General features: G+C 47.2%; 245 protein-coding genes and 4 pseudogenes (2 of these 249 only partly in view). 71 read left to right on the forward strand and 178 right to left on the reverse strand.

Going from position 1 to position 228562, the window contains the following annotated elements:
• Window positions 1-603 carry the 3' portion of an acetoin biosynthesis transcriptional regulator AlsR gene (alsR, locus tag NYE68_RS19255; protein ID WP_007407528.1) on the forward strand. 306 nt of this gene lie to the left of the window's left edge, so 603 of the gene's 909 nt are visible here — the last part of the coding sequence; its start codon lies off the left edge, out of view; it ends in the stop codon at window positions 601-603.
• A gap of 194 nt (window positions 604-797) precedes the next feature.
• Window positions 798-2129 carry an arsenic transporter gene (locus NYE68_RS19260; RefSeq protein WP_015418370.1) on the forward strand — a complete coding sequence of 444 codons (1332 nt, stop codon included), beginning with the start codon at window positions 798-800 and terminating at the stop codon, window positions 2127-2129.
• A gap of 48 nt (window positions 2130-2177) precedes the next feature.
• Here NYE68_RS19260 and NYE68_RS19265 read toward each other — a convergent pair whose 3' ends face one another.
• The 3 genes from NYE68_RS19265 to NYE68_RS19275 all read right to left on the reverse strand — a co-directional run bounded on the left by NYE68_RS19265 (window position 2178) and on the right by NYE68_RS19275 (window position 4996).
• A complete protein-coding gene (locus NYE68_RS19265) occupies window positions 2178-2852 on the reverse strand; it encodes a hypothetical protein (RefSeq protein WP_007407530.1) in 675 nt (224 codons plus the stop codon).
• Between the two features lie 33 nt (window positions 2853-2885).
• Window positions 2886-3779, reverse strand: coding sequence for a hypothetical protein (locus NYE68_RS19270; protein ID WP_007614229.1), 894 nt, complete (start codon window positions 3777-3779; stop codon window positions 2886-2888).
• 122 nt (window positions 3780-3901) lie between these two features.
• The gene (locus NYE68_RS19275; protein WP_064115309.1) at window positions 3902-4996 is read right to left on the reverse strand and encodes a CotH kinase family protein; all 1095 of its coding nucleotides are present in this window, start codon (window positions 4994-4996) and stop codon (window positions 3902-3904) included.
• A 140-nt stretch (window positions 4997-5136) separates the two neighbouring features.
• Here NYE68_RS19275 and NYE68_RS19280 point away from each other — a divergent pair, with 140 nt between their 5' ends.
• From NYE68_RS19280 to NYE68_RS19290, 3 genes and pseudogenes are all read left to right on the forward strand, one after another.
• Window positions 5137-5670 carry a hypothetical protein gene (locus tag NYE68_RS19280; protein ID WP_033574417.1) on the forward strand — a complete coding sequence of 178 codons (534 nt, stop codon included), beginning with the start codon at window positions 5137-5139 and terminating at the stop codon, window positions 5668-5670.
• Window positions 5671-5826: 156 nt separating this feature from the next.
• On the forward strand, window positions 5827-6447 hold the full coding sequence (locus NYE68_RS19285) for a flavin reductase family protein (protein ID WP_012118614.1): 621 nt from the start codon (window positions 5827-5829) through the stop codon (window positions 6445-6447).
• A 164-nt stretch (window positions 6448-6611) separates the two neighbouring features.
• Window positions 6612-6910 (forward strand): annotated as a pseudogene (locus NYE68_RS19290) (hypothetical protein); the annotation flags it as partial.
• 10 nt (window positions 6911-6920) lie between these two features.
• Here NYE68_RS19290 and ggt read toward each other — a convergent pair.
• Window positions 6921-8498 carry a gamma-glutamyltransferase gene (gene ggt, locus NYE68_RS19295; RefSeq protein WP_095284720.1) on the reverse strand — a complete coding sequence of 526 codons (1578 nt, stop codon included), beginning with the start codon at window positions 8496-8498 and terminating at the stop codon, window positions 6921-6923.
• A gap of 207 nt (window positions 8499-8705) precedes the next feature.
• Between ggt and NYE68_RS19300 the strand changes: the two genes are divergently transcribed.
• From NYE68_RS19300 to chrA, 3 genes are read left to right on the forward strand one after another with little or no spacing between them, the layout of a single operon-like run.
• The gene (locus NYE68_RS19300; protein WP_007407537.1) at window positions 8706-9182 is read left to right on the forward strand and encodes an Lrp/AsnC family transcriptional regulator; all 477 of its coding nucleotides are present in this window, start codon (window positions 8706-8708) and stop codon (window positions 9180-9182) included.
• Window positions 9183-9195: 13 nt separating this feature from the next.
• Window positions 9196-9786, forward strand: coding sequence for a chromate efflux transporter subunit ChrB (gene chrB, locus NYE68_RS19305; protein ID WP_015418372.1), 591 nt, complete (start codon window positions 9196-9198; stop codon window positions 9784-9786).
• The gene (gene chrA, locus NYE68_RS19310; protein ID WP_015418373.1) at window positions 9783-10319 is read left to right on the forward strand and encodes a chromate resistance efflux protein ChrA; all 537 of its coding nucleotides are present in this window, start codon (window positions 9783-9785) and stop codon (window positions 10317-10319) included. Before chrB ends, chrA begins: the two co-directional genes overlap by 4 nt.
• Window positions 10320-10448: 129 nt before the next feature.
• Here chrA and NYE68_RS19315 read toward each other — a convergent pair.
• The 12 genes and pseudogenes from NYE68_RS19315 to NYE68_RS19370 all read right to left on the reverse strand — a co-directional run bounded on the left by NYE68_RS19315 (window position 10449) and on the right by NYE68_RS19370 (window position 20998).
• A pseudogene (locus NYE68_RS19315) lies at window positions 10449-11794 on the reverse strand (IS1182 family transposase).
• Between the two features lie 253 nt (window positions 11795-12047).
• Window positions 12048-12764, reverse strand: coding sequence for an endonuclease V (locus NYE68_RS19320; RefSeq protein ID WP_324636331.1), 717 nt, complete (start codon window positions 12762-12764; stop codon window positions 12048-12050).
• A gap of 9 nt (window positions 12765-12773) precedes the next feature.
• A complete protein-coding gene (locus NYE68_RS19325) occupies window positions 12774-13238 on the reverse strand; it encodes a toxin-antitoxin system YwqK family antitoxin (RefSeq protein ID WP_324636330.1) in 465 nt (154 codons plus the stop codon).
• Window positions 13228-15036, reverse strand: coding sequence for an LXG family T7SS effector putative deaminase YwqJ (gene ywqJ / locus NYE68_RS19330; RefSeq protein WP_324636329.1), 1809 nt, complete (start codon window positions 15034-15036; stop codon window positions 13228-13230). Before ywqJ ends, NYE68_RS19325 begins: the two co-directional genes overlap by 11 nt.
• A 19-nt stretch (window positions 15037-15055) precedes the next feature.
• Window positions 15056-15316, reverse strand: a complete 261-nt coding sequence (locus tag NYE68_RS19335; RefSeq protein WP_007614257.1) for a YwqI/YxiC family protein — start codon at window positions 15314-15316, stop codon at window positions 15056-15058.
• Window positions 15316-15750 (reverse strand): DUF5082 family protein, encoded by a 435-nt coding sequence (locus tag NYE68_RS19340; protein WP_015418385.1) that lies wholly within the window; start codon window positions 15748-15750, stop codon window positions 15316-15318. The genes NYE68_RS19335 and NYE68_RS19340 overlap by 1 nt, the downstream gene beginning before the upstream one ends.
• 279 nt (window positions 15751-16029) lie before the next feature.
• Window positions 16030-16818, reverse strand: a complete 789-nt coding sequence (locus NYE68_RS19345) for a YwqG family protein (protein WP_342493987.1) — start codon at window positions 16816-16818, stop codon at window positions 16030-16032.
• A gap of 63 nt (window positions 16819-16881) precedes the next feature.
• Window positions 16882-18207, reverse strand: coding sequence for a UDP-glucose/GDP-mannose dehydrogenase family protein (locus NYE68_RS19350; RefSeq protein WP_014419067.1), 1326 nt, complete (start codon window positions 18205-18207; stop codon window positions 16882-16884).
• A gap of 199 nt (window positions 18208-18406) precedes the next feature.
• Window positions 18407-19171, reverse strand: a complete 765-nt coding sequence (locus tag NYE68_RS19355; protein ID WP_015418388.1) for a CpsB/CapC family capsule biosynthesis tyrosine phosphatase — start codon at window positions 19169-19171, stop codon at window positions 18407-18409.
• A 45-nt stretch (window positions 19172-19216) separates the two neighbouring features.
• Entirely contained in the window at window positions 19217-19906 is a 690-nt protein-coding gene (locus NYE68_RS19360; RefSeq protein WP_012118633.1) for a CpsD/CapB family tyrosine-protein kinase, read from the reverse strand.
• Window positions 19893-20639, reverse strand: a complete 747-nt coding sequence (locus tag NYE68_RS19365) for a Wzz/FepE/Etk N-terminal domain-containing protein (RefSeq protein WP_015418390.1) — start codon at window positions 20637-20639, stop codon at window positions 19893-19895. Before NYE68_RS19365 ends, NYE68_RS19360 begins: the two co-directional genes overlap by 14 nt.
• A 215-nt stretch (window positions 20640-20854) precedes the next feature.
• The gene (locus NYE68_RS19370; RefSeq protein ID WP_003151259.1) at window positions 20855-20998 is read right to left on the reverse strand and encodes a hypothetical protein; all 144 of its coding nucleotides are present in this window, start codon (window positions 20996-20998) and stop codon (window positions 20855-20857) included.
• A gap of 203 nt (window positions 20999-21201) precedes the next feature.
• Between NYE68_RS19370 and NYE68_RS19375 the strand changes: the two genes are divergently transcribed.
• Both NYE68_RS19375 and NYE68_RS19380 read left to right on the forward strand, forming a co-directional pair.
• Window positions 21202-22812: an SWIM zinc finger family protein gene (locus NYE68_RS19375; protein WP_152187196.1), complete on the forward strand. Its 1611-nt coding sequence runs from the start codon at window positions 21202-21204 to the stop codon at window positions 22810-22812.
• Window positions 22799-25573: a DEAD/DEAH box helicase gene (locus NYE68_RS19380; protein ID WP_324636328.1), complete on the forward strand. Its 2775-nt coding sequence runs from the start codon at window positions 22799-22801 to the stop codon at window positions 25571-25573. Before NYE68_RS19375 ends, NYE68_RS19380 begins: the two co-directional genes overlap by 14 nt.
• 112 nt (window positions 25574-25685) lie before the next feature.
• Here the strand turns inward: NYE68_RS19380 and NYE68_RS19385 are convergent, their stop codons facing one another.
• The 4 genes from NYE68_RS19385 to NYE68_RS19400 form a co-directional block, all read right to left on the reverse strand.
• A complete protein-coding gene (locus NYE68_RS19385; protein WP_053573987.1) occupies window positions 25686-26543 on the reverse strand; it encodes a Cof-type HAD-IIB family hydrolase in 858 nt (285 codons plus the stop codon).
• Window positions 26540-27322: a DeoR/GlpR family DNA-binding transcription regulator gene (locus NYE68_RS19390; RefSeq protein ID WP_003151250.1), complete on the reverse strand. Its 783-nt coding sequence runs from the start codon at window positions 27320-27322 to the stop codon at window positions 26540-26542. The genes NYE68_RS19385 and NYE68_RS19390 overlap by 4 nt, the downstream gene beginning before the upstream one ends.
• Before the next feature lie 207 nt (window positions 27323-27529).
• Window positions 27530-27871 (reverse strand): single-stranded DNA-binding protein, encoded by a 342-nt coding sequence (gene ssb / locus NYE68_RS19395; RefSeq protein ID WP_007407557.1) that lies wholly within the window; start codon window positions 27869-27871, stop codon window positions 27530-27532.
• 97 nt (window positions 27872-27968) lie between these two features.
• A complete protein-coding gene (locus NYE68_RS19400; RefSeq protein WP_003151247.1) occupies window positions 27969-28322 on the reverse strand; it encodes a hypothetical protein in 354 nt (117 codons plus the stop codon).
• 172 nt (window positions 28323-28494) lie between these two features.
• Here NYE68_RS19400 and NYE68_RS19405 point away from each other — a divergent pair, with 172 nt between their 5' ends.
• Window positions 28495-28905: a YwpF-like family protein gene (locus tag NYE68_RS19405; RefSeq protein WP_012118638.1), complete on the forward strand. Its 411-nt coding sequence runs from the start codon at window positions 28495-28497 to the stop codon at window positions 28903-28905.
• 45 nt (window positions 28906-28950) lie between these two features.
• On the opposite strand, the gene mscL is transcribed toward NYE68_RS19405, so the two are convergent.
• Together mscL and fabZ are read right to left on the reverse strand one after the other, a co-directional pair.
• Window positions 28951-29346, reverse strand: a complete 396-nt coding sequence (mscL, locus tag NYE68_RS19410; RefSeq protein ID WP_015418395.1) for a large conductance mechanosensitive channel protein MscL — start codon at window positions 29344-29346, stop codon at window positions 28951-28953.
• A 55-nt stretch (window positions 29347-29401) separates the two neighbouring features.
• Complete coding sequence (fabZ, locus tag NYE68_RS19415) at window positions 29402-29827, reverse strand: 3-hydroxyacyl-ACP dehydratase FabZ (RefSeq protein ID WP_003151242.1); 426 nt, start codon at window positions 29825-29827, stop codon at window positions 29402-29404.
• A gap of 195 nt (window positions 29828-30022) precedes the next feature.
• On the opposite strand from fabZ, the gene NYE68_RS19420 reads away from it, so the two are divergent.
• On the forward strand, window positions 30023-31087 hold the full coding sequence (locus NYE68_RS19420) for a tetratricopeptide repeat protein (protein WP_015418396.1): 1065 nt from the start codon (window positions 30023-30025) through the stop codon (window positions 31085-31087).
• 17 nt (window positions 31088-31104) lie between these two features.
• Here the strand turns inward: NYE68_RS19420 and NYE68_RS19425 are convergent, their stop codons facing one another.
• The 4 genes from NYE68_RS19425 to spoIIID form a co-directional block, all read right to left on the reverse strand.
• The gene (locus tag NYE68_RS19425; RefSeq protein WP_324636932.1) at window positions 31105-31926 is read right to left on the reverse strand and encodes a flagellar hook-basal body protein; all 822 of its coding nucleotides are present in this window, start codon (window positions 31924-31926) and stop codon (window positions 31105-31107) included.
• 24 nt (window positions 31927-31950) lie between these two features.
• The gene (locus NYE68_RS19430; protein WP_007614310.1) at window positions 31951-32748 is read right to left on the reverse strand and encodes a flagellar hook-basal body protein; all 798 of its coding nucleotides are present in this window, start codon (window positions 32746-32748) and stop codon (window positions 31951-31953) included.
• Window positions 32749-32907: 159 nt separating this feature from the next.
• On the reverse strand, window positions 32908-33909 hold the full coding sequence (gene mbl / locus NYE68_RS19435; RefSeq protein WP_003151237.1) for a cell shape-determining protein Mbl: 1002 nt from the start codon (window positions 33907-33909) through the stop codon (window positions 32908-32910).
• A 180-nt stretch (window positions 33910-34089) separates the two neighbouring features.
• Window positions 34090-34371, reverse strand: a complete 282-nt coding sequence (gene spoIIID, locus NYE68_RS19440) for a sporulation transcriptional regulator SpoIIID (protein WP_003151236.1) — start codon at window positions 34369-34371, stop codon at window positions 34090-34092.
• Between the two features lie 332 nt (window positions 34372-34703).
• Here spoIIID and NYE68_RS19445 point away from each other — a divergent pair, with 332 nt between their 5' ends.
• Window positions 34704-35117 carry a MarR family transcriptional regulator gene (locus tag NYE68_RS19445; protein ID WP_007407562.1) on the forward strand — a complete coding sequence of 138 codons (414 nt, stop codon included), beginning with the start codon at window positions 34704-34706 and terminating at the stop codon, window positions 35115-35117.
• Between the two features lie 24 nt (window positions 35118-35141).
• Window positions 35142-36338 carry an MFS transporter gene (locus NYE68_RS19450; protein WP_324636327.1) on the forward strand — a complete coding sequence of 399 codons (1197 nt, stop codon included), beginning with the start codon at window positions 35142-35144 and terminating at the stop codon, window positions 36336-36338.
• Between the two features lie 35 nt (window positions 36339-36373).
• On the opposite strand, the gene NYE68_RS19455 is transcribed toward NYE68_RS19450, so the two are convergent.
• The 3 genes from NYE68_RS19455 to NYE68_RS19465 all read right to left on the reverse strand — a co-directional run bounded on the left by NYE68_RS19455 (window position 36374) and on the right by NYE68_RS19465 (window position 39918).
• The gene (locus NYE68_RS19455; protein ID WP_033574406.1) at window positions 36374-37828 is read right to left on the reverse strand and encodes an NCS1 family nucleobase:cation symporter-1; all 1455 of its coding nucleotides are present in this window, start codon (window positions 37826-37828) and stop codon (window positions 36374-36376) included.
• Between the two features lie 162 nt (window positions 37829-37990).
• Window positions 37991-39355 (reverse strand): MFS transporter, encoded by a 1365-nt coding sequence (locus NYE68_RS19460; RefSeq protein ID WP_015418400.1) that lies wholly within the window; start codon window positions 39353-39355, stop codon window positions 37991-37993.
• The gene (locus NYE68_RS19465; RefSeq protein ID WP_012118644.1) at window positions 39352-39918 is read right to left on the reverse strand and encodes an isochorismatase family protein; all 567 of its coding nucleotides are present in this window, start codon (window positions 39916-39918) and stop codon (window positions 39352-39354) included. Before NYE68_RS19465 ends, NYE68_RS19460 begins: the two co-directional genes overlap by 4 nt.
• A 252-nt stretch (window positions 39919-40170) precedes the next feature.
• Here NYE68_RS19465 and NYE68_RS19470 point away from each other — a divergent pair, with 252 nt between their 5' ends.
• Window positions 40171-41382: an ammonium transporter gene (locus NYE68_RS19470; RefSeq protein WP_003151223.1), complete on the forward strand. Its 1212-nt coding sequence runs from the start codon at window positions 40171-40173 to the stop codon at window positions 41380-41382.
• A gap of 17 nt (window positions 41383-41399) precedes the next feature.
• Window positions 41400-41750, forward strand: a complete 351-nt coding sequence (locus NYE68_RS19475; RefSeq protein ID WP_014419080.1) for a P-II family nitrogen regulator — start codon at window positions 41400-41402, stop codon at window positions 41748-41750.
• A gap of 51 nt (window positions 41751-41801) precedes the next feature.
• On the opposite strand, the gene ftsW is transcribed toward NYE68_RS19475, so the two are convergent.
• Window positions 41802-42956 carry a putative lipid II flippase FtsW gene (gene ftsW / locus NYE68_RS19480; protein ID WP_015418402.1) on the reverse strand — a complete coding sequence of 385 codons (1155 nt, stop codon included), beginning with the start codon at window positions 42954-42956 and terminating at the stop codon, window positions 41802-41804.
• 164 nt (window positions 42957-43120) lie between these two features.
• Here ftsW and NYE68_RS19485 point away from each other — a divergent pair, with 164 nt between their 5' ends.
• Window positions 43121-43696 (forward strand): undecaprenyl-diphosphatase, encoded by a 576-nt coding sequence (locus tag NYE68_RS19485; protein ID WP_012118646.1) that lies wholly within the window; start codon window positions 43121-43123, stop codon window positions 43694-43696.
• Window positions 43697-43713: 17 nt separating this feature from the next.
• Here the strand turns inward: NYE68_RS19485 and NYE68_RS19490 are convergent, their stop codons facing one another.
• Together NYE68_RS19490 and NYE68_RS19495 are read right to left on the reverse strand one after the other, a co-directional pair.
• The gene (locus tag NYE68_RS19490; RefSeq protein WP_014305992.1) at window positions 43714-44136 is read right to left on the reverse strand and encodes a VanZ family protein; all 423 of its coding nucleotides are present in this window, start codon (window positions 44134-44136) and stop codon (window positions 43714-43716) included.
• 91 nt (window positions 44137-44227) lie between these two features.
• On the reverse strand, window positions 44228-45097 hold the full coding sequence (locus NYE68_RS19495; protein WP_017418752.1) for a M23 family metallopeptidase: 870 nt from the start codon (window positions 45095-45097) through the stop codon (window positions 44228-44230).
• A gap of 138 nt (window positions 45098-45235) precedes the next feature.
• Between NYE68_RS19495 and NYE68_RS19500 the strand changes: the two genes are divergently transcribed.
• Both NYE68_RS19500 and NYE68_RS19505 read left to right on the forward strand, forming a co-directional pair.
• On the forward strand, window positions 45236-45727 hold the full coding sequence (locus NYE68_RS19500; protein WP_089072492.1) for a GNAT family N-acetyltransferase: 492 nt from the start codon (window positions 45236-45238) through the stop codon (window positions 45725-45727).
• Entirely contained in the window at window positions 45724-46173 is a 450-nt protein-coding gene (locus NYE68_RS19505) for a DUF5362 family protein (protein WP_015418404.1), read from the forward strand. The genes NYE68_RS19500 and NYE68_RS19505 overlap by 4 nt, the downstream gene beginning before the upstream one ends.
• 31 nt (window positions 46174-46204) lie before the next feature.
• On the opposite strand, the gene NYE68_RS19510 is transcribed toward NYE68_RS19505, so the two are convergent.
• Window positions 46205-46642 (reverse strand): DUF5392 family protein, encoded by a 438-nt coding sequence (locus NYE68_RS19510; RefSeq protein WP_064108059.1) that lies wholly within the window; start codon window positions 46640-46642, stop codon window positions 46205-46207.
• A gap of 220 nt (window positions 46643-46862) precedes the next feature.
• On the opposite strand from NYE68_RS19510, the gene cls (NYE68_RS19515) reads away from it, so the two are divergent.
• The 3 genes from cls (NYE68_RS19515) to xynA all read left to right on the forward strand — a co-directional run bounded on the left by cls (NYE68_RS19515) (window position 46863) and on the right by xynA (window position 49950).
• Window positions 46863-48311 (forward strand): cardiolipin synthase, encoded by a 1449-nt coding sequence (cls, locus tag NYE68_RS19515; protein ID WP_007407575.1) that lies wholly within the window; start codon window positions 46863-46865, stop codon window positions 48309-48311.
• Between the two features lie 135 nt (window positions 48312-48446).
• The gene (locus NYE68_RS19520) at window positions 48447-48833 is read left to right on the forward strand and encodes a DUF5362 family protein (RefSeq protein WP_007407576.1); all 387 of its coding nucleotides are present in this window, start codon (window positions 48447-48449) and stop codon (window positions 48831-48833) included.
• Between the two features lie 475 nt (window positions 48834-49308).
• Entirely contained in the window at window positions 49309-49950 is a 642-nt protein-coding gene (gene xynA, locus NYE68_RS19525; protein WP_007407578.1) for an endo-1,4-beta-xylanase XynA, read from the forward strand.
• Between the two features lie 330 nt (window positions 49951-50280).
• Here the strand turns inward: xynA and NYE68_RS19530 are convergent, their stop codons facing one another.
• From NYE68_RS19530 to NYE68_RS19605, 16 genes are all read right to left on the reverse strand, one after another.
• Entirely contained in the window at window positions 50281-50685 is a 405-nt protein-coding gene (locus tag NYE68_RS19530) for an Rrf2 family transcriptional regulator (RefSeq protein ID WP_003151203.1), read from the reverse strand.
• 141 nt (window positions 50686-50826) lie between these two features.
• Window positions 50827-52536, reverse strand: coding sequence for an urease subunit alpha (gene ureC / locus NYE68_RS19535; protein WP_324636326.1), 1710 nt, complete (start codon window positions 52534-52536; stop codon window positions 50827-50829).
• Window positions 52533-52907: an urease subunit beta gene (gene ureB, locus NYE68_RS19540; RefSeq protein WP_012118652.1), complete on the reverse strand. Its 375-nt coding sequence runs from the start codon at window positions 52905-52907 to the stop codon at window positions 52533-52535. Before ureB ends, ureC begins: the two co-directional genes overlap by 4 nt.
• Window positions 52904-53221 carry an urease subunit gamma gene (ureA, locus tag NYE68_RS19545; RefSeq protein ID WP_007407581.1) on the reverse strand — a complete coding sequence of 106 codons (318 nt, stop codon included), beginning with the start codon at window positions 53219-53221 and terminating at the stop codon, window positions 52904-52906. The genes ureB and ureA overlap by 4 nt, the downstream gene beginning before the upstream one ends.
• 353 nt (window positions 53222-53574) lie before the next feature.
• Window positions 53575-53763 carry a CsbD family protein gene (locus NYE68_RS19550; RefSeq protein WP_015418407.1) on the reverse strand — a complete coding sequence of 63 codons (189 nt, stop codon included), beginning with the start codon at window positions 53761-53763 and terminating at the stop codon, window positions 53575-53577.
• A 73-nt stretch (window positions 53764-53836) separates the two neighbouring features.
• Window positions 53837-54316, reverse strand: a complete 480-nt coding sequence (locus NYE68_RS19555) for a hypothetical protein (RefSeq protein WP_025285407.1) — start codon at window positions 54314-54316, stop codon at window positions 53837-53839.
• 119 nt (window positions 54317-54435) lie between these two features.
• Complete coding sequence (locus NYE68_RS19560) at window positions 54436-55566, reverse strand: tetratricopeptide repeat protein (protein WP_094032558.1); 1131 nt, start codon at window positions 55564-55566, stop codon at window positions 54436-54438.
• Window positions 55567-55756: 190 nt separating this feature from the next.
• Window positions 55757-56782: a GTP 3',8-cyclase MoaA gene (gene moaA / locus NYE68_RS19565; RefSeq protein WP_039253519.1), complete on the reverse strand. Its 1026-nt coding sequence runs from the start codon at window positions 56780-56782 to the stop codon at window positions 55757-55759.
• Between the two features lie 17 nt (window positions 56783-56799).
• Window positions 56800-57588 (reverse strand): formate dehydrogenase accessory sulfurtransferase FdhD, encoded by a 789-nt coding sequence (fdhD, locus tag NYE68_RS19570; protein ID WP_017418742.1) that lies wholly within the window; start codon window positions 57586-57588, stop codon window positions 56800-56802.
• 94 nt (window positions 57589-57682) lie between these two features.
• On the reverse strand, window positions 57683-57847 hold the full coding sequence (locus NYE68_RS19575; RefSeq protein WP_007407587.1) for a hypothetical protein: 165 nt from the start codon (window positions 57845-57847) through the stop codon (window positions 57683-57685).
• Between the two features lie 85 nt (window positions 57848-57932).
• Complete coding sequence (locus NYE68_RS19580; RefSeq protein ID WP_012118657.1) at window positions 57933-58613, reverse strand: VWA domain-containing protein; 681 nt, start codon at window positions 58611-58613, stop codon at window positions 57933-57935.
• 309 nt (window positions 58614-58922) lie between these two features.
• Complete coding sequence (locus NYE68_RS19585; RefSeq protein ID WP_007407590.1) at window positions 58923-59609, reverse strand: VWA domain-containing protein; 687 nt, start codon at window positions 59607-59609, stop codon at window positions 58923-58925.
• Between the two features lie 265 nt (window positions 59610-59874).
• A complete protein-coding gene (gene spoIID / locus NYE68_RS19590) occupies window positions 59875-60906 on the reverse strand; it encodes a stage II sporulation protein D (protein WP_021494814.1) in 1032 nt (343 codons plus the stop codon).
• A gap of 199 nt (window positions 60907-61105) precedes the next feature.
• A complete protein-coding gene (gene murA, locus NYE68_RS19595; protein ID WP_007614362.1) occupies window positions 61106-62416 on the reverse strand; it encodes a UDP-N-acetylglucosamine 1-carboxyvinyltransferase in 1311 nt (436 codons plus the stop codon).
• Window positions 62417-62449: 33 nt separating this feature from the next.
• Window positions 62450-63190: a YwmB family TATA-box binding protein gene (locus NYE68_RS19600; protein WP_324636325.1), complete on the reverse strand. Its 741-nt coding sequence runs from the start codon at window positions 63188-63190 to the stop codon at window positions 62450-62452.
• A 141-nt stretch (window positions 63191-63331) separates the two neighbouring features.
• Window positions 63332-63562: a DUF1146 family protein gene (locus NYE68_RS19605; RefSeq protein WP_007614366.1), complete on the reverse strand. Its 231-nt coding sequence runs from the start codon at window positions 63560-63562 to the stop codon at window positions 63332-63334.
• A gap of 172 nt (window positions 63563-63734) precedes the next feature.
• On the opposite strand from NYE68_RS19605, the gene NYE68_RS19610 reads away from it, so the two are divergent.
• Entirely contained in the window at window positions 63735-64205 is a 471-nt protein-coding gene (locus tag NYE68_RS19610) for a hypothetical protein (RefSeq protein WP_061860952.1), read from the forward strand.
• A 44-nt stretch (window positions 64206-64249) separates the two neighbouring features.
• Here NYE68_RS19610 and NYE68_RS19615 read toward each other — a convergent pair whose 3' ends face one another.
• The 18 genes from NYE68_RS19615 to spoIIR form a co-directional block, all read right to left on the reverse strand.
• Window positions 64250-64648: a F0F1 ATP synthase subunit epsilon gene (locus NYE68_RS19615; protein ID WP_003151176.1), complete on the reverse strand. Its 399-nt coding sequence runs from the start codon at window positions 64646-64648 to the stop codon at window positions 64250-64252.
• A gap of 23 nt (window positions 64649-64671) precedes the next feature.
• A complete protein-coding gene (atpD, locus tag NYE68_RS19620) occupies window positions 64672-66093 on the reverse strand; it encodes a F0F1 ATP synthase subunit beta (RefSeq protein ID WP_003151173.1) in 1422 nt (473 codons plus the stop codon).
• A 25-nt stretch (window positions 66094-66118) separates the two neighbouring features.
• A complete protein-coding gene (atpG, locus tag NYE68_RS19625) occupies window positions 66119-66982 on the reverse strand; it encodes an ATP synthase F1 subunit gamma (RefSeq protein ID WP_003151172.1) in 864 nt (287 codons plus the stop codon).
• 75 nt (window positions 66983-67057) lie between these two features.
• Window positions 67058-68566, reverse strand: a complete 1509-nt coding sequence (gene atpA / locus NYE68_RS19630; RefSeq protein ID WP_003151170.1) for a F0F1 ATP synthase subunit alpha — start codon at window positions 68564-68566, stop codon at window positions 67058-67060.
• A 16-nt stretch (window positions 68567-68582) separates the two neighbouring features.
• A complete protein-coding gene (locus NYE68_RS19635; RefSeq protein ID WP_003151169.1) occupies window positions 68583-69128 on the reverse strand; it encodes a F0F1 ATP synthase subunit delta in 546 nt (181 codons plus the stop codon).
• Window positions 69125-69637 carry a F0F1 ATP synthase subunit B gene (gene atpF / locus NYE68_RS19640; protein WP_003151168.1) on the reverse strand — a complete coding sequence of 171 codons (513 nt, stop codon included), beginning with the start codon at window positions 69635-69637 and terminating at the stop codon, window positions 69125-69127. The genes NYE68_RS19635 and atpF overlap by 4 nt, the downstream gene beginning before the upstream one ends.
• Before the next feature lie 142 nt (window positions 69638-69779).
• A complete protein-coding gene (gene atpE, locus NYE68_RS19645) occupies window positions 69780-69992 on the reverse strand; it encodes a F0F1 ATP synthase subunit C (RefSeq protein WP_003151167.1) in 213 nt (70 codons plus the stop codon).
• 45 nt (window positions 69993-70037) lie between these two features.
• Entirely contained in the window at window positions 70038-70772 is a 735-nt protein-coding gene (gene atpB / locus NYE68_RS19650; protein WP_014419099.1) for a F0F1 ATP synthase subunit A, read from the reverse strand.
• 7 nt (window positions 70773-70779) lie between these two features.
• On the reverse strand, window positions 70780-71163 hold the full coding sequence (atpI, locus tag NYE68_RS19655) for an ATP synthase subunit I (RefSeq protein WP_003151155.1): 384 nt from the start codon (window positions 71161-71163) through the stop codon (window positions 70780-70782).
• Between the two features lie 420 nt (window positions 71164-71583).
• On the reverse strand, window positions 71584-72213 hold the full coding sequence (upp, locus tag NYE68_RS19660) for a uracil phosphoribosyltransferase (RefSeq protein ID WP_015418415.1): 630 nt from the start codon (window positions 72211-72213) through the stop codon (window positions 71584-71586).
• Between the two features lie 134 nt (window positions 72214-72347).
• Window positions 72348-73595, reverse strand: a complete 1248-nt coding sequence (glyA, locus tag NYE68_RS19665; protein ID WP_324636324.1) for a serine hydroxymethyltransferase — start codon at window positions 73593-73595, stop codon at window positions 72348-72350.
• 147 nt (window positions 73596-73742) lie between these two features.
• Window positions 73743-74285 carry a TIGR01440 family protein gene (locus NYE68_RS19670; RefSeq protein ID WP_007407598.1) on the reverse strand — a complete coding sequence of 181 codons (543 nt, stop codon included), beginning with the start codon at window positions 74283-74285 and terminating at the stop codon, window positions 73743-73745.
• Window positions 74286-74298: 13 nt separating this feature from the next.
• Window positions 74299-74748, reverse strand: a complete 450-nt coding sequence (gene rpiB / locus NYE68_RS19675) for a ribose 5-phosphate isomerase B (protein ID WP_003151149.1) — start codon at window positions 74746-74748, stop codon at window positions 74299-74301.
• A gap of 133 nt (window positions 74749-74881) precedes the next feature.
• Entirely contained in the window at window positions 74882-75337 is a 456-nt protein-coding gene (locus NYE68_RS19680; RefSeq protein ID WP_007407600.1) for a low molecular weight protein arginine phosphatase, read from the reverse strand.
• Between the two features lie 73 nt (window positions 75338-75410).
• Window positions 75411-75968, reverse strand: a complete 558-nt coding sequence (locus tag NYE68_RS19685; protein ID WP_015418417.1) for a manganese efflux pump MntP family protein — start codon at window positions 75966-75968, stop codon at window positions 75411-75413.
• A gap of 68 nt (window positions 75969-76036) precedes the next feature.
• Window positions 76037-77077: an L-threonylcarbamoyladenylate synthase gene (locus NYE68_RS19690; RefSeq protein ID WP_015418418.1), complete on the reverse strand. Its 1041-nt coding sequence runs from the start codon at window positions 77075-77077 to the stop codon at window positions 76037-76039.
• A gap of 156 nt (window positions 77078-77233) precedes the next feature.
• Window positions 77234-77677 carry a hypothetical protein gene (locus NYE68_RS19695; RefSeq protein ID WP_015418419.1) on the reverse strand — a complete coding sequence of 148 codons (444 nt, stop codon included), beginning with the start codon at window positions 77675-77677 and terminating at the stop codon, window positions 77234-77236.
• A gap of 70 nt (window positions 77678-77747) precedes the next feature.
• On the reverse strand, window positions 77748-78428 hold the full coding sequence (gene spoIIR, locus NYE68_RS19700) for a stage II sporulation protein R (protein ID WP_324636323.1): 681 nt from the start codon (window positions 78426-78428) through the stop codon (window positions 77748-77750).
• Window positions 78429-78588: 160 nt separating this feature from the next.
• On the opposite strand from spoIIR, the gene NYE68_RS19705 reads away from it, so the two are divergent.
• Complete coding sequence (locus NYE68_RS19705) at window positions 78589-78963, forward strand: UPF0715 family protein (RefSeq protein ID WP_003151143.1); 375 nt, start codon at window positions 78589-78591, stop codon at window positions 78961-78963.
• On the opposite strand, the gene NYE68_RS19710 is transcribed toward NYE68_RS19705, so the two are convergent.
• The 3 genes from NYE68_RS19710 to prfA form a co-directional block, all read right to left on the reverse strand.
• On the reverse strand, window positions 78950-79228 hold the full coding sequence (locus NYE68_RS19710) for a DUF5316 family protein (RefSeq protein WP_020954349.1): 279 nt from the start codon (window positions 79226-79228) through the stop codon (window positions 78950-78952). The two genes, NYE68_RS19705 and NYE68_RS19710, sit on opposite strands and share 14 nt — an antisense overlap.
• 70 nt (window positions 79229-79298) lie before the next feature.
• A complete protein-coding gene (prmC, locus tag NYE68_RS19715) occupies window positions 79299-80159 on the reverse strand; it encodes a peptide chain release factor N(5)-glutamine methyltransferase (RefSeq protein ID WP_015240760.1) in 861 nt (286 codons plus the stop codon).
• A gap of 1 nt (window position 80160) precedes the next feature.
• Window positions 80161-81231 carry a peptide chain release factor 1 gene (gene prfA / locus NYE68_RS19720; RefSeq protein ID WP_003151139.1) on the reverse strand — a complete coding sequence of 357 codons (1071 nt, stop codon included), beginning with the start codon at window positions 81229-81231 and terminating at the stop codon, window positions 80161-80163.
• A gap of 111 nt (window positions 81232-81342) precedes the next feature.
• Here prfA and NYE68_RS19725 point away from each other — a divergent pair, with 111 nt between their 5' ends.
• On the forward strand, window positions 81343-81726 hold the full coding sequence (locus tag NYE68_RS19725) for a VOC family protein (RefSeq protein ID WP_007614387.1): 384 nt from the start codon (window positions 81343-81345) through the stop codon (window positions 81724-81726).
• A 110-nt stretch (window positions 81727-81836) separates the two neighbouring features.
• Window positions 81837-82400 carry a chromosome-anchoring protein RacA gene (gene racA / locus NYE68_RS19730; protein ID WP_015418422.1) on the forward strand — a complete coding sequence of 188 codons (564 nt, stop codon included), beginning with the start codon at window positions 81837-81839 and terminating at the stop codon, window positions 82398-82400.
• Between the two features lie 33 nt (window positions 82401-82433).
• Here racA and NYE68_RS19735 read toward each other — a convergent pair whose 3' ends face one another.
• The 11 genes and pseudogenes from NYE68_RS19735 to spo0F form a co-directional block, all read right to left on the reverse strand.
• Window positions 82434-83390: an AEC family transporter gene (locus NYE68_RS19735; protein ID WP_225045911.1), complete on the reverse strand. Its 957-nt coding sequence runs from the start codon at window positions 83388-83390 to the stop codon at window positions 82434-82436.
• Window positions 83391-83476: 86 nt separating this feature from the next.
• Window positions 83477-85174: an oxaloacetate-decarboxylating malate dehydrogenase gene (gene malS, locus NYE68_RS19740; RefSeq protein WP_007407609.1), complete on the reverse strand. Its 1698-nt coding sequence runs from the start codon at window positions 85172-85174 to the stop codon at window positions 83477-83479.
• Window positions 85175-85457: 283 nt separating this feature from the next.
• Window positions 85458-86042, reverse strand: coding sequence for a thymidine kinase (locus NYE68_RS19745; RefSeq protein WP_007614390.1), 585 nt, complete (start codon window positions 86040-86042; stop codon window positions 85458-85460).
• A gap of 84 nt (window positions 86043-86126) precedes the next feature.
• Entirely contained in the window at window positions 86127-86327 is a 201-nt protein-coding gene (rpmE, locus tag NYE68_RS19750) for a 50S ribosomal protein L31 (RefSeq protein ID WP_003151132.1), read from the reverse strand.
• A gap of 121 nt (window positions 86328-86448) precedes the next feature.
• Complete coding sequence (rho, locus tag NYE68_RS19755) at window positions 86449-87735, reverse strand: transcription termination factor Rho (protein WP_003151107.1); 1287 nt, start codon at window positions 87733-87735, stop codon at window positions 86449-86451.
• Window positions 87736-87834: 99 nt separating this feature from the next.
• Window positions 87835-87940, reverse strand: a pseudogene (locus NYE68_RS19760) (hypothetical protein); the annotation flags it as partial.
• Between the two features lie 201 nt (window positions 87941-88141).
• Entirely contained in the window at window positions 88142-89107 is a 966-nt protein-coding gene (gene glpX, locus NYE68_RS19765) for a class II fructose-bisphosphatase (RefSeq protein ID WP_003151105.1), read from the reverse strand.
• Between the two features lie 33 nt (window positions 89108-89140).
• Entirely contained in the window at window positions 89141-90430 is a 1290-nt protein-coding gene (locus tag NYE68_RS19770; protein WP_007407612.1) for a UDP-N-acetylglucosamine 1-carboxyvinyltransferase, read from the reverse strand.
• Between the two features lie 309 nt (window positions 90431-90739).
• Entirely contained in the window at window positions 90740-91378 is a 639-nt protein-coding gene (fsa, locus tag NYE68_RS19775; protein ID WP_007407613.1) for a fructose-6-phosphate aldolase, read from the reverse strand.
• A 118-nt stretch (window positions 91379-91496) separates the two neighbouring features.
• Entirely contained in the window at window positions 91497-92354 is an 858-nt protein-coding gene (locus NYE68_RS19780; protein ID WP_003151102.1) for a class II fructose-bisphosphate aldolase, read from the reverse strand.
• Window positions 92355-92529: 175 nt separating this feature from the next.
• Window positions 92530-92904: a sporulation initiation phosphotransferase Spo0F gene (gene spo0F / locus NYE68_RS19785; RefSeq protein WP_012118670.1), complete on the reverse strand. Its 375-nt coding sequence runs from the start codon at window positions 92902-92904 to the stop codon at window positions 92530-92532.
• 164 nt (window positions 92905-93068) lie between these two features.
• On the opposite strand from spo0F, the gene NYE68_RS19790 reads away from it, so the two are divergent.
• Window positions 93069-93590, forward strand: a complete 522-nt coding sequence (locus NYE68_RS19790) for a DUF2529 domain-containing protein (RefSeq protein WP_007407614.1) — start codon at window positions 93069-93071, stop codon at window positions 93588-93590.
• A gap of 47 nt (window positions 93591-93637) precedes the next feature.
• Here NYE68_RS19790 and pyrG read toward each other — a convergent pair whose 3' ends face one another.
• The 3 genes from pyrG to NYE68_RS19805 form a co-directional block, all read right to left on the reverse strand.
• A complete protein-coding gene (gene pyrG / locus NYE68_RS19795) occupies window positions 93638-95245 on the reverse strand; it encodes a CTP synthase (glutamine hydrolyzing) (protein ID WP_007407615.1) in 1608 nt (535 codons plus the stop codon).
• A 240-nt stretch (window positions 95246-95485) separates the two neighbouring features.
• Window positions 95486-96013, reverse strand: a complete 528-nt coding sequence (gene rpoE / locus NYE68_RS19800) for a DNA-directed RNA polymerase subunit delta (protein WP_014419114.1) — start codon at window positions 96011-96013, stop codon at window positions 95486-95488.
• Between the two features lie 227 nt (window positions 96014-96240).
• Complete coding sequence (locus NYE68_RS19805; RefSeq protein WP_053573967.1) at window positions 96241-98349, reverse strand: (Fe-S)-binding protein; 2109 nt, start codon at window positions 98347-98349, stop codon at window positions 96241-96243.
• Window positions 98350-98487: 138 nt separating this feature from the next.
• Between NYE68_RS19805 and cls (NYE68_RS19810) the strand changes: the two genes are divergently transcribed.
• The 3 genes from cls (NYE68_RS19810) (at window position 98488) to NYE68_RS19820 (ending at window position 101003) form a co-directional block, all read left to right on the forward strand.
• On the forward strand, window positions 98488-99687 hold the full coding sequence (gene cls, locus NYE68_RS19810) for a cardiolipin synthase (RefSeq protein ID WP_064115294.1): 1200 nt from the start codon (window positions 98488-98490) through the stop codon (window positions 99685-99687).
• Between the two features lie 12 nt (window positions 99688-99699).
• Window positions 99700-100662 (forward strand): UV DNA damage repair endonuclease UvsE, encoded by a 963-nt coding sequence (gene uvsE / locus NYE68_RS19815; RefSeq protein ID WP_015418426.1) that lies wholly within the window; start codon window positions 99700-99702, stop codon window positions 100660-100662.
• A gap of 68 nt (window positions 100663-100730) precedes the next feature.
• On the forward strand, window positions 100731-101003 hold the full coding sequence (locus tag NYE68_RS19820) for a hypothetical protein (RefSeq protein WP_015418427.1): 273 nt from the start codon (window positions 100731-100733) through the stop codon (window positions 101001-101003).
• Between the two features lie 71 nt (window positions 101004-101074).
• Here the strand turns inward: NYE68_RS19820 and NYE68_RS19825 are convergent, their stop codons facing one another.
• The 8 genes from NYE68_RS19825 to NYE68_RS19860 all read right to left on the reverse strand — a co-directional run bounded on the left by NYE68_RS19825 (window position 101075) and on the right by NYE68_RS19860 (window position 112291).
• Complete coding sequence (locus NYE68_RS19825; protein ID WP_324636322.1) at window positions 101075-102799, reverse strand: ABC transporter ATP-binding protein; 1725 nt, start codon at window positions 102797-102799, stop codon at window positions 101075-101077.
• Window positions 102800-102879: 80 nt separating this feature from the next.
• A complete protein-coding gene (gene cls, locus NYE68_RS19830; protein ID WP_254003451.1) occupies window positions 102880-104382 on the reverse strand; it encodes a cardiolipin synthase in 1503 nt (500 codons plus the stop codon).
• Window positions 104383-104477: 95 nt separating this feature from the next.
• Window positions 104478-105107, reverse strand: coding sequence for a YitT family protein (locus tag NYE68_RS19835; protein WP_015418430.1), 630 nt, complete (start codon window positions 105105-105107; stop codon window positions 104478-104480).
• A 138-nt stretch (window positions 105108-105245) separates the two neighbouring features.
• Entirely contained in the window at window positions 105246-105917 is a 672-nt protein-coding gene (narI, locus tag NYE68_RS19840) for a respiratory nitrate reductase subunit gamma (protein WP_007407624.1), read from the reverse strand.
• Entirely contained in the window at window positions 105914-106471 is a 558-nt protein-coding gene (narJ, locus tag NYE68_RS19845; RefSeq protein ID WP_342493988.1) for a nitrate reductase molybdenum cofactor assembly chaperone, read from the reverse strand. The genes narI and narJ overlap by 4 nt, the downstream gene beginning before the upstream one ends.
• A 25-nt stretch (window positions 106472-106496) precedes the next feature.
• Window positions 106497-107960: a nitrate reductase subunit beta gene (narH, locus tag NYE68_RS19850; RefSeq protein ID WP_031379126.1), complete on the reverse strand. Its 1464-nt coding sequence runs from the start codon at window positions 107958-107960 to the stop codon at window positions 106497-106499.
• Window positions 107950-111636 (reverse strand): nitrate reductase subunit alpha, encoded by a 3687-nt coding sequence (locus tag NYE68_RS19855; protein WP_324674540.1) that lies wholly within the window; start codon window positions 111634-111636, stop codon window positions 107950-107952. Before NYE68_RS19855 ends, narH begins: the two co-directional genes overlap by 11 nt.
• A gap of 178 nt (window positions 111637-111814) precedes the next feature.
• Window positions 111815-112291 (reverse strand): Crp/Fnr family transcriptional regulator, encoded by a 477-nt coding sequence (locus tag NYE68_RS19860; protein ID WP_007407629.1) that lies wholly within the window; start codon window positions 112289-112291, stop codon window positions 111815-111817.
• A 142-nt stretch (window positions 112292-112433) separates the two neighbouring features.
• Here NYE68_RS19860 and NYE68_RS19865 point away from each other — a divergent pair, with 142 nt between their 5' ends.
• A complete protein-coding gene (locus tag NYE68_RS19865) occupies window positions 112434-113153 on the forward strand; it encodes a YwiC-like family protein (RefSeq protein ID WP_229040978.1) in 720 nt (239 codons plus the stop codon).
• A 31-nt stretch (window positions 113154-113184) separates the two neighbouring features.
• On the opposite strand, the gene NYE68_RS19870 is transcribed toward NYE68_RS19865, so the two are convergent.
• The 4 genes from NYE68_RS19870 to NYE68_RS19885 form a co-directional block, all read right to left on the reverse strand.
• Window positions 113185-113901: a Crp/Fnr family transcriptional regulator gene (locus NYE68_RS19870; RefSeq protein WP_007407631.1), complete on the reverse strand. Its 717-nt coding sequence runs from the start codon at window positions 113899-113901 to the stop codon at window positions 113185-113187.
• Window positions 113902-113998: 97 nt separating this feature from the next.
• Complete coding sequence (narK, locus tag NYE68_RS19875; protein WP_007407632.1) at window positions 113999-115189, reverse strand: nitrate transporter NarK; 1191 nt, start codon at window positions 115187-115189, stop codon at window positions 113999-114001.
• A 133-nt stretch (window positions 115190-115322) separates the two neighbouring features.
• Entirely contained in the window at window positions 115323-116993 is a 1671-nt protein-coding gene (gene argS / locus NYE68_RS19880; protein ID WP_324636321.1) for an arginine--tRNA ligase, read from the reverse strand.
• Window positions 116990-117418 (reverse strand): DUF1934 family protein, encoded by a 429-nt coding sequence (locus NYE68_RS19885; RefSeq protein WP_014419128.1) that lies wholly within the window; start codon window positions 117416-117418, stop codon window positions 116990-116992. The genes argS and NYE68_RS19885 overlap by 4 nt, the downstream gene beginning before the upstream one ends.
• A 291-nt stretch (window positions 117419-117709) precedes the next feature.
• On the opposite strand from NYE68_RS19885, the gene NYE68_RS19890 reads away from it, so the two are divergent.
• The 7 genes from NYE68_RS19890 to NYE68_RS19920 all read left to right on the forward strand — a co-directional run bounded on the left by NYE68_RS19890 (window position 117710) and on the right by NYE68_RS19920 (window position 120820).
• Window positions 117710-118855 (forward strand): tetratricopeptide repeat protein, encoded by a 1146-nt coding sequence (locus NYE68_RS19890; protein ID WP_324636320.1) that lies wholly within the window; start codon window positions 117710-117712, stop codon window positions 118853-118855.
• Window positions 118839-118958 carry a PhrC/PhrF family phosphatase-inhibitory pheromone gene (locus tag NYE68_RS19895; protein WP_021494790.1) on the forward strand — a complete coding sequence of 40 codons (120 nt, stop codon included), beginning with the start codon at window positions 118839-118841 and terminating at the stop codon, window positions 118956-118958. Before NYE68_RS19890 ends, NYE68_RS19895 begins: the two co-directional genes overlap by 17 nt.
• A 197-nt stretch (window positions 118959-119155) precedes the next feature.
• A complete protein-coding gene (locus NYE68_RS19900; protein WP_003151064.1) occupies window positions 119156-119359 on the forward strand; it encodes a helix-turn-helix transcriptional regulator in 204 nt (67 codons plus the stop codon).
• A gap of 13 nt (window positions 119360-119372) precedes the next feature.
• Window positions 119373-119576: a hypothetical protein gene (locus NYE68_RS19905; RefSeq protein WP_007407641.1), complete on the forward strand. Its 204-nt coding sequence runs from the start codon at window positions 119373-119375 to the stop codon at window positions 119574-119576.
• Between the two features lie 34 nt (window positions 119577-119610).
• A complete protein-coding gene (locus tag NYE68_RS19910) occupies window positions 119611-119796 on the forward strand; it encodes a DUF4177 domain-containing protein (protein WP_007407642.1) in 186 nt (61 codons plus the stop codon).
• Window positions 119797-119982: 186 nt separating this feature from the next.
• On the forward strand, window positions 119983-120264 hold the full coding sequence (locus NYE68_RS19915; protein ID WP_007407643.1) for a hypothetical protein: 282 nt from the start codon (window positions 119983-119985) through the stop codon (window positions 120262-120264).
• Between the two features lie 43 nt (window positions 120265-120307).
• A complete protein-coding gene (locus tag NYE68_RS19920; RefSeq protein ID WP_007614439.1) occupies window positions 120308-120820 on the forward strand; it encodes a stage II sporulation protein M in 513 nt (170 codons plus the stop codon).
• 590 nt (window positions 120821-121410) lie between these two features.
• On the opposite strand, the gene NYE68_RS19925 is transcribed toward NYE68_RS19920, so the two are convergent.
• The 3 genes from NYE68_RS19925 to speE all read right to left on the reverse strand — a co-directional run bounded on the left by NYE68_RS19925 (window position 121411) and on the right by speE (window position 123543).
• A complete protein-coding gene (locus tag NYE68_RS19925; RefSeq protein WP_003151056.1) occupies window positions 121411-121629 on the reverse strand; it encodes a LuxR C-terminal-related transcriptional regulator in 219 nt (72 codons plus the stop codon).
• Between the two features lie 152 nt (window positions 121630-121781).
• Window positions 121782-122654: an agmatinase gene (gene speB, locus NYE68_RS19930; protein ID WP_007614448.1), complete on the reverse strand. Its 873-nt coding sequence runs from the start codon at window positions 122652-122654 to the stop codon at window positions 121782-121784.
• A 58-nt stretch (window positions 122655-122712) separates the two neighbouring features.
• Window positions 122713-123543: a spermidine synthase gene (gene speE / locus NYE68_RS19935; RefSeq protein WP_003151052.1), complete on the reverse strand. Its 831-nt coding sequence runs from the start codon at window positions 123541-123543 to the stop codon at window positions 122713-122715.
• Between the two features lie 199 nt (window positions 123544-123742).
• On the opposite strand from speE, the gene NYE68_RS19940 reads away from it, so the two are divergent.
• Entirely contained in the window at window positions 123743-125815 is a 2073-nt protein-coding gene (locus NYE68_RS19940; protein ID WP_280144702.1) for a transglycosylase domain-containing protein, read from the forward strand.
• Between the two features lie 24 nt (window positions 125816-125839).
• On the opposite strand, the gene NYE68_RS19945 is transcribed toward NYE68_RS19940, so the two are convergent.
• From NYE68_RS19945 to NYE68_RS19955, 3 genes are all read right to left on the reverse strand, one after another.
• Window positions 125840-126271 (reverse strand): hypothetical protein, encoded by a 432-nt coding sequence (locus NYE68_RS19945; protein ID WP_015418444.1) that lies wholly within the window; start codon window positions 126269-126271, stop codon window positions 125840-125842.
• 143 nt (window positions 126272-126414) lie between these two features.
• The gene (locus NYE68_RS19950) at window positions 126415-126933 is read right to left on the reverse strand and encodes a YwhD family protein (protein WP_053573956.1); all 519 of its coding nucleotides are present in this window, start codon (window positions 126931-126933) and stop codon (window positions 126415-126417) included.
• A gap of 12 nt (window positions 126934-126945) precedes the next feature.
• Window positions 126946-127605, reverse strand: coding sequence for a site-2 protease family protein (locus NYE68_RS19955; protein ID WP_053573955.1), 660 nt, complete (start codon window positions 127603-127605; stop codon window positions 126946-126948).
• Window positions 127606-127710: 105 nt separating this feature from the next.
• Here NYE68_RS19955 and NYE68_RS19960 point away from each other — a divergent pair, with 105 nt between their 5' ends.
• Complete coding sequence (locus NYE68_RS19960) at window positions 127711-127899, forward strand: 2-hydroxymuconate tautomerase (protein WP_003151042.1); 189 nt, start codon at window positions 127711-127713, stop codon at window positions 127897-127899.
• 37 nt (window positions 127900-127936) lie between these two features.
• On the opposite strand, the gene NYE68_RS19965 is transcribed toward NYE68_RS19960, so the two are convergent.
• A complete protein-coding gene (locus tag NYE68_RS19965) occupies window positions 127937-128356 on the reverse strand; it encodes a MarR family transcriptional regulator (RefSeq protein ID WP_012118692.1) in 420 nt (139 codons plus the stop codon).
• Window positions 128357-128740: 384 nt separating this feature from the next.
• On the opposite strand from NYE68_RS19965, the gene NYE68_RS19970 reads away from it, so the two are divergent.
• Entirely contained in the window at window positions 128741-130120 is a 1380-nt protein-coding gene (locus tag NYE68_RS19970) for an amino acid permease (protein ID WP_041482224.1), read from the forward strand.
• A 64-nt stretch (window positions 130121-130184) separates the two neighbouring features.
• On the opposite strand, the gene NYE68_RS19975 is transcribed toward NYE68_RS19970, so the two are convergent.
• The 3 genes from NYE68_RS19975 to NYE68_RS19985 all read right to left on the reverse strand — a co-directional run bounded on the left by NYE68_RS19975 (window position 130185) and on the right by NYE68_RS19985 (window position 132410).
• Entirely contained in the window at window positions 130185-130685 is a 501-nt protein-coding gene (locus NYE68_RS19975; protein ID WP_007407653.1) for a YwgA family protein, read from the reverse strand.
• 39 nt (window positions 130686-130724) lie between these two features.
• Entirely contained in the window at window positions 130725-132026 is a 1302-nt protein-coding gene (locus NYE68_RS19980) for an HD domain-containing protein (protein ID WP_342493989.1), read from the reverse strand.
• A 159-nt stretch (window positions 132027-132185) separates the two neighbouring features.
• Window positions 132186-132410 (reverse strand): DUF1450 domain-containing protein, encoded by a 225-nt coding sequence (locus tag NYE68_RS19985; protein WP_003151034.1) that lies wholly within the window; start codon window positions 132408-132410, stop codon window positions 132186-132188.
• A gap of 202 nt (window positions 132411-132612) precedes the next feature.
• Between NYE68_RS19985 and NYE68_RS19990 the strand changes: the two genes are divergently transcribed.
• From NYE68_RS19990 to NYE68_RS20010, 5 genes are all read left to right on the forward strand, one after another.
• The gene (locus NYE68_RS19990; RefSeq protein ID WP_012118695.1) at window positions 132613-133386 is read left to right on the forward strand and encodes an RsfA family transcriptional regulator; all 774 of its coding nucleotides are present in this window, start codon (window positions 132613-132615) and stop codon (window positions 133384-133386) included.
• Between the two features lie 260 nt (window positions 133387-133646).
• Entirely contained in the window at window positions 133647-133961 is a 315-nt protein-coding gene (locus NYE68_RS19995; RefSeq protein WP_015418447.1) for a PadR family transcriptional regulator, read from the forward strand.
• On the forward strand, window positions 133962-134516 hold the full coding sequence (locus NYE68_RS20000; RefSeq protein ID WP_324636319.1) for a DUF1700 domain-containing protein: 555 nt from the start codon (window positions 133962-133964) through the stop codon (window positions 134514-134516).
• Between the two features lie 97 nt (window positions 134517-134613).
• Window positions 134614-135534 (forward strand): ATP-binding cassette domain-containing protein, encoded by a 921-nt coding sequence (locus NYE68_RS20005; protein ID WP_020957981.1) that lies wholly within the window; start codon window positions 134614-134616, stop codon window positions 135532-135534.
• On the forward strand, window positions 135531-136484 hold the full coding sequence (locus NYE68_RS20010; protein WP_015418450.1) for an ABC transporter permease: 954 nt from the start codon (window positions 135531-135533) through the stop codon (window positions 136482-136484). Before NYE68_RS20005 ends, NYE68_RS20010 begins: the two co-directional genes overlap by 4 nt.
• Here the strand turns inward: NYE68_RS20010 and NYE68_RS20015 are convergent.
• The 6 genes from NYE68_RS20015 to NYE68_RS20040 form a co-directional block, all read right to left on the reverse strand.
• Window positions 136474-137310 carry a hypothetical protein gene (locus tag NYE68_RS20015; protein WP_053573953.1) on the reverse strand — a complete coding sequence of 279 codons (837 nt, stop codon included), beginning with the start codon at window positions 137308-137310 and terminating at the stop codon, window positions 136474-136476. The two genes, NYE68_RS20010 and NYE68_RS20015, sit on opposite strands and share 11 nt — an antisense overlap.
• Window positions 137301-138098: a hypothetical protein gene (locus NYE68_RS20020; RefSeq protein ID WP_342493990.1), complete on the reverse strand. Its 798-nt coding sequence runs from the start codon at window positions 138096-138098 to the stop codon at window positions 137301-137303. The genes NYE68_RS20015 and NYE68_RS20020 overlap by 10 nt, the downstream gene beginning before the upstream one ends.
• Window positions 138067-138990, reverse strand: coding sequence for a hypothetical protein (locus NYE68_RS20025; protein WP_031378572.1), 924 nt, complete (start codon window positions 138988-138990; stop codon window positions 138067-138069). The genes NYE68_RS20020 and NYE68_RS20025 overlap by 32 nt, the downstream gene beginning before the upstream one ends.
• Window positions 138991-139038: 48 nt before the next feature.
• A complete protein-coding gene (locus NYE68_RS20030) occupies window positions 139039-139218 on the reverse strand; it encodes a hypothetical protein (RefSeq protein ID WP_003151018.1) in 180 nt (59 codons plus the stop codon).
• A 152-nt stretch (window positions 139219-139370) separates the two neighbouring features.
• Complete coding sequence (locus NYE68_RS20035; RefSeq protein ID WP_007407665.1) at window positions 139371-140234, reverse strand: biotin/lipoate A/B protein ligase family protein; 864 nt, start codon at window positions 140232-140234, stop codon at window positions 139371-139373.
• 46 nt (window positions 140235-140280) lie between these two features.
• Window positions 140281-141180, reverse strand: a complete 900-nt coding sequence (locus NYE68_RS20040; RefSeq protein ID WP_003151014.1) for a LysR family transcriptional regulator — start codon at window positions 141178-141180, stop codon at window positions 140281-140283.
• Window positions 141181-141295: 115 nt separating this feature from the next.
• Between NYE68_RS20040 and NYE68_RS20045 the strand changes: the two genes are divergently transcribed.
• Entirely contained in the window at window positions 141296-142273 is a 978-nt protein-coding gene (locus tag NYE68_RS20045) for a putative sulfate exporter family transporter (RefSeq protein ID WP_007407667.1), read from the forward strand.
• Window positions 142274-142309: 36 nt separating this feature from the next.
• On the opposite strand, the gene pta is transcribed toward NYE68_RS20045, so the two are convergent.
• Window positions 142310-143281: a phosphate acetyltransferase gene (pta, locus tag NYE68_RS20050; RefSeq protein WP_007407668.1), complete on the reverse strand. Its 972-nt coding sequence runs from the start codon at window positions 143279-143281 to the stop codon at window positions 142310-142312.
• Window positions 143282-143543: 262 nt separating this feature from the next.
• Here pta and hemQ point away from each other — a divergent pair, with 262 nt between their 5' ends.
• Together hemQ and NYE68_RS20060 are read left to right on the forward strand one after the other, a co-directional pair.
• Window positions 143544-144308: a hydrogen peroxide-dependent heme synthase gene (gene hemQ, locus NYE68_RS20055; RefSeq protein WP_003151011.1), complete on the forward strand. Its 765-nt coding sequence runs from the start codon at window positions 143544-143546 to the stop codon at window positions 144306-144308.
• A 119-nt stretch (window positions 144309-144427) separates the two neighbouring features.
• Window positions 144428-145207 (forward strand): SDR family oxidoreductase, encoded by a 780-nt coding sequence (locus tag NYE68_RS20060; protein WP_007407669.1) that lies wholly within the window; start codon window positions 144428-144430, stop codon window positions 145205-145207.
• A 16-nt stretch (window positions 145208-145223) separates the two neighbouring features.
• Here the strand turns inward: NYE68_RS20060 and NYE68_RS20065 are convergent, their stop codons facing one another.
• The 7 genes from NYE68_RS20065 to NYE68_RS20095 all read right to left on the reverse strand — a co-directional run bounded on the left by NYE68_RS20065 (window position 145224) and on the right by NYE68_RS20095 (window position 152521).
• A complete protein-coding gene (locus NYE68_RS20065; RefSeq protein ID WP_021494772.1) occupies window positions 145224-146423 on the reverse strand; it encodes a pyridoxal phosphate-dependent aminotransferase in 1200 nt (399 codons plus the stop codon).
• A 12-nt stretch (window positions 146424-146435) separates the two neighbouring features.
• On the reverse strand, window positions 146436-147617 hold the full coding sequence (locus tag NYE68_RS20070; protein ID WP_007407671.1) for an MFS transporter: 1182 nt from the start codon (window positions 147615-147617) through the stop codon (window positions 146436-146438).
• Window positions 147614-149032, reverse strand: coding sequence for an ATP-grasp domain-containing protein (locus tag NYE68_RS20075; RefSeq protein ID WP_324636316.1), 1419 nt, complete (start codon window positions 149030-149032; stop codon window positions 147614-147616). Before NYE68_RS20075 ends, NYE68_RS20070 begins: the two co-directional genes overlap by 4 nt.
• A 17-nt stretch (window positions 149033-149049) precedes the next feature.
• Complete coding sequence (gene bacC / locus NYE68_RS20080) at window positions 149050-149811, reverse strand: dihydroanticapsin 7-dehydrogenase (protein WP_060673867.1); 762 nt, start codon at window positions 149809-149811, stop codon at window positions 149050-149052.
• Window positions 149808-150518: a cupin domain-containing protein gene (locus NYE68_RS20085; RefSeq protein WP_060673865.1), complete on the reverse strand. Its 711-nt coding sequence runs from the start codon at window positions 150516-150518 to the stop codon at window positions 149808-149810. The genes bacC and NYE68_RS20085 overlap by 4 nt, the downstream gene beginning before the upstream one ends.
• Window positions 150508-151122, reverse strand: a complete 615-nt coding sequence (locus NYE68_RS20090; RefSeq protein WP_032875842.1) for a bacilysin biosynthesis protein BacA — start codon at window positions 151120-151122, stop codon at window positions 150508-150510. Before NYE68_RS20090 ends, NYE68_RS20085 begins: the two co-directional genes overlap by 11 nt.
• Before the next feature lie 160 nt (window positions 151123-151282).
• Entirely contained in the window at window positions 151283-152521 is a 1239-nt protein-coding gene (locus NYE68_RS20095; RefSeq protein WP_324636311.1) for an MFS transporter, read from the reverse strand.
• A gap of 222 nt (window positions 152522-152743) precedes the next feature.
• Between NYE68_RS20095 and NYE68_RS20100 the strand changes: the two genes are divergently transcribed.
• Complete coding sequence (locus NYE68_RS20100; RefSeq protein ID WP_324636308.1) at window positions 152744-153814, forward strand: multidrug effflux MFS transporter; 1071 nt, start codon at window positions 152744-152746, stop codon at window positions 153812-153814.
• A gap of 32 nt (window positions 153815-153846) precedes the next feature.
• Here the strand turns inward: NYE68_RS20100 and NYE68_RS20105 are convergent, their stop codons facing one another.
• The 16 genes from NYE68_RS20105 to NYE68_RS20180 form a co-directional block, all read right to left on the reverse strand.
• Complete coding sequence (locus NYE68_RS20105; protein WP_015418461.1) at window positions 153847-155265, reverse strand: amino acid permease; 1419 nt, start codon at window positions 155263-155265, stop codon at window positions 153847-153849.
• A gap of 24 nt (window positions 155266-155289) precedes the next feature.
• Window positions 155290-156972, reverse strand: a complete 1683-nt coding sequence (locus tag NYE68_RS20110) for a M20/M25/M40 family metallo-hydrolase (protein WP_324636305.1) — start codon at window positions 156970-156972, stop codon at window positions 155290-155292.
• A 71-nt stretch (window positions 156973-157043) separates the two neighbouring features.
• Window positions 157044-158591 carry an L-glutamate gamma-semialdehyde dehydrogenase gene (pruA, locus tag NYE68_RS20115; protein ID WP_324636303.1) on the reverse strand — a complete coding sequence of 516 codons (1548 nt, stop codon included), beginning with the start codon at window positions 158589-158591 and terminating at the stop codon, window positions 157044-157046.
• 207 nt (window positions 158592-158798) lie between these two features.
• Entirely contained in the window at window positions 158799-160085 is a 1287-nt protein-coding gene (locus NYE68_RS20120; protein ID WP_003150991.1) for a Glu/Leu/Phe/Val dehydrogenase, read from the reverse strand.
• Window positions 160086-160270: 185 nt separating this feature from the next.
• On the reverse strand, window positions 160271-160732 hold the full coding sequence (bslB, locus tag NYE68_RS20125; RefSeq protein ID WP_031378580.1) for a biofilm surface layer hydrophobin BslB: 462 nt from the start codon (window positions 160730-160732) through the stop codon (window positions 160271-160273).
• A gap of 215 nt (window positions 160733-160947) precedes the next feature.
• Window positions 160948-161403 carry a dTDP-4-dehydrorhamnose 3,5-epimerase family protein gene (locus NYE68_RS20130; RefSeq protein WP_003150986.1) on the reverse strand — a complete coding sequence of 152 codons (456 nt, stop codon included), beginning with the start codon at window positions 161401-161403 and terminating at the stop codon, window positions 160948-160950.
• A complete protein-coding gene (gene rfbD, locus NYE68_RS20135) occupies window positions 161400-162248 on the reverse strand; it encodes a dTDP-4-dehydrorhamnose reductase (protein ID WP_015418465.1) in 849 nt (282 codons plus the stop codon). Before rfbD ends, NYE68_RS20130 begins: the two co-directional genes overlap by 4 nt.
• A 20-nt stretch (window positions 162249-162268) precedes the next feature.
• The gene (rfbB, locus tag NYE68_RS20140; protein ID WP_324636295.1) at window positions 162269-163216 is read right to left on the reverse strand and encodes a dTDP-glucose 4,6-dehydratase; all 948 of its coding nucleotides are present in this window, start codon (window positions 163214-163216) and stop codon (window positions 162269-162271) included.
• A gap of 2 nt (window positions 163217-163218) precedes the next feature.
• On the reverse strand, window positions 163219-163956 hold the full coding sequence (locus NYE68_RS20145; protein ID WP_015418466.1) for a sugar phosphate nucleotidyltransferase: 738 nt from the start codon (window positions 163954-163956) through the stop codon (window positions 163219-163221).
• 27 nt (window positions 163957-163983) lie between these two features.
• Complete coding sequence (locus NYE68_RS20150; RefSeq protein ID WP_015418467.1) at window positions 163984-164988, reverse strand: glycosyltransferase; 1005 nt, start codon at window positions 164986-164988, stop codon at window positions 163984-163986.
• Window position 164989: 1 nt separating this feature from the next.
• Complete coding sequence (locus tag NYE68_RS20155) at window positions 164990-165730, reverse strand: spore coat protein (RefSeq protein ID WP_033574363.1); 741 nt, start codon at window positions 165728-165730, stop codon at window positions 164990-164992.
• Window positions 165723-166844 (reverse strand): N-acetylneuraminate synthase family protein, encoded by a 1122-nt coding sequence (locus NYE68_RS20160; protein WP_095284536.1) that lies wholly within the window; start codon window positions 166842-166844, stop codon window positions 165723-165725. Before NYE68_RS20160 ends, NYE68_RS20155 begins: the two co-directional genes overlap by 8 nt.
• Entirely contained in the window at window positions 166844-167707 is an 864-nt protein-coding gene (locus NYE68_RS20165; RefSeq protein WP_324636290.1) for a GNAT family N-acetyltransferase, read from the reverse strand. The genes NYE68_RS20160 and NYE68_RS20165 overlap by 1 nt, the downstream gene beginning before the upstream one ends.
• Window positions 167708-168877, reverse strand: coding sequence for a DegT/DnrJ/EryC1/StrS family aminotransferase (locus tag NYE68_RS20170; protein WP_324636289.1), 1170 nt, complete (start codon window positions 168875-168877; stop codon window positions 167708-167710).
• Window positions 168878-168899: 22 nt separating this feature from the next.
• Entirely contained in the window at window positions 168900-170324 is a 1425-nt protein-coding gene (locus NYE68_RS20175) for a CDP-glycerol glycerophosphotransferase family protein (protein ID WP_158185948.1), read from the reverse strand.
• A 4-nt stretch (window positions 170325-170328) separates the two neighbouring features.
• On the reverse strand, window positions 170329-171099 hold the full coding sequence (locus NYE68_RS20180) for a glycosyltransferase family 2 protein (protein ID WP_003150972.1): 771 nt from the start codon (window positions 171097-171099) through the stop codon (window positions 170329-170331).
• Between the two features lie 280 nt (window positions 171100-171379).
• Here NYE68_RS20180 and gerQ point away from each other — a divergent pair, with 280 nt between their 5' ends.
• Entirely contained in the window at window positions 171380-171925 is a 546-nt protein-coding gene (gene gerQ / locus NYE68_RS20185; RefSeq protein ID WP_007614539.1) for a spore coat protein GerQ, read from the forward strand.
• A gap of 46 nt (window positions 171926-171971) precedes the next feature.
• Here gerQ and NYE68_RS20190 read toward each other — a convergent pair whose 3' ends face one another.
• The 8 genes from NYE68_RS20190 to NYE68_RS20225 all read right to left on the reverse strand — a co-directional run bounded on the left by NYE68_RS20190 (window position 171972) and on the right by NYE68_RS20225 (window position 177355).
• Complete coding sequence (locus tag NYE68_RS20190; RefSeq protein WP_003150969.1) at window positions 171972-172343, reverse strand: DUF423 domain-containing protein; 372 nt, start codon at window positions 172341-172343, stop codon at window positions 171972-171974.
• A gap of 63 nt (window positions 172344-172406) precedes the next feature.
• Entirely contained in the window at window positions 172407-173726 is a 1320-nt protein-coding gene (locus NYE68_RS20195) for a purine/pyrimidine permease (RefSeq protein ID WP_007407695.1), read from the reverse strand.
• An 18-nt stretch (window positions 173727-173744) separates the two neighbouring features.
• Window positions 173745-174167 carry a YwdI family protein gene (locus tag NYE68_RS20200; protein WP_052828075.1) on the reverse strand — a complete coding sequence of 141 codons (423 nt, stop codon included), beginning with the start codon at window positions 174165-174167 and terminating at the stop codon, window positions 173745-173747.
• Window positions 174168-174227: 60 nt separating this feature from the next.
• Window positions 174228-174911, reverse strand: coding sequence for a uracil-DNA glycosylase (locus tag NYE68_RS20205; protein WP_012118732.1), 684 nt, complete (start codon window positions 174909-174911; stop codon window positions 174228-174230).
• Window positions 174912-174925: 14 nt separating this feature from the next.
• Complete coding sequence (locus NYE68_RS20210; RefSeq protein ID WP_015418477.1) at window positions 174926-175732, reverse strand: glycosyltransferase family 2 protein; 807 nt, start codon at window positions 175730-175732, stop codon at window positions 174926-174928.
• Window positions 175733-175816: 84 nt separating this feature from the next.
• Window positions 175817-176344 carry a hypothetical protein gene (locus NYE68_RS20215; protein WP_342493991.1) on the reverse strand — a complete coding sequence of 176 codons (528 nt, stop codon included), beginning with the start codon at window positions 176342-176344 and terminating at the stop codon, window positions 175817-175819.
• 44 nt (window positions 176345-176388) lie between these two features.
• A complete protein-coding gene (locus NYE68_RS20220) occupies window positions 176389-177024 on the reverse strand; it encodes a permease prefix domain 1-containing protein (RefSeq protein WP_007407700.1) in 636 nt (211 codons plus the stop codon).
• Window positions 177017-177355 carry a PadR family transcriptional regulator gene (locus NYE68_RS20225; RefSeq protein WP_003150960.1) on the reverse strand — a complete coding sequence of 113 codons (339 nt, stop codon included), beginning with the start codon at window positions 177353-177355 and terminating at the stop codon, window positions 177017-177019. Before NYE68_RS20225 ends, NYE68_RS20220 begins: the two co-directional genes overlap by 8 nt.
• Before the next feature lie 149 nt (window positions 177356-177504).
• Here NYE68_RS20225 and NYE68_RS20230 point away from each other — a divergent pair, with 149 nt between their 5' ends.
• The gene (locus tag NYE68_RS20230) at window positions 177505-178317 is read left to right on the forward strand and encodes a bifunctional hydroxymethylpyrimidine kinase/phosphomethylpyrimidine kinase (protein WP_003150959.1); all 813 of its coding nucleotides are present in this window, start codon (window positions 177505-177507) and stop codon (window positions 178315-178317) included.
• A gap of 31 nt (window positions 178318-178348) precedes the next feature.
• Here the strand turns inward: NYE68_RS20230 and NYE68_RS20235 are convergent, their stop codons facing one another.
• The 5 genes from NYE68_RS20235 to NYE68_RS20255 form a co-directional block, all read right to left on the reverse strand.
• Window positions 178349-178624 carry a hypothetical protein gene (locus NYE68_RS20235; protein WP_042635591.1) on the reverse strand — a complete coding sequence of 92 codons (276 nt, stop codon included), beginning with the start codon at window positions 178622-178624 and terminating at the stop codon, window positions 178349-178351.
• Between the two features lie 63 nt (window positions 178625-178687).
• Window positions 178688-180127, reverse strand: coding sequence for a sucrose-6-phosphate hydrolase (locus NYE68_RS20240; RefSeq protein WP_015418479.1), 1440 nt, complete (start codon window positions 180125-180127; stop codon window positions 178688-178690).
• Window positions 180124-181506, reverse strand: a complete 1383-nt coding sequence (locus NYE68_RS20245) for a sucrose-specific PTS transporter subunit IIBC (RefSeq protein WP_007614557.1) — start codon at window positions 181504-181506, stop codon at window positions 180124-180126. The genes NYE68_RS20240 and NYE68_RS20245 overlap by 4 nt, the downstream gene beginning before the upstream one ends.
• A 219-nt stretch (window positions 181507-181725) precedes the next feature.
• Window positions 181726-182556, reverse strand: coding sequence for a transcription antiterminator (locus tag NYE68_RS20250; protein WP_015418481.1), 831 nt, complete (start codon window positions 182554-182556; stop codon window positions 181726-181728).
• Between the two features lie 23 nt (window positions 182557-182579).
• Entirely contained in the window at window positions 182580-182894 is a 315-nt protein-coding gene (locus NYE68_RS20255) for a hypothetical protein (RefSeq protein WP_033574359.1), read from the reverse strand.
• A 524-nt stretch (window positions 182895-183418) separates the two neighbouring features.
• Between NYE68_RS20255 and NYE68_RS20260 the strand changes: the two genes are divergently transcribed.
• Window positions 183419-185830, forward strand: a complete 2412-nt coding sequence (locus NYE68_RS20260; protein WP_324636263.1) for a S8 family serine peptidase — start codon at window positions 183419-183421, stop codon at window positions 185828-185830.
• 41 nt (window positions 185831-185871) lie between these two features.
• Here NYE68_RS20260 and NYE68_RS20265 read toward each other — a convergent pair whose 3' ends face one another.
• From NYE68_RS20265 to NYE68_RS20280, 4 genes are all read right to left on the reverse strand, one after another.
• On the reverse strand, window positions 185872-186873 hold the full coding sequence (locus tag NYE68_RS20265) for an LLM class flavin-dependent oxidoreductase (protein WP_033574357.1): 1002 nt from the start codon (window positions 186871-186873) through the stop codon (window positions 185872-185874).
• A gap of 161 nt (window positions 186874-187034) precedes the next feature.
• Window positions 187035-187784 (reverse strand): oxygen-insensitive NADPH nitroreductase, encoded by a 750-nt coding sequence (gene nfsA / locus NYE68_RS20270; protein ID WP_007407708.1) that lies wholly within the window; start codon window positions 187782-187784, stop codon window positions 187035-187037.
• A 102-nt stretch (window positions 187785-187886) separates the two neighbouring features.
• A complete protein-coding gene (locus NYE68_RS20275) occupies window positions 187887-189074 on the reverse strand; it encodes an FtsW/RodA/SpoVE family cell cycle protein (protein WP_020958010.1) in 1188 nt (395 codons plus the stop codon).
• A gap of 201 nt (window positions 189075-189275) precedes the next feature.
• Window positions 189276-189734, reverse strand: coding sequence for a GNAT family N-acetyltransferase (locus NYE68_RS20280; protein WP_031378592.1), 459 nt, complete (start codon window positions 189732-189734; stop codon window positions 189276-189278).
• Between the two features lie 291 nt (window positions 189735-190025).
• On the opposite strand from NYE68_RS20280, the gene ywcE reads away from it, so the two are divergent.
• Window positions 190026-190286: a spore morphogenesis/germination protein YwcE gene (gene ywcE / locus NYE68_RS20285; RefSeq protein WP_015418485.1), complete on the forward strand. Its 261-nt coding sequence runs from the start codon at window positions 190026-190028 to the stop codon at window positions 190284-190286.
• Window positions 190287-190329: 43 nt separating this feature from the next.
• On the opposite strand, the gene qoxD is transcribed toward ywcE, so the two are convergent.
• From qoxD to qoxA, 4 genes are read right to left on the reverse strand one after another with little or no spacing between them, the layout of a single operon-like run.
• Window positions 190330-190698: a cytochrome aa3 quinol oxidase subunit IV gene (gene qoxD / locus NYE68_RS20290; RefSeq protein WP_007407711.1), complete on the reverse strand. Its 369-nt coding sequence runs from the start codon at window positions 190696-190698 to the stop codon at window positions 190330-190332.
• A 1-nt stretch (window position 190699) separates the two neighbouring features.
• The gene (gene qoxC / locus NYE68_RS20295) at window positions 190700-191314 is read right to left on the reverse strand and encodes a cytochrome aa3 quinol oxidase subunit III (RefSeq protein ID WP_003150930.1); all 615 of its coding nucleotides are present in this window, start codon (window positions 191312-191314) and stop codon (window positions 190700-190702) included.
• 14 nt (window positions 191315-191328) lie between these two features.
• Window positions 191329-193278, reverse strand: a complete 1950-nt coding sequence (gene qoxB, locus NYE68_RS20300; protein ID WP_012118743.1) for a cytochrome aa3 quinol oxidase subunit I — start codon at window positions 193276-193278, stop codon at window positions 191329-191331.
• Window positions 193279-193305: 27 nt separating this feature from the next.
• Window positions 193306-194271: a cytochrome aa3 quinol oxidase subunit II gene (gene qoxA, locus NYE68_RS20305; protein WP_012118744.1), complete on the reverse strand. Its 966-nt coding sequence runs from the start codon at window positions 194269-194271 to the stop codon at window positions 193306-193308.
• 502 nt (window positions 194272-194773) lie between these two features.
• Between qoxA and NYE68_RS20310 the strand changes: the two genes are divergently transcribed.
• Window positions 194774-195019, forward strand: coding sequence for a GlsB/YeaQ/YmgE family stress response membrane protein (locus tag NYE68_RS20310; protein WP_003150926.1), 246 nt, complete (start codon window positions 194774-194776; stop codon window positions 195017-195019).
• Between the two features lie 16 nt (window positions 195020-195035).
• Here NYE68_RS20310 and galT read toward each other — a convergent pair whose 3' ends face one another.
• From galT to NYE68_RS20330, 4 genes are all read right to left on the reverse strand, one after another.
• The gene (galT, locus tag NYE68_RS20315) at window positions 195036-196577 is read right to left on the reverse strand and encodes a UDP-glucose--hexose-1-phosphate uridylyltransferase (protein WP_031379349.1); all 1542 of its coding nucleotides are present in this window, start codon (window positions 196575-196577) and stop codon (window positions 195036-195038) included.
• A 46-nt stretch (window positions 196578-196623) separates the two neighbouring features.
• Window positions 196624-197751, reverse strand: coding sequence for a galactokinase (locus tag NYE68_RS20320; protein WP_229040919.1), 1128 nt, complete (start codon window positions 197749-197751; stop codon window positions 196624-196626).
• Between the two features lie 51 nt (window positions 197752-197802).
• A complete protein-coding gene (locus tag NYE68_RS20325; protein WP_032863219.1) occupies window positions 197803-198189 on the reverse strand; it encodes a GtrA family protein in 387 nt (128 codons plus the stop codon).
• A gap of 79 nt (window positions 198190-198268) precedes the next feature.
• Window positions 198269-198892: a TetR/AcrR family transcriptional regulator gene (locus NYE68_RS20330; RefSeq protein ID WP_007614590.1), complete on the reverse strand. Its 624-nt coding sequence runs from the start codon at window positions 198890-198892 to the stop codon at window positions 198269-198271.
• Between the two features lie 335 nt (window positions 198893-199227).
• Here NYE68_RS20330 and NYE68_RS20335 point away from each other — a divergent pair, with 335 nt between their 5' ends.
• The 3 genes from NYE68_RS20335 to NYE68_RS20345 all read left to right on the forward strand — a co-directional run bounded on the left by NYE68_RS20335 (window position 199228) and on the right by NYE68_RS20345 (window position 200960).
• Window positions 199228-199389, forward strand: a complete 162-nt coding sequence (locus NYE68_RS20335; RefSeq protein ID WP_003150917.1) for an anti-repressor SinI family protein — start codon at window positions 199228-199230, stop codon at window positions 199387-199389.
• A 216-nt stretch (window positions 199390-199605) separates the two neighbouring features.
• Window positions 199606-200286, forward strand: a complete 681-nt coding sequence (locus NYE68_RS20340; RefSeq protein WP_007407718.1) for a class I SAM-dependent methyltransferase — start codon at window positions 199606-199608, stop codon at window positions 200284-200286.
• Entirely contained in the window at window positions 200286-200960 is a 675-nt protein-coding gene (locus NYE68_RS20345) for a glycosyltransferase family protein (protein WP_015418490.1), read from the forward strand. Before NYE68_RS20340 ends, NYE68_RS20345 begins: the two co-directional genes overlap by 1 nt.
• 20 nt (window positions 200961-200980) lie before the next feature.
• On the opposite strand, the gene NYE68_RS20350 is transcribed toward NYE68_RS20345, so the two are convergent.
• The 6 genes and pseudogenes from NYE68_RS20350 to NYE68_RS20375 all read right to left on the reverse strand — a co-directional run bounded on the left by NYE68_RS20350 (window position 200981) and on the right by NYE68_RS20375 (window position 205739).
• Window positions 200981-201583, reverse strand: a complete 603-nt coding sequence (locus NYE68_RS20350) for a DsbA family oxidoreductase (protein ID WP_031379212.1) — start codon at window positions 201581-201583, stop codon at window positions 200981-200983.
• Between the two features lie 85 nt (window positions 201584-201668).
• A complete protein-coding gene (gene efeB, locus NYE68_RS20355) occupies window positions 201669-202925 on the reverse strand; it encodes an iron uptake transporter deferrochelatase/peroxidase subunit (RefSeq protein WP_324636253.1) in 1257 nt (418 codons plus the stop codon).
• Between the two features lie 18 nt (window positions 202926-202943).
• Window positions 202944-203233: pseudogene (locus NYE68_RS20360) on the reverse strand (Efem/EfeO family lipoprotein); the annotation flags it as partial.
• A gap of 105 nt (window positions 203234-203338) precedes the next feature.
• Entirely contained in the window at window positions 203339-204013 is a 675-nt protein-coding gene (gene thiE / locus NYE68_RS20365) for a thiamine phosphate synthase (RefSeq protein ID WP_015418494.1), read from the reverse strand.
• Window positions 204010-204828, reverse strand: a complete 819-nt coding sequence (gene thiM, locus NYE68_RS20370) for a hydroxyethylthiazole kinase (RefSeq protein WP_113766463.1) — start codon at window positions 204826-204828, stop codon at window positions 204010-204012. The genes thiE and thiM overlap by 4 nt, the downstream gene beginning before the upstream one ends.
• Window positions 204829-204830: 2 nt before the next feature.
• Complete coding sequence (locus tag NYE68_RS20375) at window positions 204831-205739, reverse strand: LysR family transcriptional regulator (protein ID WP_003150908.1); 909 nt, start codon at window positions 205737-205739, stop codon at window positions 204831-204833.
• A 106-nt stretch (window positions 205740-205845) separates the two neighbouring features.
• Between NYE68_RS20375 and NYE68_RS20380 the strand changes: the two genes are divergently transcribed.
• The 5 genes from NYE68_RS20380 to NYE68_RS20400 all read left to right on the forward strand — a co-directional run bounded on the left by NYE68_RS20380 (window position 205846) and on the right by NYE68_RS20400 (window position 209023).
• Window positions 205846-206232: a CidA/LrgA family holin-like protein gene (locus NYE68_RS20380; RefSeq protein WP_007407725.1), complete on the forward strand. Its 387-nt coding sequence runs from the start codon at window positions 205846-205848 to the stop codon at window positions 206230-206232.
• Window positions 206214-206894 carry a CidB/LrgB family autolysis modulator gene (locus NYE68_RS20385; protein ID WP_012118753.1) on the forward strand — a complete coding sequence of 227 codons (681 nt, stop codon included), beginning with the start codon at window positions 206214-206216 and terminating at the stop codon, window positions 206892-206894. Before NYE68_RS20380 ends, NYE68_RS20385 begins: the two co-directional genes overlap by 19 nt.
• A gap of 128 nt (window positions 206895-207022) precedes the next feature.
• The gene (locus NYE68_RS20390) at window positions 207023-207217 is read left to right on the forward strand and encodes a YwbE family protein (protein WP_031379216.1); all 195 of its coding nucleotides are present in this window, start codon (window positions 207023-207025) and stop codon (window positions 207215-207217) included.
• A 155-nt stretch (window positions 207218-207372) separates the two neighbouring features.
• Window positions 207373-208134, forward strand: a complete 762-nt coding sequence (locus NYE68_RS20395) for a MerR family transcriptional regulator (protein WP_053573996.1) — start codon at window positions 207373-207375, stop codon at window positions 208132-208134.
• Window positions 208121-209023: a DUF2268 domain-containing protein gene (locus tag NYE68_RS20400; RefSeq protein WP_095284526.1), complete on the forward strand. Its 903-nt coding sequence runs from the start codon at window positions 208121-208123 to the stop codon at window positions 209021-209023. Before NYE68_RS20395 ends, NYE68_RS20400 begins: the two co-directional genes overlap by 14 nt.
• A gap of 82 nt (window positions 209024-209105) precedes the next feature.
• Here NYE68_RS20400 and NYE68_RS20405 read toward each other — a convergent pair whose 3' ends face one another.
• A complete protein-coding gene (locus NYE68_RS20405; RefSeq protein ID WP_053573935.1) occupies window positions 209106-210293 on the reverse strand; it encodes a class I SAM-dependent rRNA methyltransferase in 1188 nt (395 codons plus the stop codon).
• 94 nt (window positions 210294-210387) lie between these two features.
• On the opposite strand from NYE68_RS20405, the gene NYE68_RS20410 reads away from it, so the two are divergent.
• Complete coding sequence (locus NYE68_RS20410; protein ID WP_014419203.1) at window positions 210388-210771, forward strand: VOC family protein; 384 nt, start codon at window positions 210388-210390, stop codon at window positions 210769-210771.
• Between the two features lie 27 nt (window positions 210772-210798).
• On the opposite strand, the gene celB (NYE68_RS20415) is transcribed toward NYE68_RS20410, so the two are convergent.
• Window positions 210799-212133 (reverse strand): PTS cellobiose transporter subunit IIC, encoded by a 1335-nt coding sequence (gene celB, locus NYE68_RS20415; RefSeq protein WP_007407728.1) that lies wholly within the window; start codon window positions 212131-212133, stop codon window positions 210799-210801.
• A gap of 161 nt (window positions 212134-212294) precedes the next feature.
• Here celB (NYE68_RS20415) and NYE68_RS20420 point away from each other — a divergent pair, with 161 nt between their 5' ends.
• Window positions 212295-214040 (forward strand): S8 family peptidase, encoded by a 1746-nt coding sequence (locus NYE68_RS20420; protein ID WP_156240514.1) that lies wholly within the window; start codon window positions 212295-212297, stop codon window positions 214038-214040.
• A 55-nt stretch (window positions 214041-214095) separates the two neighbouring features.
• Here the strand turns inward: NYE68_RS20420 and NYE68_RS20425 are convergent, their stop codons facing one another.
• The 3 genes from NYE68_RS20425 to NYE68_RS20435 form a co-directional block, all read right to left on the reverse strand.
• On the reverse strand, window positions 214096-214956 hold the full coding sequence (locus tag NYE68_RS20425; protein WP_015418500.1) for a glycosyltransferase family 8 protein: 861 nt from the start codon (window positions 214954-214956) through the stop codon (window positions 214096-214098).
• A 259-nt stretch (window positions 214957-215215) separates the two neighbouring features.
• Window positions 215216-215848 carry a GTP pyrophosphokinase family protein gene (locus tag NYE68_RS20430; RefSeq protein ID WP_015418501.1) on the reverse strand — a complete coding sequence of 211 codons (633 nt, stop codon included), beginning with the start codon at window positions 215846-215848 and terminating at the stop codon, window positions 215216-215218.
• 132 nt (window positions 215849-215980) lie between these two features.
• Window positions 215981-216916, reverse strand: coding sequence for a 1,4-dihydroxy-2-naphthoate polyprenyltransferase (locus NYE68_RS20435; protein WP_053573934.1), 936 nt, complete (start codon window positions 216914-216916; stop codon window positions 215981-215983).
• Between the two features lie 443 nt (window positions 216917-217359).
• Here NYE68_RS20435 and NYE68_RS20440 point away from each other — a divergent pair, with 443 nt between their 5' ends.
• From NYE68_RS20440 to NYE68_RS20465, 6 genes are all read left to right on the forward strand, one after another.
• A complete protein-coding gene (locus tag NYE68_RS20440) occupies window positions 217360-217509 on the forward strand; it encodes a teichoic acid D-Ala incorporation-associated protein DltX (RefSeq protein WP_003150882.1) in 150 nt (49 codons plus the stop codon).
• Window positions 217510-217524: 15 nt separating this feature from the next.
• A complete protein-coding gene (gene dltA / locus NYE68_RS20445) occupies window positions 217525-219036 on the forward strand; it encodes a D-alanine--poly(phosphoribitol) ligase subunit DltA (RefSeq protein WP_324636231.1) in 1512 nt (503 codons plus the stop codon).
• A complete protein-coding gene (dltB, locus tag NYE68_RS20450) occupies window positions 219033-220214 on the forward strand; it encodes a D-alanyl-lipoteichoic acid biosynthesis protein DltB (protein WP_012118762.1) in 1182 nt (393 codons plus the stop codon). The genes dltA and dltB overlap by 4 nt, the downstream gene beginning before the upstream one ends.
• A 16-nt stretch (window positions 220215-220230) precedes the next feature.
• Window positions 220231-220467, forward strand: a complete 237-nt coding sequence (gene dltC / locus NYE68_RS20455) for a D-alanine--poly(phosphoribitol) ligase subunit 2 (protein WP_003150875.1) — start codon at window positions 220231-220233, stop codon at window positions 220465-220467.
• A complete protein-coding gene (gene dltD / locus NYE68_RS20460) occupies window positions 220468-221646 on the forward strand; it encodes a D-alanyl-lipoteichoic acid biosynthesis protein DltD (protein ID WP_033574349.1) in 1179 nt (392 codons plus the stop codon).
• Between the two features lie 184 nt (window positions 221647-221830).
• On the forward strand, window positions 221831-222922 hold the full coding sequence (locus NYE68_RS20465) for a branched-chain amino acid aminotransferase (protein ID WP_025650062.1): 1092 nt from the start codon (window positions 221831-221833) through the stop codon (window positions 222920-222922).
• Between the two features lie 40 nt (window positions 222923-222962).
• Here the strand turns inward: NYE68_RS20465 and licH are convergent, their stop codons facing one another.
• The 6 genes from licH to NYE68_RS20495 form a co-directional block, all read right to left on the reverse strand.
• Entirely contained in the window at window positions 222963-224291 is a 1329-nt protein-coding gene (licH, locus tag NYE68_RS20470) for a 6-phospho-beta-glucosidase LicH (RefSeq protein ID WP_014419213.1), read from the reverse strand.
• Window positions 224288-224620, reverse strand: a complete 333-nt coding sequence (gene licA / locus NYE68_RS20475; protein ID WP_003150867.1) for a PTS lichenan transporter subunit IIA — start codon at window positions 224618-224620, stop codon at window positions 224288-224290. The genes licH and licA overlap by 4 nt, the downstream gene beginning before the upstream one ends.
• 18 nt (window positions 224621-224638) lie before the next feature.
• Entirely contained in the window at window positions 224639-225997 is a 1359-nt protein-coding gene (gene celB / locus NYE68_RS20480) for a PTS cellobiose transporter subunit IIC (RefSeq protein ID WP_015240833.1), read from the reverse strand.
• A 15-nt stretch (window positions 225998-226012) separates the two neighbouring features.
• Window positions 226013-226321 (reverse strand): PTS lichenan transporter subunit IIB, encoded by a 309-nt coding sequence (licB, locus tag NYE68_RS20485; protein ID WP_003150863.1) that lies wholly within the window; start codon window positions 226319-226321, stop codon window positions 226013-226015.
• Between the two features lie 98 nt (window positions 226322-226419).
• A complete protein-coding gene (gene licR, locus NYE68_RS20490) occupies window positions 226420-228375 on the reverse strand; it encodes a transcriptional regulator LicR (RefSeq protein ID WP_324636219.1) in 1956 nt (651 codons plus the stop codon).
• A gap of 146 nt (window positions 228376-228521) precedes the next feature.
• Window positions 228522-228562 carry the 3' portion of a hypothetical protein gene (locus tag NYE68_RS20495; protein ID WP_003150859.1) on the reverse strand. Its footprint extends 85 nt past the window's final position, so the window shows 41 of its 126 coding nt (coding positions 86-126); its start codon lies beyond the right edge, outside the window; the stop codon is at window positions 228522-228524.

Here is a 228562-nt window from a genome sequence, read left to right on the forward strand (position 1 = left end):
TATGAATTTCTGCCGCCGATCATTCGGGAATTCCGCGAAAAATTCCCCTCCGTCAAGCTTGATCTGCGTGAAATTTCTTCTTTCAGACAGCAGGAAGAACTTCTGAAGGGGAACATTGATATCGGCATCCTTCATCCGCCTTTACAGCATTCCGCGTTACATATGGAAAAGGTGCAGAGCAGCCCGTGCATTCTGGCTTTGCCAAAGCAGCACCCGCTTACCGCTAAACAGACAATCGACATTCAGGATTTAAAAAATGAACCGATTATCACACTGTCGAAAGAAACATGGCCGACTTTATATCTAGAGTTTGTAAACTACTGCGAGCAGGCGGGCTTCAAACCGAAAATCGTTCAGGAAGCGACGGAGTATCAAATGGTGATCGGATTGGTTAGTGCCGGTATCGGTGTAACCTTCGTGCCTTCTTCTGCTAAAAAGCTGTTTAATCTCGAAGTCGCCTACCGCGGCATTAATCAGGTGCAGCTCACTGCCGAATGGGTCATTGCCTACCGCAAGGATAATCAAAATCCGATTCTGAAACATTTTCTGGATATTATGAATAAACGCCAGGCTTTATTGCAGGCGGATAAGGAAAATGCATAAAAAAGAGGGCCGCCGAAAGCAGCCTCTTTTTTTGTGCTTTTATGGAATTTTACTAAATTGGTAGAAACGCTCAGTACACCTTACGACCTGTACCCGTATACATACAGTACAACTGATCAGGAGGGATAAAAATAACGGGGCGGCAATGACCCATCTAAAAGGAGGCAGAACACATTACACATATTACCGTCATTTTGACCCTGATTTCTTTCTTTGTGACCATTATTTTTATCTTTTGGAGACCCGGGGGATTAAATGAAGCCGTTCCGGCGTCGCTGGGCGCCATTCTCGTTTTGTTATGCGGAACCGTTTCCTTTCATGATTTGGGGGATATAGGGTCAAAAGTCACCGGAGCATCAATCACCATTATCTCCACAATGATTATGGCGATCGCGCTGGAAAGCTTCGGTTTTTTTAACTGGGCGGCGGCCAAACTGCTTCACCGCGCCAAGGGATCGGGCATCCGGCTTTTTTGGCTGACCAACCTGCTCTGTTTTTCAATGACGCTCTTTCTGAATAATGACGGCAGCGTCTTAATCACCACTCCTATTTTACTATTGGTCTTACAATATCTCGGACTTAAAAGACATCAAAAAACACCGTATTTAATAAGCGGCGTATTAATTGCGACGGCGGCAAGCACCCCGATCGGCGTCAGTAATATCGTCAATTTAATTTCTCTCAAAATGATAGGCATGGACCTTTATTTGTACACCAATATGATGTTTATCCCCGGCACGCTGGGACTGGTGTTTATGGCCTTTCTGCTGTTTGCCGTTTTTTACCGCCGTTTGCCGAAACAGCTCCCCGATATTCCGGTTCATTTTGACTCGCTGGAACACAAACGATATCACCCGCTTCAGCCTCCGCCGGACCCGACCCAAAACAGCCGTACGAACATCATGTTTTGTGTTTTGGCATTTGTATTGTTCGTCCGGATCAGTCTGTTTGCAGCTTCTTACAACGGCATATCCGTTTCGCTCGTGGCTGTCATCAGTTCAGTCATCCTGCTTGGCTGGAGATGGATTTATTTAAAAATCGGACCGGCAGACTTATTAAGGAAAGCGCCTTGGCATATCTTTATTTTTGCCTTCACGATGTACATTATCATCTACGGACTGCATAATATCGGACTGACGGCGCTGCTTGTTCAGTCTATTGAGCCTTATGTCTCACAAAGCATTGCCCACGCCGCATCTATTATGGGCATCGCTACATCCGTCCTCTCTAATTTGTTCAATAACCATCCCGCCTTAATGATCAGCACTTTGACCTTAACTGAAATGTCCATCGACCCATTAACCGTAAAAATCATTTATTTGGCTAATATTATCGGCAGTGATATCGGATCATTGCTTCTGCCGATCGGGACATTAGCCACGCTGATCTGGATGCATATCATCAGACAGCACGGCGAAAAAGTTTCTTGGTCAGAATATATCAAAACGACCATTATCGTTGTCCCTCTCACCGTCGTGTTTACCATTACCGTTTTATATGTTTGGATCAGTTGGATTTACCTTTAGCCCTGATGAAAAAAACTGCCTGCTGTATAAGAGAGGCAGTTTTATCATTTATGGCAGGTGCATGGTTTTTAAATGATTCAATTTCCAAAAAACAGTATCTCCGTCTGCATTGGTCAATTCAAGAATATTATCTGAGACATCCTGTAACAGCCCGACTTTATTCGGTATATCTCCTAAATCCAGAATAATCAGCTTCCCGATATATCTTTTTAATTGCTCCTCAAAATTCCGGACGAGGGGCACATTAGCGGGAACAACCGGCAGCTCTGAACTGTTTAATGTATACGGCGTCTGCTCATCGGAATAGGGTGTCAGCCATTTCAAATGATGCATCGAGATGAAAAGAGTCTTATAAACCGGAGAGAAGAAAACAAAATAATCATTTAAAACACTTGTCACATACCCATGAATGGAACGGTCTCCCGTAACAAATATTTCTGTGAATCTGCCTTTTATATGCTGGAGGGTATTCCGGTAAGAAAAGGAATGTTCCTGTTTTTCGGGATGCGGACTTTTTTTTCTTGCGTACGGTTCTTTATTCTCTTCGTCCGGGAGCGTCAATGTCATCCTCTGAAGGTGCAGCAGCGGAATATAAAGAAACGTCCGGCCGTCATGAATCACAATGATATCCTGACCGATATCCAAAAGAGTTCCTGAAAATGTCGTATTCCCCGATATCTCAATATCGACTTGTTTATCCAGAAATCTGCTTAATCCAGCCATTTCATTCCCCCCTCTCCCGCGTTTACGGACCAATCATTTACGGCCGTGTTTCCACCGATAATCTATTGTCCTTAATACAGTGGCATAGCTATAAGAGTTCTCTTCCTCCCTTTTTGAAGATCGAACGGATCTTGACGATCTTTTCGACTTTTTAGAGGAAGTACGCTGCTCTTCGCGTGATTCTTCCTCATGCGGCTTTTCTTCTTCGGCGCTCTCTTTCTCACCTTTATTCTCGTCGTCTTTATTCTCCTCTTTTTTAGCTGCTCCTTTTGCCCCTTCGCTGATGCTCTTGATATGAAAAGGATAGATCCGCAGCACTTCTTTATCTTTCACAAGAGTGTAGTGGCCGTCGGAATTATCCACAAGTATACCTTCAACGGCTTCAGGACCTCCGCGGTTGATGGATACCCATTTGTGGATCAGGCGTTTAAATATGCCGTGAAAATCATCAGCCATTTCAAATTCCGGGCGCTCCTCCTCTTGGCCGTCCTCTTCTTGTTCCGCGCTGATGCTTTTGACATGATCGGCGTTAAAATATACGATTCCGTCATCTTCCGTTTCCAGCACGAGAAAATCATCCCCTGTTTCGTGAAGCTTTCCTCTTTTCGATTCCGGACCTCCCTGATTCAATTGCACCGTGCGATTGGTCATCCGGCTGATCAGATCTTGAAAATCATCAGCTTTTTCACATTCTGCCGCTTCGGCCGGCGATACGGTTTCACTCGTATTTTCCGTCACACTTTTCACGTGTTTCCATTGATAATAAACGATTTTATTATCAACCTGAAGAGCGATATAATCCGATTGAATGTCTGCTAATCTCCCTGTCTTGGACTCCGGGCCTCCCCGGTAGACAGTAATTACTTTTCCTTCCATCGCATGCAAAAAGTTGTCATCAGACCGCTGCCGCTTCGTATTGCGTTTCATCTATTGTCCTCCTAGTCATTTTTCTCATAATGTAAAAAGCATAATGCATATATACGTATCACGATTATTTTCGGGAACTGATTCACCAGCCTATTTGTAAAAAATCTTTCTTCATTTCCAAATCAGATATTCCACCGCTCTAACTCACTGCTGATGAAGGCTGACCGCTCCTTAATGTATTCGCAAATCACTTCAGGCTCCCGGTCAAAGCAATCAATCTCTTCTTTCTTATATGGATCCTTCGCGACATGCGGCCTGATCTGCTCATACAGTGACATGACCTTCGGCTTCATATGTTCAATGGTAAACCGCGTCTGAAGCGTCTCTTCCAAAAGCCGTTTGTACGCTTTGCGGAAATACGGTTCATCCAGAAGCCTTGCAGTCAAGGTATTAAACCCTTGTATTCTGACATAATCGGCCTCCATCCGATCACCATGAATGTCTCTTCCCCACGTCGCATCGTAATCCCACGGAATGACTTCAAAAAGTCCCGTTTCATGATTCCGGTATAAAGCGTAATTATGAACAAATCCATCGTAGTTTGAGGTAAACACGATGCCCGCAAGCCACCTCAAATACTTATCGGCGTCCAAGTGTTTGACGATCTCCCCCTTGAACTCTGACTTCGGAACGGTATTAATTTTATAGATCATATCCTGCAAGTATAAATCGTCTTCTTTCGTTCCCGTTTTCTTTTCATAACCAAGTTCGAGCGATGTTTTCGTATCCCGCTCCAGATCACTGACGAGGGAGAAATTGGCGTCGTCATCAACCGCGTAAAAAACAGCGCCGTCCGCCAAATTCCGTTTCGCCAGAAAATATTCATCCACTGACTCCAGCTCAAGATACACCCCCTCATGTCTGCCATTGATTTGCAGGGTTACGAAATTCGCCTTTGGTGACAGCGTCCCAAGCTCCGCGAAGAAATCGAGAGACAGCTTATTCCGCATCATCGACGGATCTTTGTATTCAGCGTTTAAATGTATCTCTTTCGCCCTGCGAAATGTTTTCGGCGAATAAAAAGCGATGTGATACGATTTTTTCTTGAAATCTCTTATATGCGAGCCGCGGTACGCCAGATCAATGTCAAGCCTTTTTTGTTTCACTCTCAGCACCGCGGGCACCGGATCATCATCCCAAATGTCTTTTTTCAGCTCCATTAAGTCTTTCGGGTGAATAAACAGCTGGTATAGAGGCAATGTTGATTGGTCTTTCATCAGTAAACCTCCCTGTATTAATTTAGGCTGTGCTTTTTATATAAAACTCAGCGAATCACACATACACTTTTTTCATTCATGCGTACTATGTGGTAGTAAGGATCGCATCCTTAAAACATATATCATGAGGAGGTTTCAAAATGGGCCACTATTCCCATTCTGATATCGAAGAAGCAGTAAAATCCGCAAGCACCGAGGGATTGGAAGATTATTTGTACCAAGAACCAAAAAGCAGTAAGAAGAGAAAATCTCGCAGCCGTAAAAAATCATGCCGCTCTCACAAAAAATCTCGCAGTCATAAAAAATCGTGCCGCTCTCACAAAAAATCTCGCAGTCATAAAAAATCGTGCCGCTCTCACAAAAGATCTCGCAGCCATAAAAAATCCCGTTCTCACAAAAAATCTCGCAGCCATAAAAAGTCCCGTTCTCACAAAAAATCTCGCAGCCATAAAAAATCCCGCTCTCACAAAAAATCTCGCAGCCGTAAAAAATCATGCCGGTCTCACAAAAAATCTCGCAGCCACAAAAAATCATGCCGCCGCAAGAAAAAACGCACGCAGAAAAAACCTTATCGTCCTCATAAAAAAGACCCTTGCAAAAAAGACGATTACTGCAGCAAAACAGAGTACTGGAAAGACGGGAACATCTGGGTTGTAAAGAAAAACTACAAGTAACACCATTCGTAAATAGGCTGCCGGCTAAACGGAAGCCTTTTTCCTCAATCAGATATATGCCACGTGATAAGATATGCAGCCGGTTTTCTTTTGTTGTGTTTCCGAATTTTCTTTCTGTATAATCAGGTCATACGATAAAGAAAGGCGGCCGAAATCATGCATATCTTACGAGCAGACGAACTGAACGCAAAAGACACTTACAAATTGCTTTCGGGCACAGTCGTTCCCCGGCCGATCGCATTTGTCACGACGCGGTCATCCATCAACGGCGCCGTAAACGCGGCGCCCTTCAGTTTCTATAACGTTGTCTCCGCAGAACCGCCGCTTCTGGCCATCTCAGTCAGCCGCGCGGACGGTCGGCAGAAAGACACCGCGAGAAACGCACTCGCTCATCGGGAATTCGTGGTGCACGTCAGTGATGAGTCCATTATTGAAGACATTAACAAAACGGCGGCAAGGCTTGATCCTGATGTCAGTGAGCTTGGCATGACAGACCTTTCTGTGACAGACAGCGCTTGCATCAGCGTTCCCGGTATAAAAGAAGCAAAAGTCAGGTTTGAATGTATACTCGAACGCCATCTTCCGTTCCAAAATGACAGCGGAGAAACGACGACAGACCTCATCATCGGCAGAGTCGTTTGTTTTCATTTGAATGACCAAGTATATGACGCCGATAAAGGCTACATACGGACAGATGAGCTGAAGCCTGCGGCAAGGCTCGCGGGGAATGAATACGCCAGACTCGGGAAGACATATACACTTGTCCGCCCGACCTGAAGCAGGAACCATTATAATAGAAGAAACTAGTCAAAAAGACCCCGTTCAAAAGGGGTCTTTTTGAGTTTTTTACCATGTAACTCAGCCTAATGTCTTATAGAATGCCGAAACTTACAAGGCCCTCACTCGTATGAAACGAGTGACACATTTTTAGGAGGCAGACGATGGATTTCATTCAGTTACTGATTTTTTCAGCCGTATTTATTTTGCTCAGCCTTATGTTTCAAGTATTTGCCGCCAAAGTTCTCAATATCGATTAATCGAAATCACACTGCTTATTACGGGCATCGCAGCGGTGACTTTTTTCAATGAAATGTACGGATTTGCAGGAGTTGTTTTCATGCTATTTTTCTGCAGCGGCTTAATGGAATGGCGGCACCGGCGGGAGGAAAAGCAATATGTGTACGATTCGTTTTACGCGGGTCTTTCTGCCGCGCTTGGCGTGCTTATTTTTTTCATCAGTCAGCGTAGCTCTATACTCCTGCGGCCGCTCCGTCGCCGCGCGGGTCGGCCCCGCCTTGGAGAAAGCCTTCTTCATCAATGACGATCGCTGCCGCATGGCCCATAAGCCCGTCAAAATCACCAACGGTCTCGACGCGGTGGCCGCTCTGCCTTAGGGCTTCTCTCGTTTCAGGGCTGATTCTGCTTTCAACCCTCAGCCCTTCATACTCCTCTCCCCATGTCCGTCCCCAGACCCAGCGCGGCTCATTGATCGCCTGCTGGGGGTCCATTTTGTAATCAATGATGCGCGTAATCATCGCTGTCTGAGTTTGCGGCTGGCCTTCTCCTCCCTGGGTTCCGTACAGGATGTGCGGCTTTCCTTCTTTACAGGTCATCGCCGGCATGAGGGTGTGGAACGTCCGCTTGCAGGGTTCAAGTGTATTGACATGGGATCCGTCCAGCGAAAAAAATGACCCGCGGTTTTGCAGCAAAATGCCCGTCTCCCCCGCTGTAACGGCAGATCCGAACTCGAAATAGAGGCTCTGAATAAAGGAAACGGCATTTCCTTCTGCATCGGCGACGGCGGCATAAGCTGTGTCGCTTCCGACCGGCCGGCTTACCGCCGGCGCAGCCACGTTACCGATTTCTTCCGCAAGCTGCTTTGCATACCGTTTATCAAGCAGCCGATCCAGCGGAATATGAGAAAATGCCGGATCAGTCAGCACTTCATTCCGGTGCTGAAAACTCTTCTTCAGCGCCTCGATCAGCAGATGATAATAGTCAAAGGAACCGTGTTCGATCTGAGAAAAATCATAGTTTTCCAATATATTGAGCGTCATTAAGCCTGTAAAGCCCTGTGAATTCGGCGGAGCCTGATAGATTTTGCACCCGCGGTAATCGGAGGATACCGGGTTCGTCCACTCGCCGCGGTGGGCTTTAAAGTCATCAAGTGTCAGACAGCTGCCGTTGTTTTGCAGAAAGGATGTGATGCGTTGAGCGAGGTCTCCTTCATAAAAAGCGCTTCTGCCTTTCTGGGCAAGCTGCTCCAAGCTGGCCGCCAGATCCTTTTGGACAAACCGTTCACCGGGCATGGGCGCTTTTTTGTTTCTCGTAAAAATGGCCGAGGTGTAAGGCGTCGAGGCTAAAAGAGCGAGATTGCGTTCTGTGTGGGCGCATTGGTCGGCGGACACCGGAAATCCGTTTGCCGCATAATCAAGAGCTGGCTTCAGCACCTCAGCGAGCGAAAGACGCCCGTACGCCGAAAGCACGGCATCCCAGCTGTCCGCCATTCCCGGAACGGTAATGGCGCTTTCTGTCCCGCGCAGAGGGATCGCTTCTCTGCCCCGATACAAGTCTCTCGTCACATGCTTCCCTGAACGGCCGCTCCCGTTATAAGCTTTGATTCGTCCCGTTTCTTTATGGTAAGTGAGCCAAAATGAATCCCCGCCAAGACCCGTCATATGCGGATACACGACTGCCAGACAGGCGCTGACCGCCACTGCCGCGTCAAATGCGTTTCCGCCCTTTTCCAGAATGCCGGCCCCCGCCTGAGAAGCGAGATAATGCGGACTGACGACCATTTGTTTCGTTCCGATGGTTGAAGTATTCATGGCAAGCCCCTTTACAAATTTTCTCAAGTATAAAAAGCGGCTTCGCGGCCATCCACATTCCTGAAAGAAAATCTCACACACTATTTACTTTTCGATAAGAAATAATTCTAAGTCATTACGTATCGAAAACAATAAAAAATTTCTCCCTTCATACCGTAACGTTTCATGATACAATAATGTCTACCAAATGAAGGAAGGTGAAGCGGATTGGAACATGAATACAGCATTCCGAATCTTGTCCTTGATGAAACGGATAAACAGATTCTTTCGATTTTGCACGAGGAAGGGAGGATTTCCTATACAGACGTAGGAAAGCGGGTTAACCTGTCGCGAGTGGCGGTTCAGCACCGCATTCAGCATTTACTGGATGCCGGTGTGATTGAAAAATTCACCGCTGTCATCAACCCGGCGAAAATCGGCCGCCATGTGTCCGTGTTTTTTAATGTGGAGGTGGAGCCGCAGTATTTGGAGGAAACCGCATTAAAGCTTGAAAAGGAGCCGGCCGTGACAAGCCTTTATCATATGACCGGACCGAGCAAGCTCCATATGCACGGCATTTTCGCAAATGATCAGGAGATGGAAGAGTTTTTGACAAAACGGCTCTATACGCAAAAAGGCGTCGTCAGCGTCGACTGCCAAATGCTGATTAAACGGTATAAAAGCAGAACGGGCATGAAGCTGTAAGGAGGACATAGCCATGAAACATCCCTATTGGGACATTACGGCGGCGATGGTCCGAACGGGCATTTTCGGATTCGGGGGCGGCCCGTCGGTGATCCCGCTCATCCGCCATGAAGCCGTCAATAAATACAAATGGATAGATGATGATGAATTCGGAGAAATATTAGCAATCGCTAATGCGCTTCCCGGACCGATTGCCACAAAAATGGCTGCGTATCTGGGCTTTAAGCTGAAAGGCACGTTAGGCGCAATCGTGGCAACCCTTGCCCATATTCTGCCTACATGTCTTGCTATGGTAGGCTTGTTTGCGGCTGTCAATGTCTTAAGCCACTCAGCAATTGTTGCCGGCATGATTGGCGCCGTCACGCCGGTAATCGCCGTCATGCTCGGCATTATGGCGTACGAGTTTGGCCAAAAAGCGCTTAAAGGTTTCGGCTGGGTCACGGGCATCCTATTTTTTATCATCGCTTTTATCGGCCTGCAAACGCTGCAGATCAATCCCGGCTTTGTCATTATCATTTTCTTAGCGTACGGCGCGTTTCATTTTAAATTGAAAGATAAAATCACAAATAAACGTTCAAAAGATAAAGGAATGTCGGCCTCATGATCATGATTTATGTATTTATGGCGTTTTTTGTCGCAAACGTGCTCGGATATGGCGGCGGACCGGCGTCGATCCCGCTGATGTTTGAAGAAGTCGTCAACAGATACAGCTGGCTCTCAAACGATCAATTCTCAAATATGCTCGCGCTTGCGAACGCATTGCCGGGCCCGATCGCAACCAAAATCGCGGCGTATGTCGGCTACAGCGCAGGCGGGTGGCCCGGGTTCCTGATTGCGCTGATCGCCACCGTCGTACCGTCGGCGCTCGCATTGATCGTCCTCTTGCGCATCATTCAGCGCTTCCGCCAATCCCCCGTCATCAAAGGCATGACGCTGTCCGTCCAGCCTGTCATCGCCGTCATGATGCTCATTCTTACCTGGCAAATCGGCGCAGACGGCATCAAAGCGATCGGCTGGGTTCAAGCGATAGTGATTGCTGGGATTTCCCTCCTTGCCTTGACAAAATTTAAGATGCATCCGGCCTTCCTGATTATCGCGGCGTTTTTGTATGGAGGTCTTGTGGTTCCTCATTTATAAAGAAAAGCACCTGGACAGGTGCTCAGCTTGTAGAGAAAACCATGTTTTTTCTACAAGCTTTTTTGTTTTTTATGCATTTTCATACCCAATTCACCTGTTTCTAGAAACCGAAAAAGAGCTCCCGCATACCTAGCCCTGCTTGGCTAGGTATGTGGCAATCTTCTTCATGTTTTGACATGCGGCTGTGAGGAGAACTTGTTCGCTCACATTTTGTTTTCCCCTCAACCTGCAATAGCGAAGCCCATGCAGCTGTTTTGAATCTGCAAAGCTTCGCTCTATTTTTTCTTTTCTTTTTTTGTAGAGGGTTTTCCCTGAAACAGACAAGCGATTTTGTCTGACCTTTTCTTTGTGGTCTTCCCATACATGCCGGGTGATGACTTTCTGACGATTCTTTGATTTTGTGCATTTCTCAAGCAGCGGGCATAAGGAACATGTTTCAGAATTTGACTTATATGACCGGTAGCCTTTGCGGTCAGTTGTTGAGTACGTAAGTGTTTGCTGATTCGGACAAATGTACCTGTCTTGTTCACTGTCATAATGAAATTTCCATTTTGGAAACAAGCCCCTGACAGGGTGATAACGTCTATGTGCGATGACACCAAAGATACGGCGATCAAATAGGCCTTTACAGATGGGAGTTGTTAAGAATCAAGAGCGACGGCTTCTACTTGAAAATCAAATCGGGCGATTTGGTGATCTAATCGATCAAGATAAGGCATAGAATCATGGACATTGCCCGGAGTTACATAGGCATCGGTAATAATGTTATATTTCATATCCGTTGTTCTGTGATCTAAGTAAAAGAAACCCTCCGGTTTATTTTCACGATACAGATATCCACTTTCCGGGTCGGTTGTGCTGTGTCGGATTTCTTTTTCAGCTTTCACCTCCTCTTTGACTTTTAACGGCTTTTTTCCGTGTTCCTCCCGATCCTCTTGAATGGCTTCATTTAAATCCCTGATATAGTTTTGTGTATCTTGTTCAATCGTTTTTCTTGTGTATTTGTGCTTGTTGGCATTGGCTTTTAGGTGAGTGGAATCAGTGAATAAGACACGCCCGCCCACCATATCATGATTGATGGCCTGAAGAACGATCTCATCAAAAATGTCTTGGAAGATGGTTGTATTTTTGAAGCGAGTGCGTCTGTTCCAGCTGATGGTGGAGTGATGCGGAACCGGATCATTGATGTTTAATCCCAGAAACCATCTGTACCCCATATTGTAGTAAATTTCTTTTTCCAGCTGTCTTTCTGAACGGATACCGTAGAGGTATCCGATAAACATCATTTTGAATAAAATCAGCGGATCAAGTGAGGGGCGGCCTTTATTTTCGCTGTAGTAAGGTTTGACCTTTTCAATGATGAAAGAAAAGTTTATGTACTGATCAATTTTTCGAAGCAGGTGATCCTTTTCGACGAGTTGGTCAAGCAGAACAAATTCGGCTGTGTTTTGAGAAGAATTTCTTGTGTGGAACATGAGAAAGACACCGTCCTTTTGAAATCTTTCTTTTATTTTATTACAGGAGAATGGATATTTTAAGAAAAAACAAAGGCTGTCGAGATTTTCTCGACAGCCTGAGCACCTGGACAGGTGCTTTTTGTTTCAGTCCCGATATGTTGTTCGATATAGATAAGTGTTTCTTCGTCTATGCTTCTTACATGTGGTTCCTGTCATCCTCCCAGATGGCCTGATCAATAAAAAACATTTGCAGCCTCCCGGACTGCAAGTGTTACACGTGATTTTTCCGATAAAACGTTCGCAAAACATGCGTTTCAAGGTCAGCCAGACGGACAGGGATCGGCAGCCTGCTTTCTCGATTGATCATTTTCATTGTGATCTGATAGCTGCTTTCTAAATCAATGTTATGTCCGCATGACAAGAAGATAGGCTTCACGTCCCGCCGTGTCCGCAGCGCCCGGCCATATACCTCGCCGTCAATGAGAATATCGGTGTAGGCGCCGACTTCATTTTCGGGCATCTCAAAATCGCAGCCTTTGATTTTGAGATAGGTTTTCGCAATCCCAATCGTCGGCTTACCCAGAAAAAAAGCCGCATGGGTGGCAACGCCCATATGATTGTAATGCAGATACCCGTTGCCATCAAACAAAAACACATCCGGCTCCGCCTCCAGCTTTTCGGCCGCTTCGATGATCAGCGGCAGCTCGCGAAACGCAAGAAAACCGGAAACATACGGCACGCTGATTTTCCCCATGCTGTGCACTTTTTCAATCACTTCTTTTGTATCAGCGTCAATCACGATGATACTGCATACGCCGTACGGTTCCCCGTCCTGATCCCAATAAGCGAGGTCGACGCCTGCGCATGTGTTGACGGAGTCTGGATGGATGACGGGGGATAGGTTGATACGATTTTGAAGGTTAAATTGGACCTGTAAAAAATCTTGTTCCTTTTTCATATCAAAATAATGCACATCAAATAATTTCATAACGATTGATCACTCTCGACCTAAATTAATGTGAGTCTCTCTTCTCGATTCTAGTATTTCAAAGTGAGCACTACTTGTATCTAGCTCATACTGATTTAATAGATTGCCTTCTTCATCCCAACTCTTTTCGCAAATTAGTATGGAATGCTCATACTGTTGCTCACTTTTTTTTCTTCCATTTTCAAACCAAATTATACTTTTACCATGCAATTGCCCATATCTATATTCTTTTTCACTTTTTTTATTCCCGTTTTCATAAAATTCACTTGTTAAACCATGAGCCAGCCCATTCTTATATTTAGTAAAATAGATGATTTGTCCATTTGGATATAATTCGTAAGCCAGCCCTGTAAACGGCTGGCCATTTTCGTCTTCAGGATTATCTAGTATCTCATCACTGACCGAAGAGAACCATAAATCCTCAAAGTCCACTCCTATTTCTTTTATATTCTTCATATCATATTCATTTTCCATACTTTAAAGCCTCCGGTATATAATTTGTATTTTGAGTGATATATTCACAATGTGGACATCTAGGCATTGGAACACCTTCTGGCATCTTTTTATTTATTTTCCTCGCACTTACTACGTATACCATTAATTCTTTTAATTCCGCATCAGGTCTTTGTAGTAATGCTTCATTTAGCGCATTAACTTCGGCATGAGAACCAGCCCCTGATGTTTTTATATAACCTTCCTTAAGTTCTACAGGCATATTTACGATTCTATCATGAATAAGTGGATGTAGTATCTTAGGTGGCTCCCCATCTATATTGTTAATTCCAAAATAATACTTGCCTGTTTTTTTGTCCAATACACCCGCTACCGCAGGACCTCTTTGTTTTTTAGTTAAACCAGATGATTTAATTTTATTAAGTTCGTTTAACACTTCTGCTCTTAGATTTATTCGATGGTGAAGATCTTCTTTAGACAATACACCATGCTTATTTCTTAAATATTGAAGCCTAGTTTGTTTTTCTTCACTAGTCTTAGCAATATTGCTACTAAGGCTTTCATTAGCCACTTTATTGACATATGGAGCATTTTTTTGGTACAACCGATCAAAGTAGTGTGCCAATCCTGCTCCACCAATCATATTAATAGCTTCCAGCGCCCCTTGCTTCCGCTTCTCCTCGGACACTTTGTTTCCGAACATATCTCTGCCTGTGACGGCTTCTGAGAATCCGTTTGAGGCGACAAGGCCGTATGCGCCCATTTCTGTCATTTTGAGAATGTCTAAGGATTTTCCGGTTTTATAGGCATCTAAAGCATGTTCTGCGGCAATGACGGTTTTTCCGGTTTTGTAAATGGCTTTTCCGCCTTTGAAAGCGCGGCCCGCCCAGCCGACGACCGGTATGAATCCGGCGGCGGCCATCGCTCCTGCTGTGACGCGTTCTGCGGTGGAGAGCTTTTCTCCGGTCACCGGATCAACGCCTTCGGCTGCTCTTTTATAATCATAATAGCCGGTGACTTCGCCGGTAAAGTTGCAGATGCCGTCCCATGTTTTTTCGTACCATGGTTTATTGGCTTCTTCTTCAGCCTTTTCCTGAAGCCGTCTTGCTTCGGCCTGCTGGGCTTTTGCGTCAATATAGTCCGTTCCCTGTTTTTCTGTCGCCGTGACGCTTTTGTAGATTTCATTGCTGTGGAAGGCTTTTTTGTCATAGTACATAGGGGATGCGCTTTTCCCGTTGCTGGTGGCCTGCATGAGAACGGAATATTTGCTGAGCACGGCGTTGTCCAGAGATTCTAAGTTTTGATATTCAGCGGTCAGGGATTCATCAAGCGTATCGACTGCCGTGATCGTGTCACGTCTGGTTTTCTGGGCATCGCCCATTTTATCAGCGTAATCATCCAGCGTATATGTGTCGAGATGAATAATATCGCTGATGCCTGACAAAATTGAATCGATTTCTGCTTTATGAGCGGAGACAATCTCTGAAGCTTTCAAATCCGCGTTGGGCAGCTCATGCTCCAAAAATGAAGTCTCCACATATGTATCGCTGAGTTCTTGATCTTTAATGTCACCTGAAATGCCATTTAAAAACGCAATTTGAGCAGAGACAAGCGTCAGCCAGCTATCGGCGATTTCCGCTTGTCCCTGAAAAAAATCTTTTATATTGTCTGCGCCTTTCCCTTTCAAAGCATCACCCAGATCGGCCACGCCTTGAAAGGCTTGTTTGAGCGCACGCAGCTGCTCTTCAAGGGCTTCGTATTGTTTCTTTCTCTTATCTGCTTCGTCCGTTAACGATTGTGATTCAAACACTTTGCTCATCGGCAAGTCCTTTCTTTCGTTATTTTACGGCGATCGCCTCGTCCTGTTCTTTCAAAGAATCTACGTTGTCTTTAACGTCCGCGATATTCTTATGAACGGCCTGCTTGTATTCGCTGATCATCGATACAAGCTTTGCCTCGCGGGATTGGTACTTGGAGGTATAGTCGAGCTTGTTTTTTCCGTTTGAACCGGCGTTCCCGATCGAGACGGCCTCCAAAGCGCTGCTGACGGATTCAAGCTGCTTCATGACAGCTCCGTATTTGAGTTTTATTTCTGCCATTAAAACCAACTCCAGCTTTTTTTGATTGATTGTATTTTTTCTCCGACCGTGTCAAGGGCTTCTTCTCCCAGCGTCAGCAGGTGCTCTGCCTCTCTCGCGATGCTTCTGGCGGCAAGGAGCCCTCCTTTTTCAATTTCAAGCTGTGTCATCTTTAAGCCGATTCGGTAAATATAACCGTCGTATTTGTCTGTGACGATTCTGTATGCTTCTGTATGGGCCTGATCGCGCCGGTCATCAAATTCTTCAGCAAAAGTGCCGGTCCAATGATGGTCCAGGTGCGGCCTCAGGATGTCCCTGATTTCAGATACGCCCTCTTCCTGCAGAGATTCTATCTCTCTTTTCGCTTCTTTTAATTTATCAATTTGGTGTTCAACCTCGCCCAGTTTATGGCTGATCGTGCTGTTAATATGGCTTAATGTGCTTGAATGGCTCATCTGTTTTCACCTCGTCTTACGCAAAAAGTCGTACAAAAAGCACAGACTTTTCCATACTATATTTCCATATATTATATTTTAAAATAGACAGAAAGCAGCTTAAATAGGTTAAATGGCTTATTTTCAACAGCCGAGATGCTCATCATTAACGCCAAAAGACTCACATAAACGGCATATCCATTCATCGATCTCCTCTATGTATCCATGATAAATTCCCTAAAAAAAGGAGACAGTGATTAACCGTCTCCTTTGCCTTGTATCATGATCATCATACTGTCGTTAACTGCAGTCCCAGTTGTACAAAACGTTTGAGAAATCTTTTTTCTTCAAATCTTCCGGTCTGATAAAGAAATTGGCGATTCCCACATCTCCCCACATCGAATCAATGTCATCATCTGAATCAATTTGCAAAAGCAGAATCGTATGGTTTTGATGAGAATAAGACCGCGGATCTTCCTGGGTGAAGGACGCATAGCCGCCGATTTTATGGCCGAATGCGTTCGCCGTATATTCGTCATACACCTCATCGTCAAACTGCTCGAAATAGTCAAAGGCATCCATCCCGGCATACTGCCTGAATTGAAAATCAGACGGGAGCACCCATTCAGCAGACAGCTCAGGGGTGATCAGCGCTTCTGATTGAATCGGAAAATCGTACTCCTCTTCAACCTGAACGAAAGAAAAATCATCCATGAGCTCCGCTTCTTCTGCTGTCACATGTTCAAAATATTTGACGCAGAAACCCGTTTGCGCGCACCCGTCGTCAAAATTCAGACCGTATACGTCATCACTGACCGATATGTAAAACTGAAGAATGCCGGTGTCCGGAAAATCAGGGAGTCCGGGCATATCCGCAAAATTGATTTGAGCGAGAAGCTTCATCGGCCTGCCGCTTTCATCTTTAGGATATGGTTCATGTTTCGGAAAATAGGGGTCTCCGGCAATTTTACTGTCACACCGCCCCGTTTCAGCTTTTTTGACGTGCAGTTTGATAAAAGGCCGTGCTGACGTTTCCAGCAGACCGCGGGATGATTCCATTTGCTTCGGCAATTTCCATGTGTTTTCCACGATTAATATCCCCTTCGTCTCTAATGATTGTATGATAAAAGGCCGGCGCGGTCCGCCGGCCTTTCAAGTGACAGAATCAGTCTGAGGCACGACGGCTCTTCTTCCGATTGAGATATATTCCACGCCCGCCTGTTCCGCTTCCTCAAGCGAGTGGCAGTTTCTCCCGTCGAAAATAACCGGGGTTTCCATCAGCTCTTTGTACGCTTCAAGCGGGAAGTGTTTAATTTGTTCCCAATCTGTCAGAATCAGGACGGCATCCGCTCCCCTGACGGCTTCTTCTATGGACTCCCGATAGGAAACCGCAGCCGGAAGCAGTCCGGAAGCCCGGAATGAAGCGATCGGATCGTACGCTGTCATCCGGGCGTCAAGAGCCGCCAGACGATCCGCAATGACAATGGACGGGGCATCCCGCATATCATCTGTATTCGGCTTAAAAGACAGCCCTAATAACGCGATGGTCTTCCCCGTCACACCGCCGAGCCTGTTCAGCACTTTATCAACCAGCATGGACTGCTGGTTATTGTTGACTTTAATGACGGACTTCAGCAATTCAAAATCATGCTCCACATGTCCCGCGATCTGCACGAGGGCGTTTGTATCCTTCGGAAAACAGGAACCGCCGTAACCGATGCCGGCTCTTAAGAATTGATTGCCGATCCGTTTATCCAATCCCATTCCGTGTGCGACTGATTCCACATCCGCACCGACTTTTTCACATATATGAGAAATTTCATTAATAAAACTGATTTTTGCCGCTAAAAATGCGTTTGACGCATATTTGATCATCTCAGCGCTTCTGATGTCCGTATGATATACCGGAATCGCAAGCGGCGCGAAAACCCGGTCAAGCGTTTCCCGCGTCTGCCGGTCTTCAGCCCCGATCACGATGCGGTCGCCGTGAAAGGTATCGTGAATCGCCGAACCTTCACGGAGAAATTCCGGATTCGAGGCGATTGAAATGTTCACGTCCGCTTTCAGCCGTGAATGAATAACTTCTCTGATCCTGTCATTCGTTCCCACGGGAACCGTGCTTTTTGTCACGACGATCGCATCTTTAGAAATATGTTCGGCAATCCGTTCGGCGACATTTTCAATATAAGTAAGGTTTGCGTGCCCGTCTTCTTTTTGCGGCGTTCCGACCGCTATAAAAATAACGTCCGCTTCCGCAAGCCCTTTTTCGTAGCTCGTTTCGAATGCCAGCCGATGCCGGCCGATATTTCGTTTCATCATATCTTCAAGGCCCGGTTCAAAGATAGGGGACAATCCCTTTCTCATCTGCTCAACCTTACGTTCGTCAATATCTATGCATGTTACGTCATGGCCGATTTCTGAAAGAGACACTCCTGTCACAAGACCGACGTAGCCTGTTCCGATCACTGTTATTTTCATCGTGTTCCCCCAACCGTTTAGAAATTGCTGCTGGGCAGCTTACCGTTATTATCATATGATCCCGGCGCCGGCTGAATGCCGGAAGCCTGAGGTCATGATAGGAAAAAACGGCGCCGGCCGCTGATAATAGCATAAGCATAAAAGAATCATCTTGCAAAACAGCCGCTTACGCTTCATTTAAACGGGATGGAGACGACGATTAAAAAAGACCCCAGCGCTTACGGCGGGCCACAGGCAGCGGAGGTTCCTTATAAACGGCTTTGTTTTCAGCGAGAAGCGCCGCATTTTCCGTGAGCATGTAAATAAGCTCCGCCCCTGCTTCTTTTTTCAGAACGCCGAGCGCCTCCTGATAATAAAAATTTCTCGGGCCGAGATTATGGGCGTCAGATGCGAGAAAGTGAATCAAATTCGCTTCCATCAGCTGCAGCGAAAAGGATTTCGCTTTCCGCCCGAATGCTCCGGCAATGCAGCCGGCCGTCACTTGGGCGGCCGCGCCTTTCTTCACAAGATTGTATAGAACGGAAGGGTTTTCGCGAATTTCCCTGTTCCGCTCCGGATGGGCGATGACGGGGACATATCCGTTCAGCTGCAGTTCATAAAACAGCCTTTCAGCGTAGGCCGGGACATGATCCGCCGGAAATTCCGCCAGCACATACTTTGTATTATGGAGCGGGACAAGCGAGCCGCTTTGAAGACCTGCCAGCAGATCTCCGTCTATTCTGATTTCCTGGCCGGGCAGAACAGTCAGCGGAATGCCTTCCTTATTCAAACGTTTGTTTAACAGACTGACCGCTTCGTTGACCGTATGCCTGTCCGTGTCATAGCGGTATTTCACATGATGCGGCGTCGCGATGATCGTATCAATCCCCTGTCTGACCGCTTCTCTCGCCATCTTCAGGCTTTCTGTATCATCCGCCGCGCCGTCGTCTATGGAAGGAAGGATGTGACAATGGATATCTATCATATTTCAATCCCTCCTTAAAAAGAATGGACCGCGCCCATTATGACATTATTGTCCGTAATAGGCGTAGTCCGAATGTTTCGTTTGTTTCTTCCCGTTCATCACGGCCCCAAGGAGCTTGCACGGGCAGTAATCGAGCGCTTCTTTCGCCTTGGCCGCTTTTTCCTTGTCCGTTTTCCCGCTTGAGATCACCATAATGGCCCCGTCAGTGTAGCTGCCTAATATTTTCGTATCGGCTACGGCCAAAACGGGAGGCGTATCCAAAATCACCTTATCATAAACTTCGGCGGCTTCTGACAGAAGATCTTTCATGGCACCCGTCGATAAAAGCTCCGCCGGATTAGGCGGGATCGGCCCGCTCGTTAAAATATCCAGGTTTGCTTCATCAGCCGGCAGGACGGCTTTCTGAAACGGCATCTGTTTTAACAGCAGCGACGTTAATCCGGTTCCGTTATCCAATTTGAAGGTGAAATGAACCGTCGGTTTGCGCAGATCCGCATCAATTAAAAGCACTTTTTTCCCCTGCTGTGCAAATACGACGGCAAGGTTGGCCGCGGTTGTCGATTTTCCTTCTTCCGGACCGGCGGATGTGATCAAAAGGGACTTCACCTCCGTATCAACGGAAGAAAATTCAATGTTTGTGCGGATCGTGCGATATTGTTCTGAGTTGATGGATTTCGGCTCAGACATCGCAATCACGCTTCGTTTTCCGGGTTTGTCTTTTTTACGCGTCAACATGTCCGCCCCCCGCTTGTTTGGTTTCCGCCATCCTCAAGTTTTTGGCAACGCTGTCTTTAGTACTGATTGAAGTAACCGTTCCCAGGATCGGGATGCCGAGCAGCGATTCCAGCTGTTCTTCCGATTTGATCGTATTATCCAGATGTTCCAGCAAAAAGGCGAGACCGATTCCGCCCAAAAGTCCGGCGGCAAACGCAATCGCGATGTTCAGCTTACGGTTAGGCTCTGCCGGTGACTGGCTGTCCGCCGCTTCGGCCTTTGAAAGGATGCTGACATTATCCACGTTCATAATGGCGGTGATCTTGTCCTGAAAAACGGCTGCAACCGCATTTGCCATAACGGCCGCCCGCTTAGCATCCGTATCCCGCACGGCAATCGTCACGACTTGTGAATCCTGCTCGCTGGACACCGTGATTTTCGATTCCAGCTCTTTCGAAGTCATGGACAGATGCAGCTGTTTAATCACCTCATCGAGGATGACCGGGCTTTTGATGATGACATTATACGTGTTGATTAATTGGAGGTTGGTTTGAACGTCATTGAATTGGACTTCTTTTTGATTGTTTTTGGATTGGCTGACCAAAATTTGAGTTGAGTTTTCATAGACCGGCGTAAGAGCGAAGAAACTGATGAGTCCGCCTGCGGCAGTTGCCGCCGCGGTAATAATAAGTATAAACAGCAGACGCTTTCTCAGTATTGCGAATATTTCCTTTATGCTTGTCGATTCTCCCATATAACCTCCATATCACTTTCCGCGTATTCCCATTCCCTCCAATGATCTTTTCCAATTACGATTATACAGTTTTAAACTGTCATTTCTAACCTTTTCAAATGACAAAATTCGACAAAAATAGACAATCACTTCAATCTGTTTTATTTTTGTAAGCGCTTTAAATACTGGTGTCACAGGAAGATTAAAAAATCCCGCGGCAAAGAGCCTGCGGGATTTTATGTTGCATATCCATTTTTAATATAAGAAATCAAATTCTCAAGCATTTCTTTTGTGGTCATCTCAGAGGACTGCTCACCAATGTCGTGCGCATGCATTAAAATCTTCAGAAACTCCTCTTGATCTAACTTCGTTTTCTTCATCATTCGTTTCCTTTCGGCTTCCATTAAATTGAAAACAAGATTATTATATGCTGTCGGGTGCTGTTTTGCAATCTCTAATACATCATTCGACACATTCGGGTTTTTATGTCCTTTTTTAGGAAAAACTTTTTCCGGGCCATGTGTTGCGATATAATAGAGGAATTGGAATCTTTTTATTTTGTGACTCGTTAGGAGCGATAATCATGCTTCAGGATATGATTGCTAAAGAAGATGTGCTCTCAGCGGCTGAACAGCTTAAAGAACTTCTTCCTTACAATGAAGACAATGTTCAGCTGATGAAGAAAGCACTCATTTTATATCGGCAGGATTCCGTCTATCGTATACAGGTTCAAACCCCGACAGAGATTTCCGCATATGTGCAGGATGTTGTGCCTGTAAGGGTCACGCTGAACTTATTTTTCATGGTGAAAAGCGGCTGCGCATGCCCGTCTGAGGCGATCTGCCGCCACGTGCTGGCCGTTTTTCTTTACGTATATGCCCAATTCGAGCGGGTCGGTACCTTTACCGAACATTGGCTGGAAAGAGAAAAGCTTGAGGAAAGCAGGGAGCTTGTCCGCCGGCAGTTTCAGGAAAAAGTGCTGCCGAATGAAGAGTCGCTGTCAAGCTGGCTCGCTTTTTTTGATTCGGAATTCTCGCTGTGGGAGGCGCGGACGCCGGCCGGAAGCCAGACGATGCAGGGCCTTTATTACGGCTATTTGTCAGCGCTCAAAAAACACGCCCCGAAAAAACCCGAGCTTAAAAGCTTATATCAGATTCATTCGGCGCTTGCCGTCTGGCTTCACATGTTCACTTTGATTGAGTCAGGCAGATTGGATGCCGAAAAAGATTATTACAGCATCAATCCATACGTGGAACAGCTGATGGATACGATTTATTCCTCCATTGACAGACTGAAAACGTACGCTTTGTCTTTTTCACTCGATCCTTTTTTAGACCGGACGCCCCCGGTGCTCCGCAGACTGCTTGTGAAAGAAGAGCTTTTTCAATACGAACGCCTCCGGGTATTCGGTGAAATGTGGAGCGCGCTTTTGAACCGGCCGAAATGGGTTGCGCGTGAACAGGAGATTCTCGCACAGGAAAGCGGGCGCCGTTTTTCGCCGGAAGTGCGGTTCGGACGGCTTCATCTGGCCTTTTTGCAAAAAGATGATGAAGCGGTCTTCCAAGATATGTCCCGCTTCCCTCCTGAAGCGCTGCCGTATACCTTTCAATGGCTCGGTGAACTCACCGCGAAAAAAGACTGGAAACGGCTGAAAGCATGGTATGGCCGGATCGAGCCGCTTGCCGTGAACTATACGAAGCTTGATAAGCCGTTTAAAGAAATGCGCGACATTATCGGAGAGCTGTTTGCGCTATTGGCGGATTATGCGCGGCACTCACGGGATGATCAGCTGTTTGAACGGTTTGCTTCCGGCTGCCTTCCCTATACCTTTACCGAATACAGCCAGTACCTGTATGAAAAGCGACGGTACGCGGAGTGGGTGGAGATTCACAGCCTCGTCGGTTTTTCCGTCTGGGAAATCGAAAAGGACATCCTGAAGGAAATTGCCGCCAGTGATCCGGAAGCGCTCATCCCCTCCTATCACCGGGCGGCGGCCTTTTTTATTGACCAAAAAAACCGCAGCGCCTATAAAGAGGCTGCGCGCCATCTGAAAAAACTGCGGACGCTTTATAAAAAGGCAAAAAAACAGCAGGTATGGGAGCGGTATATCAGCCGGCTGAGCGCAAGCTACAAGAGGCTGCGCGCCCTTCAAGAAGAATTGCAGAAAGGAAAGTTGATTGATGGCGAGTCTTAAGGAAATTTTCATTCATGTAGAACAAATGGAAGATTGGACATTTACGCTGTCAAGCCATGATGAGAAGGAGCAGCCGCTTACTCTCAGTCAGATGAAGACTCATTTGTTCCAATGGCATGAGTCCACCTTTTACGGAACGTTTCTTGAAGACGTCAGCTTCATCGGCACCCCGGCCGTTCTGCTCAGCCCGTGGATGACCGTCGAGCTGCTCGGAAAAAACTCGTTCAATTCATTCAGCACCGTGCAGCTGACAAAGGAAACGGAACCGTTAATCGAAGCGGCTTCGACGATATACGAATTTATTGCCGACGGCGATTTTCTTCCGGATTATGAGGCTTGGCAAAATGGCGTCCTGCGTTTCAAAGACCGCGAGCTTTTGCTGGAAGGCTTTACGGCAGACTGGTTCTCAGCCGCGGTCCAGGACTACATTCAGTACAATGATGACCTGCTGGAAAAATGGCGGCAGATCGAAACCCGCTCGCCGGCCGTTCATACGTTTAAAGGCTCCTTTTTGGATGAAGATGATTTTCTCGAGGGAATCGGCTGGCATGACGATCTGACGCCGTTTACCGTCGGGCTCCGATTAAACGAGCCTGATTTCGACGGTGACGACTGGAAAATCGAAATGTTTTTACGTGAGAAAAAAACCGGCTCCATCACCTTTTTCGACGGATTGAAGGGTCTGAAAAAAGCGTGGCAGGCATACAGCGGAAAAATCGCGCGCGAACAGGATCGCTTCCGCAGAACGGTTCCCTGGCTTTCGTTTGATTCAGGAACGACGCTGATTTCTGAAGAAGAGGCTTGGATCTTCTTATCGGAAGCGAGTGAGACGCTTGTCGATATGGGTGTGGAGATTCTTCTCCCATCATGGTGGCAGATTGTCCGGGACAGCAATATGATGCTCAAGGCGAAAGTGTCATCCTCCCCGCGGGGCGAATCCTTCGTCGGCATGAACGCCCTGCTTGATTTCAACTGGAGATTCGCCACAAACGGGATTGAGCTGACAGAGGATGAATTCAATGAGCTTGTCGCAAACAACAGACGTCTCGTCAACATCCGCGGCCAATGGGTGAAAATTGATCCGCAATTTATTAAACAGATGAAAAAACTGATGGAAAAAGCGGAATCTGAGGGTCTTCACATGTCCGACGTGCTGGCGCGCGAACTGATGGATCACGGGGAAAACGGAGCCGAGGACACGGACATCATTGACTCATCGGCATTTGCCGGGATCAAAATCGAATTATCAAAGCAGCTCAGAAGCCTGATCCGCAAACTGACGGAAGCCCGGGATCTGCCGGAACATGGAGTCAGCGCCGCGTTTCAGGGCCAGCTCCGCCCTTATCAGATGTACGGCATGAACTGGCTTCTGTTTTTACGGGAAAACGGCTTCGGCGCCTGTCTCGCAGATGACATGGGACTTGGAAAGACGATTCAGATGATCGCTTATTTTCTCCATGTGAAGGAAAGCGGCCGGCAAAAAGCGCCTGCCTTAATCATTGCGCCGACATCGGTGCTCGGCAACTGGCAGCGTGAGCTCCAGACCTTCGCGCCGCAGCTGAAGGCCGTGCTTCATTACGGCCCCCGCCGGCCGAAGGGGGAAGCATTTGTCCCGGCCTATCAGGACGCGGACGTCGTTCTTACTTCTTACGGGCTCTCGCACGCCGATCAGGAAGAGCTTTCTTCCGTGACATGGAGCACCATCTGCCTTGATGAAGCGCAAAATATTAAAAACGCGCATACGAAGCAGTCCCGCGCGATCAGAAAGCTGAAAGGCGTCCATCATATCGCGCTGAGCGGAACACCGATGGAAAACCGCCTGACAGAGCTTTGGTCGATCTTTGATTTTATGAACAAAGGCTATCTCGGCAGTCTGACCGGCTTTCATAAACGCTATGTGCTGCCGATTGAAAAAGACCGTGACGAAAAAAGAATCAACCAGCTTCAGCAGTTAATCCGGCCGTTTTTACTGCGCCGGACAAAACGGGATGAAGAAGTGGCGCTTAATCTTCCTGACAAGCTGGAACAAAAAGAGTTTATCCCGCTCTCAGCCGAACAGGCATCCCTTTATGAACAGCTTGTCAAAGATACATTTGAACATATGGCTTCTCTGACCGGGATGCAGCGGAAAGCGCTGATTCTGAGCATGCTCGGCCGCTTGAAGCAAATATGCGACCATCCTGCGCTCTATTTGAAGGAAGAACAGACAGAGCTGTTAAACGGGAGATCCGTCAAACTGGAAAAGCTGCTTGATTTAATGGCGGTGATCCGCGGACAAGGGGAAAGCTGCCTCATTTTCACCCAATACATTCAGATGGGCAACATGATGAAGCGCCTCCTGGAAAAAGCATTCGGAGAACCGGTTCAGTTTTTAAACGGAAGCCTATCCAAGCAGGAACGCGATTCTCTCGTCGAACGGTTCCAGAAGAAAGAATACCCGACGCTGATTTTGTCACTGAAAGCGGGCGGAACCGGCTTGAACCTGACGGCTGCCAATCATGTCATTCACTATGACAGGTGGTGGAATCCGGCGGTGGAAAACCAGGCGACCGACCGCGCCTACCGAATCGGCCAGGAACGGTTCGTCCACGTTCACAAACTCATTACGACGGGAACGATTGAAGAAAAAATTGATGTCATGCTTGAAACGAAACAAACGCTGAACGATCAGATTATCCAAAGTGAAAATTGGATTACCGAGCTGTCATCCGCTGAGCTTGAAGAACTATTCACCCTCAGCGCATCGGCGCAATCACATTAAACGCAAAAAGGCCGGCTCTCTCAGAAGAGCCGGTCTTTTATGTCGTCCTTACTGTTACGCCGCATTTGCCATGAATGCGTCACGCCAGTCATGAACAGTATCGCCATACCTTTCACAGTAAATTCCTGATCATATGCGCAACGCCGTTTTGATCATTTGTCAATGTAACGGCATCAGCGATCTCTTTAATATCTTCTCTCGCATTCCCCATCGCTATGCCTTTTCCGGCCGCCTGAAGCATTGAATAGTCATTTAAGCTGTCACCGACCGCGGCGGTTTCAGCCATCGGAATGCCGAGCTTTTGCGCCAGCCGTTTGAGAGCCTGCCCTTTAGAGGCGTTTCGAGACGCCAGTTCGAAGTTGTGATCGGCAGAGCTGACAAGGGTGAGATCTTTCTGACCGCTGAATCGATCCCAGCCCGCTTTCAGCTTCCGCTCATCAAACGAAAATCCGAGAATATTATAAAAGTCCAGATGCTCTTCTTTCTCAAAGAGCTCACGGTATGAATGAATGTAAGCAAAGCCGGATTGGCTGTATTGCACTGAAGCCGCCTGTTCCAAAACGGAAAGATCGGTTTCCGGATTGGCGCTTTTCACCCGGTCCATTTCGATATCGAGCAGCTGCCTGCCGGTTTCAGGCGTATAGATGGCTTTGTTTGTAAACACCTCATAGTAATATTGATTCTCTTCAAGCCATGACAAAATGCCGCGGGCTCTTGTTTCTTCAATCGCATCACAGTGGTACAGGCTGCCGTCAGGAGCATGAATGGCGGCTCCGTTTGCGCTGATGACCCACGTTTTTATGCCGAGCGGTTCGAATAGGGAGTGCACGTCAAAATGCGCGCGTCCCGTGGAAACCACGATTTCAATTCCCGCTTGCCGGGCTTCCCTTAAAGCCCGCTCATTTTCATCGCTTACTTGATGACTGCTGTTCAGCAGTGTGCCGTCCAGATCTATGGCAATCAGTTTCACATGTCCTCATCCTCTTCTTCAGATTCAGTTACAAGCAATTCTACGCCGTGCCGGTCGAGCAGATCGCAAAAATCCTGATCAGGCAGCCGATCGGTAATCAGCAGGTCAACCTCGTGCAGGTCTGCATACTGATAAAAACTCGTACGGCCAAGCTTGGAGTGATCGCTCAGCGCAATCACCTGTTCAGCCTGTCGGATCATTTTACGCTTTACCATGCCGTCTTCTTCATGCGGAATCGTCAGGCCGTTTTCCGAGATGCCGACAACGCCGATCAGCACCTTATCGGCGTGATAATCCCCCAGTTTTTCTACGACGGAAGCCCCGTATAAAAACCGGTGTTCCTTCTGGAGCTTTCCGCCGAGCAGGTGAATATCAATTCCCTCTTTTGCGGAAAGGATATCGGCCTGATTGATCGAATTTGTAATAACAGTGCAGCCGGTGACATTTAAATGCTCCGCGCAGGCCTGCACGGTTGTCGAAGTGTCCAGGATGATCCGGTCTCCTTTATGGATCAGGGATGCGGCCAGCTTGCCGATTTTGTTTTTCTCTTCAGAAACGGTTTTCAGCCGGCCCGAATAGCCCGGAACTTCCTGATTCACCGACGGCAGAATCGCGCCGCCCCGTGTTCTGATAATGGCCCCGCGCTCTTTCAGCTTTACAAGGTCCCTTCTTGCGGTATCTCTTGAAATATGAAGCAGCGAACATATCTGTTCAGCGGTAATCCGCCGATGCTGTTTCAAATATTCCATTATCGCAATCAGTCTTTCTTCTTGATACACGTCCTCATTCCCTTTTTCGTCACTTATCTGTAAGTAATTATAAGTTTTTATCCCAATATATTCAATGTTTTTAAGTATTCATAAGCAAAATCACTTCTTTTTAACCATTTTTTAGCTTCCGCACAAAAAAACCAGTCTTTCGACTGGCGAGTGGGAAGGAGGTATTGCGGGGCCCGCTGAAAGGCGGGAAATCGAGGAAAAAACATGCTATTCAGCCAGCGGCTCTTTCCGTTTTTGATCCATAAACCGAACGGTATCAGCCATGACCTCGGTCACATAAACTTTTACGCCGTCTGTCTTTTCATAGCTTCTTGTCTGGATTCTGCCGCTTACACCGACCATTGACCCTTTTTGGCAGTACAATGCCGTGTTTTCAGCGTTTTTTCTCCAGATGGTGCAGTTGACGAAGTCGGTTCCGGTTTCACCCGACGCGCTTTTAAAATTGCGGTTTACCGCCAACGTAATATGTGCGACGGGAATGCCCGCTGCTGTAAAACGGAGCTCCGGGTCTTTCGTCAGCCGGCCGACAAGCATAACGTGGTTAAACAAGCCGTATCCTCCTCTCTTTTTCGAGGCTGGCTTCATTGTAGTACAAGGGCTCGTGAAAGCAAAAAGCGGATAAAGCCGTTATTCGTTCAGGCTGCTCTTATGTTTTTGTTTTTCTTTCTGATAAAAAAAACTTTTGTTTTTGACCGCTTATGTAATATGTATTTTTGAGCAGCCGCGAGAAAAGTTTCGTTTTGAGCCAGTCTTTCTCAAACATGCGGACAAACTTTCCGCCGTCCCATGCGAACCAGTAAAAACTCAGCTTTTTATCAGTCAGTGAAAGCTGAATTTTATACTGTTCCATGCGGTCTTTTGTTTCATATAAAAAGACGACATTTCCCCTTCTGTTAAGATGCACCTCACAATCTTCCTTTTTGCATACCAAGTAGGAATGATCGTCTTTTCGCCTTGAACCGTCTTCTATATAGATTTCCTTCAGGCGCAATTGATTCATAAGCATCTCTCCATGACCATATTCTTTTACATTATAATGAAAAAATAGAAATGATTAAATGTTGACCGCCTACAAAAATGATGAAGCATGTCTTACAGCATTTTCCCGGAAAAAATGATATGTGTTATAATAAATGAACGAAAAACATGGACAACAGGGGTGAAAATAAGAGATGAAAACCTTTAAACTGGTTGATCTGAATGTGGAACGTTTAGATAAAGACGATCAGCCGATTGAGCAGTTTCCCCTTTTAGACGGATTGATTATCAACAAAGAGGACGGAGAAAATCACTGGTTAATTGAAGCACTGGTCCCGGCCGAACACTTGTCTTTTTTTGACATGCTGATGAAAAGCCAGAAAGAAGCGAAGGTGTTTGTAACGATTACGAAAAAAAGCAACCGCCCCGCCCAGCTGACGGGAAGCATCAAAAATATCGTCGAGCTGGAAAGAAGTATACAAGTTTTAATTTACGGTCAAATGGTGTCAAGAAACCACCCCGGATCAGAAAGCATTCTGGAGTCGCTCGTGAAAGAAGGCTACTCGGGCAGCCGGCTGATTGAAGCGTTTAAACAAAAATTATAATCATGAAAAAGGCCGGACGTTAATCATCCAGCCTTTTTTTGTGCCCTAGTCATTGTGAGGAGCCCGCTGTTTCAGCAGATCTCTGATTTCAGTCAGCAGTTCTGTCTGCTGATCTGTGTCTTCTGCTTCTTCAGCCTCTTCTTCTGCTTCTTTTTTACGTCTCAGCTTGCCTATTGTGCGGATCACGATAAAAATAGAAAATGAAATAATAAAGAAGTTCACAATCGTTTGAATGAAGCTTCCGTACTTGATATGAGCATCGCCGAATGTCACTGCCAGCCCTGAAAAGTCAAGACCGCCAAGAAGCAGGCCGACAAGCGGCATGATGATGTCTTCAACGAGCGACGTCACGATTTTGCCGAAAGCGCCGCCGATGACGACACCGATAGCCAGATCCATGATATTGCCCCGCATCGCAAAGCTTTTAAATTCTGACCACATCACATTCACCCCTTTCTATACAAAATGGGCTTTTTATAAGCCCATTTGTTTGCTTTTATTCTCCGAGCGCAAAAGTTAATTCAGCTTCACACACGAGCTCGCCGTCAACTTTGGCAACGCCTTTGCCGCGTCCGATCGTACCGCGCGCGCGGGTAATATCAACCTCAAGCTCCAGCTTGTCACCCGGTTTTACCTGCTTTTTGAAACGGCAGTTATCAATCCCCGCAAAAAACGCGAGTCTGCCCCTGTTTTCTTCTTTAATCAGCATCGCCACAGCTCCGACCTGCGCCAAAGCCTCTACGATTAATACGCCCGGCATAACAGGGTATTCAGGAAAATGGCCGTTGAAAAAATCTTCATTCGCCGTCACATTTTTATATCCCGCCGCCCGTTTTCCTTCTTCGACTTCCGTAATTCTGTCTACCAGAAGAAACGGATAGCGATGGGGAATAATTTCTTTAATTTGCTGAGTATCAAGCATTTTCTTGACATCTCCTTCATCGACAATAGTATGTATAGAAGGCATATGTGGCAACCAATCTGTACATTTGGAAGTATATTATGAATCAATTTCTTTTTCAACCGCGCTGTAAACTGTAACCAGCTGGCAATGAGCCTCGTCCATTAATGTGTTATGATAAATAAAGATTTTTACCCTATGCAAAGAGGTTGGAAGATGATTGCTAAGTTTACTGAAAAACGTACGCTGGTGATGCTGAATGAGTGGTATGACGCCATGGGAAAACGCCAATTCGATCTAGCCCGTTCCCTTCACGAACAAATCAATCAGCATCTCCCCAAATTACAAAAGAACGCAAAGCTCAAACTCAGATATCAGCTGTTTTTCGCACGGTTTCAGCTGCTGTTTGAGAAAAAAGACGGTCTGACTAAATTGTTCTGCGAGCTGAAGCGGCGCAAAGATGAGATGGATCATGAATTAACTTATTATTTCTATTTTTTCAAAGGGTTATTCCATATGGTGAATGGCGCTCCGAACCGTGCTGTCTGCCGCTTTAAAGAAGCTGAACAGTACCTGCCGGCCATTCAGGACCGTTTCGAAGCCGCTGAATTTTATTATAAAACAGCGGGTGCATATTACATGATGAAGTCGCCTGCGCTCTCCATTCAATATGTCAATAAAGCGCTGGAAATCTATCAAGGTGAATTCGGCTACATCAAAAAAACGCTCAGCTGCCGGCTGCTTCTCGCCGTGAATTATATAGACGAGGCACGCTATGACGACGCGGAACAGCTCTTCAATGAATCCATAAAGATAACGGACCGGATCAATGACAATAACCTGCTGTGCCACGCCTATTATAATTTTGGTTTTTTAAAGACCGCCCAGAAAAAAGATAAAGAGGCCCTCCCTTTTTACAAAAAGGTATTGGGCAATCAGCGTTTCGAGAAAGAGTCTCCCGTTTCCTACCTTCATTGTGTGTATGAAGCGGTCAGAGCACTTTTTAAAACCGGATCTGCCGCCGAAGGACAAACCGTGCTGCAGAAAGGTTTATACATATCTGAAAAAGTGCAGAACAAGATTATGAAATTGAAGCTGACCGCGCTCAACATACTGTACACCGCTCAGGAGGACCCGTACGACCGATTGCAGAAGCTCGTGCTGGAGCTGCAGAAAATTGAAGCGTGGGTGGATTTGGAAGTGCTGCTTCAGGATATTACTGATTACTACAAAAAAAAGGGCGATTTTGAGAAAGCCGCATTTTTTATCATGCGCGGCTGATCAAAACGCCCCTTCTTTTATCTGACTGAGTTGATTAAGCCCAGCATTTGGTCTCCCAATGTAATCGTGCGGCTGTTCAGCTGATAGGAACGCTGAGACACGATTAAGCCAGTCATTTCTTTTGACATATCGACATTTGAACTTTCAAGCGCGCCCTGCTCCATGCCGATTGCCTGCCGGTTTGCGCCGGTAAGTTCTTCAATCGCTGAAGTCCCCGCGCCGTTTACGGAAAACAGATTATCCCCTTCCGCATGAAGCGCCTGAGGATTATTGACATTGACGATGCCGAGATTAAACGTCTGCGAACGGGTTCCCGCCTGGTCTGAAGCAGTCAGCGTTCCGGTTTTGCTGATTTTCAGCTGAGTCAGCGAACTGTCAATTTGTATGGGCTGACCGTTCTCATCGAGAATGGGATTGCCTCCCGCTGTCATCAGCTGAAGCAGCCGGTCATTTCCGCCGGCCGGCTTGAGGGAAAGTGAGCCGTCCCTTGTATACACCCGCCGTCCGTCCGCTTCTGCCTTAAGATATTGATAAGGTGATGTGAACGCGATATCAAGGTCACGGTCGGTTTTTTTGATGCTTCCCTGCCCTGAGTCCAGCTGCGGAGTCATCACCGTTCCGGCGCCGAGACGCAGGCCGGGCGGCGTTTTCCGCATGTTCGGCGAATTTTCCTTTTTGTCATCTATATGGTCATACTGCTGTCTGATCAGCTCGGAAAAGCGGGAGTCCCTCGCTTTATAGCCTGTCGTATCACTGTTTGAAAGGTTGCTGCTGACTGTATCCATCTGCTGCTGAAGCTGATGTAAGGCTGTTGAAGCCGTCAGCATTGATCTGAGCATCATAATTGAATGTCCCCCATTTTGTTACACTTTGCCGATTTCATTTGCGGCTTTATCCATGCTTTTATCGTAAGCCTGAATGACTTTCTGATTGGCTTCAAATGATCTGTATGCTTCCGTCATCTCTGTATACGTGCTCGTCACGTCCACGTTTGAAAGCTCCGAGACGCCTTGCTTTAATGAATACGAGACTTGGGGATTCGCCGCCGCGCTCGGCAGTTCAGAGCCGTCGGCCGTGCTGTATAGGTCATTGCCGTCCCGTTTCAGATTGCGCACGTCTTCTTCCATTCTGATATCAATCTGCCCCGCCGGCCGGCCGTTTGTCGTGACCGTTCCGTTTTCTGATACGGTGAATTTTTCATTGTCGACTGTAATCGGCTGTCCGTTTGTTGATAACACAAGGTTTCCGTTTATCGTAAGCTGATTGTTTTCATTTAATGAGAAAGTGCTGCTTTTTGAATAGCGGACGCCGCCTGCGGTCTGGACGGGATAAAACAGCTCGGCGTTTTCATTCGTTTCGGCATTCTTGGGAACCTGATTCTCCATAAGCGCGATATCCGTCGGCTGATCGGTCGTTTTCAGGCTTCCCTGCGTAAACAACGGTTTCAGCTCCTGCATGTATACGCCTGTGTTGACGGAGCCGATTTTCGTTTTTTTGTCGCCTTCTATTCGGCTCAGAAGCATCTCGGGAAAGGCGCGGATTGAACCTTGATCCTCTTTGTACCCTGATGTATTCGCGTTTGCGATGTTATTTGACAGCATTTCCGTTCTTCTCTGCTGTGTAATCATTGCGGACGTTGCGGTATATAATCCTTTTAACAAGTCTTCCACCTCTGAAATAGCATTATTTCCAGTTGCCTCACCGGAACATTTGTTCTATAATGAAAATCAGCATTTTTTCTTATTATCGGATTTACATTCCCGTTCGTGAAGGGTTTGACAGAAAAAAACCCCATTCTTTTTCAGAATGAGGTTTTATCATCAGCTCAGTTTGCGTTTTGGAAGCTTGTCCATGTTATCCAGCATGACGCCGGTTCCGACCGCAACACAATCCATCGGGTTCTCAGCGACAAGAACAGGCACCCTCAGCTCTTCGGCAAGAAGCTGGTCAAGCCCGTTTAACAGCGCTCCACCGCCGGTAATGATAACGCCGCGGTCGATGATGTCAGCGGACAATTCAGGCGGTGTTCTTTCAAGAACCTGCTTGGCGGCCTGCACAATGACGGCAACTGATTCACGAAGGGCTTCTTCTACTTCTTTGCTGTTTACTGTAATCGTTCTCGGCAGACCGGAAACCATGTCACGGCCGCGGATGGTGATTTCTTCATGACGTGCGTCTGGGAAAACCGTTGCGACCTTCACCTTAATATCTTCAGCGGTACGTTCACCGATCAGCAGCTTATACTCGCGTTTGATATAATTTAAGATTTCCATGTCAAACTTGTCCCCAGCCATCTTAATAGAAGAGGAGGTGACAATATCGCCCATAGAAATAACTGCGATATCTGTCGTACCGCCTCCGATGTCAACAACCATGTTACCGCTCGGCTGGAAGATTTCCATACCCGCGCCGATAGCGGCAACTTTCGGTTCTTCTTCAAGGTACACATGCTTTCCGCCGCTTTTTTCAGCTGCTTCTTTAATCGCTTTTTGCTCAACGGATGTAATATTCGTCGGGCAGCAGATCAGCATGCGCGGTTTTGAGAAAAGTCCTTTTACATTCAGCTTATTAATGAAATGTTTCAGCATGGCTTCTGTTACTTCGAAGTCTGCGATTACGCCGTCTTTCAGCGGACGGATCGCAACAATATTCCCAGGTGTACGTCCAACCATTCGTCTGGCTTCTTCACCGACAGCCAGCACTTTGCCGCTGTTTTTATCAAGTGCCACAACGGAAGGCTCATTCAGAACAATTCCTTTTCCTTTTACATGGATCAGTACATTTGCAGTACCGAGGTCAATTCCAATATCCCTTGCAAACATCTATTTATATCCTCCTTGATATCTGTTTCACAGTAAAATATCCACATTGTGCCCTAATTATATATATTATCATAATTTATCAAAAAAAAGCTGCTGAACGATATAAGTTCTTGACAAAATTTTGCGGATATTCGCGAAACCGCCCGGGAGGAGAAAAAAGGGCCCGGCAGACGTCAGGCGCTACGGCTGCTGAACGGGCTCCCCTTCAAGAATTTCATCCTTCTTGTACTTTAATTTCGTCGCCTCTCCCCCTCTTAAATGTCTGATGGATTTATGATAATCGAGTATTTCTTTTACTTCATTCGCCAAGTCAGGATTGATTTCAGGCAGGCGCTCTGTCAGATCTTTGTGTACGGTACTTTTGGAAACACCAAACTCTTTCGCAATGACACGAACGGTTTTTTTCGTCTCCACGATATACTTGCCAATCTTGATTGTTCGCTCTTTGATGTAATCGTGCACACCACTCGACCTCCCCAGTTGGATGTGAGAAGTGTGAAATGAGATCCGTATTCTGTAACAGATTCACTGATGATGCAGCTTCTTCGTTGTCCGATTATATAAGAAGGTTTTAGAAATATGCCCACGATCCCTCACCTCAAACACTCTCTTTGATAGGTTTGTAACAGTGTATTAGCAATGAATTGGGAATATGCTAAAAACTCAATAAGGACAAGGGGCGGGTCATAATTTTCTGCTTTTTGATCGGGGGGTTTACATCCGCGCGATCCTGCTGTAGAATGAAACAGCACAATTAGTTACTTAGGTAAGTTTTTTTGAAAAGGAGAACGGAAATGATCCACGTCAACAGACGCCTCATTCACCAAATCAATCAATGCGCCCGCCTGATTACGAAGAAAGCCAATGAACGGCTGGAACCATTCGGCCTGTACTCCTCTCAATGGTCAATCCTATATTGCTTAAAAACGATCGGACCGATGACCCAAAAAGAAATCTGGTCCTATCTGAACGTAGAGGCGCCGACCGTTACCAGAACGATCAAACGCCTTGAAGAAAACGGCTGGATTCAGCGGGAACAGGGAGAAGACAAGCGGGAAAAGCTCGTCGTCCTGACGAAGGAAGCTGAATTGAAATACGACAGCATCAATCAAGAGATGCTGAAGTTCGAGGAAGACATGCTTGCGGATTTCCAAGATGGAGATAAGGAAGCTTTTTCTGAGTTTCTGAATGTGTTTTTAACGAAATAGAAAAGAAAGGGAAGTGCTGTACTTTTGAGTAAATCTGACTCGATCTGGACCAAAGATTTTATTATGGTCGTACTCGTGAATTTATTTGTCTTTGTGTTCTTTTATACATTTTTGGCCGTGCTGCCTATCTATATGATTCAGGAGCTTGGCGGCAGTGAATCGCAAGGAGGGCTTTTGATCAGCCTGTTCCTGTTATCTGCTATTATCACCCGTCCTTTTTCAGGGGCGATTATTGAACGGTTCGGCAAGAAAAGAATGACGATTGTATCCTTGGCGCTGTTCGCCCTGTCTTCTTATCTGTATTTGCCGCTACACAATTTCTATCTGCTGCTCGGACTGCGTTTTTTCCAAGGCATCTGGTTCAGCATTTTAACGACGGTTACGGGCGCAATTGCCGCTGACATTATTCCCGCCAAGCGGCGCGGCGAGGGGCTCGGTTATTTTGCGATGTCTATGAACCTTGCCATGGCGATCGGTCCTTTTCTCGGGCTGAGTCTTGTGAAAGTCATCTCGTTCCCGGTTTTCTTTACGATTTTTGCCGTATTTGTTTCTTTAGGCTTGCTGATTGCTTTTATGATTCGTGTGCCGGATCAAAACAACAGCGGAACGACTGTCTTCCGTTTTTCTTTCTCCGACATGTTTGAAAAAGGCGCGCTTAAAATCGCGATTGTCGGGTTGTCCATTTCTTTCTGTTATTCAAGTGTGACTTCATATTTATCCGTTTATGCAAAGACAATCCACCTGTTGGATGTCAGCGGCTATTTCTTCGTCTGTTTCGCCGTGACGATGATGGCCGCCCGTCCTTTCACAGGAAAGCTGTTTGACAGAGTGGGGCCGGGAATCGTCATCTATCCGTCGATTATCGTGTTCTCCGCGGGGCTTTGCATGCTGGCGATGACAAACAGCGCCCTCATGCTTCTCTTGTCCGGTGCCGTAATCGGTCTCGGATACGGCTCTATCGTACCTTGTATGCAGACACTGGCGATTCAGAACTCGCCCGGACACCGTTCAGGCTTTGCGACGGCTACCTTCTTCACTTTCTTTGACAGCGGGATTGCCGGCGGGTCCTATGTATTCGGCCTCTTCGTCGCTTCGGCCGGATTCCATTCGATTTATCTGGCAGCGGGGCTGTTCGTCCTGATTGCTTTACTCCTGTATGGCTGGAGCCAGAAAAAAAGAACGCCGCTTGAAGCGGACGGAAACGTTTCAAGCGCAGACTGATATGACAAAAAGCCGGGGGCAGCCCCCGGCTTTTTTTATTCGGCCGCTCTTTCCTGCGCGATTCGTCCCGCCGCTTTTACATAAGGAGGATGAATATACATAAGCGCCGTATAACCGAGACATGACAAAATGACACCCGCAAACCAGGAGATATCATAGATGCCGGCGAACGCCGGGACGTACATCCCGATTAAAGAAATAAACGCGCCGAGAAAAGTCGCGGCAAAGGCCCGGTAATTATAGCCTTTGTAATAAGTGTACTGTCCGGTTTCCGAATAAAGGTCTTCAACTGAGAGCTGCCTTTTTCTGATGATAAAATAATCAGCCATCATCACCCCGGCCACCGGTCCGAGCATCCCGCCGATGAGCCCGAGAAACGCATAAACATTCGTGGCGCTCTCCATCAGCTTCCACGGTATTGTGAACAGGGCCAAAACGGCGGCCAGATACCCTCCCCTCCTGAATGTAATATATTTCGGCAGGACATTCGCCAAGTCATAGGCCGGTGACACGATGTTTGCCGCCACGTTAACCGAGACGGCGGCGATGCAAAGTGTGATGACCGAAAGAGCGATAACGAAAGGATTATCAAACCGGGCCAAAATCTCCACCACATCCCAAATCGGTTCTCCGAATGCTACCTGTGATCCGGATGTCACCGTGATGCTTGCAAACGCGAACAGCGCAAACGTTCCCGGCAGCCCGTAAAACTGGCCGCGAATCTGTTCTTTTTGCGACGCGGCGAACCGGGTGAAGTCAGGGATATTCAGAATCAGCGTCGCCCATATTCCGATAATGCCCGTCACTCCGGCGGCAAACGGCCAAAACGTTTCAGAAAAGGTGTGGAACTTTCCCGGCTGTGAGTAAATCGGCCCGAGCCCGCCGGCAATATCTATCGCCCACCAGACCATGCCGCCGAAGACGAGATAAACAAGCGGGCCCGCCCACACTTCAAATTTTTTGATCGATTCCATGCCGTGCCGCAGTACAAGCAGATGAATGCCCCAAAAGAAAATGAACGACAGAAAGCCCGGCAGATGAAGCCCGAATATATTCCAATCTCCGCCGAGACTCCCCCAGCCCGGCCATATGTTCAAAAGCAGAATGTGCAAAGCCGTGCTCCCGGCAAATGTTTGAATTCCGAGCCACATAATGGCTGTAAACGCCCTGAGAAGCGCCGGAATGTTAGCGCCGTATATTCCGTAAGAAGCCCTGATAATGACCGGAAAAGGCAGGCCGTATTTCGTTCCGGCATGGCCGTTCAAGGCCAAAGCGGCGAACAAAATCAGTGACGCCGTCACGATAATGGCGAGCACCTGCCACGGAGAAAGGCCGATCGCAATGAGCCCGCCCACAGTCGCATAGGTCGGGATATTATGAATACAGCCCATCCAAATGGATGCAAAATTCACCGCTTTCCATGTCCGTTCGCCGTCTTCTAAAGGCAGTAAATCTTTGTTGCTTAGCCGATCACTCGTTGTTTTTTTCATTTTCTCCCTCCCGCATGTACGTTTTCCTTACATCACATGTGAAAAAATATAACTGAAAATTCCGTAAATAACATTGGTCGCTGTCGACAATAATCGTTTTGATTTTTGAGCACATTACACAAAAAAGAGACGGGGAGAGCCCGTCTCTTTTTGTTGCGCCCGTTAAGAGGCTTTTTTGAGGAGAACCGAAAACCGGAACGCCATCAAAAGGCTTACGGCGCCGACAACGATAAGAATCGTCCCAAGCATATGAAAATGGCCTGCGGTAATTTCTTTTCCGAAAAGAATGCCCAAAATGACAGAAGACAAAATCGAACCGAGATACCGGCAGGTCTGAAACAGGCCGGACGTTGTTCCGGCCATGTCGGCGGGGCTCGTTTTCAGCATGGCCGCCTGAAACGTGACATTTCCGAAGCCGTAGCCGACACCCAGCACGGACAGGATCAGCCCTTTTCCTATCATGGGCGCCTGAAGAAAGAAAAACGTTAACAGCACCGCTCCGATCGCGGTCAGGCAGGTTCCGGCAACAATCGGCTGAAGAAGCCCTTTCTTATCTATCCATTTTCCGGTCAGAGGCGACACCAGAATACTCATGCCCGACATAAACAGCATAATCAACCCGCTTGTCTGAACGGACAAATGCATTTCATCCTGAAAATAGCTCGGAAGCCCGAAAAAGATGCAGTAAAAGAATATATTCAGCAAAATAAATTGAATATACACCGACGATAGTTTCCGGTGCGTTTTAAACAGCCTGACATCAATAAACGGCTTCTCCGTTTTCAGCTCGCGCCAGATAAACAGCCCGACAAACAAAAGCCCGAATACGCCTTCTGTATAGTGAGGCTTCGTACTGAAGGACAATAAAAACGACAGGAGAAGGATAATCGCTCCGGCAAACAGAAGTATCCCGATCGTATCAAGCTGGCGGAGCACGCCTTTCAAGCCGCCGATCTCGCGTTTTTCATCTTTCGGAAACATATACATTCCGAGAAAAAAGCTGAGAATGATAAACGGCAGATTGACAAAAAAGATTGCCGGCCACCCTCCCCAAACGATCAGAAAACCGCCGAGAGTCGGACCGAGCGCCGTCATGGCTGATGCAAAGATTGACAGGACGGCCAGCGCCGAAGCCTGCTTCTCCCGTATATTTGAACGGATCAATCCGACGCCGGACGGATATATCGCGCTGCTTCCGATCGATTGAAAAAGCCGCATGATCAGCAAAGTCATAAAAGTCGGCGCAAACGGCGCGCCGACCGCCGAGACGGCAACAAGCAGAAGCCCGATCAAAAACAGCTTCTTCCTGCCGAGCATATCACCGAGCTTCCCGGTAACAGGCTGCGCCACCGCGCTGGCCAGATAAAAGGACGATATCAGCCAGGACACCGTTGTAAACGACAGGTGAAATTCATGCTGAATACTGTGAAGCGCAAGAGAAATCATCGACGAGTTCAATGGGTTCAGCATCGTCCCCGAAGCCACGGCCGTCAAGAACAGGACGCGGCTTTTTTTGGAGATTGTCATTTTGTCTGTGCGATAAATTCTTCCGTCGTCCGGCTTCTGCCGATTTTCGGGAAGATAAACTTGAGTGTCGCTTCGTGCTGTTCATCGCTGAATGTCGCCATCGCGTCAGTTACGAAAACTTGCTGATACCCGAGCTGAAAAGCTTCTCGCGCCGTGCTTTCCACACCGATGTTTGTCGCAATCCCGCATAACACAATCGTGTCGATCCCCCGTCTTCTGAGCTGAAGGTCCAGGTCCGTGCCGAAAAACGCGCCCCACTGCCGTTTTGTTACCGTATAATCGTTTTCTTTCACTCCGATGTCAGGCACAAATTCAGCCCAATCCGCCGGCGGAGCCGAATGGCCCGCCGCCTCTTCATCCGTCAGCGGCTTCAGCGCATCCGCTCCGTCATGAAAATCCACGTTCACAAAGCTGATAAATCCGCCTTTTTCCCGGAACACATCAATTAATTTTTTCGCGTTCGGCACAACGGTACCGCTTTTATCAATCGGCACAATGCCTTTTTGTAAATCAATAAGGACCAAAGCCGTTTTTTCAAATTGCAGATTTAATGATGTTGTCATAATGATTCCTCCTGATGCAGTTAGTGTTTCTCACCCCGTTTATTTTACTCTTTCCCGGACACGATTTCTTACGCCGTGCTCCGGCGCTCTTTTTATGGATATAAAGTCGCACGGCATCCATTTGAAAAAGCAGCATTATGAACGCAAAAAACCATGTCAGATAACCTTACATGAAAATGTTTTATCGTTCTTTTTTCTCTATAATAATGAATTAATCACAATTACATTCTGAATGAGACGGAGGAATACAACATGCAGATGGGCGATACAGTATTTATGTTCTTTTGCGCTTTACTCGTGTGGCTGATGACCCCCGGGCTGGCTTTGTTTTACGGCGGAATGGTAAAAAGCAAAAACGTGCTCAGCACGGCAATGCATAGTTTTTCTTCTCTCGCCATCGTATCCGTCGTTTGGGTTTTGTACGGATATTCACTTGCTTTTGCCCCCGGCAATACATGGCTTGGCGGGATTGAATGGGCCGGGCTGAAGGGGGTCGGCTTTGAACCCGGAAGTTACAGTGATACGATCCCGCATTCCTTGTTCATGATGTTCCAAATGACGTTTGCCGTACTGACGACGGCCATTATTTCCGGAGCATTTGCTGAACGCATGAGATTCAGTGCTTTTCTTGTATTTTCCTTTTTGTGGGCTTCCCTCGTATATACGCCCGTTGCGCACTGGGTATGGGGCGGCGGCTGGATCGGCCAAATGGGCGCTCTTGACTTCGCAGGCGGAAACGTCGTCCACATTTCTTCCGGAGTCGCCGGGCTTGTGCTGGCGATTGTGCTCGGGAAACGCAAGGACGGCACGGCGGCTTCGCCTCACAACTTAATTTACACGTTCTTGGGCGGAGCGCTCATCTGGTTCGGATGGTTCGGCTTCAATGTCGGCAGCGCCCTCACGCTTGACAGTATCGCGATGTTTGCCTTCATTAACACAAACACCGCGGCTGCAGCCGGAATTATCGGCTGGATTTTAATCGAATGGATGCTGAATAAAAAACCGACCATGCTGGGTGCTGTATCAGGCGCAATCGCCGGGCTTGTCGCCATTACGCCGGCTGCCGGGTTCGTTACGCCTTTCTCTTCCATCGTAATCGGTTTCATCGGAGGGCTTGTCTGCTTTTGGGGCGTTTATTGGCTCAAAAAGACTTTCGGTTATGATGATGCGCTTGACGCTTTCGGCCTGCATGGGATCGGCGGCACATGGGGCGGCATCGCGACCGGTTTATTCGCAACCACTTCCGTCAATGACGGCGGGGCAAACGGGCTGTTTTACGGCGATCCGGGACTGCTCTGGAAGCAGATTGCGGCCATTGCGGCAACCTATGTATTTGTATTTATTGTCACTTTCGTTATCATTAAAATTGTAGGTCTGTTCATTCCCCTGCGCGCCAGTGAAGAAGAAGAGTCACTTGGGCTTGATTTAACGATGCACGGGGAAAAAGCATATCAGGACTTATAAAGTGAGGAGTGGCTTAGATGAGCGGTCAAATGTTCAAGGTAGAAATCGTTACGCGTCCGGCTAAGTTTGAAACATTGAAACAGGAACTCGGTAAAATCGGAGTCACATCGCTGACCTTCTCCAACGTACACGGCTGCGGCCTTCAAAAAGCCCACACCGAACTGTACCGCGGAGTCAAAATTGAAAGCAATGTGTATGAACGGCTGAAAGTGGAAATCGTTGTCAGCAAGGTCCCCGTTGATCAAGTCGTGGAAACGGCGAAAAAAGTGCTGAAAACGGGAGAGCCCGGAGACGGCAAAATATTCGTCTATGAAATCGGAAACACGATTAATATCCGCACCGGAGAAGAAGGACCAGAAGCTTTATAAACAGGCAGAACGCCCGGGGACAGAAATGTCCCGGGCGTTTTTTCAGCTTCATTAAAAAGAAGAAACCTTTTTTTCATGCGGGACAGGCCGCTTATGCCGTACGGGTTGTTTTTTCGCATATGTACTGATATTGACCAGTATGCCGCACAAAAACAGCGTCATAATCAATGAAGAACCGCCGTAGCTGATAAACGGAAGCGGCACACCCGTAACCGGGAGAAGTCCGCTCATCGCTCCCAAATTCAATACAACCTGAAACATTAATTGAAACGTAATTCCGATGGCAAGAAGCTTCCCGAACGGGTCATCAGCCCGCACGGCCGTTTTTACGCCGAGAAGCATTAACGCAAAATATAATCCCAAAACGATCAGAACACCGAATATCCCCAGCTCTTCGCTGATCACGGCCATAATGAAATCGGTATGCGCCTCAGGCAGATAGTTCATTTTTTCAACACTGTTTCCAAGCCCTCTTCCGAAAAACCCGCCTCCGGAAATAGCAAAATAGGATTGAATCAGCTGATAGCCGTCCCCGTTCGCATCACCAAACGGATTGGTAAAGGAAACGAGGCGCTTCACACGATAGGAAGCGGAAAATGCGAGATAAACAACCCCCGACACCGCCGTCGCGCCGAGCACGAACAGATGGCGCTTTTTCAAGCCGGCACATAATAAAATCGACCCGCACGCCGCCAGGATTAAGGAAGCCGTCCCTAAATCAGGCTCCGCCAATGTCAGCAGAAAAGCGGTTCCCAAAATCACTAAAGGCGGCAGAACCCCTTTCACAAATTGATGAATGTACGGCTGCTTTTTCGTATAAATCGAAGCGAAATACAAAATCATCGCGATCTTCGCCAATTCAGACGGCTGTACGACAAGCGGGCCCGCTCCCAGCCACCTGCGGGAAAAATTCCGCTCCAGCCCGATTCCCGGTATCAAGACGAGCAGCAGCAATACCAGCGAACCGACCACAAACAGCGGTACAAGCCGCGCATACCGCTTATACGGCAGACAGGCGGCAAATAGAAATAAGCATAATCCGATCAGTAAAGAGGTACTTTGTTTATGGAAGAAATAGGATGGATCTCCGTACCGCTGAGACCCCATCACATCACTGGCGCTGTACACCATTAACAAGCCGAATCCGCAAAGCAGCATAATGACAAACACAAGCGGCAGATCGGCGTTTTTCAAACGTTTCAGCAACGGACAAAACTCCTTCGGCTATTCTTTTCCCGCATACTTGACGCACAGTAATACAGTCACGTTTCATTCTGTTTACTTTTTTATGATTATTTTTAATACCAATTGTGTCTCATAGAAAAAAGCATTACACTGTTCATATAAAATAAAGATAAAAGGTGATATTTGTGAATTACGAACTATTTAAAGCGATCAATGGTTTGTCGCACCATAGTGCCATTCTCGACTCTATCATGGTATTTATTACGGAATACGCCATTTACGCCTACGCCCTTTTCCTGCTTGCCATGTGGCTGTTCGGAAGCACAAAAGGCAGACAAAACGCCCTGTACGCGGGCTTCACGGGTGTTGCGGCGCTTATCGTCAACTACCTCATCACGAAGGTCTATATCGAGCCGCGCCCCTTTGTCGAGCATACGGTTCATACGCTGATCCCTCATGCCGCGGATGCTTCATTTCCGAGTGACCATACGACAGGCGCTTTGGCGATTTCAATTGCGATTCTGTTCCGCAACAAAAAACTCGGCTGGCCGCTTGTGATTTTCGGCCTTTTGACCGGCTTCTCAAGAATTTGGGTCGGCCACCATTATCCGATCGATGTGCTCGGAAGCATTATCGTTTCCCTCATTGTCGGATTCCTGCTGTTCAGATTTTCAAATGTGCTTCGTCCGATTGTCGATCTGATCGTGCGAATCTATGAAAGTATCGTTCATAAAAGCAAATCGACAAACCATAATATATAAAAAAAAGCCGGCGTCTGTCACAGACTGCCGGTTTTTGTATGTTTGGCTGTATGCTTTTTCCTTTGTAAAGCACAGAATGCGGCAATGCCGAGACTGTCAATCAGCACATCGCGGAGGCATCCGTTTCTGCCGAAAAAGAGCTGGACGATTTCTGTCAGGAAAGCGGCGGCCAATGCATACAGCACCGCCCTCTTCATGCGCCTGCGCTCTCTGAAAAACAAATAGGCGAGCACAAAAAATGAAAACGCGTGCCCGAGCTTTTGAATCGCCGCTTCCGGTATGGCGAGCTCCGCCATATCGAACACAAAGAAACCGGACACATCCGGATGGGACGTGAAACGGAAGGACACCGTCTGCGACACAATCATATCGTGAAAGCTTTCAGTCAAAGCAGAAACGAAAACAAAGACGAGCCACCCGGCCGCCAGACATTTATTCATTCAGCATCTCCTTCGTTTTCTACTAGTATAAAGGCACATGCGGCAATATGAAAAGCGCCTATCAGAGCTGATAGGCGCTTTGGGATTAAGATTACTTGCCCGAATCTTTCATTGAGCCGTCATCTTTACCATCTGTCTTGTCTTTTGTGCCGTCCTCTTTGTCACCTGGTTTTTCTTCGGTTTCTTTTTTAGGCGTCACATCTTTTTTCTCGGAAGACTGCTGAATTGACCCTTCCGTTTCTTCTGTTACAGCGTTTTTCTCTTCAGCCGCCGCTTTTTCAATTGATGTTACCGGCTTGTCCATAAAATTGAGCGGGTTCATCGCTACGCCGTCCTTGCGGATTTCAAAGTGCACGTGATTTCCGCTTTCTTCACTGTAAAGATTTTTTCCGGATTTACCGATGACCTGGTTCTGCTTTACTTTGTCGCCCTGGTCCACGCTGACTTCAGATAAAGACTGATAGACAGTAGACAGGCCGTCTGAGTGTTCAATTTCAACCACATACCCCAGTACCGGGTCTTTAGCAGCTTTAACAACCGTACCGCTCAGAGAAGCAGAAACATCAAATGATTTTCCGTCTTTCTCAGCTAAGTCAATTCCTTTACTGAGGCTGTACGTGTTATTATAGTTAACAAGTGCTGCTTCTTTCTCTTTTTTTGCGGCATCAGATTCGTAAAACTTTTTCACAACAGAAACATTTTCAGAATGAGCAGCCGGCATTGCGACGTTTTCCATTGACTTGCCTACTTCGACGGCATCGTCTTTGCCGCTGTCATACGCGGAGTTTCCGCCGTTGTTCGTCAGATTGTCCTTCACATCATTCGAAACGGATTGATACCAAAGGACAGCTGTTAAAATGACGGCCGCACTGACTAAGTAGATTGCAGGGAATATCCAGCGTTTGCGAAAAAACCGCTGAAGTTTTTTGACTTGAGAAGTTTTCTTTTCTTCCTCTCTCATTTGTTCATCACCTCAGCAACATTCTGAACACTTTTCTGAAAATATATACACATCCATAAAAAACTTTTTTGGAAATAGTATGTGCAGATTGCACTTGATTATGTAATAAAATGTGAAGGGAGATCCCGGAATATGAATTTGACCCTGCGCAAAGCCGTATTGGAGGATTTAGATGCGGTGGTGGCCATATACAACTCGACGATTGCATCACGGATGGTAACGGCTGATACGGAAGAAGTGACGCCCGAAGACCGGATGGATTGGTTTTTGCGGCACACGGACCGGCGCCCGCTGATGGTCGCGGAAGATGAAACCGGCAAAGTGGCGGCCTGGATCAGCTTTGAAACGTTTTACGGCCGTCCGGCCTATGACAAAACGGCGGAGATCAGCATCTATCTGCATCAGGATTGCCGCGGCAAAGGAGCAGGAAGCTTTCTGCTGAAAGAAGCCCTGGCACTCGCTCCGGCAATCGGCATCCGCAGCCTGATGGCTTTTATCTTCGGACATAATGTGCCGAGCATTAAGCTGTTTGAAAAATTCGGTTTTACCGAATGGGGCGTATTCCCGGGTATCGCCGAAATGGACGGAAAACGATATGACTTGAACATTTTAGGGAGAGAACTGTCATGATCACCATCGATAAAGAGAAAGACGAAAACCAGCCGCTCAATAAAAAAGCCCGTTCCCTTGCCGACATCGCCAAATGGGGAAAGATCACCGCCGTGTTTCTGATCATCACAGGCTCTCTTTCCGCTCTGTCAGCCATTGTGACGCTGCTCGGAGCCATTCCGGGGGTTCTGCTCATCATTTCCGGCGTCATGCTGATGCGCTCGGCAAAAGCGGCTGCCGCACTTCAGGAAGGACTAGAAGAAAACGCGGAAGAAAATATGCTTGCACATTACGCGTCATTTATCAAAATGCAGTTTTTTTATGCGGCATCCAGTGTGGTATTGGGCATTCTCGCTTTTATTTTAGTCGTCATCTTCGCTGTCATCGGAATTATCGCTTATCACAGCACTGATACGTATGACACGCCTGATTCATATTACTATGAGAACGACCCGGTGTTTGAATGACAAAAAGAGCTGATCGCGCGTCAGCTCTTTTTTAATAAAGCATTTCTTTTTTCCGGTCTTCTTCCGTTAAAAATTCAATAAAGCTCTTCATCGCAGACGGCTCCTCGGCAATCAGCCGGGTATAGGCGCTTTTCCGTTCCTCGGACAGAATATCGCTTTTTCTGATTCTGTTCAGCATATAAATGCGGATCGTTTTTTGCACCTGTTTCCGCTGATAGCCGGCTTCCTTAAAAAACGCAAGACCCAGAGCCGCAAGGAGGGCAAAAATGCCGGCCGATACGAGAGCTCCTCTCCCGGAAGGGGCCTGAATCAAAAGCGATGCCAGATGAAACAGACTAAAAGCGGCGAGCGGGAAAGCAAGAAAACGGTAAATGATGCTTTTTTTCATCAGCGGCGCGATGGCGATTTGTATTTTCTGAATTTCTTTTTTTATGAATCCCGGCAATTGTTCCGCATGCTCCAGCTTCATGCCCTCTCCCCTTTGCTGTCATTTTTGTCTTCTTTTTCATATATGCATATTTTACCGCACCCGGAACTTTCTTTGAAAGAAAACTGCATTCATCTTTGATTCCGGCTCTTTATTCTTTCAAAATGTCAATGTTATAATTTGAAATGGGAATCAGATTGCTGCACTTGTCGGAATACTAATGGGCACAGTCTTGATAAATATGATATAGCGGGGTTGCAAAGTGAGCATTTCATTTATTTTATTCGGATTTTTTTTCGTTTTAAATATACTTTTGGCCGTCATCATGATTTTCAAAGAAAGACGCGATGCCAGCGCTTCATGGGCTTGGCTCTTGGTTCTTTTTTTTATTCCCATTTTAGGGTTTATTTTATACCTGTTATTCGGCCATAACCTGAGACGCAAGCATCTGTTTCAGTGGGAAGACCGTAAAAAAATCGGGATTGAAAAGCTGCTGAAGTCTCAGCTGAAGGATCTGAAGTCGAGGCAATTCCAATTTAACAACAGGGCGACTGTGGATAATAAAGACCTCATCTATATGCTTGTCATGAACAACCACGCAGTCTTTACAGAGGATAATTCGGTGGAGATTTTGACGGACGGGCGCGATAAGTTCAAACGCTTAATGAAGGACATTTCCAACGCAAAAGATCACATTCACCTTCAATACTATATTTATAAAGGTGATGAACTGGGAAAAAAATTGCGCGATGCCTTAGTGAAAAAAGCACGCGAAGGCGTAAAAGTCAGAGTGTTATATGATGAACTCGGTTCAAGATCACTCAGAAAAAAATTCTTCAAACCGCTGCGGGACGCCGGCGGCCATGTGGAAGTCTTTTTTCCTTCCAGGCTTCGTCCGATTAATTTGCGGCTCAATTACCGGAATCACCGCAAGCTCGTCATCATTGACGGCGAAACCGGCTATGTCGGCGGCTTTAACGTCGGAGATGAGTATCTCGGCCTGAATCCGAAATTCGGCTACTGGCGCGATACGCACCTCAGGCTTCAAGGCACGGCGGTACACGCCATTCAGACACGGTTTATCCTCGATTGGAACCAAGCCTCCCATCATCATACGCTCACATACGTTCCGAATCATTTTCCGGAATGCGAGCCGAAGGGCAATGTCGGGATGCAGATTGTCACGAGCGGACCGGACTCAGAATGGGAACAAATTAAAAACGGCTATATCAAGATGATCTCAACGGCCAAACGGTCAATCCTGATTCAGACGCCTTACTTTATTCCTGACTCAAGTCTTTTAGATGCCCTCAGGATCGCCTGTCTGTCAGGCATCGACGTCAAAATCATGATTCCGAACAAGCCGGATCACGCTTTCGTTTACTGGGCGACTTTATCTTACATCGGCGATCTTTTGAAAGCCGGAGCCTCAGTCTACATTTACGATAACGGCTTTATTCATGCAAAAACGATTGTCGTCGATGATGAGACGGCTTCAGTCGGTACGGCGAATATCGACGTCAGAAGCTTCAGACTTAATTTTGAAGTCAACGCCTTTATTTATGACGTCACCATTGCGAAAAAACTCATTTCCTCATTTAAAGAAGATCTGCTCGTCTCCAGAAAATATACGTATGAAGAATATCAGGAGCGTTCGCTGCGGATCCGCATTAAAGAATCGATTTCAAGACTTCTTTCGCCGATTTTGTAATTCCCGGGGTGTTTCTCGGGAATTTTCTGATACAAAAACGGACACGGCATGAAAAAACACATTTTATATTCAAAAGAATGACCGAATAGTGTATAAATGAAAAGTGAGTATTTTTTTGTAAAGGAGTGCCATAGTTTGAAACCTGAATCAGTGAATCGTTCGCTTATTTCTATTTCGAAATGGGGAAAAGCGACAGGTATTTTATTTATTATCGTGGGTGCGTTTGCGGCGCTGTCGGGCGCGTTTTTCTTTTTAATCGGAGCCATTCCCGGCGTTCTGCAGATCATTGCCGGCATTTTTCTGATGCGCTCGGCAAATGAAGCGGGACAGATGGCGGAGCAGTTCAATGAACTGACAGAGGAACATATGCTGGAAAATTATGCAAAGTTCGTGAAAATGCAGGGGATCTACCTGATTGTGACGGTCGGCTTGTCCGTTCTCGGTATCGTTCTCTTCATTGTCCTCATGACGCTCGGCATCGTGGACGGCGTGTTTAATAATATTGATGCCAATACATATTAAAAAGGAAAATCCCGGCGCATCCGCCCGGGATTTTTTCTTATTCCGCTTCTTCGATAACGGTAAAGTTTTTCTGCTCTGGATTTGCCAATACGGCGATGGCATAATAGCTCAGCTGAGACGCTGTCTGCAGATATTCTTTCAGAAATTCCGGCTTCAGCCAGACGTGTCGCCGTCACATCAAAAAAACTTTTCCTCAGAGTTTCAATTGAAATCACTCAATTGTTCGACTGTTCCTGATCAGGTTTAGAAGCAAGAATTGTGATTCTGCAAAATAAGGATAAAAGCCCTGATGGAACAAGACCACTTATCATACAGTTTTTTGGGTCTTTGTAATTAAATTACAATTGTTCTTAATATTCACTCATGTATTCATGCTATTATATTGAAAGGAACGATCAAAAGCGTTGGCGTTCGTTAAATATTTACGAGTGCTGCCTCATGTAAAAGTCAGAAAAAATAGTATAGGAGGTAACATATGTTTAAGTTTAAAAAGAAATTCTTAGTTGGATTAACGGCTGCTTTCATGAGTATCAGCATGTTTTCGGCAACCGCCTCTGCAGCTGGCACAGATTACTGGCAAAATTGGACTGATGGGGGCGGAACAGTCAACGCTGTCAATGGATCTGGCGGGAATTACAGTGTTAATTGGTCTAATACCGGAAATTTCGTTGTTGGTAAAGGCTGGACTACAGGCTCGCCATTTAGAACAATAAACTATAATGCCGGAGTTTGGGCGCCGAATGGCAATGGATATTTGACTTTATATGGCTGGACGAGAGCACCTCTCATCGAATATTATGTAGTGGATTCATGGGGTACTTACAGACCTACCGGAACGTATAAAGGTACTGTAAAGAGTGATGGAGGTACATATGACATATATACAACGACACGTTATAACGCACCTTCCATTGATGGCGATAACACTACTTTTACGCAGTACTGGAGTGTTCGCCAGTCGAAGAGACCGACCGGAAGCAACGCTGCAATCACTTTCAGCAATCATGTTAACGCATGGAAGAGCCATGGAATGAATCTGGGCAGTAATTGGGCTTATCAAGTCTTAGCGACAGAAGGATATAAAAGCAGCGGAAGTTCTAATGTAACAGTGTGGTAGCAGCTCATCTTTAATTAGGGGCAGCTAACGGGCTGCTGATCGTTCCTAGAGAAATTTTATAATCATTGTTAAGAGGCGAACGGTTTTGGCATTGCCGGAGGCAGGATATCATTTTTTGTTTAACTTGCTCACAGCTGACACCTTCACATAAGTCTTAAGCAAAATAAAAATATCCCGGCAACCGCCTCCTTTAGTTCCGGAGGATTTCTTCATTAAACAGATCGCAATCCGCATCCAGGCGTGTCTGAATATGGAGCCAAAACCGTGATTTCCTCATTATAACTTGTAACCATTTTTATTACACCTATAGCGGCATGAACCCATCTCTTTTTAACAAAAGAGATGATTCATTACATCATAAAGGGACTTGCTCGCAAGTTCATTCTCCATTGCCCGCTGTACGCTTCCGAACGTCTCATCGAGCGCGCGCTGAATATTTTTTCCGACCGGACAGTCGGGGTTCGGATTGTCGTGAACCGCAAAAAGCTCTTCCTTATTCTGCACCGCCCTGTAAACCTCTAAGAGGGTGATCTCCGACGGATCTTTTTTCAGGCTGGCTCCCGGAACACCCGCTCGGGATGTCAGAATACCCGCTTTTTTCAGCTGGCTGATCGTTCTCCGCACGACGACGGGATTGGTGTTTACGCTGCCCGCAATCATATCCGATGACGCCCGTTCATCCGTTGAGATCAGCGATAGAATATGAATGGCCACAGCAAGACGGCTGTTAATCATGTTTTTCACCACCGTTGTAACCGCAATAGTTACATTTCATTTGTTTGTCAACTACTAATATACACTAAAACGGGCGGCAGGATGAAATCAAGTTGGCAATAGAGGTGTAAACAGGCCGGCGGGAAACCGGCCGAAGAGGGATTAAAATAAGAAATAACGCTGTCCGAGCGGAACATAGCTGACGGGCTGGCATGCCAGCTCTTCTCCGTCGGCGAACACCTGATAAGTTTTCGGATCGACTTGTATATTCGGCATCGCGTCATTCAGCTCCATGTCGAGCTTACTCAGCTTACGGATATTCCGTACGGGAGAAATCATTTTTTCAAGGCCGAGCTTTTCCGGCACACCGTTTGCGATACCGGCCTGGGACATAAATGTAATAGAAGTATTTCGGTTTGCTTTACCGTATGATGCGTACATCTGCCGCATAAACACGGGCTCAGGCGTCGGAATGGAAGCATTCGGATCTCCCATCTGGGCGCGGGCGATCATGCCGCCTTTGAGCACAAGTTCAGGTTTGACGCCGAAGAAAACCGGGTCCCATAGTACAAGGTCGGCGAGCTTTCCTTTTTCAACGGAACCGACTTCATGGCTCAGGCCGTGAGTGACGGCCGGGTTGATCGTGTATTTGGCGATATAGCGTTTGGCGCGCACATTGTCATTGCCGTTTTCTCCTGATAGAGCGCCGCGCTGTTTTTTCATTTTATCGGCCACCTGCCATGTCCGGATAATCACTTCTCCCACCCTGCCCATCGCCTGCGAGTCAGATGACGTCATGCTGATCGCGCCGATATCGTGCAGAATATCCTCCGCCGCAATGGTGGCCGCTCTGATGCGTGAATGACTGAACGCCACGTCTTCAGGCACTTTTGAATCTAAATGATGGCAGACCATCATCATATCAAGATGCTCGTCCATCGTGTTGACGGTATACGGAATCGTCGGCGTCGTAGAGGACGGCAGGATATTGGCGTAAGATGCGAGTTTCATAATATCCGGTGCGTGGCCTCCGCCGGCTCCCTCTATGTGATATGTATGGATAACCCGGTCGCCGATCGCATCAAGCGTATTTTCTAAAAAGCCCGCTTCATTTATCGTGTCTGTGTGAATCGCCACCTGAATGTCCGCCTCATCCGCTGCTTCCATGCAAGCTTTAATGGCGCTTGGCGTTGATCCCCAATCTTCATGCAGCTTCAGGCCGATCGCGCCTGCTTCCACCTGCTCGATCAGCGGCGCTTTATCGGATGCATTCCCTTTTCCTAAGAAACCGACGTTGATCGGAAACTCCTCGGCCGCTTCCAGCATTCTCGACATGTACCATGCACCGGATGTACAAGTCGTCGCTTTACTTCCCGTCGCAGGACCCGTTCCGCCGCCGAGAAGCGTGGTCACGCCTGAAGAAAGCGCGACTTCCATCTGCTGCGGGCAGATAAAGTGGATATGCGTATCCACCCCGCCGGCCGTTACGATTTTCCCTTCGCCGGAAATAACTTCTGTTCCGGCACCGATAATCATGTGCGGGTCCACCCCATCCATAATATCAGGGTTGCCGCTTTTTCCGACGCCGACAATCCGGCCGTCCTTCACCCCGATATCCGCCTTGACGATTCCGGTATAATCCAGGATAACCGCGTTTGTAATGACCAGATCAAGCGCTCCGTCTTTCCCGGTGATACGCCCGTTCTGCCCCATGCCGTCCCGGATTGTTTTCCCTCCGCCGAAAATCATTTCTTCCCCGTAATTCGTGAAATCTTTTTCGACTTCAATCCATAAATCCGTATCTCCGAGTCTGACTTTGTCTCCCGTTGTCGGTCCGAACAGTTCTGCGTATTGCTCACGTGACATTTTCATCGGATCGCCTCCTCCATCCATCCGGCTTTTTTAAGATTTGACAGAGTCTTCTCTTTTCCGCGCTCATCCATATACGTATCGGCCATGCCGTTGAGACCTCTGACCGTTTTTCGCCCTCCGATTTCCACGAGCGTGACGGTTTTCTCTTCTCCCGGTTCAAAACGGACAGATGTGCCTGACGGGATATCAAGGCGCATGCCGATTGCTTTGTCCCGATTGAAGGAAAGGGCGCCGTTGGCTTCGGCAAAATGAAAATGCGATCCTACCTGCACTGACCGTGTTCCGTTATTGGTGACTGACACCTCCAGCGTCTTCCGGCCTTCGTTAATGGTGATGATCCCCTTTGCGACTTGAATCGCTCCCGGCTTCATGACTTCACCTCCGCTTTGATCGGCTGATGAACGGTGACAAGCTTAACCCCGTCCGGGAACGTCGCTTCCACCTGAATGCTGTCCAGCATTTCCGGAACGCCTTCCATAACATCTTTTTCCGTCAATACATTGCGGCCGGATTCCATCAGCTCAGCAACGCTTTTTCCGTCTCTCGCGCCTTCCATCAGATAACAGGTCAAATATGCGGCGGCTTCGGGATAATTCAGCAGAACGCCGCGCGCCTTCCGCTGCTTAGCGAGCTCTCCCGCCGTAAAAATAAGCAATTTTTCTTGCTCAACCGGTGTCAGTTTCATCTGTATTCCCCCTTAGTGATAGTCAAACACAATCCGCATGGTCATACCGAAACGATGCAGGCGGCCGTCACCCCCTTCACCTCATGAAATGTTAAGTGATAAAAGTTATTCGACGGTGAACGGCCCGATTCCTTTTGCAGAAATTACCGATTTCTCATTTTTTTCTTCAACAAACGTTTAATCAAATGTGAAGAAAGGTTACATTCTATGTGAATATTATAAAGAAATCGCCGGGGAATTTATAGAATATTTAAAAATTTAGTGAATATTAACCAAATGAACTGGAATTTTTGTCATTTCTCATAACAAAAAGCCCAAAATATTTTGGGCTTTTGCTGTGTTTCACTATCAAATTAATCATCACTGAGTTTATCTTTCGTTTTGCCGACACCCTTTTGCAGGCTGCCTTTCGCTTTGTCTTTTTTACCTTCCGCTTTTAAGTCGGACTTGTCTGCCATGTCGCCTGCTTTGTCCTTTGCTTCCCCTTTCATTTTGTTCATGCCGCCTTTTACTTTGTCTTTTAAACCGTTATCTTGACTCATAATATCTTCAGCTCCTTTTGTTGTTGTGTACTTGTGTTCTTCCCTCTCAGCCTGATAGCAAACATTTCAACTCTCAATTATTGATTTCACAGCGTTCCCCGTAGCGGAGCACTTTGTAAACAGCCAATCCGTCTGACAGCTTATTATCCCCGTATTGCACCGGCAGAAGAGCAAAGAAAACATAATAAGTTGAAAAATAGACAAATTGGTAAAAAAATAAGTTTGGCTCGAGGACATCTTTCATGATCAGCAGATTTACTAAAAAGATAGAAGCGATATTAAACAGACAGCCTCCGGAATAGACGAGCGCGCTCGTCAGACGGTTATCTATCCGCAATTCGCCGAACTTGCAGAAAGAATCTATGAAGTAGATACGCCGAACCTGAATCGGCCCTACTTTTAAAAGACGTTTCCCCATTCCGATATCCAATGACGCCTTGCCTCCGAACAGCATGGCCATAAAGCTGTGCCCCGACACATGGATGACAGACACCATCGGCAGAATGATGAGAAAAGATACGAAAAACTTTATCATATCATTAAATCCGAACAACAAATCCCCCCCTCGCATATGCTTTTTCTCTCTTTTTCGATTTTTCCGTTTTTTTCTATGATCAAACGTTATAATGTGCATAAAAAAATAACCATCTGCTGATCAGATGGTTAAGAAAATTATATATCGTATAAACACTGTTCTTTTTGAATGTTTTCTCTCATGCGAATCGCTTTTTCATAAAAATACGCCGCTTCTTTATATTGCTCATGTGCGCTTGTGTAAACGGCGGCCTCCAAGGCGAAATCTTCAATATACACATACAGCGATTTTTCATTCATATAGTCAAACACTTCATGGATTAACTCCATATTGAGCGACTCCAAATAAAGCGCTTGTAAAAACTTATACTTCTCTAAACTGAATCGATCGCCCCGTTCTTTCGCGATCATGACCCCTCTTTCATAATAGGTAAGGGCCGCTTGGTCATCATGCAGCCTGAAAAGGGTGTGCGTTAAGCTGAACAGCGCCTTCGGAAGCTGTTCAAGCTGATGCTCTTCAAAAACGGGAACCGCTTTTCTAAAGTACCGGGCCGCTTCATCCAGATCGCGCTTTTCAGAATAACAATTCCCCAGATTGTAAAGCGAAGACCCGATCAGGCGGGGCTGTCCTTCAAGCAAAGAAAGGCGGAGGGCTTCGTCTAAATGCTCAAGCGCTTTGTCGTAGTTTTTGCAGTCGATGTAGTTTCCTGAGATGACGAAATGGCATTGAATTCTCCGCACTCTGTAGAAATCGTGTTTCATATACGTATCCAGCGCTTGAATCCCGTGATTCATGGAAAAATGAGTCTGCTTCATGACATAAAACACTTCAGACATCTTGAAATGGAATTCCGCCCTCTCTATATCATCCTCGACAAATGAAAGGAGTTTTTCCGCTTTCCGGTAAAAAGAAATAGCCGCAACATAGTTATTGTGATCGAATTCATACATCCCTCTGAACAAATGGAAATAATACTCAGACAGTCCCGATATGCTGTCCGTGCTTTCGATCGTCTTTTGCAGCTCGCTGTACTGAATCTGTGATTGTTCGGTGCATTCCGGCTTGACGTAATCAAGCATAATATGATGGCGGTAGCTGATCAGCTGATAATATAACAGCAGCAGCTGGTCTTCCTCCATACGTTGTATATCCTCATCAATTTCCTCTTTCAGCTTTATGGCATCAGCCGCTTGAAACGCTAAAATGTGCTTGTACCATTTGTTGATCTTGACTCCAACTTGAGATGACGGAATCTCGTATGCGGTCATGCCCCTTTCACAACCTTTTCTAATTTCTATTGGTTATATTTTAACATATTGTATGGCTTTGGAATTGCATAACTTGATTGTCCTGCATCAAAATTCCTATCATATATTTCGGCTGTCACCGGTATTTTTTGAACAGACCGCTCTCATATTGTGAATAAAAAAGCCTGCCCTTGTCCGGGCAAGCTTTTCTTCATCCGCCTATATAAGACATTTCCACTTTCTTTTTCCCATCCGTTTTAGAAAGCGCGCGGTCAATTGAATACTGATCCGCGCGATTTCTCCAGACGGAAGCGATGGATTCCGTCAATTCATCATCGGTCAGACCGCCGCGCACGAGTTTCCGAACATCATAGCCGCTTGACGCAAACAGGCACGTAAACAGCTCGCCTCTCGCCGACAGGCGCGCTCTGTTGCAGGAGGCGCAGAATGCATCCGAGACGGAGGAAATCACGCCAATTTCGCCGGAACCGTCAAGATAGCGGAACCTGGAAGCGACCTCTCCTTTATAATTCGCTTCTATCGGCTCCGTCGGCATGTGCTGGTTGATCAAATCAATAATCTCTGCCTTCGTGATCACGTCTTTTTTATTCCATTGATTCGTATTGCCTACATCCATAAATTCAATAAACCGGAGAATATGACCCTTTTCTTTAAAATAGCGGGCCATCGGCAGGATATCTTTTTCATTGACGCCCTTTTGAACAACCATATTGATTTTCACACCGAGTCCGGCCGCTTTTGCCGCCTCAATGCCCTCAAGCACCTTGTTCACCGAAACCCCGCGGCCGTTAATGGCCTTAAACCGCTCATCCTCTAAAGAATCGAGGCTGACTGTCACGCGATGCAGCCCCGCCTGCTTCAGTTTTTCCGCATACACGGGAAGCAGAGAGCCGTTTGTCGTCATCGCGATATCTTTAAGTCCGGGGATTCGCGCAAGTTTTTTGATCAATTCAGGCATATCTTTTCTCATGAGCGGCTCTCCGCCCGTCAGCCTGATTTTTTCAACGCCGAAGCGGCCGACAAACAGCTTCGCAAGCCGCTCAAGCTCCTCGAAGGAGAGCAATTCCGTCTTTTGTAAAAATGGATAATCCGGTCCGAATAATTCGGCTGGCATACAGTACGTGCATCTGAAGTTGCAGCGGTCGGTTACAGAGATACGAAGATCCCTGAGCGGCCTTTCCCTTTTGTCTGTCACCCGGCGCGTTTCTGTATTCATAAGCCCAAGACCCCTTTCTATTGTTCAACCCGTTCAGGATGTGTGTATACGTTAAATGATCCGTTTCTGACAAAACCTATCGCGGTTATGTTCAGCTCTTCCGCCATTTGCAGCGCGAGCTCCGTCGGCGCCGATTTTGAAATGACAATCGACACGCCGATTTTTGCGGCTTTTAATAAAACCTCTGAGGAAATCCGGCCGCTGAAGACGATCAGCTTGTCACGGACGGGCATTCCGTTTTTCAAACAGCAGCCGTACAGCTTATCCAGCGCGTTGTGGCGCCCGATGTCCGTCCTCATGAAGAGCAGCTTTTCCGTATCGCACAGCGCCGCATTATGGACGCCGCCCGTTTCCCGGAAGGTGCCGCTCCCGCTTTGCATCTCCTTCATCAGGCGAAGGCACGTCTCAGGAGTTATGGTGATACGGCTGACGGCGGTTTTGGCCGTTTTCACATCCTGCTGAAAGTAAAAATGGCGGCCTTTCCCGCAGCATGAACCGATGACCCTCTTCGTATAGTCTTTTTGCTCAAGCACTCCGGGATTCGTCAGTTCAACATATGCAAACCCGAGACTTTCATCTATAGTAAAGCTTTTGATTTCTTTTTCAAAACGAATGACGCCTTCTGATGCGAGAAATCCGATGACGAGTTCCTCTAAATGGTCAGGCGTGCAGACGAGCGTAACAAATTCCTGCCCGTTCACCATGACGGTCAGCGGATACTCTGAAACCATCCGATCTGCCGTCTTTGTTAATACCCCTTTTTCATAGCGGTATATGTCTCTTACCGCTGTTGTTTTTTCATCCACTGTTTTCCCCTCCGCAGTATCCTTCTCTTTTATTCTTCCACAATCCCTGTATTTTGTCGAATTTGCGGTTTAAAAAAAGAGCCCCCTTAGGACTCTATGTTTCATTGCGATGATGTCTGCTCAGAATGGTGAATAAAATAACTGCGGCGATAATGGCCAATATACTGACGAATATGAAGGCGGCAAGCTTCAGAAAAATTCCCATCAGAACAAAAACGACTGCCGCCAGCACTAATATAATGCCTGCTCCTTTTAACAACAGCGTTCATCTCCTTTTATCCGTATCATTCCCGCGGTTCCGTTTTCTAAACAAAAAAGACGCCGCGCGGGCGTCCTTTTTTAACCTATTCTTTTGCTAAATCCTTTGCAGCGTCTTCCCAAGCCTGTTTGAACTCGTCCGCGCTGTCAGCTGAGACATATGTGCCGCCTCCCGCTTCCGCCGCTTTTTCAAGGCTTTCGCTTCCTTTCATGCCGAAGTTGAAGCCGATGATATTGACGATCGTGTTGACGTTCGCTTTACGGAGCTTTTGAATTTCGGCCTGAGGATTACCGCCGCATGTTTCTTCACCGTCTGTGATCAGATATACGACGTTTTTCCCCGTTGCGCCGGCCCGCTCAAATTCTTCACGCGTATCAGAGAGCGCTTTCGCAATTGGTGTCCAGCCGGTCGGTTTAATCTTGCTGAGTGATTGCTCAAATGGAGTCACGGCGTATGGCTGAAGGCCGTATAACGTTTCTGTCGCATTACATGATACGGCTTTGCCTGAGTTTTTATTATTGCCCTTATGCCCGAATACCCGAAGCATCAGATTCGTGTCTTCAGGAAGAACTTCCGCAAAAGAAGTGACAGACTCTTTCGCAACATCTATTTTACGCTCTCCCCCTGTTTTTTGTATCATGCTTCCGCTTGCGTCAAACAGCACGGCGACGTTTGTTTCTTCGTGCTTTTTCTCAGCTGCAAAAACAGGTGATCCGAGTGAAAGCGTTAAAAGTCCGACAATCCCCGCAGTGAACATTTTTTTCATTTCCTTCATTCCTCTCCGTTTGTTTTTGGCCGATGGGCCCCCGGCTCTTCTCTATGCTAGATGAGGAGTATGCAAAAAGATATAGGGCGGGATTCCTTTTGTATAAGCGGCTGTACGCCGTTAAAAATGAACAGAATTATGCGCATCATCCTAAAAAGATTGGATAAATGATGACAGATTTAATGCCTTTTTCGCCCTTTTTGTAATATAAGTCCGGAATCTGATTCTTTTTACAGTTTTCTCTTCATCTTTTCTTGAAATTTTTGTTAAATAAAAATAAAAAAAAGGGCCGATAAACGGCACCTTTTCTTATTCCGCTAATGAACTCGCTGCCATTGTAAAGATGCGGTTCATATCCTTTTGGCTGTGAGCTTCGTAATATTTTCCTCCGCCCGCTTTGGCAATCTCGTGAAGCTGGCCGTTGAAGCCTTCCTTAAAGTCAAAGCCGATCACGTTGACTTTAATATGCTGTTTGCGGAGTTCTTTCGCTGTCTTAACAGGATCTCCTCCGCATGTCTCCTCGCCGTCCGTCAACAGGAAAACGGATTTACTGCCAAGTTTGTGCAAACCGGTAAAGGAAGCCTTCGCATCCTCTAATGCTTTTGCAATCGGTGTCCAGCCCGTAGGCCCGATTCCGTTAAGAGAGTTAAGGAAGCTCTGTCTGTCAAACCTTTGGAATCCGTACACACCGCGAATGGATTCACAAGATTGAACCTTTCCGGAGTTTTTATTATTGCCTTCCGAACCGAAAACCGTCATTCTGACCTGTGATTTAGATTTAATTTGATCCGCAAAACGGACAATTTCTTCTTTTGCCATGTTGTATTTAGAAACACCGTCAATCCGTTTTGCCATACTGCCGCTCGCATCAAGTAAAATGGCGGTATTGTTTTTAAATGAAAGAGTCTTCTCGTTTGCATTCTCGGCAGCAAAAGCAGGAGATGCAGCAGTCAGCATCAATCCGAGCATGAGTATGAGTGAAAATGTTTTTTTCATTGCTTTTTCCCCTTTTCAATAGATTTACGTTCAACGCCGAACAATATTTATCGTAAATGAGATGAAAAGGGAAATAAATAGGACGGCGTTCCTCATTATTTTTGCGTATATTCACATAGAAGCGGCATTTTTATCAGTGATTTACACCCGGCGCTCAGCCTTCAATCGGCATTTGTCAGCCTTTAGGCTTTCGTTATATGAGTCTGTTGGTTGCTTTACCGTTTATGGAATAGTTTTCAAAAAAAACAGACGCTCATGAAAGCGTCTATTTTTTCGCCATATATTTGTTTAAAAATGGATCTGCTTCGGAAATGTCCACTCCCTGATAATAATGCTTGACGATGTCCGCCACGGATTTCCCCTGCTTCGCCATGTAATTGGCCCCGTACTGACTCATCCCGACGCCGTGGCCGAATCCTTTTGTCGTAATGGTGATGCTGCCGCCGTTTCGTTTCCATTCAAAGTCGGCAGAACGGAGTCCGAGTTTTTCCCGGATGTCTCTTCCCTTCAGCTTTTTACCGTTGATGACGGCCGTCGCCACTTGATGGCCCGGCGTTCTGGCTGTAATCTGTCCCACGGTGTTTTGTCCCGAGAGCTGTACGCCGAGCTTTTGCTGAAACTCCGGCACACTGAAGGTCTGGGTGGCGAGATATTTCGGCGATTGTTTATCCCACGGACTTTTCACGCTCTTTAAATAAGGAATGGCGCTTGTCCAATAGGCTTCCGCATTTTCCGTATACCCGTTGCTCGTAGAGAAGAAAGATGCCTCAATCGGCTTGTTATCGTACGTTAAAATCTTTCCTTGCGTGCCGGCGACCGCGTTTGTGATTTTCTTGAGGTTGTGTGCGTACTTAGAACCCCATTCTTTTTTCAGCTGGCTTTTGCTTTGATAGACTTGGAACATTTGCGTATCATCCACCAGTGATCCTTTCGGCGCCTGAACGGCTGAGTCAGCGACCATCAGTCTGACGATGAATGTCCGGGCGGCGAGCGCCTGGGCTTTTAAGGCCTCCGGTTTAAAGTTTGCGGGCATTTCGGAAGCCACGACACCGACCACGTACTCTTCAAGCGGAATGTTTTCTACAGAATGATTGGATGTCCGATAAACCGGAATGGATACAGGTGATTCTTTCAATGTTTCTGCTCCTTTTGTTTCTCGTGTGGTGTGTGCTGTTTTGTGTCCGGGCTCTCTGTTTACGGCTGCGCCTTTTTCTGCCTGAAACGGAAGGACGAGAATGGTGGGGACTAGAAGAATAAGTATACACAGCCCGGATAGTAGAAATACAATCGGTTTCATATATCAGCTGCCTCCTGCTTGGGATTCGACTCTACTTCATCTTATGGGCAGGGACAAGCTAATATGACTTCCTTTTGGACAGAATCTTTATTCCATTTTTCAATCGAAAAACGTATTCTTTTTTGGAAATCAGAGCATAATAATGATGATAAACCATAAAAAAACAGTATGCCAGATTGACATACTGTTTTTACAGCCATTATGCGTTTAGGTCAGTTACGACTTCTTTGCTTTCTTGTTCAGCGGCCGTTTCATCAACGACACGCTCGATGTCAGCGCCGAGAGCCGCAAGTTTTTGATGGAAATTCACATAACCGCGATCCAAGTGCTTCAGTTCCGTGACGCGTGTATGACCTTCAGCCACTAATCCCGCAAGAATCAGCGCCGCGCCCGCACGCAGGTCCGTAGCGGCAACTTCTGCGCCTTGCAGCTGTACAGGACCGTTAATGATCACAGAACGTCCTTCAATTTTAATGTCGCCATTCATCCGGCGGAATTCTTCAGCATGCATAAAACGGTTTTCAAACACAGTTTCAGTAATCATGCTTGTTCCGCTCGCACGGAGAAGCAGCGCCATCATTTGCGACTGCATATCAGTCGGGAATCCTGGGTGAGGCATCGTTTTAATGTCGATCGGCTTCAGCTGGGCAGGACCGATGACACGAAGGCCTTCTCCTTCATCCGTAATTTTGACTCCCATTTCTTCCATCTTCGCAATTAAAGACGTAAGATGCTCAGGAACCGCACCTTTGACTAATACATTTCCTTCCGTGATAGCCGCAGCCACCATGAAAGTACCCGCTTCAATACGGTCAGGAATGATGTTGTGTCTTACGCCGTGAAGCTTCTCGACACCTTCAATTTTAATGGTGCCTGTGCCGGCTCCGCGGATTTTTCCGCCCATCGCATTGATATAGTTCGCTAAGTCAACGATTTCAGGCTCTTTTGCCACGTTTTCAAGCGTTGTTGTTCCTTCAGCTAAAGCAGCTGCCATAATCAAGTTTTCTGTCGCACCCACACTTGGGAAATCTAAATAGATTTTTGCGCCCTGCAGACGGCCTTCCACTTCTGCTTCAATAAAGCCGTTGCCTACTTTGATTTTTGCACCCATTGCTTCAAAGCCTTTTAAATGCTGATCAATCGGTCTTGAGCCGATTGCGCAGCCGCCCGGAAGCGCTACTCTTGAATGACCCGTACGGGCTAACAGAGGGCCCATAACAAGCACTGACGCGCGCATTTTACGCACATATTCAAAAGGTGCTTCTGTTTCTAAAGCGTAAGAAGCGTTTACGGTAACTTCATTATTCTCAAAATGCACATCTGCTCCTAAATGACGCAACACTTCGTTGATTGTATATACATCGGAGAGCGTAGGTACATCACATATTACGCTTTTTTCTTCACTTGCTAATAAAGATGCAGCGATAACTGGTAAAACGGCATTTTTTGCTCCTTCAACTTTCACTGTGCCGTTTAACTTCTGACCGCCGCGGACGATGATTTTTTCCAAGGTATTCCCCTCCGCGTCCCTATATTCTCTATATTAATATTCAGACGTCACGATTGGTGTGCCAACCGTAACGGTATGTTTTTCGCCCATTCCCGCACTTCTAAGCGCAACTTGCACATTCATCTTATGTTTCGATGTCATGATGTAATCTGTCCACTTATATGTAAATGCAGAAACAGAAACGAAATGAGGCTCAACTACATGTTCAACTGGACTTGCTTCAAATTCTTTCATGAGCTGTTCTGCTTTTTTTTGCAAAACAATACTCATATTATCATTTAAATGACCCTTTAGACAAGTAAAAATAAATACTTTATTTTGAAATATGTCATGTGCCTGCCGTTCAAACTGTTCATATGTATCATTCCAGTTTTCCGGTTGCTCCGGGCTCATTTGCTCATATAATAAATACGAAGTTGGGTTCTGGTTTTTGAGGGTAGTGACGAGCTGCAGTTTAAAAGTTGTGTGATTTTTTTTGTCAGAATACGTGCCGACGGCCTTTACGATTTTATCTTCCCGCGCGGATTCCCAATGATATTGCGGATACTGCGTCTTCAGTTCTTTTACCTTGTCATCAAATTCACTCAGTGACAGGTTCAGATTTTTTTTCGCATGAAGCGTCCATTCATCTACAGTGACCTGCTGCCGCTCCATTCCTTCGGCAATCTGGGCAAGCGGAGACAGCTCACTTGCATGAATGGAATGAAATACCGCTATTAAGGCGCTTAAAAAAACAAAAAACAAGATGATGCGGCCTGCTCTTTTTTTCTTCATATCGATCTCTCCCCCTTACTCCCATTTTTGCCGGAGCCGGGGAAAGCAATACATGGAAAACTTCGTCAAAACTCGCCAAGCGGGTGAAGAAAAATTGGTTTCTCACCCAGCGATTCCCTTCATTTTAACAAACGAAACATCTTAAAATAAGTATGGAAGCTGTTTCGAATAGGTAAGATAATCTAAAAAGAAGTCAGCGACTGCCGTACCGATCGCAATGGTAAGAAGAATGATCAGCAGCCTCGCCTGCACTATTTTTCCTTTTCGGATCAGCGGATCAAAGTTGACGGCCTGAAGCGCCCACCATGTCACCGCAATGCATACCAGGTGAACCAGGATGCTGATTGCGGCCTGCTGCCCCAATACATTCACAAATTCCATCTCCTTTCATTTTTTCCGCCCCTCATATCCTCTCTTATTATATAAGAAGAAGAGAGAAAGATGATCATTTTTACATCAGAATTTTTATCCAAAATTAGGGGCAATCCCCGCTTAAATGTCCGTTCTCCGGCATGATATACTTTTTTGGAAAGGAGATGGGAATATGAATCATTCCTTTTTTCACCCGGAAAAGCAGTATGGAGAAACACTTCCCGTATTTGACCACGAGTGGGAAGCGATAGCATTCTACTATGATTATAGACAGTCTCAAACAGAGGAACTGAAAGAATTATGTCAGTTTTTCAACATTTCTCTTGATTATTCACCCGGCAGCCTGCTGGAAGTGGAAGCTCTTTACTTCCGCAGCATACAAGAGCTGCTTTTGGCGGATTGGAACCTGCCGATTGACGAATTTGAGAAAATGCTCAGCGTGTATGTCATCGATTGCGCCATCAGACACCATGACGATGCCGAATGGGTCGTCAAACCTTATCCGTATACGGACGGCGCTTATACGACGGGTGTGCGGAGAGGAAACAAAACGTGGCACACCGACAACTGCTGCGAACATTTATATCTGCAAAAAGAAGAGGATCATCCGCTTATCGGCGTCTATGAATCTCTTATGCGTTAATATAGAAAAAGAATCCTTCTCAGACAGCCGAGAAGGATTCTTTTTTAGTTTCCTGCAACATCCAATCTGTTTACAGCCCGCTGTAGCGCAAGCTCAGCCCGACGAATGTCAGTATCATCTGATCGTTTGTTCAAACGGTCTTCCGCCCGCTTTTTCGCAGCAAGGGCGCGCTCTTTATCAATGCTTTCCGCTGTTTCAGCGGCTTGTGCAAGGATAGTGACCTGATCAGGACGGACTTCTAAAAATCCGCCGCTGACAGCCGCCAATTCGGTCTGTCCGTCTTTTTTAAGGCGGACAGCGCCGATTTTAAGCGGAGCCACGGTCGGAATATGGCCAGGCAAGATACCGAGATCACCGCTCTCGGCTCTTACACTTACCATTTCAATATCAGCATCATATACTGGGCCGTCGGGAGTAACGATATTGACTTTAACGGTCTTCATGCTTTTACCCTCCTAGGACCAGATTAAACTTCTACACCCATCTCTTTTGCATTCTCAATGACTTCTTCAATGCGTCCCACAAGACGGAATGCATCTTCCGGAAGATGGTCATATTTACCGGAAAGGATTTCTTTAAAGCCTCGTACCGTTTCTTTAACAGGCACGTAAGAACCCTTTTGTCCCGTAAACTGCTCAGCTACGTGGAAGTTTTGAGAAAGGAAGAACTGGATACGGCGTGCGCGGTGAACGACAAGCTTGTCTTCTTCACCTAATTCATCCATACCGAGAATCGCGATAATATCCTGAAGTTCTTTGTAACGCTGAAGCGTTGACTGGACTTCACGCGCCACCGCATAATGCTCTTCTCCGACAATTTCCGGAGCAAGTGCGCGGGAAGTGGAAGCCAGCGGATCAACCGCAGGGTAGATACCCATTTCAGTTAATTTACGCTCAAGGTTAGTCGTCGCATCCAAGTGAGCGAACGTTGTCGCCGGAGCCGGGTCAGTATAGTCATCGGCAGGCACGTAGATCGCCTGGATAGATGTAACTGAACCAACGTTTGTAGACGTAATACGCTCTTGAAGCTGACCCATTTCTGTCGCAAGCGTCGGCTGATAACCAACCGCAGAAGGCATACGGCCGAGAAGCGCGGAAACCTCTGAACCCGCTTGTGTGAAACGGAAAATGTTATCGATAAAGAACAGTACGTCCTGTCCTTGTTTATCACGGAAATGCTCAGCCATTGTAAGACCCGTCAGTGCTACACGCATACGTGCGCCCGGCGGCTCGTTCATTTGTCCGAAGACCATGGCTGTTTTCTTGATAACGCCTGAATCGCTCATTTCGTAGAAAAGGTCGTTCCCTTCACGAGTACGCTCTCCTACACCGGCGAATACGGAAATACCGCCGTGCTCTTGCGCGATGTTGTTGATTAATTCCTGGATTAATACGGTTTTACCTACGCCGGCGCCGCCGAACAATCCGATTTTACCGCCCTTGATGTAAGGAGCGAGCAGGTCAACAACCTTAATTCCCGTTTCAAGAATTTCAACCTCAGTTGAAAGCTCATCGAATGAAGGAGCTGATCTGTGGATCGGGTCCTTTTGAGCATCCGCAGGCAGCGGTTCATTTAAATCAATTTTATCTCCCAGTACGTTAAATACGCGTCCGAGAGTCACATCACCGACAGGAACGGAAATCGGCGCACCTGTATCAACAGCTTCCATTCCGCGCTGAATTCCGTCCGTAGATGCCATGGCAATTGTACGGACTGTATCATCGCCTAAATGAAGAGCAACCTCTAGCGTTAGGTCGATGCCTACTTCATTTTCGCCTGTAGCTGGCTGTGAAACTTTAATCGCATTATAAATCGCAGGCAAGTGGCCGTCCTCGAAACGTACGTCGACAACCGGTCCAAGCACCTGACTTACGCGTCCTTTCTTCATCGCTATCCCTCCTGACAAAATCTTTCTATTCTAAAGCGGCTGCACCGCCGACAATTTCGGTAATTTCTTGTGTAATCGCCGCTTGACGCGCGCGGTTATATGAAAGCGAAAGTGAATCAATGAGTTCTTTCGCATTATCAGTCGCATTTTTCATTGCTGTCATTCTCGCAGCGTGTTCACTTGCTTTACTGTCAAGAAGCGCGCCGTAAATTAAGCTTTCCGCATATTGAGGAAGCAGCACTTCGAGCACCTCTTCTTCATCCGGTTCAAACTCGTAAGAAGCCGTGCGCTTCCCGCCGCTCGTTCCGAAATCCGTTAAAGGCAGCACTTTTTTCTCCGTCACTTCCTGTGAAATCGCACTGACGAAATGGTTATACACCAAATGCAGTTCATCAAAAGCGCCGTCGATAAACATTTGAACCGTCTGACGGGTCAAATCTTTAATCTGAGCAAAAGTGACCTCGTCGCCAAGCCCCACTAACTCAGACAAAATCGGCATTTCCCGTTTTTTGAAGAAATCGCGGCCGACTCTGCCGATTGCAATCACCGTGTATTCATCTTTAGACTGATGGCGTTCTTGAATGGTGCGGTAAGCGTTTCGCAAAACCGAACTGTTAAACGCACCCGCAAGCCCGCGGTCAGACGTAATGACGAGATACGCCGTCTTTTTCACTTCTCTTGAGACAAGCATCGGGTGTTTCGCGTTTTTCGCGCCTTTTCCGACGTTAAACACAACCTCCTGGATCTTATCCATATACGGAGCAAATGACTTCGCGTTGGTTTCCGCACGGTTCAGCTTCGCAGCGGATACCATCTGCATGGCTTTTGTAATCTGGCTTGTTTTTTTCGTTGACGTGATCCTTGACTTAATATCGCGTAATGAGGCCAAAGATTTCACCACCTTTATTCTTCATTTGCGTAAAAAGAGAGAAAAAGAGAACCTTTTTCTCTCATCTTCTAAGGGTTAGTTGCTTGGTGCAAATGTGCGTTTGAAGCCTTCGATTGCAGCTTTGAAGTCTTCATCAGCAGGAAGGTTTCCTGTTTTCGCAATGCCGTCAAGCAGATCTTTATGGTTTTGATCAAGGTACATGTAGTACTCTTCTTCAAAACGTCTGATATCCGCAACCGGAATATCATCAAGATATCCTTTTGTCAGCGCATAAAGAATGGCTACCTGTTTTTCAACCGGAAGCGGTTTATTCAAGTCTTGCTTCAGCACTTCAACTGTACGCGCACCGCGGTTCAGTTTCGCCTGAGTCGCCTGGTCAAGATCAGATCCGAATTGGGCGAACGCTTCAAGTTCACGGTATGAAGCCAGGTCAAGACGCAATGTTCCCGCTACCTTTTTCATCGCTTTGATTTGGGCTGATCCGCCGACACGGGAAACGGATAATCCGGCATTGATCGCAGGACGCACGCCTGAGAAGAATAGGTCGGATTGAAGGAAAATCTGTCCGTCAGTAATGGAAATGACGTTTGTCGGGATATAAGCGGAGATATCTCCTGCTTGTGTTTCGACGAACGGCAGCGCCGTAATTGATCCTGCACCTTTTGCGTCACTCAGCTTGGCTGCGCGCTCAAGCAGACGGGAGTGAAGATAGAATACATCCCCAGGGAATGCTTCACGGCCCGGCGGACGGCGAAGAAGCAATGACAGCTCACGGTAAGCGGCCGCTTGTTTGGATAAATCATCATATACGACGAGAACGTGCTTGCCGTTGTACATGAATTCTTCACCCATTGTCACCCCTGCATACGGTGCAAGGTACAGAAGCGGAGCCGGCTGTGAAGCGGACGCCGTCACGACAATCGTGTAATCAAGCGCGCCATGTTTACGAAGTGTTTCCACTACGCCGCGCACTGTAGATTCTTTCTGGCCGATCGCTACGTACACACAGATCATGTCTTGATCTTTTTGGTTTAAGATTGTATCAATCGCAACAGATGTTTTACCTGTCTGACGGTCACCGATAATCAGCTCACGCTGTCCGCGGCCGATCGGAATTAACGCGTCGATCGCTTTGATACCCGTTTGCAGCGGCTCATGTACCGATTTACGGTCCATTACGCCTGGAGCCTGGCTTTCGATCGGACGTGTTTTGCTTGTCAGAATCGGACCCAGTCCGTCTACCGGCTGTCCGAGCGGGTTGACGATACGTCCGATTAATTCTTCACCTACAGGAACTTCCATGATGCGGCCCGTTCTTTTGACCTCATCACCTTCACGGATATCTCTGTAAGGTCCTAAGATAACGATACCTACGTTGGATTCTTCAAGGTTTTGAGCCATACCCAAAACGCCGTTTGAAAACTCAACAAGTTCACCGGCCATACAATTGTCAAGGCCGTGCACACGCGCAATACCGTCTCCGACTTGGATGACTGTACCTACGTCATGAACTTCAATTTCAGATTGGTAATTTTGAATTTGCTGCTTTATCAGCGTGCTAATCTCTTCAGCTTTGATGCTCACTTAGGTTTCACCCCTTCTATCGATTTCCTCCGGCAAGTTGACGTTCCATGCGCTCAAGCTTTCCGCTTACGCTTCCGTCATAAATCCGGTTTCCAATGCGGACTTTAATGCCGCCTATTAAATCCGTCTGCACTTCATTTCTGATTCTGAGCGAAGCGATTCCGGCTTTTTTTGCAAACACTTGAGACAATGATAACATTTCCGCTTCTGACAGCGGTTTTACTGAATAAACAACCGCGTCCTCTGTCTGACGGGCCTGATTGGCAAGTTTGATAAACTCGTCTGTGAGATCAGGCACAATCGAAGACCGGCGGCGGTCAATCAGAAGAAAAATCGTATGCAGCACAGACTCAGACAGTGCGCCGAACGATTGCTGAATCAGCTCTTTTTTCTTAGCGGCCGATACCTTCGGATGGCTTAACACTTCCTGTAATCCGGCTTCGTTCCGGAACACTTCTTTTAGTACGGTAAGCTCTTCTTCGATTTCATTGATTTGAGAAGTCTCAACGGCAATGTCGAAAAGCGCTGACGCGTATCGTTTAGAGACAGCAGATCCACTCATCGGCTTTCTCCTACCTCTTTAAGATAGTCCTGAATCAGTTGTTCCTGGGCTTGTTCATCAAGCTCTTTTTCAATCACTTTCGATGCGATTAAGACAGAAAGTGATGCGACTTGCTCGCGAAGTGCGGAAACCGCTTGTTCTTTTTCTTTGACAATTTCGGTTCTCGCCGCTTCTTTCAATCTTTCAGACTCGGCGCGTGCAGCCTGGATAATGTCTTCCTTCTGCTTTTCACCCAATTTTTTCGCATTTTCAATGAGTGATTGTGATTCCTGTTTCGCTTCTTTTAAAAGAACGCGCTGCTCTTCAATCAGCTTCTGCGCTTCTTTATTTCTTTCTTCAGCGGACGTAATTTCGCCGGCGATATGATCTTCACGCTGTTTCATTATATTTAATAGCGGTCCAAGAGCGAATTTCTTGAGAAGCGCTAATAAAACTAGCATAGCTAACAATTGGAATAGGATATCTCCGCCGTTAAACGACAGTCCTAATTCAAGAGGTAATTGAGACATCTACTACGGCAACTCCCTTCTGCAGGTTTTCTCTGCTGATAAAAAGCCGTTTCGGGACGGCCTGCTTATCAGACATAAAGCAATGGCGAAGGTTCTCTTAGAGTGATCTTCGCCATTTTTAGTTCATATAAGGCTTTTTTGCTTAGCCAAAGAACGCTAAGAACGCGATAACGACAGCGATAATCGGAAGGGCCTCAACCAATGCGATACCCATGAACATAAGAGTTCTAAGTTCTTTTCCTGCTTCCGGCTGACGGGCAATTCCCTCTACCGTACGTGAAACGATCAGACCGTTACCAATACCTGCACCAAGTGCACCTAAACCGATTGCAATTGCAGCTGCTATTAAATTCATGAAAAAGTTCCTCCTTTAAAATGTTATCCGAATGGATATATGATTTTAATGATCATGACTGATTTTGTGTGACATGTACACCATCGTCAGCATCGTAAAGATAAATGCCTGGATGGTACCGATGAACAAGCTGAATGCCTGCCATGCAAGCATCGGAAGAATGGCTCCGACTGTGCCGACCAAACCGAGAAAGAAGCTGTTTGAGTAGAAATTCGTCGCCAGATTCGCAAGCAGGCCAAGAAGAATTTCCCCGGCGAAAATGTTACCGTAAAGACGAAGTCCGAGTGTCAGCGTATTCGCAAACTCCTCAATGATCTTCATCGGGAACATAAGCGGAACCGGTCTGAGGTAATCCTTAGAGTATTCCTTCAAACCTTTCATCTTCACGCCGTAATAGTGCGTTAACGACACAACCATAACGGCTAGAGTCAGAGTAATAGCCGGATCGGCCGTCGGTGATTTCCACCAAAGCTCGTGTCCGACCGTTACAGAAAACGGCAGCCCCAGCATATTTGATACAAATATGTACATCAGCAAGGTTACACCAAGCGCCAAGAAGTTAGCCCCTGTTTTTAAATCCATTGTACTGCCTATAATATTGCGGACAAAATCAACAATCCATTCCATGAAGTTCTGGGCTTTTCCCGGACGGATGGACAGCGTTCTCGTAGTGAGAATCGCAATCAGCAGCACAATCACACTTGCCACAGTAATCATCAGAATGTTTGTCAGATTAAAAGTAAGACCAAACAAATCAATAGTTCTGTAATCGTGATTCAATGGGTTTTCACCTCTCTTCCATTGATGAACGTTTGAGCTGAATAATGGAATCTATCATAATGACGGGATAAATTGTCATTAATCCAATAATCACACTTGCCACACTGACTTTATCGGGATATTTAAAGGCGACAGCCATCGCAAGTATCGCATTGCACCAACGCGCTGCGCTCCCGAGTGATCGTATGGACTTTCCTTTCGCCACGGCCTTGTCAAAAGCATTCATTCTTCTGGTCAAGAGCCACAAATTAAACAAACTGAAAACAGTTCCCAAAAAGAGGCCTAAAAAAACAGTTTTATACGCCGTAAGACCATATCCCAGCAAATAGATTGCTAAGATTACAAATACATATCTCCGTTGTCTGCTGAATGTAAGATTGGGATCGTCCATCAACTATCTGTCTCCTGATGAAAATGTAATATAATTCCTGGATACGGCAAAACATGCGGTTAACCCTTTGCAGAAGGCCTTTTTTTGTCCCGCAAAACGGCCTGTTCGAAAAAACCACTCATCCTCCTGATGCCACGGGATGCTGTTTCATTCGCTTAGATAAATCCTCATATAACGGGTTTTTTGGAGGATTTAAAATGAGGATGGATACTAGAAATGAAAGGAATGAAAACCTTCTCATAATACCCTCGTTTAGCATACAATAGCCCCTAACATGTGTCAATCTGTTTAAAGTTAAAAAACTTTTTATACCGCAAGCATACACAGAATGTTCACAATTTCACCTATAAATGTATGAACTCTGCCCATTCAGCAAATATCTGGATAAAAAAAGAAAACCCCTGAATGAGGTTTTCCGATTTATTTGGTTCCGTACAGTCTGTCACCCGCGTCACCGAGGCCCGGAACGATATAGCCTTTTTCATTCAGTTTTTCATCAAGGGCGGCGATATAAATATCAACGTCAGAATGATGTTTCAGCAGCTCTTCCACGCCTTCCGGAGCCGCTACAAGACACATAAAACGAATGTTTCTCGCGCCGCGCTTTTTCAGGCTGTTGATCGCTTCCACCGCAGAGCCTCCCGTAGCAAGCATCGGATCCACGACAATAAATTCGCGTTCTTCTACATCAGAAGGAAGCTTGACATAGTATTCCACCGGTTTTAAGGTTTCCGGATCACGGTATAATCCGACATGTCCCACTTTAGCGGCCGGGATTAATTTCAGCATGCCGTCAACCATTCCGAGACCCGCTCTCAGGATCGGCACGATACCGAGTTTCTTCCCTGAAATCACTTTGGATGTCGCTGTTTGAACAGGTGTTTTCACTTCCACTTCTTTAAGAGGAAGATCACGTGTAATTTCAAACGCCATCAGTGATGCGACTTCGTCCACAAGGTCTCTGAAATCCTTTGTGCCTGTATTTTCATTCCGAATATATGTCAGCTTATGCTGGATTAAAGGATGATCAAATACGTAAACCTTTCCCATACTGTGTTCAGCTCCTTTTTTGTTGTCCGAGTGACTTTTTCACACTTCTATTGATTCTACAGAAAAAGACAAACAGTTTCAAGAAAATCATAAAAAAACCCGCCGGATTAAGGTTCCGGCGGGTTTCTTCCTTATTAATAGTCCAGTTCTTTATATAAAGGAAACTTTTCAGTCAGGGCAGATACGCGCTGTCTCGCTTCTTCAAGTTTTGCTTCGTCTTCATGATGTTTCAGCGCGAGGCCGATGATGGCGCCGACTTCTTCAAGCGCGTCACCGTCAAAGCCGCGGCTTGTCACAGCTGCCGTACCGAGACGGATTCCGCTTGTGACGAACGGTTTTTCCGGATCGTAAGGGATCGCGTTTTTATTAGATGTAATGCCGATTTCATCAAGAACGTGTTCAGCGACTTTTCCGGTCAGTCCGAGAGAACGGAGGTCGACAAGCACAAGGTGGTTATCCGTTCCGCCTGATACGAGCTGAATGCCCTCTTTGTTCAGAGACTCAGCCAGGCGCTTCGCGTTCGAGATGACGTTTTGCGCATACGTTTTGAAATCATCTTTAAGCACTTCTCCGAAAGAAACGGCTTTGGCCGCGATGACATGCATAAGCGGTCCGCCTTGGATTCCCGGGAAAATGGATTTATCAATCTTTTTGCCGAACTCTTCACGGCAAAGGATCATTCCTCCGCGGGGGCCGCGAAGTGTTTTGTGAGTCGTTGTCGTTACAAAGTCAGCGTAAGGAACCGGATTCGGATGAAGACCGGCTGCGACAAGACCCGCGATATGCGCCATGTCTACCATGAAGTAAGCGCCGACTTCATCAGCGATTTCGCGGAATTTTTTAAAGTCGATCGTGCGGGGGTACGCGCTCGCTCCGGCAACGATGAGTTTCGGCTTATGCGCCAGCGCTTTTTCACGCACATCTTCATAATCTATATATTGCGTGTCTTTATCGACACCGTATTCTACAAAGTTGTATTGAACGCCGCTGAAATTAACCGGGCTTCCGTGTGTTAAGTGGCCGCCGTGGGAGAGGTTCATCCCGAGCACCGTGTCGCCGTGCTCTAAAATCGTGAAGTAAACAGCCATGTTCGCTTGAGCGCCTGAGTGCGGCTGAACGTTTACATGCTCAGCTCCGAAAATCTCTTTCGCGCGGTCGCGGGCGATGTCCTCAACGACATCAACATGCTCACAGCCGCCGTAGTAGCGTTTGCCTGGGTAGCCTTCAGCATATTTGTTTGTTAAAACAGAGCCTTGTGCTTCCATTACCGCTTCCGTCACGAAGTTTTCAGAAGCAATTAATTCGATCTTAGTCTGTTGACGCTTACGCTCATCTTTGATGGCGTTAAACACTTGTTTGTCTTGTACAGGTAAATGTTTCATCAGCGAGATCCTCTCCTATCCGTTTCCTGTTCTTTATTTTTACCACCCTTATTGTACATGGTTTTTCAGGTGAATGTAACAGCTTATTTAAAAAAATCACAAAATTTAATTAGAAAACACGAACATTATACAGGAAAAGCATTTTCATCATTCGCATTCATAAACGGCGCGAATTCCGCCTATCAGCTTCGGCCTTGTCCGGGCCATCGTCACATGTGCTTCTCCAAGCTCACGACTTGATATCCGGACAGGGACGGCAACGGGTTTCAGATGCATGCCGATGAACGTATCGCCGATGTCAATCCCGGCATCAGCCTGAATCGATTCGGCGAGCACGGGAGAACGCATCTGCCGGTATGCATAAGAGGCCATTGCTCCGCCCGCTTTCGGGACGGGGACGGCTGAAACAATGGGGAGCCTGAACCGCTCGGCCGTTTCCGCTTCAATGACAAGCGCCCTGTTTAAATGCTCGCAGCATTGAAAAGCAAGATGTACACCCGTTTTTTCCTTAAACCGGTTAAGTCCGCCGTATATCAATTCAGCCCAATCCCCGCTTCCGGCGGTGCCGATCCGGCTTCCGGCGGCTTCACTTGTACTGCACCCGATCACCAGCAGACTGCCGTCCGTCAGTCCTGCCTGCTCTTGAAACTCAGTCAGCATGTCCGTCCATTTTTGCTTCATCTCTTCCATTGTCCAGCACCTCTTACAGATTTTTTTCTTCGTAATCTGCGATTTTGCCGATCCGCCGTTCGTGGCGGCCGCCCGTAAATTCAGTCGTCAGCCAGACTTTTGCGATTTCGCGCGCCAGCCCCGGGCCGATGACGCGTTCGCCCATCGCAAGAACATTCGTGTCATTGTGTTCACGCGTCGCTTTTGCGCTGAAGGTGTCATGGGCAAGCGCACAGCGTATGCCCTTTACCTTATTTGCGGAGATGCTCATGCCGATGCCTGTGCCGCAAATTAAAATTCCCCTGTCAGCTTCGCCGTTCACCACTTTTTCCGCTACCGGAAAAGCGTAGTCTGAATAATCGACAGAGCCGGCGCCGCATTCACAGCCCATATCAATGTATTCAATCTGCAATTCATCCAAAAGACTTTTTATTTCTTCGCGGATATGGACGCCGCCGTGATCTGACGCAATAGCTACTTTCATTCATTTACCTCCTAGGTGTGGCTGGGCGAAGACAGCCCAGTGTGCTTGTCCTTTTTATTACGAAATCCGTTGATTTCATTCTACTCTTTCACATTCGTTTTGCAAATGACCTGTTTGCAGATTTTCTGACAGATTACTTGCTTTTTCCGTCAAGCAATTGATCAGCCAAAAGGGTCAGCAGCTCCTCCAGTTCGTCCCGCGTCTGTTTATAAACATCAAGCGGACCGCCGAACGGGTCAGAGATATCGCCGTTTTCCCCCGTTACGTATTCTTTAATGGTAAAGACTTTGCCCTGACTGTTTTGATATCGGCCTTCAATCAGCTGTTTGTGCTGTTCCGTCATCGCCAGCACCAGATCAGCCGTCTCGATATGTTCTTCCGATAAGGGAGATGAACTGTGATTGAGAGCGATCCGTTTTTCAAACAGCGCTTCCACGGCATGGGCCGACGCTTTTCCGTTCGGAGACGCGAATACGCCGGCCGAACTTACGCTGACGTCCAGCCCTTTCGTTTCTGCAATGGATTTAAAAAGAGCCTCAGCCATAGGACTGCGGCACGTATTGCCTGTACACACAAAGATTATTTTCATGTCCGTCACCTCTTACTGCCTATTATAAATGAAGAAAAAAGAAACGGCATCTTCGTTTCTTTTTTTACGTATCTTATATCGGTAAAAGCAGTTTCAACCCGAACCCGATCAAAATGGCTCCGCCAAGCGCTTCGCTGTAGGAGCCGAGCCACGACTGCACCTTTCTTCCCGCCAAAAGGCCCGCCCATGTTAAAACGGTGCTGAAGACCCCGAACAGCGTAACGGCCAGAAACGGATTGGAACCGTTCATCCCGAGACTGAGCCCGACAGAAAAGCTGTCCAGACTGACACCGACCGCAAACAGCAACAGTCCCGAACCTGCCGGAGATATGAGCGGCCCGTCTGATTGTTTAAACGCGGCGATGATCATCTGCACCCCTAAAATGAAAAGAAGAGATCCGCCGATGTAAACGGCGAGCATCCCCAGAAAACCGGACAGCAGATGCCCGGCCGCCATTCCCGCAAGCGGCATCATGACATGAAACAGCCCGATGACAACCCCTATATGAAAAATCTGTTTTTTCTTCAGCTGAATCATTCCCATTCCGAGCCCGACGGAAAAGGCATCCGTCCCCAAAGCAAATGCCATGATGCTTAAGGAGACAAGTTCCCCGATGAATAGATTCGACATGAAATAAAAACCCCCTTGGACGTGCCCGCTTGTTTAGCTTATGCATGTCCGATAAGGGGTAGAACAAGTTAATGGATAACGGTGCCGCCTGCGGCTTTCATCAGCCTGTTCATAATGGCGAGCCCCACTCCGGTATCCGGAAAGGACTCAGAAATAATCATGTCCACTTCCGCTTCATCAAAGCTGCGGAGCGCATCGTATAAGGCGGACGCCACTGTTTCAAGGTCGGCGCGTCTGCCGCAGACCTTGATATAATCAGCCTGGTAACTATCGGCGTTCTCTTCTGTTGTCAAAATGCCGATTCGTTTTCCCCGGCTTTTATATACGTCTGCCAGTTCTTGAATTCTCCGGGCGCCGCCGTCGGCAATAGCCATCGGCGCAGAAGGCGCGTAATGTGTATATTTCATACCGGGAGAAATAGGAACCTCATCTTCTTCGGTCAGCCCTTTATCCACAAGAACCGGACCGGCGGCGGATTCAATCTGCTCTTTTGTCACGCCGCCCGGACGAAGCAGCACGGGCTGTTTCCCCGTACAGGACAGAACGGTTGATTCCACTCCGATTCCCGTCGCGCCGCCGTCCACAATGCCGGCAATGCGGCCGTTTAAATCATGGGCTACATGCTCGGCCTTCGTCGGGCTCGGTTTTCCTGATAAATTGGCGCTCGGAGCGGCGATCGGCAGTCCGGCCGAGCTGATGAGGGCTAATGCTACCGGATGATCAGGCATTCTGACCGCTACCGTCTCAAGTCCCGCGGTGACACGGGGTGACAGCACACCGGGCTTACACGGCAGAACAAGGGTCAGCGCCCCCGGCCAGAATAGCTTCATCAGCTTTTTCGCCGTCTCAGGAATATGGCTGATAAAACGATCAAGCTGGCTGATATGGGATATATGCACAATCAGCGGGTTATCGCTCGGCCTTCCTTTCGCCTCATATATTTTCGTTACGGCTTCCGTATTTTCAGCGTTAGCGCCCAGTCCGTAAACGGTTTCTGTCGGAAAAGCCACAACCTCATTCTGCCGGAGCAATTCCGCGGCTTGTGTAATCTGGGGATCGGTTGTGGATAATTCTGCGGAACAATCCACAAACCATCTTCTTGTTTTCATGTATAACCAAACTCCTTATTTTAAAGCGGTAAAACTTTATTTTCTCTCGTGTATTCCTTTTGAAAGTATAAAAGATGTCCTTTAATAAAACAAGTGTTATCCACAAACTGTGGACAACACTTTTTAATAAGTGGATAACCTTGTGTATAAGTTAGATCAGGCAGAGGTTTTCACCATTAAAAACGAACCTTCTGTGCATAACGAGTTGCGGAAATGTTCGGACGTATACAGTTCATCAGGCGCATCGGCGCACGCTTCAAATCCCATCACATTCAGAAACTCAGCAGATGAGGGCTGATTGGCGACTAAGTAGACATCTTGAATCTCATGTTTTTTGCACAGCACATCCATACTTTGAAACAGTGTAACGATATGGCTTTGATTCAGCCTGTCCGACATGACGAGTGAACGGAGAAGCCCTTTTCCGCCGCTGAATTTTTCGATCCCGAGACAGGCGGCAATCATTTTTTCGCTGTCTTCCAGTACGATAAACCGGCTGGTCTGCTGATCGATTTCCGCATGTGCCGTATCAGCCTTTTTCAAAAAGGCCTCCAGCGCCTCCGTATCTTGATCTCTTGCCACTCTCAGCTGATAAAACATATATTTCCCTCCGTTTCGATCAACTCTTTCTTCCAATCTATGAATCGAATCCGGATTTATGCCTTTTACTTCAGGAAAATAGATCTGAAATCCAATCGACGAGGAAAAACTTCACTTCGGTATCATCGTCATCTTTATTTTCTTTCTTCGCTTTATCAGCCTTTGCTTTTACGTCATCCAGCACTTTTTTAGTCTGTTTCTGCGTTTCTTCCTGCTTCTGTCCGCCCTCTTCCTGATCTTTCACCGCTTCGCCGTTTGAGAAATCAAGGAAGCACAGCGGCGGAAACAAGACGCACCACCAGTTGGCGCCCTCGCCATTGCCGAGTGTAATTAAAATCGCTTCATATTTTCCGGCCGGATAGACCATATTGCCGTAAAGCTTTGTCGGAAACGAAATTTTATTGAATTGAACTGAAACGGATTGATGCGCACCCTTTTCTTTCATCGTCTGTTTGGCGATTTCTTTAATTTCAGGAAGCTTCGAACGAATGAGCCGCCGCGCTTCTTCAATGGAAGTGATATCTTTCACCCAGTCCGTGATTTGCTTGTTTACAGCATCTCTGATCTGGCGCTTGAGCTTTTGATCCTCATCGTTATCACTGTTGGCCAAAATTCTGAGCCGGATCGCTTCATCCGGTATGACGACGGGCTCATCGGCTGATGCCCGCGCCGTTTCTTCTTTTGTCAAACCCGCAAGCGCTCCTGATAATAAAAGAAAAATATATATGTAGATCATCATTGTCTGTTTCATCGGTCCCCACCGTTCCTCTCCGTGCTTTTTTTATCTAGTCCCATTATGGACATGACGGAAAAGGTTTAAACCGGCGGGAAGAAAAAAATCTAGCAAGCTGATAATCTGCATTGACAGATTCAAAATATGGTACGATATTATTTTGATAGGAGGTTTTCAGATGAAATATAATTACACCGTGCTGCTGTCGGCGGCATGTATGTCTGTCATTTATTCTATTTTGTATGTTCATCAATTCATTATCGCGGCTTTCATTTCGATGGCGTTTTATTTTCTGTTTCCTTATTTGATTTTTGCGCTGCCGCTTCAATACTTTCTGAATAAAAAGCCGAAGAGATTTCATCCGCTGTATTTTCTTTATTATTTAGGGGTGTCATTCATTGCAAACGGGATCATCTTCGGTCTTTTGCAGCCGTCAGGCCAATCTCTGTTTTCTAATTCAGCCTTTTATATCTTTGCGGTTTTAACAGCCGTCGTCTATTGGGTATGGGATTCCGTATTGCTGCAAAGACAAAATCCGGCTACAGAAGCGTAATCAGCAGACAGCCGGCTGAAGGGAGAGCGGCGCAAAAGAAAACGGCGGCCATCTTTAAACGGGCGTGCCGTCCTTCTTCTGTTTCAGAATGATAATTGGCCCGCTGCTCCGCTCCGCTTACGGCCAGCCCTGAAACGATGATCGCTGTGACGATAAGAACAGCCGTAACGGCGCCGAAAATGATATCAACGCCAAACGGCAGAACAAACCCCGCCGCATAAGCTGCGGCGGCGAGTATACATCCGAAGGCGAACGCTTTTTTCAAGGCGGATGCCCCTTTCATTTTCTTTCCATTGTAACAAAAGCCCGCCGTGTGCGTCACCGGCGGGCTTTTTTCATGATGTGATGACCGCGGATACGGTTCTGTCTTTTCCGTTGATGTCCTGTACGACTTCCACTTCCGCATTCGGAAAGGAATGACGGAACAGGTCTTTCACGGCTTTCCCCTGATTATATCCGATTTCAAAGACGACAAGCGCTTTATCTTTCATGACAAGAGGCAGCTCCTCCATAAACCGCTTGTAGAATTTCAAACCGTCACCGCCGTCCGTAAGAGCATGAAGCGGCTCATGGAAACGGACGATATCCGACAAATCCGCCATTTCTTCTTCAGAAATATACGGCGGATTGGAAACAATAATATCTGCTTTTTTCCCTGATGAAATAAAAGGAGTTAACAGATCTCCCTGCAAAAAACAGACGTCCGCTCCGAGGTTTTGCGCATTTCTTTCCGCCACCTGCAGCGCTTCTTTTGAAATATCCGAAGCCGATACTGAAAAATGTCCGCATTCCAGCGCGAGCGTCACCGCAATGGCTCCGCTCCCCGTACCGATATCAATGACGTTCAGGCGTTCTGCCTCGGAAAATGCCCGCTTCTGTCTGTCCAGCAGATGAAAGACGACTTCTTCCGTTTCCGGACGCGGAATGAGAACATCGTCATTCACAAAAAATTCCCTGCCGTAAAACTGTTCTTTCCCGATAATATATTGAATCGGAATACCTTCTTTATGCATCTCCACGTGCCGCCTGAATCGATAAAGCTCGTCCTCGCCGACGGGCTCCTGCAGACTTGCGAGAAGCTTGCTCCGATCCATTCCGGTATCATTTAACAGCAGCAGCTCGGCCGCGTTTTTTTCTCTTCCCGCTTCGGTTAAATAAGAAGAAGCCCAGCTTAGGGCTTCAAAAACGGTCTTCATCTTAATTTTCCGCCTGCTGGAGCTTGCTTGACTGGTCTTCTACGATTAACGCTTCAACCACTTCATCAAGCTTGCCTTCCAGGATTTGATCCAGCTTTTGAATCGTCAGGCCGATGCGGTGATCCGTCACACGGTTTTGCGGGAAATTGTATGTGCGGATACGCTCGGAACGGTCGCCTGAACCGACGGCTGATTTACGGGTCTGATCATATTCAGCCTGAGCTTCCTGCTGGAATTTGTCATAGATTCTGGCGCGGAGCACCTTCATCGCTTTTTCTTTGTTTTTAATCTGAGATTTTTCATCCTGACAGGAAACGACGACACCGGTCGGTAAATGCGTCAGGCGTACGGCCGACATCGTCGTGTTTACGCTTTGTCCGCCCGGTCCGCTTGATGCGAATGTATCGACGCGGATGTCTTTTTCGTGGATGTCCACTTCTACTTCTTCCGCTTCAGGAAGACACGCCACCGTCGCCGTGGATGTATGAATACGGCCGCCTGATTCCGTTTCCGGAACACGCTGTACGCGGTGCGCGCCATTTTCATACTTCAGCTTGGAGTATGCGCCTTTTCCCGTAATCATAAAGATGATTTCTTTGTAACCGCCCGTTCCGGTCACGTTTGCTTCCATGACTTCAGTCTTCCAGCCTTGAATTTCGGCGTAACGGGAGTACATTCTGTAGAGATTTCCCGCAAACAGCGCGGCTTCTTCTCCTCCCGCTGCTCCGCGGATCTCCATGATTACGTTTTTGTCATCGTTCGGGTCTTTCGGGATGAGGAGCACTTTCAAACGCTCTGATAAGGTTTCCGTCTCTCCCTGCAGTTCGGAGATTTCTTCCTTCACCATTTCTCTCATATCGGCATCAAGCTTTTCCTCAAGCATCGCTTTCGCATCGGCAAGCTGTTCTGATGCGTCTCTGTATTGTCTATAGACTTCAACGGTTTCTTGTATATCAGATTGCTCTTTCGAATATTCTCTAAGCTTTTTCGGATCGTTGACCACTTCCGGATCACTTAAAAGCTCATTTAATTTTTCGTATCGTTGTTCAATTGACTGTAAACGGTCTAACACGGTCTTCACCTCTGTTTTCCTGTGCGTAACATTCTCATTATAGTATAGGGCTTATCGCCAGTCAAAAGCAATTCGCCTCTGTTATACTGAAGCAAAAAAGGAGGGGCGGATATGCTGAAATCCATCCACCATATAGCAATCATATGCTCTGATTATGAAAAGTCGAAAGCTTTTTACACCGAGATACTCGGTTTCGGCATTATAAAAGAAACATACCGAAAGGATCGCGGATCTTATAAACTTGATCTGGCGCTGGACGGCGCGTATGCGATTGAATTGTTTTCCTTTCCCGATCCGCCCGAACGGCCGACCAGACCGGAAGCCGCGGGTCTCCGGCATCTCGCCTTCACCGTAAACGATCTTGAAGCAGCCGTCAGGGAGTTAAAGGAAAAGGGCGTCGGCACAGAACCGATCAGAACCGATCCGCTGACGGGGAAACGGTTTACCTTTTTCTTCGATCCCGACAAGCTTCCGCTTGAATTGTATGAAGCGTAACGTTTTTTGAAGAAATGCCGCTTTCTTTGGCGAATTCCTTCTTGTTTTGTCTAACATGAAGGGAACGCCGCCTCATGGTCGAATACCTAGCAAAAAGGAGGTATGTGATCATGAATACAAACATGGCCGCGAAAGAGCTCGGCGTCTCCGCAAAAACGGTGCAAAGGTGGGTCAAGCAGCTGAATCTTCCGGCTGAACGGAATGAGCTCGGACATTATTCCTTTACACCTGAGGATCTTGATGTGCTGAAATCGGTCAAACGGCAAATTTCTGAAGGCACTGCCCTTCTGGACGTTCAAGTGCCCCGGCAGCCGAAAAAACGGACGGGCTTCATTTTGCAGCGTCCGAAAATCAATGGCGGCGCTGAACAAAGATTGGCAGAGCTGGAGCGCAAACTGGACATTCTCACGAAAGAGAAACAAGGTGAGAACCATCTGCTTTCAAGGATAGAAGAGCTTGAACGCCAGCTGAAACAAAAGGCGGATGAAGGGGTGTCTTATCAGCTTCTTCAGCACAGGCGGGAAATTGACGACCTCAATACCGAATTGCAGACATTGGCCTCCCGCATCCAGGAACTTGCCCAGACAGCTCCCCTCTCAGAAACAGCCGCTTCTTCAGAACATAAGAAACCCAGAAAAAAAACGAGATTTTCGCCCTTTAAATTTCAATTCTAATCAAAAAAGCTCCCTGAAACAGGGAGCTTTTCATTATGCAGTCAGCGCAATGATGATCGGCAGTGAGATGAGAGATAAAATCGCACTGATCACGAACGCGGACGCAGTTTCTTCCTCTTGTTTTTCGAAACGTGTGGCAATCATCGCCGCTACCGCAGATCCAGGGAATGCAACGAGCAATACCGCTTTTGTGATCTGGTCAGCCGAAAGTCCGACTGCAAGAGCGATTAAGTACATCAGCGCAGGCTGAACGGCAACTTTTAACAAAGCGATACCGAAAGCCGGCAGACTGAGCTTAATGCTGCGGATACCGACAGTTACACCGACGGCAAAGAGCGCGACACCCGATGTTGTGCTTCCGAGCTGATCAAGCATTTTTTCTCCCAAAGCAGGGAGTGTTACACCGCAGAGTACCAAAATGATACTGATAAGCGGTGCAGCCGCAAGCGGTTCGGAAAGACCGTGAAGAATAGACTTACCAGTCATTTTCCAGAAGTTCTCGTTTTCAGTGTCTTTTTTCTTAGATGACTCACCGACAGTAGCAATAATGATCGCAAGCGGGTCAAGGATGGCGTTAACCACGATACCCGTAACGGCGATAGGAATCGCTACTTCGCTTGCTCCGAATAAGCTTCCGAGTACGGGAATACCCATAAAAGCAAATGTCGGCTGTGCAGAGTTTAAAGAAAATACAGATGAATTCGTTAAATCATACTTGAAGATAAATTTGCAAACCAACAAAATGACGATAAAGAATCCGACAATCCCAATGATCAAAGCGACCATCAAAGGAACCTGTGATAAAAACGCACTTCTTGAAGTGGTTAAAATACTTGCGATAAAATGCGCCGGAAGCGCGTACTTCGTAACTAAGGTGCTTACCCCTTTTGCTGACTTCGCGTCATAACTTCCGAAGCGACCTGCGAACCATCCCAGCACGATCACGAAAAAGATCGGCGCCAGGAGGATTAAAATATCTAAGAAGCTCAAAATGTTCTCCTCCAAATCCTTAATGTCCGTATACTTTAGCCTTTATATAAAAGCTTTCCCTCGGACTGTAAAATTAATCGTAAAAATTATTTAGCGACAACTTGTTTATATTGCGGTTTCCACATTGCATCAAGAACGGCTTGTTCTACATTTTCAGGAATGCGGTTTGCCACGCCTTCTTTAATGGCAGTTTCCGCTACGGCGATCGCAACTTTAATTGAAACTTCTTGTAAGTCGCTCATGCTCGGCAGAAGGCCTGCACCCGGTGTTTCAAAATCAACGCTTTCTGCGATTGCGTCAGCAGTTGCCGCAAACATTGCAGGAGTAATCACTTTCGCTTCTACAACGATTGAACCGAGACCAAGTCCAGGGAACGCGAATGCGTTGTTAGATTGTCCGATTTCATGAGAAACGCCATTGTACTCTACATTGTCAAACGGGCTTCCTGTCGCCACAAGCACTTTGCCGTCAGTCCATTTGAAAAGATCGCTAGGAACGGCTTCAGCAAGCGGTGTCGGGTTAGACATCGGCATGATGACCGGACGCTCAACGTGTTTTGCCATTTCTTTGACGATTTCTTCACTGAACGCGCCGCTTTGGCCTGATGTACCGATTAAGATTGTCGGTTTCGCTTGACGGATCACTTCAATGAAAGGAATTTGTCCATTTTCATCGCGTTTCCAATCTTTAATTTCTTCAGCTGTGCGCAGGTACGGCTCTTGGAAATCAAGAATGTTTTCCATACCTTCAATTAACAAGCCTCTGTAGTCCATTGTGTAGAACGCTTTGTTGGCTTCTTCTTCAGAAAGACCGGCAAGCACCATAGTGTCGCGGATTTGGTCAGCGATTCCGATTCCGGCAGATCCCGCACCGAAGACAACCACACGCTGGTCTTTAATAGACGCGCCTGTTTTCTTCATAGCCGCAAGCACACCTGCAAGCGTAATCGCACCTGTTCCTTGAATGTCATCGTTGAATGTAAGAATTTCATGGTTGTATTTCTTCATGATATTGCGCGCGTTTTTGTTTCCAAGGTCTTCCCAGTGAAGAAGAGCTTTAGGGAAATATTTAAGCGCAGCTTTTACATAAGCGTCAACGAAAGCTTCGTAACGTTCGCCTTGGATACGTTCATGGCGGTTACCGATGTATAAAGGATCGTTCAGAAGTTTTTCATTGTTCGTACCGACGTCAAGAACGACAGGAATGACGCGGCTTGGGTCAATACCGGCAGCAGCTGTGTATACCGCTAATTTACCGATGGCGATGTTGATACCGCCTACACCCCAGTCACCGATTCCGAGGATGCTTTCTGAGTCTGTCGCAACGATCAGATCAATATCTCCGGCAGTGGCATGAAGGTTTTCAAATGCCTCTTCAATTCCTTCCACGTTGTCGATAGAAAGGTAAATTCCTTGAGGTCTTCTGTACTCATGACTGTATTCTTGAATCGCTTCACCGACAGTCGGTGTGTAAACAACCGGCAGCATTTCACGAAGATGGTTTTGAAGCAATTTAAAGAAAAGAACTTCGTTACGGTTTTGCAAATCATTCAAATACACGTTTTGGCGAAGGCGGTCCGGCTGAGCTTGAAACTGCTCGTATGCGCGTTTTGCCTGCTCATCAAGAGACAGAATTGTCGGAGGAAGCAGCCCGTCTAATCCAAGGCTTTTTCTTTCTTCTGCTGAAAACGCAACACCTTTATTTAAAGTAGGGATAGATAGAACTTCTTTTCCTCTTAAAGTAGTTTCTAAGTTGCCTTCCTTCGTTACTTTAATATTATTCAAGAAAATCTCCTTCTTTCTTCAAATAGTTAACAAAGTTAAGTAATTACCCATTTTGGCTAGTGTGATCGCGATCTGCTATATCTTTTTTTGACAATTATTCGAACAATGTCTCATAACTATTTACATTACTTAGTCATTTTATGCCTGTAAAAATGAAAATTCAAGAGATGAAAATTACTTAATTTTTTCATACTCTTTTTTAAGTTATTTAACTACAATTTTTGAAAAAACGTCAAAAAAACACCGGATTTTTTACCGATGTTTTCATGAAAAGGGTTATTTATCAGTCTGTTTTTTTCGGCACTTCGTGATGATGTCTGCATCTCGCTTCGTATGACTCCGACGCGCCGACTAAAATGACCGGATCATCATAGGAAGCGGGCTTCCCGTCAATCAAACGCTGCGTACGGCTTGCCGGCGACCCGCAAACGGAGCAGACCGCCTGCAGCTTCGTCACCGATTCGGCAACCGCCATCAGATTCGGCACCACGCCGAAAGGCTCTCCCCGAAAATCCATATCAAGTCCGGCAGCGATGACACGATAGCCTTTATCCGCAAGCGAGGATAAGTCGCCGATGATCGATTCGCCGAAAAACTGCACCTCATCTACCGCGATGACGTCCGTGCTTTCACTGATATGATCCCATATTTCAGCCGAAGACGAGATGACGTGGCTTGTCATGGATGTGCCGTTGTGAGAAACGACGGCCTCCTCACTGTAGCGATTATCAATGGCAGGTTTGAACACCTTGACCTCCTGCTTCGCATATGTCGCTCTTTTCACTCTGCGGATCAGCTCTTCTGATTTCCCAGAGAACATGCTGCCGCATATCAGCTCAAGCCAGCCGCTTTGCTTCATTATGTACATAGGCTATCCGCTCCCCTTTTTTTCCTGTTTATGGACATAAAAAACAGGCAAGAAGCAATTCTTGCCTGCCTGTAAAATCTATTATTACTTAAGACCGTATTTTTTGTTAAAGCGATCAACACGACCATCAGCAGAAGCGAATTTTTGACGTCCAGTGTAGAATGGGTGGCATTCAGAGCAAATCTCAACGCGTACCTCTTCTTTTACTGAGCCTGTTTCAAATTCATTTCCGCAAGCGCATTTAACTGTTGCTTTTTTGAAATTAGGATGAATTCCTGCTTTCATTGTATCCATCTCCTTCCGCCCTGAATCCCGTGTGGAAACAGAGTTATTATTCCGGAGTAATCCGGAACGCATATGAGAGAATTATATCAGTCATTTACTGCATTTGCAAATACATTTTTTATCAGCGGCGGGCTGATGATGAAAGGTTTGCCTGCTTCCATTCTTGGTTAATCAGATCGAAGAATTCCTGATTCGTTTTTGTTTTTTTCATTTTTCTCATAAACTTCTCTGCGAAGTCCGGAGAATCAGACATCGATTTGCGGATCGCCCATAAACGGTCAAGATGCTCTTTCGGCACAAGCAGCTCTTCCTTCCGTGTGCCGGAGCGGCGGATATCGATCGCCGGGAAAATCCGTCTTTCCGCAAGAGAACGGTCAAGGTGAAGCTCCATGTTGCCCGTTCCTTTAAACTCTTCATAGATGACGTCATCCATCCGGGAGCCCGTGTCTACGAGCGCCGTCGCCAAAATGGTCAGACTGCCGCCCTCTTCAATGTTTCTCGCGGCACCGAAAAAGCGCTTCGGACGATGGAACGCAGCCGGGTCAATCCCCCCGGAAAGCGTACGTCCGCTTGGCGGGATAACGAGGTTGTAGGCCCGTGCCAGGCGGGTAATGCTGTCCATCAGAATGATAACATCTTTTTTGTGTTCAACGAGACGCATTGCCCGTTCAAGCACAAGCTCCGCTACCTTAATGTGATTTTCCGGCACTTCATCGAACGTCGAGCTGACGACATCGCCCGCTACGGAACGTTCAATATCCGTTACTTCTTCCGGTCTTTCATCAATTAAGAGAACGATCAATTCAGCGTCAGGCTGATTTGTCGTAATGCTGTTAGCGATTTCTTTTAACAGCATGGTTTTACCGGCTTTCGGCGGCGCCACGATCAGACCGCGCTGGCCGAAACCGACGGGAGCCATCATATCAAGAATTCTTGTTGAGAGATAATTCGGTTTCGTCTCAAGCACCATTTGGCGGTCCGGATAAAGCGGAGTCAGCGCAGGAAAATGGACGCGCTCTTTCGCAGATTCCGGATCATCTCCATTTACCGCTTCAACGTGCAAAAGTCCGTAATAGCGTTCGTTTTCTTTCGGCGGACGCACCTTGCCGGATACTTTGTCACCGTTTCTTAAATCAAAGCGGCGGATCTGAGAAGCAGAAATGTAGATGTCTTCTGAGCTTGGCGAGTAATTAATCGGTCTGAGGAAGCCGAATCCTTCCGATTGGATGATTTCGAGCACGCCTTCCATAAACAGAAGATCCTCCTGCTCGGCGTTGGCTTTCAGAATGGCAAAGATTAATTCTTTTTTAGTCAGTTTGCTGTAGTAGGAGATTTTATAATGTCTGGCCAGTTCATATAGTTCTTTTAATTTCATATTTTCCAAAGAGGAAATAGATACGTCTTTCATAAAAACACCACGCTTTTCATAGTCAATGTATTGCTGTTTTCATTCAAATCGGCTGCTTCGCATGATTCCGCCAAAGCACATTCTTTTATAAAACGTTCAGGAACTTCTATCGGTAACACTTCCACCCATGATCGGCGCTTTTTTAAAAAAGGAATGTCTTAATGAGTTTTGAAGGAAGCGAGGACAAAAACTTGAGAAGATCAATATTTATATCGTCTGTATGCGGTAGAATTTGAAAATTTCCCAGTACTCAAAAGAAGGAATGACACAGAAAAATCGCAGCACTCTTTATTTTTACCTCATTTCAAAAAATTATTCAACTTAAATAATGCTTTGACATATAAATGATAGGGTTGACTCTTTATTGCAAAAGAAAAGCGGGACTTTCCGTCCCGCTTTTCTCTATTTATGGCCGGATCACAAGATTTGGTTTTTTCTTCAGGCTGTGTCTTCCGTCAACGAATCGGACCGTTCCTGATTTCGCCCGGATGACCAGACTTTCAGTCGTGCCGACGGAGCCTTTGAACTGAACGCCTTTCAGCAGCTCTCCGTCCGTGACGCCCGTTGCGGCAAAAATGGCGTCATCCCCTCTCACAAGGTCCTCCATCCGGAGCACTTTGGATACATCAAGGCCCATTCGCTCACAGCGGGCCTGCTCTTCCGCACTTTGCGGCAGAAGCCTGCCGATGATTTCGCCGCCGAGCGCTTTTAACGCAACGGCAGACAGCACGCCTTCAGGAGCCCCGCCTGAACCGAAGAGAATGTCTACTCCCGTATGGTCAAAGGCCGTATTGATGGCGCCCGCGACATCACCGTCGTTGATCAGTTTGATTCTGGCGCCCGCCTCACGCAATTCAGAGATGATTTTTTCATGTCTGTCACGATTTAAAATGGTTGCCACGACATCTTCAATGTCTTTGTTTTTCGCTTTCGCAACGGCTTTTAAGTTATCAATGACAGGCGCTTCAATATCGATGCAGCCTACCGCTTCGGGACCGACCGCGATTTTTTCCATATACATATCCGGGGCGTTCAGCAGTGTTCCATGGTCGGCGACCGCGATCACCGTCAGCGCATTCCAGCCGCCGCTCGCTACGATGTTTGTGCCTTCAAGAGGATCGACGGCGACATCGACGCGCGGGCCGTATCCGTTTCCGAGCTTTTCGCCGATGTAAAGCATCGGCGCTTCATCCATCTCGCCTTCCCCGATCACGACCGTGCCTTTCATCGGCACCGTGTCAAACACGTCACGCATTGCGCTTGTCGCCGCATCATCAGCTTCATCTTTTTTCCCGCGGCCCATCCATCTGGCAGATGCTAAAGCCGCCGCTTCAGTGACTCGAACCAATTCCATCGATAAGCTTCTTTCCATTTCAACACGATCTCCTCTCAAAAGTCCGCATTTCTATGAATTTTGGAGCTGTTCTATCTCTTCGTCCGTCAGCCTTTGCCGCCAGATTGTGGCGCCCAGACCTTCGAGTTTTTTCTCAAGATTGCTGTAGCCGCGGTCTAAATGCTCGAGACCGGTAATTTCGGTTACGCCGTCAGCCATGAGCCCGGCGACGACCAGACAAGCGCCTGCACGCAGATCGCTCGCCTTTACTTTTGCGCCCTGAAGCTCGGCCGGACCGGTGATAATGGCCGACCTGCCTTCCACTTTCATGTTGGCCCCCATCCGTCTCAGCTCATCTATATGTTTAAAACGGGCCGAGTAGATGGTATCGGTTACGACGCTCGTGCCGCTGGCTCTCGTTAACAGAGATGTCATCGGCTGCTGAAGATCAGTCGGGAATCCCGGGTAAACAAGCGTTTTTACGTCGACCGGTTTTATCTGCTTCTGCCCGCCGAGCATAAGAAGCTGATCGTCACTCGTCTCAATGTGAAAACCCATTTCCCTGAGCTTCGCCGTTAAAGACTCCAGGTGAGTCGGTATGACATTATCAATAATGACTTCTTTCCCCATCGCGGCGCCGGCGATCATAAAGGTGCCCGCCTCAATTCTGTCCGGAATGATCGTATGCCTGCATCCGTGCAGCTCTTTTACGCCGTCGATTCTGATTACATTGGTTCCCGCGCCTTTGATCTTTGCACCCATGCTGGTGAGCAATGTGGCAACATCAATAATCTCAGGTTCCTTGGCGGCGTTTTCTATCACGGTTTTACCTTCAGCCAGTACAGCGGCAAGCATGATATTGATCGTCGCTCCGACGCTGACGACATCTAAATAAATCCGTGCGCCTCTCAGCCTCTCGGCGCGCAGATAAATCGCGCCTTGTTCATTGGTGACTTCCGCCCCAAGCGCTTCAAACCCTTTGATGTGCTGGTCAATCGGCCTCGGCCCGAGATGGCATCCGCCCGGCAGTCCGATGACCGCCTGTTTAAAGCGGCCCAGCATCGCGCCCATTAAGTAATAGGAAGCGCGGAGTTTTTTCACTTTGCCGTTGGGAAGCGGCATGCTGATCATCGGGGAAGGGTCGACGACCATTTCTCCTTTTTCAAAATGGACGTTTCCGCCGATTTCTTTCAGCAGGTCACGCAGCGTTTCAATATCTGAGATCTCCGGAAGCCCTTCGATCGTTACTTCGGAATTTGCCAGAATGGTTGCGGGTATCAATGCGACGGCGCTGTTTTTCGCGCCGCTGATATGTACGGTTCCGTTTAACGGATCGCCGCCGGCAATATTCAACTTTTCCATGATAGTCTCCTTCCATAAGAAGATAGCTGCGGAGCGTAAATAAAATGGCATTTTATTCTGTCTCTGCAAATAAAGCTCTTGTCCAAAATGTAGCCAATTCGAAGAGAAAGAATACAAGGACATTATAAAATAACAGGAAGAAAATAGCGAAGCTTTGCGGGGCATTTTTAACACAGGATGCACAGAGGCCCGCCGGGTTCACATTCCGGGGAAACACACTCTTCACTTTGATACTGAAGGCCCGCTGCCAAACAGGAAAACATAAGGGTGCGGCAAACGGATGCAACCGGTTTGCCGCCCTTTTCACCCTTATTTATTCCAGTCTGCCAAGAATTGCTCGATGCCTTTATCCGTTAACGGATGTTTCGCCAGCTGGTGAATGACTTTCAGCGGCATCGTACCGATATGCGCACCGCGTAAAGCGGCTTCAGTCACGTGCTGCGCATGACGGATGGAAGCTGCGATGATTTGTGTATCAATGTCATGAATGTCAAAAATCTGTCTTATTTCTGAAATCAGTTCAAGACCGTTATGGCCGATGTCATCCAGACGGCCTAAGAACGGGGATACATAAGTCGCCCCGGCTCTTGCCGCCAAAAGCGCTTGGTTGGCGCTGAAAATGAGCGTTACGTTTGTTTTAATGTTCAGGTCGCTCAGCGCTTTTACGGCTTTTAACCCTTCAGACGTCATCGGGATTTTCACCGTGATATTCGGTGCGATTTTCGCAAGTTCTTTACCTTCTTCAATCATTTCTTCAGCATTCAGGGAAATGACTTCCGCGCTTACTGATCCGCTCACGACTTCCGTAATCTCACGAAGTCTGTCATGGAAAGACACGTCAGCTTCTTTCGCCACTAAACTAGGGTTTGTCGTAACTCCGGCAAGAACGCCAAGTTCATAAGCTTCTTTAATCTCGTCAATGTTTGCTGTATCAATGAAAAATAACATAAGGAAAGCCTCCCCAGTAATAAATTTTCAGAACTGTAAAACATGATTGCGCTTTCTAAAGGTAAGACATAAAACCGCCTGTCAATCCTGTCAGGCGGTTTATGGATGTTACATTGGATTAAGCTTGGTTTGAAGAACCGAACTCACGCATTTTGCCGATAACCGTTTCTTTGATCGCTTCACGAGCAGGTCCAAGATATTTACGAGGATCGTATTCGTTCGGCTTAGCTGCCAATGTTTCGCGGACAGCTTTTGCAGAAGAAATTTGGTTTTCAGTGTTTACGTTGATTTTAGCCGTACCAAGTGAGATTGATTTTTTAATGTCGGCAGTCGGAATTCCTGTACCGCCGTGAAGTACTAACGGAAGGCCGGTTGATTTGCCGATATCTTCCATTTCTTTGAAACCGAGGTTCGGTTCGCCTTTGTAAGGGCCGTGAACAGAACCCAGTGCAGGTGCAAGGCAGTCGATGCCAGTGCGCTCTACAAGTTCTTGACACTCTTTAGGGTCAGCATAGATTACGCCTTCAGCGATCACGTCATCTTCCTGTCCGCCTACAGTTCCAAGCTCAGCTTCAACTGAAACGCCGTGGAAATGAGCAAGCTCAACCACTTTAGCTGTAGTTGCTACGTTTTCCTCAAACGGGTGGTGAGATGCGTCGATCATTACAGAAGTGAAGCCTGCATGAATCGCTTTCGCACAAGATTCAAAGCTTGAACCGTGGTCTAAGTGAATGGCGACAGGAACTGTCACTTTGTATTCTTCCATAAGAGCTTTAACCATGGCAACCACTGTTTTGAAGCCGCCCATGTAGCGTCCCGCGCCTTCTGAAACACCAAGAATAACCGGGGATTTTTCCTCTTCTGCTGCTTGTAAAATAGCTTGAGTGAACTCAAGGTTATTTAAGTTAAATTGTCCAACAGCATATCCTTTTTCTTTAGCTGTATTCAACATTTCCGTCATTGAAACTAAAGGCATGTCGAAAGTCCTCCTTATGTAGCCTGATTTGCTTCTTCTCGAAAAAAGCTTTCCACCTATAGCATGACCATAAAAACCTGTCATATGTAAAACAACAGATCGCTTTTTCTCCATCTCTAGGATACCAACTTTTCGACAAATCGGCAACACAATGACATAATTGTTTCTAATTTTATTAATTCGATTTTAGAGGTAAATATTTTTTCACCGCGTCTCTGATCTCATCAATGTCAAAAGGTTTCGCAAAATGGGTCAGCGCTCCGAGCTCTTTTGATTCCTTAATCATATCGAGTTCTCCGTAAGCGGTCATGATAATGACGCGTATTGATTCGTCGATCATCTTCATGCGCTTGAGAATTTCGATTCCGTCCATGCCGGGGATTTTCATATCTAAAAGCACGAGATCGGGCCGTTCTTTCGTTACGATGTCCAGCGCCTGTATGCCGTTGGCGGCCTGAAACGTCTGGTACCCTTCTTTATGAAACACTTCATTGAGCAATATGCGTATACCGTATTGGTCATCTACGATTAAAATCTTTTCATTCATCATTTTACACCCCAATATTATCATTTTCGTCAAAAGGAAGCAGTTGTTTATGTATTCTGTTTGATTTTCACATTTCCTTTAATTATAATAGTCTACTTTCCGACATTTTCTGAGCATTTTCTCTTTTGTTGTATACTGTTCTTGTATGTGTAAAGGAGGTTTCACTCATGTTAAAGATATTTACGACGCAGCTTGCAGGCATTTTTTCCCGCATTCAGGATAAGGAATCCGAAGCAATAGAAGACGGCGCGCGCCTGCTGGCGCAGGCAGCCGTCAGCGGCCATACCATTTATTTATACGGCGCAAATGAGATGCAGGGCATTTTGTGCGAGGCGGAACTCGGCTCAGAACCGATGCCTTCCGTCAAAGCGTTTCCGGATACAGCTGATTCGATTACAGAAAGCGACAGGGTGCTGATGTTTTGTTCAGGTCCGGGCACGGCTGAAGAACAGGCGCTGGCTCAAAAGCTTTATGAAAAAGGGATCGGCCTCGTTGGCGTATCTCCTGTCATCAAAGATCAAACCGGGATTGAGGAATTTTGTGATGTTCATATTGACAGCAAATTAAAAATGCCGCTTCTGCCTGATGAAGACGGGACAAGATACGGCTTTCCTTCATTAATGACAGGCCTGTATGTCTATCACGCACTGTCCTTTACGTTAAAGGAAATGATGCAGGAATATGCCTGATGCAGAAAAAAGACTTGCCGCTTTTAAAGGAGGCAAGTCTTTTTTTATTACTTCTGTTCTGCAGCTTGTACGGAAGCACCGATAAAGTCTTTGAATAAAGGCTGAGGTCTTGTCGGTCTTGATTTGAACTCAGGGTGGAACTGGCAAGCGACATACCAAGGATGGTCTTTCAGCTCGATGATTTCCACAAGACGGCCGTCAGGGCTTGTTCCTGAGAACACAAAACCGTTCTCTTCCATTTGCTGTCTGTATTCGTTGTTGAATTCATAACGGTGGCGGTGGCGTTCGTATACCACTTCATCCGCATACGCTTCGAAGGCTTTCGTGTCTTCCTGAAGCTTACAAGGGTACAGTCCGAGACGGAGCGTTCCTCCAAGATCCTCGACATCTTTTTGTTCTGGCAGAAGGTCGATGATCGGATAAGGAGTGGACGGATCGATCTCCGCAGAGTGAGCCCCTTCCAGACCTAATACGTTTCGCGCATATTCAATGGATGCAATCTGCATACCGAGGCAGATGCCGAAGAACGGAATTTTATTCTCACGCGCATACTTGGCGGCGATGATTTTCCCTTCTACGCCGCGGTCTCCGAAACCGCCGGGCACGATGATTCCGTCTGTGCCGCTAGTCAGCTCTTGAATATTGCTTTCTGTCACTTCTTCGGCGTTAATCCATTTGATCTTCACATCAGCGTCAAACGCATAGCCGGCGTGGCGCAGTGATTCAACGACTGAAATGTAAGCGTCCTGAAGCTCGACGTATTTACCGACGAGGCTGATTGTAATGGTTTTAGACAAGTTTTTCACTTTCGTGACAAGGTCTTTCCATTCCGTCATATCCGGGTCTTTGCATTCTAATTTCATATGATCGCAGACAAGCTTATCGAGTCCCTGCTCCTGAAGGTTAAGCGGGATGGAGTAAAGGTTGTCCGCATCTTCGCACTCGATGACCGCTTTCGTGTCAATATCGCAGAAGAGCGCGATTTTATCTTTCATATCTTGAGAAATCGGCATTTCCGTGCGCACGACGATGATATTAGGCTGAATACCGAGGCTTCTCAGCTCTTTTACGCTGTGCTGCGTCGGTTTTGTTTTCAGCTCGCCCGCCGCTTTGATGTACGGAACAAGCGTACAGTGAATGTACATCACGTTTTCATGGCCGATGTCGCTTTTCATTTGACGGATGGCTTCAAGGAATGGAAGGGATTCGATATCTCCCACTGTTCCGCCGATCTCAGTAATGACTACATCTGCGTTTGTTTCTTTGCCTGCACGGTACACGCGGTCTTTCAGTTCATTTGTGATGTGCGGAATGACCTGAACCGTTCCGCCGAGGTAGTCCCCGCGGCGCTCTTTTTTCAATACGGCAGAATAGATTTTACCGGTCGTCACGTTGCTGAATCTGTTCAGATTAATGTCAATGAAACGCTCATAATGCCCTAAGTCAAGGTCAGTCTCAGCGCCGTCATCGGTAACGAATACCTCACCGTGCTGGTACGGGCTCATCGTTCCCGGGTCAACGTTGATATAAGGGTCAAATTTTTGGATGGTGACGCTCATGCCTCTGTTTTTCAAAAGGCGGCCAAGTGACGCAGCCACAATTCCTTTTCCGAGTGATGATACAACTCCCCCGGTTACAAAAATATATTTCGTCATTTCGTTTGCTCCTCTCTTCGGTCTGCGCTACATTCCTTAAAATGTGCCGTTTTATAGAAAATCATTTCACTAAAAACAAATGATGTGTAAAAGAATTTGGGAGATGAAAATAAGAAAGCTCCCTTTCAATTTCTTGAAAGGGAGCGTAGCACTCTTATGAATTCTCTTCTTTTTGAAGAGCCCAAAATACATACTACATAGTTCGACAATGAAAGTCAAGATCGTTTTGCTGATATAAAATCAGTCTTTGCGATCCTCTTCCTCATCATCATAATCTTCCTCATCTTCTTCAATCATCTCGTCTTCGATCTCAAGCTCGTCGTCATCTTCTTCATCGACATCTTCGTCGTCAAAGCTGTCTGCGTCAAGGTCAATATCTTCTTCCATTTCATCGAGATCGATGTCATCTTCATCAACTTCCTCGAATTCATCAAGGTCGAGATCTTCCTCAACGACTTTTTTCGCTTTTTTCTTTTTCGCTTTTACAGTCGGCTGTGTTTCTTCGTCCAGCTGATCGTACGGATACCAGCTGCGAAGCCCCCACGTCTGGTCTGACAGAGCAATAAAGCGGCCGTCAATGTTCAGGTCTGTATAAAATTGGGCGATACGGTCGCCCAGTTCCTCTTTCGTAACACCGAGCAAGGAGATCATTTCATTCAGCAGCTCCTGGAACGGAACCGGTTTTTTATGTTCTGAGAAAATTTCGTGAGCGATTTCAACTAAAGCCATCTGCTTCAGCTGTTCCTGAGAATATTGTTTGATACTCAAGGTCGGACACTCCCTTTCTATTACTTATATGTATCTGTTTCTATCCTATAATAAGAACGAATTTGTATTGTTTTGTTCATAAACCATACCTCTCATTATAAACAAATTAAAACAGAATATGCTACCCTTAACAGCGTAATTTAAGAAATTTTAGAGCTGTCCCTTCATAAATCGGCTGATGTGCGAAAACAAAGCCGCCGGCATATGCGCCGGCGGCCCGCTTCTTTCTATAAAGACTCTTGTTTTTCAGCGCCGAATACAGACATGGCGAGCAATTCACTGACATCATAAGTGCCGACAGCGTCTTCGGCTTCTTTCGCTTTCGTACCGTCACCGAGCATGGTCAGACAGTAAGGACAGCCGGAGCTGATGACCGTCGGACTGACAGAAAGCGCCTGCTCAGTCCGGGCCGTGTTGATTCTCGCTCCCGTTTCTTCTTCCATCCACATGAGCCCTCCCCCGGCGCCGCAGCACATCCCGTTTTCGCGGCTGCGCTCCATTTCCTTCAATTGAACGCCCGGAATGGCTTTTAAGATCGCTCTCGGCGGCTCATACACTTCATTGTATCTTCCTAAATAGCACGAGTCATGGAAGGTAATCGTTTCATTCACCGGGTGAAGCGGTTTTAGTTTCCCCTGTGACACAAGCTCGGCTAATAATTCAGTATGATGATAGACTTCGGCCCGGAATCCGAAATCAGGATATTCATTTTTAAACATATTATAGGCGTGCGGATCAATCGTGACGATTTTTTTGATTCCGTGTTTTTCAAATTCGCCGATGTTGTGTTCCGCCAGCTCTTGAAACAGAAACTCGTTGCCCAAACGGCGCGGCGTATCGCCTGAGTTTTTTTCCTTATTGCCGAGAATCGCAAAGGATACGCCCGCTTCATTAAGCAGCTTTGCAAATGAGACGGCAATCTTTTGGCTCCTGTTATCGTAGGAACCCATTGAGCCTACCCAAAACAAATAGTCGAACTCTTTGTCTTGTTTTTTCATTTCTTTCACTGTCGGAATCTCTGTATCAGCCTGCTCCCGCCAGTTCTCCCGCTCTTTCCGGTTTAAGCCCCACGGATTTCCCTGTCTTTCAATGCTTGTCATGGCCCGCTGCGCGTCGCTGTCCATCTTCCCTTCCGTAAGCACAAGATAGCGGCGCAGATCGATAATTTTATCAACGTGTTCATTCATGACCGGACATTGATCTTCACAGTTGCGGCAAGTGGTGCACGCCCAAATCTCCTCTTCCGTGATGACCTCGCCGATTAAGCTCGGGTTGTAATCAATGGCTGCGGCCGCTTCACGCGATCCTCCCCCTGAGGAAGCCGCGGCGAGCTGATTCGCTTTCGTGTGCTGAAAAACGGGCGCGGGCACCCACGGAGATTTTGACGTCACGGCAGCGCCTTTTTCCGTCAAATGGTCTCTGAGCTTTAAAATGAGGTCCATCGGCGAGAGCATCTTGCCCGTACCGGAGGCCGGACACATATTTGTACAGCGGCCGCATTCGACGCAGGCGTAAAGGTCGACAAGCTGAGAGCGGCGGAAGTCTTCAATCTTTCCGACGCCGTAGCTTTCTTTCGTCTCATCGGTGAAATCGATTTTTTCCAGCTTTCCTTTTGAATCCAGCCTGCTGAGGAACACATTCGCCGGACCCGCAATTAAGTGCGCATGCTTTGATTGCGGCACGTACACTAAAAAGCTGAGCAAAAACAACAGATGAAGCCACCATGAAACATAAAACACGGCGGCGGCCGCCGGCGCTGAAAGACCGCCGAGCACAATCGCAATGGAGGAGGCGATCGGCTCCGTCCAAGACAGAGAATGATCGTGCCATAAAAGGTTCATGGCGTTCCCGAGAAGCACCGTCACCATCAGTCCGCCGATAAACAGCAGGACAAGCCCCGCTTTAAACCCGCGTTTCAGTCTGACGAGTTTTTCAATGTAGCGCCGGTAAAACGCCCAGACTACGGCGATTAAAATCAAAAACGTGACGATTTCCTGAAAAAAGGTAAACGCCGGATAAAGCGGACCGAACGGCAGATGGCGGTCAGGAAGCAGCCCTTTCAGAATAAAATCAATTGCGCCGAACTGAACGAGTATAAAACCGTAAAAAAACAGAACGTGGATGATGCCGCTCTTTTTATCTTTCAGCAGTTTTTTCTGTCCGAACACATTCACCCATATCTTCTGAAGACGTTCTTTCAGGCGTTTATCAAATTCTTCCCTTTGGCCGAGCTTAATATAAGCGATCCTCGTTCTGATCAGGTAAACGAATAAATAAACGGCGTAAGCGGTTACAGCTGAAAACAGCAGCGCGTTTACCATGAGAAATGCGTTCATCTTGTCTCCCCCTTTGTTCTGATACCCCTCTTCATTGTCATATCTTTACTTTATCATAAATAATGAATGAGTGTTCAGTCAATAATTAAATTCACATTCTCAGGGCACACTACGAATACTTCGGAAAGGAGCGTCGGTATGAAGGTCATTTTTGTGTTGCTTGTCATTTTTATCATATTGATCGCACTTATGCTGCTTGATATGCTGCTTGGCCGGGCGGCGTACAAAAAACAGGCGTATGAGCCCGTTTTTGACCCGAAAAAGAGTGATATCACACTCATTCACTGCGGCAGCGAGCTTGTGCGGCAGATGACGGCTGATATCCGCCAAGCCGTCTCTTCTATTCATATGATGTTTTTTATTATGAAGAACGACCAAGTCAGCCATGAGATGTTTCATTTATTGAAGGAAAAGGCCCAGGCCGGCGTCTCCGTATATCTGCTGCTCGATTGGGCGGGCAGCCGCCAAGTGAAAAAGCCTTCCATTCAAACGATGAAAAAAGCCGGCGTTCACGTTCATTTTCTAAATAAACCGGCATTTCCGTTTCTATTTTTCAGGCTGCAAAAACGGAATCACCGGAAAGTGACCGTCATTGACGGCAAAATCGGCTATGTCGGCGGTTTTAATATCGCTGAAGAGTACCTCGGCAAAAAAGCGAAGTTCGGAAACTGGGAGGATTATCACCTGCGGATGACCGGAGAAGGCACGGCGGATCTTCAGACTCTTTTTGTAAGCGATCTGAAACGAAACACCGGAAAAGCACCCGGATCACCCGGGGTTTATCCGGCATTATCCGAAGGGAATATCTCTCATAGGACATATGCGTCTGACGGTTTTTCGCTTGAATCGCATTATGAAAACTGCATCCGTAAGGCGGAGAAAAAAATCATTATCGGCACGCCTTATTATGTACCGAGCAAAAAGCTTCAGGAAGCGCTTATTTCAGCCTGCCGAAAAGGCGTCAAAGTCATCTTGATCGTGCCGATGAAGTCAGACCACCCGTTCGTTCGGGAAACAGCTTTTACCTATTATCCCGAGCTTCTGAAGGCCGGCTGCCTCATCTATCGGTATTATCAAGGCTTTTATCATGTCAAAGCTTTCATTATTGATGACCGCATCAGCATTATCGGCACGCCGAATTTTGATAAACGGAGTCTGTTCTGGAATGAAGAGGTGAATGTCATCATTCATGATGAAGCCTTTACAAAGAAAGTGCTTTCAACCATAAAGCAGGACATCGAAAAATCCGAGCTTCTCACATTAGAAAAAGTGAAACAGCGCTCCGTCAGACAGCTTCCTGCAGAATGGCTGGGAAAGGCCATATCTTACTTTTTATAAAGGAGAAACCATATGCTGTTCAGATTCGGATTCGTCGCAAACGCCATGTGCCTTTGGGACGCGTCCCCCGCAAAAACCTTAACATATGCGCGCTATACCAAGCTTTCCCGCAGTGAGCGGAAAGACGCCCTGCTTTCTGTGACGAAAGCAAATCTCACCAATACGCTGCGCACGATCCACTATGTGGTCGGCCACGGCATCCCGCTGTACAGGTTCTCAAGCTCGATTGTGCCGCTCGCCACCCATCCGGATGTGCTGTGGGATTTTGTCACGCCGTTTCGCCAGGAGTTTCGTGAGATCGGCGGGCTGGTCAGAAAATATGACCTCAGAACGAGCTTTCATCCGAACCAATTCACGCTTTTTACAAGCCCGAAACAGGAGATTACCGCAAATGCGGTCAAGGATATGGCCTATCATTATGACATGCTGGACGCAATGGGCATCGCGGACCGTTCCGTCATCAACATCCATGTCGGAGGCGCTTACGGTGACAAACAAAGCGCGCTTGGCCGTTTCCGCGTGAATCTGAAAGAACTTCCCGATGTCATCAAACAGCGGATGACTTTAGAAAACGATGATAAAACATATACGTCCGAGGAAACACTCAGTGTATGTGAACAAGAAGGCATTCCGTTTGTGTTTGATTATCACCATTTTTACGCCAATCCGACCGATGACGCTGATTTAGATGACATTCTTCCGCGGATGATCAAAACATGGCAGCGGATCGGCTTAAAGCCGAAGGTCCATCTCTCCTCGCCAAAATCAGAATCAGCCGTACGCAGTCATGCGGACTATGTAGATGCGAATTTTATTCTCCCGGTGCTGGAGCGGTTCAGACAATGGGATACGGACATCGATTTTATGATTGAGGCGAAAGAGAAAGACCGGGCGCTGCTCCGGCTCGTCGAAGAATTAAGCGCCATCCGCGGAGTCAAACGCCTGGCGGGCGGAGTGCTGAAGTGGAAGGCATAACCAGGTTTATCACCCGTTTATATGGGGAATTTCCGAAATAACAGACCATCAGACGGAGGAGAAAACATATGAAAAACATTACATCTTTGAAAATAGCCGCTAAGAAGTTCACTTTACGAAACATGCTTCAGCTTTATCATCTTTGCCACACGGGAGGCCATGAGCTGTATATCTACTCTAAAAAAACGATGTGCAAAATCAAAGATATCATTGAGCTGGAAACGTTCAGAATGGCCCATAAAGAACAAGAATATTTAATTGTAGTGGAAGGAAAGAAAGCGGTGCAGCTTGTTGACCGTTTCAAACATATCATCGAACCTGCGCAAAAAGAAGCCCATTAAATACGGACTACATAAAAAAAAGGATAGACAGGAGGCTGCCCGGCCCCCGCTCGTCTATCCTTTTTCTTTTATTAATGAATCAGCTCGCCGAATTGGGCCTGATGAAGTCTCTGGTACATGCCGCCGGATGCCAGCAGTTCCTTATGATGACCTTGTTCAGCGATGCCATCTTTCGTGACGACGACGATCCGGTCCGCATCCTTAATCGTAGCCAGCCGATGGGCGATCACAAGCGTTGTGCGTCCTTCAGACAGCTCTTGCAGCGATTTTTGAATGGCGGCTTCCGTTTCTGTATCGAGGGCTGATGTAGCCTCGTCTAAAATTAAGATCGACGGATTTTTCAAAAACATTCTGGCGATGGAAAGCCGCTGCTTCTGCCCGCCTGACAGCTTCACGCCGCGCTCGCCGATCACCGTGTTTAAACCGTCGGGATACCCGTTTACCAAGTCCTCTAAATGCGCCTGGCGGACGGCCTGCCAGATTTCTTCCTCAGACGCGTCCAGCCGCCCGTAAGCAATGTTTTCCCGCAATGTGCCGGAAAACAGAAAGACATCCTGCTGGACGACGCCGATTTGTCCGCGCAATGATGACAGCGTCATGTCCTTAATATCGATTCCGTCGATGGAAATCACGCCTTCAGACGGCTCATAAAAGCGCGGCAGCAGACTTGTCAGCGTTGATTTTCCCGCTCCCGAAGGCCCGACGAATGCGACTGTCTCCCCGGCATGAATGGACAAATTGATTCCCGACAGAACCGGACTGTTTTCTTCGTAACCGAATGACACACCATCATAACGGATATTCCCTTTTAAACCGGACACATGTCTCGCGTTCGGGGTGTCCTTGATATCAGGCTCCGTTTCCAGTATTTCTATAAAGCTTTTAAAACCGGCAATGCCTCTCGGATACATCTCAATAATCGCGTTGATTTTATCAATCGGACGGAACAGAACGTTCGTCAGCAGCACAAAAGCGACGAATTCCCCGTAAGATAACGATCCGCGTATCACGAACCATGTGCCGCACAATAAGACGAACAGCGTGACAAATCTTGTCAGCATGTAACTGATCGAGCCGTTTTTCGCCATGATTTTATAAGACGTCAGCTTTGTTTTGCGGAAACGCTGATTGTTCACGTCAAACCGCTGCGTTTCAAACGCTTCATTGCTGAAAGCCTGAACAAGACGGATGCCGCCGATATTGTTTTCAACCCTCGCGCTGAAGTCTCCGACGTCTTTGTTCAGTTTTGTAAACGCAGAGGTCATTTTTTTATTGAAATACAAAGCAAGCCAAATGACGACCGGCATAATGATAAAAGTCAACAGCGCGAGCTGCCAGTTAATAAACAGCATCACACCGAACGCGCCCAAAATCGTCATGATCGCGATAAACAGGTCTTCAGGCCCGTGGTGGGCGGTTTCTCCGATATACATCAAATCATTGGTGAGCTTGGACATTAAACTGCCCGTTTTGTTGTTATCGTAAAATTTGAACGAAAGCTTTTGCAGATGGTCGAAAAGCTTTTTCCGCATATCCGTTTCAATGTTAATGCCGAGCATATGGCCCCAATACGTCACAACATACTGAAGTGCCGAGCTGAGGGCGTAGACCCCGAATAAAGCAGCGGAAGTCAAAATAATCAGACTCCAATCCCGGCCCGGGAGCAATGTATCGATAAAGTAATTGACAATCAGCGGAAAACTCAGCTCCATTAATCCGCCGGCGATGGCAGAAAAGAAGTCGAGAAAAAACAGCTTTTTGTACGGTTTATAATAAGAAAAAAATTGTCGCAGCACGATTCCGTCCTCCTTGTGCCTCGTTCTTAATGATAACATTTCTCAATTATACTATACACAAGGCGTTTTTAAAGCGCTTTTTATAAAACGCCTGAAAATAACCGTGCAAAGGATTCCTTCGTTCTTTCCCATAATGTGCGCTTATAGAAACGGACGGGGCTGATTTTCTCAGACTCCTTCATATCTTCAAGATAATGCGCTTCAAGATCTTTGATCGCAGCCTGATCTGTAAAAAAGACATTGACTTCAAAGTTCAGCTGAAAGCTTCTCATGTCCATATTCGCCGTCCCGACAGAAGCGAGGTTTCCGTCAGTGATGAGAACCTTTTGATGCATAAAGCCTTTTTGATAGGAATAGACTTCGATTCCTTCGCGAAGAAGCTCGGGGAAATACGACCTCGTCGCGTACTGGGTTAAAAACCCGTCATTGGTTTCCGGCACCATAACACGCACCTCTACGCCTCTGGCAGCTGCCTCCTTTAACGCTGTGCGGATCGGCTCATTCGGTACGAAATAAGGCGTCGCAATCCATACAGACGATTCGGCTGCCGCAATCATGGCATAATACAGGTCGCTCATCCGCTCCTTCATATCAGGGCCTGTCGGAACGACTTGATAGATGCCGCCGCTTTCTGCAGGGACCGGGCGGCTGTATGCTTTCTGATCAATAAGCACCTCATCCGAAACGTATTCCCAATCAAGCATAAAAATGCTGTGGAGCGTCTGAACGATTTCTCCTTCGACTTTCATATGGGTGTCACGCCAAAAACCGACATTTCGGTCTTTGCCGATATACTCCTTGCCGACATTCAGCCCGCCGACAAAACCGGTTTTCCCGTCAACGATCACGATCTTGCGGTGATTTCTGAAATTGAATTTTTGGTTGAAAAAACCGTATTTCAGCGGCAGAAACGGGACGATGTTCACGCCCGCGCGTTTCAGTTTTTTAATATCTTTTCCGGCCAGCTTCAGGCTGCCGGCCGCGTCGAACAAAAACCGCACTTCCACGCCTTGACGCGCCTTTTCCATCATAATGTCCATCATCTTGTGCCCGAGCATGTCTGATTTGAACATGTAATACTCAATATGTATAAATGACGCGGCCTCCCGGAGCGCCTCAAACAGCTCAGGAAATGTTTCGTCCCCGTTTTTGAGCACCTTCAGCCTGCTTTTTGTATTGATATTCATATGGGACGCCTTGATTGAATATTGAAAGAAACGCTTCTGATTTCCTTTCAGCCCGGTCAGGTCGGGAGTTTGTTCCATATCAAATATCGTTCTCAGCTTTTCCCGGTTGTATGTCCGTTTCGACCTGAACAGCTTGCCTTTTTCATAAAGCTGGCCGGAAAAAAGGTAAAATAAGTACCCGGCGATCGGAAAAAACACAAGAATATGAATCCATAACAGCGTGTGCTGCGAGGTGCGGTTTTCAAGAATTAACGAATAAATGCTGAACAAAATAATGCTTGCATAACAAAGCACCCCTCCGTAAAACTCAAGCCTGGAAACCGGAAAAAACCATATGACATATGCTACGATAAGCATCATATATAAAAAGCAAAATTCCAGTCTCCTTTTCAGCATCCCGACTCTCTCCCATCTGATCCGATATCTCTGTATACCCTCTGTTTTCCGGCTTGTAAACATATGAAAAAGCCTCTCCGCACGAGCGGAAAGGCTTATGATGAAGCTTCCTGTGATTGGCCGGGTGTGATGTTCTGAAGCAATGCCGGATTGAGCGAGCAGCTGCCTTTGATTTTATTTTTGAAGATGCCGATGATCAGACCGGTGACCGCTATCGACACTAAGGAGAAGAGCCCTTTCAGCAGCCCGACGGAAAAAATGCCGGCCAGCACGACCCCAAAATCGAAGAGGAAATTAACGGCACCCGGATTCCATCCGCAGCGCTTTTGCAGAAATAAAGCAAGGATATTGGCGCCGCCGAGCGATGCCTGATGATAAAACATGAGCGACAGGCCGAACCCGATCAGCGCCCCGCCGCAAATCGCCCCGGCAAGCGGTGAAACAGAGACCGGCGGCAGCCAGTGATCCGCGCCGGTAAATAGAGTCAGCACTGTGACTGCAAAAACGGTGGATAGAGTGAATTTGATTCCCATTCTGATGAGAGAAAATATATAAAACGGGATATTGATCAGAAAGAAGATAATCGCAAACGAGGAATGAAACAAGTATGACAGGCTTAGTGACAGTCCCGCTGTGCCGCCGGTTAATACTTGAGAATGTCTGAGTGTCAGGACGCCGGCGCTTGTCATCAGACAGGCGGCTAAAATGAGGAAAATCCGCTTCATTCTTCACTCTCCTTTTGTTGCTGTTATTTCCAAATAAAATATAACAGGAATCCCGGCCGCCCAGCCATTACCTTGGCAGAAAATATCTTATGTTTTTATTTTTTCACCATAAAAAATCCCCCTCTTGCAGGGGGGATTTTACGTGCGTTTCCGATAGACAACATAGCTGCGGGTCAAATACTTGAGGGGCAGGCTGAACACGTGAACCAATCTTGTAAACGGCCAAAGGATAAAAACGACGTACCCTATGATGATATGAAACTTAAACCATAGCGGGACACTCTCCATCAAAGAAGCGTCAGGCCGGAACAAAACAATTTCCCTGAACCACGGCCCGACTGTTGCCCTGTAATCAAAGCCTTTCGAATCAATGTTAAGAAATGTGGCCGCAACGCCCGACAGCATCATGAACAGCAGCAGAATAAGCGTCAGGATATCCGATGGCGAGCTGGTTTTGCGGATTCTTTTGTCAAACAGCCTTCTGTACGTCAGGATGACAAGTCCGGCACATGCAGCAATCCCCGCCGGCAGGCCTGCGCCGATCGCCATTTTGTGATACATATGCTCTGAAATGCCAAGGGAAGCATACACGCCTTCCGGGATCAGAATTCCCATGACATGTCCGCCGACAACGCACAGCAGTCCCCAATGAAAAAGTGTGCTGCCAGCCGCGAGTTTTTTCTTTTCTAACAGCTCGCTTGATTTCGCCGTCCAGCCGAATTGGTCATGCTGATAGCGGTAAATATGCCCGCCGATAAAGATCGTCAATACAATGTATGGCATAACGCCCCACAGGATCTGCCCGCTCATGCCTGAACAGCCCCTTCTTCAGTGCTTGCATGTACACCGATGTTTTCCAGTGCGGCCTGCAGCACGTGCAGCAGCTCAGCATAGATGCTGTTATTTTTTTCGAGGCGGGAAGCCAGCTCCCTCACATTGGACAGGTATTTCTCAAACACGCTTCTCGCCGCTTCAATCTCCGCAACCGCGGCGAATTCCAGCATCAGCGGCAGGTAATCAGGCAGTTCTTTCTCTGTCGGCAGGAAACCGGATTGCTGGTAGATGTTTTTTAAATGCAGCAATTCAATGCCGCGTTCCCTTTGTTCGCCTGAGTTAAAGTAGGTGACGTACATATTCGTTTTCTTTCCGAAATCGAACGTATACACATAGTGTTCAATCAGCGCTTGCGGAGAAAAGCCGGCTGCCGCCTCTAAAAAGTGCAGCAATTTCTCCCGGATTTGCTGATTGGTGATCTCATGGATAAGAGCCTTCCAATCGGGAATCTCGGCTCTCCACTCTTCATCCGGATAAGAGAGAAGAACGGAAAGAGCGGAGAACGTCATTTGCCGGTCTGTGGTGTTCATGTTATTACACCTCATTTATGAAAAATTAGAAACAAGAGCCCGGGCCGCCTGAAAATGATAAGCCGCAGCTCCCTTGTTCAGCATATAAATCTGACACTTCTTCTCGATGGCTGCTCGGGATCACAAAACGGTCATCATATTTGGCGATTGCCAGCAGCCGATACATGTCTTTAATTTGCTGTTCTGTTAAGCCGACACTGGAGATCAGTTCCGGGTCGATTGATTTATTCGTCTGGATCGCTCTCATATACTGGCGCATGACAGACATTTTCTTTAACGTGGATCGAATATGATCCGTATCCCCCGCCGTTAACAGCTGCGCCAAATAGTCAATCGGAATTCTCATTTGGTCGATAGCCGGAAAAATCGCTTCCGCCGTTTGCCGGCTTCCTTTTCCTTCAAAGAGATTCATAATCGGGCTGAGCGGCGGAATGTACCAAACCATCGGCAGCGTACGGTACTCAGGGTGAAGCGGAAGCGCAATCTTCCAGTCGATGATCATTTTGTAGATCGGCGATTGCTGCGCCGCCTCTATCCATTCAGCCGGGATGCCTTGTTCTTTTGCCAGTTTGGCAATCTCAGGATCATTCGGATCAAGAAAAACGTCTAATTGGGAATGGTAGAGATCCTTTTCATTTTCAACCGATGCCGCTTCCTCCACTTTGTCCGCGTCATACAGCATGACGCCGAGATAGCGGATTCTGCCGACACACGTTTCGGAGCAGATGGTCGGCAGCCCCGCCTCCAAGCGCGGAAAGCAGAGTGTGCATTTTTCCGCTTTGTTCGTTTGCCAGTTAAAATAGACTTTTTTATAAGGACAGGATGAGACGCAATATCTCCATGAACGGCATGCGTTTTGATCCACAAGCACAATGCCGTCCTCCTCGCGTTTGTACATGGCGCCGGACGGGCAGGAGGACACGCACGCCGGATTAATGCAGTGCTCACAAATACGCGGAAGATACATCATAAAGACTTCATCGAATTCTGTTTTGATCGATTCCTCCATCTTTTGCACGTTTGGATCTTCAAGCCCTGTAATGTGGCCGCCAGCGAGATCATCCTCCCAGTTCGGGCCCCATTCGATATTCATGAAATCCCCCGTTAAGGACGATTTCGGCCGCGCCACCGGCTGGTGCTTTTTTTGCGGGCTGTTTGTTAATGTTTCATAATCATAGTTCCAAGGTTCATAGTAGTCATCAATCGTCGGCTGATTCGGATTATAGAAAAGGCCTGCAAGCCGGTTTGTTTTCGGGCCTGATTTCAGTTCAAGCTTTCCTTTTTTCAACGTCCAGCCGCCTTTATATTTGTCCTGGTCCTCCCATTGCTTCGGGTAGCCGATGCCGGGCTTTGTTTCTACATTATTGAAGTACATATATTCCGCACCGGAACGGTTTGTCCACGTGTTTTTGCAGGTGACGCTGCACGTGTGGCAGCCGATGCATTTATCCAAGTTCATGACCATCCCGATTTGCGCTTTAATCTTCAAGCCAATCGACCTCCTTCAGCTTGCGGATGACGACATTCAGATCGCGCTGATTCCCCGTCGGACCGTAATAGTTAAAGCCGTAACTGAGCTGTGCATAGCCCCCGATCATCTGGGTCGGCTTGACGTGAATCCTTGTCGGGCTGTTATGGGTGCCTCCGCGGTTATTCGTCAGTTTTGTGCCGGGCACATTGATGTGGCGGTCCTGGGCATGGTGCATAAACGCCATTCCTTTAGGAATCCGGTGAGACAAAACCGCTCTCGCGACGACAACGCCGTTTCGGTTGAAGCATTCAATCCAATCGTTGTCTTTGATATCCGTGTCCTCTGCGTCATCTTTATTCATCCACACGGTCGGCCCGCCGCGGAACAGCGTCAGCATCGGCAGAGAATCAAAATACATGCTGTGGACGGACCATTTATTATGCGGCGTCAAATAATTAAGAACGATTTCTTTGCCCTCTTGATCAGGCCGCTTGCTTAGGAACGGACGGTGCTGGAGGATCGGTTTAAATGTCGCCATCGTTTCACCGAATTCCATCATCAGTTCATGATCGACATAATAGGATTGTCTGCCGGTCAGCGTCCGCCACGGAATTAATTTTTCCACATTCGTCGTAAACGGCGAGTACCTGCGCCCTCCTTTTTCTGAACCGGTAAAGGCCGGAGAGGTGATGACCGTTTTCGGCTGGGCTGTAATTTGCTCGAACGTAAAGCATTCTTCCTCGCGCTCTTCCGCCAGGTCTTTCAGCTCCAGATTGGTAATGTTTTCAAGTGATTCCCATGCTTTCACGGCGACTTTTCCATTTGAGGTGGACGACAGGGTTAAAATCGCTTCCGCCGCCTGCTTCGCTTCACTTATATTCGGGCATCCTTTGGCAACGCTGTTTGAATCGGTTTCTCCCAGTCTCTGTTTGAGTGATTCATATTCATCCGCAATCGACCAGCTCATCCCTTTTGTTCCGCTCGGTTTTAAAGCCGTATGAGGGCCGAGCGCGGTCATTTTATGAAAAATGTGTTTGTAATCCCGTTCAACGACATGGATGTTCGGCATCGTTTTTCCCGGAATGGCTTCACATTCGCCTTTGCTCCAGTCATTGATTTTGCCGAATGGCTGGGCCAATTCCTGCATGGTGTCGTGGAGGAGCGGCGTTGCGACTACCTCTTTCACCGGCTCCATATCGACTTCTTCCGCCAGATCGGAAACGGCTTTTGACAGCGCCTTAAAAATATCCCAGTCTGACTTCGATTCCCACGGCGCCGAGATGGCCGGAGCAAATGGATGAATAAACGGATGCATATCCGTACTGCTGAGATCGTGTTTTTCATACCATGTCGCCGCCGGCAGCACGATATCGGAATACAGCGCCGTACCCGCCATTCGAAAATCAAGATTGATTAACAAGTCGAGCTTGCCTTCCGGCGCCTGCTCCCGCCATTTGATTTCTTCAGGGCGGATGCTGTCACTGTCGTCATTCATCAGACCGTTCGTCGTCCCCAGCAGATGCTTGAGAAAATATTCATGCCCTTTCCCTGAGCTTGAGATCAGATTTGCCCGCCATACGAAGAGATTCCTTGGGAAATTCACTTCATTGTCAGGGTCTTCAATCGCGAATTTCAGTTTTTTCTCTTGAAGCCGTGAGGCCACGTACGCACCTACGTCTTCAGGTGTCGCCGCCCCCGCTTTCTCAGCTTCTTTGTACAGATCAATGCCGTTTTGATTGAATGTCGGGTAAGACGGAAGCCACCCTAATCGCGCCGCCAGCACATTGTAATCGGCGTGATGCTTGTAGCGGGATGACGCGGCGATCGGTGAAGCCAAGTCACTGATCGGCTGGTCTTCATAACGCCACTGGTCTGTCGCAAAGTAAAAAAATGAGGTGCCGTTTTGCAGTTTAGGCACGCCTTCCCAGTCCTTTGCGGTTGCAATCGTCTGCCACCCTTCAGCCGGACGGAGCTTTTCCTGCCCCACGTAATGGGCCCAGCCTCCGCCGTTTACGCCTTGGGCGCCTACGAGTAAAACAAGATTTAACACCGCACGGTAAATTGTGTCGGAGTTGAACCAGTGGTTGATCCCCGCCCCTACGATAATCATGGATCTGCCGTCTGTATCAATCGCATTTTGGGCAAACTCCCTGGCAATCTGTATAACGGCTTCTCTTTTAATTCCCGTGATCTGTTCCTGCCAGGCAGGTGTGAACGGACGGGGATCATCATAGGATGCGGCTGATTGTCCGCCGATGCCCCGGTTCACGCCGTAGTTGGCCAATATCAAGTCAAACACGGTCGTGACGTACGTCTCTTCACCATTCAGATCCAATTTTTTAATAGGAAGATTCCGCTCAAGCACTTTATTTCCGTCATTTGAAAAATACGGAATGCGCACCATGCCGATTTCGTCCTCTATTCCGAGCACGGAGAGACGGGGTTCAATCGGTTCCCCGGTGTCTTCGTCGATCATGTGCAGATTCCATTTCTGCTGCCCGTCCCAGCGGGAGCCCATTGTGCCTTGCGGTATGGCAAACGCACCTGTCTGTTCATTCCAGACCGCCGGCTTCCACTGATCATTTTTTGTCTGCCGCCCGATGTCTTTCGCATGCAGAAACCGTCCCGCTGTGTATACGCCATTTTCTTTTGACAGAGTGACGAAGAATGGAAAATCGGTGTATTGCTTCGCGTACTCAATAAAACGTTCAGTTTCTTGGTTCACGTAAAATTCCTGCAAAATAACGTGACCCATCGCCATCGCAAGCGCCCCGTCAGTCCCCTGGCGGATACTCAGCCAGTCATCTGCGAACTTTGAGGATTCCGCAAAATCGGGACTGATCGAAATGACTTTAGCGCCTTTATAGCGGGCTTCCGCCAGAAAATGCGCATCAGGCGTTCTCGTTAACGGCACGTTGGAGCCCCATGTGATGATATAGCCTGAATTGTACCAATCACTGCTCTCCGGAACGTCCGTCTGGTCGCCCCAAATTTGCGGGGACGCCGGCGGAAGATCCGCATACCAGTCATAAAAACTGAGCATTGGGCCGCCGATTAAAGACATGAATCGCGAACCTGATGCGTGGCTGATCATGGACATCGCCGGGATCGGAGAAAAACCGACATTCCGGTCAGGCCCGTATTTCATCACTGTATACAGCAGAGAGGCCGAAATCAGCTTCAGCACCTCCGGCCATTCCGCGCGCACAAAGCCGCCTTTCCCCCTTGCCTGTTTATAGGACTTCGCTTTTTCAGGGTTTTCGGCGATCGATTTCCAGGCATCCAGCGGATTTTGATGCGCCTGCAATGCCTCCCGCCACAAATTGATCAGCACACCGCGTACATATGGATATTTCACACGGAGCGGGCTGTAGATGTACCAAGAAAAACTGGCCCCCCGCGGGCAGCCTCTCGGTTCGAAATCAGGCATATCCGGGCCTGTTGATGGATAATTCAAGTTTTGTCCTTCCCACGTGACAATTCCGTTTTTCACATAAATATTCCAGCTGCAAGAACCCGTGCAGTTGACGCCGTGGGTGGAGCGAACGACTTTGTCGTACTGCCATCTGTTTCTGTATACATTCTCCCAATCACGATCTTCGCTTGTCGTTTGGCTATGGTTATTTGAATGATGTTCGATAGGAGAAAAATAGTTTAATCTCCTGAGCAACGGACTCATTTTCTTTTTCTTCATGATCGTTCACTCCTTCCGAGTCAGGTGATGCTATGTACACTATAAACAGAGACGGCGCATCACCTTGTGAACTTTGTCACACACTCTGCTTTTTTCACAAAACATTCACACAGAGCAGCAGGAAGGATTTTCAAACGATATGGGGACGCCCGGCGTCATCAAAAAAAACCGGTTCTGTTTAGGAACCGGGTTCGGCGTTTTCATCCCGTGATGTATGCAGATACCGCAAAAACAACTGATAGGAACAGAAGACATTTTGCTGAAGCATCGCCAAAAAGTTCATTTGCAGCCGCGGATGGTAAGACATCATTTGCTTAAATACGGAATATGGAATATGGAGTACCAGAATATCCGGTGAGGCATTGACTGAGATAAAAGGCGATAAAGAGAGCCCGCCTTTTTCATCAATCGGAAACACATCGCCTTTTTCCCACAGCGCAACGGTTTGCGACCCTTCAGGGAGCCTGCTGTCCGTAAAACGGATATTGCCTTTTAATACAATATAAACGGATTGTGAATGAAGAAAGGATGGAGATTGGTCAGATGAGCCGCGGATAAACGTCCCGTTTTTCAGCAAGGTTTCGACAATGGACAGAGGCACTTCATTAAACATAGGAAGTTGTTTCAGAAATAATAAATAGTCACACTGATTCATAGGAAAGCCTCCTGTGCTAAGGATAGCTTTAGTGTAGCCCGATTGAGCCCGCGCGGCAGTGATGTATTTCACAGCTTGTATGATAAAAGTCACTTATCAGGAGAGTGTTTGTACTTATAATGAAATAAAAAGGAGGGTTCCGATGAAGGCGATGATTCCGAAGCAGCACGGCGCATGGGCGATGCTGCTGATTCCATTTTTACTCGGCATGATCAAGGGAGGCCCGGTTTTCTGGCATATTCCGCTCTTTCTGGGCTGGCTGTTCCTTTACTTGACGGTTTATCCCGTTTCGCTCGCTTTGAAAAAGAAACAGCTTCAGCCCTATCAAAAGTGGATATGGTATTACGGTTTTCCGGCCTGCTGCTTTTTGATCATCTCTGTCTATCATAAGCCGCAGCTCGTCTGGATCGGCGTTTTTTTATTGCCGCTGTTTCTCATACATACACATTATGCCCGCCGAAAAAACGAACGGGCGCTCACGAATGATATTGCGGGTGTTCTGTTCTTTTGTTCAGGCGGGCTTGCGAGCTGCTGGCTGGGAACGGGAACCCTTGACGGCTGGGCCTGGTTTCTATTCTTGCAATCCGCTTTATTTTTTGTCGGGAGTTCTTTTTATGTGAAATCGGTCATACGGGAGAGAAAAAACAGAACCTTTGCATACTGGTCGTGGGGATATCACCTCTTGCTCCCCTTTTTATCGGCTCTTCTCGGGGCAGGCTGGGCGTTTCTCGCTTTTATCCCAAGCAGTCTGCGGGCCTGGTTTTTTCACGGAAGAGACTGGCCGGTGAAAACGATCGGCATTCTGGAAATCATAAATGCCGGCTTCTTTTTCGCCGTCATGTGTATATGTATCACAAGCTGAAAAACAAGGACACCGGCTGCCCTTGTTTTTTTCAGTCAATATTGCAGATCTCAAGCGGACAATTTTCACACTCGATCTCGCATCGTAAATAGTCCCGCTTGTGCAAAATAATTTTTCCGGTTTCGTCTATCGAAATAACCCCTTGTTTGCGGAGGTCTCCCAGCATGCGGTTGACGCTCTCCCTTGCCGCCGCGCAAAACTTGGCCAAATCCTGATTTGTCAGCACAATGTTAATCAGAATCCCGTCGCTTCGTTCCACCCCGTAGCTGTTTGATAAGCGGATAAGGGTGGAATAGAGCGCCCCTTTTTTGCCGTGAAGAAGCAGGTCCCTGATCTTGGACTGGATTTTTCGAAGATGGGTGCTCATCCATTTCATAAATTCAAACGTCAAAACACCGTTTTGGATCAATTCCTTTTCCAGCTTGTTTTTATTAATGACGAGCACCTCGCCATCCTCTAACACTTTCGCACTGAGCATATATCTCGGCTCATCTGTGAATAGCGTCAATTCCCCGACAATATCGTTTTTTTGGCAGATTCTAAGCGTCAGGTCTTTTCCGTCAGACGTCAGCTTGCCGATTTCAATGAGTCCTGATTGAATCAGATAAAGCTCTTTTGCATCCATTCCTTCTTGAAACAAATAAGTGTGTTTTTTCATTTTCCTTTTCGTACTGATCGATTCCAGCAATTCATGCAGTTCGCGGGAAAGAAGTTCTTTATCAGATTTTCGGACAGAGAGAATATTCATGAGCTCACCTCGAAGAAAGTCACGTTGCGTATGTATATTGTAACGTGACTTGATTTGCACTCACCCAGAAAAAACTAACAATCTTGTGAATGGATCATTATGAATTGAGGCTCTGACTGTTTCTCTCCGTATGTGTTTTCATTCTTTCCTGCCAATACATCCAGATCACAAGGACAAAGCTGGCTAACGCTACCTCTGAAAGCGCCATAAACCCGATCGCGTATTGGCCTGTTGCCTGAAATACACTTGCCAGAATCAGCGGAGGGAAAAAACCGCCCAGTCCGCCCATAGCTGACACAATTCCGTTGGCAATCCCCGCTTGCTTCGAAAAATAGAAAGGCACCAGTTTAAATACCGTCCCGTTTCCAATCCCTGAGCAGACTGCCACCGTCAGCGATCCAAACGCATAAAGGCCGATCGTCGGGGAGAATGACAGCATGACCCCTGACAGCGTAAGCCCTGCGAAAACGAACATCAGAATGCGGAGCGGGCTCAGTTTATCTGCAAGAAACCCTCCCACAGGCCTGAGCAGCGTAGAGACCGCAATAAAGCCGGCCGTCCGCAGACCGGCGTCCGCAGGGCTCAGCCCAAAATGCTCAACCAAAAAATTCGGAAGATAGATGGTAAAGGCGACAAAGGCGCCGAACGTAATAAAATAAAACAGGCTCAACATCCACAGCACATGATTTCGGTAAACGGCTTTCATTTGTGTCTTTATGGAAACTTTGACTTTCTTCTCATGCCGGTCGCCGAACAAAACGTGCAGTAATGCGAAAACAGCCAGCAAAACAAGATACATCTGCACGGTTGCTTTCCATCCCGCGGCTTGAGCGATAACCGGCGCCGCAAAGGTAGTAACGGCGGTCCCGATGTTTCCGGCACCGTAAATCCCATTGACGACACCGTGCTTTTCTTTCGGATAATATTTCGGGAGGGACGTCACTCCGATGGAGAATACCGCTCCCCCGATCCCTAAGAAAAAGCCGCCCGCGATTAAATCAAATAAAGAATCCGCGATACTGATCCAAAATACAGGAAACAAAAGCAGGATGAAGCTGATCATAAACATCAGCCGCGCGCCATACCTGTTCGTTAAATATCCTAAAGGAATACGGAGAAGCGATCCGAGAATAACGGGAATCGCCGTCACCAATGAAATTTCGCCTTTGCTTAAATGAATATCTGATGTCATTTGAGAAATGAGCGATGAAATCAGCACCCACACCATAAACCCTGCCACTAAGCTTAATGACTGCAACGATAATTGAATATGTTGACGATTGATCATTCGGCTTGCCCCTTTCACTGATTCAATATCAGTCTTATCATACAAAAACTCAGTGTGCGGGATTGTGAATTACATCACACGCTTTATATACAAAAAAAGAACAAAGCCCGAAGACTTTGTCCTTTGATCATCATTACATTTTTTCCGGAGCGGATACGCCGATCAGCTGAAGCGCATTGTTCAGCGTAATTTGCGTCGCTTTCATTAAAGCGAGACGCGCGCGGCTCTTCTCTTTATTTTCCCGATCGATGACTTTCTCCGCATTGTAGAAGCTGTGCAGAGCGGAAGCCAGATCATAAATATAGTTTGTGACACGGTGAGGAATGCGTTTTTCCGCCGCTTCTGCCACTGCCTCAGGGAAGCCGCCGATCGTTTTCAGCAGGTCATATTCTTTTTCTGATTGAATATGGCTGAAATCAAGATCTGCCGCCGGTTTAAGTCCCTGCTCCTCCCCTTGGCGAAGCATGCTGCAAATACGTGCATGTGCGTATTGTGCATAATACACAGGGTTTTCGTTAGATGTGGATACGGCAAGATCCAAGTCAAAATCCATGTGCGTATCAGCGCTGCGCATCGCGAAGAAATAACGCACGGCATCCAAGCCGACTTCTTCAATCAAGTCGCGCATCGTTACGGCTTTCCCCGTACGTTTGCTCATCTTCATTTTTTCGCCGTTTTTGTATAAATGAACGAGCTGAATGATCTCAACTTCCAATGTGCCTTTCTTGTAACCGAGCGCTTCAATCGCCGCTTTCATACGCGGAATATACCCGTGGTGATCCGCGCCCCATACATTGATGAGCTTGTCGAATCCGCGGTCAAGTTTGTCTTTATGGTATGCGATATCCGGCAGCAAATAAGTGTATGAGCCGTCTTTTTTGATCAGCACACGGTCTTTATCGTCGCCGAACGTTGTGGAGCGGAACCATGTCGCGCCGTCCTCTTCGTATACATGGCCCTTTTCGCGAAGCGCCTCAAGCGCCTGATCAATTTTTCCGTTTTCGTACAGTGACGTTTCAGAATACCATACGTCAAACGGTACGCGGAAATTTTCCAGATCGGAGCGAAGTTTATCAAGCTCGTACTTTAAGCCGTATTCACGGAAAAACGCCTGACGTTCGCTCTCCTCTTCATGTACGAAACGGTCGCCGAAATCTTCGGCAAGCTTTTTCCCGATGGCGATAATATCCTCACCGCGGTAGCCGTCTTCCGGCATCGGTTTCTCGAGACCGAGCGCTTCAAAATAACGGACTTCAACGGAAAGCGCCAGGTTGTTAATCTGGTTGCCCGCATCATTAATATAGTACTCGCGGCTCACATCATAGCCCGCTTTAGAAAGAACGCTGCACAGCGCGTCACCTACCGCCGCGCCGCGCGCATGGCCTAAGTGAAGATCTCCCGTCGGGTTGGCTGATACGAATTCGACCTGAATCTTTTCGCCTTGTCCGATGTTTGTCTCTCCGTAATGTTCACCCGCTTCAAGCACGGACGGAATCAGTTTTGTTAAGTAGCTGTTGTTCATGTAAAAGTTGATAAAGCCAGGTCCCGCAATATCCATCTTTTCAATGGAAGCTTTGCCTTTATCAAATGACGCCACGATCTCCTCAGCGATTTGGCGCGGCGCTTTTTTTGCGATTCTCGCCAGCTGCATCGCCATGTTTGTGGAATAATCACCGTGTGTTTTTTCTTTCGGCGTTTCTAACAGTACGCTTGGAATCTGGCTTTCTTCCGCCAGGCCCGCTTTCAGAACGGCCGCTTTGATCTCTTCCTTCAGCACGTCCTTCATCTGTTCCGCAATATTCATGCCTTTGTTTCCTCCTTATATTGGATCGTCATGTTATGTACATGTTCTTGGTTTTCGCCTACAGTCATGTTATATGTCATTTTGACGGAGCCTTCCGAACCGCCGACATCAGCTTGTATGTTTTTTGTTTCCGTACGGAGCTCCATTTGTCCGAACGGCAGTTTATATTGAGTGAGTGTCGATGCCCCCGGAATGAACCGCTGTTTCATTTGGATGGCGCCCGATCTCATCACGAGAATCTCTTTTTCTGTAATCTTGACGACCGTTTTAATCTTGCCCAAATCATGCTCTTCGTGATAGGAAAGATACGTTTTGCCGTTTCTCACGTAATAGAATCCACTCGATGTAAATTCAACCGACTCTTCTTCTGAGCCGTTGTGTATGAATGATTGCACATGAATGGCTACTGGTGTCTCCTGTCTCATGCTGACACTTCCTTTTCATCATCCCGCTTAACCTGAATAGTATAAGTTTTCAAGGGAAAAAGTTCAACCGCTTCCTCCTATCTTACCATCTTTGCTGATTGGTTTTGAAGATAAACATGATTTTTAAGGAAAATGAAAAAACCGGAAATCCCGGGCTGCGGGAAAAATGCGGTTCCTTCGGCGGACGGCTTTGTCAAAGGGGAAAAGTTTGCGGTATTTTTGCGCTATCCTTCCGAATGAAAATGATAAAATATGTCATATACATAACGTGGAAGGGAGGGATTCGGAATAGTGGCGAGTGTTTTATCGTCTTCAGCGGTTGGAGAAAAAATCAACGAATGGTATATGTACATTCGAAGGTTCAGCATCCCGGACGCCGAGTACTTGCGGAGAGAAATCAAAGAAGAACTTGCAGGTCTGGAAGATGATCAGGATCTTCATCTATACTATTCTCTCATGGAATTCCGCCACAATCTGATGCTCGAATACCTCGAACCGCTGGAATCGCAGCGGATAGAAGAACAGCCGAGACTATCGGAGCTGCTCGCGGATATTGATAAAAAGCAGGCCCGGCTGACCGGACGGCTTGATTATTATTTTAATTTTTTCCGGGGGATGTATGAGCTGGAATGCCGTGAATATCTTTCAGCGATTCAGTTTTTTAAGAAAGCTGAATATAAGCTTGATTTTGTCAAAGATTGTATCGAGAAAGCTGAATTTTATTTTAAGATGTCAGAGTCCTACTATTATATGAAGCAGACTTATTTTTCTATGGATTATGCCCGGCAGGCTTATAAAATTTATCATAAGCAGGAGGCATATAATATAAGGGTGCTTCAGTGCCATTCATTGTTCGCTACCAACTTTCTTGACTTAAAGCAATATGATGAAGCAATTCAGCATTTTAAAAAAGCTTATGCCATGGCAGAGGCAGAACAGCAGCCTCAATTAATGGGCCGGACTCTATATAATATCGGACTTTGTTTTAACAGCCAAGAAAATTACAAACCAGCCATTGACTACATAAAACGGGCAATAGCTGTTTTTGAAGATGGGAACATCATCACTTCTCTCCCGCAAGCCTATTTCTTAATCACACAAATACATTATAAAATCGGAAATATGGCCATAGCCAGACAATATCATGACAAAGGGGTATCTTATGCAGAGGAGGCAGAAGATTCCCTATATATAGTCGAGTATGAATTTTTAGAATCTTTATATGTCGGTGAGCCTGATGAAGAAGCAATCATGGAATGTTTTGACTTTCTCAGAGATAAATTGATGTATGCTGATCTTGAAGATTTTGCCTTAGATGTGGCAAAATATTATCATGAAAGAGAAAATTTCGAGAAGGCTTCCGCATATTTTTTAAAGGTGGAAGAAACAAGACAGCAGATTCAAGGAGGTGTGAAGTTGTATGAAATTGAAGTATAAATTAGCACTTACTTGCTTAGCGATAGGCACTATTTTTGTTTCAGCCGACATTGCAAGTGCACCGGAACATCAATTTGAAGTTGCTCAGCGCGGAATGATTTAAATAATGATTACTTTTAGGCTTGCAGGTTAAACTGCAAGCCGTTTTTTATATTAACAACTAATTTGCAAAAACAAAAAGTATCCCTTAAAATTCAAATATGTAAAAAGTATTTGACACATATACATATATTATTTAAAATAAATATATATAAATTTGAAAATTTAAAATAAAAACAAAAATATTTAAGGAGGGTTTTAGTGGATAACAATATAAAAAAACTTAGAACAGCAGCTGATATTTCACAAAATGATCTGGCTAAGCTCTGCAATGTGACCAGACAAACCATCAATGCAATTGAAAATAATAAATATGACCCGACTTTAAGTCTGGCTTTTTCGATAGCTCACGCATTAAATACGGGAATAGATAAAGTATTCAACTATAACGCCAAAAAAAATTAAGGGAGCGGTTCTTATGAAGAAAATGGATGAGATGCAAAAACACCAATCGGGTATAGCCGCCAGAATAGCATTTAGTTTTTATACTGTCGCTTTACTGATATGGTCATTAATAGATTATTTTAAAAACGGAAATACAGGATGGCAATTTCCAATACTTTTAATAGGCTGCGCGCTCTATTTATGGATTCAAGTTTATCATAATCGAAAAACAAGGTAACAATTCCAATACACTTCCGGAGGATTATACAGCAATGTACGAATATAAGTTCATAAAAGTAGAAGTAAACCGGTGGAAAGGAAAGCCTAAAGAAGACTATAAAGAAATTATTGAAAAGTATTCGCAGCAAGGATGGAAGCTGGTTCAAATATTTGCTCCTCCTATTTCAGGTTATGGGGCAGCCGATTATTTTGATATTATTCTTGAAAAAAAAGTATAAATGTTTCAGTACAAAGAAAGCCGGATCATACATATGGTCCGGCTTTCTTTGTACTGAAATAAGCCAGCAGATACCTTAACGGATTTCACCTCTTAACTATTTTTTTCGGAAATCCGCAATTCAAATAGCTTCCAATATATTTTATTATTTAACTTGCTGGGGATATTGAAAAAATTGGAGGAAAAAATGAGTCTACTTTTAAAAACACAAAATAGTAAAGCGATTTTTACATTAGTAGCATCAGGAATCATTGTTCTCGCTCTTTTCAGTATAAAACATAATCATTTAAGCATGGATGTCATCGATATTTTAAACAGAGCTGGAATAATAGCTCCTAGTTGGATTGTCAGTGCTATCACCGCAACGGGTTCAGTCCTGGCTATCATTACTGTTTTAGGATCTCTTGGTGCAGGCTTGCCATTAGCCGTTTTAGAACAATTGGCTGCAGCAAGTACAGCAGCAGCTTAACATAAAACATTAAATTCAATATCCCTGGCAGTCCCTTAAACGAATGGATGAAAATACTTTGTTTAAAAAGAACGTTTTAGTCAAATTGTACATACTCTGTCTGATCTTATTTTTAATTGCTTTATTTACAGCTTATTTTTATACAGATCCCGCTTCAAATGTAAATAATCTAAATCGAAATATCCGTCCGGATTTTTTTCAGATTTTCTTTAATAATATTAAAGTAGCGAGTCTGCTTGTTTTTTTAGGCCCGTTGACGCTGTCACTTGGCACGATTGCAGTTTTAATTATTAATGGATTAATTTTAGGAAATGCCATAGGAAACATCAAAGACAATTTAAACCTTTTACTGCTTGTTATACCCCATGGAATAATTGAAGTCCCGGTATTGCTTCTTGCAGCCTCTGTAGGAATGAAATTAACTTTGGATTTATTACTCCTCAAAATAAATTTAAAATTCACTTTTAAATATATTGGTATTATATTTCTCGGTTTAATTATAGCAGCTATGTTAGAAACATTTATTACACCTATCTTTATAAAAGGAGTCTCTTAGGATTATGCAAATTGAATTATCGTCATTTAAGGACCGAAACATTAATTTTTTGTCCTCATTTTTGTTTTATATTATCGGGCTAGCTTTTTATTTAAGTTCCCTATTACCTTTTATGAAAAGTTTAATTCCCAAAAACATCCCTATACAAGTTGTTGAGCAAGTAAAACATTTAGATTATATCATTGCAATAGCCGCACTGTTTCTTTTAATGTTCGGGGTGATTTTTGAAGGATTTGTATTATTTCTCATTATAAATTTTCTTGGCGCTCAAATTAAGATCAAAACTTTTTATTCCCTATTTATGTTTTCTAACATCCCGGTCGCAATTAAGTTTTTACTTATATCATTCAAAAATATTTTCGCAGAACATCCAAACACTAGTTTATTTTTCACAAGTAATCATTTGATTTTTTCTATCTTTGATTTGTTCAATATTGCATACTTATTTCTTTTGTTTATTCTTCTGAAATGGAGAACAAATTTGAACTACCTGACAATCTCAGTTTTTATTTTTACGGCATTCCTGTATAGAATGTTTTTTTAGCATATATAAATAAACCCCCTCAATAGGGGTTTTTCTTTCATATCGTTCACTGTATACAATTCCTTTTATATGCTTCCGAAACAATACCGACTCTAGTACTCACATTCCACTTTTTACAGAGACCGGCTATGATATATTCGACATTACGCTGCGAGTAGTTTAATGACTTAGCGATCTCTTTATTAGGTTTTTCAGCAATTATCAGTTTAATTACAGAAATTTCAATCTTTTTTAATTCCAATTCATTTTCTACTGCTGTTTTCATTCTAACTTCCTTTCTAAAGATGTATTTACTAAATAATACCCTATTAGATAATTTTTATCAATGATATCAATTATTAATGGTAAAATAACTAACTTCTAAGTAGTTTATATACAATAAAAATCCCCCGCGTGTTTCAAGCGGGGGAAATTCTTTTATTTCACAAACCCAAGCAGCATTTCACGAATCATCTTGCTTGCCGTGTTTGCGGTTTGTTCTGAGTGGTCATAGACCGGCGCGACTTCTACGAGGTCAGCGCCTTTTACGTTGACTTCTGAGCGTGCGATTTCATGGATGGACGCGAGCAATTCTTTAGACGTGATGCCTCCTGCGTCAACCGTGCCCGTTCCCGGCGCATGAGCGGGGTCAAGCACGTCGATATCGATCGTGACATAAACAGGGCGTCCCGCAAGCTGCGGCAGCACTTTTTTCAGCGGCTCAAGCACTTCAAACTTTGAAATGTGCATGCCGTTTTCTTTCGCCCATTCAAATTCTTCCTTCATTCCGGAACGGATGCCGAATGAAAATACGTTTTGCGGCCCGATGAGCTCGGCCGCTTTGCGGATCGGAGTAGAGTGGGAAAGCGGTTCGCCTTCATAATCCGTGCGCAGGTCGGTGTGCGCGTCAAAATGAATGATGGCAAGGTCCGGAAATTTCTTATACATGGCTTTTATGACAGGCCATGATACAAGGTGCTCCCCTCCCATGCCGAGCGGGAACTTTCCTTTTTCTAAAATGCTGTCCACGTATTCTTCAATCATATCAAGGCTTCTTTGCGGATTGCCGAACGGAAGCGGAATGTCGCCGGCATCAAAGAAATTCAAATCAGCCAAGTCACGGTCGAGATACGGGCTGTATTCTTCAAGACCGATTGACACCTCGCGGATTCTCCCCGGGCCGAAACGCGAACCCGGACGGTAGCTGACCGTCCAATCCATCGGCATGCCGTAAAGGATGGCGTCCGCCTCTTTCCAGTCGGGGCGGCTTGCGATAAATACTTTTCCTGAATATGCTTCATCAAACCTCATGATAAAACCCTCGCTTTCCTGTAAAAAAGCGCAAGATTCGCTCCTGCGCCGTACGTTTTTATTTGATTAAGTCGCTCACAAATTTCGGAAGAACAAATGCCGCTTTGTGAAGCTCTTTCGTGTAATATTTCGTGTCGATGTCAAAGAAACGGCTGTCCTCCACTTCAAGCGGATCGTACTTTTTAGAACCGATCGTAAATGTCCACAGGCCGCTCGGGTACGTCGGGATATTAGCTGTATACAGACGGGTGATCGGGAAGATTTCTTTCACGTCACGCTGTACGTTTGTAATCAGCTCCGGTGTAAACCACGGGTTGTCCGTCTGCGCGACGAAGATGCCGTCTTCTTTTAACGCCTTGGAAATTCCGGCATAGAAGCCTTTTGAGAACAGATTGACGGCCGGTCCGACCGGTTCTGTTGAATCAACCATGATGACGTCATACTCATTCTCTGATTTCGCGATGTGCATGAAACCGTCATCGACTCTCACGTCGACGCGCGGATCATCAAGCTTGCCCGCAATGGACGGAAGGAATTTTTTAGAGTATTCAATAACCTTGCCGTCAATGTCGACAAGCGTCGCTTTTTTTACGCTTGGGTGCTTCAGAATCTCTCTGATGACACCGCCGTCTCCGCCGCCGACAACGAGGACGTTTTCCGGATTCGGGTGCGTAAATAACGGGACGTGCGCAACCATTTCATGATAGACGAATTCGTCTTTTTCAGAAGTCATGACCATTCCGTCTAAGAACAGCATGTTGCCGAATTCTTCTGTCTCCACCATTTCCAGATGCTGAAATTCCGTCTGTTCCGTATGTAATGTTTGTTTCACCTTTAATGTAATGCCGAAATTCTTCGTCTGCTTCTCCGTATACCAAAGCTCGCTCAATTGTCATCTCCCTTTCAAGGCTTATTTCATTTATTGTAAGCGTCTGTATCGCTTTTATTCCGGTTAAAATCTCATTTTCACCTAAGGAAAAAGTATAGAGGATGGAGGGGAAAAAGTAAAGAAGTGTCCGGTTTGATATGTTTAAAAAACCCCCTTTTTTCACATAATAATAGAATCATGAAAAAGGGGGTTCCCAAAAGTGGATAAAGTATCTGGAAAACAGCTCAGAATCACGTTCAAAATCATCCGCGCCTGCATCTTTCTGACACTGATCGGCGGAATGCTGGCCGGCGTCTGCTTCACATCCATTCTTCTTGCAGCGAAATGGCAGGGCGCCCCCTCCGTCCGGGTTCCTCAGTCTACGATTCTTTATGCAAATGACGGCTCAAAGCTAGGTGAGACCGATTTCGGGGAAAAGCGCTACTGGGTCCGGTTAAAAGATATCAATCCGATAGCGGTGCAGGCCGCCATTGCGGTGGAGGATCAAAACTTTTACAATCACCACGGTTTTGATTACCGGCGGATGGCTGCCGCCGCGCTGGCTGACATAAAGGCAATGGCCAAGGTTCAGGGCGCAAGCACCATCACCCAGCAATACGCGAGAAATCTCTACCTTGAGCATGATAAGACATGGAAACGAAAATGGAACGAAGCATTTTACACGATCCGCCTTGAACAGAACTATTCTAAAAACGAGATTTTAGAAGGTTATGTAAATACGATATATTACGGCCACGGTGCATACGGAATTGAAGCCGCCTCCCGCCTGTATTTCGGCAAACACGCCAAAGATCTGAACGATGCGGAAGCCGTGCTTTTGGCGGGCATACCGAAAGGCCCGTCCGGCTATTCGCCATATGTCAGCGAAAAGAAGGCCAAACAGCGCCAGGAAACCATTCTCCGACTGATGATCGGCCAAAAAATGATCTCAAAAGAAAAGGCGGAAAGGCTTAAGAAAACGCCGCTTGCCTATCAGCCGCTGAAAAACAGAACCGTGGCGAAAACGGCGCCTTATTTTTACGATGATGCGATGAAAGAACTCGAGAAAAAGCTCGGCATGACGCGCGAACAGCTGGCAACGAGCGGATTGCGTGTTTATACGACGCTTGATAAGCGCATGCAGCGGATTGCGGAAAACACTGTGGCACATACGATCCGTACCGGCTCTGACATTCAGGTCGGCTTTTCCGCGATTGATCCGGCAACAGGACGCGTGCTTGCGCTTCTCGGCGGACGTGACTACGAAAAAAGCCCGTTTGACCGGGCGACACAGGCGAAACGGCAGCCTGCTTCCACGATCAAGCCGCTTTTGTACTACAAAGCGATTCAAAGCGGCTTTACACCGGTCACGCTGATGAAAAGCGAAGCCACAGAGTTCCAGATTGACGACAACGGAGATACTTATTCTCCAAGCAATTACAACGGCTACTACGCCAATAAACCGATTACGCTGCTTCAGGCGCTTGCGTTATCAGACAACATTTATGCCGTGAAGACCCATCTCTTTCTCGGCATGAATAAGCTCGTGTCGGCGGCAAAGGAATTCGGCATCAGCGAACATTTAAAGCCCCTTCCGTCTCTGGCGCTCGGAACTGAACCCGTGCGCCCGATTGAGATGGTTAATGCCTACGCGATGCTCGCAAACGGGGGAAAACAAATCACCCCTTCCTTTATCACAAAAGTGACGGATACCGCCGGCAATGTCTTGTATGAACAGCCGCGCGGACATCAGCAGACGCTTGATAAAAAAGCCGCTTTTGTGACGGCGAGCATGATGACGGGCATGTTTGATCAGGATTTAAACGGCTATACTTCCGTCACGGGACGCACCATTTCTGACCGGCTGACCCGAACCTATGGCGGTAAATCAGGCACGACGAGCGCAGACAGCTGGATGATCGGCTTTAACCCGGCTCTTGCCGCCGGTGTATGGACAGGCTATGACAAAAGCAGCACGATTGATTCAGTAGAAGAAAAAAGCTATGCGAAGACGATTTGGGCGGACTTTATGGAGAAGGCGCTCGAAGGAGAACCGGAAATAGCGCTTAAACCGCCGAAGGGCGTCACGGGCGTCTATATCGATCCCGCTTCCGGCTACACTTCGGGACCCGGCTGCGCCGCAAAGCATTATACGTATTTCATCGCAGGCACTGAGCCCGCGGATGTGTGCTACGGACCGGAACCTTCTAAAAAAGAAAAGGAACACGCCCCCGCCCGCAAAGAAGCTCCGCGCAAAAAGTGGTGGGACAAGTGGCTCGGCAAAAAAGACTGAGCCCGGTGCATTGCGCGCCGGGCTTTAATCCGCGTCTTCCTCAAGCACCCATGGGAGCAAGAGTGAAAAGTCGAGATGGATAATAGGGTCAGGAAAACCCTTCGGTATAAAAAATGTTGTACTCGGCAATGAAAACGAAAAGCGGATATCTCCCGCCCTCTCGATATGAAACTTCGGCCAGCCTTCCCTAAGCCTGCCGACAATCGGATAGCTGCCCGCATAGTGATGCAGGCCGTTTTCCTTTCCATGCTCCCCCAAGTCGTGACAGACAGCCGGACGAATCCCAAACTGCGTAAACAATCTTGTTATCTCGGCGGGAAGGAGATTCACCGCCTCGGAAAAGTTCCGGCAGCTCCCGCAATCGCAAGGATCAGGCCATGATTTTTCGTATTGTTTTCTCGTTTCCGCCGCATCTGCTTCAATGACCCATGGCCCGATTTCAAAGACGGTGAACATGATGAAACCTCCGCGTAAACATGAAAAACCCCGAGTCTTGGTTCGGCTCGGGACTTTCCATGTCCTGATTCTGTATCATCAGTTTACTCAGTACAATCGCATAATAGTGCAAATATTTATAAAGTTCACAAAAAGTTCACAAATTATTTTTCTTCCGGAAGCAGACCTGTTTTCAATTCATCGGATGAACGTTCCCAGAGCCCTTGGTCATGCTTCTGCAGAAATTCAGCAAGCACCCGCTTTGAGCTGGCGTCCATTTTGTCCACGATAATGCAGCGCTTCATTGATTTATCCATTAAATTCACATGCTCCGGCAATGACTTATAGCCTCTGCGGATACTTCTGTCCACGGTCATTTCACAAGCCGTCACACCCGCGTAATAAGGGCCTTCTTCTTTTCTGTCGATGGTGACCCACACGAGCCAGTACGGTTTTCCGTTCGGCACTTCATCTTTGTTCGGCAGGAATTTGATGCCTTTTTCAACGACACTGCGGGCATGCATGGCGCCGATGTCAACGAAGGCTTCCTTCTCTTCCACATCGACAAATACCGGAGAAATATTGTCAAGGCTCAGCGCCCCGACGCCAAAACCGCCATGTCCGTCGGTCGGATCACTTTTAATAATATTAAATCCGATTGTTTTCTTCTTTTTTTCTTCCATGAAAATACCCTCCTACAAAAGCGGTTGAAATATAATGGCAAATACCTTGAGAATCCAGTCTCTCCCCTCGCTTAACAGCGGCCACACGACATAGGAGCCGACCGGTGTCACAAACAGCACGAGAAACACGATAATCCCGTAGCTCTCAAACTGAGTCATTTTGGCGCGCACCCGCGGCGGCACGAGATCCTCAATAATCCGGTAGCCGTCAAGCGGAGGAAGCGGCAGCAGGTTGAATAAACACAGCGCGAGATTCAGCTGAATCCAAATAGAGAAAAAGCGGTCAAGCCCCATGCTGAATGCAGAAAGCAGCTCCATTCCGTAAGCATGCATCAACACTAGCAAAAAGAAACCGATAAAGGCAAGAAGCAGGTTGCTTACAGGCCCGGCGACGGAAACCAGCACTCCCGCCAGCCGCGGTCTTTTAAAGGCGCGGCGGTTCACCGGCACCGGACGGGCCCAGCCGAAACCCGCGACCAAAATTAGAATCGTTCCGAAAACATCAAGATGTTTAATCGGATTGAGCGTTAATCTGCCCTGCCTCGCCGCGGTATCGTCTCCGAACCGATACGCGACATGCGCGTGCGCCAGTTCATGCATCGTAAATGCCACAATCAGCGTAATCACGACATAGGGCATAAGCTCCAGCGGATAATATAAAAATCTGTCCAAATGTAAAAATCCCCTTTTTTAAAAAATGCAAGATTGTCCTTCATTCAGTATACTATAAGTGACCTCTCTTCCAAAGTGAGGAAACGATAAAGGAGGATCAGCACCATGCCGCTCGTAACCGTTAAAATGCTTGAAGGCCGCACAGATGAACAAAAACGGAATCTGGTTGAAAAAGTGACAGAAGCCGTAAAAGAAACGACAGGCGCAGCCGAAGAAAAGATCATTGTCATGATTGAAGAAATGAGAAAGGATCATTACGCCGTCGCCGGCAAACGGATCAGCGATACGGAGTAATCCTTGATAATGGCCGGCGCTGCTATGTCAGGCCGGCTTATTTCATTACTTTTTCAACGAGGCTGAAAAAGGTATTCTTTTCTTCTTCTGTCAATGCTTCGAACAGCTCGTCAATGAGCATCTGCCGGTTTTCAATCATTTGCATGGCCGCCATTTTTCCCGATTCGGAAAGCGTCATCCATACCGTGCGCCGGTCTTCGTTATTTCTCGACCTTTCCACGAAACCCTCTTTTTCTAAATGATTCAGAGCGGTTGTCGTGGCTGAAGGCGATAATGTGACTTCCTGCAATATATCTTTAATCGTGCACGTGCCGTGCCGGTAAATAATCCTGAGAATAAATCCTCTGATATTGTTTATACTCTTCGGAATTGTCGCCTCATCAAGCTTTTTCGTGCTCTTTAAATATTTCGTGAGCGCGTAATCCAGTACATTTGCTTGTAATATATCGTGCTTCATGCAGAAACTCCCCATTTCAAGATGCATCCATCATCATTGTTTGTTTTTTATTACATTTTACTGATACCTTACGGAGAAAGTCAAAATTCCGGCCGGAAAGCCCACAACTTTTATCCTGCCCTATACAGACTATTATCTCCTGCTTTTTTACCCATCCCTTTTATGCAATGCTGGTTTTATAGACATGATTCAGGTAAAATCATTAAGGGTGACTGCGTTTGACGGAAAGGATAATCTGATCGGATGCGGCAGACAATATGACTGGAAAAGAAACGGAACAGACGGGGAAACAGAACACAGGATTGTCGATTACACAGAAGATGTGACACGGGTAAAAGCCAAAGAGGCCCTCTTGGCTTTTGCTTTTGGATGGAGGGATGCGTGTTGCGGAATATCCTACAAAAAAAAGACATCACCCAGCTGCTTGAACAAAGCAGAAACAGGCAGACTGCCAAAACGATGGGTGGATTTGATTTAACATTACTGGGCATCGGCGCCGTCATCGGGACGGGCGTCATGGTTCTTACAGGCATTACGGCCGCGAAAAACGCCGGGCCTTCCGTAATCTTTTCTTTTATCATTGCAGCCGTTGTCTGCAGCCTTGCAGCATTATGTTACGCCGAAATCGCTTCTGTTCTCCCGGTTTACGGAAGTGCCTATATTTACTCTTACACTACCATGGGAGAAATTGTCGGCCATTTAATGGGCTGGACGCTCTTATCCGTTTATATGGTGACGGCGTCGGCGGTGGCAAGCGGCTGGTCAAGTTATTTTAATAATCTGTTAGCCGAAATCGGCATGCCTTTGCCGGACAGTCTGCTGCACGTGCCGAGCCAGGGGGGCATCGTCAACCTTCCTGCCATCATCATTACTCTATTAATTGCCGTCGTTCTGTCACGCGGCTCTAAAGAGAGCAAAACCTTTAATAATATAATGGTTCTCGTAAAAATCGGAATTGTTTTGCTGTTTATCATCACAGGAAGCTTTTTTGTAAAGCCGGGCAATTGGCATCCTTTTATGCCTTTTGGAATCAAAGGCGTCATTACGGGGGCTTCTGCCGTCTTTTTTGCGTTTCTCGGATTTGACGCGATTTCCGCTTCGGCTGAAGAAGTCAAAAAACCGCAGCGCAACCTGCCGATCGGTATTATCGGTTCACTGGTGATCTGTACATTTGTATACGTCATCGTCTGTCTCGTCATGACGGGTATGGTTCCGTATTCACAGCTTAATGTGCCGGAAGCCATGTCTTATGTGCTGCAGTCTGTCGGACAAAACGCGGTGGCGGGCGTTATCGCTGCCGGTGCGGTGATCGGACTGATGGCCGTCGTTCTCGCCCATACCTATGCGGCGACCCGTATATCTTTTGCGATGGCAAGAGACGGAATGCTGCCGAAAGTCTTTACCATTGTCGGAAAGAAATCGGGAGCGCCGATCTTTAATACGTGGCTGATCGGACTGATCAGCGCATGCATCGCGGGTTTTGTTGATCTGAAAGAGCTGTCAGATCTCTCAAACATCGGCGCGCTATTGACATTTGCCATGGTCAGTCTGTCCGTGCTGATTCTGCGCCGCACCCATAAGGATCTGCCGCGGGGATTTAAAGTGCCTTTTGTACCCGTTCTGCCGATTTTGGCCATTATCTGCTGTTTGTTTTTAATGGTCAATCTGCCGCTGAAAACGTGGCTTTATTTTGCCGTCTGGCTGATCATCGGCGTCATCGTTTACTTTTTATATTCGTACAAGCACAGCAAATTGAGACAATAAACAAAACCAGGCCCGCTTTATCGCGGCCTGGTTTTTTCATCAAAAAAGACGAAAGCCATCGCCTTTAACAAATGTGTTTCAGCTCTTCTATGTAGTGAAGCGCCTCATCATATTCTTCATCCGTATATTTCTGTTTGCTTTTTATCGTAAACACTTTCTCTTTCTTTTCCTCAGCTTCAAGGCCGTCAAAATACAAAATCGTAGACACCAGCTCCAAAAACCGGGATGAGCGACTGTTGACGCTGTCGATGTACTTCTTCATATCCGGCATCGTAAGCTCCGCATGATGTAAAAACTCGGCTCCCGTCTCCGTCAGCGAGTACCGGTATTGAAAGTAGCCGCCCTTTTTTTCCTTCACCTCATCCAGAAACCCAAGATTGCACAGCTCTTCAATTCGAAGCGTCAGTTCTTCGGAATACGGGCCGTAAAAATGAAAATCATATTTTTCGTAGAAAGGATACTGCATTTTCTTCGCGATATAAATGATTTTCTGCAGCTTTTTCCGCCCGATGATTTCTCCAGAATCCGAGAACACCTTCATCAGTTTTGCATGTTCTTTCAACAAATTCCCGACATCTCCTTTTCCTTCTTTACCAAAATCCTTCTATGTCAGTCCCAGCAGCTGCCGGATTTTTAATTTTGCTTCAGGGTTTTCTGAATCGTCGCAAATGAGGTCCATCGGATAGTAGAGCTTATGGTCCGTCCGGCGTTTGCCCGAAATGGATTCGACAATGGCGGACTGCCTGGACAGCTCTTTGATCTGGGCGTTCTGCGTTAACAGGTGAATCGGCAGACGCTCCTCCTCTTCACCCGGCCGGTAAAAATCATACGGCAGATCCGATGAAGAATCGACCACTAAATAGTAATTGGGATCAATTCCCGCCTCTTTAAACAGAGCGGTCAGTTCAAAATAAGCCGACATTTCCTCATTGGGGTTAAATTCGGCATATTGAAACAGCTGGCGGTTAATGAAGCGGCGGCACAAGTCGGACAGAATCGGGTCCTCTTCTTCTTCCCAAGCCTGGAAATAATATAAAATGATGGCTTCATCAAGCTTCAGATAATCCGCAAGCGTCAGCTTCCCTTCAAAAATGGAATAAAAATGAACGGGAGCATGAGTGAATATATACCCTTCTTCATGGAGCTGCTTCGCACGGTGGAGAATTTTCGTCAATATGACTTCAGCGCTTCTCGTCACGGGATGAAAATACACCTGCCAGTACATTTGATAGCGGCTCATAATATAGTCTTCGACGGCGTGCATGCCGCTTTGCTTAATGACGATTTGGTCCTCTCGCGGACGCATCACCCTTAAAATCCGTTCCATATCAAAATGTCCGTAGCTGACGCCCGTATAGTATGCGTCCCGCTGAAGGTAATCCATCCTGTCGGCGTCAATCTGGCTCGAAATCAGGCTGACCACCTGTTTGTTTTTGTATGTTTTGGCAATGACTTCGGCAACATCCTGCGGAAATCCCGGTCCCGCCTTTCTGAGAACCTGATTCACCTCGGTGTCGCCGAGAATGATTTCCCTCGTATAGTCTTCATGATCCAGATGAAAAACCTTTTCAAAGGAATGCGAAAACGGCCCATGTCCCAAATCGTGCAAAAGCGCGGCGCTGAGACAGAGTTCGCGTTCATTGTCATCCCATTCAGGACGCCCTTTAAAAACATCATCAACCATTCGTCTGACAATCTCATAGACGCCGAGAGAATGGTTAAAACGGCTGTGTTCCGCGCCGTGAAACGTCAAATACGTCGTACCGAGCTGTTTGATCCGGCGCAGCCGCTGAAATTCACGGGTGCCGATCAAATCCCAGATCAGCTTGTCCCGCACATGAACATAGCGGTGAACGGGATCTTTAAACACTTTTTCTTCTGATAATTTTCCGTTTGGATACGCCATCGTCATTCCCTCTTTTTTTTAGCCGTGATTCTATTATATCGGCTCTGTAATTTGAAAACATCCTTGAATTTGTCCGGCGTTTTGTTCCAGTTTTCCGTCATTGATTTTTTGAAGCAAAAAAGCCTGACCCATCGGGCGAGGCTGTCGTAAAATACACATTTACTTTTTGATCTTCTTTTTCACTTTCTCAATCAGCTCATCCTCAGTCGGCGCCGACAGCGGGCGGTTGTTTACGAAAGCAAACGATTTTTTGCGTCCGGGCCCGCAATATGACTGACATCCGACCTCCACTTTTGCATCCGGGTCAGCTTCTTTCAAACGCGGCAGCAAAGTCTTAATATTGGTGGCCTGGCAATCATCACACACTCGGAATTCATTAGCCATGATGTACGCTTCCCTTCATTCAATGTTCCTCTATGTTAAATCTTAATTTTAAAAACGAAAAAAATCACATCACATCTCATTGTACAAGGATTCATCTTATCCTGCAAGGCTCTGCGTATCTCTCATTCTTTCAGCCAATTTGTATAAATATTTTCCAATCTGGACATTCTAATACCATCAAAGATATTGGGGGTTGAGAACATTGACAAAACAAAGACAGGACGCCTGGTCGGAGGAAAATGACCTGCTGCTTGCGGAAACCGTGCTTCGGCACGTTCGGGAAGGAAGCACGCAGCTGAACGCCTTTGAAGAGGTAGGCGATAAATTAAACAGAACGTCGGCAGCGTGCGGTTTCAGATGGAATGCCGTCGTCCGCCATCAATACGAAAAAGCGCTTCAGCTCGCCAAAAAACAGCGCAAACAGCGGATGCGCGCGCTCGGAAACGGCCAGCCGGCAAAGAAGAAACTATTATATCAGCCGCCTGCGCCGGATGCGGACATCATGCAGGAAACCGCAGCCGAAGAGACGGTTCAAACGGAAGCGCCAAAAGAGGATCGGCAAGCCGTCATGTCCGGCGAACATATGCCTTATGTCGATGAAAGCTTCAAGGAAGAGTTAGCTAGTTTATCACATTTGCTGGCGCCTCAGCAGCCGAGCCAAAAGGCGGAGCTTACAATGGCAGACGTCATTCAATTTCTGCAGAGCTATGAAGGAAGCGGAAAGCAAACTTCCGCCCTGCAAATGGAAAATGACCGTTTAAAACGGGAAAACCAAGAACTTCAGTCTAAAACCGAGCAGCTGGAAGCGGCCGTCGAAAAGCTTGAAAAAGATCAAAAAACCATTCAGGAAGACTACGAAACCTTGGTGAAAATTATGAACAGAGCCAGAAAACTAGTTTTATTTGAAGACGACGAACATGCCTCTCCGTCCTTTAAAATGGACCGGAACGGCAATTTAGAAAAAATGGCCGAATAACGAAAAAACCCCTTTCCTTGTCATGGAAAAAGGGGTTTTTACCATTTGTCAATGACGCGCATCCTGATCTATATTAATGTAAACATTGTTCAGGAGGCCTTCTTCCCGCAAGGGCTGCGCATCTCGGTCCCCGCCCGCACATAAGCATAAAGATTCAATTCCTCACCCCAAATGGTTCTTGGGAATTATTGATCGATTAGCTACTGTGCAATACACTGTATAGAGAATACAATTATCAGATATGATGGGAATGATAGTAAATGAGTAGCCAATTACGAAAAGGAGCGTTGGAACTTTGTGTGTTGTCCCTGCTTCTTTATGAAGATTTATATGGTTATGAATTAATCAAGATCATAAGTGAAACGTTCCCTGTATCGGAGGGCACCATCTACCCCATATTACGAAGACTCACAAAAAATAACTACCTAAAAACGTATACAGCAGCTTCCGATCAAGGCCCGTCACGCAAATATTACAAAGTAACAGAAGAAGGCGCCTTATATCATCACACATTAAAATCGGAATGGCTTGACCTGTCCGAAAAAGTGAACAGCATCATTAAGGAGGGAAAATGAATGTGTAAAGACCAATATTTAAAATATCTCCGGCGGGAAATAAAAGATCTGCCGGAACTTGAGCAAAAAGAGATACTCGCCGATATCGGCGAAATATTCCAAATGGGCGGCGCTGAAGGAAAAAGCGATGAACAAATCGCCGGCAATTTAGGAAACCCCAAAACACTTGCGCGCGCCTTAAAAGCGGATATTTTCATCAGTGATGCCGAGGAGCAGAAAACATGGCGCTCCTTTTTCAAAGCATTCGGCCTGATGCTGGGTATGGGCATGTTCAACTTCATGTTTATGCTGACACCGTTTCTTTTTGCCTCTGTTGCGGTGTTAAGTTTGATGGCAATCGGCCTGATGCTGATGACCGGATCATTCTTTCTCCTTGTAAAAGCGCCGCTTGTAACAGCCATTTTTAACGGATGTATGGTTCTTGGAGCGGGTATGGCGGTGTTTATGGCCGGATTTGATCTTTCGAAACTGATATTCCGCATCTTTTTGCGCTATTTCAAATGGAATGTCAGCGTTGTAAGGAGGGAAACCATTGAATCGAAAAATGTGGTATAGCATTGCTCTCATTTTAATCGCTGCCGGCCTGATCGGAAGCATGTTCTTCGGTTTTGACGGCTTTTACCCTAAATCATAAGGAAGGTGTGCAAATATCATGACTGAACCAGCCCTGATATTAAAAGATGTCTCTAAAACAATCAATCATACCCCTATTGTACAGTCAATTTCTTTCGATGTGAGAAAAGGCGAGATATTCGGCCTTTTAGGGCCGAACGGCTCAGGAAAAACCACTATTTTCAGAATGATCGTACAGCTTATTAAAAAAACAGAAGGAGCCATTTCATTCAGAGGCAGACCGGACAGCGACTTTGAATATTTTATGAGACATATCGGGGTTATCATTGAAGGCCCGGATATGTATCCGAATATGACCGCTTTGCAAAACCTAAAATATTTTACTAAACTGCGCAGCACCTCGCTGCGAACGGATGACCTTATGAATACCCTTGCAAAAGTCGGGCTAGAGCAGGCTGCCCGCAAAAAAGTGAAACATTTCTCATTAGGTATGAAACAGCGCTTGGGGCTCGCTTATTCTCTTCTTCACAATCCCGGATTATTAATTCTGGATGAACCGATGAACGGCCTCGATCCTAAAGGAATGAAAGAATTGCGCACCATTCTTTCCGATTTAGCGAAGCAAGGGGTTTCCATTTTATTATCAAGCCATTTATTGTCGGAAATGGAGGAGATTTGCGATAGGGTTGCCTATATTAAAAAGGGACGGATTTTAGGAATTGAAGACATGAAGAACAGACATGACCTTGGTCAGAAAAAACTGTTTACCGTCACGGTCGATCATCCGGCAAGGGCGAAAGAAATATTAGAGCAGGACGGTATTCTTCAAGTACAGCAAAAAGACAGCCGCATCATTGAATTGGAAGCGGAAGAAGATACCATCCCGTATGTCATTAAATCTTTGGCAGAGAAAGAGATTCTGATTTCCCGCGTTTCTGCAAGAACTTTGTCATTGGAAGAGAAATACATGATGATTACAGATCAGGAGGACGCGGTATGAGCATATTTCATCTGGCGCAGAACGAATTCATAAAAATAACCCGGAAAAAAGGCACACTTTTATCTCTTTTTTTCCTGTTTCTCATCGTTTTGCTGGCCGGCCTTATTATGAATCATGAGTTAGATGCTTCCTCGGATAACAATTGGAAAGAACGGCTTCTCGCCGAAAAAAAACAGGAAGAAATTGATAAACCGGCTGAAACGACAGGCGTTTATTATTCTGCTGATGTTAAGAATAAAGACTATTATTTGGAGCATAACATCAACCCCTATGAATGGAACGGCTGGAGGTTTTTCGGCACGGTTACTTCAAACGGGCTTGAGATTTTCGTAAGCTTAACCGCGATTTTAACCGTCAGCGGGATTGTTTCTAAAGAGTTTGCCCTTGGAACGATTAAGTTTATCGCTACAAGCCCGAACCGAAGATGGCGGATTTTAACATCGAAATTTCTGGCCTCCCTTCTGTTTACCGGTATGATTTACTTATTTTACTGTGTGAGCTGTTTGCTGATCGGCGGCGTGTTATTCGGTTTTTCCAATGCTTCATATCCGCTCGTCTATACTCATTTAAATGACAGTCTGTATACCATCAGTTCAATCAAAGCATCCGGAATCATTCTGCTTTTGCGTTTCATATCAATTATAAGCATTGTCACCATTGCGTTCACTTTGTCAGTATTGTGCAAAAGCCAGGCGCTCTCCCTTTGCTTATCGATTTTACTGCTGTTTGCCGGCAGTATATTGGGCGGAACTGATTTGCTTGCCCAATTTACATGGTATAAATTTACGCTCTTTCCGCATTTAAATCTCGTTGCTTATGTAAATAAAAGCGCGGGTGATGCGATTTCAACGTTAAACATCCCCTATTCCGTGACGGTTATAGCGATCTACTTTCTTATTTGTTTATTGATTTCTTTTTCCGTCTTTCAAAAGAGAGACATTACAGCATAGACAGAGAGGCGGCGGCATAATGAGCGGACGGCAGGAAATATTGACGGTCCAGCAATTTGCCGCTGACCGCCCCTCGATCCATCGCTAATGGATTCAAATAACCGAAGCTCCCGCTGCTTCGCTGCTGAAAGCGTAGAAATTCCCCCCCTTCCCGTATAAAAAGCGCCTCATCGAATCGGAGAAATTTCATAATGGCTGTGTATTTTGCAACGGCGTCAATGTGATACTTTCTGCACTCGGCTAACATTAAACCTGAAAAAGCAAAGTCTGATGTTTTGTACCATTCCGTGAGAAAAGGCTGCAATTCATTCATTTGCAAATATGTGACGGCATAAAGGGCATCCGCCTGTTCTTCCTGCATGCCGCCCGGTGCCATGAGCAAATCGGCCTCACGTTTCATCCCGGTTTCTAAGAACACGATCAGTTCTTCCGGAGTCACCGCCCCAAAATAAGCCCCTAACACCATGAGGATCATAGAGGAGGGCTCTGATTTCAGTTCCTCTTGTAAACCGCGGGCCATTTGTTCAAGTCCGTTATGAAAAAAGATGCTTTTTGCGGCATCCATCCTGCGGTACACATGATACGCATACGCGAACAGGACCGGATGGCATTCGTGTGTTTTTTCTCCGAAATAACGGTCTAGGAATAGAATAACTTCTTCTGTATCCTTTCTGCTTTCAAAATGATGACATGCCGCTAAACCGCAAAACAGGTGCATGAGATCATCTGCTTCCATTTCTTCCGGCTGCAGCTGAATGTTCTTCCAAAAACCCAGCAGCCATTCTTCTGTTTTTTTTATATTAAAATGTTCCTTGACTATCTGCATGTTCCACACTCCAGATTCAGAATCTCAATCGCCGGCAGAAGAGCCGGCGCACAATGAATGGATGGATTCTCGTTATTTATATGATGAAGAGCCGCTTGACAGCCATAAAAAAATGGATCGATACACGATTGGATAAATAACATATTGCACAGCTGTTTCATTTTTCGGCTGCCGAGACAAAACACAAGCCATTTTTGAATGGACACCTTCAAGCCGGGATGAAGCAGATGCTCTCCCTCATTCAAATGAAGAAGACAGTACTCGACAAACTCCAGCTCGTTTTCAGCTGTTCTTTTCCATGCGTCATGGAGCAAAGGCTGAAACATCGAATTCTTGTAAAAGCGCACTTTTTCATGGTCAGTTGACATTCCCAGCTCGCTCAGCAAACCGACGAATTCGGCGTATTTAAAATAAGGCCATTCTTTTTTTATAAGATAGCCGTTTTGCAATCCGTGACGTATGACCTGATCATCCGAATCTATTCCCTGCTTCTTTTTATAAGCTTTTGCCGTTAAATAGATATGAATCAACTCATTGACAATGGCCGTGTTACAGTGAAACAGATCTTCCCAGCATGACTTATCAACGAAAGCGGAGGCAATCCTTTCAGTATGTTCTTTTACAGCGGAAGAATGGCTCGTCTTCCTGTAGTACTTGCAGAAGCCGGCAAACAGCTGAATGCTCTTTTGATCCGGAAGCGATTGTTCAGCAAAAGATAATAAAAATTTGTCTGTCTCTTCAGCTAATCTATTCAAGTTAATCGTTCCTTTCTGCTCTAAGACAGGCATGCGCGGCACCAGCGGCGACAAGTGTTGTATGATAGCAATGTTTGAACACATCTTCTCTTCGCTGTTCACCTGTCAAACCGGGTTTATGTTGATAGGTGATGCTCGGGACATTCCCCTCTTTCATTCGGCCCTGATAGATTTTATTCCAGGCTGCTTCATAGAGCGGTTTATGGTTGTCCTTATCCATGTTGATATGTAAAAAAGAGCTGCACATCAATAATTCACTGGTAATATCTAAATTCTCAAGACAGATATAGATCCCGAGAAATTTCAGGACCTTTTCTTTTAACGACGGCAGATGATACTCTTTATCTGTAAGCGAAGAACATCCCATGTCTGTTATATAAAAAATCGTATGAGTGATGCTGTACGCATCATGATCCGTCATATATGTATTTGGGATATCCTGACCAGCTGCTGTGCAGTGATATAAGTCAGAAAAATCCGTTATTTCCGAGGTTACGCCTGCTCTTTGCAGACTGTACTTCAGATCCATTTTCCGAAAGGGAACTTTAGCAAGGCTGCAATCAAAACGCGCTGCCGTGAATTTTTCCAGCTCCCATATCACCGAAGCCCGTGACGGGTGATCAGTCAAGGTAAGAAATTCACCCGCAATAGCCAATCCGGCGAGACCGTCCGGATCAAAATGAATAAATTCTTCAAGCTGATCATTACGGAGCCTTTCTGTAATAAACTCCGTTAAAACAGCAACTTCCTTATCATCTGCCTGATTTCTGATCAGGTAATTGGTAAGAAAAATGAGTTCTATAAATGTTTTAAGGCGCCACCTGAAATCATTCGCTACTTTATGATTCATATCAAAATAATGGATATTTTTAACAATCCATGACAGTGCTCCCCGCTTAATTTCTCTTATATACTCTTGTGTCACACTCTCACCGCCTCGTCTCAGATGTGTAGGCTCCAAACAGTGATTATCCTACTTTTGAGCGGCTAAATCAGAGAAATTCAAATTCGGGTTTTGATTGTCTTCTTGGCTCGGCACTACAAGCACCCAGCCGCTCCAAGCGAAAGAATTGCCTGATTGTTCCGCATCTCCGGCTAACAAATGTGTGGGGATCGTGATTCTTTTTTCTTCTTTTATTTTTTTAAAGTTCATATCTCCATCTCCTTCAGTTTATAGAATTATTTGGAACCTACATAAATATATTAATCAAATAAGGTATATAATGTAAACTAGTTTTGATATAACGATTCTTTTTCACTATAACTAAATAGTATATAATTACCAAAAACAAAAAAAGCCCGGACTTAGTCCAAGCTTTCCTGCGTGCCGAACACCTTCTCATTCCGTTCCAGCATTCGGGTCAGATTTTTTTCAAATACCATTTCCTCTTCCGGCGATAATCCGGCTGCATACAGGCGTCCGCTGAGTTCCTTCAGTTCAGTCAAAAGCGCCAGCATTAAGTCTTGCACGGTAATGTCCGTTTGCAGCAATTCGCTTAATGAAGCCATCGTTTCGGGCCGGATATCGGGATATACGCCTTTTGTATCGTTGCTTTTGTCTTTTAAAGCGGCTTGATAGAAACGTCTGATCAGATCGGCGCGTTCGCTTCCGCTTTTATCGGCGCAGAGGTAAATCTGAACCGCGGTTCCGCCCCGCAGGCGTCTTTGTGAGATTCCCGCGAATTTTCGGCCGCCGATGCTGAGATCATAGCTGCCCGGACAGTACGATCCTTTAATTTCATATGCTTCAATTTCGGCATGGTGCGGACGCAGCATCCGCCGCACCAGCTCTGTCATCGCCTCGTAGCCTCTGTCGATGTCGATGCCTTTTTTCTCGTCTTCAAAAATAAGCGAGATATTCAATACGCCTTCGTCCAGTACGACGGCGAGGCCTCCGGAATTGCGGACAATGACACGGTAGCCTTCGTCCTCCAGCAATTTCACGCCGTCCTCTAAAAACGGCAGGCGCGTGTCCTGAATGCCGAGCACGATCGTCCGGTGGTGCACCCAAGAGCGTGCCGTCGCAGGCGATTCCCCTTTGCCTACGGAGGCGCACAGCGTATCATCCATTGCGAATGACTGCTTCGCATCAAAATAAGGGCCGAGGCTGGATTGGTCAATGATTCTCCAGCTCGGCTGCATCAGTAAATCAATCGGTTGCTTTCCCATCTATATTAAATCCCTTTCGTCATAGGCTTTCCATGCATTTATTATATCACTCCGCTTGTGATGATTGAAATTGGCTTTTCAAAAGAGCGATGAAGATTTCTTTGTTTTTTGTGTTCTCCATAATGGAAGATTGGATGATAGACAGTTTCCGTTTTAAGGAGAATCCTTTTATCTCAAGCACGGAAATGCTGCCGTGAAGCAGATCCTTTTGCAGCACGCTTTTTGACAGAACGGAAAGACCCATTCCGCTGATCACGGCTTCTTTGACGCCCTGGTTGCTGCTGATCGTCATCATGGATTTCGGCCGCAGTCCGTTTGATTGAAGCACGTGGTCTAAATATTCCCTCGTTCCCGAACCCTTCTCCCTCGTCACCCACGCTTGATTTTGCAATTCGGCAGCCGGGATGTTTTTTCTGCCGGCGAGCGGGTGTCCGTTCGGTGCGGCAATGCACAATTCATCCTCCATAAACGGCTGAATGTCCAGCTCGTTTTTCCCCGTATGCCCTTCAATTAATCCGATATCGGCTTGAAGCATCCGAACCGCTTCGCTGACCTCCTCCGTGTTTCCGATCATGACGTCCAGGTTCAGCTCGGGATACTCGTCATGAAGCTTTGCGAGAAGCGGCGGCAGAATATATTCGCCGATGGTAAAGCTCGCGGCGATTTTGAGCTTCCCTTTGACATAATGATGATGGGCGTAAATTTCGGATTTCGCCTGTTCGTACAAAAAGACCATCTGCTTGGCGCGCTGATAGAGAATGTCCCCCGTCGGCGTAGTCGTAAAGTGCTTCGGAGAGCGGTTCAGCAAGGCGGTTTGAAATTCTTTCTCCAGGTTTTTAATGTGAAGGCTGACGCTCGGCTGAGAAATCATCAGCTTCTGCGCCGCCTTTGTAAAGTTTTTTTCTTCCACGACGGCAATGAATGTTTTCAGTTCCCCATAATACAAAAAGCATCGCCTCTAATCATTATTTTTCCTAATCGTTTAGATCATATAAATATATTTTACTAATGATTAAGACCGCAGTAAAGTGGAGTTATCAAGATAATGGGAAGTGACTGAGATGAAGATGGTAAAAGGTGTTTCAGTTACCGCAGGAATTGCGTTTGCGGCTTTCTATGTCAGCCGCCTGCCGTTTTTGCAAATGCTCGGAATGCTTGTCCTTGCCATGCTGATCGGCATGCTCTGGCGCGCCGTATTCGGACAGCGGGCGGCATTAGAGCCGGGGATCGCGTTCTCAAGCAAATACTTGCTGAAAGCAGGCATCATCCTGCTTGGCATGAGACTGAATCTGGCGGATATCTATCATGCGGGCTGGCACGTATTTGCAATTGCCGTCTGCTGTATGATGTTTGCGGGTGCCGTTGTATACGGACTGTCCCGGCTGTTCCGTATAGATCAGACACTCAGCACGCTGACAGCCTGCGGCACAGCGATCTGCGGGGCGGCTGCCATTGCCGCGATCGCGCCGCAGATCAGATCAAATGAAAATGCAGCCGCCATCAGCGCGGCCGCCGTTTCGTTATTAGGAACCGTTTTTACTGTTGTATATTCTCTTGCTTATCATGGATTGGGCTTTTCTCCTGCGGCTTACGGAGCCTTTTGCGGGGCAACGCTTCACGAGGTGGCGCATGCGGCGGCGGCCGGCAGCGCCGGAGGAAAAGCAGCCGTCGAGATGGCGGTGATCGTCAAACTGACCCGGGTCGCGCTGCTCGTCCCGGCCGCATTCATGCTCGGAATGCGGGCGCGCCGCAGCGGAAAGTCAAAGACGGCTTCTGCCGCTTCGCTCCCCATCCCTTGGTTTATCTTCGGATTTCTCGGAATGAGCGCCATCCATACATCAGGCGTTATTTCAGCCTCGTTTTCCGCGTTTCTTGTTCAAGTGTCTTATGTTTTCATCGGCATGGCGATGGCGGGTCTCGGTTTGAAAGTCCATATATCGGCGTTTCGTCATAACGGCTGGCGGGCGCTCGCAGCAGGCTTGATCGGTTCTCTCTGTTTGTCCCTGTTCGGCTGGGCCGCAGTGACGTTTTTTCTATAAAAAAAGCCGGCCCTCGTAAAGGCCGGCTTTTGCGGATTACAGCGCTTGAGCAGCCGTAATTAACGCAAGATTGTAGACGTCTTCCGCATTACATCCTCTGGAAAGATCGTTTACAGGCATATTCAATCCTTGCAGAATCGGTCCGACCGCTTCAAAGCCGCCTAAGCGCTGAGCGATTTTGTAGCCGATGTTTCCTGCTTCAAGGCTTGGGAATACAAATACATTCGCGTCTCCTTTAATGTCGGAGTCCGGCGCTTTTTTCTCCGCGACAGACGGCACAAATGCAGCGTCGAATTGGAATTCTCCGTCAAGCGTAAGCTCAGGCGCTTTTTCCTTCGCAATTTTCACGGCTTCAGCCACTTTGTCCGTCTCGTCTGATTTCGCCGATCCTTTTGTAGAGAAGCTGAGCATGGCAACGCGCGGGTCAATGTCAAACATTTGAGCCGTATTGGCGCTTTCAATGGCGATTTCGGCAAGGTCCTGGCTGTCAGGAGAAATGTTGATCGCGCAATCAGCGAACACATACTGCTCGTCACCGCGGGCCATGATGAAGACGCCTGATGTTTTTTTCACGCCTTCTTTTGTTTTGATGATTTGCAGTGCAGGGCGCACCGTATCAGCAGTAGAATGTGCAGCTCCGCTGACAAGTCCGTCTGCGAGACCTTTGTAGACAAGCATCGTGCCGAAATAGTTTTCGTCCAGCAAAGCTTTGCGGGCCTGTTCTTCCGTCGCTTTGCCTTTGCGGCGTTCTACGAAAGCCTGAACGAGTTCTTCCATGCCTTCATATGTATGCGGGTCAAAAATGTCCACGCCGTCAAGCGTAAGATTTAATTCTTTCGCTTTTGCTTGAATGTCTTCTTTATTGCCGACTACGATCGGCTTTAATACCTTGTTGCCCGCCAAGTTGTTGACCGCAACCAGGATACGTTCGTCCAACCCTTCAGGAAATACGATTTTCACATCTTTTCCTGCGACTTTTTCTTGTACTTTTGTAAATAAATCTGCCACGATATACCCTCCTCTATGTTGACAAAAAACGCTTACTTTTACAGCATACTCTTCTTCCAGCTAAATTCAAATAACCAACTTCTATTATAGCGCTTTCAAAAAGAAATCTTATTTTTCTAACTAATTTAATTGACGGTTTGTTTCACGGCTTAGTTTCTGACACAAGGCTTCGGATTATTCAAGGTTTCTCCACAGCCGAAACGGTTAAACTGTGATATAGTGAAGGCATCAATGTAATGAAAAGATATAGGAGTGAAGATACATGAGTGAGCAGCAAAAAACGAACGAAGCCGCCCAAACGCTTGACGGCTGGTACGCGCTTCACGATTTCCGCACAATGGACTGGACGTCATGGAAGATGTTATCCAGCGATGAGCGCCTGTCGATTATTCACGAATTTACGGGACTGCTTGAAAAATGGGGCGTCGCCCAAAAAGAAGGCAAAGGCTCGCAAACGATCTACAGCATCGTCGGACAGAAAGCTGATTTTATGCTGATGATTCTTCGCCCGACAATGGAAGAGCTGAACGAAATCGAGCTTGAATTTAACAAATCAAAGCTTGCTGAATTTACAATCCCGGCTTATTCTTACGTGTCCGTGGTTGAGCTGAGCAACTACCTCGCAAGCGGAGAAGGCGATCCGTATGAAAATCCGCATGTCCGCGCCCGCCTGTATCCTGAGCTGCCGGAAGCGAAATACGTCTGCTTCTATCCGATGGATAAAAGAAGAAGCGGCAATGACAACTGGTACATGCTTTCTATGGATGAACGCAGAAACCTGATGAGAAGCCACGGCTTGATCGGACGGAGCTATGCCGGCAAAGTCAAACAGATTATCACGGGATCTGTCGGTTTTGACGATTACGAATGGGGCGTCACGCTCTTCAGCGATGATGTGCTTCAGTTCAAAAAACTTGTTTACGAAATGCGCTTTGATGAAGTCAGCGCGCGCTACGGCGAATTCGGTTCATTTTTTGTCGGAAACCGCTTGTCTCTCGACACGCTTCCGAAGTTTTTGCACGTGTAATAACCACCCGCCTGTCCGGCGGGTTTTTTCTTTGTCAGAATTTAATTAAAATTTGCTATTTTTATCATTTTTTTTTACGATGTAAAGGAGATTCCATTTTGGTAAAGGGGTGCAGACAGTTGTCAAAACGGACCGCATTTATTATGGGAGCCAGTCAGGGGATCGGCAAAGCGATCGCTCTGAAACTGGCGGACAATGGCTTTCATACCGTCATTAATTCACGAGTTCCCGAAAATATCGAATCGGTAAAAGAAGAGATCCTCGCCAAACATCCGGATGCGGGCGTCACCGTTCTGGCCGGGGATATGTCGGACCAGAAAACAAGAGCCGGCATTTTTGAAGAGATCAGATCACAATGCGGACGGCTTGATGTATTGATCAACAACATTCCGGGCGGCTCGCCGGATACCTTTGAAAACTGCGATATAGAGGATATGACAAATACCTTTACGAATAAAACGATCGCCTATATCGACTCTATGAAAACGGCCGCAGCAATCATGAAACAGCACGAATTCGGCAGAATCATTAATATCGTCGGAAACCTATGGAAAGAACCCGGCGCCAATATGTTTACCAACAGCATGATGAACGCCGCTTTAATTAATGCCAGCAAAAACATCGCCATTCAGCTTGCGCCTTTTCACATTACTGTCAACTGTCTGAATCCCGGGTTTATCGCCACAGACCGTTATCACCAATTCGTGAAGAATGTCATGAAGCAAAACGGCATTTCTAAAGCGGAAGCGGAAGAACGGATTGCCTCAGGCGTCCCGATGAAGCGTGTCGGAACTGCGGAAGAAACCGCGGCGCTGGCTGCCTTTCTTGCCTCTGAAGAAGCCTCCTATATTACCGGACAGCAAGTATCAGCCGACGGCGGCAGCATGAAAAGCATCTAATAAAAACATCCCGCTCTCAGCGGGATGTTTCTTGTAATGAAGGAAAGGACAAACCGAGCTTTTGAATCCGCAGCACGAATTCCCTTAAATCGCCCTGCTTGGCCACCATTGATATTCTGACATAACGCTTTCCGCCGCTGCCGAAAATCTCGCCGGGCGTCACGACAACATGGGCATGCTCCAGCAGATAGTCCGAAAACTGGTGTGAAGACTCGAATTCATTCGGAATTTCAGCCCATACATAAAAAGTCCCTTTCGGTTTTTCAATGCTCCAGCCTAATTCCTTTTCACATAACGCCGTGAAAAAGTCAATCCGTTCTTTATATGTGCGCTTCAGACGCTCCGTATGCTCAGGATTTCCTGACAGCGCCGCCGCTGCCGCCTGCTGAAGACCGCCGAACATGCCGACGAAGACGTGATCCTGAAACTCATTGACCGCCTGAATGATTTTCTCATTCCCCACGGCAAATGCCATTCTCCAGCCTGCCATATTGAAGGTTTTCGAAAATGAATAAAGCTCCGCGCCGACCGTTTTCGCTTCTTTCGCCTGAAGAAAGCTGGCCGGGTTCTGATCAAATTCGAACGCGCCGTATGCAAAATCGTGAATAAGGTGGATGTCATGTTTTTTTGCAAACGCTGCCGCTTTTTCATAAAACGCCTGATCCGCAGTCGCGCCCGTCGGGTTATTCGGGTAATTCAAAAACATCAGCTTGGCTTTTTTCAGGACGGCGGGATCAATCCGCTCAAAATCCGGCAGATAGCCGTTTTCCGGATGAAGCGGCATCTCATGCAGCTCCGCTCTGGCCATTGTAATTCCCGATAAATACTCAGGGTAGCCGGGATTCGGGACTAAGGCGATATCGCCGGGATTCAGCAGGCATTGCGTCAAAACGTACAAACCAGCTTTCCCTCCGCCGAACAGCGCGACTTCTGTCTCCGGATTGACCGATACCCCGTACTCTCTCTCATAAAATTCCGCGATGGCTTCTTTCAGAAACGGATAGCCTCTGAACGGGCCGTATCCGTGATACGAAGGATTCAGCGCAGCCTCCCGCAATGTTTCAACGATATGCGGCGGTGTGGGGAGATCGGGATTCCCCTGCCCGAGGTTAATGATCTGGGCTCCCGTTTTCTCCATCTCTTTTACCTTTTGAAAAACGAGCGAAAATTCCTGTTTCGGAAGTGTCTTGATGACGTCGGACGGTATGATTTCCATCTGAAAGGCTCCTTATAAATGAATTTGCTCTGATTCGTTATTCCGTTCTGAAAAGGATTTATTGACCAGTTTTGTATGCAGAAACAGCCCGCTGACCAAAAGGACGATAAACGCCATGATGACTGCCGCGTCTACAATGTTGATCAGCATGGAACCGACGGCGATGCACAATCCGATGGAGGCCTCCGCCACCGAAAAAATCCGGCCCTGAATCTGGTTCGCCGCGTTCTCCTGAACTTTGACCTTCGCCAGCACTTCACCGTATTCCATTGCGATAAAGAAAAGAATGGCGGCAATGACTGACACGGCGAAAATCGGGGTAAACAAAAACAGCGCAAGCGAGACGATCGATAACACTGTAAAATACATCAGCCCTTTATTGTTGTTAAAGCCCCATTTGCTGACAAGAGCGGCGCCGATAAAGCCGCCGAAGCCGATACAGAACGTCAGGATGAAATTGCCGATTTCACCGTCCCCTAAAAAGCGGCTGACAATCGGGAAATAGCTGTAGACGACACCCCACAAAAGCGCCATCGTAATCATCGTGAACATGGCGTTTAACACAAAAGCATTTGTTTTGATTTCCTTCAGGCCTTCTTTAAACGACTGAAAAGCTTCTCTCACGTTTTCTGACTGAATCGGCACGTATTGAAGCTTAATGCGGCTGATGAAAAACGCGGAGACAAGATAGGTCACCCCGTTAAACGCGACGGCAAGCTCCACAGAACCGCCTAACAGAAAAAGTCCGCCGGCTGCAGCGCCGACAATAATCGAAATCGTCGTGGCTTTTGCAAACAAAGTGTTGATATTTTTAATATCCGCTTCTAAAGACGACATGACCGCGAGACGTGCCGGGTTAAAAAACACGCCGCTTCCGTAAGAAACAAACAGCAGCGCCAGAAAAAGCAGCGGATATTCGCCTTTCGGGAGAAATGTCAGCCCCAAAAAGATGACACCTCTGATCACATCCGTCCACAGCATGATTTTCACCCTGTCGAGCCGGTCCACGAGCACGCCTAAAAACGGCTGAAACACCATCGGAATACTGCGGACCGCGATGACGCCGGACGTCACCCAGTAGTCGTGATAGTATGTAGACAAAATGAGCAGAGCCGGGAGAACGCAATAGTCTCCCATAAACGAAAGCGCCTGCCCGAAAAGCAAATACTTAGAGTTCGGTTTCAGCTGTTTCATACCGGTAACGCATACTTTGCAGTCAGCTTCGCCTGCTGCTGAATTTGTTTGATTGATTCGGCCACGTCACCCGAATTGCTTCCTTTCAGCTCGAACGCCGCAATGCTGTTGAACGCTTCGAACAGCCGCAGATCCACGGATGTACCCGTCTCGGCCGCCGAGAAAGAAACGATTTCGGTGTCTCCCTTTAAGACGCCGTCGGGAATGTCAATGCTTTCAATGACGAAATCGACAGCCGTCTCAGGCAGCTGGCCGTTTTCTTTGAAATGCTGAGGATACAAGTGGCAGTCGGCAACATAGCATGGCTCCTGCTCCAATAATCCTTTCGGCAGATCGGCTTCTTTTCCGAAACAGAGAACATCCAATAACAGCTGCGCCATATCGACGCCGAAGACCTTTTTAATATTCGGAATCATGTTCCAGCCCGCAAATCGTGCCGCTGATTCAATCAGTCCGGCTTCCCGGTTTTTCATTAATTTAATCTCTGTATGGGTTGCGCAGTTTTCGAGGCCGAGTCCTTCATTCGCCTTTTTGGCTGCTTCGACGATTTTCCGCTTCGCGTCATCATCCAGGATGGACGGCGTAATATGCGATGTCTCCGTGAATCCGATTTGCGGTGTTTTATCATGAATCGCGACAGGGAAGTATTCTCCGTCGGCCATGATGCCTTCTATGCTGATATAGTCGGAATAACCGCTTGTTTCGTACCAGTCGTCATACTCGCCCTGCAAAAATTCTTCCGCGATAAACGGCGCTTCAAACGTGACCGCTTTCGGTACGTTAATCGACTTCAGGTATTCATTGACTCTGTTAAATTCGGCTTCTGCCGTTTCCATCTCTTTGATGAGCGTCACGCCGATGGAGCTCGCCAGATATGTAGGCTTCAGAATGAGCGGCGTTCCGATTTCCTGAAGCGCGGCGCGGAAATCTTCCAGCGTCGTCACCCGTTTGTTTTTGATAGACTTGACGCCGGCCCGGTTGAAGGCGGCTCTCATTTTGTTTTTATCTCTGGCATTTTCAGCGGCCTGTACGCCCGCTCCCCGCAGGCCGAGACGTTCACACGCTTTTGCCATCGGAGCGATAAACAGTTCATTGTTGGTCGTAATGGCGTCAACCGCGAACATGCCGGCCACCTTGACGATTTCTTCGACGACTTCTTCCTCAGGTTTGTCATGATCTTCATGAGCCCAGTAAATCGAATCGGGATGCTCAAAATCAGCCAGACTCTTAAAATAGTCTTTATCTTTTATGACCGCGACCGAGTATTTTTCAATTAATGCCGCATGAGAGGCTGTAATTGCAAAAGGTCTCGGAATAAAGCTGACGAGGTTGTATTTTTCGGCTGCGCTTTTGTAAAACATATGCGGCGGGCATCCCCCAAGGTCAGCGATAACCAATACTGTTTTTCTCTCCATATGTAAACACTCCTTCTCTATTGTGCGGTGTATCCACCGTCTGCGGTGATCGCGCTTCCGGTCATATAGCTTGATAAATCCGACGCGAGAAACAGCATGACGTTCGCTATTTCTTCAGGCTTGCCGAGTCTCAGCAGCGGATTGACTTTCGCTTTTTCTTTTTTGATTTCTTCAAGCGTGCCTTCGTTGTTTTCAAGGAACGACTTTTCATTCAAAGGTGTGTCAATGATTCCCGGGCACACGCAATTGACGCGGATGTTGTGTTTGGCGTAATCGACGGCCATCGAACGCGTCAGCTGCAATACGCCGCCTTTAGAGGCGTTATATGCGGGAATGTCGGGCCATGCAACGACTCCTCCGACGGAGCACGTATTAATGATGTTGCCCTTGCCGCTTTTGAGCATAAACTTGAGCGCGTGCTTGCTCATAAGAAACATGCCCGTCAGATTGACGTTGAGCACCTTGTTCCAATCGCTCAGCTCCATCTCATGAATCGGGGCGACAATTTCGATGCCGGCGTTATTGATTAACACGTCCAATCCGCCGAACTTGTCCGCCGCTGACCGGATGGCGTTTTGACATGCCGGCTCATCTGTAATATCCGTCTGCACAAAATGCAGCCTGTCATTGTTTTCTTTCCTGATCATCGTTTCTCCCTGCGCCTCATCAATATCCGCGACGACCACATTCGCCTGCTGATTCAGAAACGCCTGAACCGCGGCATAACCGATGCCTGATGCGCCCCCTGTGATGAGGACGGTTTTATCCGTCAGGTTCATGACTCTTTCGCCTCTAATTTTTTCGCTTTTGCTCTGTTATAGCGCGGAGGGAAAAAGATATTGACTGATTTTGAATCTTTTTCAAATCTGTTGATGGCGCCGTGATCTTCTCTCGGATCGCAGAAATAAGCTGTGCCGAATGTCATATCCACTTTGCAGCCTTCAATGGTCATATCATAGCCGCCGCCGATGCAGATGCCGATCTGTTCATTGCGGTGTTTATGGAACGGCATTTCTCCCCCGTTGCCCGGAATGTTGGCAAGCATGATTTCCACCCAGTCTTCCACGAAGAACGTGACTTCCATACCGGGCATTAAGTCTCTCGTTTTAAAAATATTCAAAAAATAATCTTCAGGGCTTGTGTAGGTTTCACCGGCTTTCAGGCGTTTAATATCAATGGCGATCACTTCTTGATCCGTCTCATTTCTTGCTCCGTGAGGCACATTAGGAGGCGCGATATAGGCTGATTCCAGCGCTGTCATCTTTCTTGTGACATCTCCGACAGTCATGGACAGCTCGCCGGAAACGACAAGGCCGATTTGGACTTCCTTATGCTGATGCGGTTCCACGTTTGTATGCGGCGGAACGTAAGAAAGCAGAACTTCCGTATCTCCTCTGACGGACGAATATTGTCTTACTCCGTTATCCCATTCTATTAATTTAGGCGTCGGGAAATAAAGTTCCTGCAAATCTTGTTCAGTTTTCATCATGAATCTCTCCTTTTCCGAATAATGACCAGCTCATGGGAATGCTTTTAAATGTTTTGACAAAGTGAAGGCCGTACTTTTGTCTGGCCAGCTCATTTGTCAGCGCGATGTCGGACAAACCGTCCTTCACTCTTTTCGCGGCTGCGCTCGTTGAGTTCACCAGATCAAACGTGACATCTTTACGGGTAAAATACTTAATCAAATTGATAGGAGACGGGTGGGATACGATGACAGCCTGTTCAAGCATGTCATCCGTATATTCAAAACCGGGCCGGACAGCCAGGCCGTACATCGGGGTGTCGCACCTGAAAATTTGCAGAAGCTGCAGATCCGGTCTCATGTAGAAGTGCTTAATGCCGTCATACGCGTGAGGCACAATTGTGTATTCCAGCGGACTTTGAAGCGTTTTTTCAATGCACGATTCAAATGTATCATGCAGTGATAATTTGCTGTTCACCCCTTGGAGAAGGGTAAAATTGGTGATGAAGTTTTTTGCTGCGTACTCACTGCTTGTCCCTTCAGGACCGAGCGTGTTGATCGTAATCAGTTTAGATATTGAATAAGCCTTGCTTTTCGTTTGAATGCTATTATCCAATATAATCATGAGCACCAACCAATCTGTTAAATTTTAAGTAAATATTATCCATAGACGTTCAAGCTGTCAATATTATTTGAAAATATTGATAATTATTCCTATATATTAGAAAACACCTTAAAATATAAGGTGTTAAAATTAACATTTACAAAATTATAGAAACTTTATTTTACCGATACAATGATTGGTCGGCCTGATGCTCATATTTCCCATACCTTCTGTATGCGAAAACGCTGAAGACAAAGCCGATGAGGGTGACGGCCGCACAGATAAATCCGACAGCTGCATATCCGTATCCGACATAGACCGGACCCATGACAGCAGAACCCAAGGTGACGGCCAAATTGGACGCCAGACTGTAAAATGCCATGATTTTGCCCCGGCGGCTCTGTGAGCAATCACTTAAAATGGTGCTGAGCAAGGTCACCGTCAGGCTTTGCATCAATCCCCAGACGAATAACCCGATGACCAAAAACGGCATTGATGACGGCGCATAGGCGAGACAGGAAAGCCATATGCTGATCACGGCCAATGCCGCGATCAAAGAGCGCATTTTCCCCGCCTTATCTGCGATTTTTCCGGTGAACACGCTCATGGAAAAACCGACTCCGTACACCATGATCAGCAGCCCTGAAGCTGTATTCCCCCCCGGCAGCACGCGGTGAAGATATGTGCCGAGAAAGGAATACATGCCGTAAAAACCGATCATGTTGCAAAATGTGATCGTGAGGTATACAGGGACACGGGGCACCTTCAGCGCATCCCGGAAAGTGCCTGCCTGCCGTCCGTTTTCCTCTTCTGTTTTATCCCCATCCGCCGTGCTGCGGCGCGCCTCAATGAAAATGAGCGAAGCAACGAGGACAGACATGAGGGCGAAAATCCAAAACGTCCACCGCCAATTTAAAACGCCGCCGATAAAAGAGCCGATCGGAACGCCGAAAATCAAAGCGAGCGACCAGCTTGACACGATCAGACCCATCACCTTGCCGCGGTACGCATAAGGCACACGGTCGCCGACCACCGCATAAGCTGTCGGCACAAACGCACCCGCCGCAAGCCCGGAAAGCGCCCTGCCCAGAAAGAAGAAAAAGAGATTGTGCGCCAGCGCGCAGATCACCGTGCCGGCCGTAAATATAAGCAGCCCCGTCATCAGGCTGAGTTCCCGGGAATATTTATCTCCCAGCGGAACGAGAAGCGGCGCGCCGATAAAAATCATCACTCCGTAAAGACTGATGGAAAGCGCCAGCACACTGAAATCCGAGCTGAAAGCCCGCGCTAAATCCGGAAGCAGCGGAGAAATCACCAGCTCTTCAGAACCGGCGGCAAATACGCCTAATGTCAAAGCAAGCGCGAGACAGATCGGAAATCGGCGTTTCGTTTCGATGTGATCGGTTTGTTTGCTGTTCATGCTCTTTGAACACCTCTTCCGTAAAACTTTTCTACCTTTTGTTTTTTTATAGTTTAGCATCCTTATGTTTCATTTTACATTTCACATGAAAACTAATTCTTATTTTTTATTTACATTCAGATTTTAAATAAAATATTTAGTTTATATTCAATAAATGATATAAAATACGCCGTCCGGTTATGCTATAGTGATAGAATCATTTGTTAAGGTGGGGGTCATGGAATGAATAACGCTGATTCAAAGGCCGCCCGCGCAGGCCTCGGCATGGTACTGATTCTCGGGACGCTCGCTTCATTCGGGCCGCTCAGTGATATGATCGGGCGCCGGAAGCCGCTCATTCTGTCATTGCTGCTTTATACGCTGTCTTCTTTATTATGCGCCTTCAGCCCTTCTGTTTCGTTTTTAATTGTCATGAGGTTTATTCAAGGATTCACCGGGGCGGCCGGAATCGTCATCGCACGGGCGTCCGCACGCGATATGTATTCCGGAAAAGAATTGACGGCTTTTTTCTCATTACTGATGCTCGTCAATGGGGCGGCACCGATTTTAGCGCCGATTACAGGGGGATTTATCCTTCAGTTTGCCGGCTGGAAAATCGTATTTGTCGTGCTGGCGGTGATCGGCTGTATCATTACTGCCGCCGTGCTTACGGCGTTGCCTGAATCACTCCCGCCGGAAAAGCGGACAAGCGGCGGACTCCGGGAGACGCTGATGACGTTTCGCGGCCTGCTTGGCGACCGGATGTTTATGGGATTTGCGCTCAGCCAGGCATTTGTGATGACCGGCATGTTCGCATATATTGCCGGGTCGCCGTTTGTACTGCAAAACATCTACGGCGTATCGGCGCAAATGTTCAGCCTGCTGTTCGCCGTAAACGGTGCGGGAATCATATGCGCCACCCAAATCACCGGACGGATGGCCAAAACACATGATGAACGGAAGCTGTTTGTCTCCGGGCTGTTGATCGCCGTCATCGGAAGCATCGCTTTGCTTTTATCACTTGCGTTTGGTTTAGGCCTGACGGCGGTCTGCATTTCTTTATTCATCATTGTTTCTTCTGTCGGGATCGTCACGACGACGGGGTTTTCTCTGGCTATGCAGAAACAGGAGAAAGGCGCGGGAAGCGCTGCGGCTCTTCTCGGACTCCTGCCCTTTATCGGCGGTGCGGCTGCCGCTCCCCTGGTCGGTATTGCCGGAGAAGAAAATGCCTGGCCGATGGCCGTCAGCATTTTCGGTTTTCAGTTCTTTGCCGTTCTATCCTATGTGCTGTCGGCCAAACGAAAAACAAAGTAAAGCCCGCCGCTTTTTGCGGAGGGCTTTTTTTCTTATCCGGCAGCGCCTTTTTTCGAAGAAGCCGGCTCACGATTCAGGCGTTTTTTAATACCGAAGTGATAATACGCGTAACAGATGATCATCAGCGGGACGCCGCAGTACAGACCGATACGCTGGTCGGGGATAAAGATGAGACTGATTAAGATAAGACCGTAAACCGAAAATCCGAGAATCGGCACGATCGGATAAAGAGGTGTTTTAAATGCCAGGTCTTCGAGATTTCCTCCTTCAGCGAGAAAGCGTCTCCTGAAAACGAATTGTGAAGCGCAGATTGACATCCACGCGACGACGGTAATCATACCGGAGATGGAAATGAGCCACACATACACCGTTTCAGCCGCGAATACACTTGTCAGCAGGGATAAACCGGAGATAGCGATGGTGATGGAAAGAGCTTTCAGAGGCACGCCTTTTTTCGTCAGTTTCGTTAAGGAAGCGGGACCCATCTTAGTTTTTGATAGGGACCACATCATTCTGGACGAAGCGTACAGCCCGGAATTCGCCACCGACAGCATGGCGGTCAGAATGACAAAGTTCATGATATCAGCCGCATAGGGAACGCCGATTTTATCCAGCACAGCCACAAACGGGCTCTCGATGACGCCTGCCGTTTGGTACGGCAAAATGGACACGAGAACAAACATCGCCAGCACAAAGAAAAACAGCGTCCGCCATATGACGTTTCGGATTGAGCGTGGAAGCGTCTTTTCCGGATTTTCGCTTTCTCCCGAGGCGATTCCGACCAGCTCGGTGCCCTGGAATGAAAAATTCACCATGACAAGGGTAAACAGCACGGCTTGGGCACCGTTCGGGAAAAGCCCTTTGTCCGTCGTAAAGTTTGACAGATACGGAGCCGTCTGCCCGCCGTTAAAACCGACAAAGCCGAAAACCGCAGCGCAGCCGAGAATAATAAACAATACAATGGCCATGACCTTAATGCTGGAAAACCAAAATTCCATTTCCGCAAAACTCCGCGCAGACAGCGCGTTAATGGAAAAAATGACGACGCCGAATACAAGGCACCACACCCAAATCGGAACGGCCGGAAACCACCGCTGCATTAAAATTCCCGCCGACGTCAGTTCAAGCCCCACTGTATTGGCCCAGCTGAATGCGTACATCCATCCGATCGTAAAACCCGTCGACGGCCCAAGAAACTTTGCCGCATACGCCTGAAATGATCCTGCGACCGGCATGGCGACCGCGAGCTCCCCCAAACAAAGCATCACCAGATACATTAAAAATCCGCCGATCACATAAGCCAATATCGCGCCGATCGGTCCCGCTTCACTGATCGTAAAACCGGAGCCCAGAAAAAGCCCCGTCCCGATCACGCCGCCGAGGGCGATCATAAACAAATGCCGGCCCTTCATCGTGCGCTGCAATTCAGTTTGATTGGTATCTCCCTGCATATACATCCCCCTTATTCCGTTATGTCAGCCATTTGTGCGTATGTCTAATCGGTAGCTGTGCAAAAGGTGCATTGTCGTCTGCTGAATGAGTTCCGGCAGCACATGGAATGTGTACGGCTTGTACACGCGTTCCGTCCATTTATGGCCGTCCTTTCCGTATACCCCTATATTGACCGACGGAATATTCAATTCCCTGATTTCTTTAAAAGGAATCGTCCCGATGACATCCCAGCCCGGAAAATTATCGGTAAAGGCGGAGACCTCCTCGTCTGTTTCATGCAGCGATAAAAAGCTTCCGTCCGCTAAATAAGGGAAAAACTTTTTAAAGACGAATGTTTCTCCGGTTGATGCCGCTGTTTTATCGACCGCTTCTTGAATGACATGCTGCAAAAGCCGGTCCCGTGTGCTTTCTTCCTTCAGATAATTGTGCGGAAGGTAAGGCGGCGCATAGAAAATAATGACCTTGGCTCCCTGCTCATGATCGAGTTTTTGCAGTTCCTCGACGGCTTTAAAGCATCTCATCCGCAGTTCAAGATGTTCATATGTTTGAAATGCCTGCCCGATACACTGTGCCGGGTCTATCCCGCGGCTTCTCAGCCTTTTCAGGTAATCTTCCAGACTGTACACTTGAACGTTCCATGACATCTCTTTTTTCGGCAGGCTCGTTCTCCCACAGTATTCGTCGTAATAATCAGATAATTTTTGTTCTGTCTCTTTGCAGGCTTCGTCAGCCACGGCGGTCAGCTGATCCATGACTTCTTTGGCGGTTTTCTCGTAAATAAAATAATTAAAATAGACATAGCTGCTGACGGCGGTCTGCACGTTATACGCTTCCTTGTTGTCACGCTGGTACAGGCAGGTCGGCGGAAGCACAAGCTCCCCTTCAATGTTTTCCGCCATATGAATATTGTTGTGAATTCTTCTGGTGATTTCTGACGCGATCAAATTCGGATCGATGCCGGACAGCGTATCACCGACATGCACCTCCCGCCCGTAAATCGCAAAGCAAGGCAAAAGCTTTCCTGCCGCGCCCGTGTAGATGTACCTTGTCGTGTCACCCTCATACAGCGGGGTGATAAAATCGTTATTAATCGCTGCTAAATAACGAAGCTGCTTTTCTTGTTTCAGCCGTTTTAATTCAGAAATGCTGGTTAAAATGCCGGAATGCTGGCTTTCTTCATCGGGGTTTGCCATGAACAGAATATGGCCCGGCAGCTGATCGCGCCGTTCAGAAAAGTGAAGCAGATTGGCGAGATGAACGGCAATACCGCTCTGCATATCAACCGAACCCCTTCCGAACATCCACTCGCCTGAGCGGGCGTCCCGCTGCACATCCCGATCAAATTCATAGTTTGAGAAATACTCCGCGAGACGGTCGGAATCAAAAGCGATATCTTTTAAAGGGCCGAAATCCTCGATGCCGACCGTATCAAGATGAGCGTGATAAATGACCGTATTCAGGCTTTCGCCGTTTCCCTCAATAAATGCGAAAATATTTTTGCGGCCGTAAGGGTCCTCAGGAATCGCCTGCTCCCACACATGTGACGGATTCTCCTGAAAGTAGGGAAAGCTCTTGATCATATCTTTGATATAGTCGGCTTTTTTTCCTTCTCCCAATGTGCCGTTGATGCTGTTTAACGCCACCAGTGATTTCGTAATGGCTTCTATTTTCTCCTCCGGAAGCATTTTGCTGAGCTGCTGATACATATTCCATCCTCCTTACCCTCATATAGAGAAAATAGCGCGACTCTCTTTTTCATCGCGCTATTTCCGAAAGATTAATAGGCTTCAGACGTTGTTTTTGCCTGCATATGAAGAATCAGATAGTCAGGTCCTCCTGCTTTTGAATCGGTTCCTGACATATTGAAGCCCCCGAACGGCTGGTATCCGACAATCGCTCCCGTACATCCGCGGTTGAAGTATAGATTCCCGACGTGAAAATCTTCGCGGGCTCGTTCAATGTGCGCGCGGGTTTTCGATAACAGAGCGCCCGTCAGTCCGTAATCGGTATTATTGGCAATCTCAAGCATATGGTCGAAATCACGGGCTTTTGAGATCGCGACGACCGGCCCGAAAATTTCCTCCTGCATCAGGCGGGCGTTTTCATCAACATCCGCAAAAATGGTCGGCTGAATAAAGTATCCTTTTGAATCATCACCTTCGCCTCCCGTCAGGAGTTTTCCTTCTGTTTTGCCGATTTCGATATAACTCATGACTTTATTATAAGATGCTTCGTGGATGACTGGCCCCATGTATGTATCAAAATCTTCCGGACTTCCGACGGTGAGTGATTTTGTTAAAGCGACGGCTTTTTCAACAACTTCATCATAGACGTCCTGATGGATGACCGCACGGGAACCGGCTGAACATTTTTGGCCTGAGAATCCGAAGGCGGAATACACGATTGAGGAAGCGGCAAGATCAAGATCAGCATCTCTGTCTACAAGCACCGTATCTTTCCCTCCCATTTCGGCAATGACCCGTTTCATCCACTTTTGGCCCGGCTGTACTTTTGCGGCGCGTTCATAGATGCGGCATCCGACCGCGCGGGAACCTGTAAACGACACAAATCTCGTCTTCGGGTGCTCAACCAGATAGTCGCCGATTTCTCCTCCGTCGCCCGGTATGAATTGGAGCACGCCGTCCGGCAGGCCCGCTTCTTTCATCACTTCAACGAATTTCGCCGCCACGACAGGCGCCGCATCCGCCGGTTTCAGCAGTATCGTGTTGCCTGTTACGATGGCTGCCGCCGCCGTTCCCGCCATAATCGCAAGTGGGAAGTTGAATGGAGAAATGACGATTCCCACCCCAAGCGGCTCATAGTGATACTGATTATATTCTCCGTCACGGCTCTTTACAGGAGAACCGTCTTTCAGTTTCAGCATCTGACGGGCATAATACTCTAAAAAGTCGATCGCTTCCGCCGTATCAGCATCCGCTTCCTTCCACGGTTTTCCCGCTTCTTTCACTAGATACGCGGAGAATTCGTGCTTTCTTCTGCGGATGATCGCCGCCGCTTTAAACAGCACATTCGCGCGGTGTTCCGGCCGTACTTTTTTCCATGTTTGAAATGCCTGCAGCGCAGCCTGCATGGCCTTTTCCGCAAGTTCTTTTCCGGCGGCCGATACAGAACCGATCACTTCTTTTTTATCTGCCGGATTGACGGAAATGATCTTTTTATCCGTTTCAATCGCTTCACCGTTGATGATAAGCGGATAATGCTTGCCGAGCTGTGAATTCACATAAGCCAGCGCTTCCTGAAACGATTGTTTATTTGTCTCTTCCTGAAAATTTGTAAATGGTTCGTGTGCGTATGAAACTGTCATTAGAATTCCTCCCCGTATTTTGTAATGTGTGCTCACGCTTTATGAAGATGCAAGAAGCATACCAGCATAGCAATTTGTGATAAAAACAAGAAAATTTTTGCCGAAAGCGGACGAAGCTTGTCCGAATCTGTCAGCTGTAATCTGAAAGCGCAAAGAAATTTTGCGATCCGCTATATAACTGATGCAAAATCTCTTTGCGGATAACACTTATACCCAGCCGCGGAAACGGGCCGCTTCAGCCGACTTTCTGATGCCCGTCATATAGGCGGCTAAACGCATATCGACTTTGTGAGTATGCGCTGTCTGATAAATGGATTCAAACGAATTCACCATGACGCTGCGCAGTTTTCCGGCGACTTCCTCCTCAGACCAGTAAAAGCCTTGATTATTTTGCACCCATTCAAAATAAGACACCGTCACGCCGCCGGCGCTTGCCAAAATATCCGGCACGAGAAGCACGCCTCTTTCATTCAGAATTTTCGTGGCATCTATCGTTGTCGGGCCGTTTGCCGCCTCCACAATGATTGAGGCTTTAATGTGATGGGCGTTTTCAGCCGTAATCTGATTGGAGATTGCGGCGGGCACGAGAATATCACAGTCCTTTTCCAGCAGCTCCCGGTTCGTTATGACATCCGAGAAGAGATTCGTCACCGTGCCGAAGCTGTCCCGCTTATCCAGCAGGTAATCAATGTCAAGGCCGTCAGGGTCATACAAAGCGCCGTGGGCGTCTGAGATGCCGATCACCTTGGCGCCGGCGTCATGCATAAATTTAGCGAGAAAGCTCCCCGCATTTCCGAACCCCTGAATGATGATCCGCGCATTTTCCAATGGAATTCCTTTTTTCTTAACGGCTTCCTCAATACAAATCGTGACGCCTTGCGCGGTCGCCGTCTCCCGCCCCTGTGAACCGCCGAGAACGATCGGTTTGCCCGTAATGAATCCCGGTGAATCAAATTCTCTCAGGCGGCTGTATTCGTCCATCATCCATGCCATAATCTGCGAGTTGGTATATACGTCGGGAGCCGGAATATCCTTTGTCGGACCGACGATCTGGCTGATCGCACGCACATATCCGCGGCTCAGCCGTTCCAGCTCTCCGAATGACATCGTCCGCGGATCACAGATGATCCCGCCTTTTCCGCCCCCGTAAGGAAGATTTGTGATGCCGCATTTTAAAGTCATCCAGATGGAAAGCGCCTTAACCTCTTCTTCACTGACTTCCGGATGAAACCGCACGCCCCCTTTTGTCGGGCCGACTGCGTCATTATGCTGTGAGCGGTAGCCCGTGAAAACCTGTACTGAGCCATTGTCCATTTTGACAGGGATGCGGACGGTTAAAAGCCGCATCGGCTCTTTCATCAGTTCATACATATTGTCAGGATAGCCCAGTTTGCGCAGGGCTTCTTTTATGATCGATTGTGTTGACAAGAACAAATTAAGAACTTCTTTTTCTTCATCTTTCTGATTGCTTTTAGAAAGCGGGTTGGCTGACATGTTTTATCACCTCATCGTATTTTACGTGTAAGCTTCAATTACCGGCAGAACAAAATGTAAGCGCTTTTACACCAAAACCCATCAATCCCTTTCACATTGTCGTTACGCCCTTTTTATATGCAAGATTCATGCCAGGTTTTTGTGTATAAAAAAAAGAGGCTGTTGTCAGCCTCTTTCATCCTGGATTAACGCGGGTCAATAACCAGCTTTGTTTCGGCATAAAGACTGCCGGCCCCCAAACCGTTTACGTAATCGCCTTTAATTGTATACGCACCCGCGCGCGGAAGGTTTTTACGCACCAGGACGAGATTGTATTCAGACGCGCCCAATAAGTCAAGGGTAAGCGGAAGTCTGACCGTTTTTCCGTAGTTGAGAATTTGCGTTTCTTTCAGTGTTCTTCCGTTTACAGAGTCCCTCACAGTGGCGTTGAACCCGTCAGGAAATTGAAATTCAACGGCGCCGACGGCAAGCAGCGCATTCGGCTTGTATGTGACTTCAATATCAGACGTCGCGTATTCTTTCGTACTATTGACGGTTTTCGCTTCAATAACGGCAGATTGGGCGTTCGCATGAAAAGATGGCAAGAACACAGCTGAAAATACCGCAGCACTGATGAGAAAGGCCGAAAATGATTTTCTTTTTAACATCATGAATTCCTCCAGATCATATGGGATTCAGAGCGTCCTCTGCCGGAAAAGCGTGTCTGATGGTTCCATTCGCGAATTGGGTTTCTCTTTTCCTGAGAATAATCTACCACCTTTATCCATGGAAGTAAATTATTTTTTGGAATATTCTATCATTTATTTTTCACGAGATGAATCAGCACAAAAAACGAAGACATCCGCTGTCTTCGTCTTGTGCGCTATCGGTGAGCCGTCTGCCAGTCAAATCCGATGGTGTCATCATTCCACGGGATTCTTTTTTCGTCAGGCTGATCCGGATTGTAGGACATTGTCGTGAAATAAATAATGGTCAGCGGGGTTTCACCCAGCACTCTGTACCCGTGTGCGACGCCTTTGGGAATGAGAAGGAGCATCGGATTGTCTTCTCCCATGTAGTAGACATCCGTTTCTCCCTTGGTTGCAGACTCTTCGCGAAGGTCATGCAGCACGACCTGGGCGTGGCCCGTCGGAAAAAACCATAGGTCATCCTGTTTCTCATGATAGTGAAACGCTTTAATGACGCCGGGATAGCTTTTGGACCAGGAAGCCTGCCCGAAACGCTCTAAGAGATGTTCATCGTCACGGACGAGTTCTGAGAAAAAACCCCGGTCATCGCTGTGTTTGATCAGTTTTTTGATTTTTACGCCTTCGATCACTTGCACTGTCCCTCCCTTTGTAAATAATCATGCAGCGCTTCCCGCCAATGCCTCATGCCGAGCCCCTGCCGTTCAATCGACTCAAGACTCAACACCGAGTAAGCGGGGCGCGGCGTCTCATTTCCGTATTCCTCCGTCGTGACGGGCAGCACGGCGGCGGTTCTGCCGCTTTCTTCAAAAATAGCCTTGGCAAATTCATACCAGCTGCACACTCCGCTGTTTGCGGCGTGGTATAAGCCCGGCGGCCTGTCAAACAGACCGATCACCGTTTCGGCTAAATCCTTTGTGTACGTCGGCGCCCCGACTTGATCGTTAACGACACGCACCTGATCATGTGTATCCGCAAGTTTCAGCATCGTATTGACAAAGTTGTGCCCGCCGCTGCCGTACACCCACGATGTTCTGATAATGGTGTGGTTTTTCCCCGTTAACCGGATCAGTTCTTCGCCGAGTTTTTTGCTTTTTCCGTAAATCGTGCCCGGATCTGCGGGATCATCGGTCTGGTATGGCCGTGTTCCTTTGCCGCTGAAGACGTAATCGGTGCTGATGTGAATGAATTTCGCACCGGTGTTTTCAGCCTCAAGCGCGGCATAATAAGCGCCGATTCCGTTTATTAAATACGCTTTGTCGAGCTCCGTTTCACATTTGTCAACGGAGGTGTATGCCGCCGTATTGACGACGATATCCGGCTTGTAATGGCTGAACGAGTGCCGCACCGAACGCTGGTCGGATATGTTCATCATCGCTTTTGTCAAGGCGATCACTTCATACCCTTCCCGCTTCAGCTGGCGGCATAACTCCCGCCCCAGCTGGCCGGCCGCTCCGGTTACTAATACCTTCGTCAATCGGATCCCCTTCTTTCCGATTAGTCTTGGCTGTCTGTATACCAGCGAATGGTTCTTCTCATTCCTTCTTCAAATGTGACGTCCTGCCGCCATCCCAGCTCATTTTTCAGCTTTGAAGCATTGATGGCGTAACGGCGGTCATGCCCTTTTCTGTCTTCGACATGAGCAAACCGTTCCTCGACACCGAGCTCCTTCATGATAAATGACGCAAGCTCTTTATTCGTCCGTTCATTTCCTCCGCCGATATTGTAAATGTCACCGAGTTTTCCTTTTTCCAGCACGAGCTTAATGGCGCGGCAATGATCTTCGGCAAACAGCCAGTCTCTGATCTGCATCCCGTCGCCGTACAGCGGAACCGGCGTGCCGTTTACGGCATGCCTGATAATGGTCGGAATCATTTTCTCGTGATGCTGGTACGGCCCGTAATTGTTGCTGCATCTCGTAATGATGGCTGGAAGCTTATGGGTTCTCACATAAGACATGACGAGCAGGTCTGAGCTTGCCTTACTGGCGGAATACGGATTGTTCGGAGAAAGCGGCGTCGTCTCCGTAAAAGCGGGATCATCCGGCGCCAAATCTCCGTACACCTCATCTGTGGAAATGTGAATCAGCCTGCCGGCTTTTCCCTGTAACACCGCGTCCGCCAGTCGGTATGTGCCCATCACATTTGTTGTGATAAACGGCTCTGCCTGATTTATGCTTCTGTCCACATGGGATTCAGCCGCAAAATGAATGACAGCGTCATACATTTGGGAAAAGACTTTGTCAATGTCCTCTTTTTCCGAAATGTCACCTTTGATAAAACGGAAACGGCCGTTCTTTTTTAAGGCTTCTATTTCAAGCGGCCTGCTTGCATACGTGAGATTATCCAGGACGGTAATCTGCGCGTCCGTTTCTTTCAGCATCATCTTTGTAAAGGTAAGGCCGATAAATCCGGCGCCCCCTGTAATTAAATATGATTTTGGCATGATTAATGCTCCTGTCCTTTCTGTAATGCCTGATGCGCCAGGCTTCCGGCGAGGTAGAGCGATTCATGCGTGCCCGCATCCACCCACCAGCCCGTTAACACATCATACGTCAGCTCACTGTGTTCAATGTATAAATTATTGACATCCGTAATTTCCAGTTCGCCGCGTTTTGAAGGGGAAATTTGTTCAATATAAGAAAACACTTCTGCGTCGTACATGTAGATCCCTGTGACGCATAGTCTGGTCGGCGGCTGCTCCGGCTTTTCAATGATCGACTTGATCCGTTTGTTTTCCTCATCAACTTCGGCGATGCCGAAGCGCTCCGGATCGTCCACTTCTTTCAGCAGCACTTTCGCTCCTTTTCCCTGCTTTGCGAAACGCTCCGTATAAGGTTTTAATGAATCTTCAAAAATATTATCTCCCAAAAGCAGAACGAACGGATCGCGCCCGGTAAACCGCTTTGCGTATGATAAACCGTCGGAAATACCGGATGCGGCTGGCTGAACCTGATATGTGATTGAGACGCCGAGCTCTTCTCCGGTTTCGAGAAGTTTATGAAATTGAGGAATATATTCTTTTTGCGTAATCAGCAAGATATCTGTAATCCCCGCTTCTTCCAGCTTCATGATCGACCAGTAAATCATCGGATATGGACCGACAGGGAGTAAATGCTTATTGACCGCTTTTGTCAGCGGCATAAGGCGTGAGCCGGTGCCTCCGGCTAAGATAACACCTTTCACATGAACACTTCCTTACGTGTGGTTTTATCACAAATCATAAAGAATCGCCGCCGCCCGTTTGATGCCCCTGCCGTCAACCAGCGGCTTTCCGTTTTGATGAAGTCCGGTCCGCATCGGATAATCAGCGGCCATGTCAGACATATGCCGTGCGAGAACGTCCGCTGATATGCATTCACCAAGGCCGAGATGAACGGCGGCCCCCCGTGCGGCGAATTTTTCCGCCGTCTCAGTTTGATGCTCCACTTGAGAAAGTACGATGCAGGGCACACCTGTACAAATGGTTTCATATAAAGTGATCCCGCCGGACACGACGGCCATATCAGCCCTCGAAAGAAGCGCGGCCATGTCATTTGTCTGCCTTACCAGCTCGGCATAAGGCATTTGTGTAAGATGCGCGCGCACGTCGTCAGCATGAGGCGCGGCGCCGCCCATGACGATGATCACTCGTTTTCGCTGAATGTCGGGGATGCGGCGGCATGCTTCCATCACTTTAAAGACAAGCTTCTTCGGGTCGCTTCCTCCTAATGAAACCAATATGGTCCGGCATTCTTTATTCAGCTGATAGAGCTGCTTTGCTTTTTCAAAACCCGGATGAAGAATCATATAATCCGGGCCTTCATATACCGCGGCGCTGCCCTTTTGGACCGTCCGGCTTTTCAGCCCTCCGTAAATGCCGTTTATAACGGCATCGCATAAATGAATGACATGTTCCCGTTTTTCTTCAAATAAGACGATGCGTGCCGATGAATGCTTTTTGACTTCCTCTAACCAGTCACACGGCATATCGAGCAGATCGAAAATGAGAAGGTCAGGAGCCTGCCTGTTTATTTCCCGGACAATAAATTCCTTCTGTCCCTTGTCAGGCTTGATGATCACTTCCCATTGATCAGAAGACAGGTAAGAAGAAGCCTCTTTATTTGTGCAGAACGTTATTGAGCAATTGTTCTTAATGGCACCGGCAAGCAGCTTCATCCGGACCGCGTGCCCCATGCCGATGTCACGGCCCCCGTCAGCGAAAATCAGAACCCGCATGCTAATCAGCCTCTTTTTGCCGGATCATTTGATTAATGGCCCTGAGCTCCGGATCACTATTCAGCAGATGGATCAATTCTCTTGCCGGAATATCAGGACGCGAGCCCGCTTTTACGTACAGCTCGCGGGCCAGCCTGTAGTCCTCTTCTGTATCGACGGTCATCCGCAAGTGAGGAGCCCGGAGTTCCTGCGGGGGCTCAGGAAAGAGAAGCCGGTACCTCTCAGGAGATTCTCTTATTAAAAGCGTGACATGTTCCTGGTATTTGTCCGCCAGCGTTTTGTCGGCATTGATCTCCGTTAAAAGTCGCGCGTTTACCGCCTCGCCGCCGATGCCAAGCGGTGTACCGCAGATATACGTGTAGTCCGCGTGCTGATCTAAATGCGATTGAATCAGAAAATCAAGCAGCGATGGGTCGACAAACGGGTTATCCCCCGTCAGTCTGACTGCGATGTCCGGTTTTACTCGTTCGATGACTTGTGCAAACCGGTCAAGCACGCGCTGCTCGCTGCCGCGGTGCACACGGTAGTGCTCGCTGATGCAGTGCGCAGACAAAATGTCGTCGGTCTTGCTGTCAGACGAGGCGACGATCAGATTATCCCGCGATTGATCATAATACGCGCTTTGCCGAACCCTTTTGACAATCATATCGAGAATCGTATACCCGCCGATCGGTTTCAGCACTTTACCGGGAAGACGCCCGCTTCCCATCCGCGCCTGAATGATAAACAAAATGTCAGTCATCATATGGGCTGCCTTTCGTCAAAAGGTCATCCCAAGTGATGCCCGTGTCAGCGGGGATATCCCTGACCGCACGCGTCCCGTCAGTTAAAAGTTCAAAATATCTCGGGTGAAGCCCCTGCGGTTTTTGGCCGGGACGAAGGACGGCAAGGTTTTCCGCCGTAAAACATTCGCCTTTTTGAATCGGCGCTGTTGAAAAAATGCCTCTGTAAGCGAACCTTCTGATATCTCCTTCAATCGGTGTCGTGGTTTTATGGGAGCTTCCCGACAGCACTTCCGGCACCGAAGCGTGATGCCCCTGCCGCAGCTCCGCTTCAACTGAGCGGATCGCCGCAACCATTTGTTTTAATTCATCCGGATTGAGGGCGAAGGAGTGATCAGCACCGGGCAGGTTTTTATCGATCGTAAAATGCTTTTCAATCAGTTTCGCTCCGAGCCTGACCGCCGCGCACGGCACATCATACGGATGGGCGCTGTGATCGGAGAAACCGATCACTGCATCCGGGAATGCGGCGGCAAGCATGGGAATGACGCTCAGATTGCTGTATTCAGGCGGCGCGGGATATTTCGCTACACAATGCATGATCGCAATTTCTGTGTTCCCCTCGCCGGTAATGGTTTGATAAGCCTCCTGAATATCTGAAATATCAGCGCCCGCGGTGGAAAAAATAATCGGGGTCTTCAGCCCCGCGACATATTTCAATAACGGCAGATGGTTCAGCTCGTAGGAGGCGATTTTAAAGGCTGAAGGCGAAGTCGCATACAGTAAGTCGGCAGAGCCTTCGTCACAGACCGTGCTTAAAAACAGCACGCCTTTTTTCTTACAATATTCAAGCAGCGGTTCGATCCACTCAGCGGGCATTTCCATTGATTGCACTAAAGAAAATATCGAGACGTCTTTTCCCGCAGCGGTTTTGTACAAGCCGGGGTCTTTCTGATACATTTTGTCAGCCTGAAACATTTGGAACTTGACCGCGTCCGCGCCGGCCTCACTGGCCGCATCTATCAATTCAAACGCCTGGCTCAGTTTTCCGTCATGATTAATTCCGGCTTCGGCGATGATGAATACGGGCGAACCTTCGCCGATTGACTTCGTTCCGATTTGGCATGATGCCATCAGTCCGCCTCCTTCCCGGGCCACACATGATAGTAGTAATAGGACGCATCCGCTTTAAATCCCATTCTTTCATACAGGCGGATGGCTCTTACATTGTGGAGCTGCGTTCCCGCTGATACAGTCTTATGCTGAAAGCGCAATGATTGTTCAATAATGTGCGCCGCTAAATGGAATCCCGCTCCTTTCCCTTCAAAGCCCGGCTTTACCGCCATCAGATCAAGGACGAATTCATCGCCTTTAGACAGCCCCTGAATAAAGCCCACGGTCTCTCCCTTATATGTGGCGGCGAATTGTAACGAAGCTCTGCCTTCCGCGTTATTCCGCGCCCACTCTTCAAACAGGCGGTTTGCACTTTCATAGCTGAGGCGGGGATCTTGGTAATACCTGCTTTTTGTAAAGGCGTCGCGGGCCAGCCGGCTGATCGCTTCCGTGTCGCCGGGTCCGGCTTCTGTAATCTCAAATGGCGGCGTGCTGTTATATACACGCACCGGACTGACGAGCTTGAGAAGACTCCCTACAAAATAAGCGTTCGGAAGCTGCTGAACGACCTGCATCGCGCCGATATCTTCAGCCGGTATTTTAATAAATATAAAATCAGTGCCTGCCGCCCGCCTTGCCGCGTAAAATTCCTGAAACAGCCTTTTAAGCTGTCCGGCGCTGTTTGCGGCTGCAAGCTTCACATTGATGATATTTTTTCGGAACAATTGACTTTCCCACGAAGAGTTTTCATATAAAATTACGCCTTGAAGGCTGTTTTCTTCCAATAAACAGAGCGACGATTCATAGACTTCCGGCTGAATGCCCTTCTGATGCAGGAAGGTATGAATCATGTCCTGCGCAAGATTTTCCCTCAGTCTGTACACCTAATCAGCCCCTTTGACGATATCCGTAACGGCTGCAATGACGTATTCAACGTCTTCATCTGTCATTGACGGATAAAGAGGGAGTGACACGGTGCGGTGATAATACGCTGCAGCGGCCGGAAAGTCAGTCTCCTTATACCCGTACGTTTTTTGATAATACGGATGGAACGGAACCGGAATAAAATGAACACTTGTGCCGATATTATATTGGTCTTTTAAAGCGGAAATCAGATCGCTCCGGCTGACCCCGGCCTCCTGCTCCTCTATTTGAAGAACATACAGATGCCATGCATGCCGCCCGTCATCACTGACATGCGGGATGGTCAGCCCTTTCATGTGTCTGAAGGCGTCCTGGTAGCGGCTCGCAATGTCGGCTCTTCTTTGCTGCATGCTGTCAATCCGTTTCAGCTGATGAAGCCCAAGCGCTGCCTGAAGATCAAACATATTCATTTTATAGCCGGGCGTTTCGACCTCGTAGTACCAGCTTCCGTTTGAAGAATAGCGGTTCCACGCGCCTTTGCTCATGCCGTGAAGGCTGAGCACCTTGATCTGATCGGCAAGTCCGTCATCGTCCGTCGTCAGCATGCCGCCTTCACCGGTTGCCAGGTTTTTTGTCGCGTAGAAGCTGAATGCCGTCGCATCGCCGATTGATCCGATCATTTTCTGTTTATACGTGGTATACACGGCATGTGCGGCATCCTCTAAGACAAATAACTGATGCTTTTCGGCAATGGCCAGAATCTGATCCATATCACACGACTGGCCGGCGAAATGAACGGGTACAATCGCCTTTGTCCGCGGGGTGACGGCCGCCTCAATTTTTTCAGGGTCCGCATTCAGCGTAAGCGGATCGATGTCAACAAACACCGGAACGGCGCCTGTGTGCACGATTGTATTGGCCGTTGAACTGAACGTCACGGCAGACGTGATGACCTCGTCGCCGGGACCGATCCCTTTCGCTTTCAGGGCCAAAAACAAAGCGGCGGTACATGAGTTCAGCGCGATCGCGTGCTTTGCCCCCGTCCAGGCGGCAAAGGCTTTTTCAAACGCCTCTACTTTCGGTCCCTTTGAAAGCCAGCCCGATTCAAGCGTATCAATAACCTCCTGAATTTCGTCCTTCCCGATCATGGGCAATGAATAGGGAAGAAAAGCTGATCTTTTTTGCACCATTTTCTTTGCGCTCCTATCTTTTTTATGAAGGGTCAACCCGTCTGAAGCTGACTCCGGTTTTTTCCTGAAGCACTTGGCATAAAGCGGCAAGCGAATCCTGAACCGGGTAGTTCGCGGCGACAAAAGCACGGCGCGCCTGTTCCGCTTTTTGATATTCTGCGGGGCTTTCGCATATCCGGATTAATTCCTGAGCAAGTGCCTGCGGGTCCTCAAAAACAAATTCTCCAAGTGAATGATAATAAGGGTATCTGCGGGTTCCCGCTGATTTTCCGATCAGCACGGGCTTTTGAAACAGCATCGCTTCAAGACCGACCGTTGATGTCTGTGTCACCGCAGCGTCAACATACGGGAGAATATCATACAGCTCCATCTCTTTTTTGATGATTTTGCCTGCTTTATATTTCCGCAGCACCTGATTGTAAGCATCCAGCTTGTTTTTGCCGATTTCCCACGGATGCGGTTTAATAATGAGCTGCATGTTCTTTTGGCCGGCAAGCTCTTCAAGCACTCCCGTATAAAATTCATCAGAAAACGGCTGCGTGGCGATCAGCACCGTCCGCTGTGACGGGAGAAAAGAAAGTTTGCGGTAAAACGTGTCTTGATCTATCGGCTCTCTTGAGAAAATCTCGTCGAAACGGGGATGCCCCGTGATGATGATTTGTTCATCCCTGCAGCCTTTTGCTTTATACCACTCCGCTTCATAAGCCCCGAATACGGCCTGATAGTCCGTAAATACGGGCAGAAACGCTTCATCTCCCATGAGCGCTCCGTGCTGCAGACAGATGCTGACGGCGTTTTTTTTCGCGGACATCAGCGCCAGCACACGGCTGTAAATATCCTCCGTCGTGCCGACTACAACGGCGGAAATCTTTTCGGCCGTAAACAAAATATCAACAGCGTCAATCGCTTCAATAAATAACGGGATGTCTTTATACAAACGTTCCTGAAATTCTCTGTTTCCGAAAGCGGGATGGCTGTGAAGCTCTTTCAGAATGGAATGGGCTTTTTCAATATAAGGGACGGGGTTCCCTTTTTGCCCCATTCCCGTCAGCTCCAATTTGCAGATAACGGGCAGCCCGTAATGGTCAGGCAGACTCCATCTGGCCAGTACTGCTGTTTTTGCCGGGTCAAACTGCCGGTAGTTTCCCTCGGTGAACCGAAGATGATCGAAATGCAGAATGACTTTTCCGTTTACCGGTTTCTCATCTGTTTTCTTAATGTTTTGCCTTTTTTGATCATAATATGGCTGTATACCGGCTTCAGGAATATGGTGATCAGCCGGACCGAAAAGCTCTGGGTTCTGCTCCATGCTCTCCCGAAGCGCCGGACTGATATATTGATAAAAATTACTGATCAATACGAGCGGGATGTCTTTGTAGCGAAGTGACTGAAAAAGGTCAATATACTGCCGGTACAGCACCCAATAGTTCGCTAAGTATGCCGACAAGCCCTCACCCCTTTCCAAGCTTTTTTAATGATTCCCTCAGCTCCCGGCACGTGGTCTGCTGCGGAAGGCTGTTCACAAACTCGTTTTTCTCCGCCGCGAAAAGCTGATAATGAATGGATTGATCGGTAATATAATTGATATCAAGCTCCTCAGAAATCGGGTAAAACGGATAAAAATGATTTACTCTCCAGAAGAAACGGGCGTCACCGATCCGGTAAAACGCCGGGCTTTCATCCCAATAGGAACCGAATGCCGATTTGACCTGTTCCAGCACGGAAAACCTGTGCATGACCGAACAATGGTCAATGGCGCACGGCGCGTTCCACACGATCCGTTCGGCGGGCCTGGCCGTCTCCTTCACCGTCTCTTTCCGCTGATTCAGATGATAGGTTTTGGAACTTGAATACACGACGGCTTTTTCCGGGTCTTCATCAAGCTCTTTCACCATTTTCTCAAGCCGTTCCGGCACATACGTGTTGTCGTCGGTCGCATACGTCACGTACTCGCCCTCCGCCATTTCTATTGCCTGATTAATCAAGGCGGCGTAGCGTGTTTTTTCCGTTCTTTCTTTGACGCCCGATACATCGCTTTGATAAAACCGGACGCGGTCATCCGTGAGAAAAGGACGTATTTCCGCCAATGTCGCTTCATTTGAGTTGTCATCCATAATGAACAGCTCAAAGTCCGTAAACGTCTGAGACAGAATACTTTTAATAGAGCGGGCCACATAGTCACTTTTGTTATAGCTCGTCATGATCACTGACACTTTAGGCAACTCGTCACCCCCTTTTCGCACCTGAAACTACCGCTATCATATGTTCCTTATGCGGAAGATGCGCTAGGAATACAGACTATTATGTGAAAAGTCAGCATTGCGCGCACAAAAAAAGCTGGCTCTGATGTCCGGACTCATTGGAGCGCATTTTCTTTTTTCGCATAAATCTTTCTTTGGGCTCATATGGTGGAATAGATAAAAACAGCAGCCGCTCTGTCGGCTGTCTGATACTTGTCAGGAGGTTTCAGCATCAAGAGGTTTTCATCAAAGGAGGAACAATATGAAACCGAAAAAGAATCAATATCAGCAAATGCAGGGGATGGGAATGGGAATGGATATGCAAGGATACCAGCCGCAGCTCGGGCCTAATCCTTATCCGCAGCCTCAGGGCCAAGGATCACAAATGATGCCGATGCAGCAGCAAATGACAATGCCGATGCAGCAAGGCCAGCAGAGCTTCGGCGGGGGGTTCCCCGGCCAGCCGCAGCAGCAGGGCGGCGGCAGCTTTCAGATTCCGTCAGGCCCATCATCGTCACAAAACGTTCCCGGCATGCTGCCGATTGAAGAGTCATACATTGAAAATATTCTGCGGTTGAACCGGGGCAAAACGGCGACGATTTATATGACATTTGAAAACAGCAAAGAATGGAATTCAAAGATTTTCCGCGGTGTGATTCAGGCGGCGGGACGTGACCATATCATCATCAGCGATCCGAAAACGGGCACCCGCTATCTGCTTCTGACCATTTACCTTGATTACATCACGTTTGATGAGGAAATCGCTTATACTTATCCGTACTCCATGTCTTCTTATTCTCCGAGATAAATCAAAAAGCCAATCGCTCACTTGACAGAGGATTGGCTTTTTTTCTTTATAAATATTTGACGGCCGCGACGATAATCATAATCCAAGAGATGATAAACGCCACGCCGCCGAGCGGTGTAATCGCGCCGAGAATGGAAATCTGCGTCACGCTCAATACGTACAGGCTTCCTGAAAACAGAACGATGCCCGCAAACATCAGCCAGCCCGCAACAGAAACACTGCCTGCGCCAGAAAGCTTTTCGGCCAAAAACGCGACAGCCAGAAGACCGAGCGCGTGATACATATGATATTGCACGCCTGTGTGCCACACCTGCAAATATTTATCGGGGATTTTCCCTTCAAGCCCATGCGCGCCGAAAGCGCCCAGCGCCACGGCCAATAAAGCGTTAATCGCACCAAGAATAATAAACACTTTCATCTATTTTTCTCCCGCCTTTTCGTTAAAGTTTCCAATTCAATCATAACCCAACATCGGCAAAATTCAACGTCCGCCGTCCGATGACACGAGATTGTCGGATTTTTTCTTTTTGATAAGCTGGATTCGGTCAATCGCTATCGCCAGCAGCGTCCCGAGCACAAGACCGTTGCTTAAGAGCGAAATCAGGATCGGATGCATCCCCGATAACGCGCTCTCCGGCACAAACATTACGCCGACCCCCGTCAGGAGCGCCAGACCGATAATGGAGCGGATTCGTTTTTGCTCCGCTTTCTCATAAGAGTCAAACTCCGTAAAGGCAAGACCCGCCATTGTGGAGAAAACGACGAAGTTTACCGCAAAGCCGACCGGTGAGGGCAGACTCGCAAACGCATTCATAAATAGCGGGATCATACTGATGATCACGACAAATACACTTCCCAAAAGAAACGGCTTTTTCGAAGGAAGCTTCGTCGTCTCAATAAAACCGGCCGCCCCTGAAATCGGCACAGGCGCAATGCCCCCTGACAGTCCGCTCAAAAGGTGGCTGATCGAAGCCGCAAACCCAGCCGGACGCTCACGCCGCTTCCCGACGGTGCCGCCGAATTTTTTCACCGCCGCTTCTACAACCCGGATGCTCGCGAGCATGTTGACAATCAAAAGCACGGTAATGAAGAGTGATGTAATAATCAGGCCGCTGTCAAACACGGGTTTTCCAAACGGAAAAAGAGCCGGCAGCTGAATCACGCGGTCCGGTATTTGAATCGGTTTGGCAGCGCCGAAGACGGCGAATAAGATCCATCCGCCGGCAAGCGAAAGGAGAATCGCATACTGTCTTAAGAACGTAACATTCGATCGGGACATGATGAACATCGCCGCCGTCACAACCATGGCGAGCCCGAATACAAGGCCGTCGACGCTGTTTTTTAAATAGCCGATGCCCAAAAGGCCTTTCACAATCGGCTGACTCAGCTGCATGACCAACAGCAGCAGATACACACCGGTCACAACCGGCGTAAACAGCACGGCCAGCCGTTCAATCACTTTAAAAAGGCTGAACAAAAAGAAAAAGACAGCGCTTAATAACAGCGCCCCCTGCAGCGCCCGCAGCGTCTCGCCGAATGTCGCGAACACCGTGCCAGTCAGTCCGCCGTAAATCGTGTATACGCCCCACCATAAGCCTGCCGGGCTTTCATTAATCGGCAGACGATGTCCCTGGAGACATTGGATGACCGCGGCGACGCCAAGCACAAAAAATGTGCTCTGAATCAATGCGGCAGAATCGGCATGGTTCAAGTGAAATGATTGTGCGATGGCGACAGGAACTACAATCGCAGCCGCAATCATAAATGCCGTCCATTGCAAACCCCCGAGTATCAGTTTCAAGTCAATCAACCTCTCCTGTTAAAAATCGAAAATGGAATCCCCGTTTCCGTCTTCCTCACGTTCGTCTTTCGCTTTTTTCTGATATTGGTTCAGCCCGGCGCTGCCCATCATTTTTTCAAGCAGCAGCGGGTCTGTCGAAGGAGACGCGGAAGGTTTCGGCGCCGCTTTCGGAATCGGATTCTGCACAGGCGCCGGAGCGGCGTGCGTCTGAGTGCCGAGCACGACATCACACAGAGAGCGGATGGCAGCCGCGTGCATTTTGACCTCCTCGGTGCGGGTCGCTGTTTTCGCCTGCCTCAGTTCTTCTTCCATCTTCTGAATCAAAGCAGAGATATGTATGTTCATGAGTAAATCCTCCAGCAGTAATTTGTCTTCTTCCTGCATTTTATCAAATTTCTGAGCGAATCGCAGAATTGAGTTTGTTATTTTTTCTGACGGCATACCGCCCTGAACGCCAAAAAAGGCGCTTACCGCCGGGCGGAAGCGCCTCAAAAAAACCGTTTATTGCGGCAGGTCGGGGATGCACCAATCGATCGGCTGCTCCCCCATTTTTTCAAGGGCGGCGTTTGTACGGGAAAACGGTCTGCTCCCGAAAAAACCGTTCCTTGCCGAAAACGGGCTCGGATGAGTCGATTCAATAATAATGTGTTTCGATGTGTCAATGCGCTCTTTTTTCATCTGCGCGTGACGCCCCCATAGGATAAAGACAATCGGCTTCTCTCTTTCATTCACCACATCAATGATGCGGTCAGTGAGCCGCTCCCATCCCTTGCCTTTGTGGGAATTGGCCTGACCGCGGCGAACCGTAAGCACTGTGTTTAACAAAAGCACTCCCTGCTTCGCCCAGCTGACGAGCGATCCGTGGTTCGGTACGGAGCAGCCGATATCGTCCTGAAGCTCTATGAAAATATTTTTCAAAGACGGCGGCTGTCTGACCCCGGGCTGAACGGAAAAACTAAGCCCGTGCGCCTGTCCTGGCCCGTGATACGGGTCCTGTCCGAGAATGACCGCTTTTACATCCTCATAGGGCGTATAATGCAAGGCGTTAAAAATATCATGGCTGTCAGGATAAATCGTTTGGCTGCTGTATTCTTGTTTCAGCATTTCTCTCAGCTCTTGATAATACGGTTTGTCAAATTCATCTTTCAGCTGATTCCACCAGCTGTCTTTTAAAAGCTGTTTCAAACTGTCCGTCCCCCTTATGAACTGTGCAGTCTTGAATGGACGGGCTTTCCGTCCCACACAATGTCAGTCGGCGCCTCCCGCCTCTTCATGTCCGGCTCTTCAAGAAGAACCGCGAAGTTTTTCGTCGGGAGCTCCCCAAGCCCGTGCTTTTCGCTTAATCGGTCTAAGTACCGCTTCCGTTTGCCCCCGAGATCCGCGGACTGATTGCCGCCTCCCTCAAAAAACGCATATATGACGCTCGCGCAAGGAACACGCTTCACACGGTGCTGTTTCGCGGCGCGCAAATAAAAGTCCCAGTCCCAATAATTATGGACATCCGGATCAAAATACCCTAACGTGTCATGCAGAGAACGTCTGTACATGCTGCCTGACGGAACGTACGTGGAAAATACCCGCATATCCGCATAATCCGCCGTATAGGCGAAAGGCTTTCGTGACACCGGGTATCTCGTGCCGCCCCGTTCTTCAAATGACACAATTTCCGCGTCAGAATGGACAAAATCCGCATCAGCAAGTGCAGCCGCCATTCTTTCCAAATGGCCCGGCGTAATGAAATCATCATCATCGCACAGCATGATGCAATCACCCGACGCTTTTTTCACACCTGCGTTCCGAGCTTCCACATGTCCGGCATTCTGTTCTAAATCAATAATCTGAATCGGCAGATCGCTGTACAGCTGCTTCGCTTGTTCGGCCGATTCCCCGGCATCATTTACAATGATCACTTCATAAGGCTTTATGGTCTGCATGGAAATCGACTCCAGCAGCTCACACAAAGCCGGAATCCGATTATACGTGACTATGACAATTGATATATTCATGATCCGCTCCTTCTGCTTTTTCTCATGTTCTATTAAAACATAAAGCGGCGGAGAGATCAGGGGGGATTTTTGATTTCGGCCCATTCAGAAACAAATCCAGGTCATGCCTGCCAGCAAAACGAGAATGATCAGAAGGTCTTCCCAAACAGTGCATACCGCCTTGGCATTAAGTCTGCCCGCCTCCATGGCGTTCCAAAGTTTTGATTGATAAACAGGCACCAACACCATCGCATAGCATGTGCACAAGCAGACAAAAGCCGGCGGGACAAGCGCACATCCATCCTCATGCCAATCATGAATCAGTTCCGGTATACTCGCCCCGCTGTCAATGTACAAGTATAATATACCCGCCAGCGGAATGAGCGAACTGATCTGCAGCTCGAAAAGTTTCACCTTCCACTCACGCGCAAACGAAACGGCCCAAATCCATCCCAGCGCATAAAATAATAGAAGAAGCAAAATACTGAAAACAACAAAAACAGCGTCTTGCATCCCATTCAGAACCATAATAAAAAGACTCACAACGGGCAATGCAAGAACCAAGCTGCAGACGGCAAATACGGTTACGGCTATTTGGGCGCACGCGCCGTACATCCACGAACCTAATCTCATTTTAACACCCCTATATAGATTCCCTATGTATATAGTGAAAAAGATCAGGCAAGTCTCTGCCTGCCTGCGTAAAAACCTATTTTTCCGCAAAACGGAAAACATACCGTCACAACGGCGCATACTGCCGCAAAACTCGGTGTGACCGCCGAAGGAAACAGCCCAGCCGGAACCAGGTTGAACAAAAAGACAAACATAAAACATAGATTCGGCACCATTGAAGCCCATACCGTCCGCTCAGCAAGCTTTTTTCCGCCAGCCCCGAACTCTTTTCCAGCTTGATAGCCGATTTGGAACCAATACAGCACATAACCGATCATAATCAGCCATACTGACACGGAAATCCCTTTCCACAGCGCGTCAACAGCGGGATGAATCCTCCACGCGTGCATCATCGTAATCATCGCCCCCATCACAAAAAGACCGCAGTTGCAGAACAGATAAAAGAGCATAAAAGTCCGCGCGGGCATCGCCGAAGCTTTTTGAAAAGCAGAGATAATCTCAGACGGAGTCCCCACTTCCCGCAGAATAAGCGCCATCGCTTCGCTTTCGGTTTTGCCTTTTTCCAGATGATCACAAATGGCATGATGAATATGGCTTTCGATTTCTTTTAATAATTCACGGCTTCCAGCCTTGCCTTCCAGCCCTTTTCTGATTTCCTGCACATAAAGGTCCTTATCCATTCTGCCCGCCCCGCTTCAGCATCCGGTCCATCAGAGCAGAGAACAGATTCCATTCCTTCGTCCGTTCGGCTAGAATGTTTTTTCCTTCATCGGTGATCCGGTAATATTTTCGGTCCGGCCCTTTGGTCTGCTTTTCCCAGTAAGAAGAAATATAGCTTTGGCGTTCAAGCTTATGAAGCGATGGGTACAGCGTGCCTTCCTTCATTTGCAGTTCATTCCCGCTTCTTTTCTCCATTTCTTTCACAAGTTCATACCCGTACATGGGCCGTTCATTCAGCAGCGTCAGCACCAGAATGACCGTGCTTCCCTTTACAAGCTCCCTGTTGAGCATTTATTTTCTCACCCTTACCTAGTATTCTTATGTAGGTATTGTACGCACATCCCCCGCGGCTGTCAAATCATTCCTCCAAGCCTTCCGTATTGTGATCGGGAGAAAATCTAACTATAATGAGATATAAAACACTGATGGAGGCCATTGATATGTCAATGCACAAAGCACTTACTATTGCCGGTTCTGATTCCAGCGGCGGCGCGGGAATTCAGGCCGATTTAAAAACATTTCAAGAAAAAAACGTATACGGAATGACGGCTTTGACCGTGATCGTAGCGATGGACCCGGAGAACAGCTGGGATCATCAAGTATTTCCGATCGATGCCGATACGATTCGCGCACAGCTGGCGACGATTGTTGACGGAATCGGCGTAGACGCCATGAAAACGGGAATGCTCCCTACCGTGGAGATCATAGAGCTTGCGGCGAAAACGATTAAAGAAAAACAGCTGAAGAATGTCGTTATCGATCCTGTCATGGTCTGCAAAGGAGCGAACGAAGTGCTGTATCCGGAGCATGCCGAAGCGCTTCGCACCCAATTGGCGCCTCTGGCAACCGTCATCACGCCAAACCTGTTTGAAGCAAGCCAGCTGAGCGGTATGGATGAATTAAAAACGGTGGAAGACATGAAAGAAGCGGCCAAGAAAATTCACGAACTCGGCGCGAAATATGTATTGATTACAGGCGGAGGCAAATTGAAACATGAAAAAGCGATCGACGTGCTGTATGACGGAGAAACCGCGGAAGTATTAGAAAGCGAAATGATTGATACACCTTACACGCACGGAGCCGGATGCACATTCTCCGCCGCCGTGACGGCAGAACTGGCCAAAGGCGCTGAAGTGAAGGAAGCCATCTACGCGGCAAAAGAATTTATCACCGCGGCAATCAAAGAATCCTTCCCGCTGAACCAATACATCGGACCGACTAAACATTCGGCGATGCGTCTTAGCGGAAAATAAAATAAATATCCCCCTCATTACCCGAGGGGGATTATTTCATTTTTTTCGCGGATGACCGCAAAAACATCTCAATAGACTGCACAAACAGCGCATATTCCTTCATCTGTTCATATGTATGCATCAGCCGATCACTCCATTCATTGTGCGGCTCAGCTCTCTTGAGCATGCGATTCAGCTGAAGCAATACTTCTTTATATTCTTCCCGCTTATCTTCCACTTGCTCTGCGGCTTTGACAAGTAAACATTTCGGCGTCATCTTCTGATTTTTCAAAACTGAGAAAACAACTCCTTTTATTCCTGGAATCATAGGCTTTCGTTTGAAGAATAGCACAGATGGCATAGGTTTCACATAAGAAAAAAGAACGATTTTCTACAAAAGTGTCCAAATTGATCCATTTATTTCCGTTTTTCCTGCCGAAGTGACGGTTACGTCATCATTTCCCGGGAAAGGAAAATATCTGGCGCTGAATACCTCTTCTCCATCATTCAAAAACAATTCAATCGAGGATGCATCCAGAAAGAGCTGCACGGAATGCACCTCGCTGATGGCGCAGCTTCTCTTTTCTTTTTCTTCTCCGCTGAAAGCGGTGCGCTCCAGCACAGCCAGCCCCTCTTCCTGATGAAATATAAACCGAGCCGCGCCCCGAATTGAGATTTCAAAACCGGATTCGCAAGTGATGTCTTCCAGCAGCACTTCAGCCCGGGACGCATCTTTCACCGGGAGGCTTACAGACGAACAATTCAATTGAAGCCGGCGCTTTTGTTCATCCGTGCGGCGCGATTTCATTTCCGGGAGCGGGCGCTGTATGATTCTGCCGTTGGACAGTGACAGCTGTCTCGGCATCGTTAAGCAGTGAATCCAGTGATACGCATGTGTCGGATGTTTGTCCTCATGCTGATCCGGAACCCCCATCCACGCGAACAGAATTCTCCGTCCCTTATCATCTTCCAGCGTCTGCGCCGCGTAAAAGTCAAATCCTCTGTCAAGCTCCGTAAATGCACCGTGCTTAAATTCTGGCGGCTCTGTATGCAGCCTGCCGAGGAAATAGCCCGCCTGGTGGCTGTTATGATATTCTATCCCGTCGGCTTCAAGCCCCTGCGGACATACGAGCAGCACGTCGGTTCCGTCAAGGGAAAACAAGTCGGGGCATTCCCACATATAACCGAATGACCCGAGACCGCCGGAGTCCGCCCCCGCAATCGCACCGAGAAACGTCCAATCCGTCAAGTTCTCTGATGTGAACAACACAGCGCTTCCGGTGAGCTTTTCTGTCTGCGCGCCAAGCACCATGTAATACGCTCCGTCTTTCTTCCAAACCTTCGGATCACGGAAATGAGCGGTATAGCCTTCCGGGAGACGCGCGACAACTCCTTTTTTTTCAAATACGATCCCGTCTTCGGATACGGCGAGGCATTGATACGTTTCCCGATTGCCTTCTCCGTCACGGACATTGCCTGTGTACATCAGGCAGAGCCGCCCGTCTTTTTCGATGGCGCTTCCGGAATAACAGCCGTTTTTGTCATACCACTCACCCGGCGCAAGCGCGATTTCTTCCTCTTTCCACTCAACGAAATCCTTCGTCGTCACATGCGCCCAAAATTTCGCGCCGTGCCCCGTATGAAATGGCTGCCATTGAAAAAACAAGTGATATACGCCGTTCCATTGGATCACGCCGTTCGGATCATTTAAAAGCCCGACCGGCGGCATAATATGATAGTTCTGGCGGTATGGATCTGACGCGGCTGTTTCTCCCCGCTTCTTTTTTGCTTCCTCAGCCTGCAGGCGCAGCTCTTGATCCGGTGTCCTCATTTGACGGCCTCCTTTTCTTTAGCTCCCATAATGTAAGCGGCAATAAACGCCGAGACAGAGGCGATGCCCATTCCGATCAGATAGTTTATAAGATTTCCTAAACCGAGCGGAGCCGTGATGGCAATCATCGGAATTCCGGTCAGACCGTAGGCATTGGCGGCGACACCGGTCACCACGACATAGGCCCCTCCCAGCGCGCCGCCGATCATTCCCGCGATAAACGGCTTGCGGTACCTTAGGTTTACACCGAAAATGACTGGTTCGGTTACGCCGAGAAAAGCGGAAAATGCGGCAGGCAGAGCGATTTCTTTCATTTTCGCTTTTTTCGTCAGGAAAAATACAGCCAGTCCCGCCGCACCCTGAGCGACATTCGCCATCGACCAGATAGGAAGGATATAGTTTCTGCCCAAATCAGCGATGAGGCCGGCCTCAATCGCATGAAAGCTGTGATGCACACCGGTAAGCACAATAAGCGGATAAAGACCGCCGAAAAGCAGTCCGGCAACAATGCCCGCATGATCATACACATATGTCAGCGAGACGGTAATGCCTGATCCGATCGCCCTGCCAAGCGGACCGATTGCGATAAAGGTGATAAATCCTGTGACAATCACCGTGACAAACGGCGTGACCAATAAATCGAATGCGTGAGGCACAATTTTTCTCGTGCCCTTTTCCACTTTGCTCATAATGTAAACGGCTAACAGTACGGGGATGACCGTCCCTTGGTAGCCGAGCAGCGCAATGTCGAAGCCGAAGAGCTGCATAAAATCAGGTGATGCATCCGCAAGCCCCCACGGATTCAAAAGCGCCGGATGGATCATAATTCCCCCGAGCACGGCACCGAGATAGGCATTACCGCCAAATTCCTTCGCCGCGCTGAACCCGATGAATACGGGCAGGAAGATAAACGCCGCGCTTGAAAACATGTCTAAAAGCTTAAACAGCGATGATTGTTCAGACACCCAGTGAAAAGCCTTCATCATGCCGAGCAGCCCCATTAAAAGTCCGCTTGCCACGATAGCCGGAATGATGGGAACGAATATGTTAGACAGTGTCTTCGCAAATCTTGCGGCCGGATTCAGCTTTTTTTTCGCTGCGTCCTGATGTGTCTCACGATCCTCCCGCCCCAAATCGGCTTCTTTTGAAAAAGCGTCATACACTTTATTCACGAGGCCGGTGCCGAATATAATCTGATATTGCCCCGAGCTGCTGAAAGCCCCTTTTACGCCTTCTATTTCTTCAATGCCGGCCTGGCTGATCTTCTGTTCATCTTGAATGACGAGCCTGAGCCGCGTCGCGCAATGTGTCGCGCTGATGATATTTGATTCCCCTCCGATATGTTTGATAAGCTGTTTTGCCGTTTCTTGATAATTCATGATGTATCCCCCTTTCTAAAATCAAAAAAGACCTAAAATTCGCCAACGAAAAAGGTCAGCATGATCCCTTTTTCATGTACGCAAATTTTAGGTCTTGCCTGCATTACCAGTCACAATCCCGCCGGATTCAGTTTTTTTAATGCGCTTTCATTCTATTCCATGATAGCGCTTTCGTCAATATGTTTTCAAAAAAAAAGTCTGTTTCTCGAAACAGACGCGTTATTCCGGGTTTTTTTGCAGACGCTGGACATGCAGCGTGATATAGCCGGCCTCGGATTCCGGCAGTTCCAAATCATATTCAGTTCTTAAAAACGCCGCCAGCTCAAGCGCACACCGATAAGCAAACGGATACTTTTTTTGGATGAAATAAAGCATCTCCTCGTCCATGGAATGGAGTGCTTCATTTGAGTCCAACCGGCTGACCGCATACCGTAAGTGCGTGACGAGGCGCTGATAGGAAATACTGTCTTCATCCACCTTCTGTTCGAAAAAGGATTCGATCTTTTCGATCATTTCTTTGATCATGGTTGTATGCTTCATCGCCGAATACATGCTTTTGGCATCCGCCTTGGCAGTGTGGATATGAAGCGCGATATACCCCGCCTCATCATCAGGCAATGATATACCGAGGGTTTGTTTCACGTGTTCAACCGCCCAGCGGCCGATCTCATATTCTTTTTTATAAAGCGCCTTAATTTCATGAAGCAATCGGTTATGCACCTGAAGGCCGTTTTGAATCCTTTCGATCGCAAAGGATAAATGGTCCGCCAGCGCAATGTGGATGTGATCGCTCAAAGGTGCCGCAAGCTCTCCCTCCGCATGGCTGATGATATCTTCAGCCGCCTCTATATGCTCTTCGGGAAGCGTTTCTAACACTTGTTTGAACTTTTCATTTTCGTCGTGCACGACAAATATTTTTTCAATTTTATGTTTTTGAATCACATCATTTTTTCTCTTTTGAAAAGCGATTCCGGGACCCATTACGATCTTTTCCCGTCCGTCTTCTTTTATTAACGCCGCATTGTTATTTAATACTTTGTCTATTCTCAAGAGGTTCGCTCCCGTTCTTATGTTTAGTGGGATTGTACCCTCTTTTTCATATGATGTAAAGGTGTCGGACCCGCGCGCTCCCGTTTCGGCAATTCTTTGCGGACAGGCATCCATCGGTTTTTATCCAGCCTGCCGCGGGCCGATTTCGTTTCATCGGTCAAATCCGCCGATCGGACACGGCTCACAAACGAAAAAGCCCCAGCCGTCCGCTTCGCTTTCTTATAATAAGCCGCTTGGTTTCCGTACACGGCGGCTAATGGATATCTTCCGTTACCCGGCGCCATCCAGTTCATCAGAAAGACCATCCACACCCGTAAAGATACTAGCAAACGTTTCATTGCAAATCATCCCTCCGCTTCTTTTTGACAGACAGCTTGTTCGCAGGCCTGTTTTTCTCTCCGCTTTAACGGAAAAGGCGGCCGATCCTTCTCCGCTAAAAACTAGCGGGTCTAGCAACCCTATGACTCTATGATAGACGCGGCCGGGCGAATTGTTTGTCACAATATGAGTGAAAAAACAAACTAGTTTTCAGAAGTTTTGTTGAAAGCTGATGGAAATGAACTGAAAAATGGAAAAGCCGATAAAAAAGTTATACACACCTTATCCCTTGGTTAAGCACAGCTTAAACACAGGGTATATCCACATATCCACAAACTCGATCTATATTTTGTATAGGAACACTAGTTCCCAACAATATATATACACAAATTTATTCAGTTATACACAGGATTCTGTGTATAACTCCCTCCTTATTCACAGACCAATTTCCATAAATGAGTCATATGTCACAAGGATTATTTTGAATTTTCAAGAAATATATACTAGATTTCTAATTTAGATAAAGAAAAAGGGGGAAACACGATTGAAAAAAGGAATCATTCGTTATCTGCTTCCGGCTTTTGTCTTATCCTTTACCTTATCCACAAGTTCACAGGCTGCGCCGGCTTCAAAACCGCAAACTCCTGATCTTGAGAAGGCTGAGGTGTTCGGTGACATTGATATGACCACCAGCAAACAAACGACAGTCATCGTGGAGCTGAAGGAAAAGTCACTGGCGGAAGCAAAGGAACTCGGCAAAGCACAGACAAAAAGCCAGCTGAAAAGCGAACGCGCAAAAGTGAAAAAGAAAGCGCTCAAAACCATTAAACACGGAAAAATCAACAGGGAATATGAGCAAGTGTTTTCCGGCTTCTCCATGAAACTCCCGGCAAATGAAATCCCCAAACTGCTGAGTGATCAGGATGTCAAAGCGGTTTATCCGAATGTCACCTATCATACCGATCAGCTCAAAGATAAAGACATCACCCTATCTAAGGATGCCGTGTCTCCGCAGATGGATGACAGCGCGCCTTATATAGGGGCAAATGACGCGTGGAAGCTCGGCTATACGGGTAAAGGCGTCAAGGTTGCCATTATTGACACCGGTGTCGAATATAAACACCCTGACTTAAAGAAAAATTTCGGACAATATAAAGGATACGATTTTGTGGATAACGATTACGATCCTGAAGAAACGCCGTCCGGTGATCCGAGAGGCGCGTCGACTGACCACGGAACCCATGTCGCGGGCACGGTAGCGGCAAACGGAACGATCAAAGGCGTCGCGCCGGATGCTACACTCCTTGCCTACCGTGTGCTCGGTCCGGGCGGAAGCGGAACAACGGAGAACGTCATCGCCGGCATCGAACGCGCCGTACAGGACGGAGCGGATGTCATGAACCTTTCTCTCGGCAATTCTGTGAATAACCCAGACTGGGCGACAAGCACGGCGCTTGACTGGGCGATGTCAGAAGGCGTCACGGCCGTTACATCAAACGGAAACAGCGGGCCGAACAATTGGACCGTCGGCTCTCCGGGAACGTCCAGAGAAGCCATCTCCGTCGGAGCGACCCAGCTGCCGCTGAACGAGTACGCCGTGTCCTTCGGTTCCTATTCCTCAGCGAAAGTAATGGGCTACAACAAAGAAGATGACATAAAAGCACTGAATAAAAAAGAAACAGAGCTCATAGAGGCGGGTATCGGCGAGCAAAAGGATTTTGAAGGCAAAGATCTGATGGGAAAAGTCGCTGTCGTCAAACGGGGCAGCATCGCCTTTGTGGATAAAGCAGACAACGCCAAAAAAGCGGGCGCGATCGGTATGGTTGTGTATAACAATGCCCCGGGAGAAATTGAAGCCAACGTACCGGGCATGTCCGTGCCGACGATTAAGCTTTCATCAGAAGACGGCGAAAAACTCGTCAGCCAATTAAAAGCGGGCGGCACAAAAGCGACATTCAATTTATCCGTGGCTAAATCGCTCACTGAACAAATGGCAGACTTTTCGTCACGCGGTCCGGTTATGGACACGTGGATGATTAAACCCGACGTCTCCGCTCCCGGCGTAAACATCGTCAGCACCATTCCGACCCATGATCCGGCCGACCCGTACGGCTACGGATCGAAGCAGGGAACGAGCATGGCTTCCCCGCATGTAGCCGGCGCAGCTGCCGTCATCAAGCAGGCCAAACCGAAATGGAGCCCGGAACAAATAAAAGCCGCTCTCATGAACACGGCCGAAACCTTAACGGACGCGGACGGTGACGTATACCCGCATAATGCGCAAGGCGCCGGAAGCATCAGAATCATGAAGGCGATCAAAGCAGACTCCCTTGTCGCCCCGGGAAGTTATTCTTACGGAACTTTTATGAAAGACAAAGGCAATGAAACGAAAAAAGAAACCTTTACGATTGAAAACCAATCGTCCATCAGAAAATCATATCAGCTCGAGTACTCTTTCAACGGCACGGGCATTACCGTTTCGGGCACAGACCGGGTCGTGATCCCCGCTCATCAAACCGGAAAGTTCAATGCGAAAGTAAAGGTCAATGCCAAAAAAGTAAAGGCGGGCACCTATGAGGGAACCGTCACAGTGCGTGAAGGCGGAAAAACAGTCGCAAAAGTGCCGACGCTGCTGATTGTAAAAGAGCCGGACTATCCGCGCGTGACGTCAATCGACGTGCAGGACGGCACAACGCAGGGAACCTACCAAATTGAAACCTATCTTCCGGCGGGAGCCGAAGAGCTTGCCTTCCTTGTATATGACAGCAATCTTGACTTTGTCGGCCAAGCCGGCATCTACAAAAAGCAGGATAAAGGCTATCAATATTTCGACTGGAACGGCAAAGTCAATGGTGACAACGCACTGCCGGCAGGAGAATATTATATGCTGGCCTATGCCGCGAACAAAGGGAAATCAAGCCAGGTGCTGACTGAAAAACCTTTTATCATTGAATAACCGAACAACCCTGCTGGAGCATCAGCAGGGTTTCTTTCTGATCATTCGGCAAAAGCTTCTCGAAGCAGGCGGTATGACTGAAGTTTATCTTCAAAATGATGAGTAATGGTTACAGCCATCACTTCTTCCGTTCCGTATGCTTTACTGAGAGCCAGAATCTGTTCTTTCACTTGTTGCTTCGTTCCGATGATCATTCGATTCCGATTATCGGCAATTCGTCTTTGTTCATACGGTGTGTACGTATTGCCGCGGACGGTTTCGTAAGACGGTACGCCGTGAAGCGGAATCCCCTGTTCACCCGCAAGCAGCGTATAATCCATGACGGCCGCGAGTTCCTCCGCTTTCTCCTCCGTGTCCGCGCACAGCACAAACACCGCCACGGCTGTTTTTGGTTCTTTTCCTAATGCGGAAGGTTTAAATCTGCGCTTATATTGTGCTGTCGTGCTTTCTCCGCCTTCACCATTAATAAAATGGGCAAACATATAGCCTGCTCCCATTTCTGCGCTCAGAAGCGCGCTTTCCCCCGAAGAACCGAGAAGCCAGACTTCCGGCGCCGTCTTAATAAGGGGTGATGCGGTCAGATTCGGAAAACGGTGATTGTCATCAGCTGCATCATGCAAATACATCGCCAGCTCACGAAGCTGCTGCGGATATTGATCAGCGTTACGCTTCCCGCCATCATTCAGCGCCCATGATGCGATCGGCATTCCGCCCGGCGCTCTCCCTAATCCGAGATCGATTCTGCCCGGCGTCAACCCTTCAAGCACGCGGAAATTCTCCGCCACCTTATATGCACTGTAATGCGGAAGCATGACACCGCCCGAGCCTACACGAATCTCATTCGTTTTCGCCGCAATATGGCTGATCAGCACTTCAGGGCTTGAACCCGCCAACCGCTCTGAAAAATGATGCTCTGACACCCAAAACCTCTTATATCCGAGCTTTTCCGCCTCCTGCGCCAGTCTTACTGTATTCCGCAGAGCATTTTCCGCAGAAGACCCTTCTGATACAGGAGATTGATCTAATATGCTTAATGAAATCATCACTGTCACCTCATCAACATCGTACCACTGCTAAGCCGTTTTTTCTTTCTGTATGCTTATAAGCATCCCTGATGATAAACATATATATACCTTGTTCCATTTTGTCGAAATATGTTACACGTGAAACATAAAAACCTCTCCCCGTCAGGAGAGGTTTTTTCTTAATTCTTTTGAAAACCTTTATCTTTTACATATTGATTTAAATAGGTTCTCGGTTTTTGTTTCATGAACTGCAGGATTTGATCAGACCACGTTTCAACCCGCTTGCCGTTTGTCCGTTTATCATAATAAGCGGAAATGGTTTCATCATATTCCTTCATATAACTGCGGAAGTGTTCTTCATTCGTATCGTACGTGTTTTCATGATATACGGCTTGTTTCGGCAGGCGCGGCTTTTGACCGGACGGATGAGCGGGATGACCGACTACCAAGCCGAACAGCGGCAGCACATGGTCAGGCGTTCCAAGCACTTCCGTCACCTGATCAAGTTCATTTCGAATGCCTCCGATATAACAAATGCCAAGTCCCATTGATTCCGCGGCAACACTTACGTTTTGTGCGGCAAGTGCGGCATCAATGACGCTGACCATAAACATTTCCGTATTCTCAAGAAGCTCGGTAATGTTTTCGCCTTTTTCCTCAGCAAGTTTTTTATGGCGGTACAAATCAGCGCAAAACACAAACAAGTGCCCGTTATTCTCGACGTAAGGCTGGTTTCCGGCCAGTGCCGCCAGCTTCCGCTTTTTCTCCTTATCAGTTACGCCGATGATGGAGTAAGCCTGCACGTAACTGGACGTTGACGCCGCCTGGGCGCTTTTCACTAATGTATCTATCTCTTCTGCTGTCAGAAGCTCGTCAGTAAATGATCGGATCGACCGATGATTAAGTATGGTTTCAATGGTATTGTTCATATAAAAGCCTCCTTCTCTCTATATCATATCCGAAAGGGAATCATGTCAAAAGCGAAATGCTCTAAACAAAAAAAGACAGCCCGAAAAACGAGCCGTCTCACATTAAGAATTGAACAAGTAGCTTTTATATTTCGTCAGCTGCACACTTGCGTTATATACGATCCCGAAGCTGATTAATGTAGAAAGCACCGAGCTCCCCCCATAGCTGACAAACAGCAGCGGAATACCGGTAACCGGCATAATGCCGATATTCATCCCGATGTTCTGGAAGGTGTGAATCACGATAAGTGCAGTAAATCCTACGCAAAAAAACGCGCCAAATCGGTTAAACGCATGCAAGCGGTCAATCAGCACCACAAGTCTGTAAATTAAAAAGAAAAACATGACAACCGCAATGGCGCAGCCTAAAAATCCAAAACTTTCACCCAAAATCGCAAAGATAAAGTCGGTCTGTCCCTCAGGTACATACACCTTCAGATTATGAACGCCGTTTCCGGTAATGCCGCCCGATCCGATCGCCATAACGGCCTGATCCACCTGCCAGCTTTTATCGCTCTCTGCCTGAGTCGTTGCCGCACTGGAGTCAGACATCCACGATGTAATCCGGTTAATTTGATAATCCGCAATGCCGATTGAATTCGCCACATGGGGAAATTCAATTACCAGCACTAAGAAAAGGCCAAGCACAAGCGCGGCCGAACCGCCGATAATGGTGATCAGCTTCCAGTTTACACCTGACATAAACACCATCACCATAACGATAAACAGACAGATCGCACCCGTTCCGGCATCCTGCAAAACGATCATCCCGATCGGAATAACCGTCCATGCCGCAATTTTCAAAAGCAGATTCACATCTTCCCTAAGTGACCTTTGATCCTTCGGGCCCGCCTTCGATATAATGGACGCGACCATCATCATAATTCCTATTTTCGTAAACTCTGAAGGTTGAAGAGTGAAGCTGCCGATTTTAAACCAGCTCTTCGCTCCGTTTTTAATCGGCGCGATGGATTCCGGCGCCACACGCAAAAGGAGCAGCGACAGCACGCCGGCAATTAACACGTACAGACTCAGTTTTTCAAGCTGCTCTAAATCAAAATACATGATACTGACCATGAGACCGGCTCCGATGACATAAAAGACGATCTGTCTTATCCAGGCATCACTTCCGTACTGCCCGAACTGTCCGGCCGCATAAATCGCCGCAACACTAATTATTAAAAACACACCAAATATAAAAATCAAATCCCCCTGATAATAGGGATTTTGCTGTTTCTTATATCGACTCATTCTATCCCGCCTTACATTTTCATCGGAAGTCACTATTGTTTATTATACATGAACACCGTTCAAGAAAACATGATGAGGTTGCTTCCTTTTTATTTTTTACGGTTTGGGGACTACACGACATATGACGTGTCAGAAAAGGAAATGTTTCGGTCATGATGAAACTTTTCCGATAAAAAACCCCTTCTCGTCAGAAAAGGGGTTTCAGCCTATGTTTAACGTCATAAACAAGCTGTTCGGGTCCTCTTTATAATGTGCAAACGGATTACAATATTGAAACCCGGCTTTTTCATACAGACGTCTGGCGGGGAGAAAAGCCTCCATAGAACCGGTTTCCAAGCTGATCCGCTGATAGCCCCGCCGCCTTGCTTCTTCAATCATATGGCGGAGGATCCGGTTGGCTGCACCTTTTCTGACATGATGCCGAGAGGTTTTCATTGATTTGATCTCACCGTGCCGGCTGTTTAGCTCCTTTAAGGCACCGCAGCCGAGCAGGATGCCGTTTTCCCTCGCACTCCAAAACGTAACGTCAGGCTGACGCAGCCGGTCCGCATTGAGCGCATGTATACTTTCCGGAGGAGAATGCATGGTCATGCTCTTCAGATGATCCTGCAAAAGCGCAATGACATCCGGCGCTGTGACATCTTCTTTCCTTACGTCCACTTCAAACCACCCTTGCTGTGCATGTTTCTTTGACCATAGCAAAGGTTCATAGCCTGCGCCATTCCATTGTCCGGAAATGTGACAGGGTATTTGGCCTTTCCGGTTTCTTGTACCTATCCAAAAATGAGGCAATAGTTGCAATACATTTCTCGAAAAAGCGGTATCAAAAATTGGAAAACATGGTATAATAATTGTAACAAAATGTTCAAAAAACGACCACAAAACAGACACATTTTATTCTCTGTATTTCATTTTGGAAACGCTCCCATAAAATGAAAGGAGACATGTAAGATGGACATGTTTTTTGCTTATTTACTGGTCGCAAGCGCAACACCCCTCTTTATCTGGCTGGATAACAAAAAAGTCGCTCTTTCGGCCATACCGCCAATTATTCTCATGTGGGTTTTCTTCTACTTTTACGCAACCAGCAGCCTATCCCCTCTCGGCCACACACTTATGATCATCCTGTTTTCCGTCAACGTCATCGTTGCCCATATCGCCGCCTTTATCATTTACGGCCTTCCGCGCCTGCGCCGGAGAAGAAGCCAATAAAGGCACAAAAAACCCTCTTCGCCTGAACGAAGAGGGTTTCTTTTTATTCCTGATGTTCGGAATGATGCTTTGCACCGCCAGGAGGGTTTCCATCCATATGGTCACCGTGATGGTAGTGCGCCGCAAAGATCCAGATGGAACCAAGGATGATAACAATCGCTCCGAAAAATCCGAAGAGCGTGTTTCCGACTTGAATTCCGCCGTTTTCGCTTTCTGTCATGTGCATGAACATGAGAAGCTGAAGACCGGCTTGGATAAATGCGAATCCGAAAATGATCCAGAGTTTTGCTGATGGGCTTAATTCCGTATATACTGCAACCCAAAGGGCCAGCAGGGTCAGAATAATAGACAACGCAAAACCTACGATATGCTTCCACGGAAAGTGGCTGTGTTCAGCAGATTTGTTTGCCATATTATAGTCCCCCCAATCCGATGAGATAGACGCCTGTAAAGATGAAGATCCAAACAACGTCTAAGAAGTGCCAGTATAAACTTGAGATAAAGATTTTTGAAGACGTCTGCGGCGTTAATCCGCGTTTCTTCAATTGCAGTAAGATGCCGGCAATCCAGAAGATACCGATCGTTACGTGCGTTCCGTGCGTTCCCAGAAGGACGAAGAATCCAGACCAGAAAGCACTTGTACCGAGAGATGCTCCTTCATGTACATAGTGGATGAACTCGTTAAGCTCACATCCGACGAAGCCCGCGCCAAGAAGAAGCGTAATGATCGTCCAAATGACGACGCCTTTTAAACTTCCGCGACGCATTTCATGAACAGCGATCCCGCAGGTGAAACTGCTGATCAGAAGCAGGAATGTCATGATCATGACAAGCTTCACTTCAAATAATTCAGCCGGTAAGACTCCTCCTGCTGTTCTTCTTTGAAGAACGAAGAAGGTTGCAAATAGTGTTGAGAACAACACAATCTCTGCCCCTAAAAAGATCCAAAACCCGAGAATATTGAGTCTGCCGGTTTCAGATTGATATTCCATAGGCGCGTTAGAATTGCCGTGTTCTGCATGTTCCATAAATCACGCCTCCTTTATTCGGAAATCTTTCTTTCCGTCTCTTTTATTTCTTCAACAGGTATATAGTAGCCATTGTCATATTCAAATGAACGAAGCACCATGCAAAGCAGAATGCCGATCAAGCCGACAATGCCCATCCAGAACCATTCAAATACAAGTCCGAAGCCTGCAATACCGAACGCCACTGACATAATAAGCGGTCTTCCGGAGTTGTGCGGCATATGGATTTTCTTGAACTTGCTTTCCGGATGAATATCCGTTTTGTCTTCTTTCAATTGCAGGTACGCATCTTGAGATTTCACTTCAGGAAGCACCGCAAAGTTGTAATGCGGCGGAATCGCAGATGAAGTCGCCCACTCAAGCGTACGTCCCACGCCCCATGAATCTCCGCTGATCTCGCGAGTAGAGTAGCGGAAGCTGTAGTAGATGTTGTAGCAAAGGATTAAGAATCCGACACCCATCATGAAGGCTCCGACAGTTGAAATAAAGTTTAATGCAGTCCATCCGTCATTCGGTCCGTAAGTGTAAATACGGCGAGGCATACCTTGCAGCCCCAAGAAGTATTGAGGGAAGAAACATACATTAAATCCGATCATAAAGATCCAGAAGAACCATTTTCCGATTCTTTCGTTCAGCTTGTGGCCGAACATTTTCGGATACCAGAAAATAAATCCTGCGAAACATGCAAATACCGTACCCGCGATCAGCACATAGTGGAAGTGAGATACGAGGAAGTACGTATTATGGTATTGATAATCGGCTGCAGCCATCGCAAGCATAACCCCTGTTACCCCGCCGACAACGAAGTTCGGGATGAACGCAAGCGCCCACAGCATCGGTGTTGTAAAACTGATCCGGCCTTTATACATCGTAAAGAGCCAGTTAAAGATTTTAACCCCGGTCGGAACCGAAATCGCCATCGTTGTAATCGAGAAGAAAGAGTTAACGGACGCACTGTTCCCCATTGTGAAGAAGTGGTGAGTCCATACTAGGAAACTCAGGACGGAAATGGCGATAATTGAGCCGACCATCGCTTTGTAACCGAATAACTGCTTTCTTGCAAACGCTGAAATAATTTCAGAGAAAATACCGAATGCCGGTAAGATAACGATATATACTTCAGGGTGTCCCCAAATCCAGAACAAGTTAGCCCAAAGCATCGGCATACCGCCGGCTTCCAGCGTGAAAAAGTGAGCGCCGAACAAACGGTCAAATGATAACAGCGCCAATGCCACTGTCAAAACAGGGAAGGCGAATACGATAATAACCATTGTAATCAGCGTCGTCCATGTGAACATCGGCATACGCATCAGCGTCATGCCTTTCGTACGCATTTTCAGGATCGTCACCATAAAGTTGATACCCGTCATCAGCGTACCGATACCGGCAATCTGAAGACCGAGCAGGTAGAAGTTCTCACCAGGCCCGGGACTCATGTCGTTGCTTGCCAGCGGCATGTAACTCGTCCAGCCTGCGTTCGGAGAACCTCCGATAACAAAAGAAATATTGAAAAGCATCGCACCTACGAAGAACGTCCAGAAACTCAGGTTGTTCAAGTAAGGGAATGCTACGTCGCGCGCACCGATCTGCAAAGGTACGACAACGTTGATCAGACCGATTAAAAACGGCATCGCCATGAAGATAATCATGATCGTACCGTGAGTCGTAAAGATCTCATTATAGTGGTTTGAGTCTAAAAAACTGTTATTAGGAAGCGCTAACTGGGCGCGCATCATCAAGCCGTCGACCCCGCCGCGGAACAGCATGATAACAGCAGAGATAATGTACATGATTCCAAGTTTCTTATGGTCTACAGACGTAAGCCATTCAGACCAGAGCCACTTCCACTTTTTGAAGTATGTGAGTACAACGATGATAGCAATAGTGGAAAGCGCAATGGAAACTTGTGCGCCCAGAATTAATGGGTCACCTGTTACAAAAAATTCATCCCATCTCAATTTCATTCGGGCTTCCTCCTTTCTTGTTCAATTTCAATCTTGTTTATCGTCGGATACTTTAAATTCGTTTTTCTTTACATTTTCCCACGGATCTGTTTTAGAGTGCGGTGATACGGCTTTGTAGCCAAGGCGTTTGCGCGCCTCCATCGCATATTCGGCATCTTGGCCGTGGTCAACGTATTTTAAGTGTGTAGAAGAGAACGTTAATTTACCGACATTCTCCGGAAGCATCAGTTCGTCATACTTCTCTTTCGTCAGCTTTGGAGAATCGCTTTGGGCTTTTTTCACCCAGCTGTTAAAGTCTTTTTGCGTAACAGCTTTTACGTTGAATTTCTGGTCGGCAAAGTGTTCGCCGGTGAAGTTCGCGTTGCGGCCTTCATATGTTCCCACTTTGTCAGCCTGTAAGTATTGATCCATCAGCATTCCCGCCATCGCGTATTTTTGTCCCCCAAGCTGAGGAATCCATAGCGATGCCATTGAATCGGCTGAAGAAATTTTAAATAAAACCGGACGGTCTACAGGAATGTTCAGGTAGTTAACCGTCTCAATATCCTGCTCTGGGTAGCTGAATACCCATTTCCAGTCTACCGAAGTAGCATAAACAACAAGAGGCTCTTTATCCTTTGTCGCTTCAGGCGCTTTTTCTAACGAATATATCGTCTGTACGGTAGGCACAGAAAGTGCAATAACAATTAAAATTGGGATCACTGTCCAGACTACTTCTAAGAACGTGTTGCCGTGCATCTCGGGCTTGTAATTTCCGCTGTCTTTGCCTTTGCGGTCGCGGTATTTCACTAAAATGATTGTAAATAGTACGAAAACGACGCCGACAATGAACAGCATAAATCCGATTGACAAGAGAATCAGATCTTTCTGCTGGTCTGCTACAGGTCCTTTCGGATCTAAAACGGAAATGTCGCTGCATCCGCCCAGTACGAAAACAACAGCCAACATCGCTAATAAAAGTAACGGTTTAAATGCTCTGAACAAGAAGATCACCATCCTTCCTATTGATGTAGTGAATCTGAAATGTACTTTCTCAAAATCTTTTCTCTATCTACCTTGTTATGCTATCAAAATCTGCCCTTATTAGCTTTATTTTTTTCTAAAGTTCATCTTTTTTTCGACCTAATGTCACAAAATCGTCAAAAAATGCATGAACTTTTTCCACTTGCGCAAATCAAACATAAAAAGTTTTAGATCATTTAGCATATATAGAGAAAAAAGATAGTGAGAACGAATAATACCAAATAAAGGTTTACCATAATAAAAAACGCTGGTCAACAAAAAGTTTCATTTTGTTAAACATTCTACAAAAGAAATATTTTTTCCTTTGCTCACACCTTTTCACACGGTTTCCATTTTAACGCAACGCATTATGAAAAAAAAGACCGGAACGCGCCTTGATATGTTCATTATAAAAAACGCATTCATATGTTTAATATGGACAAAACGAAGGAAACATATAGGCATAAATAATAAAAAATAGGAAGTGATATTTATGGGTTTTATCGTATCTCTGATTGTCGCTATTATTATCGGCTGGATCGGAAGTTTATTTGTAAAAGGCAGTATGCCCGGGGGAATCATCGGGTCAATGATCGCCGGTCTGATCGGCGCATGGATCGGGCACGGACTGCTCGGCACATGGGGTCCTCACCTTGCCGGCTTTGCCATCATTCCGGCAATCATCGGAGCTGCGATCGTGGTATTCTTATTCAGCCTGATCGCCAGAAGCAGAGGATAAAAAAAAGCCTCGTCCCTTATGGGATGGGGCTTTTTTCCGGTAGAGCGCCCAAATGGCGGATAAACCGCCGGAAAGCCGCTCTGCCTTCTTCTGTCTGTTTAAAGACGCCGGCATGCTCCAGTATCCGCGCAAAGGCATGGCCGATTTCCTCTTTCAAAATCTGTTCCGCGTTTTCTTTCGTTACCTTCCGCTTATGCAGCACGCTGAGCGCCCAATCTTTATGCGTTGCCGCAGAAGGGTCTGCCGTTAAGACCGCTTCCGGGTCCGGTGAGCACAGCGCTTCAGCCGTGTATTTCATTTCTTGTTCAAGGCGGCCCGGCAGAATCGCAAGCCCCATTACCTCAATCAGTCCGATATTTTCTTTTTTCAGGTGATGAACTTCCTGGTGGGGATGAAAAATTCCCAGCGGATGCTCATCAGAGGTGCGGTTATTTCTGAGGACGAGATCTAATTCGAATAAACCGTTTCTCCGCCGGGCAATCGGCGTAATTGTATTGTGCGGTGTTCCTCCTGAACAGGCGAGGAGATCAGCCGCCTCATCGGAATAACCGCGCCATGCCCGCAGGATGGCATCCGCCGCGCCGGAAAGCTCAGACGCACTCTCGCTTTGCAGGCGGATGACCGACATCGGCCACTTCACAATTCCCAGCACCGTTTTCGGATAGTCAGGCAGCCTGTACCGGCTTTCTGTCTCCGCCCGCGCCATCGGGAATTCATAATTGCCCCCCTGAAAATGGTCGTGGCTTAAAATACTGCCGCCGACAATCGGCAGATCAGCATTGGAACCGAGAAAATAATGAGGATACTGGCTGACGAACGACAGCAGCCGGTCAAACGTTTTTTTGCTGATCTTCATCGGTTCGTGCCGGTCTTTCAAAACGATGCAATGCTCCCGGTAATACACATACGGAGAAAATTGCAGAAACCACTGCTCATCGCCGAGAATGACCGGAATGACACGAAGGTTTTGACGCGCCGGGTGATCCGGTCTCCCCTCGTACCCGACATTTTCTTTACAAAGAACACATCTCGGATAATCGGATTGAGGCTGCTCTTTGGCAGCGGCAATTGCTTTCGGATCTTTTTCCGGTTTTGAAAGGTTGATCGTGATGTCCAGCTTTCCGTAAGCCGTCTCAGCCGTCCACCCGGCATTCCGCTGTATTCTGTCCGAACGGATATAATACACATCCTCTGAAAATCGGTAAAACGCCTTTGTCGCCTGCTCCGGTCCGTGCACCGCCTTTGTTTCTTCAAAACGACGGACAATCTCGGACGGCTGCGGGGCAAAGCAGCCCATGATCTTCGCGCTCAGCAGGTCGCGATAGGTGTCTGTATCGGCTGAAATCCGGCCCGTTTCTGCCGCCCATTCATAAATCGGGGCCAATATGTCCGGCAATGGTGCCGCCGATTCATTTTCTTTCTGTTCTGGAACCTCCGGATGGGTGATATGCAAAGCTTCATATAAACGGTTTCTTGTATATTCAATATCAAGAAATGAAATCAGCTCTTTTTGCAATCCGTACCGGATTAAACGTTCCACGTGCCGCTCAATTGCCATCGTCATCCCCCTTTAGTTCTCTCGCTCCGGCTCCGACATCCGCCGTTTAAAAGTCAGCTTTTCTCCCTGTCTTTTCCTCATAGCGGGCCCCTGCCGTTTCAATAAAATCCGAAACCGCATCGTCCTTGACGATATTGACTGTACAGCCGCCGAAACCGGCTCCCGTCATCCTTGATCCGATCACCCCGCCGTGGCGCCAGGCCGCTTCAGCCAGTGTATCCAGCTCATGACTCGTCACCTCGTAGTCATCGCGTAAAGAGAGATGCGAATCCCTCATTAATTCACCGATATGATAAAGCAGATTGTTACTGAACATGTCGGCGGCCTCTATTGTGCGGTGATTTTCATAGACGGCGTGTTTCGCCCGGCGTCTGTTCACTTCATTCTGAATCAGCTCCGCATGAGCGTCAAAAGCGGAAGGGGTCAGCTCTCCCAGTGATTGAACGGAAAGATGTTTCTGAAGATCACAAAGCGCTTCCCCGCACTCCTTGAGCCTTGTATTATAGCCTGAGTCTGCAAGCGTTCGTTTTTTATTGGTATTTGCAATAACGATCGACAGCCCCGACAGCCCGAGTTTTGTATATTCAAAGCTGAGCGTCCCGCAATTCAGCAGAATCGCATGATGTTTCTTTCCCATTCCGATGGCGAATTGATCCATTATTCCGCAGCTGACGCCGATAAAGGAATTTTCCGCCGTCTGAGCGAGCTTCACCAAGTCGAGCATATCCGCCTCAAGCTCATGGCATTCCTTGAGAATGACCGCCGTAACAAGTTCAATCGAAGCCGAAGATGACAGCCCCGCGCCGTTCGGGATGTTTCCCCAGAACACAATATCGAAGCCGTGCGGAAGGGAAAAACCGCTGCCGAGACATTCCGCCATGACCCCTTTCGGATAGTTGGCCCACCCGTCCTCTTTTTGATAACGGATATTATCGAGAGTGCATTCCTTTATGCCCGCTTCCTTAAATTGATGAGAGTACATTCTGACGAGCCTGTCCCCTCTCTCCCGGACGGCTGCATATGTACCGATCGTCAGCGCGCACGGAAAGACGTGGCCCCCGTTATAATCCGTATGCTCTCCGATGAGATTCACTCTGCCGGGCGCAAAGAAAATGCGCAGGTCCTCCGATTCCCCGAATACATCAGCAAACGCTTTCTTTATTTTGTGCTTCATACGCATCCCCTTTCACCATTACACTTTCCCCCGGGGCGCGGAAAGAAACCGTTATGACACGCCCTCTTCTTTCGCTTTTCTGAAGACGATCCACTTGCTGGCCGCATAGTTGACGACTACGATAATGACGTTATCTGCGATTTTCGCCAACGTTTCGTTCATATGAAATTGACTGACCAGAAGAATCATCATGGCGAGATCGATGGCGAGGGACAATACCCGCACGCTGAAAAAGGCCGTCAATTCTTTCATCAGACTCCGCATCCCCGCGGTCTTTTGCTGAAATACATACAGTTTATTCGTGACATATGCAAATAGAACGGACAGAATCCAAGCAGCGACGGTCGCCGCCTTGTAATCCATCTCAAATGCCGACGTCAGAAAGTAAAAACTGACGATATTCACGATGGTCGTGAATATCCCCATAATGATATACATCATAATTTCTCTGTAGCGCATGGCAGTTCCTCGCTTTCCGAAAGACTTTTCTAAACCTTTTGTCAAATCAAGAAGAACGTTACCCTGATTTTCTGCCGCTGACAAAAACATAGAGCGCGTCAAACATGCTGCGGAAAGTAACCGGCCTTCCCAGCACATTGGATTGCTTAATCATCCCGTCGATGAGCGCGCACATCATGTTAGCGGTATGCTCGGTATCTATATGGTCTTCTATTAAATTTCTCGATTTGAGCCAATTTATGTACATGGTGCTTTCTTCTATCCATAACTTATAAAGACGGATATAAGCTTCATATTCACTGACGACTTTGTAAGTAGGCATATGAACGGCAAAAGACACAACATTCCAGGCAGGCTTGCTGTTTACAAACCGCATCAACAGGCTGGCCGCGCTTGCCGCAGCTTCACAAAGCGTCAACGGCCGCGCTGTTTGCTTTTCTAATTCGTCGAGATAGCCAGTGATGATCCTTTTTTTAATCTGACGCCTGTCTAACAAATGCTTCAGAAAATCTTCCTTGCTTTCAAAATGAACGTAAAACGCGCCTTTGCTGAAACCCGCCGCTTTACTGATGTCATCGATTGAGACTGAATCGTAAGCTCTTTCAATCAGGAGATGAAGGCCTGCGTCAATAAAACTTTCAAATGTTTCTTCTCTCTTAATTTGAAATTTGTTTTTTTTCATTTTTTACCCCAGCTGTTTGATCATTCACTTTATCTTACACCGAATCATTCTTTTGCGGTATTTTTTATGCAAAAAGAATATGCTAGTCGACGCTTTGAGGGTAAATGTTAATAGGTCATATGATTTATTTTTATTTGCATACTATCCAGTCAGTATTTATTTGTTTATTATTATACGTAAGAATTCTTGAAGGATTTTGGTTATTTCAGTCATTTTCTTAGGGAATAGGTAGGTGAATTCATCTTCAATTTGGGATTACCGGCCAACTATGTGTGATATTTGTTATACATTGGCTGCTGTAGCTGGGCAAATCAATTTTTCAATTGGAGGTTCTTATGAAAACTCATGTAATGAAAGATATAGATCAAGATTGGCAATTGTTAATTCAAGAGGCTAGAATCATGGGTTTGCACATTGACGATGTAAGGCGCTTCTTAAATACTGAAAAAGCGGTGAAGAAAAAAACACCAATGAAAAACACCATCCGCCAGCGGTAAGATTACAGGCGGATCCTTTTACTATATGACCTGCCACAGTCCGCCCGCACCCGAGTTTTCAAAGGAACAGCCGCAATAAGAGGGGAATCAGAGAACAAACCGTATACCGGACAACCATTCCCGTCCGCATTCCGCAATTGAACAGCCAAACATGGTGATATGAGATCCCCCCGCTGCATATCTTGTGTATATGCCCATTTATGAGGTGATACACAGATGGATACGAATCCCTATTATGATGAAAAACAACAGAACTACTACGAAGGCCTGAATCCTTATTTATTGAACAAAATAGACGAAAACTGGCGGACAGTGCTTGATGTCGGCTGCGGCACAGGCAATTTAGGAGCGGCGATCGAAGACCGCGGAATAACGGTTTACGGCATTGAAGCGTATCCCGAAGCCGCAAAAAAGGCGGAAAGCAAATTGAGCCACGTGCTTTGCGGCGACATTGAATCCGCCATTCTTCCGTACGAATCAGAACAATTCGACTGCATGCTGTTCGGAGACGTTCTTGAGCATCTTATCGACCCGTGGTCCGTGCTGAAAAAGCTTCGTCCTTATGTAAAAAAAGACGGCACGGTGCTTGCATGCATACCGAATGTCGGCCACATCTCAGTGGTGCTGGAGCTTTTAGCCGGCAAATGGACTTACAGTGACGCCGGATTAATGGATCAGACCCACCTGCGTTTTTTTACCCGTGAAGAGACGCTTTCATTATTTAAAGCCGCCGGCTATGAGGTGAAACGCATTGAGGCGATCCGCGTTGATCACCCCTCTTATCACAAAGCCATCGCAGCATTGCACGAAGTATGCGTACAGCTTGGCATAAGGCATGACTTTATGACAGAAGCATCGGCGTATCAATATGTGATTGAGGCCGAGAGGAGCATGTAATGGATTCACATTCATTTCTGTTTGTCGTCTGTGTGAATGACGAGCCGCTCTACTCCCGGTGCAAGAGCCATATCATGCAGCTTACCGTCCCCCCTTCATACTCCGTTGATATCATGCCGATATACGATTCAGCAAGCATGGCCTCGTCCTACAACAAAGCGCTGAGACACCCCTCCAAATATAAAATTTATCTGCATCAGGATACCTTTATCATTCATCAGCATTTCCTGCATGACATGCTTCATATCTTTCAATCTCATCAGGAGCTCGGCCTTCTCGGTGTCGCCGGCTGCAAAACCCTGCCGCCGAACGGCATTTGGTGGGAAAGCGGACAGCGGATGGGAAAAGTGATTGAATACCGGGGGAATGCTTATCACCCGCTGGACTTTGAGCACGGCGATGAAGACGGCCTGTTTACGCCCGCTGACGCCATTGACGGCTTGTTAATGGCGGCTCAATATGACGTGGAGTGGCGGGAGGATTTGTTTCGCGGCTTTCATTTTTACGACACATCACAGTCGCTTGAATTTCAAAAACACGGCTATCAAGTCGGCGTCGCCTGCCAAAAAGACCCTTGGTGCCTTCATTTTTGCGGCGACTCATTTGACGCCGCGGCATATGAAGCGGACAGACAAACATTTGTCAAACACTATATGGCAAAGCCCTCTCGCTGATCGAGAGGGCTTTTTTCGGGTTAACGTTTATTCAGTTCCCGCTCAATGATTTGTTCAAAGGTTTCCTTTTGCGCCGCGCCAGGGATTCTCTCATCGCCGATGATAAACGTCGGCACTGCCGTAATGCCGGCTTCTTCATAAGCATGGCGGAGCGCTTCCTGCTGTACGTGTCTGTACGCTCTTGTCTCAAGCGCCTCTTTGAAGGCAGCGCCGTCAAGTCCTGCTTCTTCCGCAAGCTTTGTCAGCACGCCAACGTCACCGATATTTTGTTCTTCTTGAAAGAACGCCTGAAAAACGCGTGTATGGTATTCGCTTCCTTTCCCATGTTCCTTTGCGAAATGAAAGCCTTCAAATGCCAAATCCGTGTAAGGATGCGGTGACACACGGGGGAACGTGATTTCAACGCCTAAAGACTGCGCCATCGGCTCAATGGAGTTTTTCCACATCTGCCGCTTGGCGGGATCATTCACCGGATCAAGTTTCGGCGAGGGGCTCGGACGCAATTCAAACGGCATCCATTCCACCTGTACGTCCTTGTCCTTGATTGCTTCTTCAAACGCCGCTTTGCCGACAAAGCAAAACGGACATACATAATCAGAATATACTTTAATCTGCAGTGTCATTGTAAGTCTCCTTTCCTTTTCATTTTAAGTTGTAACACATATAGTTACAAGTGTTTTTTTAAAAACACCCTCCATATGGAAGGTGTCACGATTCCAGCAGCCTTTGGGCGATATATTCTCCTTTTTTACAGCCGCCGGGACAGGCGAATAAGGAAGAGCCGATCGTTTGTGTGTATTCATTCAGCGCATCCTTTGCCGCCAAAGCCTTCAGCATCGGGACAAATTGGCGGTCCGGGTCTTTTTGAAAGCAGATAAACAGCAGGCCTGCGTCAACATAGCCCGTCTTTGGATCAATCCCGTCCGTATAGGAAAATGCCCGGCGCAGAATCTGTCTGCCGGTTGATTTTGCCACGCTGACATGCGAGTCGGCGGGAATTTGATTCAGCTTCACGGGATCGGTTTCCTTTTTTTGTCCGAAAGGCGCGCCCGAGCTTTTCACCCGCCCGAACGTGTCCTCTTGTTCCTTCAAGGATGAACGGTCCCATATATCTAAAAACATCTTAATTTTCCTAAACGCCATGTACGTGCCGCCCGTCATCCAGTCCGGCTCTCCTGATTGAACCCAAACGATCGAATTCATCAGGTTTTCATCCTTCGTGCTTTGGTTGCCGGTGCCGTCTTTGAATCCGAAGAGGTTGCGCGGTGTTTCCCCGTTTTTCCCGCCGCTTAAGAAACCTTTATTGAGAAAGCGGACTTCGCACACCCCCGATGCCTGTTTCATCAGGTTGCGCACCGCGTGAAACGCCGTTTGTTCATTATCCGCGCAGACTTGTATGACGAGATCACCGCCGCCTTGTTTCTTATCGAGCTTGTCGTTAGGCATCGGCGGAATATCGGCGAGGTGCTTCGGTTTTTTATCTTTCAGTCCGAAGCGGTCCTTCCCGTCTTTCTCGAAAAACCCGGGGCCGAAGCCGAAGGTAACGGTCAAATTCGCCGGTGCCAGATCCTGCGACTCTCCGGTATCCTGCGGAGGCATATATTTATTTTTCTGTTCGCCCGACGGGACGACGCCTGAAGTCAGCAGCTGCGTCAGGCTTGTCCATTGTTTGAAAAGGGAGATGACATCGGCTTTGTCGCTTGACATGACATCAAGCGCCGCAAAATACACATACGTCTGATGCGCCGTTGTGATTCCTGCTTGGTGCTTCCCGTAAAAAGGAACGATTTGATCACGATCCCTTTTTTCATCATTCTTCTTTGAAGCGGTGGCCGCCGGTTTGAAGAGCGGCGCGAGTCCTCCGAGGCCGCTCGCTCCGACAGCAACGGCGGCGCCCGCGACGGCGCCCCACTTCAGGACATCCCGTCTGTGGATCTGTTTTTCCTTGTTATGTTCATCGCTCATGCTGCGTCTTAACTCCTTTTAAAGCACATCGGCAATCTTCGACATGGTTTCAGAAAGAGCCGTCAGCTTCGTGCTTATCTCTCTGATTTGATCTGTACTTAATGTATCACAAGACATATAAGATTGATCGCACGTTTTGTATTTCGACATCAAACCTTCAAATTCGCTGAATTCCGCATCAAGTTTTTCCGTGACGTCGAAATGATCTCTCACTGCGCGCTTTTCACTGTTTCATAGAGGGCTTTTAAGCCTTCGGCGCCGGCGGTGATTGGTTCAGGCGTCACTTTGAGAGAAGCGATAGAGCCGTCAAACGTTCCGGTCGATATTGCAAGCTGATTGCCCTGTTCTTGACATACGGCTTATATTCTCCAAGTCCGTCACTGCCTTTTTGCGCACACAGAAAAAGGGCCGCCCTATCGGGACAGCCCTGCTTTGGAGCGCTGAATTTCCTCTGAAAACTTCCGCGCTGCCGCTTTTGGATCTTCAGCTTGGCTGATGGCGCTGATCATGCTGACGCCGTCTGCACCCGCTTCAATGACGGGCGCCGCGTTGTCAGCCGTAATGCCGCCGATTCCTACAATCGGAATGCTGATGCCCTGACGCCGCACCTCTTCAATCAATGTAACGCCCTGCACAGCTTCAGCATCTTTTTTTGTTTCGGTCGGATAGACCGGGCCCATTCCGACGTAATCGGCTCCGGCTTCTTCCGCCCGCTTCACCTCGGAGACGTTATGTACTGACACACCGAGTATCATATCGCCGATTGCCGCTCTCGTTTCTTCGGCGTCTGCGTCATCCTGCCCGATATGCACTCCGTCCGCCTCAAGGCGCAAGGCCAATTCGACATCATCATTAATGATGAAAGGAATCCCGGCCTGCCTGCAGACATCCTGTACCTGCTTCGCGAACAGGACACGTTCCTCCCCTGTTAAAGAACCGCTCCCCTTTTCCCGAAATTGAAAAAGCGTAGCGCCGCCCTCAATGGCTTTTTTCACCACGGAAACGGGGTCTGCGCTTGTATTGTTTGATCCCATAATAAAATAAACCGATAACATATCCTTCATCATTTCCCGAGAAATACGCGTCATTTTTCTGTCACCCTTTCAATTGCGGCAAGCTCGGCCGCTTCTTGTTCTGAGATGCTTGCCAGCTTGTTTAAAAGCTCAATCTGGAAGCTGCCCGGCCCCTTATGGGAGGTGTCCAGAGCGGCAAGCTGAGCGGCGCTTCCGTATACAGAAACGGCTGAAACGGCCGCTTGCAGAACGTCCTGTCCCGCCGCGCAGAAGGCTCCGATGACAGACGTCAGCAGGCATCCCGCCCCCGTCACCTTCGTCAGCAGTTTATCACCGTTATGTACGGCATATGTGTCGGTGCCGTCGGAGATGACGTCGGTTTTTCCGGTAATCGCAATGACCGTCTTCAGCCCGCTTGCAGCCGTCTTAGCGAGCTGAACCACATCTCCTCCGGCTTCCCCCGCATCCACGCCTTTTATCTTCCAATCAGGGGCGCCGGCAATATTGGCGATTTCCGCGGCATTTCCGCGAATGACGGACAAGCGGACCTCCTGTATGATCTTGCGGGCTGATGCCGTCCGAAACGGCGTGGCGCCGGCGCCTACCGGATCAAAAATGACCGGAACACCGTTTTCATTGGCCGATTTTCCGGCTGCGATCATAGCTTCAACCGACGCCGAATTGAGGGTGCCTATATTCAGGACGAGCGCTCCTGCGATTTTCGCCATGTCGGCTGCCTCCTCAATTGCATAAGCCATAACGGGCGATGCGCCGAGCGCGAGCAGTCCGTTAGCGGTGAAGTTCGTAACGACATTATTGGTAATACTGTGAACGAGCGGGTTTTGATCCCGCACTTTACTCAAGTGTTGAGCTGCGGTTTGTGCGTCCATGCTTAATCATCCTTTTTTCTCTTTTTCGGATTCCATAAATACGATTTCGTATGCTCCAGCCAGGCTCTGGCGGCAAAGGACATATAGCGGTCTTTCCGCCAAATGATGGCTAAATGCCACGGAATGACCGGATGAACGAGCGGAATGGTTCTGACTTTGTCAGGATCAAGACCGCGGCAGATTCTTTCCGGCAAGAGGCCGATACCGAGATTGGCGGATACCATTTCGCTGATAAAGTCCCACTGTGACGTTTCATAAATGACGTGAGGCCTGAATCCGGCTTTCACGCATTCCGTCATAATTCGATTATGAAGGACAAAATCCTCCCTGAAAAATATGAACGGCTCTTCTTTCAATTCGTGAAGACTGCATTCTTTCTCGTCAGCGAGCCGATGTGACGGATGGACGACGAGCATAAGGGTTTCCTTGACGATTGTGAACGTATGAAAAATTTCTTCATTCGCGGGAAGCACGACGACCCCGATATCAAGCGAGCCGTCCTCCACCCCTTGCTGCACTTTAATAGAGCCGTCCTCAACAAGCTGAAACGTCACATCGGGATATGTGACGCGAAAGTCACCGAGCACTCTCGGGAAAAAGCCGGACCCGATCATCGGCGGAAGACCGATGCGGACGTGCCCTTTCTTCACTTCCATAATATCGTTCAGCTCTGACGTCAGGTTTTGGAATGACTTTGTAATTTCCTGCGCCTGCACATACATGCTCTGCCCGGCGTCAGTCAGTTCAACTTGCCGGCCATTGCGGTAAAACAGCTTAATGCCGAGCTCCGTCTCCAGGTTTTTAATCATTTTTGAGATTGTCGGCTGTGAAACATACAGCGACTGTGAAGCCTTCGTAAAGCTTTTCAAACGGGCCACTTCCAAAAAATACGTTAAGTGCCGGATATCCATTACATTTCATCCTTTCTATAGACAAAAGGAATACACATTATTCTTTATATGTATTTTACCTATAGCAAAACCTTCTGTACAATATAAATATAAGGGAGGCATCATTATGAAAAAATTGCTGCTTACCGTTATTCAAATCGCTCTGCTGTTTATATTTGCGCGTCTGATCAATTGGGTCACGGCGGCTCTTCATATAAATATTCCCGGCAGTATAATCGGGATTGTGATTCTTTTCACATTATTGCATTTCAAGATTATCAAACTTGAATGGATTGAGCTTGGCGCAGCATGGCTCCTCGGTGAGCTGCTGCTGTTTTTCATCCCGTCTGCCGTCGGAGTGATTGAATACGGAGATATTATGTCTAAATTCGGCGTAAGCATTTTACTTGTCGTCGTCATCAGCACATTTGTCGTGATGGTTTCAACAGGTACGCTTACACAGCTGATAGCAAAAAGAAAGGAGAAAAAACAAACGTGTTCATCGGAATCATAAGTTTATTCTTAACTGTCTTAGTATATTTGGGCGCGAAAAAACTCTACATTCGTTTTCCGCGGGTGTATACGTCGCCGCTTCTGATTACGCCCGCTGTTTTGGTCGTACTGCTGCTTCTTGTCAATGTCCCGTATCAGACATACAATCTCGGCGGCGGACTGCTGACCGATATGCTTCAGCCGGCAACAGTGGCGTTCGCCATCCCGCTTTATAAATATTTCCCGATTTTAAAGAAATACGCCGTGGAAATTATTTTGAACGTAGCGGTCGGTTCATGTATCGCCATTCTGTCAACGGCCTTTATCGCGAAATGGTTCCATCTCGGCAGCAGTTTAGTCGACAGTCTCGTGCCGCGATCCGTGACGACGCCGATTGCCATGAACGTTTCAGAAATGATCGGCGGGATGCCGGCCGTTACAGCGGTTTTCGTCATTTTAACGGCTTTATTGGGAACGATCATCGGGCCGATGGTCATCCGCTATTTCCGCATTGATAACGAAATTGCCCGGGGCGTGCTGCTCGGAACTAGCGCGCACGGAGCGGGAACATCTAAAGCATTTGAGCTCAGCTCCGTATCAGGAACGATCTCAAGCGTGTCCATGATTCTCGCCGCAATTATGACGCTGTGCGCGGCCCCGATTTTGCTTTCGTTTATGTCATAAAAGGCTGCTCCTTACAGAGCGGTCTTTTTTTATTTGCCACGCAGATTGATTTGTCTGTCCTTCATAAAAAGACGAAAACACGATATGATAAGATATGAAGTGAAAAGACTGAAGAACGGATGTGTCATATGAACGGCCAGCAGCGAAGCAGCATCAGAAAAGGACTTGAAGTCGATATCGTCCTGAAAGCCGATCAGCGTTCAGGAAAGCTGACAAGAGGAATCGTGAAGGATATTTTGACGAACTCAAGCTTCCACCCGCGCGGCATTAAGGTCCGCCTTGAAGACGGGCGAATCGGCCGGGTGCAGAACATTATTGAATAGAAAAGAGCCGGAGCTTCACGCCCGGCTTTTTTTCTTTAATTTCAGCAATGAAATCCTCATATGTTCTCCCTTTATATACAAAAAATCTTTAACCAACTATTGACTCTTACGTTGCGTAATACTTTAGAGTAGCCATTAAGGAGGCGGCAAACGTGATGGGTATGAAAGTAAAAGAAGTAGCTGAACTGATTGGAGTAAGCATACGTACTCTCCATCATTACGATCAAATTGGATTATTGACTCCTCAGGAAACGACCGATTCCGGTTATCGGCTTTATTCTGAAGAGAATCTTGAACAGCTGCAGCAGATACTATTTTTCAAGGAGCTCGATTTCCCCTTAAAAGAGATTAAAGAAATCATTAATAGTCCTTCATTTAACCGAAGGGAGGCATTAATTTTACAAAAGAAAATGTTGATTGAGAAACGGAATAGAGTCGATAAAATGATTGAAACCATCGATAAATCAATCAAACATATGATGGGAGAGATTTGCATGACGAACAAAGAGCGGTTTGAGGGAATGAACTTCAATCATAATCTTTATGAACAAGAAGCTCGCAAACGGTGGGGTGATCAACCTGTCGATAAGGTAAATATTAGATTGAAAAACATGACTGATGGTGAGCAAAAAGATTTATCTGATAAGTGGACTGCAATGTTCAATAAATTTGCACTCCTTATTAACCAATCTCCCAAGTCCCCAGACGTACAAACAGCTATCAAAGAGTGGTTTGATTTTCTCAATGAAAATTTTGGTGAATATTCTTTTGATGCCTTTTACGGATTAGGTCAACTCTATATTGAAGATAAACGCTTCACTAAGAACATCGACCAGTATGGTGAAGGGTTGGCGAAGCTCATGAGTGACGCCATTACAATTTATATAGATCATCAAAAAAAGGGTGGTACCCATTAAAATCATTATCGAGGATACAATCAGGCAATACGAAACGTTATTTTCAATGATTGAAAATAGAGAAGATTATTATCGGTATTCAATGATGAAACCTTTTGAAGATATGTGGAAAAAGATGAATGTTCCCTTAAAGGCAAAGCAGCCTAACGGATATGATGTAATCATGGCTGCAAATATGCTGGGCTATCTGAGCATATTTGATACGGAAACCGGAAGAAAAGCATTGGAGAAACTAAAAGAAATTCAAGCTCTTCAAATTGCATATGGCACTTTAACTCATTGTGTAGAATTTATCCAGCAAAACCGCTTAAAAATAAATGCTGATGAAATAAGGTTTGGGATGTATCTGGCCAATCAAAAAAAGCTTGAGTTACATAGAGGGTATTGTGGATTCGGAGGAATTCCGGGATTTATTCAAGTTTCAATATTCCCCAATTCATATAACATACCGAGACTGCCTGCTGTAATCGCACACGAATTTCATCATAATATTCGTTTTTCGTATTTCAATTGGGATTATGGGAACGTAACGGTTGGTGATTACTTAATTATAGAGGGGTTGGCAGAATCGTTTGCCAAAGAACTTTACGGAGAAGCTCTGTTAGGTCCCTGGGTTACTTCTTTTGAAAAAGAAGACTTAGAATACTCAAAAGAAATCATCAAAGACTCATTAAATGTGAAAGGATTTGCTGAGGTCAGCAGTTACATGTTTGGCGACACCTTTGCAGCCGAACAAGGTTATCAGCCTGTCGGCTTATCACCGTTTGCAGGTTATGCGGTTGGCTACCAAGCGGTGCAATCCTTCATGAAAGCCAACAATGTGGGGATTAGTGAGGCCACTTTACTTAGCACAGATGAGATACTAAGTAATAGCGGGTTGTTTCTTTAAGATGTGAAGATTATTTTATCCCGTATTAACGCGATGAAAGAGGGTTTTCTTTTCCCCTCTTTCATCGCTATAAATGGTCATTCTATTTTTTCCGCAAGAAAACAACCTTCAAATAGTTCCCTTCTTTAAACGCGGGAATCGTTTTGAAATCTTCCGGAAGCGTGTATTCTTCCAAAATGTCGTAACGCTCATTTGTTTCTTTAAAGGCGGTCTCTATAAAGCCTTTAAATTTCTTCATATTGAAGGCGCTGCTGTTTGTCGAAGCGACGATGATGCCGTTTTTTGCGGTGATGGCGATCGTTTCCTTCAGCAGATTTTTATAATCTTTCGCCGCGCTGAACGTCCGTTTTTTTGTGCGGGCGAAAGAAGGCGGATCAAGGATGATGAGGTCAAACTCCAGCCCTTTTTTCTCCGCATAGCCGAAGTATTTGAAAACATCCATGACTTTAATGTCATGCGCCTCATAATCAATTCCGTTGGCGCTGAACTGTTCAATCGTTTTTGCGAGACTGCGGTTGGCGACATCGACGCTGGTCGTTTTCTCAGCTCCTCCAAGCGCCGCCGCAACGGAAAATGCCCCCGTATAAGAGAACGTATTCAGCACCCGTCTGCCGTTTGCATACTTGTCCCGAATCGCTTTCCGCACATGACGCTGGTCTAAGAAAATGCCCGTCATCGCCCCGTCGTTTAAATCCACTGCGTACCGTATGCCGTTTTCTTGAACAATGACCGGAAAATCTCCTCTTTCGCCTTTGACAAAATCGTCGTCTTCCACGTATTGCCCGGCCGTATCGAATCGTTTCTTTTCGTAGATCGCTTTATAAGAAAGCTCCAGTCCGTCAATCGCCTCAATCATGCTGTCCTTATAAGCGTAAATGCCTTTACTGTACCATTGAATCAGCAGATAACCGTCATAAAAGTCAATCGTGACGCCGCCGATGCCGTCGCCCTCACCGTTGAACAGCCGGAACGCCGTCGTGTCGGGTGCCTTAAACAGATGGGCTCTCGCTTCAGCCGCTTTTTTCAGCTTGTCCATAAAGAAACGTCCGTCGATCCGTTCATCTCTCGCGCGGGACAGCACCCAGCCGACTCCTTTATTCTGCAAACCGTAATAGCCTTTTCCGATAAACTCACCCTTCTCGGATGTCACATCAAAAAGATCGCCCTCTGTTAAATGAGCCGAGCTTCCGGACAGAGCGTCTTTTTCAATCAGGGGGAATCCTTTTTTCAGCTTTCCGGCAAATGTATCTTTCACTGTAAGTAGCTTCATTGTGCATTCCTCTTTCGTTTTGCTTTCTCTTATCGTACCATAAAACATGATCAACACCGCATTGTCCCGAAAAATTCAAAACAGGGGGAAAACCATGACAGCCAAAAGAATCGACCATACAGGCATTATGGTCAAAGATATTGAAACATCCATCGCCTTTTATCAAGACGTTCTCGGTATGACGTTAAAGGATCGTATCACTCATACGAACGGCATTATTGAACTTGCCTTTCTCGGCTTTCAGGAAGGGCCGGAGACAGAAATTGAGCTGATCCAGGGCTACAGCAGCGAGCTTCCCGCAGAAGGAAAAGTCCATCATGTCGCTTTATTAACTGAAGATATCGCGGCGGAGTTCACGCATGCGAAGCGTCAGGGCGCCGTATTTATCGATGAAGAAATCACGACGCTTCCGAACGGGTACCGCTACTTTTACATTGAAGGACCTGACGGCGAATGGATCGAATTTTTCCAGCGTTAAAAAAACGGGCGAAAGCGCCCGTTTTTTTTATGTTTCTTCAGTGACGTTTTGTTCCGCCGCCCGTTCCTCTCTCCATTTTTGAAGATCCCAAATTCGGAAAAACGGATAATAGATGATAAATGTAATCAGGAGATTGATCAGCTGCATGACCGAACCGGAGATTTTCCCGCCCGTCGCCAAATAACCGGAAATCAGCGGCGGCATCGTCCACGGCACGGCGATTCCCGCCGGTTTTGCCACCATCCCCGTGCTCATCCCGATGTACGTCGCCGTAATGGTCAAGAGCGGCGCAATGATAAAAGGCACGATTAACAGCGGATTCATGACGAGCGGCATCCCGAAAATAATCGGTTCGTTAATGTTAAAAATCGCGGGCCCGATGCCGAGACGGCCGAGCTGTTTCATCTGTTTGCTTCTGGAGCGCACAAGCATGGTCAGCACAAGGGCAAGCGTCGCCCCGCTTCCGCCGACATTAATCCATATTTGAAAGAACTGTGTCGTAAAAATGCTCGGCAGCGCTTCTCCCGCCTGAAAAGCCAAACGGTTGGCATCCATCGCCCCGTACCAGATCGGCGACATGACGCCGCCGATAATGGACGCGCCGTGTATGCCGCACGACCAAAGCAGCATTTGCACGAATTCAGCGATAAGACTTCCGCCGAGACTCCCGCCCAAAATAGACAGCGGGGTGCCCAGCAGATCGCCTACGACATTGTGGAGGCTTTTAAAAGGAGTTATTTCAATAAACAGACGGGCCAGCCATACAAGCGTAATAATAATGAAACCGGGGATGAGCGCAACGAACGATTTGCTGACCGCAGGCGGCACTCCGTCAGGCATTTTAATGACGATATTTCTTTGTATGATAAACCGGTACACTTCCGTAGACAGCATTGCAATGATCATCGCGACAAACAGACCTTTGCTTCCGAGCAGCGAAATCGGAATGCCGCCTCCCACCATAATCTCTGTTGCCGAGCCGTCAGGAATAAACGGAATCTGATACGGCGTCGCCAATAAAAAGGCGGCAAGGGCAATGGCTCCCGACGACAGGGCATCCACCTCATAGCTTTCCGCAAGCCGGTAAGCAATCCCAAAGGCGGCGACAAGCGCCATAATATCAAAGGACGCATTCACGGGATACCCGAGCTTTTCAACCCAATTTTCACCGAAAAGACCAGCCATAAAATCGGCATAACCGGGAATCGGAAGACTCGTCAGAATCAGAAAAACCGATCCGATGATGATAAGCGGCATCGTCAAAATAATGCCGTCCCGCAAAGCTCTTAAGTGCCTTTGGCCGGCGACTTTTCCGGCGACAGGCATGATTTTTTCTTCCATGACCCGATTGAACGTACTCATTTATCAAAAACCCCCTTTTTGAGTTCATTGCGCAGATGTCTTAAAGCATTTTCTCCATCATATTTTGGAAACGCTTACATTTGCATACAGAAATTTTCCTTATCCCTCAGGAAAAAAAGAATTCCGCACTGCCGATATATAAAGAAAAAGGGGGAATTGCAATGTATCACACCCTGAAACCGATAATGGCCGCGGCCTTGTGTGTCGGCCTGTTCTCCGCCGCGGCGCCCGCGCACGCCGAGACGCACGACCGGGATGTTATCGTGGTGTACAAAAATCAAAACGGCAAGGAATCCGCCATAGACAGCGGAGCGGATGTGGAACAGACCTATCAGCATCTCCCGGCAGTCGCCGTGTCAGCCGATTCACAAACGGTGAAAGACCTGAAACAGGACCCTGACATCTTATATGTAGAAGACAATGTATCCTTTCAGGCAGCAGGCGGTTCTGATATCCGCCCGTTATCAGCGGCCCAAAGCAGCAGTTACGCGCTGCCGCAATGGGATATCAAACCGACTCAGGTCAAGCAGGCGTGGAAAGAAGGCTTGACGGGAAAAAAGGTGAAAGTGGCTGTCATTGACAGCGGCATTTATCCTCATGATGATCTGTCCATTGCGGGAGGCTATTCCGCAGTCAGCTATACTTCCTCATACAAAGATGACAACGGACACGGGACGCATGTCGCCGGAATCATTGCGGCCAAACATGACGGATACGGCATTGACGGTATTGCGCCGGATGTCCGGTTATATGCGGTTAAAGCATTAGACAGAAAGGGTGCAGGGGATCTTAAAAGCCTTCTTAAAGCGATCGACTGGTCGATCGCCAATAAAATGGACATCCTCAATATGAGCCTCGGAACTAACGCAGACAGCAAAATTCTTCACGACGCCGTAGACAAAGCATACAAAAAAGGAATCGTGATCGTAGCCGCCGCAGGAAACGACGGCAACAAAAAACCGGTCAATTATCCGGGCGCCTACAGCAGCGTAACGGCAGTCTCAGCGTCAACTGAAAAAAACGGACTCGCGGCTTTTTCCACGACCGGAAAACAAATTGAATTTGCCGCACCCGGCACCAATATTACGAGCACGTATCTGAATCAAATGTACGCCACGGCTGACGGCACATCTCAAGCCGCGCCCCACGTCACCGGCATGTTCGCGCTGCTCAGGCAGAAATATCCCGAGGAAACAAATACACAGCTCCGGCAGCAGATGCAGCAAAACGTCAAAGATCTGGGCGCTCCCGGACGTGACAGCCGATTCGGATACGGCCTGGTGCAATATCACGTAAAGCAAAAGAGCTTTGCCGAACGGGCCGTAATAAAAGCGGAAAAGACGAAAAAACAGGCAGATATCAATCAAGCAAAAACGGCCGTCAGCAAGCTGTCCAAGTCAAAGGGAAAAACCGCTCTCGAGTCCCGGATCAATAAAGTTCAGACGGCAAGAAATGTGACGGACGCAAGAGACAAAGTCCGGACTGCCGAAAAACAAAAGAAAAAAACCGCCGTTAATGCCGCACAAAGCGCCATTCGCAAATTACCGGCCGGTTCAGAGAAAAAAGGGCTGCAAAAGCGGCTGAACGCTGTCAACTCAAGCCTTTTGAAAACAGCTGAAGCCAGCGTCAAACAGGCGGAAAAAAAGACCTCTGAGGCCAGCACCGCAAAAGCCCAAAAAGCAGTCAGCGAAATCCAGCCGGGAAAAGAAAAAACCGCTCTGGAAAAACGGCTTGACCGGATAAAAGATAAACTCAACCGGCAGCAGGCTAGAGACAAAGTAAAAACGGCTGAAAAAACCAAGACGAAAAAAGCAAAATCAGCGGCGCAAACGGCAGTCAGCCGATTGAAGCCGTCTGCCGAAAAGAACGGCCTGCAAAAACGCGTGCGTGCGATTCGGGTGAAATAGAAAAAAAACGCTTATGAGCCGGATAACGGCTTCACAAGCGTTTCATCACACCTGCCTATTGGTTCATGGCCGGGCGGTCGATCGTGTTCCATTTCGTAAAGGACATATATCGGAAATAATGATCACGATACGGGTGCGAGGTGCCTGTATTCCAAGGCTTGTCGCTGCCGCAGAAATGGACGATGGCCGGTTCGGCACGTGTTTCTCTGTAACGTATACGGTCGATCAGTTCAGGAGGCGTTTTCTCATTCATGATAATATGCGTCTGCGCGTTCCAGCGCGGATGCAGTTCATGCCATTGATCATATAAGATCGCGTTAAGCGCGTCCTGATCATGAAACACGAGAAAATCCTCCGAGCTGTTTTCGTTGATAAAATCAATCACCTTTTCGGAAATATTTTGTTTTCTCCAAGGTTCGAAATCTATAATCATAATGCCGGAATTAAAATACTTGGCAGTTTCGCTGATATTCATTTTTTTCAGTCTTTCATGCTGTCCGGCGTCTTCTACTGCCGCAACTATTGCCGGGGAAATATCCAAGTCCCATAAAACCGAAATATCTTCCATCACAATTGCATCGCAATCGATGTAAATCATCCGCTTTACGGACTCATCCTTAATTAAATCAGGGATGGAAATGCGGTAATAAGCCGCTTTTGTAATGTGGCTGCTTTCGACTGCATGCTTGTATTGATCAGCGTCTACTTCTAAAAATTCAAGCGGCGTCCCGAATGACATCGCGGTCTGTTCAAGCTTGTCCTTGTTTTCGGCAGTAATTCCGCCGTCAATCACATATAATTTCGCATCCCTTGTTTTATCCATATTCATCAATAAAGAAGCGAACATCCCACCCAAATGACGAGCATAATGATCATCGGCACATGATACGATATGCATTGTTTCATTCTTTCCCACTGATATTCATCTCCCTTTTTGTTGTACAAATGTCTTTCCCTTTTTTAAAAAAGTAAACCTCGATCTTACACATTTTTTCTGCGGGAATGTGCTGTTTGCAATTTGATATCTTTTGCATTCCCTGTTCAAATTCAATCAGGATTTCAGCCTGAATCATCGTCAGAATATATCGCGCAGGAAAGCGAAAACACGTAAACATAAAAACAACCAGCCGGACTGCACATAAAAGCGGTCCGGCTGGTTGTGATGCGTCGATCGTTTAATCGACTTCTTTCTTAATCCCAAGCATCTTTTCGTCTAAATAATGGGCAATGTCCGCCGCTTCCTTCAGCTCGTCGGTCAGATGCTTTGGGACTTCGTTATTTAATTTGTAATAAATTTTATGTTCAAGACTCGCCCAAAAATCCATGGCGATGGTGCGGATTTGAATTTCCGCCTTCACATATTCCACACGATTCGTCAAATAAACGGGAATTTCAATGATCAAATGCAGACTGCGGTAGCCGTTCGGCTTCGGTTGTTTGATATAATCCTTCACCTTTACGATCTTCAGGTCCTTATGCTGCTTCAAAACCTCAGCGACATTATAAATATCGGAAATAAAGGAACAGATAATCCTGACACCCGCAATATCATGAATATGCTCTTTCATTTCCTGCGTCGTCACATCGCAGCCTTTGCGCATCAGTTTATTGACGATACTCTCAAAACTTTTCACGCGTGATTTTGTATGCTCGATCGGGTTATGCCCGTGAATCAGATTATATTCCTGGCTGATGATAGAAAACTTCGTATCCAGCTCATCTAAAGCGAATTTATAAACTAATAATTCATTTTTCCAATCTTCCATGACCGTTTTCAAATCATCCATATGGGCTGTTGACAAGTCCATTTTTTTCATCTCCTTGCTTTGCTGTCCGTATATGAGACGTGTCAGTCCGCGGTCAGGTTCTTTACAATATCGTGAAGATTATGTCATAAAAAAAAAGCAAATGCCGGTTATGGCATTTGCCCTTTCATTTGATCAGCGGAAATAACTGATCAGGAGTCCGATGGAAAGCAGGAATCCGAAGAATGTATTGGTTTGCGCCGTTGATTTCATCGCAATAATCATGTTCATCGGCATTTCGTTTTTCACAAAGCCTTTCACGGCCTGAACGGGTTTCGGCACGCTCAGGAAGACCAGGAACAGCCACGGGCTTGTGTAACCCATGATGACAAGACCGATGATCCAGATGTAAGCGATGGCAAAAGATGCGGCCAGTATCATGACGGCCCCTCTATGCCCCATCAAAATGGCCAGGGTTTTACGTCCGCCCTTTTTATCTTCCTCAATATCACGGATATTGTTGGACAGATTAATGGCTCCGACCAAGATGGCGATCGGGATGGAAATCAAAATGCTCTGTTCATTAATTCTGCCTGTCTGAATGAAGAAAGAAATAAGGACAAATACAGAGCCCATGCAAATGCCGGAGAACAGTTCCCCGAACGGTGTATACGCAATCGGCAGCGGGCCGCCCGTATACAGATAGCCGATCAGCATGCCGGCAAGGCCGATAGCCGCAAGCCACCAGCTGCTGCTCATGCAGATATAAACACCGAGCACGAGGGCAATCGCATAAGAGCCGAGCGCCAGCTGCAGAATTGTTTCCGGCTTCATGCCGTGGCGGACGATCGCTCCGCCGATACCGACGGAATCCTCCGTATCTAAACCGCGTTTAAAATCGTAATATTCATTGAATAAGTTCGTGGCGATCTGGATCCAAAGGCAGGAAAACAGCATGGCCAAAAACAGCAGGAAATCAACCTTTACGTAAAACATCGCCAATACGGTGCCGAGAAGTACGGGCACAAACGATGCCGTCAATGTATGAGGGCGGGTTAGCTGCCACAAAATGCGGCCCATGCTTTCTTTCTCGGGCGTCTTTTGGCTGCCCCCCATATTGTTTTGATTCATTTTCCTCTTCCTTTCTATTAAAAGGCTTTCACAGTCAGCCGATAACAGTAGTGTTGAATTGGGGTTTTCACGTTTTCTGCTACCTTATCTATCATAATAATTTCTTCCTCATTTCACAAGATGCGGCGCTTTATCGGCTATCCTGCCGGAAACGGCTTTTCGCCCTTCTCCATTGGGGTTCGGCACAAGCCTGCTTAAGAAAAAGCCGCCAAAATTTTTTTACCTCGTTTATATTTACGATAAGTTAAAAATCCCGCCTGAACAGCGCCTTTTTAGTATGATCATTTGCCAATTTATACATGCGTGTTTTCCATCCTTTTGTTTCTCATTCATTTTTAAGGAAATTTTAAGCTTAGGATATTAGACATATTTTGAAACTTTTTGTTAATCTAATCGTCATATACTGGTGTAATTATTGAATACGCGGGGAAGGAATTTTGAATATGATGCAAAAATTAAAACGTGCTTATGAAAATACATTGATCAAATGGACGTTTCATACGGGCTTTTATTTTCTGATATTAGTATTGCTCTTTTGGATGTATGGATTTCATACAGCGAATACCGGCACTTATATTTACAACGATTTCTAATCGGGGAGGATAACTATGAAACTACTTGATGCTATAAAAACATACGCAGACGCCAAGCCGCAGGCCGAAGCGTTTCGTTCCTTAGATCATTCCCTCACTTACGGGGAATTATGGGATTTGTCGGAGCGGGTTGCGTCCGGCATTCAAAAACATACAGCTGACGGTTCGAAAGCGCCTGTCCTGGTTTACGGACATATGGAGCCGAATATGATCGTTTCTTTCTTAGGAAGCGTCAAAGCGGGCCGCCCTTACATCCCTGTCGATGTTTCCATTCCGGCGGAGCGGATCGTCAAAATCATTGAAAGCTCAGGCGCAGAGCTGCTTATCAGCGTATCGGGCGATGCAGTCGATACGGGAAGCAATCTGATTAAAACCGTTACGCCCGAAGAGCTTGCAGCTGACGGAGATGCAGACCTCAGCCGTGAGAATTGGGTAAAAGAGCTGGATACATTTTACATTATTTACACGTCCGGCAGCACGGGAAATCCGAAGGGCGTGCAGATATCGGCTGATAACCTGCAAAGCTTCACTGACTGGATCTGCAGGGATTTTCCTGTGGGCGGGGGTAAGACTTTCTTAAACCAAGCTCCGTTTTCTTTTGATTTATCTGTCATGGACATTTTCCCGTCGCTTCAAACGGGAGGTACGCTGCATTGCGTAACGAAAGACAAAATCAATAAACCGAAAGTACTATTTGAAGAGCTGGAGAAATCCAAACTGAACGTCTGGACATCGACGCCGTCTTTCGTCCAAATGTGTCTGATGGACCCCGGCTTTACGCAGGAGCTCCTGCCTGAGACAGAAGTATTTATGTTTTGCGGAGAAGCGCTTCCGGCTGCCGTGGCACAGGAACTGTTAAACCGTTTTCCGAAGGCCCGCGTATTCAATACATACGGCCCGACTGAAACAACGGTTGCCGTCACCTCCGTTGAAATTACGCAGCAGATCATCGATGAACATGAATCTCTGCCCGTCGGTTTTGCAAAACCCGATATGAATATCTTCATCATGGATGAAAACGGGAATAAGCTTCCGGACGGAGAAAAAGGGGAAATCATCATCGCGGGCCCGAGCGTGAGCAAAGGCTATCTCGGAGAGCCTTCTCTGACGGAAAAAGCGTTTTTCCCGATCGACGGCCAGTGGGCATATCACACGGGTGATGCCGGTTATGTTCAGGATGGTCAGATTTTCTGCCAAGGACGCCTTGATTTCCAGATTAAGCTTCACGGCTACCGCATGGAGCTGGAGGAAATCGAAGTACATGTAAGGCAGTCTCAATATGTGCGCACGGCGGTTGTCATCCCGTATCAGCCTAACGGACCTGTCGAATATTTAATTGCCGCCATCGTGCCTGAAAAACATGATTTTGAAAAAGAATTCCAGCTGACAAGCGCCATTAAGAAAGAACTGGCCGCTTCGCTTCCGGCCTACATGATTCCGAGAAAATTCATTTATCAGGATCACATCCAAATGACTGCGAACGGAAAAATCGACCGTAAACGCATTGGCGAAGAGGTTCTTGTATGACGCCTTACAGCTCGTTTTTCTTCTTTATCTTACTTGGAATCCTTCTTTTGCCGACGATTATTTTAGGGCTGAACGGCAAGAGATTCCAAGGATACAACATGTTTATATCCATCATCGTATTGGCTTTGATTTTCGCGCATGATCTGCACGGCGTGATCGCACTATGTATCTTTACGCTGTGGCAGGTGCTTTTAATCAGGGGTTATCTCGCTTACAGACTGAAAGCCAACAGCGGCTTTGTCTTCAGTATGGCCGTGATCGCGTCCATTTTACCCCTGTTTTTATCTAAATTATGGCCGTTTTTCTTTCCGCCGGCGCCTCATCACCCGGTTCATAACCTGATCAGTTTCTTAGGAATTTCTTATTTGACATTTAAAGGCGTCCAGCTGATCATGGAAACGAGAGACGGGCTGATTAAAGAAAAAATGCCGCTTCACCGCCTTTTGTACTTTATTATGTTTTTCCCGACCATTTCTTCCGGTCCGATCGACAGATACCGCAGATTTGCCAAGGACGAACAGAAAGTATGGACAAAGGGAGAATACGCTGATTTACTGTATACCGGCATTCATAAAATTTTTATCGGTTTCTTATACAAATTCATTATCGGATATGCGATTAACACGTATTTCATTATGAATCTGTCCCATATCACCCACAGCAAACTGTGGGGTAATGTGCTGTACATGTACGGATACAGCTTGTACCTGTTTTTTGATTTTGCGGGTTACACGATGTTTGCCGTCGGTGTAAGCTATATCATGGGCATCAAATCTCCGGAAAACTTTAATAAGCCGTTTATCAGCAAAAACATTAAAGACTTCTGGAACCGCTGGCACATGTCCTTATCCTTCTGGTTCAGAGACTACGTATTTATGCGCTTTGTTTTCTGGATGACAAAGAAAAAATGGATAAAGAACCGGATGGCCGTCTCGAACATCGGGTATTTCCTGCTGTTCATGCTGATGGGCGTCTGGCACGGACTCGCCCTGCAATATATTGTATACGGCCTGTACCACGCCGTATTAATGACCGGGTATAACTTTTTTGAGAAATGGAATAAGAAATACAAGTGGCTGCCCGCCAATCGTTTTACGGCCTTTTTAGCCATCGTCATCACATTCCATTTCGTATGTTTCGGATTTTATATTTTCTCAGGAAAACCATTTCATCACTAAAGGAGATTGAAAACACATGGAATTTAAACAGGAAGTATTAGACGTATTAGCTGAAGTTTGTCAGGAGGACGCTGTGAAAGAAAATCCTGATATTGAAATCTTTGAAGAAGGACTGCTTGATTCTTTCGGAACTGTAGAACTGCTTGTCGCCATCGAAAACCGCTTCGGCATTACAGTGCCGATCACTGAATTTGACCGTGACGAGTGGAATACGCCAAACAACATTGTAAACAAACTGACTGAGTTGAAGTAAATGAAAAAGCGTTTCTTTGGACCAATTATTTTAGCGTTTGTCCTGTTTGTCGGAGCTATCGCAGTTCCGGCTTCATGGCTTACGCGCTTCATTCCTGAAAAACGTGTCGAAGAGTCGGCGGCAGCCTTAAATCCGAATATGTTCCAGGGACTCTATCTTCAAAACAAAATGTTCGAAGACTCGAAGTATCTGCCGATTTTCGGTTCTTCCGAGCTTTCAAGACTGGATGAGTTTCACCCGTCCAACTATTTCCAAGTGAACAACCAAGGCTTTACGCCTTATCTTGTCGGAAAAGGCGGGGACCAATCCTTGATACACGCCGTGAACTTTGCGGCGCATTATCAGCAGCTGAAAGGCAAAAAACTGGTATTCATTGTTTCTCCGCAATGGTTTATCAAAAAAGGTTCTGATGAACAGCACTTTGCGCCGAATTTTTCATCACTTCAGGCATTGGATTTAGCATTTAATAACCAGATTGATCCCGCGGTCAAAAAGAACATGATGAAGCGCATGCTCCGTTTTAAAGTCGTTCAGCATGATGCCGTCCTTTCTGAATTGTACAAGGGAATGGTCAACGGACAATCATGGAAAGTGAAAGCGGTCATGCCGGCCGCCAAAGCTTATTATTCTCTGCTTGAGAAAAAAGATCTTTATTATTCAATGGGAGAAAACAAGGGCCCTGAACGGACGATCTCTGAAAACCTGAAAGGGAAATCGTGGTCAGAGTTAAAAACAGCCGCCGCTCAATTAGGAGAACGGAGCTCCAAGTCCAATCCTTTCTATATCGATGACGCTTCTTATAAAAAGATTAAGAAGAAAGTAAAGAGAGTGAAAGGAATCAACAAAGGAAGAACATACGCCAAATCAGTCGAATACCACGACTTTGAGGATATGCTGGACATTCTGAAAGATGCCGGCGCTGAACCGATGTTCGTGGTTATTCCGGTCAACGGAAAATGGTATGACTACACCGGCTTCCCGAAAAAAGGCCGGACTGATTACTACAAAAAAGTCACTAAGCAAATTAAAGCGAAGGGCTTTCAGGTTGCCGACTTATCCGGGCACGAATATGATCCGTACTTTATGAAAGACACCATCCATATCGCCTGGAAGGGCTGGGTGTACGTCGATAAAGCAATGGAGCAGTTTTACAAAAACGGCAAGGTGACGGTTCACTGAGCACGGTGATGACAGAATACGTAAAAACGAACACGCAGGGGGGCATTCTCTCCCCTGCTTTTTATGTGATTTGATTTTTTCACAAATTTGAGGAAAACTATTGCGAATATTTGTTGAAGGTATACAATAGAATATAAATTATTTTCAAATAAGTTTGACAATAACACCAATAGGGAGACAGAACATTATGAAACAAGATATTCGTGTTGAATTGACTTCAGCCAAAAAACCGAAACCGGACCCCCATGACCTTGCGTTCGGCAGAATTTTCACCGACCATATGTTTGTTATGGATTACGATGCCGATCAAGGCTGGTATGATCCGAGAATTATCCCTTATCAGTCCATCTCAATGGATCCTGCGGCCATGGTTTATCATTACGGCCAAACCGTTTTTGAAGGGCTTAAAGCGTATGTAACGAAGGATCAGGAAGTGCTTCTGTTCAGACCGGAGAAAAATATGGAGCGCCTGAACCAATCAAATGACCGCCTTTGCATCCCGCTCATTGATGAAGAGCTTGTTCTTGAAGGCCTGAAACAGCTCGTAGCCATCGACAAAGACTGGATTCCGAAAGCGGAAGGCACTTCCCTTTATATCCGTCCGTTTATCATTGCGACTGAGCCTTTCCTCGGTGTAGCGGCATCCCATACGTACAAGCTGTTTATCATCCTTTCCCCGGTCGGCTCTTATTACAAAGAAGGCATTAAACCGGTAAAAATCGCCGTGGAAAACGAATTCGTGCGCGCCGTCAAAGGCGGCACCGGAAACGCGAAAACCGCCGGCAACTACGCATCAAGCCTGAAAGCGCAGCAGGTTGCGGAAGAGAAGGGATTTTCCCAGGTTTTATGGCTTGACGGCATTGAGAAAAAATACATCGAAGAAGTCGGCAGCATGAACATCTTCTTCAAAATCAGCGGCGAAATCGTGACGCCGGAACTGAACGGAAGCATTCTTGAAGGAATTACGAGAAATTCCGTCATCACCCTTCTCAAACATTGGGGACTGACTGTGTCTGAGCGGAAGATTTCGATCGATGAAATCATCCAGGCGCATCGTGACGGCCGATTGGAAGAAACATTCGGAACCGGTACGGCGGCGGTCATTTCTCCGGTCGGCGAATTGATCTGGAATGATGAAAGTCTTGTCATCGGCAGCGGTGAAACCGGAGAGATCTCGAAGAAATTGTATGATACCATTACAGGCATTCAAAAAGGCGCGGAAGCCGACGTGTTCGGCTGGACGACGGAAGTCGCCTCACTAAGCGAATCAAAATAAGCAAAAAACCCGGAATCGAATCCGGGTTTTTTTACTGCTCTTATGCTTCAATCGACTTAAAGAAATGAGGCAGATGTTCTTTGTGGGCCTCAAGCATTTCATCCAGAATGGCCTTTGCCACGGAGTCTGACGGGACGAGAGGGTTGATCGTCATCGCAAGTAGCGCCGTTTGATAATCTCCCGTGACGGCTGCTTCAGCGGCGACACGCTCAAATGATTTGATTTGCTGGACGAGTCCGCGGACAGACACCGGCAGATCACCGACGGCGATCGGTTTCGGACCGTCTTTCGTCATAACACAGTTCACTTCGACCGCTGAGTCATTCGGAATGCTGGCGATCGCGCCGTTGTTGATCGTATTGACGGGCTGGATATCATGTTTGTCGTTATAGATGGAGCTGATCAGGTTGCAGGCCGCGTCACTGTAGTACGCTCCGCCCCGTTTTTCAAGCTGCGGCGGTTTGATGGCGAGATTCGGATCTTTGTACAGTTCGAACAGTTCTTTCTCAACCTTCTGCACGACCTCGGCGCGTGTGCCCTCCGTCTGTGACGCTTCTATTTCATGCTCGAGCATTTCTTTCGTTTTGAAATAATAGCGGTGGTAGCCGCAAGGAATCAGATCGAGCGCCTTCAGGAATTCAGGCTCCCATTCCGCCCCTGAAATATTTTTCATCGTCATGGCGTTTTTCGGGTCTCCCATGGCTTCAATGACTTGATCTTTCACGCTGACGCCGTCTAAGAAAACATCTAATCCGAAGACCATGTGATTCAGCCCGGCAAATTGCACTTCGATCCGGCTGACATCCACGTCCAATGCTTTTGCGACGCCCATTTTAATGCCGATCGGCACATTGCAGAGGCCGACGACTTTTGTGAGATTCGAGTAGCGGAGCAAGGCCTCGGTAACCATGCCGGCAGGGTTTGTGAAATTCACGAGCCATGCATTCGGACAAAGCTCTTCGATGTCTTTCGCGATTTCCAGAATAACCGGGATGGTGCGCAGCCCTTTGAATAAACCGCCCGGACCGTTTGTCTCCTGGCCGATTACGCCGTATTTTAACGGAATCCGTTCGTCTTTGGCGCGGGCCTCAAGAAGACCGACGCGGAATTGAGTCGTTACGAAATCCGCATCCTTCAAGGCTTCTCTCCGGTCAAGCGTCAGGTGAATCTCTATCGGAACACCCGCTTTTTCGACCATGCGTTTTGCAAGCGTGCCGACAATATTGAGTTTTTTCTCGCCTTCGGGAATGTCGACGAGCCATAATTCTCTGACAGGCAGTTCCTCATAGCGTTTAATGATGCCTTCCACAAGCTCCGGTGTATAGCTTGAACCTCCGCCGATCGTTACAATTTTAATTCCTTTTGTCATATTTTTGCTCCCCCTTGCAGACTCACTTTTTCGTAAATCTCGACTAACTCAGCGGCCAAGTCTTTCACGGTCATGGCATTCATTAAATGATCTTGCGCATGCACCATTAAAAGCGTCATGTCTGTTTTTTCTCCGCCGGCTTCATTTTGGATCAGTTCTGTCTGATAATGATGGGCTTCGGTCAGTTCCCTTGCGGCTTCCTGAAGCTTTTCTTCCGCCATGGCTCTGTCCCCCCGCTTTGCGGCGGCAATGGCTTCCATTGATGCGCTTCTGCCGTTGCCGCCATGCAGGATGATCTGAAAAATGGTCTGTTCCATTTTTTCATTCATGTGTTTCACTCCCTTTCTCTACAGCACGGCTTTTTCGTCTCCCTGTACGGCTGGCGCCTGCGATTGTTCAAGTTCGTTTTCTTCTTTCAGCTTTTGCGAATCCCACATTCTGAAGAACGGATAGTACACGATAAAGGCTGTGATGATGTTAATCGCCTGCATGACAGCCCCTGATATTTTTCCGCCCGTGGCAAGATAGCCGGAGAAAATCGGCGGCATCGTCCATGGGACGGCAATGCCGGCAGGTTTGGCGACGAGGCCAGTGCTCATGCCGATATAGGTAAGGACCAGTGTGACAAGCGGTGTGATAATGAACGGAATGAGAAGCATCGGGTTCATGACGATCGGCATTCCGAAAATAATCGGCTCATTAATATTAAAGACGGCCGGCCCGATGGCGAGTTTCCCAAGCTGCTTCATCTGCTTGCTTCGCGAACGGAGAAACATGGTGACCACGAGCGCCAGTGTCGCGCCGCTTCCGCCGATGTTGATCCAGATTTCAAAAAACTGCTGGGTGAAAATATTCGGAAGCGCATCGCCCGCCTGAAACGCAATCCGGTTGGCATCCATCGCTCCGAACCAGATCGGCGCCATGACGCCGCCGACTATGTTCGCCCCGTGTAATCCGCACGCCCACAAGAGCATTTGAACCGCTTCGGCTATCAGGCTTCCGCCGAGACTTCCCCCAAGAATCGAGAGCGGTGTCCCCAGTACAACGCTTACAATGTTATGAAGGCTTTCAAACGGTGTCGCTTCGACAATTAAACGCGCGCCCCAGATCAGAAAGATGACGGCAAAACCGGGAATTAAAGCGATAAACGATTTACTGACCGCAGGAGGCACGCCGTCCGGCATTTTGAAGACGAAATTCCGCTGGATGATCAGGCGGTAAATTTCCGTCGACAGCATGGCGATGATCATCGCGACAAACAGCCCTTTGCTTCCCATGAGAGACAGCGGGATGCCGCCGCCGACCATGATTTCCTCTTTGGCGCCGGAAGGCAGAAACGGAACTTTGTACGGCGTTGCCAAGAGAAACGCCGCCAAAGATATCGCACCGGCCGATAAAGCGTCCACACCGTATTTTTCGGCCAGGCGGTAGGCGATTCCGAAAGCGGCGACAAGACCCATGATTTCAAAGGTCGCATCAACCGGATATTGCAGTTTTTGAGACCAGGCGCTTCCGAACGTTTTTGCCATGAAATCCGCATATCCCGGAATCGGCAGGTTGCCGATGATCAGAAAAAACGAACCGATGATGATAAGCGGCATGGTGAGGATGATCCCGTCACGCAATGCTTGCAGATGCCGCTGGGAGGCAATTTTTCCGGCAATGGGCATGACTTTCTCTTCTAAAAACTGGTTCACCTTATTCACACGGCCCGCCCCTTTCTACGATGCGTTTCCGAGCTGTTCCGCTGATTTCAGAACCTCCGCTCCGTTGCATGTGCCGTAATGGACGGTATTGATGACTTCAACCGGCACTCCTTTTGATTCACCCAATTTTTTCAGCTGCGGAAGCAAATAACGGACTTGAGGCCCAAGCAGCAATACGTCCGCTTTATCAATATGCTGGTTGACTGAATCGCCTGACACCGCCCAGATTTTATATTCTTTTCCTTGTTCCTGCGCGCTTTTTTCCATCTTGGTGACGAGTAAGCTTGTTGACATCCCTGCTGCACAAACGAGTAATATATTCATGTAAAAGACCTCCTGAAAGTTTGATATTTTGTATGTCTCGATGTTAGTACCATCATATTATGAAATCGCTTTCATAACTACTCAGGCTTTTTCCGCTGTTAACGGAAAAAAGGTGTATCCCGGTCTTTCTCTGATCGTTTGTCTCTGAATACTCGTAAAACCTCCTGATAGGCTGTGCATTTTAAGAGACGGCTTACCGCGGCCGGATCATCTAACATCCCGCCGAGCCATTTGTACATATGCTGGAGGTCGGCTTTGCTTTCTTTCTCGACGCAGAGCAGGCAGACAAATTGGACACGCTTATCCGCCCAGTCAATCGGCTTCTTCAGCGTGCATACCGCCCAAAACGTCGTGTCTGTCTGCGGAACGAGCGGGTGCGGAATCGCCGTAAGATTGCCGAAACTCGTAGGAGAAATCGCTTCCCTTTCAAAAATAGAATCGGTCAGAGAATCAGAAGCGAGGCCGGCTTCTGCAACCTGCTGTCCGAGAAAACGGATGACGTCCTCCTTCGTCTCCAGATCCTGTTGCAAAAATACCAGCTCCGGTTTCAGAAAGTTCAATTGTTCCCGCTTTTCTTCCAGCATGGCGTCGATTTTTGTAAAATCCCCGCTGCCCAACAGCGTATGAACCTTCAACACGGGAACGGGCAGGTCTTTTTTGATCGGCACTGTGCTGACCACAAAATCAATCGACTCAAAGGAAAGCTGGTCAAGGCTGCAGTAATCAGCCGTTCCGACGATTTCAAGACGCTTTGCGAACCGGGAACGGAGCTTTTCTCTTAAAAGCTGTGCGCTGCCGGCGCCGGACGCACAGACAATCAGACAGCGCTTAGGCGGCCGTTCCGTCTTTCTCCTTTCGATGGCGGCTCCGAAATGAAGCGCCAAATATCCGATCTCATTCTCATGAATATCAATGCCGGTTTGCTCCTTGATCACGATTCCCGCAATCACTCCCGCTTCAAATGCGAGCGGATAATTTTCCTTTATGGCGGAGAGCATCGGGTTTCTCAGGTTCATTCCGTACCGGTTTCGGTTAATCGCCGGCTTGATGTGGAGCGCAAGACCCGCTTTCAGCTCATTGTCGTCCGTGATTCCGAGCTTCAGCTCCCGCTCAATGGCCTCGATCATGGCCTCCGTCAAACGGCTGGTTTCTCCGTCTATCAGCCTTGTAAGCTCTTTTCCTTCCAGTTGTGACTGGGTCATGCGCTTTGTCCCGAGCAGGTGAATGGCGATATAGGCGGTTTCCTGTTCGGGAAAGGTGACCGAAAGCGCCGATTCAAGCTCTTTTACGATGGCTTCCGCTGACTGATATTCTGTTTCAAGCTTAATATCATGAAGATCTTCCGGAATGAGAGATACATAGTTTTCTGTCCGGATTCGTTTGCAGGCAATGGCGATATGGATGATGAGATTGTTCAGGCCGAAGAAAGAAAGCGGGATCTTATGGTTTCGAACCTGCTTCATAATGGCTGATCGGATCACTTGAATGTCGTCTTTCGGCAGAATACCGGCCTTTTCACTCAGGAGATCAGGCTCAGGCTCGCGGTCGTCCACTAAGTATTCCGCCATACAATAACGGAGGCGGAGCTCTTCGCCGCGCAGCTTAAAGCCGTAGTTCGGCCTTGTTTCCAAAATGATGTCATAGGGGCGGAGCCGTTTTTTGACTTCTTTTAAATCAGATTGAAGTGTGGATTTACTGATGAATAGTTCTTCCGCCAAGTCATCCAGCTTGAGGTAGCCGTCGGCCAGAAGCATTCTTTTCATAAGGTAATCTATCCGTTCATCGGGAAAAATCGGCACGGTGCTGTTCTGCTGGAAATTGTCCTGAAGCCAGTTTTTAAACGGCTGCTCATTCCGGATCAGCAGCTTATAGCCGCTCCCTCTGACAGATTGAATGGATGCGCCGTGTTTTTCTACAATGGTTTGCAGTTCCTTTATGTCATTGCGGACCGTCCGCGTCGTTACCTTTACATTTGCAGCGATGACTGAGCTTGTAACCGGTGTTTCAGCAGCTAAAAGCAAGCGCAAAAGTTCACGAAGCCGCCCATGAAGCATGAGAAAAACCTCCTATCAGATCAGATGCAGACGTGAAAAATGGGCAAATAGAATGAGGAAGGGGTAAATGTATGTAAATTCTATAATGGGGAGGATTTCAAGTCAATGCGGCAATCCGATGCCAAGCCCGTAAAAAAACAGCCGGATCAGCCGGCTGTTCGGGATGCGGACATGCGGTTCCGCTTAG

The sequence above is a fragment of the Bacillus sp. FSL R5-0447 genome (genome assembly GCF_038606125.1).
GTDB classification, from domain to species: domain Bacteria; phylum Bacillota; class Bacilli; order Bacillales; family Bacillaceae; genus Bacillus; species Bacillus velezensis.

Coding starts and splice junctions, on each gene's coding strand:
- NYE68_RS20375 (WP_003150908.1), bottom strand. CDS start 205,739: ATGGATATCCGGCACTTAACGTATTTTTTGGAAGTGGCCCGTTTGAAA.
- NYE68_RS19275 (WP_064115309.1), bottom strand. CDS start 4,996: ATGAAAGACCAATCAACATTGCCTCTATACCAGCTGTTTATTCACCCG.
- ggt (WP_095284720.1), bottom strand. CDS start 8,498: ATGAATACTTCAACCATCGGAACGAAACAAATGGTCGTCAGTCCGCAT.
- dltB (WP_012118762.1), top strand. CDS start 219,033: ATGACGCCTTACAGCTCGTTTTTCTTCTTTATCTTACTTGGAATCCTT.
- licH (WP_014419213.1), bottom strand. CDS start 224,291: ATGACAAAAGGAATTAAAATTGTAACGATCGGCGGAGGTTCAAGCTAT.
- NYE68_RS19745 (WP_007614390.1), bottom strand. CDS start 86,042: ATGTACATAATGAAGCAAAGCGGCTGGCTTGAGCTGATATGCGGCAGC.
- NYE68_RS19705 (WP_003151143.1), top strand. CDS start 78,589: ATGAAATATAATTACACCGTGCTGCTGTCGGCGGCATGTATGTCTGTC.
- NYE68_RS19495 (WP_017418752.1), bottom strand. CDS start 45,097: ATGAGAGAGGAAGAAAAGAAAACTTCTCAAGTCAAAAAACTTCAGCGG.
- NYE68_RS20105 (WP_015418461.1), bottom strand. CDS start 155,265: ATGCAGGGAGATACCAATCAAACTGAATTGCAGCGCACGATGAAGGGC.
- NYE68_RS20345 (WP_015418490.1), top strand. CDS start 200,286: ATGGATTCACATTCATTTCTGTTTGTCGTCTGTGTGAATGACGAGCCG.
- NYE68_RS20030 (WP_003151018.1), bottom strand. CDS start 139,218: ATGAACTTTAAAAAAATAAAAGAAGAAAAAAGAATCACGATCCCCACA.
- NYE68_RS19690 (WP_015418418.1), bottom strand. CDS start 77,077: ATGAAAACAAGAAGATGGTTTGTGGATTGTTCCGCAGAATTATCCACA.
- narJ (WP_342493988.1), bottom strand. CDS start 106,471: ATGAACACCACAGACCGGCAAATGACGTTCTCCGCTCTTTCCGTTCTT.
- licR (WP_324636219.1), bottom strand. CDS start 228,375: ATGCTTCATGGGCGGCTTCGTGAACTTTTGCGCTTGCTTTTAGCTGCT.
- NYE68_RS19670 (WP_007407598.1), bottom strand. CDS start 74,285: ATGGAAGAGATGAAGCAAAAATGGACGGACATGCTGACTGAGTTTCAA.
- NYE68_RS19615 (WP_003151176.1), bottom strand. CDS start 64,648: ATGAAGACCGTTAAAGTCAATATCGTTACTCCCGACGGCCCAGTATAT.
- pyrG (WP_007407615.1), bottom strand. CDS start 95,245: ATGACGAAATATATTTTTGTAACCGGGGGAGTTGTATCATCACTCGGA.
- NYE68_RS19360 (WP_012118633.1), bottom strand. CDS start 19,906: ATGTTGACGCGTAAAAAAGACAAACCCGGAAAACGAAGCGTGATTGCG.
- NYE68_RS19885 (WP_014419128.1), bottom strand. CDS start 117,418: ATGAGACAGGAGACACCAGTAGCCATTCATGTGCAATCATTCATACAC.
- NYE68_RS19920 (WP_007614439.1), top strand. CDS start 120,308: ATGGATGAAAATACTTTGTTTAAAAAGAACGTTTTAGTCAAATTGTAC.
- NYE68_RS19855 (WP_324674540.1), bottom strand. CDS start 111,636: ATGAAGAAAAAGAAAATGAGTCCGTTGCTCAGGAGATTAAACTATTTT.
- galT (WP_031379349.1), bottom strand. CDS start 196,577: ATGGCAATTGAGCGGCACGTGGAACGTTTAATCCGGTACGGATTGCAA.
- rho (WP_003151107.1), bottom strand. CDS start 87,735: ATGAAAGACGTATCTATTTCCTCTTTGGAAAATATGAAATTAAAAGAA.
- NYE68_RS19375 (WP_152187196.1), top strand. CDS start 21,202: ATGCTTCAGGATATGATTGCTAAAGAAGATGTGCTCTCAGCGGCTGAA.
- NYE68_RS20065 (WP_021494772.1), bottom strand. CDS start 146,423: ATGGAAATCATACCGTCCGACGTCATCAAGACACTTCCGAAACAGGAA.
- NYE68_RS19860 (WP_007407629.1), bottom strand. CDS start 112,291: ATGAATCAGTGTGACTATTTATTATTTCTGAAACAACTTCCTATGTTT.
- NYE68_RS20420 (WP_156240514.1), top strand. CDS start 212,295: ATGTATCACACCCTGAAACCGATAATGGCCGCGGCCTTGTGTGTCGGC.
- NYE68_RS20245 (WP_007614557.1), bottom strand. CDS start 181,506: ATGAATTATCAAGAAACGGCAAAACAGCTTATCAAACATATCGGAGGG.
- NYE68_RS19355 (WP_015418388.1), bottom strand. CDS start 19,171: ATGATAGATATCCATTGTCACATCCTTCCTTCCATAGACGACGGCGCG.
- NYE68_RS19365 (WP_015418390.1), bottom strand. CDS start 20,639: ATGGGAGAATCGACAAGCATAAAGGAAATATTCGCAATACTGAGAAAG.
- NYE68_RS19510 (WP_064108059.1), bottom strand. CDS start 46,642: ATGAAGCTGGAGCATGCGGAACAATTGCCGGGATTCATAAAAAAAGAA.
- qoxB (WP_012118743.1), bottom strand. CDS start 193,278: ATGAAATTGAGATGGGATGAATTTTTTGTAACAGGTGACCCATTAATT.
- thiM (WP_113766463.1), bottom strand. CDS start 204,828: ATGGACGCACAAACCGCAGCTCAACACTTGAGTAAAGTGCGGGATCAA.
- mscL (WP_015418395.1), bottom strand. CDS start 29,346: ATGTGGTCAGAATTTAAAAGCTTTGCGATGCGGGGCAATATCATGGAT.
- NYE68_RS19915 (WP_007407643.1), top strand. CDS start 119,983: ATGAGTCTACTTTTAAAAACACAAAATAGTAAAGCGATTTTTACATTA.
- NYE68_RS20240 (WP_015418479.1), bottom strand. CDS start 180,127: ATGAGGACACCGGATCAAGAGCTGCGCCTGCAGGCTGAGGAAGCAAAA.
- narK (WP_007407632.1), bottom strand. CDS start 115,189: ATGATCAATCGTCAACATATTCAATTATCGTTGCAGTCATTAAGCTTA.
- narI (WP_007407624.1), bottom strand. CDS start 105,917: ATGAGCGGGCAGATCCTGTGGGGCGTTATGCCATACATTGTATTGACG.
- NYE68_RS19475 (WP_014419080.1), top strand. CDS start 41,400: ATGAGCGGTCAAATGTTCAAGGTAGAAATCGTTACGCGTCCGGCTAAG.
- fabZ (WP_003151242.1), bottom strand. CDS start 29,827: ATGCTTGATACTCAGCAAATTAAAGAAATTATTCCCCATCGCTATCCG.
- NYE68_RS19445 (WP_007407562.1), top strand. CDS start 34,704: ATGATCCACGTCAACAGACGCCTCATTCACCAAATCAATCAATGCGCC.
- NYE68_RS20330 (WP_007614590.1), bottom strand. CDS start 198,892: ATGAAAAAAAACAAATTTCAAATTAAGAGAGAAGAAACATTTGAAAGT.
- NYE68_RS19350 (WP_014419067.1), bottom strand. CDS start 18,207: ATGAAAATAACAGTGATCGGAACAGGCTACGTCGGTCTTGTGACAGGA.
- celB (WP_007407728.1), bottom strand. CDS start 212,133: ATGAGTACGTTCAATCGGGTCATGGAAGAAAAAATCATGCCTGTCGCC.
- NYE68_RS19945 (WP_015418444.1), bottom strand. CDS start 126,271: ATGTTCACCGTCTTTGAAATCGGGCCATGGGTCATTGAAGCAGATGCG.
- spo0F (WP_012118670.1), bottom strand. CDS start 92,904: ATGATGAATGAAAAGATTTTAATCGTAGATGACCAATACGGTATACGC.
- NYE68_RS20215 (WP_342493991.1), bottom strand. CDS start 176,344: ATGAGATTAGGTTCGTGGATGTACGGCGCGTGCGCCCAAATAGCCGTA.
- glyA (WP_324636324.1), bottom strand. CDS start 73,595: ATGAAACATTTACCTGTACAAGACAAACAAGTGTTTAACGCCATCAAA.
- NYE68_RS20090 (WP_032875842.1), bottom strand. CDS start 151,122: ATGATTATATTGGATAATAGCATTCAAACGAAAAGCAAGGCTTATTCA.
- NYE68_RS20095 (WP_324636311.1), bottom strand. CDS start 152,521: ATGAACAGCAAACAAACCGATCACATCGAAACGAAACGCCGATTTCCG.
- ureB (WP_012118652.1), bottom strand. CDS start 52,907: ATGAAGCCGGGAGCGATTCAAGTCGCAAAGGGGATCATCACCATTAAC.
- chrA (WP_015418373.1), top strand. CDS start 9,783: ATGATCATGATTTATGTATTTATGGCGTTTTTTGTCGCAAACGTGCTC.
- uvsE (WP_015418426.1), top strand. CDS start 99,700: ATGCTGTTCAGATTCGGATTCGTCGCAAACGCCATGTGCCTTTGGGAC.
- NYE68_RS20035 (WP_007407665.1), bottom strand. CDS start 140,234: ATGGGAAAGCAACCGATTGATTTACTGATGCAGCCGAGCTGGAGAATC.
- dltA (WP_324636231.1), top strand. CDS start 217,525: ATGAAACTACTTGATGCTATAAAAACATACGCAGACGCCAAGCCGCAG.
- NYE68_RS19550 (WP_015418407.1), bottom strand. CDS start 53,763: ATGAGTCAAGATAACGGTTTAAAAGACAAAGTAAAAGGCGGCATGAAC.
- NYE68_RS20005 (WP_020957981.1), top strand. CDS start 134,614: ATGACTGAACCAGCCCTGATATTAAAAGATGTCTCTAAAACAATCAAT.
- NYE68_RS19560 (WP_094032558.1), bottom strand. CDS start 55,566: ATGACCGCATACGAGATTCCGTCATCTCAAGTTGGAGTCAAGATCAAC.
- NYE68_RS20200 (WP_052828075.1), bottom strand. CDS start 174,167: ATGCCGTCAGAAAAAATAACAAACTCAATTCTGCGATTCGCTCAGAAA.
- argS (WP_324636321.1), bottom strand. CDS start 116,993: ATGAATATTGCGGAACAGATGAAGGACGTGCTGAAGGAAGAGATCAAA.
- NYE68_RS19925 (WP_003151056.1), bottom strand. CDS start 121,629: ATGAAAACAGCAGTAGAAAATGAATTGGAATTAAAAAAGATTGAAATT.
- NYE68_RS19985 (WP_003151034.1), bottom strand. CDS start 132,410: ATGGCTAATGAATTCCGAGTGTGTGATGATTGCCAGGCCACCAATATT.
- NYE68_RS19820 (WP_015418427.1), top strand. CDS start 100,731: ATGAAAAACATTACATCTTTGAAAATAGCCGCTAAGAAGTTCACTTTA.
- NYE68_RS19905 (WP_007407641.1), top strand. CDS start 119,373: ATGAAGAAAATGGATGAGATGCAAAAACACCAATCGGGTATAGCCGCC.
- mbl (WP_003151237.1), bottom strand. CDS start 33,909: ATGTTTGCAAGGGATATTGGAATTGACCTCGGTACTGCAAATGTACTG.
- NYE68_RS19695 (WP_015418419.1), bottom strand. CDS start 77,677: ATGTTTTATCAGCTGAGAGTGGCAAGAGATCAAGATACGGAGGCGCTG.
- glpX (WP_003151105.1), bottom strand. CDS start 89,107: ATGGAAAGAAGCTTATCGATGGAATTGGTTCGAGTCACTGAAGCGGCG.
- NYE68_RS19580 (WP_012118657.1), bottom strand. CDS start 58,613: ATGAAAAAAATGTTCACTGCGGGGATTGTCGGACTTTTAACGCTTTCA.
- NYE68_RS20210 (WP_015418477.1), bottom strand. CDS start 175,732: ATGAATATATCAATTGTCATAGTCACGTATAATCGGATTCCGGCTTTG.
- atpE (WP_003151167.1), bottom strand. CDS start 69,992: ATGAATTTAATAGCAGCTGCAATTGCAATCGGTTTAGGTGCACTTGGT.
- licA (WP_003150867.1), bottom strand. CDS start 224,620: ATGAATGAAAAAATGGAACAGACCATTTTTCAGATCATCCTGCATGGC.
- NYE68_RS19790 (WP_007407614.1), top strand. CDS start 93,069: ATGTTAAAGATATTTACGACGCAGCTTGCAGGCATTTTTTCCCGCATT.
- cls (WP_064115294.1), top strand. CDS start 98,488: ATGAAGGTCATTTTTGTGTTGCTTGTCATTTTTATCATATTGATCGCA.
- NYE68_RS19420 (WP_015418396.1), top strand. CDS start 30,023: ATGATTGCTAAGTTTACTGAAAAACGTACGCTGGTGATGCTGAATGAG.
- NYE68_RS20440 (WP_003150882.1), top strand. CDS start 217,360: ATGATGCAAAAATTAAAACGTGCTTATGAAAATACATTGATCAAATGG.
- ureA (WP_007407581.1), bottom strand. CDS start 53,221: ATGAAACTGACACCGGTTGAGCAAGAAAAATTGCTTATTTTTACGGCG.
- NYE68_RS20310 (WP_003150926.1), top strand. CDS start 194,774: ATGGGTTTTATCGTATCTCTGATTGTCGCTATTATTATCGGCTGGATC.
- NYE68_RS19960 (WP_003151042.1), top strand. CDS start 127,711: ATGCCGCTCGTAACCGTTAAAATGCTTGAAGGCCGCACAGATGAACAA.
- NYE68_RS20000 (WP_324636319.1), top strand. CDS start 133,962: ATGTGTAAAGACCAATATTTAAAATATCTCCGGCGGGAAATAAAAGAT.
- NYE68_RS20045 (WP_007407667.1), top strand. CDS start 141,296: ATGAAGATGGTAAAAGGTGTTTCAGTTACCGCAGGAATTGCGTTTGCG.
- NYE68_RS20435 (WP_053573934.1), bottom strand. CDS start 216,916: ATGAATCAAAACAATATGGGGGGCAGCCAAAAGACGCCCGAGAAAGAA.
- NYE68_RS20275 (WP_020958010.1), bottom strand. CDS start 189,074: ATGAGTCGATATAAGAAACAGCAAAATCCCTATTATCAGGGGGATTTG.
- racA (WP_015418422.1), top strand. CDS start 81,837: ATGAATACAAACATGGCCGCGAAAGAGCTCGGCGTCTCCGCAAAAACG.
- qoxD (WP_007407711.1), bottom strand. CDS start 190,698: ATGGCAAACAAATCTGCTGAACACAGCCACTTTCCGTGGAAGCATATC.
- NYE68_RS20380 (WP_007407725.1), top strand. CDS start 205,846: ATGAAAAAATTGCTGCTTACCGTTATTCAAATCGCTCTGCTGTTTATA.
- NYE68_RS19265 (WP_007407530.1), bottom strand. CDS start 2,852: ATGGCTGGATTAAGCAGATTTCTGGATAAACAAGTCGATATTGAGATA.
- spoIID (WP_021494814.1), bottom strand. CDS start 60,906: ATGAAACCGATTGTATTTCTACTATCCGGGCTGTGTATACTTATTCTT.
- NYE68_RS19325 (WP_324636330.1), bottom strand. CDS start 13,238: ATGGAAAATGAATATGATATGAAGAATATAAAAGAAATAGGAGTGGAC.
- NYE68_RS19950 (WP_053573956.1), bottom strand. CDS start 126,933: ATGGAAGAAAAAAAGAAGAAAACAATCGGATTTAATATTATTAAAAGT.
- NYE68_RS20075 (WP_324636316.1), bottom strand. CDS start 149,032: ATGGAGAGAAAAACAGTATTGGTTATCGCTGACCTTGGGGGATGCCCG.
- NYE68_RS20320 (WP_229040919.1), bottom strand. CDS start 197,751: ATGAAGCACAAAATAAAGAAAGCGTTTGCTGATGTATTCGGGGAATCG.
- NYE68_RS19995 (WP_015418447.1), top strand. CDS start 133,647: ATGAGTAGCCAATTACGAAAAGGAGCGTTGGAACTTTGTGTGTTGTCC.
- NYE68_RS19460 (WP_015418400.1), bottom strand. CDS start 39,355: ATGACAATCTCCAAAAAAAGCCGCGTCCTGTTCTTGACGGCCGTGGCT.
- NYE68_RS20395 (WP_053573996.1), top strand. CDS start 207,373: ATGGGTATGAAAGTAAAAGAAGTAGCTGAACTGATTGGAGTAAGCATA.
- xynA (WP_007407578.1), top strand. CDS start 49,309: ATGTTTAAGTTTAAAAAGAAATTCTTAGTTGGATTAACGGCTGCTTTC.
- NYE68_RS19780 (WP_003151102.1), bottom strand. CDS start 92,354: ATGCCTTTAGTTTCAATGACGGAAATGTTGAATACAGCTAAAGAAAAA.
- NYE68_RS19530 (WP_003151203.1), bottom strand. CDS start 50,685: ATGATTAACAGCCGTCTTGCTGTGGCCATTCATATTCTATCGCTGATC.
- NYE68_RS19895 (WP_021494790.1), top strand. CDS start 118,839: ATGAAATTGAAGTATAAATTAGCACTTACTTGCTTAGCGATAGGCACT.
- NYE68_RS19425 (WP_324636932.1), bottom strand. CDS start 31,926: ATGCTCAGATCAATGCTGACGGCTTCAACAGCCTTACATCAGCTTCAG.
- NYE68_RS20340 (WP_007407718.1), top strand. CDS start 199,606: ATGGATACGAATCCCTATTATGATGAAAAACAACAGAACTACTACGAA.
- NYE68_RS19910 (WP_007407642.1), top strand. CDS start 119,611: ATGTACGAATATAAGTTCATAAAAGTAGAAGTAAACCGGTGGAAAGGA.
- NYE68_RS19490 (WP_014305992.1), bottom strand. CDS start 44,136: ATGAATAAATGTCTGGCGGCCGGGTGGCTCGTCTTTGTTTTCGTTTCT.
- NYE68_RS20150 (WP_015418467.1), bottom strand. CDS start 164,988: ATGCGGGTTCTGATTTTCGCTGACGGGGGCCGTGACATCGGCATGGGG.
- NYE68_RS19805 (WP_053573967.1), bottom strand. CDS start 98,349: ATGAACGCATTTCTCATGGTAAACGCGCTGCTGTTTTCAGCTGTAACC.
- rfbB (WP_324636295.1), bottom strand. CDS start 163,216: ATGCCAAAATCATATTTAATTACAGGGGGCGCCGGATTTATCGGCCTT.
- NYE68_RS20085 (WP_060673865.1), bottom strand. CDS start 150,518: ATGAAAACTGAACAAGATTTGCAGGAACTTTATTTCCCGACGCCTAAA.
- NYE68_RS19835 (WP_015418430.1), bottom strand. CDS start 105,107: ATGAAGCGGATTTTCCTCATTTTAGCCGCCTGTCTGATGACAAGCGCC.
- hemQ (WP_003151011.1), top strand. CDS start 143,544: ATGAGTGAGCAGCAAAAAACGAACGAAGCCGCCCAAACGCTTGACGGC.
- NYE68_RS19320 (WP_324636331.1), bottom strand. CDS start 12,764: ATGAAATTATTTGATGTGCATTATTTTGATATGAAAAAGGAACAAGAT.
- NYE68_RS20430 (WP_015418501.1), bottom strand. CDS start 215,848: ATGGACTTGTCAACAGCCCATATGGATGATTTGAAAACGGTCATGGAA.
- NYE68_RS20255 (WP_033574359.1), bottom strand. CDS start 182,894: ATGAAACGTTTGCTAGTATCTTTACGGGTGTGGATGGTCTTTCTGATG.
- thiE (WP_015418494.1), bottom strand. CDS start 204,013: ATGACGCGTATTTCTCGGGAAATGATGAAGGATATGTTATCGGTTTAT.
- NYE68_RS20220 (WP_007407700.1), bottom strand. CDS start 177,024: ATGGATAAGGACCTTTATGTGCAGGAAATCAGAAAAGGGCTGGAAGGC.
- dltD (WP_033574349.1), top strand. CDS start 220,468: ATGAAAAAGCGTTTCTTTGGACCAATTATTTTAGCGTTTGTCCTGTTT.
- NYE68_RS19270 (WP_007614229.1), bottom strand. CDS start 3,779: ATGAAACGCAATACGAAGCGGCAGCGGTCTGATGACAACTTTTTGCAT.
- NYE68_RS19470 (WP_003151223.1), top strand. CDS start 40,171: ATGCAGATGGGCGATACAGTATTTATGTTCTTTTGCGCTTTACTCGTG.
- bacC (WP_060673867.1), bottom strand. CDS start 149,811: ATGAACCTGACGGATAAAACCGTCCTCATCACAGGGGGCGCATCAGGC.
- dltC (WP_003150875.1), top strand. CDS start 220,231: ATGGAATTTAAACAGGAAGTATTAGACGTATTAGCTGAAGTTTGTCAG.
- spoIIR (WP_324636323.1), bottom strand. CDS start 78,428: ATGAAACAGACAATGATGATCTACATATATATTTTTCTTTTATTATCA.
- atpI (WP_003151155.1), bottom strand. CDS start 71,163: ATGGACGATCCCAATCTTACATTCAGCAGACAACGGAGATATGTATTT.
- NYE68_RS20110 (WP_324636305.1), bottom strand. CDS start 156,972: ATGTATCAGCAGCTCAGCAAAATGCTTCCGGAGGAGAAAATAGAAGCC.
- NYE68_RS20405 (WP_053573935.1), bottom strand. CDS start 210,293: ATGAAGCTACTTACAGTGAAAGATACATTTGCCGGAAAGCTGAAAAAA.
- NYE68_RS20010 (WP_015418450.1), top strand. CDS start 135,531: ATGAGCATATTTCATCTGGCGCAGAACGAATTCATAAAAATAACCCGG.
- NYE68_RS20350 (WP_031379212.1), bottom strand. CDS start 201,583: ATGACACTGCAGATTAAAGTATATTCTGATTATGTATGTCCGTTTTGC.
- NYE68_RS19585 (WP_007407590.1), bottom strand. CDS start 59,609: ATGAAAAAAACATTTTCACTCATACTCATGCTCGGATTGATGCTGACT.
- NYE68_RS19600 (WP_324636325.1), bottom strand. CDS start 63,190: ATGAAGAAAAAAAGAGCAGGCCGCATCATCTTGTTTTTTGTTTTTTTA.
- NYE68_RS19380 (WP_324636328.1), top strand. CDS start 22,799: ATGGCGAGTCTTAAGGAAATTTTCATTCATGTAGAACAAATGGAAGAT.
- NYE68_RS19465 (WP_012118644.1), bottom strand. CDS start 39,918: ATGACAACATCATTAAATCTGCAATTTGAAAAAACGGCTTTGGTCCTT.
- rpmE (WP_003151132.1), bottom strand. CDS start 86,327: ATGAAAGCAGGAATTCATCCTAATTTCAAAAAAGCAACAGTTAAATGC.
- NYE68_RS19725 (WP_007614387.1), top strand. CDS start 81,343: ATGCTGAAATCCATCCACCATATAGCAATCATATGCTCTGATTATGAA.
- bslB (WP_031378580.1), bottom strand. CDS start 160,732: ATGTTAAAAAGAAAATCATTTTCGGCCTTTCTCATCAGTGCTGCGGTA.
- nfsA (WP_007407708.1), bottom strand. CDS start 187,784: ATGAACAATACCATTGAAACCATACTTAATCATCGGTCGATCCGATCA.
- NYE68_RS19680 (WP_007407600.1), bottom strand. CDS start 75,337: ATGAAAATAATCTTTGTGTGTACAGGCAATACGTGCCGCAGTCCTATG.
- pruA (WP_324636303.1), bottom strand. CDS start 158,591: ATGACAGTTTCATACGCACACGAACCATTTACAAATTTTCAGGAAGAG.
- NYE68_RS20230 (WP_003150959.1), top strand. CDS start 177,505: ATGTCAATGCACAAAGCACTTACTATTGCCGGTTCTGATTCCAGCGGC.
- NYE68_RS19370 (WP_003151259.1), bottom strand. CDS start 20,998: ATGAAGAAAACGAAGTTAGATCAAGAGGAGTTTCTGAAGATTTTAATG.
- NYE68_RS19870 (WP_007407631.1), bottom strand. CDS start 113,901: ATGAATATTCTCTCTGTCCGAAAATCTGATAAAGAACTTCTTTCCCGC.
- NYE68_RS20100 (WP_324636308.1), top strand. CDS start 152,744: ATGAATAACGCTGATTCAAAGGCCGCCCGCGCAGGCCTCGGCATGGTA.
- NYE68_RS19285 (WP_012118614.1), top strand. CDS start 5,827: ATGCATATCTTACGAGCAGACGAACTGAACGCAAAAGACACTTACAAA.
- NYE68_RS20325 (WP_032863219.1), bottom strand. CDS start 198,189: ATGTATATCATTATGGGGATATTCACGACCATCGTGAATATCGTCAGT.
- ureC (WP_324636326.1), bottom strand. CDS start 52,536: ATGAAAATGTCACGTGAGCAATACGCAGAACTGTTCGGACCGACAACG.
- fsa (WP_007407613.1), bottom strand. CDS start 91,378: ATGTTATTTTTCATTGATACAGCAAACATTGACGAGATTAAAGAAGCT.
- chrB (WP_015418372.1), top strand. CDS start 9,196: ATGAAACATCCCTATTGGGACATTACGGCGGCGATGGTCCGAACGGGC.
- NYE68_RS19505 (WP_015418404.1), top strand. CDS start 45,724: ATGATCACCATCGATAAAGAGAAAGACGAAAACCAGCCGCTCAATAAA.
- NYE68_RS19980 (WP_342493989.1), bottom strand. CDS start 132,026: ATGGCGTATCCAAACGGAAAATTATCAGAAGAAAAAGTGTTTAAAGAT.
- NYE68_RS20235 (WP_042635591.1), bottom strand. CDS start 178,624: ATGATTCCAGGAATAAAAGGAGTTGTTTTCTCAGTTTTGAAAAATCAG.
- NYE68_RS19610 (WP_061860952.1), top strand. CDS start 63,735: ATGAATCATTCCTTTTTTCACCCGGAAAAGCAGTATGGAGAAACACTT.
- qoxC (WP_003150930.1), bottom strand. CDS start 191,314: ATGGAACATGCAGAACACGGCAATTCTAACGCGCCTATGGAATATCAA.
- NYE68_RS19865 (WP_229040978.1), top strand. CDS start 112,434: ATGAAGGCGATGATTCCGAAGCAGCACGGCGCATGGGCGATGCTGCTG.
- ywqJ (WP_324636329.1), bottom strand. CDS start 15,036: ATGAGCAAAGTGTTTGAATCACAATCGTTAACGGACGAAGCAGATAAG.
- NYE68_RS19635 (WP_003151169.1), bottom strand. CDS start 69,128: ATGAGTGGATCTGCTGTCTCTAAACGATACGCGTCAGCGCTTTTCGAC.
- NYE68_RS19685 (WP_015418417.1), bottom strand. CDS start 75,968: ATGTCGAATCTATTCATCGGGGAACTTGTCTCCTTAAGCATCATGGCA.
- NYE68_RS20390 (WP_031379216.1), top strand. CDS start 207,023: ATGAACGGCCAGCAGCGAAGCAGCATCAGAAAAGGACTTGAAGTCGAT.
- NYE68_RS19455 (WP_033574406.1), bottom strand. CDS start 37,828: ATGAAAAAAACAACGAGTGATCGGCTAAGCAACAAAGATTTACTGCCT.
- moaA (WP_039253519.1), bottom strand. CDS start 56,782: ATGAATACAGAAACGCGCCGGGTGACAGACAAAAGGGAAAGGCCGCTC.
- rpiB (WP_003151149.1), bottom strand. CDS start 74,748: ATGAAAGTAGCTATTGCGTCAGATCACGGCGGCGTCCATATCCGCGAA.
- licB (WP_003150863.1), bottom strand. CDS start 226,321: ATGAATATATTACTCGTTTGTGCAGCAGGGATGTCAACAAGCTTACTC.
- NYE68_RS20335 (WP_003150917.1), top strand. CDS start 199,228: ATGAAAACTCATGTAATGAAAGATATAGATCAAGATTGGCAATTGTTA.
- NYE68_RS20015 (WP_053573953.1), bottom strand. CDS start 137,310: ATGCAGATAGTCAAGGAACATTTTAATATAAAAAAAACAGAAGAATGG.
- NYE68_RS19340 (WP_015418385.1), bottom strand. CDS start 15,750: ATGAGCCATTCAAGCACATTAAGCCATATTAACAGCACGATCAGCCAT.
- NYE68_RS20155 (WP_033574363.1), bottom strand. CDS start 165,730: ATGACTGACATTTTGTTTATCATTCAGGCGCGGATGGGAAGCGGGCGT.
- atpD (WP_003151173.1), bottom strand. CDS start 66,093: ATGAAGAAAGGACGCGTAAGTCAGGTGCTTGGACCGGTTGTCGACGTA.
- NYE68_RS20190 (WP_003150969.1), bottom strand. CDS start 172,343: ATGAAAGTGTTTATTATTCTTGGTGCGATTAACGCTTTATTGGCCGTG.
- speB (WP_007614448.1), bottom strand. CDS start 122,654: ATGAGGTTTGATGAAGCATATTCAGGAAAAGTATTTATCGCAAGCCGC.
- NYE68_RS20160 (WP_095284536.1), bottom strand. CDS start 166,844: ATGGCATCATGCCAAATCGGAACGAAGTCAATCGGCGAAGGTTCGCCC.
- gerQ (WP_007614539.1), top strand. CDS start 171,380: ATGAAACCGAAAAAGAATCAATATCAGCAAATGCAGGGGATGGGAATG.
- NYE68_RS20120 (WP_003150991.1), bottom strand. CDS start 160,085: ATGTCAGCCAACCCGCTTTCTAAAAGCAATCAGAAAGATGAAGAAAAA.
- ywcE (WP_015418485.1), top strand. CDS start 190,026: ATGGACATGTTTTTTGCTTATTTACTGGTCGCAAGCGCAACACCCCTC.
- prmC (WP_015240760.1), bottom strand. CDS start 80,159: ATGAAGACCGTTTTTGAAGCCCTAAGCTGGGCTTCTTCTTATTTAACC.
- NYE68_RS19400 (WP_003151247.1), bottom strand. CDS start 28,322: ATGAATCAATTGCGCCTGAAGGAAATCTATATAGAAGACGGTTCAAGG.
- NYE68_RS20020 (WP_342493990.1), bottom strand. CDS start 138,098: ATGCCTGTCTTAGAGCAGAAAGGAACGATTAACTTGAATAGATTAGCT.
- NYE68_RS20170 (WP_324636289.1), bottom strand. CDS start 168,877: ATGGTGCAAAAAAGATCAGCTTTTCTTCCCTATTCATTGCCCATGATC.
- NYE68_RS20225 (WP_003150960.1), bottom strand. CDS start 177,355: ATGCTCAACAGGGAGCTTGTAAAGGGAAGCACGGTCATTCTGGTGCTG.
- NYE68_RS19965 (WP_012118692.1), bottom strand. CDS start 128,356: ATGAAGCACGATATATTACAAGCAAATGTACTGGATTACGCGCTCACG.
- NYE68_RS19770 (WP_007407612.1), bottom strand. CDS start 90,430: ATGGAAAAGTTGAATATTGCCGGCGGCGATCCGTTAAACGGAACCGTA.
- NYE68_RS19335 (WP_007614257.1), bottom strand. CDS start 15,316: ATGGCAGAAATAAAACTCAAATACGGAGCTGTCATGAAGCAGCTTGAA.
- efeB (WP_324636253.1), bottom strand. CDS start 202,925: ATGAGCGATGAACATAACAAGGAAAAACAGATCCACAGACGGGATGTC.
- NYE68_RS20265 (WP_033574357.1), bottom strand. CDS start 186,873: ATGATTTCATTAAGCATATTAGATCAATCTCCTGTATCAGAAGGGTCT.
- NYE68_RS19405 (WP_012118638.1), top strand. CDS start 28,495: ATGAAAACCTTTAAACTGGTTGATCTGAATGTGGAACGTTTAGATAAA.
- NYE68_RS19280 (WP_033574417.1), top strand. CDS start 5,137: ATGGGCCACTATTCCCATTCTGATATCGAAGAAGCAGTAAAATCCGCA.
- atpF (WP_003151168.1), bottom strand. CDS start 69,637: ATGTCTCAATTACCTCTTGAATTAGGACTGTCGTTTAACGGCGGAGAT.
- NYE68_RS20070 (WP_007407671.1), bottom strand. CDS start 147,617: ATGAAACAGCTGAAACCGAACTCTAAGTATTTGCTTTTCGGGCAGGCG.
- upp (WP_015418415.1), bottom strand. CDS start 72,213: ATGGGAAAGGTTTACGTATTTGATCATCCTTTAATCCAGCATAAGCTG.
- NYE68_RS20410 (WP_014419203.1), top strand. CDS start 210,388: ATGACAGCCAAAAGAATCGACCATACAGGCATTATGGTCAAAGATATT.
- cls (WP_254003451.1), bottom strand. CDS start 104,382: ATGCTGAAAAGGAGACTGGAATTTTGCTTTTTATATATGATGCTTATC.